This window comes from Sphingobacterium sp. SYP-B4668 (assembly GCF_027627455.1).
Lineage (GTDB): Bacteria > Bacteroidota > Bacteroidia > Sphingobacteriales > Sphingobacteriaceae > Sphingobacterium.
Genome location: NZ_CP115483.1, coordinates 2,595,216 through 2,825,901 on the forward strand (window position 1 = coordinate 2,595,216; position 230,686 = coordinate 2,825,901).

General features: G+C 42.0%; 184 protein-coding genes, 1 tRNA gene and 1 pseudogene (2 of these 186 only partly in view). 101 read left to right on the forward strand and 85 right to left on the reverse strand.

The features are described from left to right. Positions 1–494, reverse strand: the 5' portion of a protein-coding gene (locus OQ289_RS10845; protein WP_270090767.1) for a hypothetical protein. 409 nt of this gene lie to the left of the window's left edge; the window shows 494 of its 903 coding nt (coding positions 1–494); its start codon is at positions 492–494; its stop codon lies beyond the left edge, outside the window. 380 nt (positions 495–874) lie between these two features. Here OQ289_RS10845 and OQ289_RS10850 point away from each other — a divergent pair, with 380 nt between their 5' ends. From OQ289_RS10850 to OQ289_RS10865, 4 genes are read left to right on the forward strand one after another with little or no spacing between them, the layout of a single operon-like run. Continuing rightward, a complete protein-coding gene (locus OQ289_RS10850; RefSeq protein ID WP_270090768.1) occupies positions 875–1,411 on the forward strand; it encodes a sigma-70 family RNA polymerase sigma factor in 537 nt (178 codons plus the stop codon). Positions 1,412–1,450: 39 nt separating this feature from the next. Beyond that, positions 1,451–2,482: a FecR family protein gene (locus OQ289_RS10855; protein ID WP_270090769.1), complete on the forward strand. Its 1,032-nt coding sequence runs from the start codon at positions 1,451–1,453 to the stop codon at positions 2,480–2,482. Between the two features lie 30 nt (positions 2,483–2,512). Then, positions 2,513–5,836 (forward strand): SusC/RagA family TonB-linked outer membrane protein, encoded by a 3,324-nt coding sequence (locus OQ289_RS10860; protein ID WP_270090770.1) that lies wholly within the window; start codon positions 2,513–2,515, stop codon positions 5,834–5,836. A gap of 11 nt (positions 5,837–5,847) precedes the next feature. Then, the gene (locus tag OQ289_RS10865; protein ID WP_270090771.1) at positions 5,848–7,620 is read left to right on the forward strand and encodes a RagB/SusD family nutrient uptake outer membrane protein; all 1,773 of its coding nucleotides are present in this window, start codon (positions 5,848–5,850) and stop codon (positions 7,618–7,620) included. Positions 7,621–7,625: 5 nt separating this feature from the next. Here OQ289_RS10865 and OQ289_RS10870 read toward each other — a convergent pair whose 3' ends face one another. Genes OQ289_RS10870 through OQ289_RS10890 form a run of 5 tightly spaced genes read right to left on the reverse strand, consistent with a single transcriptional unit; the run spans position 7,626 to position 12,063 of the window. Then, the gene (locus OQ289_RS10870; protein ID WP_270090773.1) at positions 7,626–7,829 is read right to left on the reverse strand and encodes a hypothetical protein; all 204 of its coding nucleotides are present in this window, start codon (positions 7,827–7,829) and stop codon (positions 7,626–7,628) included. A 9-nt stretch (positions 7,830–7,838) separates the two neighbouring features. Continuing rightward, a complete protein-coding gene (locus tag OQ289_RS10875; protein WP_270090774.1) occupies positions 7,839–9,428 on the reverse strand; it encodes an MFS transporter in 1,590 nt (529 codons plus the stop codon). A gap of 2 nt (positions 9,429–9,430) precedes the next feature. Continuing rightward, positions 9,431–10,444 carry an HlyD family secretion protein gene (locus OQ289_RS10880; protein WP_270090775.1) on the reverse strand — a complete coding sequence of 338 codons (1,014 nt, stop codon included), beginning with the start codon at positions 10,442–10,444 and terminating at the stop codon, positions 9,431–9,433. A gap of 43 nt (positions 10,445–10,487) precedes the next feature. Then, positions 10,488–11,822 (reverse strand): TolC family protein, encoded by a 1,335-nt coding sequence (locus OQ289_RS10885; protein WP_270090776.1) that lies wholly within the window; start codon positions 11,820–11,822, stop codon positions 10,488–10,490. Beyond that, a complete protein-coding gene (locus OQ289_RS10890; protein WP_270090777.1) occupies positions 11,809–12,063 on the reverse strand; it encodes a hypothetical protein in 255 nt (84 codons plus the stop codon). Before OQ289_RS10890 ends, OQ289_RS10885 begins: the two co-directional genes overlap by 14 nt. Before the next feature lie 69 nt (positions 12,064–12,132). Here OQ289_RS10890 and OQ289_RS10895 point away from each other — a divergent pair, with 69 nt between their 5' ends. Next, a complete protein-coding gene (locus OQ289_RS10895; RefSeq protein WP_270090778.1) occupies positions 12,133–12,933 on the forward strand; it encodes a helix-turn-helix transcriptional regulator in 801 nt (266 codons plus the stop codon). Between the two features lie 281 nt (positions 12,934–13,214). Here the strand turns inward: OQ289_RS10895 and OQ289_RS10900 are convergent, their stop codons facing one another. Then, a complete protein-coding gene (locus OQ289_RS10900) occupies positions 13,215–13,847 on the reverse strand; it encodes a hypothetical protein (RefSeq protein ID WP_270090779.1) in 633 nt (210 codons plus the stop codon). A 708-nt stretch (positions 13,848–14,555) separates the two neighbouring features. On the opposite strand from OQ289_RS10900, the gene OQ289_RS10905 reads away from it, so the two are divergent. Together OQ289_RS10905 and OQ289_RS10910 are read left to right on the forward strand one after the other, a co-directional pair. Beyond that, positions 14,556–15,380 (forward strand): universal stress protein, encoded by an 825-nt coding sequence (locus tag OQ289_RS10905; protein ID WP_270090780.1) that lies wholly within the window; start codon positions 14,556–14,558, stop codon positions 15,378–15,380. 186 nt (positions 15,381–15,566) lie between these two features. After that, positions 15,567–18,080, forward strand: a complete 2,514-nt coding sequence (locus OQ289_RS10910) for a cation-translocating P-type ATPase (protein ID WP_270090781.1) — start codon at positions 15,567–15,569, stop codon at positions 18,078–18,080. A gap of 37 nt (positions 18,081–18,117) precedes the next feature. Here the strand turns inward: OQ289_RS10910 and OQ289_RS10915 are convergent, their stop codons facing one another. The 6 genes from OQ289_RS10915 to dinB form a co-directional block, all read right to left on the reverse strand. Beyond that, positions 18,118–19,101, reverse strand: coding sequence for a S41 family peptidase (locus OQ289_RS10915; protein ID WP_270090782.1), 984 nt, complete (start codon positions 19,099–19,101; stop codon positions 18,118–18,120). 511 nt (positions 19,102–19,612) lie between these two features. Beyond that, a complete protein-coding gene (locus OQ289_RS10920; protein WP_270090783.1) occupies positions 19,613–20,623 on the reverse strand; it encodes an ABC transporter permease in 1,011 nt (336 codons plus the stop codon). Continuing rightward, positions 20,568–21,584, reverse strand: a complete 1,017-nt coding sequence (locus OQ289_RS10925; RefSeq protein WP_270090784.1) for an ABC transporter ATP-binding protein — start codon at positions 21,582–21,584, stop codon at positions 20,568–20,570. The genes OQ289_RS10920 and OQ289_RS10925 overlap by 56 nt, the downstream gene beginning before the upstream one ends. A 32-nt stretch (positions 21,585–21,616) precedes the next feature. After that, a complete protein-coding gene (locus tag OQ289_RS10930) occupies positions 21,617–22,480 on the reverse strand; it encodes a COG1470 family protein (RefSeq protein WP_270090785.1) in 864 nt (287 codons plus the stop codon). Between the two features lie 189 nt (positions 22,481–22,669). Next, positions 22,670–25,606 (reverse strand): DNA polymerase III subunit alpha, encoded by a 2,937-nt coding sequence (locus tag OQ289_RS10935; RefSeq protein WP_270090786.1) that lies wholly within the window; start codon positions 25,604–25,606, stop codon positions 22,670–22,672. Beyond that, the gene (gene dinB, locus OQ289_RS10940) at positions 25,587–26,765 is read right to left on the reverse strand and encodes a DNA polymerase IV (RefSeq protein ID WP_270090787.1); all 1,179 of its coding nucleotides are present in this window, start codon (positions 26,763–26,765) and stop codon (positions 25,587–25,589) included. The genes OQ289_RS10935 and dinB overlap by 20 nt, the downstream gene beginning before the upstream one ends. A 92-nt stretch (positions 26,766–26,857) precedes the next feature. Here dinB and OQ289_RS10945 point away from each other — a divergent pair, with 92 nt between their 5' ends. Beyond that, positions 26,858–27,124 (forward strand): helix-turn-helix domain-containing protein, encoded by a 267-nt coding sequence (locus OQ289_RS10945; RefSeq protein ID WP_021072086.1) that lies wholly within the window; start codon positions 26,858–26,860, stop codon positions 27,122–27,124. Between the two features lie 196 nt (positions 27,125–27,320). Next, positions 27,321–28,403, forward strand: a complete 1,083-nt coding sequence (locus OQ289_RS10950) for a PDDEXK nuclease domain-containing protein (RefSeq protein ID WP_270090788.1) — start codon at positions 27,321–27,323, stop codon at positions 28,401–28,403. Between the two features lie 161 nt (positions 28,404–28,564). Here the strand turns inward: OQ289_RS10950 and OQ289_RS10955 are convergent, their stop codons facing one another. After that, on the reverse strand, positions 28,565–28,945 hold the full coding sequence (locus tag OQ289_RS10955; RefSeq protein WP_270090789.1) for a DUF5367 family protein: 381 nt from the start codon (positions 28,943–28,945) through the stop codon (positions 28,565–28,567). A 39-nt stretch (positions 28,946–28,984) separates the two neighbouring features. Beyond that, positions 28,985–29,413 (reverse strand): phosphotransferase, encoded by a 429-nt coding sequence (locus OQ289_RS10960; RefSeq protein WP_270090790.1) that lies wholly within the window; start codon positions 29,411–29,413, stop codon positions 28,985–28,987. A 128-nt stretch (positions 29,414–29,541) separates the two neighbouring features. On the opposite strand from OQ289_RS10960, the gene OQ289_RS10965 reads away from it, so the two are divergent. The 6 genes from OQ289_RS10965 (at position 29,542) to OQ289_RS10990 (ending at position 41,292) form a co-directional block, all read left to right on the forward strand. Then, positions 29,542–29,841, forward strand: a complete 300-nt coding sequence (locus OQ289_RS10965; RefSeq protein WP_270090791.1) for a transposase — start codon at positions 29,542–29,544, stop codon at positions 29,839–29,841. Next, positions 29,733–30,704 (forward strand): IS3 family transposase, encoded by a 972-nt coding sequence (locus OQ289_RS10970; protein ID WP_270090872.1) that lies wholly within the window; start codon positions 29,733–29,735, stop codon positions 30,702–30,704. The genes OQ289_RS10965 and OQ289_RS10970 overlap by 109 nt, the downstream gene beginning before the upstream one ends. A gap of 862 nt (positions 30,705–31,566) precedes the next feature. After that, complete coding sequence (locus OQ289_RS10975) at positions 31,567–31,896, forward strand: nucleotide pyrophosphohydrolase (RefSeq protein WP_270090792.1); 330 nt, start codon at positions 31,567–31,569, stop codon at positions 31,894–31,896. Then, positions 31,896–33,794 carry a DUF2075 domain-containing protein gene (locus tag OQ289_RS10980; RefSeq protein WP_270090793.1) on the forward strand — a complete coding sequence of 633 codons (1,899 nt, stop codon included), beginning with the start codon at positions 31,896–31,898 and terminating at the stop codon, positions 33,792–33,794. The genes OQ289_RS10975 and OQ289_RS10980 overlap by 1 nt, the downstream gene beginning before the upstream one ends. Before the next feature lie 31 nt (positions 33,795–33,825). Next, positions 33,826–38,037: an NACHT domain-containing protein gene (locus tag OQ289_RS10985; protein WP_270090794.1), complete on the forward strand. Its 4,212-nt coding sequence runs from the start codon at positions 33,826–33,828 to the stop codon at positions 38,035–38,037. A 354-nt stretch (positions 38,038–38,391) separates the two neighbouring features. Continuing rightward, complete coding sequence (locus OQ289_RS10990; RefSeq protein ID WP_270090795.1) at positions 38,392–41,292, forward strand: DEAD/DEAH box helicase; 2,901 nt, start codon at positions 38,392–38,394, stop codon at positions 41,290–41,292. Positions 41,293–41,698: 406 nt separating this feature from the next. Here the strand turns inward: OQ289_RS10990 and OQ289_RS10995 are convergent, their stop codons facing one another. Both OQ289_RS10995 and OQ289_RS11000 read right to left on the reverse strand, forming a co-directional pair. Then, complete coding sequence (locus OQ289_RS10995; RefSeq protein WP_270090796.1) at positions 41,699–43,513, reverse strand: hypothetical protein; 1,815 nt, start codon at positions 43,511–43,513, stop codon at positions 41,699–41,701. Between the two features lie 437 nt (positions 43,514–43,950). Beyond that, positions 43,951–44,391 carry a helix-turn-helix domain-containing protein gene (locus OQ289_RS11000; protein WP_270090797.1) on the reverse strand — a complete coding sequence of 147 codons (441 nt, stop codon included), beginning with the start codon at positions 44,389–44,391 and terminating at the stop codon, positions 43,951–43,953. 662 nt (positions 44,392–45,053) lie between these two features. Here OQ289_RS11000 and OQ289_RS11005 point away from each other — a divergent pair. From OQ289_RS11005 to OQ289_RS11015, 3 genes are read left to right on the forward strand one after another with little or no spacing between them, the layout of a single operon-like run. Next, the gene (locus OQ289_RS11005; protein ID WP_270090798.1) at positions 45,054–48,485 is read left to right on the forward strand and encodes a SusC/RagA family TonB-linked outer membrane protein; all 3,432 of its coding nucleotides are present in this window, start codon (positions 45,054–45,056) and stop codon (positions 48,483–48,485) included. 11 nt (positions 48,486–48,496) lie between these two features. Further along, positions 48,497–49,855, forward strand: a complete 1,359-nt coding sequence (locus OQ289_RS11010) for a RagB/SusD family nutrient uptake outer membrane protein (RefSeq protein ID WP_270090799.1) — start codon at positions 48,497–48,499, stop codon at positions 49,853–49,855. 5 nt (positions 49,856–49,860) lie between these two features. Then, complete coding sequence (locus tag OQ289_RS11015; RefSeq protein ID WP_270090801.1) at positions 49,861–51,117, forward strand: TlpA family protein disulfide reductase; 1,257 nt, start codon at positions 49,861–49,863, stop codon at positions 51,115–51,117. A gap of 67 nt (positions 51,118–51,184) precedes the next feature. Here the strand turns inward: OQ289_RS11015 and OQ289_RS11020 are convergent, their stop codons facing one another. Next, a complete protein-coding gene (locus OQ289_RS11020; protein ID WP_270090803.1) occupies positions 51,185–51,415 on the reverse strand; it encodes a hypothetical protein in 231 nt (76 codons plus the stop codon). A gap of 321 nt (positions 51,416–51,736) precedes the next feature. Then, the gene (locus tag OQ289_RS11025; RefSeq protein ID WP_270090804.1) at positions 51,737–52,123 is read right to left on the reverse strand and encodes a hypothetical protein; all 387 of its coding nucleotides are present in this window, start codon (positions 52,121–52,123) and stop codon (positions 51,737–51,739) included. 329 nt (positions 52,124–52,452) lie between these two features. On the opposite strand from OQ289_RS11025, the gene OQ289_RS11030 reads away from it, so the two are divergent. From OQ289_RS11030 to OQ289_RS11055, 6 genes are all read left to right on the forward strand, one after another. Then, positions 52,453–53,502: a hypothetical protein gene (locus tag OQ289_RS11030; protein WP_270090805.1), complete on the forward strand. Its 1,050-nt coding sequence runs from the start codon at positions 52,453–52,455 to the stop codon at positions 53,500–53,502. 180 nt (positions 53,503–53,682) lie between these two features. Beyond that, positions 53,683–54,000, forward strand: coding sequence for a hypothetical protein (locus tag OQ289_RS11035; protein ID WP_270090806.1), 318 nt, complete (start codon positions 53,683–53,685; stop codon positions 53,998–54,000). A gap of 488 nt (positions 54,001–54,488) precedes the next feature. Further along, the gene (locus tag OQ289_RS11040) at positions 54,489–55,076 is read left to right on the forward strand and encodes a hypothetical protein (protein ID WP_270090807.1); all 588 of its coding nucleotides are present in this window, start codon (positions 54,489–54,491) and stop codon (positions 55,074–55,076) included. 201 nt (positions 55,077–55,277) lie between these two features. Further along, entirely contained in the window at positions 55,278–55,733 is a 456-nt protein-coding gene (locus OQ289_RS11045; RefSeq protein ID WP_270090808.1) for a DUF5675 family protein, read from the forward strand. Positions 55,734–56,582: 849 nt separating this feature from the next. Further along, positions 56,583–56,816, forward strand: a complete 234-nt coding sequence (locus tag OQ289_RS11050) for a hypothetical protein (RefSeq protein WP_270090809.1) — start codon at positions 56,583–56,585, stop codon at positions 56,814–56,816. Next, entirely contained in the window at positions 56,803–56,982 is a 180-nt protein-coding gene (locus tag OQ289_RS11055) for a hypothetical protein (RefSeq protein WP_270090810.1), read from the forward strand. The genes OQ289_RS11050 and OQ289_RS11055 overlap by 14 nt, the downstream gene beginning before the upstream one ends. A 109-nt stretch (positions 56,983–57,091) precedes the next feature. Here the strand turns inward: OQ289_RS11055 and OQ289_RS11060 are convergent, their stop codons facing one another. From OQ289_RS11060 to OQ289_RS11075, 4 genes are read right to left on the reverse strand one after another with little or no spacing between them, the layout of a single operon-like run. Continuing rightward, positions 57,092–58,762 (reverse strand): IPT/TIG domain-containing protein, encoded by a 1,671-nt coding sequence (locus OQ289_RS11060; protein WP_270090811.1) that lies wholly within the window; start codon positions 58,760–58,762, stop codon positions 57,092–57,094. Positions 58,763–58,770: 8 nt separating this feature from the next. Then, complete coding sequence (locus OQ289_RS11065) at positions 58,771–60,483, reverse strand: hypothetical protein (RefSeq protein ID WP_270090813.1); 1,713 nt, start codon at positions 60,481–60,483, stop codon at positions 58,771–58,773. A 4-nt stretch (positions 60,484–60,487) separates the two neighbouring features. Beyond that, entirely contained in the window at positions 60,488–62,218 is a 1,731-nt protein-coding gene (locus OQ289_RS11070) for a hypothetical protein (protein ID WP_270090814.1), read from the reverse strand. 15 nt (positions 62,219–62,233) lie between these two features. Next, positions 62,234–63,937, reverse strand: coding sequence for a hypothetical protein (locus OQ289_RS11075; protein ID WP_270090815.1), 1,704 nt, complete (start codon positions 63,935–63,937; stop codon positions 62,234–62,236). A gap of 400 nt (positions 63,938–64,337) precedes the next feature. Here OQ289_RS11075 and OQ289_RS11080 point away from each other — a divergent pair, with 400 nt between their 5' ends. The 8 genes from OQ289_RS11080 (at position 64,338) to OQ289_RS11115 (ending at position 79,098) form a co-directional block, all read left to right on the forward strand. Next, entirely contained in the window at positions 64,338–64,979 is a 642-nt protein-coding gene (locus tag OQ289_RS11080) for a hypothetical protein (protein WP_270090816.1), read from the forward strand. A gap of 119 nt (positions 64,980–65,098) precedes the next feature. Further along, positions 65,099–65,761, forward strand: coding sequence for an RNA polymerase sigma-70 factor (locus tag OQ289_RS11085; protein WP_270090817.1), 663 nt, complete (start codon positions 65,099–65,101; stop codon positions 65,759–65,761). Positions 65,762–65,827: 66 nt separating this feature from the next. Next, the gene (locus tag OQ289_RS11090; RefSeq protein WP_270090818.1) at positions 65,828–67,030 is read left to right on the forward strand and encodes a FecR family protein; all 1,203 of its coding nucleotides are present in this window, start codon (positions 65,828–65,830) and stop codon (positions 67,028–67,030) included. A gap of 281 nt (positions 67,031–67,311) precedes the next feature. Continuing rightward, positions 67,312–70,665 (forward strand): SusC/RagA family TonB-linked outer membrane protein, encoded by a 3,354-nt coding sequence (locus tag OQ289_RS11095; protein ID WP_270090819.1) that lies wholly within the window; start codon positions 67,312–67,314, stop codon positions 70,663–70,665. 10 nt (positions 70,666–70,675) lie between these two features. Further along, a complete protein-coding gene (locus tag OQ289_RS11100) occupies positions 70,676–72,421 on the forward strand; it encodes a RagB/SusD family nutrient uptake outer membrane protein (protein ID WP_270090820.1) in 1,746 nt (581 codons plus the stop codon). Positions 72,422–72,431: 10 nt separating this feature from the next. Then, positions 72,432–75,452, forward strand: a complete 3,021-nt coding sequence (locus tag OQ289_RS11105; protein ID WP_270090821.1) for a glycoside hydrolase domain-containing protein — start codon at positions 72,432–72,434, stop codon at positions 75,450–75,452. Position 75,453: 1 nt separating this feature from the next. Further along, positions 75,454–78,414, forward strand: coding sequence for a DUF5107 domain-containing protein (locus OQ289_RS11110; protein WP_270090822.1), 2,961 nt, complete (start codon positions 75,454–75,456; stop codon positions 78,412–78,414). 363 nt (positions 78,415–78,777) lie between these two features. Beyond that, entirely contained in the window at positions 78,778–79,098 is a 321-nt protein-coding gene (locus OQ289_RS11115) for a hypothetical protein (protein WP_270090823.1), read from the forward strand. A 227-nt stretch (positions 79,099–79,325) separates the two neighbouring features. Here OQ289_RS11115 and OQ289_RS11120 read toward each other — a convergent pair whose 3' ends face one another. From OQ289_RS11120 to OQ289_RS11140, 5 genes are all read right to left on the reverse strand, one after another. Beyond that, positions 79,326–81,737: a TonB-dependent receptor gene (locus OQ289_RS11120; RefSeq protein ID WP_270090824.1), complete on the reverse strand. Its 2,412-nt coding sequence runs from the start codon at positions 81,735–81,737 to the stop codon at positions 79,326–79,328. Positions 81,738–83,525: 1,788 nt separating this feature from the next. After that, positions 83,526–83,831, reverse strand: coding sequence for a DUF202 domain-containing protein (locus OQ289_RS11125; protein WP_270090825.1), 306 nt, complete (start codon positions 83,829–83,831; stop codon positions 83,526–83,528). A 150-nt stretch (positions 83,832–83,981) separates the two neighbouring features. After that, entirely contained in the window at positions 83,982–84,206 is a 225-nt protein-coding gene (locus OQ289_RS11130; protein ID WP_270090826.1) for a hypothetical protein, read from the reverse strand. Positions 84,207–84,225: 19 nt separating this feature from the next. Next, a complete protein-coding gene (locus OQ289_RS11135; RefSeq protein WP_270090827.1) occupies positions 84,226–84,936 on the reverse strand; it encodes a siderophore-interacting protein in 711 nt (236 codons plus the stop codon). A 79-nt stretch (positions 84,937–85,015) separates the two neighbouring features. Further along, complete coding sequence (locus OQ289_RS11140; RefSeq protein ID WP_270090828.1) at positions 85,016–85,879, reverse strand: helix-turn-helix domain-containing protein; 864 nt, start codon at positions 85,877–85,879, stop codon at positions 85,016–85,018. 295 nt (positions 85,880–86,174) lie between these two features. On the opposite strand from OQ289_RS11140, the gene OQ289_RS11145 reads away from it, so the two are divergent. The 4 genes from OQ289_RS11145 to OQ289_RS11160 are packed head-to-tail and all read left to right on the forward strand — an operon-like array spanning position 86,175 to position 93,488. Further along, complete coding sequence (locus tag OQ289_RS11145; RefSeq protein ID WP_270090829.1) at positions 86,175–88,517, forward strand: TonB-dependent receptor; 2,343 nt, start codon at positions 86,175–86,177, stop codon at positions 88,515–88,517. 10 nt (positions 88,518–88,527) lie between these two features. Then, complete coding sequence (locus tag OQ289_RS11150; RefSeq protein WP_270090830.1) at positions 88,528–89,106, forward strand: MotA/TolQ/ExbB proton channel family protein; 579 nt, start codon at positions 88,528–88,530, stop codon at positions 89,104–89,106. A 10-nt stretch (positions 89,107–89,116) separates the two neighbouring features. After that, the gene (locus OQ289_RS11155; protein WP_270090831.1) at positions 89,117–89,455 is read left to right on the forward strand and encodes a DUF2149 domain-containing protein; all 339 of its coding nucleotides are present in this window, start codon (positions 89,117–89,119) and stop codon (positions 89,453–89,455) included. Position 89,456: 1 nt separating this feature from the next. Continuing rightward, positions 89,457–93,488, forward strand: a complete 4,032-nt coding sequence (locus tag OQ289_RS11160) for a cobaltochelatase subunit CobN (RefSeq protein ID WP_270090832.1) — start codon at positions 89,457–89,459, stop codon at positions 93,486–93,488. A 94-nt stretch (positions 93,489–93,582) separates the two neighbouring features. Here OQ289_RS11160 and OQ289_RS11165 read toward each other — a convergent pair whose 3' ends face one another. After that, complete coding sequence (locus tag OQ289_RS11165; protein WP_270090834.1) at positions 93,583–94,818, reverse strand: helix-turn-helix transcriptional regulator; 1,236 nt, start codon at positions 94,816–94,818, stop codon at positions 93,583–93,585. Positions 94,819–95,112: 294 nt separating this feature from the next. Between OQ289_RS11165 and OQ289_RS11170 the strand changes: the two genes are divergently transcribed. Beyond that, positions 95,113–95,832, forward strand: coding sequence for an MIP family channel protein (locus tag OQ289_RS11170; protein WP_270090835.1), 720 nt, complete (start codon positions 95,113–95,115; stop codon positions 95,830–95,832). Positions 95,833–95,944: 112 nt separating this feature from the next. On the opposite strand, the gene OQ289_RS11175 is transcribed toward OQ289_RS11170, so the two are convergent. The 5 genes from OQ289_RS11175 to OQ289_RS11195 form a co-directional block, all read right to left on the reverse strand. Next, the gene (locus OQ289_RS11175) at positions 95,945–96,925 is read right to left on the reverse strand and encodes a bifunctional riboflavin kinase/FAD synthetase (RefSeq protein ID WP_270090836.1); all 981 of its coding nucleotides are present in this window, start codon (positions 96,923–96,925) and stop codon (positions 95,945–95,947) included. A 264-nt stretch (positions 96,926–97,189) separates the two neighbouring features. Next, positions 97,190–97,921, reverse strand: coding sequence for a tRNA pseudouridine(55) synthase TruB (gene truB, locus OQ289_RS11180; protein WP_270090837.1), 732 nt, complete (start codon positions 97,919–97,921; stop codon positions 97,190–97,192). Next, a complete protein-coding gene (locus OQ289_RS11185) occupies positions 97,921–98,715 on the reverse strand; it encodes an undecaprenyl-diphosphate phosphatase (protein ID WP_270090838.1) in 795 nt (264 codons plus the stop codon). Before OQ289_RS11185 ends, truB begins: the two co-directional genes overlap by 1 nt. A gap of 8 nt (positions 98,716–98,723) precedes the next feature. Continuing rightward, positions 98,724–98,969, reverse strand: coding sequence for a DUF3098 domain-containing protein (locus OQ289_RS11190; RefSeq protein WP_033562378.1), 246 nt, complete (start codon positions 98,967–98,969; stop codon positions 98,724–98,726). Between the two features lie 12 nt (positions 98,970–98,981). After that, complete coding sequence (locus tag OQ289_RS11195; RefSeq protein ID WP_270090839.1) at positions 98,982–99,860, reverse strand: cell division protein FtsX; 879 nt, start codon at positions 99,858–99,860, stop codon at positions 98,982–98,984. 355 nt (positions 99,861–100,215) lie between these two features. Here OQ289_RS11195 and leuS point away from each other — a divergent pair, with 355 nt between their 5' ends. From leuS to OQ289_RS11265, 14 genes are all read left to right on the forward strand, one after another. Continuing rightward, entirely contained in the window at positions 100,216–102,999 is a 2,784-nt protein-coding gene (gene leuS / locus OQ289_RS11200) for a leucine--tRNA ligase (protein WP_270090840.1), read from the forward strand. A 466-nt stretch (positions 103,000–103,465) separates the two neighbouring features. Next, positions 103,466–106,744 (forward strand): SusC/RagA family TonB-linked outer membrane protein, encoded by a 3,279-nt coding sequence (locus OQ289_RS11205; RefSeq protein ID WP_270090841.1) that lies wholly within the window; start codon positions 103,466–103,468, stop codon positions 106,742–106,744. A gap of 36 nt (positions 106,745–106,780) precedes the next feature. Continuing rightward, positions 106,781–108,481, forward strand: a complete 1,701-nt coding sequence (locus OQ289_RS11210) for a RagB/SusD family nutrient uptake outer membrane protein (protein ID WP_270090842.1) — start codon at positions 106,781–106,783, stop codon at positions 108,479–108,481. Positions 108,482–108,627: 146 nt separating this feature from the next. Next, entirely contained in the window at positions 108,628–109,953 is a 1,326-nt protein-coding gene (locus tag OQ289_RS11215; protein WP_270090843.1) for a D-alanyl-D-alanine carboxypeptidase, read from the forward strand. A gap of 58 nt (positions 109,954–110,011) precedes the next feature. Continuing rightward, a complete protein-coding gene (locus OQ289_RS11220) occupies positions 110,012–111,310 on the forward strand; it encodes an MFS transporter (protein WP_270090844.1) in 1,299 nt (432 codons plus the stop codon). A 123-nt stretch (positions 111,311–111,433) separates the two neighbouring features. After that, complete coding sequence (locus OQ289_RS11225) at positions 111,434–112,162, forward strand: (Fe-S)-binding protein (protein WP_270090845.1); 729 nt, start codon at positions 111,434–111,436, stop codon at positions 112,160–112,162. Positions 112,163–112,263: 101 nt separating this feature from the next. After that, positions 112,264–113,142: a TIM barrel protein gene (locus OQ289_RS11230; protein ID WP_270090846.1), complete on the forward strand. Its 879-nt coding sequence runs from the start codon at positions 112,264–112,266 to the stop codon at positions 113,140–113,142. Positions 113,143–113,174: 32 nt separating this feature from the next. Further along, on the forward strand, positions 113,175–114,059 hold the full coding sequence (locus tag OQ289_RS11235) for a hypothetical protein (RefSeq protein WP_270090847.1): 885 nt from the start codon (positions 113,175–113,177) through the stop codon (positions 114,057–114,059). A 147-nt stretch (positions 114,060–114,206) separates the two neighbouring features. Further along, the gene (locus tag OQ289_RS11240) at positions 114,207–115,796 is read left to right on the forward strand and encodes a peptide MFS transporter (protein WP_270086960.1); all 1,590 of its coding nucleotides are present in this window, start codon (positions 114,207–114,209) and stop codon (positions 115,794–115,796) included. A gap of 359 nt (positions 115,797–116,155) precedes the next feature. Beyond that, positions 116,156–117,940 carry a peptide MFS transporter gene (locus tag OQ289_RS11245; protein WP_270086961.1) on the forward strand — a complete coding sequence of 595 codons (1,785 nt, stop codon included), beginning with the start codon at positions 116,156–116,158 and terminating at the stop codon, positions 117,938–117,940. Positions 117,941–118,050: 110 nt separating this feature from the next. Next, a complete protein-coding gene (locus tag OQ289_RS11250; protein ID WP_270086962.1) occupies positions 118,051–119,538 on the forward strand; it encodes a peptide MFS transporter in 1,488 nt (495 codons plus the stop codon). A gap of 226 nt (positions 119,539–119,764) precedes the next feature. Further along, complete coding sequence (locus tag OQ289_RS11255; protein ID WP_270090873.1) at positions 119,765–120,496, forward strand: polyprenol monophosphomannose synthase; 732 nt, start codon at positions 119,765–119,767, stop codon at positions 120,494–120,496. A 30-nt stretch (positions 120,497–120,526) separates the two neighbouring features. Next, positions 120,527–121,549, forward strand: a complete 1,023-nt coding sequence (gene ruvB / locus OQ289_RS11260) for a Holliday junction branch migration DNA helicase RuvB (protein ID WP_033562388.1) — start codon at positions 120,527–120,529, stop codon at positions 121,547–121,549. A 21-nt stretch (positions 121,550–121,570) separates the two neighbouring features. Next, positions 121,571–122,314, forward strand: coding sequence for a hypothetical protein (locus OQ289_RS11265; protein WP_270086963.1), 744 nt, complete (start codon positions 121,571–121,573; stop codon positions 122,312–122,314). On the opposite strand, the gene OQ289_RS11270 is transcribed toward OQ289_RS11265, so the two are convergent. Next, complete coding sequence (locus tag OQ289_RS11270; RefSeq protein ID WP_270086964.1) at positions 122,298–122,867, reverse strand: hypothetical protein; 570 nt, start codon at positions 122,865–122,867, stop codon at positions 122,298–122,300. The two genes, OQ289_RS11265 and OQ289_RS11270, sit on opposite strands and share 17 nt — an antisense overlap. Beyond that, positions 122,868–124,283 carry an ATP-dependent DNA helicase gene (locus OQ289_RS11275; protein WP_270086965.1) on the reverse strand — a complete coding sequence of 472 codons (1,416 nt, stop codon included), beginning with the start codon at positions 124,281–124,283 and terminating at the stop codon, positions 122,868–122,870. A 138-nt stretch (positions 124,284–124,421) separates the two neighbouring features. Between OQ289_RS11275 and OQ289_RS11280 the strand changes: the two genes are divergently transcribed. From OQ289_RS11280 to coaD, 3 genes are read left to right on the forward strand one after another with little or no spacing between them, the layout of a single operon-like run. Next, on the forward strand, positions 124,422–125,204 hold the full coding sequence (locus tag OQ289_RS11280; RefSeq protein WP_270086966.1) for a DUF3822 family protein: 783 nt from the start codon (positions 124,422–124,424) through the stop codon (positions 125,202–125,204). A 1-nt stretch (position 125,205) separates the two neighbouring features. Next, positions 125,206–125,760: an RsmD family RNA methyltransferase gene (locus tag OQ289_RS11285; RefSeq protein WP_270090874.1), complete on the forward strand. Its 555-nt coding sequence runs from the start codon at positions 125,206–125,208 to the stop codon at positions 125,758–125,760. A 59-nt stretch (positions 125,761–125,819) separates the two neighbouring features. Continuing rightward, positions 125,820–126,323 carry a pantetheine-phosphate adenylyltransferase gene (gene coaD, locus OQ289_RS11290; protein ID WP_333485540.1) on the forward strand — a complete coding sequence of 168 codons (504 nt, stop codon included), beginning with the start codon at positions 125,820–125,822 and terminating at the stop codon, positions 126,321–126,323. On the opposite strand, the gene OQ289_RS11295 is transcribed toward coaD, so the two are convergent. The 4 genes from OQ289_RS11295 to OQ289_RS11310 form a co-directional block, all read right to left on the reverse strand. Further along, positions 126,320–127,624: a DEAD/DEAH box helicase gene (locus OQ289_RS11295; protein WP_270086967.1), complete on the reverse strand. Its 1,305-nt coding sequence runs from the start codon at positions 127,622–127,624 to the stop codon at positions 126,320–126,322. The genes coaD and OQ289_RS11295 overlap by 4 nt on opposite strands. Before the next feature lie 329 nt (positions 127,625–127,953). Continuing rightward, on the reverse strand, positions 127,954–128,454 hold the full coding sequence (locus OQ289_RS11300) for a hypothetical protein (RefSeq protein WP_270086968.1): 501 nt from the start codon (positions 128,452–128,454) through the stop codon (positions 127,954–127,956). Positions 128,455–128,512: 58 nt separating this feature from the next. Then, positions 128,513–128,839 carry a HesB/IscA family protein gene (locus tag OQ289_RS11305; protein WP_270086969.1) on the reverse strand — a complete coding sequence of 109 codons (327 nt, stop codon included), beginning with the start codon at positions 128,837–128,839 and terminating at the stop codon, positions 128,513–128,515. A 94-nt stretch (positions 128,840–128,933) separates the two neighbouring features. Continuing rightward, complete coding sequence (locus OQ289_RS11310) at positions 128,934–130,121, reverse strand: cysteine desulfurase family protein (protein WP_270086970.1); 1,188 nt, start codon at positions 130,119–130,121, stop codon at positions 128,934–128,936. Positions 130,122–130,286: 165 nt separating this feature from the next. Here OQ289_RS11310 and OQ289_RS11315 point away from each other — a divergent pair, with 165 nt between their 5' ends. The 8 genes from OQ289_RS11315 to OQ289_RS11350 all read left to right on the forward strand — a co-directional run bounded on the left by OQ289_RS11315 (position 130,287) and on the right by OQ289_RS11350 (position 139,062). Next, complete coding sequence (locus OQ289_RS11315) at positions 130,287–131,168, forward strand: mechanosensitive ion channel family protein (RefSeq protein WP_270086971.1); 882 nt, start codon at positions 130,287–130,289, stop codon at positions 131,166–131,168. 366 nt (positions 131,169–131,534) lie between these two features. Further along, complete coding sequence (locus OQ289_RS11320) at positions 131,535–132,749, forward strand: NAD(P)/FAD-dependent oxidoreductase (protein WP_270086972.1); 1,215 nt, start codon at positions 131,535–131,537, stop codon at positions 132,747–132,749. A gap of 66 nt (positions 132,750–132,815) precedes the next feature. Next, positions 132,816–133,370: an AAA family ATPase gene (locus tag OQ289_RS11325; RefSeq protein ID WP_270086973.1), complete on the forward strand. Its 555-nt coding sequence runs from the start codon at positions 132,816–132,818 to the stop codon at positions 133,368–133,370. 344 nt (positions 133,371–133,714) lie between these two features. Then, a complete protein-coding gene (locus OQ289_RS11330; protein WP_270086974.1) occupies positions 133,715–134,704 on the forward strand; it encodes a diaminopimelate dehydrogenase in 990 nt (329 codons plus the stop codon). Between the two features lie 174 nt (positions 134,705–134,878). Continuing rightward, positions 134,879–135,727 carry an NAD(P)-dependent oxidoreductase gene (locus tag OQ289_RS11335; protein WP_270086975.1) on the forward strand — a complete coding sequence of 283 codons (849 nt, stop codon included), beginning with the start codon at positions 134,879–134,881 and terminating at the stop codon, positions 135,725–135,727. 24 nt (positions 135,728–135,751) lie between these two features. Continuing rightward, a complete protein-coding gene (locus OQ289_RS11340) occupies positions 135,752–136,585 on the forward strand; it encodes an aminoglycoside phosphotransferase family protein (RefSeq protein WP_270086976.1) in 834 nt (277 codons plus the stop codon). Positions 136,586–136,693: 108 nt separating this feature from the next. Continuing rightward, entirely contained in the window at positions 136,694–138,325 is a 1,632-nt protein-coding gene (locus OQ289_RS11345; RefSeq protein WP_270086977.1) for an ABC-F family ATP-binding cassette domain-containing protein, read from the forward strand. Between the two features lie 74 nt (positions 138,326–138,399). Next, positions 138,400–139,062, forward strand: a complete 663-nt coding sequence (locus OQ289_RS11350) for a DUF2625 domain-containing protein (protein ID WP_270086978.1) — start codon at positions 138,400–138,402, stop codon at positions 139,060–139,062. Between the two features lie 207 nt (positions 139,063–139,269). Here OQ289_RS11350 and OQ289_RS11355 read toward each other — a convergent pair whose 3' ends face one another. Further along, complete coding sequence (locus tag OQ289_RS11355) at positions 139,270–139,971, reverse strand: TIGR00730 family Rossman fold protein (protein ID WP_270086979.1); 702 nt, start codon at positions 139,969–139,971, stop codon at positions 139,270–139,272. 216 nt (positions 139,972–140,187) lie between these two features. On the opposite strand from OQ289_RS11355, the gene recR reads away from it, so the two are divergent. Beyond that, a complete protein-coding gene (gene recR / locus OQ289_RS11360) occupies positions 140,188–140,802 on the forward strand; it encodes a recombination mediator RecR (RefSeq protein WP_033562406.1) in 615 nt (204 codons plus the stop codon). A 23-nt stretch (positions 140,803–140,825) separates the two neighbouring features. Here recR and OQ289_RS11365 read toward each other — a convergent pair whose 3' ends face one another. The 6 genes from OQ289_RS11365 to OQ289_RS11390 form a co-directional block, all read right to left on the reverse strand. Then, positions 140,826–142,037: an MFS transporter gene (locus OQ289_RS11365; RefSeq protein ID WP_270086981.1), complete on the reverse strand. Its 1,212-nt coding sequence runs from the start codon at positions 142,035–142,037 to the stop codon at positions 140,826–140,828. A 153-nt stretch (positions 142,038–142,190) separates the two neighbouring features. Further along, positions 142,191–143,147: a bifunctional metallophosphatase/5'-nucleotidase gene (locus tag OQ289_RS11370; protein ID WP_270086982.1), complete on the reverse strand. Its 957-nt coding sequence runs from the start codon at positions 143,145–143,147 to the stop codon at positions 142,191–142,193. Then, the gene (locus OQ289_RS11375; protein ID WP_270086983.1) at positions 143,122–143,880 is read right to left on the reverse strand and encodes a 5'-nucleotidase C-terminal domain-containing protein; all 759 of its coding nucleotides are present in this window, start codon (positions 143,878–143,880) and stop codon (positions 143,122–143,124) included. Before OQ289_RS11375 ends, OQ289_RS11370 begins: the two co-directional genes overlap by 26 nt. Positions 143,881–144,038: 158 nt before the next feature. Continuing rightward, positions 144,039–144,647: an alpha-ketoglutarate-dependent dioxygenase AlkB family protein gene (locus tag OQ289_RS11380; protein WP_270086985.1), complete on the reverse strand. Its 609-nt coding sequence runs from the start codon at positions 144,645–144,647 to the stop codon at positions 144,039–144,041. A gap of 18 nt (positions 144,648–144,665) precedes the next feature. After that, positions 144,666–145,523, reverse strand: coding sequence for a methylated-DNA--[protein]-cysteine S-methyltransferase (locus OQ289_RS11385; protein WP_270086986.1), 858 nt, complete (start codon positions 145,521–145,523; stop codon positions 144,666–144,668). 111 nt (positions 145,524–145,634) lie between these two features. After that, a complete protein-coding gene (locus OQ289_RS11390; RefSeq protein WP_270086987.1) occupies positions 145,635–147,242 on the reverse strand; it encodes an acyl-CoA carboxylase subunit beta in 1,608 nt (535 codons plus the stop codon). A 159-nt stretch (positions 147,243–147,401) separates the two neighbouring features. Between OQ289_RS11390 and OQ289_RS11395 the strand changes: the two genes are divergently transcribed. The 6 genes from OQ289_RS11395 (at position 147,402) to OQ289_RS11420 (ending at position 153,407) form a co-directional block, all read left to right on the forward strand. Then, positions 147,402–148,547, forward strand: coding sequence for an acyl-CoA dehydrogenase family protein (locus OQ289_RS11395; protein WP_270086988.1), 1,146 nt, complete (start codon positions 147,402–147,404; stop codon positions 148,545–148,547). Further along, positions 148,540–149,391, forward strand: a complete 852-nt coding sequence (locus OQ289_RS11400) for a hydroxymethylglutaryl-CoA lyase (RefSeq protein ID WP_270086989.1) — start codon at positions 148,540–148,542, stop codon at positions 149,389–149,391. Before OQ289_RS11395 ends, OQ289_RS11400 begins: the two co-directional genes overlap by 8 nt. Next, positions 149,388–150,164, forward strand: a complete 777-nt coding sequence (locus OQ289_RS11405; RefSeq protein WP_270086990.1) for an enoyl-CoA hydratase/isomerase family protein — start codon at positions 149,388–149,390, stop codon at positions 150,162–150,164. Before OQ289_RS11400 ends, OQ289_RS11405 begins: the two co-directional genes overlap by 4 nt. A 146-nt stretch (positions 150,165–150,310) precedes the next feature. Continuing rightward, positions 150,311–151,027, forward strand: a complete 717-nt coding sequence (locus tag OQ289_RS11410) for a DUF4198 domain-containing protein (protein ID WP_270086991.1) — start codon at positions 150,311–150,313, stop codon at positions 151,025–151,027. A gap of 135 nt (positions 151,028–151,162) precedes the next feature. After that, positions 151,163–151,492, forward strand: coding sequence for a hypothetical protein (locus OQ289_RS11415; RefSeq protein ID WP_270086992.1), 330 nt, complete (start codon positions 151,163–151,165; stop codon positions 151,490–151,492). A gap of 289 nt (positions 151,493–151,781) precedes the next feature. Then, entirely contained in the window at positions 151,782–153,407 is a 1,626-nt protein-coding gene (locus OQ289_RS11420) for a PepSY-associated TM helix domain-containing protein (RefSeq protein ID WP_270086993.1), read from the forward strand. A 67-nt stretch (positions 153,408–153,474) separates the two neighbouring features. Here the strand turns inward: OQ289_RS11420 and OQ289_RS11425 are convergent, their stop codons facing one another. The 7 genes from OQ289_RS11425 to OQ289_RS11455 form a co-directional block, all read right to left on the reverse strand. After that, entirely contained in the window at positions 153,475–154,116 is a 642-nt protein-coding gene (locus OQ289_RS11425; RefSeq protein WP_270086994.1) for an HdeD family acid-resistance protein, read from the reverse strand. Between the two features lie 162 nt (positions 154,117–154,278). Next, positions 154,279–155,676: an aspartate ammonia-lyase gene (aspA, locus tag OQ289_RS11430; protein WP_270086995.1), complete on the reverse strand. Its 1,398-nt coding sequence runs from the start codon at positions 155,674–155,676 to the stop codon at positions 154,279–154,281. Positions 155,677–155,845: 169 nt separating this feature from the next. Further along, positions 155,846–156,307 (reverse strand): hypothetical protein, encoded by a 462-nt coding sequence (locus tag OQ289_RS11435; protein ID WP_270086996.1) that lies wholly within the window; start codon positions 156,305–156,307, stop codon positions 155,846–155,848. A 4-nt stretch (positions 156,308–156,311) separates the two neighbouring features. Next, a complete protein-coding gene (locus tag OQ289_RS11440) occupies positions 156,312–156,869 on the reverse strand; it encodes a hypothetical protein (RefSeq protein WP_270086997.1) in 558 nt (185 codons plus the stop codon). Positions 156,870–156,965: 96 nt separating this feature from the next. Further along, positions 156,966–159,815: a heavy metal translocating P-type ATPase gene (locus OQ289_RS11445; protein WP_270086998.1), complete on the reverse strand. Its 2,850-nt coding sequence runs from the start codon at positions 159,813–159,815 to the stop codon at positions 156,966–156,968. A gap of 293 nt (positions 159,816–160,108) precedes the next feature. Beyond that, positions 160,109–160,876, reverse strand: coding sequence for a hypothetical protein (locus OQ289_RS11450; protein ID WP_270086999.1), 768 nt, complete (start codon positions 160,874–160,876; stop codon positions 160,109–160,111). A gap of 349 nt (positions 160,877–161,225) precedes the next feature. After that, positions 161,226–163,391: a S46 family peptidase gene (locus OQ289_RS11455; RefSeq protein WP_270087000.1), complete on the reverse strand. Its 2,166-nt coding sequence runs from the start codon at positions 163,389–163,391 to the stop codon at positions 161,226–161,228. 271 nt (positions 163,392–163,662) lie between these two features. On the opposite strand from OQ289_RS11455, the gene OQ289_RS11460 reads away from it, so the two are divergent. Both OQ289_RS11460 and OQ289_RS11465 read left to right on the forward strand, forming a co-directional pair. Next, positions 163,663–164,598, forward strand: a complete 936-nt coding sequence (locus OQ289_RS11460; protein WP_270087001.1) for a hydrogen peroxide-inducible genes activator — start codon at positions 163,663–163,665, stop codon at positions 164,596–164,598. A 14-nt stretch (positions 164,599–164,612) separates the two neighbouring features. Further along, the gene (locus OQ289_RS11465; RefSeq protein ID WP_270087002.1) at positions 164,613–166,403 is read left to right on the forward strand and encodes a chloride channel protein; all 1,791 of its coding nucleotides are present in this window, start codon (positions 164,613–164,615) and stop codon (positions 166,401–166,403) included. A gap of 12 nt (positions 166,404–166,415) precedes the next feature. Here the strand turns inward: OQ289_RS11465 and OQ289_RS11470 are convergent, their stop codons facing one another. Further along, positions 166,416–167,006 carry a riboflavin synthase gene (locus tag OQ289_RS11470; RefSeq protein WP_270087003.1) on the reverse strand — a complete coding sequence of 197 codons (591 nt, stop codon included), beginning with the start codon at positions 167,004–167,006 and terminating at the stop codon, positions 166,416–166,418. A gap of 610 nt (positions 167,007–167,616) precedes the next feature. Between OQ289_RS11470 and OQ289_RS11475 the strand changes: the two genes are divergently transcribed. From OQ289_RS11475 to OQ289_RS11485, 3 genes are all read left to right on the forward strand, one after another. Then, on the forward strand, positions 167,617–169,287 hold the full coding sequence (locus OQ289_RS11475) for a PNGase F N-terminal domain-containing protein (RefSeq protein WP_270087004.1): 1,671 nt from the start codon (positions 167,617–167,619) through the stop codon (positions 169,285–169,287). A 290-nt stretch (positions 169,288–169,577) separates the two neighbouring features. Continuing rightward, positions 169,578–171,314 (forward strand): GMC family oxidoreductase, encoded by a 1,737-nt coding sequence (locus tag OQ289_RS11480; protein WP_270087005.1) that lies wholly within the window; start codon positions 169,578–169,580, stop codon positions 171,312–171,314. A gap of 6 nt (positions 171,315–171,320) precedes the next feature. Continuing rightward, positions 171,321–171,953, forward strand: coding sequence for a gluconate 2-dehydrogenase subunit 3 family protein (locus OQ289_RS11485; protein ID WP_033562430.1), 633 nt, complete (start codon positions 171,321–171,323; stop codon positions 171,951–171,953). A gap of 75 nt (positions 171,954–172,028) precedes the next feature. On the opposite strand, the gene ychF is transcribed toward OQ289_RS11485, so the two are convergent. Further along, entirely contained in the window at positions 172,029–173,129 is a 1,101-nt protein-coding gene (ychF, locus tag OQ289_RS11490; protein WP_270087006.1) for a redox-regulated ATPase YchF, read from the reverse strand. A gap of 68 nt (positions 173,130–173,197) precedes the next feature. Here ychF and OQ289_RS11495 point away from each other — a divergent pair, with 68 nt between their 5' ends. The 6 genes from OQ289_RS11495 to OQ289_RS11520 all read left to right on the forward strand — a co-directional run bounded on the left by OQ289_RS11495 (position 173,198) and on the right by OQ289_RS11520 (position 178,936). Beyond that, positions 173,198–173,527, forward strand: coding sequence for a Rieske (2Fe-2S) protein (locus OQ289_RS11495; protein ID WP_270087007.1), 330 nt, complete (start codon positions 173,198–173,200; stop codon positions 173,525–173,527). A gap of 280 nt (positions 173,528–173,807) precedes the next feature. After that, positions 173,808–174,347: an SRPBCC family protein gene (locus OQ289_RS11500; protein ID WP_270087008.1), complete on the forward strand. Its 540-nt coding sequence runs from the start codon at positions 173,808–173,810 to the stop codon at positions 174,345–174,347. A gap of 141 nt (positions 174,348–174,488) precedes the next feature. Next, the gene (locus tag OQ289_RS11505) at positions 174,489–175,490 is read left to right on the forward strand and encodes an NAD(P)H-dependent glycerol-3-phosphate dehydrogenase (RefSeq protein WP_270087009.1); all 1,002 of its coding nucleotides are present in this window, start codon (positions 174,489–174,491) and stop codon (positions 175,488–175,490) included. A gap of 8 nt (positions 175,491–175,498) precedes the next feature. Next, positions 175,499–176,392 (forward strand): oxygen-dependent coproporphyrinogen oxidase, encoded by an 894-nt coding sequence (gene hemF / locus OQ289_RS11510; RefSeq protein WP_443020408.1) that lies wholly within the window; start codon positions 175,499–175,501, stop codon positions 176,390–176,392. Between the two features lie 23 nt (positions 176,393–176,415). Then, positions 176,416–177,657 carry a M16 family metallopeptidase gene (locus OQ289_RS11515; protein WP_270087010.1) on the forward strand — a complete coding sequence of 414 codons (1,242 nt, stop codon included), beginning with the start codon at positions 176,416–176,418 and terminating at the stop codon, positions 177,655–177,657. After that, positions 177,641–178,936, forward strand: a complete 1,296-nt coding sequence (locus OQ289_RS11520) for a M16 family metallopeptidase (protein WP_270087011.1) — start codon at positions 177,641–177,643, stop codon at positions 178,934–178,936. Before OQ289_RS11515 ends, OQ289_RS11520 begins: the two co-directional genes overlap by 17 nt. Before the next feature lie 48 nt (positions 178,937–178,984). On the opposite strand, the gene OQ289_RS11525 is transcribed toward OQ289_RS11520, so the two are convergent. From OQ289_RS11525 to OQ289_RS11555, 7 genes are all read right to left on the reverse strand, one after another. Then, a complete protein-coding gene (locus OQ289_RS11525; protein WP_270087012.1) occupies positions 178,985–180,397 on the reverse strand; it encodes an exonuclease domain-containing protein in 1,413 nt (470 codons plus the stop codon). 73 nt (positions 180,398–180,470) lie between these two features. Continuing rightward, a complete protein-coding gene (locus OQ289_RS11530; protein WP_270087013.1) occupies positions 180,471–181,193 on the reverse strand; it encodes a tRNA threonylcarbamoyladenosine dehydratase in 723 nt (240 codons plus the stop codon). A 3-nt stretch (positions 181,194–181,196) separates the two neighbouring features. Beyond that, complete coding sequence (locus OQ289_RS11535; protein ID WP_270087014.1) at positions 181,197–181,856, reverse strand: TatD family hydrolase; 660 nt, start codon at positions 181,854–181,856, stop codon at positions 181,197–181,199. A gap of 72 nt (positions 181,857–181,928) precedes the next feature. Continuing rightward, the gene (locus OQ289_RS11540; protein ID WP_270087015.1) at positions 181,929–183,218 is read right to left on the reverse strand and encodes an anthranilate synthase component I family protein; all 1,290 of its coding nucleotides are present in this window, start codon (positions 183,216–183,218) and stop codon (positions 181,929–181,931) included. Positions 183,219–183,221: 3 nt separating this feature from the next. After that, complete coding sequence (locus OQ289_RS11545; RefSeq protein ID WP_270087016.1) at positions 183,222–184,499, reverse strand: adenylosuccinate synthase; 1,278 nt, start codon at positions 184,497–184,499, stop codon at positions 183,222–183,224. 127 nt (positions 184,500–184,626) lie between these two features. After that, a complete protein-coding gene (locus tag OQ289_RS11550) occupies positions 184,627–185,121 on the reverse strand; it encodes a Fur family transcriptional regulator (protein ID WP_033562442.1) in 495 nt (164 codons plus the stop codon). A 79-nt stretch (positions 185,122–185,200) separates the two neighbouring features. Continuing rightward, positions 185,201–187,411: a RelA/SpoT family protein gene (locus OQ289_RS11555; protein ID WP_270087017.1), complete on the reverse strand. Its 2,211-nt coding sequence runs from the start codon at positions 187,409–187,411 to the stop codon at positions 185,201–185,203. 149 nt (positions 187,412–187,560) lie between these two features. Here OQ289_RS11555 and OQ289_RS11560 point away from each other — a divergent pair, with 149 nt between their 5' ends. The 6 genes from OQ289_RS11560 (at position 187,561) to OQ289_RS11585 (ending at position 193,967) form a co-directional block, all read left to right on the forward strand. Beyond that, positions 187,561–188,202: a DUF4294 domain-containing protein gene (locus OQ289_RS11560; protein ID WP_270087018.1), complete on the forward strand. Its 642-nt coding sequence runs from the start codon at positions 187,561–187,563 to the stop codon at positions 188,200–188,202. Positions 188,203–188,216: 14 nt separating this feature from the next. Then, on the forward strand, positions 188,217–188,708 hold the full coding sequence (locus OQ289_RS11565; protein ID WP_270087019.1) for a glutathione peroxidase: 492 nt from the start codon (positions 188,217–188,219) through the stop codon (positions 188,706–188,708). 60 nt (positions 188,709–188,768) lie between these two features. Further along, a complete protein-coding gene (gene bshB1 / locus OQ289_RS11570; protein ID WP_270087020.1) occupies positions 188,769–189,488 on the forward strand; it encodes a bacillithiol biosynthesis deacetylase BshB1 in 720 nt (239 codons plus the stop codon). 175 nt (positions 189,489–189,663) lie between these two features. Continuing rightward, positions 189,664–190,053: a diacylglycerol kinase family protein gene (locus tag OQ289_RS11575; protein ID WP_270087021.1), complete on the forward strand. Its 390-nt coding sequence runs from the start codon at positions 189,664–189,666 to the stop codon at positions 190,051–190,053. Between the two features lie 345 nt (positions 190,054–190,398). Next, positions 190,399–193,185 carry an outer membrane beta-barrel protein gene (locus OQ289_RS11580; protein WP_270087022.1) on the forward strand — a complete coding sequence of 929 codons (2,787 nt, stop codon included), beginning with the start codon at positions 190,399–190,401 and terminating at the stop codon, positions 193,183–193,185. Beyond that, positions 193,182–193,967 carry a GLPGLI family protein gene (locus OQ289_RS11585; RefSeq protein ID WP_270087023.1) on the forward strand — a complete coding sequence of 262 codons (786 nt, stop codon included), beginning with the start codon at positions 193,182–193,184 and terminating at the stop codon, positions 193,965–193,967. The genes OQ289_RS11580 and OQ289_RS11585 overlap by 4 nt, the downstream gene beginning before the upstream one ends. Positions 193,968–194,003: 36 nt before the next feature. Here OQ289_RS11585 and OQ289_RS11590 read toward each other — a convergent pair whose 3' ends face one another. Genes OQ289_RS11590 through OQ289_RS11605 form a run of 4 tightly spaced genes read right to left on the reverse strand, consistent with a single transcriptional unit; the run spans position 194,004 to position 197,484 of the window. Continuing rightward, entirely contained in the window at positions 194,004–194,813 is an 810-nt protein-coding gene (locus OQ289_RS11590; protein WP_081981083.1) for a phosphate ABC transporter ATP-binding protein, read from the reverse strand. Beyond that, positions 194,768–195,571, reverse strand: a complete 804-nt coding sequence (locus OQ289_RS11595) for a PstA family ABC transporter permease (RefSeq protein WP_270087024.1) — start codon at positions 195,569–195,571, stop codon at positions 194,768–194,770. The genes OQ289_RS11590 and OQ289_RS11595 overlap by 46 nt, the downstream gene beginning before the upstream one ends. 43 nt (positions 195,572–195,614) lie before the next feature. After that, complete coding sequence (pstC, locus tag OQ289_RS11600; protein WP_270087025.1) at positions 195,615–196,511, reverse strand: phosphate ABC transporter permease subunit PstC; 897 nt, start codon at positions 196,509–196,511, stop codon at positions 195,615–195,617. Further along, a complete protein-coding gene (locus tag OQ289_RS11605; protein ID WP_270087026.1) occupies positions 196,501–197,484 on the reverse strand; it encodes a PstS family phosphate ABC transporter substrate-binding protein in 984 nt (327 codons plus the stop codon). Before OQ289_RS11605 ends, pstC begins: the two co-directional genes overlap by 11 nt. A 147-nt stretch (positions 197,485–197,631) precedes the next feature. Between OQ289_RS11605 and OQ289_RS11610 the strand changes: the two are divergent. From OQ289_RS11610 to OQ289_RS11635, 7 genes and pseudogenes are all read left to right on the forward strand, one after another. Then, positions 197,632–199,185 (forward strand): annotated as a pseudogene (locus OQ289_RS11610) (nitrite/sulfite reductase); the annotation flags it as partial. Positions 199,186–199,392: 207 nt separating this feature from the next. Then, positions 199,393–199,734, forward strand: coding sequence for a HEPN domain-containing protein (locus OQ289_RS22160; protein ID WP_443020437.1), 342 nt, complete (start codon positions 199,393–199,395; stop codon positions 199,732–199,734). A 138-nt stretch (positions 199,735–199,872) separates the two neighbouring features. After that, positions 199,873–200,631 carry a uroporphyrinogen-III C-methyltransferase gene (gene cobA, locus OQ289_RS11615; protein ID WP_270087028.1) on the forward strand — a complete coding sequence of 253 codons (759 nt, stop codon included), beginning with the start codon at positions 199,873–199,875 and terminating at the stop codon, positions 200,629–200,631. Beyond that, complete coding sequence (locus tag OQ289_RS11620) at positions 200,632–201,213, forward strand: precorrin-2 dehydrogenase/sirohydrochlorin ferrochelatase family protein (RefSeq protein ID WP_270087029.1); 582 nt, start codon at positions 200,632–200,634, stop codon at positions 201,211–201,213. It abuts the gene before it with no gap. Continuing rightward, entirely contained in the window at positions 201,203–201,904 is a 702-nt protein-coding gene (locus OQ289_RS11625; RefSeq protein WP_270087030.1) for a phosphoadenylyl-sulfate reductase, read from the forward strand. The genes OQ289_RS11620 and OQ289_RS11625 overlap by 11 nt, the downstream gene beginning before the upstream one ends. 17 nt (positions 201,905–201,921) lie before the next feature. Beyond that, the gene (cysD, locus tag OQ289_RS11630) at positions 201,922–202,812 is read left to right on the forward strand and encodes a sulfate adenylyltransferase subunit CysD (RefSeq protein ID WP_270087031.1); all 891 of its coding nucleotides are present in this window, start codon (positions 201,922–201,924) and stop codon (positions 202,810–202,812) included. Positions 202,813–202,916: 104 nt separating this feature from the next. After that, a complete protein-coding gene (locus tag OQ289_RS11635; protein WP_270087032.1) occupies positions 202,917–204,161 on the forward strand; it encodes a sulfate adenylyltransferase subunit 1 in 1,245 nt (414 codons plus the stop codon). A gap of 574 nt (positions 204,162–204,735) precedes the next feature. On the opposite strand, the gene OQ289_RS11640 is transcribed toward OQ289_RS11635, so the two are convergent. From OQ289_RS11640 to OQ289_RS11650, 3 genes are all read right to left on the reverse strand, one after another. Further along, positions 204,736–205,983, reverse strand: coding sequence for an efflux RND transporter periplasmic adaptor subunit (locus OQ289_RS11640; RefSeq protein ID WP_270087033.1), 1,248 nt, complete (start codon positions 205,981–205,983; stop codon positions 204,736–204,738). Between the two features lie 2 nt (positions 205,984–205,985). Continuing rightward, positions 205,986–210,323 carry a CusA/CzcA family heavy metal efflux RND transporter gene (locus tag OQ289_RS11645; protein ID WP_270087034.1) on the reverse strand — a complete coding sequence of 1,446 codons (4,338 nt, stop codon included), beginning with the start codon at positions 210,321–210,323 and terminating at the stop codon, positions 205,986–205,988. A 100-nt stretch (positions 210,324–210,423) separates the two neighbouring features. Next, entirely contained in the window at positions 210,424–210,762 is a 339-nt protein-coding gene (locus OQ289_RS11650; protein WP_270087035.1) for a DUF6660 family protein, read from the reverse strand. 214 nt (positions 210,763–210,976) lie between these two features. On the opposite strand from OQ289_RS11650, the gene OQ289_RS11655 reads away from it, so the two are divergent. Beyond that, positions 210,977–211,222 (forward strand): hypothetical protein, encoded by a 246-nt coding sequence (locus OQ289_RS11655; RefSeq protein WP_270087036.1) that lies wholly within the window; start codon positions 210,977–210,979, stop codon positions 211,220–211,222. A gap of 234 nt (positions 211,223–211,456) precedes the next feature. Here OQ289_RS11655 and OQ289_RS11660 read toward each other — a convergent pair whose 3' ends face one another. Both OQ289_RS11660 and OQ289_RS11665 read right to left on the reverse strand, forming a co-directional pair. Next, on the reverse strand, positions 211,457–212,158 hold the full coding sequence (locus OQ289_RS11660) for an SIR2 family NAD-dependent protein deacylase (RefSeq protein ID WP_270087037.1): 702 nt from the start codon (positions 212,156–212,158) through the stop codon (positions 211,457–211,459). 5 nt (positions 212,159–212,163) lie between these two features. Next, on the reverse strand, positions 212,164–213,999 hold the full coding sequence (locus tag OQ289_RS11665; protein WP_270087038.1) for an alpha-L-fucosidase: 1,836 nt from the start codon (positions 213,997–213,999) through the stop codon (positions 212,164–212,166). Positions 214,000–214,108: 109 nt separating this feature from the next. Here OQ289_RS11665 and rnhA point away from each other — a divergent pair, with 109 nt between their 5' ends. Beyond that, complete coding sequence (gene rnhA, locus OQ289_RS11670; protein ID WP_270087039.1) at positions 214,109–214,606, forward strand: ribonuclease HI; 498 nt, start codon at positions 214,109–214,111, stop codon at positions 214,604–214,606. A gap of 82 nt (positions 214,607–214,688) precedes the next feature. Here the strand turns inward: rnhA and trxB are convergent, their stop codons facing one another. The 4 genes from trxB to pyrE all read right to left on the reverse strand — a co-directional run bounded on the left by trxB (position 214,689) and on the right by pyrE (position 217,977). Next, entirely contained in the window at positions 214,689–215,642 is a 954-nt protein-coding gene (trxB, locus tag OQ289_RS11675; RefSeq protein WP_033562465.1) for a thioredoxin-disulfide reductase, read from the reverse strand. Between the two features lie 43 nt (positions 215,643–215,685). After that, a complete protein-coding gene (locus OQ289_RS11680) occupies positions 215,686–216,636 on the reverse strand; it encodes a 3'-5' exonuclease (protein WP_270087040.1) in 951 nt (316 codons plus the stop codon). A gap of 276 nt (positions 216,637–216,912) precedes the next feature. After that, positions 216,913–217,311 carry an SRPBCC family protein gene (locus OQ289_RS11685; protein WP_270087041.1) on the reverse strand — a complete coding sequence of 133 codons (399 nt, stop codon included), beginning with the start codon at positions 217,309–217,311 and terminating at the stop codon, positions 216,913–216,915. Positions 217,312–217,326: 15 nt separating this feature from the next. After that, positions 217,327–217,977, reverse strand: coding sequence for an orotate phosphoribosyltransferase (pyrE, locus tag OQ289_RS11690; protein WP_270087042.1), 651 nt, complete (start codon positions 217,975–217,977; stop codon positions 217,327–217,329). Between the two features lie 22 nt (positions 217,978–217,999). Between pyrE and OQ289_RS11695 the strand changes: the two genes are divergently transcribed. Then, positions 218,000–218,587, forward strand: coding sequence for an NUDIX hydrolase (locus tag OQ289_RS11695; RefSeq protein WP_270087043.1), 588 nt, complete (start codon positions 218,000–218,002; stop codon positions 218,585–218,587). Between the two features lie 112 nt (positions 218,588–218,699). Here the strand turns inward: OQ289_RS11695 and OQ289_RS11700 are convergent, their stop codons facing one another. Next, entirely contained in the window at positions 218,700–219,110 is a 411-nt protein-coding gene (locus OQ289_RS11700) for a hypothetical protein (protein ID WP_270087044.1), read from the reverse strand. A gap of 242 nt (positions 219,111–219,352) precedes the next feature. On the opposite strand from OQ289_RS11700, the gene OQ289_RS11705 reads away from it, so the two are divergent. Further along, positions 219,353–219,432 (forward strand) — tRNA-Leu (locus tag OQ289_RS11705). A 59-nt stretch (positions 219,433–219,491) separates the two neighbouring features. Here the strand turns inward: OQ289_RS11705 and OQ289_RS11710 are convergent. After that, on the reverse strand, positions 219,492–220,130 hold the full coding sequence (locus OQ289_RS11710) for a PepSY-associated TM helix domain-containing protein (RefSeq protein WP_270087045.1): 639 nt from the start codon (positions 220,128–220,130) through the stop codon (positions 219,492–219,494). 133 nt (positions 220,131–220,263) lie between these two features. On the opposite strand from OQ289_RS11710, the gene nudK reads away from it, so the two are divergent. Then, entirely contained in the window at positions 220,264–220,842 is a 579-nt protein-coding gene (nudK, locus tag OQ289_RS11715; RefSeq protein WP_270087046.1) for a GDP-mannose pyrophosphatase NudK, read from the forward strand. A gap of 74 nt (positions 220,843–220,916) precedes the next feature. Here the strand turns inward: nudK and OQ289_RS11720 are convergent, their stop codons facing one another. Further along, complete coding sequence (locus OQ289_RS11720; protein WP_270087047.1) at positions 220,917–221,549, reverse strand: porin family protein; 633 nt, start codon at positions 221,547–221,549, stop codon at positions 220,917–220,919. Between the two features lie 205 nt (positions 221,550–221,754). Continuing rightward, positions 221,755–222,018, reverse strand: coding sequence for a hypothetical protein (locus OQ289_RS11725; protein WP_270087048.1), 264 nt, complete (start codon positions 222,016–222,018; stop codon positions 221,755–221,757). 171 nt (positions 222,019–222,189) lie between these two features. Here OQ289_RS11725 and OQ289_RS11730 point away from each other — a divergent pair, with 171 nt between their 5' ends. Next, complete coding sequence (locus OQ289_RS11730) at positions 222,190–222,393, forward strand: DUF6965 family protein (protein ID WP_033562473.1); 204 nt, start codon at positions 222,190–222,192, stop codon at positions 222,391–222,393. A 108-nt stretch (positions 222,394–222,501) separates the two neighbouring features. Here the strand turns inward: OQ289_RS11730 and OQ289_RS11735 are convergent, their stop codons facing one another. From OQ289_RS11735 to OQ289_RS11750, 4 genes are all read right to left on the reverse strand, one after another. Beyond that, the gene (locus OQ289_RS11735) at positions 222,502–223,737 is read right to left on the reverse strand and encodes a DEAD/DEAH box helicase (protein WP_270087049.1); all 1,236 of its coding nucleotides are present in this window, start codon (positions 223,735–223,737) and stop codon (positions 222,502–222,504) included. A gap of 214 nt (positions 223,738–223,951) precedes the next feature. Beyond that, the gene (icd, locus tag OQ289_RS11740) at positions 223,952–225,214 is read right to left on the reverse strand and encodes an NADP-dependent isocitrate dehydrogenase (protein WP_270087050.1); all 1,263 of its coding nucleotides are present in this window, start codon (positions 225,212–225,214) and stop codon (positions 223,952–223,954) included. A gap of 12 nt (positions 225,215–225,226) precedes the next feature. Then, positions 225,227–227,359, reverse strand: a complete 2,133-nt coding sequence (locus OQ289_RS11745; RefSeq protein ID WP_270087051.1) for a cation:proton antiporter — start codon at positions 227,357–227,359, stop codon at positions 225,227–225,229. Between the two features lie 345 nt (positions 227,360–227,704). Next, positions 227,705–228,844: an ABC transporter permease gene (locus tag OQ289_RS11750; RefSeq protein ID WP_270087052.1), complete on the reverse strand. Its 1,140-nt coding sequence runs from the start codon at positions 228,842–228,844 to the stop codon at positions 227,705–227,707. Positions 228,845–229,017: 173 nt separating this feature from the next. Here OQ289_RS11750 and fmt point away from each other — a divergent pair, with 173 nt between their 5' ends. Continuing rightward, positions 229,018–229,947, forward strand: coding sequence for a methionyl-tRNA formyltransferase (gene fmt, locus OQ289_RS11755; protein WP_270087053.1), 930 nt, complete (start codon positions 229,018–229,020; stop codon positions 229,945–229,947). Between the two features lie 13 nt (positions 229,948–229,960). On the opposite strand, the gene OQ289_RS11760 is transcribed toward fmt, so the two are convergent. Further along, positions 229,961–230,164 (reverse strand): helix-turn-helix domain-containing protein, encoded by a 204-nt coding sequence (locus tag OQ289_RS11760; protein WP_033562537.1) that lies wholly within the window; start codon positions 230,162–230,164, stop codon positions 229,961–229,963. A 395-nt stretch (positions 230,165–230,559) separates the two neighbouring features. Here OQ289_RS11760 and OQ289_RS11765 point away from each other — a divergent pair, with 395 nt between their 5' ends. Beyond that, on the forward strand, positions 230,560–230,686 hold the 5' portion of the coding sequence (locus OQ289_RS11765; RefSeq protein WP_002995274.1) for a sigma-70 family RNA polymerase sigma factor. The gene runs 734 nt beyond the window's last position; the window shows 127 of its 861 coding nt (coding positions 1–127); its start codon is at positions 230,560–230,562; its stop codon lies beyond the right edge, outside the window.

Consider the following 230,686-nt stretch of genomic DNA (forward strand, 5'->3'; position numbering starts at 1 on the left):
AGCTTTAGTGTATCGATAGAAATAGCTTCCACCTGCTTTAGGTCAGTAAATTCTATAATTTTAGACGCCGAATCTAATGCCAATTTTGTCGTTTCACTGTCCTTTTTAGATTTAAAAACGTATTGGGTAAGACGGTATTTACCAATACTACGACTGACAATGTTGATATCCGAGGTAGAGTCTGTTTTAACTATTTTTTGTTTATCCAGATCAAATAGTACCCATCTCAAAAATAGCGCATTTTGCTGGTTATGCTTTGTCCTATTCTTTATTTTGCTCTTGAAATTTGCACCTTCATAGTAGTCGTATTTGATATTAACCGGCATAGTAGCGACATCTATCGGTACTATCAAAATAGAATCTGGGAGTTCTTTGCCCTGTGGATTGACATATACAAATCCAGCTTTCGATATTTCAATTTGATCGTTAGGTGTAGTTTCTTTTTTACAACCTAGCAATACAAGAGCGAGCATTACGAACAGAAGATAGCGCATAATAAAGTAATCAGCTTATTTGAATATCTAAATTTAATAATTAAAAAGGACAAATTTTAGATATAGCCAATTATATCCGAGTGTTTCATTGTCAACCTTTATTGTTCCTCTACTTGTCGGCACATATTAGAGAGAAGTGTCTACCTGCGGTGGTTATTCAACATGATGGAATAGGTGCCGGTGAGTTTGGAGAATACTCAGCCATTTGTTGATTTCCGGATTAGTCTCATAGACATATTGGATACCATGACCTTCGCCTTTGAGTCAATGGAAGGTGATATTCCCAATTTGCCCATTTATATAATTTTTTTTACCAATTAAGCTTGGATTATGAAGAACAATCATTAATCACTATATTAGTCGCCACACTAATCCAAACTATGCCTGACCAAACCTTAATTTCGATTACGGATTTTGATGATGTATATGAGAAATGGAATAAAAAGGTTTATCAATACGCGTTGAGCAAAACTTCTTCGTCTTACATTGCGGAGGAAACGGTCCAACGGGTATTCATCAAACTTTGGGATAACCTTTTTCATAAGAAAGTAGCTATCGAAATAGAGTCTCAGCTATTTTGCATAGCCCGTACTACATTATTGGATATCGTGAAAGAGGAGCGGAAGCGAAAAATGGTTTTGGAAACGCAATACATACAGGTAGATGTACCGACTCCGTCAGAGTTATATCGACTGAAAGAGATCAGCGTACATTTCGAGCGGGCAGTGCAACGGATGCCCGCATCTAGAAGGAGGGTATTCCTACTAAGTCGACTGGAGAATCTCAGCTATAAAGAAATTGCAGATCGATTAGCCATCTCCCCCAAGACAGTGGAAAATCATATTGCTTTGGCATTGAGGGCGTTAAAGAAGACTCTTTTCCTTTTTATCAGCTATATAATATTTTTTTTAAAATAATTTTGGGGGTAAGCGACCTTTCCGCAGTATTCTTAATGTATGAAGATTACTACGGATTTAATCAATCGCTATCTAAATAATCAGTGTTCTGCCGAAGAAGCAGAGTATCTTGAGGATTATATTCAATATTTAGGGACCTCACTCGATCAGGTATTGCCTCGAGAAGAATGGGATTCGACAGGAGCGGACTTAAATTATGAGGGGCAAGATAAAATCCGGGCGAAGGTACTGGTCGCTATACAACAAAAAAAGAAATCTGCATTTAGAAAGAGATTGATATTGTCCCTCTCCAAGGCCGCATCAATCCTTGTTTTCTTAATCGGATCTTATCTAGGGATGAGTCCATTCCGAGATACCTTGCCATTGGATCGAGTTAAATCGACTGATGTTGCTGTCCCGATTCCCGTAGCTAGCAATCTTTACTATATTAATTCTGGCAATGAAAACATGGTGTTGACCGCCAGTGACGGCTCCATTATCACCTTGTATCCTAAATCGGAAATCAAATATGCTGAAGATTTCAGCCATTTGGATGAAAGGATTTTGTATCTCAAGGGAAAGGCCAAGTTTGAAGTTGCGAAAGATAAAAATAAGCCCTTTCGTGTACATTCAACCAGTGTGACCACCACTGCTTTAGGAACGATATTCATTGTTGATGAATTGAAGTCTACGCAAACACAAATCAAATTATTGGAAGGTAAAATAGAAGTTAAAGCAGAAGACTTGAACAAGACCAAGACGCTAGTCCGCACTTATCAACCCAATGAAGAAATCACGCTAGACCATAACGATCTACGGATACTCGAAGAAGTAAAAGCACGTACGGTCGGTATGGATCGTGGGGGCTATTTTCTCCAAAATACTGATGCTATCCAATTCAAGAATATCGCCTTAGAAGATGTACTGAATATCTTGATGCAAAACTATGACATCAAGTTGCACTACGACAAGGGCAAAATCAAAGACAAATACTACAGCGGCACCTTCCGAAACAAAGGCCATGTCTATCAGGAAATTATTAAAGAACTCAATTACTTGCACCATGCGGATATAAACTATACCAATCCATAATACTAAACAATAAACAAAAAAACAAAAATTATGAACATCTTTTCTTCTAAGAAGCATCAACTACTGGCGATGCTGCTATTGAGATTTAAGAGTCCAGGGCGCACTATGCCTCTGCGGCTAGGGATGCTGGGGCTACTCAGTATGAGTTATCATGTTGGATTAGCACAGTCGACAGCCTCCGTGAATGGAGTAGTACGGGACTCCGAAAACAACCCCATTACGGGGGCAACAGTCACTATAGAAAGTCCCACGACAAAATACAAGCAGGTCAATACGACAAATACAGAGGGGATATTCTCATTTGACCGCATTCCCGAAGGGCAGGGCTATGTGATCACGGTGAGCTATTTGGGATTCAAGACCAAGACACTTAGCAACTACAATATTGATTCGAAAGACAAAGTGGCCATTACCGTTGCTCTGGAACAGGAGCAAGAAAGCCTGGAAGAAGTGGTAGTAGTGGGATATGGAAAGCAACGAAAAGCAAATATTACAGGATCTGTCGCGTCAGTGAATGCCGAGCAACTGAAGAATATCGCGCCTTCTAATCTCTCGAATACCTTAGCCGGACGTGCGGCGGGTATCAATGTGACCAATACATCAGGTATGGCCGGAGCATCTTCAAGTCTACGGATTCGTGGTAGTTTTGCCGAACCTTTGTATGTCATCGATGGTATCGTGCGGGATAAGGCAGCGTTTGATGCATTGGAAGCCAATGAGGTGGATCAGATGAGCTTCTTGAAAGATGCAGCTACGGCTGCCGTATACGGCACACGTGCAGGTAATGGTGTTGTGGTGGTAACAACCAAGAAAGGCACGGCCCAAGAACCCGTTTTCAATGTACAAAGTAACTACAGCTTTGGGGCTCCGACACAGACGCTCTTGGCAGATATCACCACAGCGGCAGACGAATTGACCTATCAAAATAGGGTTTCTCAATTCTTATGGGAAAATGGACCGCGCACGCAACCTTGGGTAGCTCCTAATGGCCAAACTGAATTTGATTATTTTAAAGATAAAGACTATAGTGTCAATGATGTCATCTGGAGAAATCCATTCAGCCATAGACAATCTATCTCTGTATCCGGTGGTGGTGATCGCATCACGTACTACAATTTGGTCAGTTACCGTAAAGAGAATGGATCATATAAATCCTTGGAACACGAAAAGTTCAATTTGAGAAGTAATGTTAGCGCTAAGATAACGGATGATTTTACGATAGATGTAAATATATCTGCCAACCAGATTAACTCCAAGCGTTTTTATTGGCCATTCAGCACCTCTTCCAACGATGATGATTTTGATGTGTCCGATTTTTACCGTGTGACCTTTAACTGGCCTAAGATGTATCCGTTCTATCTGAACAAAGATGGGTCACCTAGCAATACCCCGACAGACTATCCTGTCCAAACCCCAATGGGGAGTTGGCAGGCATGGAATGTCATCGATCAGGTCGTGGGGAATCGGTACATCGACCGGAAGGTTCGACAGGTAAATCCGATCATGACTTTGGACTACAAGCTAGACAAACTAATCGAAGGTCTCTCGACAAAGGTCGTGGGGAGTTACCTTGCTGAAGATTACATGCGAAAGCGGTTTATGACCTTCCAAAAGAATTATACTTTTACTTCCTTGAACCCGGATGGAAATAGGTTCATACCAGCCCCACCTTCGGAGGATAAAATCAATATTTTCACGTTCAGTCAAGCCCAACCATTCATGGACTATGCTCCACAACGCGAATGGGAATACCAGGTTAACTGGTTCTTGAACTACAATAGGAGGTTCAATAAGCACGCAATTGATGCGTTGGTTGTCTACGAACAGTTTAAAGCAGGTGGTACATATGTGACTTCACGTGCAGAGAATCCTATTGTCAGCATCGATCAAATGTTTATCTACCCGACCGATAGGACGTTCAGGTCGACAGATGCCTACGAAAGTATCAATTCTCGAAGAGGTTTCATTGGACGTGCAAACTATAATTATGCAGATAAGTATATTGCCGAATTTTCATTCAGATATGACGGCTCTCCGTTATTTCCAGGGGATAAACGTTGGGGCTTTTTTCCATCCATGTCTGCTGCGTGGCGAGTATCTGAGGAGCAGTTTTTCTCCACGATCAAAAATACGTTTAGTGACTTGAAACTACGGGCTTCATACGGTACTACAGGTAATGATTTGAATGTCGCTGCCGAGCGGATAGGACAATTTCTTTATCAAGAGAAATATAGACCCTCTGGTGGCTATATGTTTGGGGATCGATATTACAATGGTATCGCGTATGGCGCCACACCCACCCAAAATTTGACTTGGACAACATCCAGAAGTATCAATATAGGTGTAGATTTCGGTCTGCTCAACAATAAGTTGAGCGGTACGTTGGATGTATTCAGTCGTAAGGAGACGGATATTTTGGGCCCACGGTCGTTAAAAGTGCCCGACAACTACGGCCGAGAATTAGCTCCTGAAAATTATGCTGCAAGAAGCTACAAAGGTGGTGAGCTGTCCCTTAATTGGAATGATCGAGTAGGTGAGGTGTCTTATGGACTTACTGCAAACATGGGCTATGCTAAGGATCGATGGGATGTGTATGATGAGGAGCCTGCATTTGCTGTAGGGGGCACGCGAAATTTTGAATCACGTGTGGGCCGACCCGAAAATCGTATCGTAGGGCTGGAGGCCATTGACCTGGTACGGACGCAAGAGCAGCTCGATGCGTTGAAGAACCAAGGATTCAAGAGCTATGGACGTGATCCTTACCTAGGTATGATTTTGTATAAGGATATCCGTGGTGCAAATTATTCGAATACCCCAGACGGCAAGATTGATGACAACGATATGATGTTACTTTCGGAAGATAATACACCTAGGATCAATTACGGCTTTGGTTTAAATGCCAGTTGGAAAGGACTTTCTGTCTCTGCCTTACTCCAAGGGGTAATGGCCTATGATAGGGTTATCAGTAATCAAGAGGGGGGTGGTATACGTCAACATGGAGGTACCTTTCGACCCTATTATCCAATCTGGGCAGGAGATGTTTGGACGCCGGAGAATCCCAATGCTGACTACCCGAGAGTGGTCGGTTCTAATTGGCAAGAGTCAGGAACTGGAGCTTCGAGTTTCTGGATCCGTAATGGTGCCTATTTACGCCTAAGAGATTTGAATATTTCCTACAGTCTACCCCAATCCGTTACAAATGCGATGAAAATCAAAAATGTGAATGTGTTTTTTAATGGAACCAATCTATTTGTATTCTCTCCCATGACGGAGTTTCATGATCCGGAGCAAAAGATGTACGATTCCTATCCTGTCATGAAGACATTCACATTGGGTCTGGATGTTAAATTTTAATCGAAAACAACATGAAAACTATATTTTATCCCCTAATTGCATTGCTACTGACGACTTGGTCCTGTAAAAATGTTTTAGATATCGATGACTTGAATTCACTAGATGAAAGCAAGGTCTGGAGTGACTCCAATTTGGTGCGGGCATATTTGACCAACCTATACCCTTTGTTCGGCAACTGGAGTGCAGGAGCTGACAATAATTCTGAGCAATTGATTGGAATTTCGTTTCCATTAGACGCGGTGACGGTCAACAATGCTGCATATAAATCTTGGGACTATACCACTATAAGAAGAATCAATACTGCCATTCAAAAAGTCAACGAAAGCACCATCTTATCTACTAATTTTAAGAACGCGATGGTTAGCCAAGCCCTATTCATGCGTGCTTATATGTATTTTAACATGGTGAGGCACCACGGAGGGGTACCCTATATCACCGTGCCGCAGGATCTAGAGAAAGACGATTTGCAAACACCTCGAAATACAACTAAGGAATGCTTCGACTTGATTATTAAAGACCTCGACGAAGCCATCGCATTACTCCCCCCAACTATTGCAAAAGGTTCTGCTGATTATGGTCGTATTGACGGTAATTTTGCGGTTGCATTTAAGGCGAAAGTGTTGTTATATAAAGCATCACCTCAGTTTAATCCAGCCAATCCGTATGACAATGGGTACTGGACGGAAGCCTATAATGCCAGCAAAATAGCTTACGAGAGATTGAAAGCAAATGGCTACAGTTTGACAACCGATTACGCCAATATCGCCCTGTTGGAAAAAGGACCTGAGGTGGTTTTCGCGGTAGTCAATGCCTATCCAAATAAAGTAGCCGCTTGGGACAATGGTGTGCGACCTGGTTCAGAAAGTAGAGGAGCGGCAGGGGCGGTTCCGTCTTGGGATTTTGTAAAAGCATTTCCGATGAAGGATGGAAGACCTTTTTCGGATCCTGCTGGAAAATATCACAAGTCGGACGCTGAATTCCTGCAATCATATTGGGAAAACAGGGATCCTCGATTTGACAAATCTATCGTATGGAACGGAAAGATTTATGAAGTGTCTGGAAAAACCGGAAAGCGACAATATACTTCTGTGGGTATCGCTGCTGATTTGGACAATTTTGGTGTCAATCCAAAAGCAAATACCCCATCCGAGAATTTGAATCGGTATAGTGGTTTTTTTATCTTGAAGAACTCCAAGCTATCCCTTAAGCAAACAGAGGTAGAGACCCAGTATGATGTCGATTATGTATTGATGCGATTTGCTGAAGTGATGATGAATTATGCAGAGGCAGCAAATGAAACGGGAGATTTCAACACCGCTTTAGATATTTTAAAGCAAATTCGTATGCGTGCAGGTATCGAGGCCGGCGCAGATGGTAAATATGGTATTATAGCTACAGACCGTACCCAGATGCGGGATGCGATATTAGCAGAGCGGAATATTGAGTTCTGCTTTGAAGGACATCGCTTTTGGGATTTAAGACGTTCTCGAAAATTGAATGTGTTGAACAACACGACCAAATACGGGGTGGAAGCAATCGCCATCAATAGCAATGGTAACGAAATGGATTTAGAAGAGGCTGCCGCATTGGCCAAAGCCTATCAACTGAAGGAAAATCAATTTAAATACAGCGTATTGCAGGTTCCGAACACCGGAAACAAGGTGAATTTGGTGCCTGATACCTATTACTTTTTCCCGATAGCACAATCGGTCATTGACAAAAATCCAAAAATCATTCAAAATAAGGACTGGGGTGGTGGTTTCGACCCCACTATACATGACTAATCCATTTAGTTTGTGCACCTTGCTGAACAGCAGGTAAATATCTTGATTGTTATCTTGCACGGCGTCATTTTTCTAGAAGATGACGCCGTGTATATAACCGCCTTTATGGACGATTCTTCTGCTTCAACTCCATATCCCAACAGCACATTGTCCTTATAGAAAATATACGTGCGCGTGACGGGTTTACCTGGATACAATATTTCGCTCATAATAAAAGTTTAATAAGGAATATTACCTTTCCTTAATCTCAAAACAACATGCTGAATTTGGGGTAAGAGAAGTAAAACAACAATTACGAACGTTACACCTGTTAACATCCAATCATAGTAGTCTCTAGTAGCACGAGCCAATATTTGGTGACCTATCATTCGATTAAAATGGTCAGTCGATACCGTTTTTGAGGTATAGATATCGCTGCCAGCATGTATGTATTGGTTTTGGATATCCAGTAAAGTAACGGCTAATTGCGGATTCGTTTCTGTGATCGTCTCCCGAACCTTTTCCCGAACTCCCGATTTTGCAAATAATTGAAGTTCGTTATTTAGGGCTAGACTTGCTGTAAAACCTATGAACCTTGCTAATATGCCCACAAGCGAAGCATTTACCGCAATGTTCGGAAGTGCTGATGAAGCCGTAAATGAAACAATCGGAACAAATAGCACACCTGTTGACACACCATAAATAAACATAGGCAGGATGAAATCGATTGTTTCTCCCTGTACAGAAGCAAATAGTATCATATAGGCATAGTAGATTGCCATCAGCCCAAAGCCAACAATAATCATCCTTATCAGGTTATAACCCATCAAGACAAATCGAGAAGTAACCAACATACTCAGTGCAGTTCCTGCAATTACAGCAATCCATATCGGAATGGTACTCAGTGGATCATTTCCTAAAATCACTTCAAGATAGCCGTAGGCAAGCCCGGTACTTCCTTTAAAAATATAAAAGGTAAAAAGCAGCAAAAGCCCAATAACGAAATTCTTTGTTTTAAAAATCTGTAAATTGATTAATGGTCGTTTAAGTTTTAATGCTCTGATAATAAAAAGAGGAAGAATGACGAGGTTACCTAAACTAAGTGTACGAATCCACGAACTATCCAACCATCCCAATTGCCTTCCATATACAAGAATGTATCCTAATGTTAAGATAAACGATACGTAAAACAGATAGCCTATCCAATCCACCTGATAGAGTGGTATCTTTTTGCTAAATCGGGCTTTACTGTTCATCGTCAGTAACACAACAAATGTCAAGATGATGAGTATGATAATAAATCCGTAGAATAGCCAGTTAAAATCAAAATAATAAATCACTATACTCGTATAGATGGAGTAGAATGGCATAGCGATTTGTATACTGCCGTAAAGAAGACTGTACGCAATCACGCGGGCACGTACGGACTTTAACCGAGGAAAAATAAGCTGTAACACAATTCCTGACATCAATGCACAGGTGATTCCTTGCAAAAATTGGCAAATAACAAACAATGTCCAATCTTTGAAATGAAAACAGATAACCGAGCAGAAGGCATTTATGGCAAGAGCACTCAATAAATATTTCCTTGCAGCAAAATACTTTACTATGCGAATATCAAGAGCCAAGAAAGCCACCGTTGAACCATACATAACGACCATTCCATATTGTACATCGGTAGGCTGTATACCGTAAAAGCCCATCGCTGCAATCGGACTGCTGTAGAAAGCGAAGCTAAACAGACATGTCATGAGGATCGCAAATATGATGGATCTCGCCACCCATTCAGATACCCAGGATTTGAAAATTGGTATTTCATGTGCTTGCATCCTTAATCTTTTAAAACGTAAACATTGGCATTCATCCCTGCAGAGAGCTTCGTTAGTTTTTCGGGCCTATCGGTCAGTTTAATTCTCACAGGAATGCGTTGAGTGATTTTGACAAAATTACCTGTAGCATTATCCGGTGGGAGCAATGAATAGCGGGAACCTGTAGTTGGCGAAAGGGATTCAATTGTACCCTTGAATTCTTCATTCGGAAAAGCATCGACCTCAATAGATGCCTCTTGCCCGACCTTGAAATTACCAATCTGTGTTTCTTTAAAATTGGCCATCACCCATTTTTCCTCGGCTTTATTCACTAAAAAAGCCAATGTTTGCCCAGCTTGTATCAGTTGCCCTTCCTGAATAGTCTTTTTGCCAATTTGTCCATCAAAAGGTGCAGTGATGACCGTGTATTGAATATCCAGCTCCTGCCTTTCAAGAATCGTTTCTTTAATCTTTATTTCTGCCTGTATGGCATTCCGCTGTGCCCTGAAATCATTTAATTTGGATTCCGCTACTCGCCAAGAAGCTTTTGTTTGATCATAATCCGATTGTGCGATTGACAAAGAAGCACTGATGTTGTCGAATTTTTGTTGTGTAGTAGATTCATCCGTCAGTAGATTTCGATAACGATCAAATTCTTTTTGTTGTTGATCTAATCTCGCCTTGGCACCAGCCAGTTGGGCCTTTATGACGTCAATACTCCTACGTTGCGTTTCTTCGTTCGCAGCCAAGATTGGTAATTTGGCCTCTGAGCTCATGAGTTCTGCTGACGCAACATCTTTTTTTAGCCCGTATTCGTCCAATTCAATCACCACCAGCGTATCGCCTTTTTTAACCTGTTGATTGTCCTTGTAATGTATTTTACGGATATAGCCACCCACTTTTGCGTTTATGGGCGACAAATAGGCATCTACCTGAGCGTCATTAGTCTGTTCATAGTGATATCCTTTTAAGAAATGAGTAGTTCCCCAAATAATGATCCCAACCAATAAGGCTATTCCAGACCATTTGGTAAGCATTATAATAATTTTATCTATTTTATTTTTGTTCATCATGTCTGTATTAAAGAATTCCTATAATTGCCAATAGTCTGATATACGTGAGTTTTACGTTTGTTTGTGCCGTTGTCAGATTAAATTTTGCTTCCAGCAAAGTATTTTCGGCTTCCAGCAGATCGGTCAGAAGAGACTCTTGATTTAAGTAGCTACTTCTGATAACACGGACACTTTCGGTGGTTTTAATGATATTTTGTTTTGCAGTTTTCACGCTCTCCAAAGCCTGCTGTTGCTGCAAATAAGCTTCTTTCACCTGAAGAAAGATTTCATCCCTTTTAACGTTTGCTTTTTCTTTAGCCTGATTGCTGACAACTTGTGCGTGAGCAATCGAATGTTTACTCTTGTACAGATTCTCGACAGAAAACTGGACTTTAATTCCTGTCTGACCAAACCCCCATAAGTCATTCGAATACGGATAGAACGAAACCTGTGGATAGTTGTAATTATAATTGGAGTACAAGGAGACTTTCGGCAGTAGGGTAGCTTTTATCTGTTTGACATTCAATTCGCTCCATTTGATATCGCTATTGACCATTTTGTACTCAGGCGATGTGTTAAAAGCGATGTCTACATAGTCGTTGTAGTCACCTGCTGTGATAGCGTTCAGTTCAATCCTATCTTCATGTTTTATCGCCAGCTCAGCATCATTTTCACGCCCCATCAGTATATTGAGCCGTTGTTTAGCGATTTCAATCTTTTTTTCAACATCCGAAAGGCTAAGTTCCAGTTGCGATAATTTTACGGAGGTTCTCAGTACATCACTCTTTAGCACAGTACCGTTTTTATGCAAGCTCTCTATCCGTGTCAACTGTTTTTTTTCGGCTTCGATTTCTGCATCAAGAAAATCATAGAAGTGCCGAAACTTATACAGATCAAAATAGGCAACTGCAACATTGTATTTTACGCTATGCTTTTGTAGATCGACTTCATACTGTTTTCGAGCCTCTTCTTCCTTTTTCATGACGATATTCCTTTTATCCTTTCCACCATTGAAGAGGTTGACGTTAAAGTTGTAACCTACTCCGTACCCATAACCTTTTACGGATACGTTCTGTGGAGAAGAGAATAATCCATTGTCATAAATCAGAAATTTGGAATTGAGCTTCGCATCTCCGCTTAACGAGAGTTCTGGCAACAAACGATCTTTAGCCTCCAATATTTCTATCTTACTTTGCTGAAGATTTAGCGCAGATAGTTTCAGTTGTCGATTATTCATTTCGGCAACCTTCCATATTTCTTCCAAAGTTAATGAGTGGACTTTTTCGATATGCTGAGCGTATATACGCGGTGTAAATGAGAGCAACAGTACGCTGCAAATTCGAGCTATTTTATATGGCTTCATCAGTCTTTTTTATAAATGATCTATCTTTCTTTGCTAACCAGTTCCTAACCATCTTTTTCAACGCATCAAAAGCAAAGGTCAAGTCCATGATGGGCATAAAGGGACTAGAATATGCATAAGCACACCAGTATATATCAGCCTTAGCAATCTCTTCAACTGGATGGAGTAATTTATCATTAGATTTTTTCGCTTGAATTTCAAGTTCAAAATCCTTCTCAGGACTTATGACTGTATGTTCCATAATGATTCTTATTATTTACACCGCAAAATTATCCAACATGCCAAGCTTTGTTTTTATATAATTAGCCTAATGTTTGCTATATTTGGCCATATGGATGCTCTTGACCAATTGATAAATAGTGTTGATCAACATCCTGATTCCATCCTCGTGATGCGACAGCAGACGGAGCAACGTTTGCCTGCTCATCAACATGATAAGGCTCAGTTGTTATTGGTTTATGGCGGGATTGCTTACTTGCAAACAGACGAAAAAGATTTCTATATTCCGTCCAATCATTATATCTGGATACCCCAGAATTATCCTCACAATTTGATGTTTAATACACAGGATCTGTATATTATCAATATTTATTTTCCAGACGAAAGCGCCGATGATTTTTATGATGAATTGGGTATCTATCCCGTGAGTAATCTTCTGGCAGAAATGCTCTCATTTAGTGAAAAGTGGCAAGGTGATTATTACAAAGGTTCGTGGGAATTTGAATTTTTATCAACGCTTAAAAGCGTATTATCAAAAGAGAATCTCAAAAAGTTCTCCATCCAACTTCCTACAACAGATGATCAACGGCTCAATATCATTATCAATAATTTTAGGAATCGATTAAATGAAAATCTAAACTTAGATACTATTGCTCAGCAATCCGGAATGAGCGTGCGTAGTTTGACCAGGTTATTCCAAGCCAAGCTGCACATTACATTTGTTCAATACTTAAAAATGCTACGCATTATCCGTGCTATGGAACTAATAAAAGACACGGATTTGAATATGACAGAGATAGCTTATGAAATTGGGTATTCAAATATAGCTGCGTTTAGCAATAATTTTCATCAATTGACCAATATGAGACCTACGGAATTTAAAATGAAATAGGACTGTCCTGTACGTTCAGTTAGGGTTTGTTTTCCTCTGCCTTTCTGATGTATTGATAAATAGAATTGCTGGCAATTTAGCATTGCGAAAAGACGAACAACAGCTTTCCCCCAATCTAATATTCAGAGCCCCCTATTTCCTGGATTTTTAGGACTTCGTGATACATATTCTGAGAAAGACCTAGAGACATCGATCATATTTGAGCTATAGCGATTTATTATTGAGCTTGGCAGTGACTTCGCTTTGAAGTCAATCTTGTAAACTTCCAGTTGTTTGTGTTATTATAGGGGGATAGAGGGGGTGTCTACACGTCTATATGTATTTGTCTCAAATCCTTGACCTGCAGCAAGGGGAAAGAACACCAGAAAACCGCCAGCGACAAATTCATTTGGCACAATTAAATCGCCATTTATATCTATGGCAAAGCAAGCTGTTTTTGTGAAGAACCTGTTGATTAATATATAGATATCTACATTGGTATTTCTTATTGAAAGAAAGTCTTTCGGTTCGGACTTGATTCTTTTTGCTTTTTCTCGCACTACATTACCCATAGTATCGATTAGTTTGAAATGGATTTTCCTTTTGCTTTTTAATTCCAATGAAACTTTATAGAGGTATTGTAGGCTATCCCGTTTATAATAACCGGGCTCAATGAAATTCCATAAACAATCGCCATTGTACCGTGAACTAATTTTTAGATCGGTATTTACAAGGTTTTCTATTTTCTGGGGAAAATTCTCAAAGACATAAACTTGCTTTGATGCTATTTTAGTAGTGTTGTATTGGTCAGCTGTTCCTATCAAATATTTCGGAGATATAGAACCACAGGAACTATATAAAAACATAAATAAGATTGAAAATATTCCAATATACGTGGAAGGTATAGTTCTATTATCATCTTTTGTTTTTCCCATAACAATTTATTTTATTGATAAGTTCTTTGCACAAAGTAAACGTAAAAAAGATTATCGACATGCTTATTTTTTGAAACAATAAACCATATGAAACTACTATTCGGAGTATGTATTCTAAAGAGAATCGAATGTTATAAGTAATTTCATCGTGAGATATACAAATTTACAGCATATAAAAACAAAAAATTATTCTAATTTACTAATAAACAGAGGTTTATTATCTGCAGTCGATTGCCTCCTCTACGATCTTACTACTATCTGATATTCTCATGATCCAATGATTTCTATTGTACAAACGTAATTTCCAGATCTAAATCTACATAAATCCAACTTCACAGAAAGAGCTTCCTCATCCGCTTAGTTTTTTATAGCAGAAATATAGTAAAAATTATCAAGGTAAGAAGGGATGTTTATTTTAACAGATCCCAATACCTTGCTGCGACCTAGCGATAGCAGCAAGTAGTAGAGAAGAAAGCCAGTAAGCTCCCATAAGGAGTAGGAGGCGTCAAACTGACTTAAACAGAATGTTCCAGAAAAGGTCTGTTCCTTTTTTTAGCTATATTTGATATAACAGCAGATACGTAGTACGGAAATATTTAAATATTTTTATGTCATTATTTGGTATATTGACTATTGCTTAAGCATTGATTACGTTAGTTTGGAAGCATTGACATGTAAAAAGCAGTTTTAATCATACAACTAATAGTCATGAATACCATTTTAGTCCCTACCGATTTTTCGGAAAATTCTAAAGGAGGAATACGGTTCGCCATTAGCATGGCATCTCTGGCAGAGATGAAGTTGTTGTTTATCCATGTTGCACCGATCATGTATAGTCGAGATACTTCTACTGAGCACCGACATTTGGGAGTCAGCACTGATGAGTTGACTTCGCGGATGCGTGATTTCATTGACAGTTGTTATCGCGAGATCAATATTAAGCCCCATCAATATGACGTTGTGGTTTTAGAAGGGATAAAAGCCGATTTGATGATTTTGGATTTTTGCAAGATGCATACCGATATCGCCTATATTTCGATAAGTACAAGAGGTGCGAGTGGTCTCGACAAGATTTTAGGCACCAACACAGGCAATATAGCTACAAAGTCCGTTATCCCAGTTTTAGTCATCCCCCATGATTATTTACCAGCCCCTATACACTTACTGCTCTACGCGTCCGATTTTCAAGATTCTTTTGATGAAATGGATCGTGTCAGTCCGTTTGCTAGGCTTTTCGATGCCCGTATTGAAATGCTTTATATTGACAATACAGCAGATGATCCCCAGCGTATAACATTTTCTGAAGTTTTCAATTACCCCGTGCATTTCCGCTCCGTTAGGAAAGACATTTTTAAGCCTTTTATTGAGCAACTGTTAGCGGAAGTTAGGATTGTGCGGCCGGATATACTGGTTTTATTCACGGACCAACATCGTTCATTTCTTGATCGGCTATTTAATCCAGTTTTGGCAGAGGAGCTAGCTTTCCGACCACCTGTGCCTACATTGATATTTGGGAAGGGGAAGCGGGACTAACGTTTACCAAAGTTATTTTAACTTGCTTGAGGTAAAGACTTATCAGTTCCAGGAAATTCCGATAGGTATGCTATTGTCCGCATTAAATATCCAATGAGGATATATACAAGGTGAGGTATCTGTGACCTGGCTGTTCCTCAATCCGAAAAATAGTGTTAACTTACACATATAACCAGTAATTACGATATGGGCTATCATATTCCTAATGATTTAAAGGGGCTCAATACAACAGAGGTTCAACAGTCTGTTGAAAAATACGGCTATAATAGCGTGAGATCTAATACTGATTCCGGATTCTTACGTTTGTTAATTAATATTTTAAAGGAGCCGATGTTGATTCTGTTATTGGCTATCTCCCTTATCTATTTCATTGTTGGCAATTTCGCTGAGGCCTATTTTATGTTAGCTGCAATTGTTTTTGTATCGGGTATATCTTTTTATCAAGATTCGCGTAGTAAAAATGCTATACGGGCACTCGAAAAACTAAATGAGCCCCTGAGTCAAGTAATTCGAGATGGTCGTATAGTGGATATCCCTACACATGCAATTGCGGTTGGTGATTTATGTATTACAGAGGAGGGGCAGATGATTAACGCCGATGGGCGTATTGTCCATAGTAACGATTTTTCTGTCAATGAGTCTGCGCTTACCGGAGAGAGTCTTTCCGTATTTAAGGATGTAAACAGTGTCGATAATAAGGTTTACAGCGGTACTGTCACCATCTCAGGAGTCGCTGTTTTTGAAGTAGAGAAAATCGGTGAAAAAACAAAACTAGGAGAGATAGGTCTATCGATTAGATCGATTACCGAGGAAAAATCACCATTGCAGATCCAAATAGAACGATTTGTAAGGAACATGGCCATTGTTGGTTTAGCGGTCTTTGTATCGGTGTGTTTAGTAAACTATGTCCATACACGTAGTTTTTTGGATAGCTTACTGAACGGATTGACCTTGGCAATGTCGATTCTTCCGGAAGAGATTCCCGTCGCTTTTACAACATTTATGGCCTTAGGGGCCTGGAAGCTAATGCGAGATGGTGTCATTATCAAAAAGTCGAGTGTTGTAGAGACTTTAGGTAGTACTACCGTAATATGTACGGATAAGACCGGTACTATTACCGAAAATACGATGCACCTGAAAGCTATTTATAGCGATGCGGATGAGAAGATTGTTTATGAAGAGGAGTATACCTTACCAACTGCGGTTACTGTCATTCAGACAGCCATGTGGGCCAGTGAGCCTGTACCTTTCGATCCAATGGAAAAAGAACTTCATAAAATATATGAAAAGTTTAGCGCAAACGATCTGCGACCCCAGTTCGAAATGTATCATGAGTATCCATTAGAGGGAGTCCCCCCGATGATGACACATGTTTTTGAAAACGATAAGGGTGAACGTATTGTTGCTGCAAAAGGAGCTCCCGAAGCCATTATCGAAGTATGTGAATTGACCGCTGAAAAAAGAGAGCATCTCCGAGGCTTGGTTATGACGTTTGGACAGCAGGGGTATAGGGTACTAGGAGTAGGGTATTCTAACTTTCAAGGCAATGATTTCCCGAAGCGTCAACAAGATCTTCCCTTCGTTTTTGTAGGTTTTGTTATTTTTTATGATCCACCGAAGAAAGGCATCCAAGAGGTATTCAGACAGATATATGAAGCAGGGATACAAGTCAAGATGATTACCGGAGATAATTCTAATACTGCGGGTTCAATAGCATCACAAGCGGGGATATCCAATGCATCAGCCCATATAGAAGGTCGGGAGATAGCCCAGTTGTCGGATGAGGAATTGAATCAGGAAGTCAAAGAGCGAAATATATTCGCACGGATGTATCCTGATGCCAAACTAGCTGTTATCAAAGCGCTAAAGCGTAATGGAGAGGTCGTCGCCATGCTTGGTGATGGCGTGAATGATGCACCTGCCTTAAAAGCCTCACACATAGGTGTGGCTATGGGCAATAAGGGAACCGAAATTGCCAAAGCAGCAGCAGCGGTGGTACTGGTCAACGATGATTTTTCTAAGTTGGTGTTGGCTATTGCTGCTGGCCGACGGATATACGCGAATATTAAAAAAGCAATACAGTATATTATCTCCATTCATATACCCATTATCCTCACCGTTTCGCTACCTCTTTTTTTAGGGTGGGTATTTCCACAGATCTTTACACCTATCCATGTGATTTTCTTAGAATTGGTAATGGGCCCCACCTGTTCCATCGTATACGAAAATGAACCTATGGAGCGGAACGCCATGAAACGCACGCCCAGACCCATGTCAGAAACATTCTTAAACTGGAAAGAGTTGACTATTAGTATCATTCAAGGACTTGTGATTACGATAGGTGTCTTATTCATATATCAATATTCCTATATACAAGGTGGAGATGAGCGTACTGTTCGGAGCATGGTATTTACGACGCTTGTCTTTTCAAACATCCTTTTGAGCTTTGTAAATCGCTCCTTCTATTATTCTGTGTTGGAAACAATTACATATAAAAATAGGTTGATTTATTATATAACCTTTGTCACATTGGTACTGCTTATGTTGATGCTTTATTTTGGGCCTGTTTCAAGGTTTTTCAGCATGGCCTATTTAGACGGAGTTCAGCTATTGTGGTGTGCATCCATCGCTGCAGGAAGCACATTGTGGATGGATGTGTTCAAGTGGTACAGAAGATTTAAAGATCCGCAAAAAAAATAAAGTGACATATGGAAAAATCTTTATTGAATCTTGGTTTCTAGAATGACTTTTTCCTCAACAATGCCAATGCTTTGATTATTTTCAGGTCATTTTTCAAATCTTCGAAATTATCTCCGCCAAATACTTCAAAATCAGGTAATATATTTGATTTATAAACTTTTAAAGTTCTATCTACAACATAATCCGTTGATAAATTAAGACCCGAATTCTCGTTTATTCTAAAGCCTTGTACTGCTGTTGTATAATTTGCTGTTGGCTCACCTACAACAAAAGTATTGTTTCTTCCGATAAAAGCTATGGCAGTCATTTCTCCAGCACTTGCAGTATAGCAACTCGTTAAAATAACTATGGGAATATCGGTTTTTATAAAATACTCTAAATCTTTTTTTCTGTACAATACATTGCCGTCGATCAATAATTGCCCATTTTCAATTTTCCAATTTCCTGTGCATTTATTTTGAGCATCCCTAAAACCGCCAAAAGTTAAATTATTTCCGATAAACTCTTTCAAACCAAGTAATATAGGATACATATTTCCACCTGTATTCAGTCTCAAATCAATAATCCATCCTTTGATCTTATTCGAATTTATAGTATTCACATGAGAAACTATATCGTTGGCCAAACTGTCTACTTTTTTAAAAGCAAAATCATCGTTTCCTGTAATTCTGATATATCCAATTTTTTTGTCAATTACTTTACTAAATGTTCTTTTCTCGGTTTTTATTCTGCCCTTTAGATAGGCATTTTTCATTACGTTGGGGTTGTTCCAACCGTATGTTTTTCCGTTATATTTTAAACTTCCGTGGTAATCATTAAGCTGTTTAAATACCTCTTCATATAAAGGCGCAATTTCATCTATAGCATTCAGGTTTTGGGATTTCCCATATAATTCGCTTTTAATCTTACTAAGATTCTCCTTATGAATTGAATTTGCTTCTATTAATTCAAGAGACTTGTCAATAAATAATTTTACACTGTCACTTTTAAAATTTTGAGAAAATGAATATGTTGAAATCATTAGAAGACATATTGATAAAAAATATCTAGTCATAGTTCTATACTAAACGTTTATTAGATTTAATTTTTTTTGAAACCAAGATTACAAAAATAAGCTTTTATAAACTATCCAAGAACATTTATGATTTGGCTATTGGACGCCAAATGCTACCTCTGATTGCAACATTGGAACGCCCTGTATAAAGATTATTGAAGAAATGAGACCAGCCAAGGAAGCGATGATCGCGCATGGGAGTATCCATACTAACAGTGGGGTCAGTATAAAATTACCGAATAGGAACGCCTTAAAAAATGATGAATTTCTAAATGACTTTTTTGACTTCTAAAAAGAAATCTGACAGAACATACTATATAGCAGAATCCCAATTATAGGCGCTATAGTACCCTATCGCCATGTACTATTACTCTATCAAGCCAGTCAAAGCTGCAAGTAGGGGGGCAGCTGGATGTCCTTATAATTTGACTTTTTAACAATGGCACCGTTTACATTGTGGTGCCATTGCTAAATTACGTCATGACCGAATCTCTTTTCGCATGAAAAGAGCATAGGATACGGCGAATAAAAGTAACGTAAATGCGATCAGACCACTCAATTGAGGCCATACCAGCATTAAGCTATTTCTTAGCGATATACCACTCGGTATGGCTCCGGCCATTTGTTCCATAGATACAGGCCCCAAACTTCTGACCATCGGCATTAGAAGCGTTGTAGAGGCATCAACATAGAGTTGGCTTGGAGATATCCGAAGAACATTTAGGATTAGCTCGTTATAGTAAGCTATTTTATCTGCAGAAAGATAATTTGGATCAGGGATAAAAGCTTTGATTGCAATGTTGACGATCACTTGAAAGAATACCGTGAAGAATAGCCATATACCTATTGCTGTCAACGCCGAGGTGGCAGGTTGCCTGAAGCGAATGGATAACAGGACTGCAATACTAAGCCAAAAGCCGACGTACAGCACAGTCATGCCGTTAAAAGCTAATATACGGATGATTTCTTGCCATTCGATAGGAATACCACAAATGTACATAGCATAGCCTACGATGAGAAAAGTCAGGGAGAAAAATAGTACGGCGACAATCAATAAGGGCGCGAGAAATTTGGCCAAGATAAGATTGTCTCTGTACAACGGCTGGGCCATTAGACGTATTAACGAACCATTGTTATTTTCCGAGTTGATCGCATCAAATCCGAGGCTAATGCCTAAGATAGGTGCAAGGAAGCTGAGGAATATATGGAACGCAGGAATGGACTCATCTGTCGATGTCAATAGCTTGAGGTAGAAAAATGAGGTACTGCTGTTATCTGTGGCTACAAATGCAGATTTAATATTGCTTAACGACGAATACATAGAAGCTATAAATGTCAATACGATTAGTATTAACAAGATGATGAATCTCCAGCTTCTGATATGTTCACTTATCTCTTTACGTAATAAGACACGCAGGGGAGATCTGACTTCGTTACCGCCGTTGTTTTCTGAAAAACGCCTTTTTAAAGACTCTTTTAGATTTTTCATTACTTACTTCTTGATTTTTTTCGTTCTTGAAATATTCGAGGTAGATTTCATCCAGCCCATAGCTCTTCTGTTGGACACCGATCAGTTCATACCCTTTTTGAACCACATATCGTACCATTTCAGCAGTTTGCTCGTGTGCGGATATCACTTCGAGTTCACTGCCATTTATAATTACCTCCTGCACACCAGATAGAGCTTGCATGTCCTTTTCCAATTGATCAGATATAGGGACGTTGCTTGGGAATCGTAGGACAGTGACATAGCCGATTTTATTGAACAATTGTTTTGATAAACTGGGGATATCGCCATCTGCCAACAATTTCCCGTCGACAAATATCCCTACACGATCACATATCTGCTGTACATGATGGAGGTGATGTGAGGATAGGAGGATAGTCAGTTGTTGTTCTTCATTCAGCTTTTTGATAAGATCCAAAAAGTCCTTAACACCAGTAGGGTCAATCCCGAGCGTAGGTTCGTCTAGGATAATCACTTCAGGATCTTTGATCAACACATCGGCAAGGCCTAAGCGCTGTTTCATGCCTCTGGAGAAAGTTGCGGTTTTCTGGTACATATTATTTTTCAGGCCAACGATATCCAGCAATTCGAAAGCCTTCATCTCGGCTTCATTTTCAGAAAGACCGTTTAGTCTACCGATAAAAGAAAGATTCTCGAGCGCAGTCATATGGCCATAAAACCCTAGATTATCAGGTAAGTATCCGACTTTTCGTTTTACGGTGATAGGGGTCCGGGTGGCATCATGTCCACATACATGCGCTTGTCCCCCTGTAGGTTCGCTAAGTCCCAACAGCATAAGGATTGTTGTCGTCTTGCCAGCTCCGTTTGGTCCCAAAAGGCCGTATATTTCACCCTTATTTATATCGAGGGAAAGGTTGTCTACAGCAATTTTATTTTTATAATGCTTGGATAACCCTCTTAGCTTTATAATAGGATTATTCATATCTGTTCGATTTTCAATTGTTTTTAATCAGCTTACCGCCTACCGTATTTTCGAATCAATATATAAATAAAGCCAATTGCCAGAATGATCAATAACATGCCTAGCCAACCGGTCAGGAGCGAAGTTTTGACCTCCATTCGGTATGCCAAAGAAGATTCGAGGTTACTGTTTTTAGCCGATACATTGACCATATAATCACCGGCTATGGTTTTGTCCGGGACTTTAATGTTGACTTTGACATTTTTCGTCTTACCAGGTTCGAGTTTGTCTATTTTATCTACTTCAAAGCTCGATTCCCATTTCGAAGGCAATTGTGTAGCCAGTTCAATATTCTCCAAAGGCATGGACCCCGTATTTTTTATTGTAAGGAATATCTCTTTCTTACTTCCAGTCGTCGTATTACCGCTTAGCACCTGGTTTTGCGTAGAGATTTCCATTTTATAGGTGCCTTTTATAACAGATTCTAGCTTGACCACCGCAGTGTCGCCTTGCGTTATAGCTTTAACAGGAATGATATGCTTTTTTATATCCGCGGTATACGATGGCGTTATTTCTATACTAATCTCTTTACTGGTATGTGGCTCTACATTAATTGAGGTTACCTGCATACCCTCGGTTTTATAGGCAACTGACCATCCCGGGGGCAAGCTAGATTGTAGCTCATATATTTTTTCCTGTCCACTTGGGTTAGTGATAGAACCACTGTATCGGAATACCTCTGTAGAAGGGGCCTCCAGATTGATCAATCTCACTTTAAAATTTGGACTTAAAGCATTGTTGGCTTCCTGAGCCGCTACATTTTGGACTGCGAGTGATGCAGAGATACATGCGAGAATTAAAGCGTTTGATACGATTCTCGACTTCAGATGTTCGGTAAAAATGAATCCTTTAAACATGATGTAATAACTAACAATTATATATTAATAGCTTTTAGAAAATGTCTTGAATAAAATTGTACCCTATTAGGTCTAGAATCCAAAATTAGCTTTTGCAGATATTTGCGTCAAGTGTAATTTTAAAAAAATAGCACCCCTTGAGAAATGACCCTTTTCAATAAATCTTTGGGTATTCCCAATTCATCCTTGTTAAACACTCCGCGGATCAGCTTTCAGTGGCATCTTGCCACATCGGGTCACCTCGATGGCGGGGCATCCAAATTCGACCACCACCTTACCCTCAATCAGGTATAGGCCATTGCCCCGCAAGGGGTATTGGGCCAGTGAAGGAGGGAAGTGTACCGTATCAAAAAAATCCCCCGCTGCATCTAGGAAAGTGCCGAATTTCATCAGCTTCTCGCTTTTCGTACGTACATACTTTTCCACTACAAAATCCCCCACCATACGGATCATTTTTCCTTCCTGCTTCATCAGATCCGCCGCCCTGGCATCCCCTTTATAATCACTGCGAGCCAGATTGAACAGCGAACCCGATACCCCAAAACCGATCAGCTCTATTTCATCATAATAATCTTCCAGTACCGAGCTTTGTAGCTTCGGCAGTACCGGTTTACGGCTCGCCATTTCAAAGAGTAGCGGTACCGTTTCCGCCCGTTTATCCTTCGACAGCAGTAGATGCGCTTCCCATAGCAGTTCCTTCTTGCCTAGTCCCATAAAGCGGAAAGCGCCCGTCCGGATAAGGATAATCAGCTGCTCCAGCTTGGCCCCCGTACGCAGTACAAAGTTCTCCAGACTCGTATATTCCCCATTCGCCATTCGTTCGGCCGGGATACGTAGTGCCAGCTTATCATTCAGATTCAGTAGCGCGTCAAATCCCAGAAAGATGTCATCTCCATAGATCGTTGCCGCAAATACCGACCTATTCACACAGGGCAGGTTCACTCGGGCACCCGCCCGTTTAGCTTCATTGACATACACCTTGCGGTTGTAGAAGCCCCCATAGTTGTTCAGCACCGCCACCATAAACTCCTTCGGGTAGTACGTCTTCAGAAACAGACTCTGATAGCTTTCCACCGCAAAGGAAGCCGAATGCGCTTTATTGAAAGAATACCCTGCAAAGCTCTCCATCTGCCGCCATATCTCCCGGCTCGCACTTTCGGGGTAGCCCTGCTTACGGCAATGCTCGAAAAACTTACTTTCAATTTCCAACAGAGGCTCCTTGCTACGGTACTTGCCCGACATCATCCTGCGCAGTACATCCGCATCGGCCATATCCAGGCCACCGTAGGCGTTGCCGATCTTCATCACATCCTCCTGATACACCATCACCCCGTAGGTCTCTTCCAGCTGCTCCTTGAATACAGGGTGCGGGTACACCACCGATTCCGGATTATGGTGGCGACGGATAAATTCTGCCATCATCCCCGACGAAGCCACCCCTGGGCGGATAATCGACGAAGCCGCGACCAGTGTCAGGTAATCATCACAGCGGAGTTTGGTAATCAGCTGCCGCATCGCCGGCGACTCCACATAAAAACAACCGATCGTATTGGCCGACCGGAGCTGATCCGCAATCTTCGGATCCTCAAAAAAGCGTTTTGGGTTGCCCGTATCGATGCTGATACCCCTGTTCTGTTTTACGATCTCCCGACAGTCCTTGATATGGCCGATACCCCGCTGCGATAAGATATCAAACTTCTCAAAGCCGATATCCTCCGATACATACATATCAAACTGCATGGTCGGCAGTCCTTTGGGCGGATAGTCCAGTGCCGAATAGTAGGTGAGGGGCTGTTCAGAGATCAGCACCCCACTGGCATGTATCGTCCGCTGGTTCGGAAAATCCGCCATCCGGTTATACACCGAGAGGATCGTGTTGGTCACCTCATTCTTATTCAGCATATTTTCCGGTTCATGCACCAGTCGGTCTATCTCCGCTTTGGGCAGGCCGTACACCTTACCCAGTTCGCGCAGGATACTCCGCGAGCGGAACGTACTCATTGCACCCATCAGGGCAGTATGTCCCGTCTGGTAGCGGTTGAAAATATAATCATAGATATCGTCCCGCTCATTCCAGCTAAAATCGATATCAAAGTCCGGTGGCGACTGCCTTTTCGGATTCAGAAAACGCTCAAAGGGCAACTTGAGGTCTATCGGATCCACATCCGTAATCCCCAGGCAGTACGCTACCGCCGAGTTGGCCCCCGAGCCACGCCCTACATAGTGGAAGTCCCGGCTGCGTGCATAGCGGCATATATCATCCGTGATCAGGAAATAACTCGAGAAGCGGAGATTCTCGATAATCTCCAGTTCCCTTTTGATACGCTCCTGCGCGGCCTTATCCGTTGCGCCATACCTGCGCACGAATCCCTCCGTTGTATATTTATGCAGCAGCTGCTTATCATTGACAGGATTGCCCGTAAACGACTCCTTATTCTTCATTTTCTTAAAATCCAGATCAAAAGAGCAGGAGCCAAGCAGGCGGTTCGTATTACGTATCAACATGGGGAAGTCCCGGTACATTTCCAGGAGCTGCACCTTCGGTATCAGCACCTCATCCTTCTCCGCTACCATCCGTTTATCCAATTGCGAGAAGAGAATATTGTGGTCTATGGCCCGCAGCTGGCAGTGTAGTTTATAATCCTCCGGGATGAAAGAGACCGGTGTCAGGATCACGTAGCGCTCCCAGTTTGCCGCAGATTCCAGGCGGATCAGATTACGTTCGTTCGGCTTTATACCGATATACTCATTCTCCCGTAGATCCTTCACCGACCTGCTGCCGTAGGGGTAGATCATATACACCTGATCCAGATAAGGAGGCGAGTCCGGCAACCGCGAAGCCCCTCTGTTGTGCGTCGTCATCAGTTCATTCAGCTGCCTGAATCCCTCATTATTCCGTGCGATACCGATATACAGCAGCTGGTCCTCATTCCTGAACTCCATGCCCGCGAGAATATTCAACCCCGCCTTCATCCCCAAACGCAGCAAATCCAACGAACCCGACGAATTGTTGATATCCGTCAGCACCGCCGTATCATGTCCCGTAGCCAGCAGGCCCTCCACCAGATCCTCCAGGCTCAGCGTACCATAGCGCAGGCTAAAATAACTATGCAGGTTGAGCATCATCCGCGCCTCCTTTTTTATCCAACAGACAGATACCCTTCTTGATCAGCTCCACGCCATAGCGGTTTCTGATCTTATCGATAGCCTGCATCAGACGTATCTCCTCCAGCGTATCATTGAATAGATCCACCTGATACGAGCCATGGATCAGCTTGCTGAATTTCACACCGATCAGGCGTATCAGCATGCGGCGCGTATACAGCTTTTTGAACAGTTCCAGAATCTTCTCCGTTATCACCCGGTCCGAATTCGTATATGGGATAGCGATCTGCTGCGTATGCGTATCAAAGTTCGAGTAGCGGATTTTTAGTGTTATACAGCCCGTTAGTTTCTGCTGATGCCTCAGGTCATAGGCCAGTTCATCCACCATCGCGACCAGTGTCTTGCGCAGAATATCCATATTTATCGTATCCGCCAGAAAGGTATTCTCCTTGCTCATACTCTTTTGCTCGCGAAATGGCACCACCGCACTGTGATCCACCCCGTTGGCCTTGTTCCATATCGAGACTCCGTTTTCACCCAGCACCCTGCGCATCGTAAATACCTCCATCTGCTGTAGGGTTTCGATCTGCGATATCCCCATATTGCGCAGCGTGAGGTACGATTTTTCGCCCACCATCGGGATTTTACGGATCGAGAGCGGGGCCAGGAACATCTTTTCCATACCACCTACCACCTGTTTCTCGCCACAGGGCTTCGCCTCGCCCGTAGCTATTTTGGACACCGTTTTATTGATCGATAGGCCAAAAGAAATTGGTAGCCCCGTCTCCTTGATGATCTTTCCGCGCAGCTCCTGCGTCCACTTCCAGCAGCCAAAGAACTTGTCCATTCCCGTGATATCGAGGTAGTGCTCATCGATCGAAGCCTTCTCTACGATAGGCGTTATCTCCTCGATGATCTCCGTCACCGTACCCGAATACTTCGAGTACAGGTCATGGTCACCCCGCACCACGACTGCCTCCGGGCACATCCGTAGTGCCAGCTTCATCGGCATCGCCGAGTGTACCCCATATTTGCGGGCCTCGTACGAGCAGGAAGCCACCACGCCACGATCCCCATTGCCACCGATCAGCACAGGCTTGCCCGTGAGATCCGAATTTATCAACCGCTCTACCGATACAAAGAAAGTATCCAGGTCACAATGTACGATATGCCTCTCCATCACCAAATATTTAAATTGCTAACAAAATTAGTATAAACTATAGCTAAGAATTGTATATTTGTTGCTAATATTTGTAGCAATATAGAAGGGTTATGTCATTACTAGCTGATAATATGCGTTTTCTGCGGGGGCGTCGGGGCCTTTCCCAGCAGCGGGTCGCTGATGATCTCATCATCACCCGGTCGAGGTATGCCAAGTACGAAGAGGGGGCTTCCGAGCCACCGATAGAGCTCCTACAACGTATATCGAGGTATTTTCACGTCTCTATAGATCTACTGGTAGGCATCGATCTGCAACGGTCTCGGATAGAAGAGCTACTGAAGCTGCCCGATTATCGGATGGTGCTGCCTGTTAAGTAGGGGTAGAGGAGGTGGGAATGCAGAGTTGGTAGCTTATAATTGATTCTCACATCAGTAGGTTGAATTAGTGAGGGAGTTGATATTGTTTATGCTAAGGAGAGAATTAGACAAAGTAGTCGGTCAATACATGAATTAATCCCAACAAACACACAAGGAGGGATAATAATTTGTAATTTTACAGTATACTCAGAATACAATGGAACAACGTTTTATAGACATTATTCAGTTAATCAAACAATCTCGTAACCAAGCGATAAAAGCCGTAAATACCGAGCTGATTAATTTGTATTGGAATGTTGGTGCGTACATCAAGCAAAAATTATCCGTTGCTGAATGGGGTGATAAAACGGTGGACGAATTAGCAAATTTTATTCAAAAGAACAATCCCGAGCTGAAAGGTTTTAATCGAAGAGGGTTGTATCGGATGATTCAATTCTATGAAACTTATGCAAATCTACCATTTGTCGCACCAGTGGTGAGACAAATGCAAAATTCTGATAAACAATACGATATGATTGTGTCACCAGTGGAGACACAATTAGACTTTCAACCTCAAGATATCAAGAATACCATCTTAGTTCAGCTAAGTTGGACAAATCATATGATTATTTTTTCGCGTTGTAAAACAGAAGAAGAGCGTGAGTTTTATCTTCGGTTGAGTATTCATGAGCGATATAGCAAACGTGAATTAGAACGTCAAATATCTGCAGGTTATTTTGAGCGTACAATGATTGGTAATACAAAACGCTCAGCATTACCTATAGAAATTCATAATGAAGTTCAAAATATCTTTAAAGATAGCTATGTTTTCGATTTTCTAAATCTTCCGGAACCACATAGCGAAAACGAGTTACAAAAAGGCTTAATCCTTCAAATGAAAAATTTCATTTTAGAGTTAGGTAAAGACTTCTTGTTCATTGGCGAAGAATACAAAATACAGGTTGGCAATAGCGATTTCTATGTAGATTTGTTGTTTTATCATCGAGGGTTACAATGTTTGGTAGCCTTTGAATTGAAAGCCGATAAATTTAAACCCGAACACTTAGGGCAATTAAACTTTTACTTAGAAGCCTTAGATCGCGATGTGAAAAAAGCGAACGAAAATCCAAGTATTGGGATTTTGTTGTGTAAAGATAAAGACAGTGAAGTTGTAGAATATGCGTTGAGCAGAAGTCTTTCTCCGACAATGGTTGCCGAATATCAAATGCAATTACCTGATAAAAAATTATTGCAACAGAAATTACATGAATTATTTTCAGATAATATTTCTGAAGCATAATATAGTCTTCAATACTTTAAATTATGCTTACACAAAAAGCGCTCGAGTTTTGGGATGCCAATTGAGAGAAGAAGCATTTGCTAGGGCACCACAAGTATTGTGGCGCCAACTGGTGTAGCAATATAGGAGGGTTATGTTATTCTAGCTGATAAGATGGCATTTTATTTCGAATCTTTCCTAAAAAGTCCGAAAATCAGGACAACAGAATAAGCAAACATTAGCCACGAACCAAAAGTTGCTCCGTCTTTTTCCGGAAGATTAGGGAAGATAGAGGAAAAAAATTGTATACATACTGTATCTAAAAGCATTCCGGGTAAAATCATAATGGAGGCTGATTGGATTGCCTCAGATTTACCCAGTTTATATTTATTGAAAGTCCAAGTTGCAACAGAACCCAAGAACGGGATCAAGACCAAATAGAGTAATGTTAATATCAATGTATTCTCGGTGAAAAAAAAATACTGCCCCCCGATTCTGAACAGTATTGTTGCTAAGAGCCAAATAGCAAATCCAATTGTTAAGCTAAAATATTTGTAATTCATAGTCAATATTTTTGTCATATCATCAAAGCAGTATAAGGATCACAGACCGGCGTCAAACGGATCGTTATTATTGACAGCATAGTAATTTAAAATCTCGTTTACGGATTCCTCGGGCGTAAGATCGGATGTATCAAGCCAAAATCCAATACGCGGTGTGCGCGCCATAAATTCAAGGTACAACGACTCTATGGAGAAATTAGCATAGCCTGTTTTTCCTCGAGATAACTCACGTTCTTTCAGTACTTTTACCGTTGGACATAATACAATTTCACGTACAGGGTAACCCTGCAAAAGATCTACAACGTGTGATAGCTCAAGACCGTAATAATTGTCTTGTATAACAACTGAAAATCCGTTGTTGTAATATGTTTTAGCCGCATCAACAGCCAACTGATAGCGTAAACGCAACTGTCGGATAGCTTCGGGAGAAGGTGTAGCGGACATTTCTTCTCTTCCCGATACTATCATCCGTCGGAAGATGTCACCTCGCAAATGTACGCCTCTCTCTAATTTTGAAGCGAGAAGGTTAGCAACCGTATTGGAGTTGCTACCTTTAGTGCGAGACAGATTTAAGGAGTAATTTTAACTTTGTAGAGATGTATAGAAATTTTGATGATTCATTTAAGATAATGGCGGTCGATCTGAGCGTTGTTAGATGTTCGGTGGCAGAAGTTGCCAAGGAACTTGATATAGATCCGAGTCTGCTTAGTAAATGGCGCAGGAACCCGCGTTACAATGGTAATAAAGTGTTGCCGGACAATCCCAAGATAAGTCCTGAAGAGCAGGAATTGCGGATTTTGCGCAAACGTCTCAAAGATGCCGAGCTAGAGCGCGATATACTAAAAAAGGCCATAGCCATCTTCTCCAAGGGAGACGGTCCGTATACCGGTTCATAGAAGCGAACCGTGATATATATTCCGTAGAGAAGATGTGCAGTGTACTAAATGCCAGTAGCTGTTGCTTTTACCGTTGGTTGGTTAGACCAGAGTCCCCTGGAGAACATCGGAGCAAAATGCTTGTTGAGAAAATACAGAAAGTACACATGAACAGCGGCTGCATCTATGGCAGTCCACGTATAACCGCAGAACTACATAAAGAAGGAGAACCTGTGTCAAGGTCTTATGTGGCCAGATTGATGAAGAAACATGGGATACGCAGCAAAGTGAAAAAGAAATATAAGATCACCACGGATTCAAGCCATAGCTATAGGATAGCTGAAAATCTCCTCCAAAGAGATTTTTCAGCGGATGCCCTGTCCCAAAAGTGGGTAGGCGATATCACTTATATCCACACCAACAAAGGCTGGTTATATCTGAGGACAGTTATTGATCTGGCGGACAGAAAAGTGGTGGGCTGGTCTTTGAGTACGGATATGACGGCAGAGAACACCTCAGTGACCGCAATAAAAATGGCCGTTAAGAACAGGGGGGTAAAGAAAGGCCTGATCTTTCACTCCGACAGGGGTGTTCAGTACGCCTGTGAGGAGTTCAGGGCAGTACTGAGAAAGAATAACATAACCCAGAGTATGAGCAGGAAGGCGAACTGTTGGGACAATGCGGTGGCTGAGAGCTTCTTCAAGTCATTAAAAGCTGAGATGGTTTATCACAGAAAGTTTATAGATCAACAGTCCGCTAAATTAGAGATATTCGGATATATTGAAGGCTTCTATAATACTAGAAGAACACATTCTGCTTTAGGTTACAAAACACCCAAGCAAATGGAAGAAATGCTGTTAGAAAAAGAAAAATTAGCAGCGTAAAAAAAGTCTCTCATTTTTAGTTGCAGTTCCATAGACTTACCAGAAGCCATAAGACCCGTCACCAAATAAATAATGTTATTATATGTCATCGGTTATCCCTATAAAGTTGGTTTAAATTTTTTTTACAAAAGGTATTATAACGGATTCAATTTCTGTGAGGTAAAATTAATCAATTATACGGAGTATTGCGCATCTGCACCAGTGCCCAGAAAGCAAAAGGTGTAATAATTTCAAATAGTACGTTCCAAAAAAATGAGGACTTCAAAACCGTAATCCGTCAGCGTATTTCTCACCCGTTGGCTATACGTTAAATATTTCAATCCAGAAGTCATTATCTCCGCAAGCCACCCTGAGCATGCTATACTGGCGGATTGGCTTTGTTATTAACGAAAAATTCGAACAGTACAACAAGCAACGCATAGCTATGGTAAAGAGATTGTCGCTACACCATGGCGACAATTGAGTTGGATATTTCGTATGCCCTCCTTGTTTATCCCGCACGCAACTAAAACTCAAATTAGGTATTCAAATCTTTAGTCTTGTATTTTTATACAATATTTTTGATTACCTATTAATTTTCAATTATCTTAGGGAACAACTGATTATTATATGGAAGTAGTACAGGCCGAACCGTTTATTATTAAACAAGATTCTTTGGAGCAGCAGTTCAAGGAGCATCTTGCTGACCGGGATAATCACCGTATCTTATTTTCTAGCCAATAGTTGCAAATTACTGGCTATCCTGAGGCAATCTGGAATTTAGACTTAAGGTAAGCAGGGATGTTTATTTTGACAGATCCATAATTCTTCGACACTACATTAAAATTTGTAAATTTAGCCATTAAGCTATTTAACACAGACCATGACAGAGATTCAAGACCTCATAAAGCAGATCCGCGCCTTTCGAGATGCCCGAGACTGGCAGCAATTCCACAATTCCAAGGACCTTGCCGTAGCGCTTAGTATCGAAGCCAGCGAACTGCTCGAACTGTTTCTGTGGAAAGGCAATGAAGACGCCAACCCCGACAAGCTGAAAGAAGAGCTTGCAGACGTACTCATGTACGCTATTCTTTTGGCCGACAAGCACGGACTCGATATCAAGCAGATCATCGAGGACAAGATAAAGCGCAACAATGAGAAATATCCAGTAGACAAAGCCAAGGGGACAGCCAAAAAATACAACGAATTATAATGAGATTATATGCAGGCTCGGCCGGTGATTTTATCAGCCTCAATACAGACAATAAACTTGTCGACATACTCCGGGGACAGTTTTTAAAGCAATTTGGATATAGCCCATCACACAATGAATCCATGTCCTGGCGCAACTCCCTGTTCAGACTTTCCTATATTATGGAACGACAGAACCTCGAGTCACAGGGAGTCATGGTTGAGTACAAGCTTCCTTTGAGTGCTAAACGAATCGACGTCGTCATCTATGGACGCGACGAGCAACAAAACAAGCAAGCCGTCATTATTGAACTCAAACAATGGGAAAAGTGTGAATTTACCGACTACGATTCCGATTATGTTCTCACTTGGGTAGGAGGTGGGCATCGCTCCGTATTGCATCCCAGTGTACAAGTGGGTAACTATCTCTATTATTTAAAGGAGAATAATAGTGCTTTTTATCAGGAGAAAGACCCTATCCAGGTTTCCGCATGCAGCTACCTGCATAATTATAATATATCCAGCGACACTACACTCCAAGATAGTAGATTTCAAGAAGCTGTAAAGCGCTTTCCGATATATGGTTCAGAAGACAGCAGCCAGATCTCTGCCTTTATCTATAATCGCGTAGGCTCAGGCGAAGGGATGACTATATTAGAAGAGGTCGAACACAGTAAAATCCGGCCTTCTAAAAAGCTTCTTAAGCAAGTTTCCGGAGTTATCAAACAAAAGCTCAAAGGCGAGCTACAGCTCTTCGGTCAGGTCAAGAGCAAAGGAGACTACATTCTTCTTGACGAGCAACTTATCGTCTACGATGCCGTAATGTCTATAGCCAAAAAAGCCAAGGCCAAAGAGAAACATGCCATTATCGTAAAAGGTGGGGCAGGTACCGGTAAGTCTGTCGTAGGATTACAGCTACTTGCGGACCTTACTGCTAGCAATATTAACGCACACTATGCTACCGGCTCCCGATCCTTTACCGAGACCTTACGCAAGATCTTGGGCAGAGATTCCGCCAGTCTACTTAAATACTTTATGTCCTACGGCGATGTCGAACCCAATAGTATCGATGTACTTCTTATGGACGAAGCACATAGGATACGCGAGCGGACCGGTTATCCTTTCAAATCGACAGGACGTCTGCAAGTAGAGGATCTACTTCGTGCCGCACGCGTTTCAGTATTCTTTATAGACGATTTTCAGGCAGTACGAAGAGGTGAGATAGGTCAGTCTATCTTTATTCGCCAACAGGCCGAAAAGATGGGTTGTACCGTTTTAGAGTACAATCTCGAATCGCAGTTCCGCAATGGCGGGTCAGAGAAATATAGCCAATGGATAGACCATACCCTACATATCCGAGAGACAGCCACCACAGAATGGAAACAAGAAGACAATTTCGAGTTTCAGATTATGGACAGTCCACATGTTGTGGAGCAAGCTATCCGCGATAAAGTAGACGAGGGGTATTCAGCACGTATGATGGCCGGATTCTGCTGGCCGTGGACCAAGCAGGCCGACGCTAACGGTGAGCTTCACAAGGATGTAGTCGTAGGCGATTACATACGGCCGTGGAATGCCGATGAAAAGACTAAGGGAATGCGACGTGGTATTCCTAAGTCACAGTATTGGGCTTACGAAGATGCTGGGATAGATCAGGTTGGATGTATCTATACCGCACAAGGCTTTGAGTTCGACTACGTGGGCGTTATTTTCGGGAATGACTTACGTTACAATCCAGACAAGGCTGAGTGGGAGGGCTTTCCGGAGAATTCGCACGACAGTCAGGTAAAAGGAGCTGATTACTTACAATTAGTAAAGAATACGTATCGTGTTCTATTAGGACGCGGTATGAAGGCCTGCTATGTGCATTTTATGGACAAGGAGACCGAGCGCTATTTTAGGAGTAGGATAAGAAAGTGATAATTTCACTTTGTGATTAATCGAGAATATCATGAAAGATGAATGGCTATGGCTATTGAAGAAATACACAGAAGAAGGAGCTCGCACAAAATTTGAAGACGTTTGTGAGTCTCTTTATAAAAAAAAATATCCAAGTGAAAACGTCAAAGGAGTTAGGGTAGTAGTTGGTGATGGTGGTATCGATGTTTTTATAGGAAATTTAGGAGCGGAGGCTATAAGAATAGTTCAATGTAAGTTCTTTATAAACGGAATCGGAGAATCTCAGAAAGATCAAATAAGAAAATCATTTAAAACGGTAATAGAATCCCCCCATTTTACCTGTCGTAGATGGATATTATGTCTTCCTATTAAATTATCCATAGATGAACACAAATGGTGGACGGGATGGAAAAATCGTCAGGAGAAAAAATATGGAAAAGGCTTCATTGAGTTAGAAGATGGTGCGGATTTAATCGATGATTTGAAAGAATTCAATCTGTATGATGAAGTTTTTCAGATGGATTTAAAGAATACTATTTCTGAGATCCATTCTAAGGTGACAGTAATGGATTTGAATCTATCCAAATTATATAGGTCTAATCCCACTCTTCCTGAAAAGCGTAACTATTTATTCAATGATAACTTAATCGATCGTACTGTGTCTTCTTTTTTAAATGAGGATAATACTACAGGTACATTATCAGAAGTCTTATCAAATGGTACAAGAGGGAAAGGGAAACGGATAGCTTTACTTAGTACCGCAGGATACGGAAAATCCACAGAGCTTCAGCAGTTAGCGGCGAGCAATTGTAACGAAGATAGTTGCTATTACCCAATTCTTTTTTACTTGCGAGATTATAATGGGCAAACTATATACTCTTGGCTCTCAGAAGCGGTAGGTAGTGAATGGGTAAATATTGAAAAAAGTACTTTACTCATCGTATTCGATGGGTTAGACGAAATTATGGAAAGCCATTTTCAGCATTTTATTAACGCAATAAATGATTTTATAACGCAACATGAATCAGTCAATGTCGTGATATCATCGCGTTTTAATTTTATTGCTCCGGATGAGCATTCACAGATTCGTAGTTTCGATTTTTACTTTTTGAATAAGTTATCAGAGGTAGAGATTGATGGTTTTTTAAATAAGAAACTTAGCTCTAAGAAAGATGATTTCTTGAAGGAGATAGATCGAGTCGGATTTAGTGATTATCTCGAAAATCCGTTCTATTTATCGAAGTTATTGTATATACAAAATCAGATTGGCATTGACGCTAAAAGCAATTTTCCAACGTCCAGGGGAGAATTGCTAAAAGAGATTCTCTTTGAGCGCTTGTCGAAAGATGGGATACGTTTTCGTGATAATGAGATAGCCGATGTATTATTCCCAATTGCCAAAAAATTAGCCTTTTGCATGTCAATGATGGGGTTGACAACTATTTCTGACAATAATGTTAAATCTATAGTCAAAAGCAAAAGAGAACGAGAAGATTTTAACAAGTTTTGTGCAATCAATAAGCAGATTAAAGGCCAGGTAGCTTGGTGGACATTTGAACATCGTAATATCCAAGAGTACTTGACCGCTGAAGTTTTATCAAAATTATCTCTCGAAAAGATAATTGAAATTGTTGCAATTGATAATAATAGAACCAAACTCTCTCCGAGATTATTGAATACGGTTTCATTCCTGTTCGAAATTATTGACCCTAAGGCAGCTTTATTTGAAGAGCTTTTGAATTGGCTTATCGAGAATGAACCAGAGTTTATATTACGTTTTGAAAGAGAACGGCTAAGTAGAGACAAAAGGCATTATATTTTTAAAAAAATATGGCACTTGTACAAGCATACAAAAAAAATGACTTTACGAATATCAGGTCACATAAAACTTGAGCAGTTAGCAGACTTTATAGAAATAGATGCATCATTAGTTGATTTTCTTTTAGAAGAGGTTTCTGGTTACCTCGATACGGGGCTGGCATATGATGCGCTTGACCTTATCGGTAGAATGCATAAACCATATGTGGTCCAGCAGAAAGTCAAGACTATTCTCATACCATTTCTCCGTGACAACAAGTACTCTGATTTTATTCATGGTGAAATTATTGCAACATTCATTGACCTTAAGTTTCTTAGTAAAGAGGATTTTGAGAACGTGCTTACCAATTTGAATGATAAGGAAGGTTTTGAGTCACGACAGGCATGTATCCGATTTCTCGTCCGTACTTCTTATTATAATGAATATGCGGACTTTATACTTTCGACGATTCCTATATATGATAAAGGACAAGCGCATACTAGCTATGGAGGAATAGATTCTTTACTTTGTCAATTGATTTGCAGATTCGATACAGAAGATTCGATATTGAAGGTATTAAAATTCTTAATAGCTAATCCAAAGCGGATACGTTTTCATTATAAATTAGGCTTCCAATTTGAGTTGAGTGATTTCAAAAAAATACTTAAGAACGCATCTATAGTGGGCGGGAATAACCACCAAATTATTTCAACTGTTTACAAGTTGCTCCATAAGGTGAAATATGTATGGACAAAGAAGGATTGGATGGAGCCTTTTGTCACTTTTTTTGCCCAAGTTAGTTCTACGGGGAAAGTTTTCAAAACTTTATATAAGTGGGATAGAGAGGCACGGCTTAGTTCTTATTTTCTTGATAATAGTTCTTGTGATTTTTTACTTGAGGAGTTTTTATCAAATAAGATTAGCGATACTGAACTAAATAATTATCTCGGTTGGAGTCGAATTTATTCGCCAGATCAGGTCTTATATTTTGAGACTATCATTAATAACCTTGGTGGGCAGGTTAAGATAGAGGACTATTTAAAAGACTATGCAATACTACAACAACATATAGCGATTAAAAACACCAAAATTTTACTTTCCGGAAAGGAAGAGTTATTTTCCGAGATTAGAAAAATGTATACTTTAATTGGTAAAGATAAAATCGCAAATACAGATTTGTATACAGCTGATCTCGAATGGTATAGTTCTTCTCTGGCATACAAAGCGATAAATAAAAAGTTGTTAAGAAGGTCTGAAGCTATCTCTTCCGAAGATCTTTGTGCAGAATACGCCGATGAAGAATGGGAATGGTTTAGAATATTTTCTATAAAAGCCTTGCTTAGTAACGAGGAGCAAAAAGCGCCAATTGATGAAAAGATAATGTTATTTATAAAAGATTGGTGTACAGAAAAGGTAAAAACGGTAAATTTTAAATATACTTATCAGGACTCAAAAGATAGGCGAGTATCAGTGAAACAAAAACAATCTGTAATTATCTCATTAATTGATTTAATAGACTTAGAATTGGAGGATAATCTGTGGTTGAAGCTTCTAGAGGCGGATGCTTCAGGTTATTTTGATACTACCGCTAATCTATCAGAAAAAATATTGAAAGGTGTAAAATGCCGAGAACAACTGATAGATGCGATTCTGAATAATATAAGAGAAGGAATGCTGTCGAAGTATGTTCAGTTAAATCATTTTAAACTATGTGGTGAACTAAAAATTATAGAAATTTTACCTGATTTATATACAGCCATTACAGAAGATAAGAGATTTGATGGGATAGATAAGAGAGAACTTACGAAAACCTATGTTCGACTTGGGGGAGAATTTACAGATTTTGTTGGTTTTTTGAGAATCCCTAATGATAAAAAAAGTCTCGAGGTTCAGGTGTCTTGGGAATGGTATCTTTTGATGGAACTGAAGTCGACTAATCCTGATCGAGTTAAAGAACTTCTTTGCGAGTCCTTTAGCTCAGCTAAAACGTCTTTTGACTTGAAAAAGTTGTGTGCTGTGGAATTGATTCTTATGGGCAATATAGAAGCCCTTCAGTTTTGGTGTGATTGTCTATTGGAGGAGAGAGAATCATTTATCGGTGATGGATATGAAAAGCTGTCGTCGGGAATTAAAACGATGCCATCGTCCGAAGTGATTTCACTTTTGCTAGATGTTTTAACTCGAGTTTATGACGAAGAGATTTACCTAGAACTCAAATGGCCAGATTCCATTGAAGACAAAATCTATACTTGGCTCGATGCTTTATCTGAAAATAATGAAGTACTATTCGATATTATCTCAAATAAATTATTAGAAATTGTGGCTATTTTCAGTTGTAATACGGATTTGTCTTATGCTATACGCTATAGATATGAGCGATTTTGTCAGTTTTTCTATAGTCGGAAGAAGCGTGAATGCACCTTGTCAGAGGCTGTAAACCTATTTCAGGAGGTTAATTCTATATAGTCCGGGAGGATAATATTGTAGATCAAGTCAGCCGAATTTTCTATTTTCGAATAGACAAAAAAAAGAGAGATCATCTTCACACGAAACCCGGAACAAAGAAATATCGGTGTGGCTTTTTAGTTTATTCTAATTAACTTAATACCATCTTCTGGTTATCAGAGGTTTCATTTTTTAAAATTTTTGTTGAAAGTTGTTGTCTTAATTTGAAGTTCATTATATTCGATTAGCGAATGAAAAACAGCAGGATCAGAATCAGTTTTGGTTATAGCTGATTTTATGTTGACAATAACTAACTAGTTCAATTAACGATAGTATGAGTTGTTTTTGGATGCTCATGCCCCTCAAATCAGTGATATGACTTATTTCTCTTCGAACTATCCCAGGATAAATTACCCTATAAGCGAAGCCAATAGCCCAGGCTTACGTAATGCTCAAATTGGTGCCATTCATGCCATAGGCGCGCACTTTGCCTTACATGAAGAAGATCCAGCCTTGGTAATTATGCCGACTGGTTCTGGAAAAACAGCGGTGTTAAATCTTTCGGCCTACCTGCTAAGGGCAAAACGTGTGCTGGTCATCAGTTCCAGTGTAATGGTTAGGGGGCAAATTAAAAATGAATTTTCAACCCTAAAAACTCTTAAGGAGTCGAAGGTGTTTCATACTGATCTAGACACACCTAGAGTGAAAGAGATAAAGTCGCCAATTAAATCTGCTGAAGAATGGGCTACATTTGCAGATTTCGAAGTCGTTGTTGGTATCCCTAACAGCATCAACGAGGGCATTGCCGTGTTACCAGACTCTGAACTATTTGATTTGGTACTGGTAGATGAGGCGCACCATGTACCTGCATTTACTTGGTCAAATATTGTTCGTGCATTTCCCAGAGCAAAAAAGATTTTTTTTACAGCGACACCTTTTCGTAGGGATAAAAAAGAAATAGAAGGGCGCATGGCTTTTAATTACCCTCTAGCTAAAGCCTATGAGGACAAAATATTCGGAGAAATTGGTTATTATCCTGTGATTACTGACGGTCAAAATCCTGATTTAGCAATTGCTAAAGCCACCGAAAAGGTCTTTAATGAAGATACAGCTGTTGGTCTTCGTCATTACATCATGGTCAGAACAGAAACAAAGGAGCATGCCCAAGTACTGAGCGAATTGTATGAAAGCCAGACAACCTTACGGCTTCAAAAAATTGATAGCACAAAGACTTATACTTTTATTAACAAAACTATTGCCAAACTCAGAGGCGGTGAACTGGACGGCATCATTTGCGTGGATATGCTTGGAGAGGGATTTGACTTTCCAAACCTAAAAATTGCAGCCATACACAGTCCAAAAAAATCATTGGCCAATACCTTACAATTTATAGGACGGTTTGCTAGAACTAATGCTGAAAATATCGGTGAAGCTAAATTTTTGGCAGTGCCAAATGATATTGAGATTGGCAAAAGAAAGCTTTACGCAGAAGGTGCAGTTTGGAATGATATCATCAAAAATCTAAGTCAGGAAGTCATGGATGCTGAAGATGAAGTAAAGCAGGCAATTGATTCCTTTCATTATGAAACTACTCAGGCCAATGCGGAAGAGATTTCCTTTTATAATTTGAATCCCTATTGCCATGTTAAGATTTATAAAGCAGAAGGAATAGATCTAAATGGGGAATTGATGCTGTCCGGTCAGCAAACCATTCACCATGCCATTAGTACAGAGCTCAATACTGTTATATTTATTACCAAAGAAACGGAGAAGCCCAAATGGATTTTGTCCGATGAGCTTTTGAATGTAAAGCATTATTTCTTTTTGGTCTATTATGATGAACCGACCAAATTGCTTTTCTTGCATTCTTCTATCAAAACACCGCAATTCTATGACAATATGGTGGAAGTCTTTGCAGTGGGAGACTATACAAGGGTTTCTAAATACCAAATAAACAAAGTATTGTTAGATATTGTAAACCCCGAGTTTTTCAATATTGGTATGTTAAACCGTTCTGCACATAGTGGAGAATCGTATCGAATCACAGCGGGGCCAAATGCAGAGACAACAATCAAGAAAAGCCATAGCAAGAATTATGCGAATGGACACGTATTTATGAAGGGTAATACCGCGGGTAATAAAATGACAGTTGGTTACAGCAGTGCTTCTAAGGTTTGGAGCAATGCTTATGAGAAAATTCCCAATTATGTCAAATGGTGTCAGGTTCTAGCTGCTAAAATTGTCAGTACGAGGGAGGTGAAAACAAATACTGCCTTTGACGACTTGCCAATCGGTAAAGTAGTAGACAGCTTCCCTTTGCCGGCCCATGGTGCCACTTGGAACAATACGACGTTTAGTGAACCTCCTTTATTATACAAATTGGAAGATGACGAAATAGTCGAGACGTATCAGTTGCTGGATTTTGATATTGAACTTGATAAGGCTAATAGCACTTTGAATATTCTGCTCTTTGAACTGATTTTCCAGGGCATTCAACTGAAGTTAAGTTACGACTTTGATAATTATTTCCTGTATGTGGAGGAGCCTGATTTTGAATTTATTGTAGAAGAGGCGGGGCATCAGATTCCATTACTGGATTACCTTGATGAATGCCCGCTTCAAATCTATTTGGATGATTTTGCAACAATTGGCAATCATGAATATTATGCGCCACCAAGTGATGCGAATTTTCATTTTGATAACAGTAAAATTCAGGCATTCAGTTGGGCAAATACCGATGTAAAGCGAGAATTCTACAGTACTACTGCCCAAAAGGCTGGTAATGGTAACCTGAATTCTATTCATGAAACTTTACAGGCTAAATTGATGGCAGATAATTACACACTACTTATTTATGATCATGGTCAAGGGGAAGTAGCAGATTTTGTTTCTTTTATGGACTTACCGGATCGTGTAGAAATTAATCTTTATCACATTAAGGGTTCAGGTGGTAATGCTGCGGGTGATCGTGTGAATGACGTTTATGAAGTCTGTATGCAAGCCGTGAAATCACAAGTATGGACTGTTAACCGTCAATCCTTTAATCATAAGATTTTGCAGAGAACCAATGGAAATCTACACAAATTTTTAGCCGGGAATCATGCCATATTCCAGGCTCTAATGTCTAATGGTAAAAGATTACAGTTTCTCTTTACCATTGTACAACCTGGTATATCACAGGCTACTTTTAGTCCAAAGTTGAGCTACATATTAGCGGCTGCAGATGATTCCATTACCAATAGCGGCTACCTGCCTATGCTTGTCATTGGTTCATAGTGGATAACCATTCTAATTGATCTCCGTTCACTAATGTAAATATTCATTTTTTACAATTATTAATTGTAGAATAAATACTACTATAGCAGATATTCGAGTGAAGATTTTGGAAATCTAAATAAAACTGTATATATGAATGATTGACTAAATATACCGGAAGATTCCTACAAGAAAATAATGAATAGTACTGTGGATTTATAATGTATTGAGTGCATATAACTATATTTAGCAAATTAAATAAATCGCCCGTGCAAATACTTTATATATACTTTAAAGAGTTAAATGGCATCCTTGAACAAGGACTGAATTTTGGAGGTGTCTCGTCCTGAAAAAACTTTACAGAGACACTGCAAGACGACACAACCGAAGGTACTGAGCGAAGCTAGAGTTTAGTTATTGTGGACAGTTATTTTTTCAGAAGCGAAAAGTACTTTAGTTCCAATCGGTAAAGTGGATTTCTTCCTGATATTTTTTCTTCAATCATTTCAATCAGCTCTTTGTCCTCAAGTAAAATAATTAGTTTTCCTTCCTTTAGTAGGTCTTTTTGTTGATCTTGAAGAGAATGTTTGCCGCCTAATCTTGAGAGTATTAGGATGAAATTTCCCGTCGTTCCATTTAGATATTTAGATGTTGAATACATAGTGTCAAAATCAATTTCGTTTTTATAGTTTTTAAATTCAACTATTAAAATTTTAGAGTTGAAATCCATATTGATACGACTCCAGAACGATGAATTAGATATGTAGTTATTATATACTACTAAATCTCTCCTCAATGTGTCAGCTGAGTTTGATGCTTGAGTTTCTGCTATGTATTGCGTAAAGGAGTCCGCAAAAAGAAATTTGAATATTTCTGCTCCAATTTTCTCATAGTTGGGCCATCCTGCCTTTCCTCTAGGGCAGTTTCTTAATTCTTCGATAAGTAACTTACCTTCATGTATTTCATTTGGCTGGTTAAATTCAATAAGATGAATTCTAGATTTAATAAATAAATGAATTAATTCACTATGATTGTTTTCGAAATACTTGTAAGTCAATTCATTCAAATATCGAACCTTTACTTGGCTTTTTTCGAAATATTCTAGGACAAGATTATCAGGTTTAGAGCTAAACATTACTTGTTTGTTATATCCTGGCAAACAATTGTCAAGCCCTTCTAAAGTTGATTCCAGGTCACCTTCGCTAAATTCTTTTTTGTGAAAAACCTTTAGATATTCTTTGGTTGAGATTCCTTCAATTTTCAAAAAGGTGCAATCGGTAAAATTCGATTCAACTGCTAAATCTTGATTTCTGATGAAAAACTTAACGAACTCAGCCAATTCTTTTTCTTCTGCGTTAGTCAAGTATATATTTAATAATTCTTGATGAATGGAAGACTTAGAAAAGATAGTCTGAGGAATTTTCCAATCGCTTATTTTTATACCGAACCAAGACCAAGAGTAAAGCTGCTTGTCAATTTTTTCAATATTGTAAGGAGGCCTTGGAACGAAGTCTAAAATATGGTCGTTTAAATGAATTGTTACGTCAGTTTTATCTTCATAAGAATATAAACGACACACGACTATTTCTTCTCTCTCATCGCAGAGATAGGCTTTTATTGATTTACGACTCCAATTAAAATGGATTGCTTTCAAAGGGTAATGCTCGTTTATGTAACTGCGGTATATTGATATTTGTGTTTTTAGCTGCTCTAGAAGATTTGAATGTATTTTTGGCTCTATTTTTTTGTACTTACTCTGGGTGGATTTTATGAGTTCTTTATTATTTTTTATTAATCGTACAATAACTTCGGAAACATCTTCAAAACTGTGCAGCCTAATACGAAGCTTTAAGCCACCATTATCTTCGCCTTCTAATTGGTTTATTTCCTCTTGTGTATGAATGGGAAGATGGTAGGAAGAGAGCTTAAGTCGATTGAGATGGTAAAGTAATTCGCCACTATACCAAAGCTTGTCAACTAGTAGTGTGCAAAGCTGATCAGCAAGGTTGACAACAAGTATTTTTTGTTCTTCAAATAAGTCCCCACAATCTTCACTTGAAGCTATGTCAAGACATCTTTCTGCCATTTTGATCTCCAATAATTTATAGTTGTTAATCTCAGTTAAAAGAGAAAATAACTCATTCTTCAAGTGAACGAACTTTACAATTTCACGCTTCTGAATTTTACAAAGAGAATCAAAGTTTGCAATTAGTTTTTCAAAATATTTCCGGGTTTCCGTCATCTTATAATTGTGCACAACGTTTGCAATATTACCGAAGGCAGTATAATCGAAGCTGAAAGTTTCGATTATACATCGAGGCTAGCCAAAACGAATTTTTATGAAGTAAATTTTAGACTTATAAGTTATTGTAACAAAAAACAAATAGTCTACTTAATTTTATCTTTATGTGTAGGTTATTGAGGGAAAAGACTAAGCTTAAACCTTTGCTCACCTATTTCTTTAAATAAATAAGATAAATCTTTTGATTTCGTATTTCTTAATTTTACTTGATCAGATAGAGTTAAATCACATTTTCTATTAGAGAAAAGATTATGTTTTATTATATATACTAATTTTATCAAAAGTAGCCCTAAAGCTCTCTTTGTTAAGATTAATAAAGCCAACAGCGATAGCCTCGTGAAGAGAAAGTGTGTTTTTTAAACCTGCCATAGTTTAGTTTATCCCTTCAACTTTTTAACTTCTGCGGCTAAGTCTGCGACGACTTTGGTTATGTCGATGATGGCTTGTGTTTTTATCTTACCATCTTCTATGAGTTTTTCCAATAAAGCTTCTATCTTATTATCCGCCTCATAGGTAATCGTTGGAAAATGATTTAAACTATTTTGCTTTGATGTATCCTGGTTATGTTGAATATAGTAAATAGCTTTCTCTTCATTGAAGGAACGAATAAATTCAATAGTTACACCTAATGCATCAGCGAATTCTTGTAAAGCAGGTTCTGGTATAGTCCACATGTTCTCGAATTCAGAGATGCGTCTTTGGTCAAACTTGCTTTCGCACCTTTGCCCTACAATTTCCTGTTTTAAGCCCATGATTTCCCGAATCCTTTTTAAGTTTTTTCCTTCATGTATTTTCTCTTCTTGGAATGCAATACTCATTTTCTGACAGATTTAAATGTGCTCGGTAATTTACCGGTTCTTTACCACTTTTTTGTACGTAATTGGTTTTTTACCTTTGAAGTAAAGATACAATTATTTACCAATTAAATCACGTTTTTCAATACATCAGATATCGTTTTAGGACGTAAATATTTGTCTTTTTAAATTAAAACTATAGATTTGCACCATCTTATAGGTGGATGTGCTTATGAGTCTTGTTAACGAAACCTGAGAAATTTCAAATGGAACAAGGCGATAAGTGGATCAAAACGCCCGCTAGCAATGGCGCGGCGTCCGCTTACTCGTTCCATGGGCTTCTCAGGGCCTCGTTGACAGTGGGTTGGATGCCGCGCCATTGTCGGTTTAAATCCTGCTCAAAGACTCGTTAAAACCAATAGCGAGTATGAACTTACGACAAAGAACAAAAAACATCATCAAACACCCCGAGTAGCTCGGTAGGTCAAGTCATTGGATGACTTTTCTTGGTCGTAAAGTGTGCGACAAATACCCGATTATAACACCTGCAATTCACAAATAGCACACTTCGGCAAATCAGTTAATCAATTTTTTCATGGTGTAATCCAAGCGAAGGTGCATTGATGTTATCCATGTCCGCCTAGCAGCTTAAGGTAACACCTTCAAGGTCAATTAAACCAACAATTATGAAGCATTTTTATGCTAAGGGGAGAGCTATGTCTTGTTTTCGGAGGGACATAGTGACCAAGTTATCCCGATACGCTGGACAAAGTATCCATGAGCAACCTTTAGGCTCGATAACAAAGTATATTCAGATTTATTTTCGCGTGAAGCTGCTCATCTATATGGTATTGCTGCTAGCAACGGTTTTGTGTTTCAATATGTTTACCCATGCCCAAGAGCTGTCCGGCAACCAAGGGGCAGCGACCGGGCACGTCCAGCAGCCGAGGACCGTACTTCGCGGTGAAGTACGCTCGGCTGTCGATGGGCGCCCCATAGACGGGGCATCCATCAAGGTAAAAGGAGGGAAGGAGAGCACCATCACCGATGGCCAAGGGGCCTTTAGCCTCACCACCTCCTTATCCACCGGAAAGCTGACGGTATCCCACCTGGGCTTCCTAAGTAAGGAAATCCAGTACGAGGCACAAGCCGCTGAGCTGCACATCGCACTCGTACCCTCCGACAACATGCTCGAAGAAGTGGACGTGGTCAGTACCGGCTACCAGAAGCTCCCCAAAGAAAGAGCTACGGGTAGCTTTGAGTTTATCGACTCTACTTTATTTAACAGGAAGGTGTCTACGGATTTTGTATCCAGATTAGAGGATGTGGTACCGGGGCTGTCCACAAATAAAGATAGGGCTTCTAATCGTGGCGATCTGCTGAATATGAATATTAGAGGTGAAAGTAGTATCAATTCAAACATTTGGCCATTAGTCGTCATCGATGGTGTCCCTTATGAAAATAATATGGCCGACTATGGTATGGCAGCGTATAATAACATCAATCCAAATGACATCGAAAACATCACGCTACTAAAAGATGCGGCAGCAGCCTCTATCTGGGGATCGCAATCGGGCAATGGGGTGATTGTTATTACGACCAAGAGAGGGAAATTCAATCAAAAGGCACAACTATCATTCAATAGTAATTTTACCACAATAGATAAGCCCGACCTCTATAAGTATAAGAATATGTCAACCTCGGACCATATTGAGCTAATGCGGCTTTTCTACGACAAAGGGAGGTATAACTCTCGTTTTAATCGATGGAACAATACAGTACCGCCTGTCGTATGGTTGTTTAAGAATGCTACCGACAAAAAGATAAGCGAAGAGCAACTTAATACCGAACTGGATAGACTGCGGCAGATTGATCAACGCGATGATTTCATGAAGTATATCTACCGCAGACAATCAAAACAACAACACAGTTTGAGACTGACACAAGGATCGGACAGGATAAGTTACTCCCTAGGGCTAGGCTACGACCGCAATCTAGGCGCTCTGGTTACCGAAAGTTACCAACGTATAAATACCAAAATAGCTGTACAGGCTCGACCTGTCAAGAGTTTACTACTGGATTTTTCGGTGGCATACACCGAATCAGATAAGGAAGAGAGTTGGGATCTAATTGGTTACAATCAGTTGGCGTTAGGTGCTTCAAATTATCCTTATCTCGAGTTGGCTGATGAATGGGGCAATCCATTGCCAGTGGAGATTTCCGGATTGAATCCCGGCTTTATTGATACTGTAGGTGGCGGGCTTTTGCAATCCTTCACCTACAGACCTTTGGAAGAACTGTACCGTTCAAAACAAAACCAGAAGCAAAAGGAATTATTGATGCAGTTAAATGCAAAATATCAGTTTGGCTTTGGTTTAAGTGTCAGCGGCATGTATGCTTATCAGCGGAATCATAATCCGATTTCCAACTGGCGTAGCGGCGATTCTTACGAGCTCCGCTCTCAGGCCAATTCCTTTGCTTCCTGGAATGATCACGAAGTAATATGGAATCAGCCGTTAGGAGACTATTTGTATGGGATGGATTGGAACCACTATTCACACCAGGGGCGGCTGAACCTTATGTTTGATAGAACTTTTGGCGGTCAGCATGCGGTATCATTTCTAGCCGGTTTAGACGCACGCGAACTGCAAAGGGATATGAAGACCTATCAGTATTACGGATACGACCCGCTTTCCGGATCTTTTCAGCAGGTACAGTTCGGTAAGGAGATCCGTCGCTTTAATGGAAAAAGTGGTGTAGCCAAAATAGTAGATCGCTCAAGAATAGAGTCTTTGACCAATCGCTATCTATCATTTTATATGAATGGATCATATACCTTCAAAGACCGGTATATATGGTCGGGCAGTATGCGTAAAGACGCTTCCAATCTTTTCGGGGTTAAGGCAAACGATCGAGGGCAGCCGTTCTGGTCAACAGGTCTCGCCTGGCTGTTATCTAAAGAGGACTTTATGAGTGATAAGTATTTCAACTATCTGAAGCTACGGGCGACTTACGGTTACAATGGAAATGTGAATAATAGTATATCCGCTTATCCAATAATGGCGATAGAAAGCCAGCCTCACTATATAACAGGTGAAACGTACGGCACAATAAGTAGGCCTCCTAACCCTAATTTAAGATGGGAGCGCGTAGGTAATCTCAACTTTGGACTGGACTTTGCCACTGCGGACAACCTTTTTTCGGGCTCCGTAGAGTATTACCATAAACGCGCTATTGACTTGATAGCGCAGGCTGAGGTAGATCCTACAGTTGGATTTTCTCACCTCACGGTCAACAGTGCGGATCTACTGACTAAAGGCTGGGATATATCACTCAACGCCGCTCCGATAAAGACAAAACGCTGGGGATGGAATAGTAATCTCGTATTTGCCCATCTAACAACGAAAGTGACCAAGGCTTATCTGGCCAATGATATAGCCAGCCTAAATGTGAGCTATGCCAATTCGGTGATTGCGACACCGATAGAAGGAATGGAGCTTTACAGTCTTCTGACCTATAAATGGGCTGGGTTAAATCCTGCTGACGGTACTCCCCAGGCATACCTAAACGGAGAGATCTCGGATGATTATATCGCTATACAGAACACAAAAGTATCCGAATTGCAAAATCATGGTACGCAGCGTCCGCGATACTTTGGATCATGGCGTAATAGTGTACGGTTTAAGAATATAGAGCTATCCTGGAATATTTCTTATCAGTTGGGACATAAGTTTATTCGGGAGTCTTTTGACAATGATGTCTTTTTAGAATTAGGAGCAGGGCATTCGGACTATTCTCTGCGTTGGCAAAAGCCAGGTGATGAAGCCTGGACAGATGTCCCTGCATTTACCTATCCAAACAAATTTCGTTCGAGTCCTATCTACCGAAGCTCGTCCGTGTTGGTCGAGAGGGGGGATCAGATCAAACTGCGGGATATCCAGGCAAGTATGGGCATCCCGGGTTTAAGCAGGTATGGAATTAATAACTTCCGTCTATACGCTTACGCGCAACATATAGGCACGATATGGCGCGCAAATAACAAAGGGATAGACAGTGAATATGGAGCTAGTATTCCTGATCCGCTGTCTCTTTCTCTCGGGATAAACTTTAATCTATAAATATCAAAAATATGAACAAATGGATATACGTAATAGGGGCGATGTGCACATTGCTACTATTTGGCTGTGATAGTTTTCTGGATCACAAGCCGGACATCAAAATGACTATACCCGCTTCCCTTTCGGATGCAGACTACTTACTCGATGATTACAATACGATGAATTCTGGTTATCCGTTGCTTGGAGAGATTGGGATCGACGATTATTATGTAACAAAGGAAATCTGGGAAAACAGTGCGATGGATCAGCGGAATACCTACACATGGACAGATGAGCCATATACAGATGTCGGGGATTGGCAACGACCCTACAAAACGGTTTATTACGCGAATCAAGTATTGCAGATACTGGATAAATTGGACCGGAATATACACACTGCCGCCTATAACCGAAATTGGGGAGCAGCTCATTTTTTTAGAGCCTTCGTATTTCAGCTATTGACGGAAATACATTGTCCGGCCTATATTGATGCTGAGGCCTCAGAAGAGCTGGGTATCCCGTTAAGGTTAGAAGCAGGTGTTGATGGCGTATCCGTTCGCGCTAGCCTTGAAGATACTTATCGGCAGATAGTCCTTGACTTTAGAGAAGCTGCACGGTTTCTTCCTGTTATCGAGAACACCAGAGGAAGACCATCAAAGAGCGCTGCCTATGCCGGACTTGCAAGGTCCTATCTGAATATGGGAGACTACAAGCAGGCATTTCTCTATGCAGATTCTTGTCTACAGTTGAATCCTGACTTGATGGATTATAGTTCCTTAGATGGATCGTTAGGATATCCTATCCCAAGATTCAATGTAGAGGTCCTGTTTTCGGCAACGAGTAGCGGTATGGGGATAATTGGAGGAACTAATGCATTGGTAGCGGATGGTCTTTACGCTAGTTATGATCCGCATGATCTCCGTAAACAGATGTATTTTATCCCCAATACCGAGGTTGTCAATACTTACAACTTCAGAGGAGGTTATGATCAGAACTCAGTACAGATGTTTATGGGCATTACTACGAGTGAAGTTTATTTGATTAAAGCAGAGGCTGCGAGTCGCTTAGGTAGACAAGGTGAAGCGAGAGATTTGATTAACATACTTCTCCAATCAAGATGGGATAAAGAGGTCGTGTATGTACCGGTATTAGAATCTGACGGCGAAAAGCTGTTACGACTTATATTGGATGAAAGGCGTAAGGAGCTACTGTTTCGCGGACGTAGGTGGGCAGATCTAAAAAGATTAAATCTGGAAAACAGATTTCAGACCGAATTGACCAGAATAGTAGGTGACAGATTGTATACACTAAAAGCTAATGATCCGAGGTATGCTGTACGGCTTTCCGAAACAGTGGTAAGGGTGGCAGAGATACCTCAGAACGAAAGATAGATATTATGAGAAAAATACATTACAGATGTCTGATTGTTGCGCTGCTATTGGGGTTAGGCATGGTACAGGCACAATCTAGTAAAACGGCGGATTTGACTAAACGACTGCATGTCGGAGATAGTTTTGTGCCACCAGCTTCGGTACAGCTGATAAGAGGACTAGAAAAGAGAATTGATTGGAAGCAATTGGAAGATAAGGTGGTCCTATTGGATTTCTTTGATACTTCTTGTGCTACCTGTATACAGACAATGCCGAAGCTTCAACGATTAAAGGATCTTTATCCAGACAAATTTGAAGTCATCACTGTTACTTGGCAAGATCGAAATACGATGACTCGTTTCTTTTCAAAGAATACGTTTTTAAAGGAGCAAGGAGTCAATCTTTCCGTGATCTATTCCGACTTATATTTGAAGAGCTTATTTCCGCACCAGACAGTACCGCATGCTGTTTTATTGTATAAAGGAAAAGTAAAGGCGATTACTTCATCAGGGTTCATAACGGAAGAAAATATACTAAGGCTCTATGAGCATGGAAGTATTCAGCTTCCCTTAAAGGATGATTATGGAAGACGGGACCTTTTAGCCAATCAAAGTAGCGATAGTAGACAGTTTAAGCTTGGAACAATAATAACAGACTATCAGGATGGAGTGCCCTACCGTTCTTGGAAATTTGAATTGGATAGTGTTACGGGCTTGTATAAGAGCTCAATCTACAACGCGTCTTTGTTCACTGCGCTGAAGGCAATCGTATCCAAAGGAAAACTTAACAAGAGCAACTATATCCCTCGTATGGATAGAGTAATATGGAAAGTGCGTGACTCGACCATATACTACGATTTTGCCAAAGAAAACGACTGGAGGATCAGACACGGAATTTGTTACGAACGCTATGATGCTATTCAACGGAATGATTCGGTGCAGGCGCAGATCGTAAGGGAAGACCTGGAGGATTTTTTTGGTGTCAGCGTGTATGAAGGCACGTATAAAATGAAAGTCTTGAGCTTGATCAGTACGGATATCAAACCGTATAAAGCCCCTAAAGGTGTGGAAGCGATGGTCTATTTGGGGACAACTGTGTTTGCCGGCTTTATGGATCTAAGTGAAGAGTTCCCCCCGATAGTGGATGGGGTAAAGTCGGAGCTGGAAATAAAAATATACCCATACAAGTCGCTCGAACAACTTAACGAGCAGCTTGCAAGTTATGGAATTAAAGCTGTGCATAGTGAAAAGGAGATTGAGGTTCTCTTTATTGAAGAGATTTAGAAACATTAAGGGTATGGATTTCTCCATACCCTTTCTAAGTTTAGCCCCGCTTATTTTAAACGCCCTACTATGGACGTGCTTTTAACCGAACATTGGTCGTGTTTTCTTCCAACTGTAACGCGTCAGCAATCTCAGATAGGATAGCGACATTCAGTACAGGGTCATTGTTCGTTGTGCTCTTCGCGGCTTGGATAGCACACATTTTTTCTTCGACAAGACCGCAACTAGGCTCCGAACCTTGTAATGTGTAGTGTGCCGGATTTGAGGGATTCGTCCCTGTAAATGAAAACCATGCCATAATAATGACGGCTTTTATAGATCAAAAAGCCATAAAACGTTAGTTTATGTAGTAATTGATTATGTTTTGCTACTTTTTTGCACTGGGGTAGCACCCGGATCGCGAATGGTGAATGTGGCAGTTTCCGTACTGCTTGACTTTCTTTTTTCTTGTACCCGCCTCCCGGGAAATAGGGCAAATTTTCTTTTGTACTGTTTCATTTTCTTTAATAGTTAGTTGTTAGTATTGCAATTGGCGTAATCTGTTAATAGTATTGGATTTTTGGAGTATACCGCCATGGGTTTCGGTTCATGGCGGTATAGAAGACGATTATACCATAGGCTATACGTGATACTTGATCCAGATGGCGAGTTGGTTGACTTCACTCATCTGCTGCGCACCGATGAGATGCTGGGTCGTAGCTGATTTTTCCAAAATGACATCCTTGACCGTTGGTTTTTTCTGCTGCTGGGCGACTTGCTTGTCAAAGGCTATTAACGAACGCTGGGCCCATGCATCTGCAATGGCATGTGCCAAGGTATCTCGAAAACCTGAGGGTAGGGATTCCAATTGGGCTTCTTGGCTCTCGGTGAGTGCAAAGGAGGCATTCATCCAAGCAACAAAGTCTTGTCGGATGGCTTGTACTTCGGCACTGAGTTCACCGGCCGAAAGATTCAAGAGGGCGGACTGCTTCTGCGCCACTCCTGCATTGTCAAATACATATTTCATATGTTGTATAATAAGTGAGCTGTAAAAGACGAAATCGTAAAAGCGGGAGTCAAGGTGGCAAGTGCTCCAATATCAGTGAGTTGCACTTTTTTGCAACTCAAAAGCTCCTTTTTAGACTCGAGTTGCTTTTTTATGCAACTCGGCTCATAGGTTGGGGGTACGGTGACGATGTATTTAATTGGCCTTTCATTTAAGTAAATCATCACTTTTTGAATAAAATTTAAAGTTAAATGTTGGTTGATATAGATTTATTTTATACCTTAACGGAAACATCATAAAAATGCGTCCTATCGAAGAGGTCGCGCTAATTTTATCAATACATAAACCGTATGGATGTAAATTATTATGCAAGACATATTTTAAGATGGCTTTATAAATCGCTTTTGATAGCAATTTGCTTTATTGTGGTCGCGTATGTCGTCAATGCGAGGGCTGGTGTATTTGATTTTCAGGCAAATTTAAGCAACCCAAGCTTTGTGGATATCACAGCAGGTACGGCCGTGATCCTGCTCTTTTATGTGATCCTCATCTCGTTGGTCGTGCGGCTTTACTTTGAGACGGACAAGTCGCGCGGATTCTATACCTTTCCGAAGTGGATCCAGCAACTACTCTTGGCGATATTGGCCGGTAGTCTGGTGATATGCATCAACTGCCTGATCTTACAGATCTTGTTGGGACGGAAGAACCATGATATCCTTTTTTCGTCGTACTGGTATACCGATTTCTTGTATTTCGCTCCTTTTCTGGTGGGCTATATCGTCCTTATCTATCGCTATCCTACGCGTATGATACCACCTGTGAAGCTGATACAGGAAGGCAATGGAGTGGTGACGGATGGCGAGCAGCGGATGGAGAAAGAAGCGCTAGCGGGTGATTTGACAAAGGAATACCTGCGCCTATGGCGACAACAGCGCAATCCTGAAGTGCTCTTGGTCTATCTAAAAGCTATCTTACCAGGGCCTCCGGCCGAATATGGGAGTGCGGTCCGCTTTTTTGACATTGTGTTCATGGAGACGACGGCCACGGGCTTGATACTGTACCTCTTGAATGGGCAGACCTTACCTACTAAAATCAAATCGGCACAAATTGAGGAATGGGATTTAAAGGGGTGGTTTGTCAATACGTCGAGGAGCTTCTACACGAATATGCTGTATGTGAAGTATCCGTTGGACAAGATGAACTATCCCAAGTCGGGAGCGGATAGGCACTTGACACTGCATGATGGCTTGGTGGCCAGCTTTGCAAAGGCCTTATCCCCGAAAAAGTTGCAGAGGCTGCTGCTGGTATCGCGCCATCAGGATCAAAAAATAAAGGAATTTTTGGAGAATATAAATCAATTGGGATACAGCGAATGGGGCGCATATGTACTTAAGGATTAGTTCGTTGTTTTCTATTTCATGAACTCAAGCCTTAAGGGATATTGCTTGAAAACAGGGGTGGGCAGTTCGGCGATGAAGCTGCCTTGGGGATGCTGTGTGGAAGGATGAAAGAGGACGGTAGCATCGGGATGGGCGATAGCAGTATCAGGGTTTCGGCATAGGCTGCAAACCTATCACATCATGTTGCATGTAATAAAGCGTATCTATGGCCTCCTCGAAGGCATCTACCAGCTATTGTCTCAGCTAGCACTCACCAATGAGCTGCTCCAAAGACAGAATGAGCTGCTGGGCCAATTGCTCCAGCAAGCCACACCCGCAAAGAATATGAACCTGCAAGAGCGTCTTTTGGACAATACCGACCTGAAGCATATCTTGAAGATAGCGGATACGAAGTTCTTCCAAGCGAAGAAGTTATTCAAGACGTATCGCTTGGATAACAAGGATTATTATCTGCTGGACGAAGTGCTGGATACGATTCAAGAGCATGAGCAAAGTTAGCAGGAGCTTGGGTAGATGCGTTAATCTACCCAAGCCACGTTCACTATACGATGAGCCTACAACGAGCCTACCTCGACTATACCTCCACTATACGATGAGCCTGCAACAAGCCTGCAACAAGCCTACCTCGAGTATACGATGAGCCTATCTATACACTTGCTAGGTACTACAATCACACGATGAAAATCCTATCATCGCTGTAGGAATAGCCTACCTCGCTTTGCGAAAGAACAACCTACGGCCGCCAGCGCGGACAGATACGGCAGGAATTTCGATACCCACTACGCACATCTCGATATTAATTCTCCACTCCGCTTTCTTCGTTATCCTTCATAATCAACCGATACTCTTCGTAATCATTCACAACTAGCTGTCATACATTGTTTTATCATTTTATGTTTCAATCTTTGTGTTAGCAAGTCGGTCAATGGGCGCCCGGATGGATTTGCATAATGTATTGTTTAACACAGATTTAAAACCAAGAAAAAATGGCAAAATCAAGAGACAATGTCGTGATGCAAGGGGCATCGGGCAAAATTGGAAAAATGTTGGTATTCCGCCAGAAGGGCGATCAGACAATTATTGCGAGGACGGCCAAAAAGCGACCGGATGGCAAGCCGTATACGAGCGATCAGCTAGCTGCACAGAATAGATTTGTAGATGCCTCGCTGTATGCAAAGAAGGCTATCAAGGATGAATCGCTAAAGGCGCTGTATCAGGCGAAGGCGAATGTCAACCAGTCGGCTTACAATGTGGCCTTCAAGGATTTCTTTACACCGCCATCGGTACGTCGGTTGAACGACCTGGAGTATACCGGACAGATAGGGGATGAGATCACATTCTTAGTGAAGGATGTACTGATGGTGACGACTGTCAGTTTTGAGATCGTGGACAGTAGCGATGTGGTTATCGAGTCGGGTATCGCCGAGGCGATGGATGATGCAGGGGTGGAGTGGAAATACAGCACTACGGTAGCGAATCCGGGATATGCGGACGCCTTGTATCGGATTACCATGCTAGATACCCCTAAGAATATCACAACCGTGATCAAAACTTATGGCGCAGACCTGGGGTAGTGAGGGGTGATGGTGACGTCGGGTGGAGGGAAGGCCACCCGATGTTATCGTCCATCAGGTAGGTAAATCTACATTGGGGGGATTTGTTCTCTTCATTGGGATGAGAGATTTAAAGAATAAGACCAAAAAATCAGTACCTAAGAGCTAACCCCTCATCTGACTACGCTCATCTTAATACAAATAGCTAACGACTAAGACAAAATGATTAAACTCAATCGAGTGGCACAAGGGAAGCAAAGTACCTTGTCCATGCTTTATATTGACCAAATATTCGTGTGCTACGTCTTGGAAGATGCCGTCAGGCCTGAAAAGATTAAGCATGAGACCTGCATACCAGAAGGGAGCTATACCCTTGCGCTTAACCGACGTGCGGGGATGAATACCCGATATCAGAAGGACTATCCTCAACTCCATCAGGGCATGGTGGAGGTCACGGGTATCCAGGAGTATTCCTTGGTATTCTTCCATACAGGCAATGCACATACGGATACCAGTGGATGCCTACTGGTGGGTGATTCCTTTAAGATGGTGGATGGTGACTATCGTGTAGAGGCATCTGTCAAAGCCTACAGAAAAGTGTACCCACAGTTAGTGAAATGCATCCGGCAAGGGGAGGTGGAGATCGTGGTGCAAAATCATCGACTGTACATGGAGTAAGGGATTTAGGCGGATCATTCGCAGCGATTCTAGTTTCTTATGGTCGCTCGAGCCGCAACGGGGCTTTTACTTTCTTGCTTGATCAAGAAAGTAAACAAAGAAATCAAGGCTTGGCTGCTCGGCTAAATTGTTTTCGGATTGCCTACAATCGGACAAACTCTCCGCCAACTGGCGGATCGGACAAGCCCGATTGTTGACGGAAATCCTCGACAATTCTTAACGCCTGCACAGCCTAGGCCGTGTTTGGGGATTGTGCAGGGGGGAGTCGGAATACAAGGTCGTCTTTTGGGATAATGAGCAATTTCGTCACTGCGAGGAGGTGAAGACGAAGCAGTCTAGAAGATTGCTTCACGCCCTCTCATATTCTTGGCTTCAGTTCGCAATGACGATGTTCATCTTTTAATACGCAGTAAATGAATATACTCAGAAAAATGAGACAAGGGCTGCGGGATGCGGCTCTGGGGCTGAGGATGCATTCACATACATATGCGCTAAATCGGACAAACCCAGTTGTTGACGGAAATCCTCGACAATTCTTAACGCCTGCACAGCCTAGGCCGTGTTTGGGGCTGAGGGTGCAATCACATACATATGCGCTAAATGTCGCCTACAGAATTTGCATCAGCCGCTCACGGCACCAACACGAGCCCTGATGCCTGCTTACGCAGTTTGGGAGGGTTTATCAATGACTTCGTAACATTTGGAAACAATATTACGAAGTACAAGTAACACAGCTAAATAAAATGCTAAGCGACGAGCTTTTTTGCTTCCTTTTTTTGCGGAAAAAAAAGGAAGAGCCCGCACGGCTCGAGTGCAAAAAGAACACCCGTAATACTAAATACTAAAAAAATGAATATACTCAGAAAAATCAGACAAGGGCTGCGGGATGCGGCTCAAGTCATCATAATGGCGCCAATCAAGCTGCCCTCAAAGGTGCTGGCAGTGGCTCGCTATGTCGCATTAGCAATCGGTATACTCGAAGCCCTGGACCCTGAGAAAGAAGAAAGAGACTCCAGGAACAACGATGGAAGACCACAAAGCGAGGGTTCAAATAGAGAGGAGGTACTCGATGAAACCCAATGATATCCGTATAGGGACGCTAGGCGGGACACTATGCTCCATATGGGCCAGCATATCTCTTGGGGATGTGGCGCAGACAGCCTTGACCGCAGCGCTAGGGACCGTGGTTAGTTTTATAACTAGCCGATTGCTCGCCAAACTCATCAACGCCAAGAGAAAAGGTAAATAGACGATTTTATAATGTCTGAAAGCCGTCCCAGAAATGGTGACGGCTTTCGGATGTTGACAGGCTATTGCTGCTCTTGGTCTAAAACCGAGATACCTTTTATGTTGAAAGTCTATATGATTTCAAAATACTCTTCTGATTCAATGACTCCGCTATGGTAGAGAAGCGCTATTTTCGTTTTCCCTTTTTTACCCATTATCGGAAGGATAAATTGCAATTGACCATCTGTAACTTTAAAGGGAGCGATTTCTTTGTCGCCAATCTTGACCCTATAATAATTAGATTTGAGGCCCCTGGCTTTAACGGTAATTATTTCTCCGGGCACGCCCTTTGTGGGATAAAAACTATCGAAGGTAATTCCTTTTATTTGGACGTAATGGGAAGCCTCTGCGACATGAAAATTACCGTTGTACCCGAGATATCCAATCTCTAGTCTATTCTGGCCCTTCCGGAAGAAAACACTAGTATGAAAGACCAGACTGCCATTTTTAGGTGTACCCCGGAAAATTTCAAAGTCGCCAAATCGAACCACATATTCTTGGTCAGGGATGAAACTTCCCGTTATCTGCATGGGTTCTTCATAATAGCCTTCGCCAGCATCTATAGCATCTATACGAAGTTTTTTGACGGTTACTTTGTCTTGTATTGTCAAATCTCCAAATACATCACTCTTAATCTTCACGGGATGTACGCCCTCGGGTACATCTTGCGCATGTAACGTAACACTTTCTCCAAACTGGTCGGTTGATAAATTCCCGTCTGAAGATCCGATATGTACCGAATAGTTGGTGTTTTGAAAGTATTTAAAGTAATCTAAACCTAGTAACAAACTTTTGCCAAAAGGATGGACAATCTTTTCTTTGAGGGAGACAAGATCCATGTTGGGTCGCTCGAAGTCCCAAGTTTCTTTCAGGTATATGGTATCCATTCCCCAGATATATCCTAGTTTATAGGAGCTACCTTTAAGGCCTAAGTAAGTGGGATGGTAGGTGTCGGAATAGTCTAGTATCTTGTCTCCAATAATGATCCTAAAATTACCTGAATAGCGAGGAAGCCCTATTGCGGAAAGCTTGATGGGGTTTATGAAGTGATGTGGTCCAGGGCTTGGAGGTAGTAGTCTCGCAGCAATCCTCAGTTCTAGTAAATATTGCGAGGCAATTCGCTCACCCACCTGTCTAACAAAATTCAACCGAGCTCTGTCGCCGTGATAAAGTTCTGCTTTGGGGAGAATGATCGTGAGGGTTGTCTTTTCATCATTCAGGGTAAAAGGTATCTTTTGACCAAATATACTGGTAAAATTTAGCGAAAAGTTGTGGTCGACCTGTTGGAAATTTCCCTTTATTTGCAAGGTATCACCTGGACTTGCATATCTTACTTGGCTCTGATCTGCCCAAATATTGCTAACCGTGAAATGCGACGGTGGCGCCTCATATGTACCTTGGTCGGTCTTTACAAAGAAAATATAGGAGTACAGGTCGCCGAAGTCAAACTTAGATTTCCAGGAGTGACTACGAATGCCCACTGACGGTTTGTCGCCCAAGGAAATGGTGTAACGCTCTGGTGAACCTTGAGAAAAGACGATAAAACCGTGGTCCAATACGGTTTCGTCATTCAAATATCCTATCTCGCCATATAAGGTTGCTTGGTCTGGCTGGAGATTGCCAGCTTCAAGTGTTTTGATCGTAATAGGTGTTTTATCTATTGTATGGCTATCTTTTTTGCAGGATAGAAGAGTAAACAAAACAAATAGAAAAATGTATACGTGTGCGTTGATGTTTTTCATGACCGGTGTTATAAAACTTCTAATAGCATTTTAGCCTCTACTTTACCATATCCGGTTTCCATGGATATGATATGTTTTCCGCTAGGAAGAACCGGAGGGATGGTAAGCCACCCCGTTTTTCCACCCTCGTCTATATGAAAAAAGGCTTCTTGATTTCCAATATAGAACTTATGCACAGCCGTCAATCCATGACCTTCGATACTGATCACATTTTCAAAATATACAGACTGCGGATTGATGCGTTCTAAAGTAGGCAATAGGATGTTGATGGTTTTCTCTTGCACAGCATATACCGGGGCGCCAGTGCCTGTATAATAATATACTTTGATCTGATGACTGCCTGGCGCTAATTTAGGGACGACAATATTAAGCTGCTGATTTTTGGAGAAGCCATATTGGCTGATGCCTGTATTCTTGAACTCAAGGACATAAGCGTTGTCAGTATTAAAATTACCAGAAAGCTGTATCGTGTCCCCGACGTAAAAATCATTTTTATTTATTTTATCCCATTGGAGCTTTTTGACTTCTATTGTCTTGGTGCTTACGATTTCGCTCACCCCCCCTTTGAGCTTTAAGGTATAACTTCCTTCGGGAAAATCATTTGGAATACTTATATATGAATACCTGTAGTCACTTCCAATCGTTGCACTAACAGGTTTGTCACCGAGAAATGCTTGGTCGATCTTAAGATTAAAATATTTATACATATCGACTCCATAAGAGGAGAAAGAGTTGCCTGGGTGTATTGATGCAGTGCTGAAAAGCAAATCGTCTCCCGAAGGTTGCTCCACGAGCATAGGTTTACTGAATATGACACTATCACGCCCGTTGACATAGCCAAAACGAAAGGATGGGCCAGAAAGATCGACCATTCTTCCAAAATGAGTCGATCGACCGACATATGGTATTCGCTGATCTCCGACCAATAAAAAAAGTCCATCTACATAATATTCGGGCAACCCCGTGCCTGTCAGTTCGACGATATCATTGTAGGCATAGCGCAATCGAGTGGGCTCATTGATTTTTGCAACTATCGTTACTTCGGCCAATTGCTTCGAATTCATGTATTGTTGTCCACTAAGGGGTTTATTCAATGTAATCGCCAATTTAGCGCCATGTACAAAGCCAGTCTTGGGTAAGGTAATTGCCAGCGTCTGGTTGTCATCTTTCAGGGAGAAAGCCAATCGCTCACCGTCGGGAACATTAATACTGAGGTAGTATTGTTCTTTAAATTGGCTGAAATTCCCTTTCAGCAGAATGGTTTCGCCCAGATTGTATTTGAGGTCTGTGGGAGAGCTGACGGTTATATTGTCCACATTAAAATGTATGGGGTAACTGGCATAGTAGCCATTGGCTGTTTTAATATAAAATTGGTAGTAGTAACCGGCATCGGGGTCGAATACATTTTTGGATGTATAGGTGTAGTTGATAGTCGTACCGTCTTGTACATCTTTATGATCCAGCACAATCTCGGTATTGGTGGCGCCTCCCGATTGGGTTTTTTCAACGAGGATAAATCCAATCTCCCGGATAGGCTCCGTATTTATCTTTTCGATTTGTCCATGGAAAGTTACCGTAGCGTTGCCGATGTCGGAGACGGGCAAGGCTTTTAAGGACATTGGAGTATTGACGATTTCCTGCTCTTCTGTTTTTTTACATGCTGTAATGGCAAGCAGAGATAGCAATAAGATGCTAAGATGTATACTTTTTAAGATCATCATGTATTTATATGATTTCAAAATATTCGGCAGATTGAAAAATTCGGTTATATGAATTTATCACAATTCTCATTTTTCCTTTTGCCTGAAGGGCAGGTATGGTCACCATGACCTCATCTGCACTGTAGGCTAGTGGGAAGAGTTTGATATCTCCTAAGTGGATATCATACGCGAGGCCTATGCCTTTGCCCTTGAGCTTGACCAACGTACCGGGAGGTCCCGACATAGGGGAGAAGCTATCTAAACTAATGCCCAATGTCTTAAGAGGGAGCGGTGTGTCATGGAGATATAGCTTCAAGCCATCTTTTTGTGCTTGGTAGTGTCCGATTCTCAACTCTGTAGCATCTTCTGCAAATGCTGGTACTTGGAACGTAAGTTTTCCATCTTCAGTTGAGACCACTGGTGTGTAGACAAATTCACTGGAATAGAGGTAATATTCAAATCCTTTGATGAATTTTCCAGTGAGTGTCACATCTTCTCCAACATGAGCCGTATTCTTGTCTATGCTGTTCCATTCGAAATTTTTTATTTGGATGGTCTTGGCGGTTTGGACACTAAAGATATTACTTTTGATGTTGAGTTTATAGTGGCCCTCAGGTATATCTCCTATTGCAAAATTGTACATGGGATAGTTGCTGGTGTAGTGTTGGTTTATCGGGTACTCGCCCAGTGTATATGTCGACGCAGATGGGTCAAAATAGTCGTACAGCGACACTCCTTTAACAGTGACATACGTCTTTGGATGAGTAACATATTGTACAAAATCGATATCGGCGGAATGGGGCTCTTTTAAAGTGTATTCTTCCGGGAAAACGATGGAATCGCGACCATTCTTGAATCCTATTTTGAATGTATTTTTGGTCAGTCCTTTGAGTGACTTGATGGGTAATGGGTTGGTAAATGGAATCGTAACATTACCTAAGATAAGCTCAAAAGTCTTATTGTTGTCCCATGTGTTGGGTAGCGAAGCGCCTGTAAAACGAATCTGATCCGTGATGAGAAATGTTTTTTGAGCTGGAGGGTCTATGGCGCCCAAAATAAGCACTTCCGTCAATAATCGGTCAAAGATGCCCATTGGTGAATTCTTACGCAATTGGACTCGAAGTTTTTTGCCGTGACTTAGCTCGTTAGCAGAGGGGATTTTAAAGGTCAATGTTTTTCCGTCAGCGCCTATGCTATAGCTAGTCAATGTTGACTGATCTGCGACACAGTAGAGGTTATAGCTGCTGTCTATCATCGAAAAATCTCCTTGAAGCACTATTTTTTCGCCAACCATCCCCATCAGGTTGGCAGAGGTTTCTACTTGCAACCCATCCAATTTAAACGTTTTGCGCTCTCCTTTGTAAAAGCCTTTCGCGGTTTTTGCGTAGAAGCAATATGAATAGGTTATATTCATATCGAAAGGTACTGTAGGCTTATAGGTATATCGGATTTCTTGTGTCGGTATTTTCTTTCCTAGCGGAATCTCCATTTCGGCGTTGTGTGGATATCCTCCGTTGAAAGTCGAGATGACAAATCCGTATTCGGTAACATGTGGCAACATTTCACTGCTCAGTATGGATCCCAAGAGTGTGACCGATGTTTTGCGGAGATCATCTGCTGTACCTGTGACAGCTTCAATGGCAATGGGTGGAAGTGCCTCGTCAGGATTGTCCTTACTGCATGAAAATAACAAGCCTAAGACAAGTAAAAAAAGACCTAATCGTTCAAATTGCTTAAGAATTCTAAAAAATATCATACGATGGTAGTAAATTTATAATAGTTCGAACGTTTCCTTACTTTCAAACAAATTGCCGTTAAACTGCGCTACGATATGTATCTTGCCCTTGTATATAAGTTGTCTTGGGACTGCTATTTCAACCGCATCGACATTGCCTCCAACGCTCATAGCATAGTCCTGCCCAAAATAGATTCGAGCATACGCAATACCTTTTCCCTTAAGGGTGATGATATCCCCAGGTTTACCTTTCTTAGGGTAAAAACTATCGAATGAAGGCGGGAGCACTTCTATTTGGAGAGGAGTCGGAACAACTTGGTGTGTAGCATAATTTTCACCATATTTTAAAGTAATATTGGCTAAACCGGGTTTGATTTGTGGAATGTGGAATTTTAAGGTGCCATTGCCGGCAATTAGATCGTAGATAGATTCGCCACCCATAACGACGTGATAGCGTTCGTTTGCGATAAAATTCCCACGTAAAGTGACTTCCTCCCCATAGTGTCCACGATTTATACTTGCACTTGTAGCTGTGAGACCTTGGACGGTAACTTTTTCTTGGCTTATATAGGTGAATGGGACGCATTTTATAACCAGCGGATAAACCCCGTCCGGAACTTGACCAATCTGTAAGCGGTCGTCTCCATTCCACATTCCATTATAATACGCGGACTGATCACCGATCGTCATGCTTCTAATATATGGAAATCGGCCCAAGGGAAGCCCCGTTACTGCCAGGGAATTGCCTGGGTGCACATAGGATTGCCGCACTTTAAAAGCTGTTTCATCGGGCTTTTTCAACGTAATTTTCTTGGGAAAAATGACGGTATCCCTGCCATTGTAGTAACCGATACGGAAGGATTCCAGTGGTTGGTCATAAATGAGATCGGATAGTGAAAGTTCGTGATAGTAGGGAACGAACTTATTCCCAAGGATGACGGAGAATGTATATGCAAATGAAGCGGGAAGTCCCTTGCTCCCTAATCGGAGGACGTCATCATAATAGTATTCATATTGTTCTGGAGCATGCAGTGAACCCAGTACCTTAATTTTGGCAATCGGAATAGAACTATTAAAAACGCTGTCCGCTTTATTGGCCTGTACATAGAAGGATAAATCATTTCCATGCGTATAACCATCAGGCATCACGAAAGACAAAGCTTGCTTATTCACGCTCAATTCGTATGATATAACTTTTGGTGAATTGTAGTCACTATACAAGGTGAAGGGACTTTTTATAGATTCAAAATCACCATGAATCGTGATAACCTCTCCTGCAGACGCTCGCAATCCATGCTGATAGTCAATAAAGACACCGGAGATATCATACCGAACGGACTCTCCATAGTATATGCCTTTATCGGTTTCGATGTAGAATTGGTAGCTTCCGGAGCCTGCTGTTCGCAAATCTTTTGAAGTATCAATCTTTTTACTGACTTTACCAATTTGGAGGCTGCTACCCAATGAATATTTATATTCCAATGCAGGATTGGTATAAAATGATTTGACAACAAAACCGTGATCGAGGACCTTTTCATTGTTCAGGTATAGTATTCTCCCCGCCAATACTATGTGAGTATGGTTAGCGACATCTGCGCCGAGTGTTTCTAGCTGAACAGGTGTAGTGTCTTCAGGCGTGTTTTCTTCCGTCTTTTTACAAGCTGAAAAAGTGACAAAAATAACAAAGTACCACAAAAATCTCTTCATATCACCAGCTTCCAGCATAAAGATGTCCGACATTTTTGTTTATAGTTATTCTTGTCATAAACAAAGAAACATGTTTCTTCGTAAAATGGTAAAATTGGCTTTTCATGTAAGGGTTGTAATTGTTTTTCAAAGATATATTTTATTCCTTATAAATAATAGAATAAAATATAGTATTAAATGGTCTAAATATGATGGTGTGTTTGAAGTCGATAACACAGCCTTCCAACAAGCACACCTGAGCCCCGGCAGCTAGTTTCGGGATCGGCCGTCTGCTGGGCGCGCTTTTCAGACGAAAGTAAATCAGGAGGGCACCTTCAGGTGCTCTCCTCATGCCTTGTTCATGAATTAATTGTCATAAGACAATTATAATGTCGAAGTAACTCGATACATTTAAGCCGAGTTTTAAAACGCACTGATTTTTATAGACTGTCGTATGGCTGAAATGCTTTTTCTGGGGTTGACGTTTTTATTTGTCCTGTTATTTTATTTTGCAATTGGCCGAAATAATGGGGTATTGCTGATTAACATCGTCTGGTCTTTGATAATAGGCACGGTGGCGGTGGCGGGTGGCTTTGCATCTTACCCCCAATCGTTTGTTTTAGTGCTAGTAGCCACTCTTGTATTGTATATCTTTATTTTTAGGAAGATAGGTCGTCAACAGCCGAATGTAGTGCTGCTGCTATTGATACATGTACTAAGGATAGCAGTGGAGCTTTTTCTGTATGAATGGTACCTCGACAAGATGATTCCCAAGTTGATGACCTTTCGAGGATTAAATTTTGATATTGTAATGGGGCTTGGTGCTCTTGTATTTTTAATCATCTACCTTCTTCAAAAATCGATTATCAACAGCTGGGTATTTGTCCTCTGGAATTACATCGGCATGCTTTCCTTGCTAATCGTCTTGATGATTGGGGTACTTTCATCACCTGTGCCTATCCAACAATTTGGCTTCGAACAGCCCAATGTAGCGGTACTTGGATTCCCGTACGGCTTATTGCCGACGATTATTGTCCCTACTGCAATCGTATCGCATCTATTGTTGCTCAGGAGATATCCCTCCACAGATGCCTAGACAGGCGTATTATGTGTGAATAGGTCGAAAAAATAAATGGAGCAGCTTTTCTTTGACGTGCTTTGTACCGCTGTGGGTAAGCCCTACTTGTAGGTATAGGTATTGTCGCTATCATCTAAATGCTAATCCCATTTGAAATTACCAAGAGAAGTACCTATCTTGCCTGCCCGGAACAACCAGTTATGGACATAGACCAAGCCCCATCAGAACGAGATACCTTATTGCAACTCCAAAATGGAGATATGCAGGCTTTCGGGCTGCTCTATCGGCGATACAGTCGAGTAATCTATGGCAACATCCTGCGATTGGTCCACGATGAAGTGGTCGCAGAGGACTTGCTGCAAGACGTATTTGTCAAAATATGGGAACATCGCGCATTGATAGATCCCGAGCGCTCATTTACCGCTTATCTATTTACCTGCTCCCGCAATCTGGTCTTTAATTTTAAGAGGCGATTGAAACTCGAAATGGAATCGGCCATCCAATTGGCCTATGGGAATAGCGAAGGAGAGAACACCGTTGATCGGCTCTTGGATTCGAAAGAAACCCAGCAACTGCTAGAAATCGTCATCAATAGATTGCCTACCCAAAGGCAAAAAATATTTCGGCTCTGCAAGATGGAGGGTATGAGTTACCAAGAAGTGGCCGATCAGCTGGATATATCCGTATCTACGGTGCGTGACCATATCGTAAAGGCCAATAAGTTCATCAAAGAAATGGTATTGCGTGACCATCATCTGTCGACACTCTTGCTGGTCGCTTACTTAATTTCCATAAATTAAAAAAAAATCGGGGCAAGAGCAGACCTTTTTTTGGCGGGAGGTGTATTTATATAAAATTACACACTCGTGGAAACCAATAAAGCTAAAATAAAACAACTACTACAACGGTATAAGGAAGGGGCCTGCACGACAGAGGAGATAAAAGCACTCTATGAGGCCTTGTCTCTGGATGCGAATGCCCAATTGGATGAGATACTAGTCGAGAGCCTGCTGGAGGAACGGTATGAAGCTACCGATCAACAGGAGCGGCTGGACAGGGTATTTGCCGATATTCAAACCCAGATTACCCCATCAATACCTAAGCGTCGATTACGCCGGATGCTGTGGCCCCTGGCTACGGCAGCAGTCCTGTTTCTGGTATTCTCGATTTCGATATATTCCTATTTTTCAAAGCCAGTCGTCCCGGACGAACCAACTTTCACCCAGCAGGATGCTGATGTAGCCCCCGCACCCGGGACCAACAAAGCAACCTTGAAGCTGGCCAATGGCGACGTTGTCTCCTTGCAGGATGACCAGAGCGGAATTGTCATGGGTGGCGACATCACCTATACCGACGGCAAGTCTGTACGCCAGCAGACAGGAAGGGGCCATGATGGCGCTGTGGATCGTACCAAGCTGATGTACGAGCTATCTACCCCACAAGGGGGAACCTATCAAATCATGCTTTCGGATGGAACCAAGGTCTGGTTGAATGCGGGCTCTTCGCTGATCTATCCTGCCGAATTTGCATCCGATCAACGACTGGTCACCTTGGTAGGCGAGGGGTACTTTGAAGTTAAAAAAGAACAAAACCGTGCATTCAGGGTCCGCAGTCGAGATCAAATCGTAGAGGTGCTGGGTACCTCGTTCAACGTAAATGCGTACCCGAGCAATAAAAATATAAACACCACACTGCTCGATGGAAAGGTGAAAGTGGGCGACGGTATGCAAAAGGCCATCGTGCTCAAACCAGGTCAACAGGCCACCTACGCAGCCGGGTCTGACATAAAGGTAGCGGAAGTCAATACAGCTGTGTTTGTGGGATGGAAGAATGGCCTATTCCATTTTGAAGAGACCCCACTGCGGGAAGCCTTGCAGCAGATAGGCCGTTGGTATGATTTGGATGTGCAGTATCAAGGTACGGTGACATCCAGTTATTTCTATGGACAGATGGAGCGCAATAAGCCTTTGAAAGATGTGCTGGAAATATTGGAAGCCGGGGGCATCCGTTTTAAACTACAGATGGCCAATGGTCAACGGGTGCTGGAGGTCATGTCGAGTAAAAAGTAGCAACATGCAATCCGATATATAAACCTTAAAAATTAAAACCAATTATGAACAAACCACCCACTTAAACCCCACAGGTAAAGTCATAACAGGAATAAAAAAGGTAGTGCTGGGGGGCACTACCTAGCTGTCCAATATGCCTTTTAAATGCTTTTGCCCAAGGGCAAAATTTCGATAACCATTTATTATAACATATTAAACAATACAAACATATGATTTTTTATCAATTTGTTAGGCCCAGTCTATGGAGTTTAACTTACCGAATAGTATTGATTATGAAATTGATGACTATAATTTCATTGATAACCATGCTACAGGTGTATGGCGAGGGGCATGCCCAAACGATCAACTTGAAAGCGCAACATGTGACCCTAAATCAGGTCATGAACACGATTCGTGCACAAAGTGGCTATGCGTTCTTTCTGAATGGAAAGTCCATGGCCGATACCAAACTATCTATTAACATCAAGAATGCCAAGCTGGAAGAGGCCATGGATGCCATTGTCAAGCCACTCAACTTGGAATGGCTAAAGAAGGGTACGGTAATCGTAGTGCGTGAGCGGGAAGAGCTGGTGCCGATGGTGGGAGTAGAACCCGTGCAACGATCGGTATCCGGGAAGGTGGTCGATAACAAAGGTAAGCCAATCGTTGGCACTACCGTATCGGTCAAGGGGAGCACCGTTTCGACCACGACGGATCAAGAGGGGGCTTTCACTATTCCATTGACGACCTCATCTGCGACGCTGGTCTTTACCAATGTAGGCTATCAAAAATTGGAACAACAGGTGCAGGCTAGTCAACAACTCGATATCGTGCTACAGGAGGAGATAAGTGGTCTGGATGAGGTGGTGGTCGTGGGATACGGAACGCAAAAGAAGGCCAACTTGACCGGGTCGGTCTCTACCGTCAATACGAAGGATATCCAAGATCGGGCACAACCCAACGTGCTGACGGCCGTACAAGGTCGCGTGCCAGGGGTGACCATTATCTCCCGTCCAGGACAGACGCCTGCTATCAACTTTAGAGGCCGGGGCAACTTGGGTACTTCAGCTCCGCTATATGTCATTGATGGCGTGATTTCGGAAGCCAAGATTTTCGCTAATCTAGATCCCAACAGTATAGAAAGTGTATCGTTCTTAAAAGATGCTTCTTCTTCATCCATCTACGGCTCCCGTGCTGCATATGGGGTAGTACTGGTGACGACTAAGGAAGGGATGAAGAATGGTGGCGATGTAACCGTGAGTTCGAATGTAGCCATCAAGACACCTACCTATATCCAGAAATTGGTCAACTCTTGGGAGTATGCCGAGCTGTATAACGAAGCTAAATACAACTTAAATCCGCAATTGGGTAAAAATCAAGTCTACTCCAATGAAGAAATAGGCTGGTTCAAGGATGGTTCGAAACCAGATCTATATCCCAATACCAAGTGGTATGACCTGATCCTAAATAAACGTGCTATTGTCAACCAGAATGCTGTCAACTTTTCTGGGGGTACGGACAAACATCAAATCTATAGTGGATTGGGGTATCTGTTCGATCAATCAAATTTCAAACAAAATGAAAATCAACGCTATAATTTCTATGTGAATACAAATTCGCGATTGAACGACTTAATCAGCCTCAAAACCAATATCAAATATATCCAAAATAAGGGGGCTATCGATGGTGCGATGCCTGGCTTCGAAAATACGTTGATCGTGCCAAGTACCTTTGTCGCCAAGCAGTCGAATGGGGAATGGGGCTCAGTAGAATCTGGAAAAGAAGCGAGTGCTACATTTGCGGGTGCTAATCCCTTACGGGCCTATAGCTATGGGAACTGGAGCCGAAATAGTGATGAGAGTGCACTGCTTTCCGCAACCCTAGGTATCCACCCTGTAAAGGGCTTGGTCATCAACAACTCGTTGTCCTATACCCGCAATATTTATAAGGAAAAATCCTTTATTGCAACGCGTCCGGAAGTGCCTAGCTTTTTGAAACCCGGCTTTAATATTGACGGGACCGGAAATTTCTTGAATTCGATGGCGGTTAATCAAAATAACGACCAGCAGCTGCTGTATAGTGCTACCGGAAATTATACTTGGCAAAATGACAATCATTATTTCGAGGCTTTAGGGGGACTTACCTATGAAAGCTACGACTTTGACAGGCTGGGTGCTACCCGGGACAACTTTCCGGTAGATAATCTTCTGGATCTCTCGGCGGGTGCCACTACTGGGGCCGGCTTTCAAAACTCGTCATCGATGACCAACTATAAGATGTTCTCGTACTTTTCGCGTTTGAACTATGTGTTTAAAAACAAGTATATGGCCGAAGTCAACTTTAGGGCCGATGCTTCCTCCCGTTTTTTCAAGAATAGCCGATGGGGATACTTCCCTTCGTTTTCACTGGGGTGGAAGATGAACGAAGAGGCATTCATGGAAGACCTACGCCCTATATTCTCGACATTGAAATGGCGCGCATCGTATGGACAATTGGGTAATATCAACAATGTAGGCAATTATGATTATTTCCAGAACTACGGCACCGGCTCATACTACAGCTTCAACAACAGCTTGGTACAAGGTATCCGGGAGTCTAAGCCTGCTAATATAGGCCTTGGATGGGAAAAAGTCGCCATCAGCAATATCGGATTGGACTTTGGGCTGTGGAATGAGAAGATCAGTGGATCTATTGAGTATTACAACAAAAAGACCAGTGATATCTTGCTGAGCTATACCGTGGCCTTCGAAACAGGTATCCAACAAGCGCCAAGCCAGAACATTGCTTCGGTCAGAAACCAAGGGCTGGAGCTCTCGCTCTTTTATAGGGACCAATTTGGAGATTTCAGATTAGAAGCCGGGGGTAACATCGCTACCAATAAAAATAAAATCTTGAAACTCGCGACCTCCAATGATATTATTCAGAATGTGAGTGGGAATCGGGTCGGGAAGTACATTTTAAGAGAAGGCGAATCTATCGGTTCGTTCTTCGGTATTAGGACAGATGGACTATATACCCAGGCGGAGATCGACAGCAAGCAGTACTATACTTACGGTGGGATAGTGCCCAATGCAGGTGATATTAAATTTTTGCCAAATAGAGAGTTGGCTTACGGCGAGTCCATCAATAACGAAGACCGGGTGATATTGGGGAATGATGTGCCATCGTTTACCTATGGGCTGAACCTCAATCTGGCATATAAGAATGTTGAGTTGAGTGCTTTTGGACAAGGCGTGAACAACGTCAAAGTAGCCTTTGAGGTCTACCAGTTGCATCCATTCTTTCACGGGCAGGACAACCCGCGGGAATTCCACATGGGCCGTTGGACAGAAGAAAACCCGAATCCGAACGCGGTATATCCACGAATCTATGACGCAAGTAGTCCCCATACGACCTATAATCGGGTCTTTAGCGATAAAAGCTTGTTCGATGCGGGATACTTTAGGTTGAAGACCCTGACGCTAGGTTATGTCTTTCCGAAGGCATTTTGCGAGCAGGTGAAATTGAAGCGTGCAAAGGTGTTTTTCACTTCGGAAAACCCGTTTACCATCCGCAAGGATAAGATTATGAAGGACTTCGACCCAGAGACTGCCGGAGGTGTAATATACACGTTTGGGGCGAAAACCTATGCATTCGGAATTAATGTCACATTTTAAAACGCGAGCCATGAAAAAGATTACACTATATGCTTTATTAATTTTGGGGGTATTCACGTCCTGTACCAAATTGGATGTGGTCCCACCATCGGCCATCACGCCGGAAAATTTCTGGAAGAATGAAAAAGATGCTTGGTATGGATTGAACTCCTGCTATGCCGATATGAAGGGCTTTGATATCTTGGACGAACTGACCACCGACAACGGCCATAGCCACAAACCGTGGGAGGGAACGTTTGAGCTATTGCAACAAAACGGGATAAATAGTGCCAGCCCTTACGGAGAATATTCTTACGTAGCTATTCGTACCGCGAATGACTTTTTGCTGAACGTGGATAAGTGCGAAATGGATGAAGAATTGAGAGGGAGGATGAAGGCCGAAGCTAGGTTCTTTCGAGCATTCGCCTATTTAGACCTCACCCAATATTATGGAGCCGTCCCTTTGGTGATCGAATCTATCCCTTACAATGCGCCCAACCTCAAGCAGAACAGCAAGGAGGAGGTCCAAAGCTTTATCTTGAGTGAGCTGAATGCCGTGGCGGAGCTGCTTCCGGCAAAATACAAAGGTGGATACCTGTATGAACAAGGACGCATCACTTCTTCAGCGGCATATGCACTGCGTGCTCGAGCGGCTTTATACTTTGGTAATTTTCCGGAAGCGGAGCTTTCTGCAAGGAAAGTAATGACCACGGGCAACCATTCCCTATTCCGCTTGGGCTCGCTTTCTGCCGATCAACAAAAAGAAGGTGCCGAAATGGATCTTTATATAGACTTTGATGCCTTGAATATCAATCGGGACAAGTTTATCAAGGGGATATTCTCCTATGAGGAACTATGGCATAATGAAAATGCCTCTCCAAACAATCCAGAATATGTATTGACGAAGGAATTTATGGCCGATGTCAACAACAGTGACATGCAGCGCTATACATATATGATACCCATGTCGCTAAGTTCCTATTGGGGCTTCTCTTCCTATGAGCCGATGCAAGATCTGATTGATGCCTATTGGGATGTAGACGGTAAGACGATGCGCAATACGATTACGGTGGCCGAACGCAAGCAACGGTATCTGGAGTTGTGGAACAAAACTAAAGGATTAGATCAACATGCCTACAATGCCTACTGTCAAAGTAATGCTCTGATGACGAATGCTTATATGCAGGAGTTTAAAAATCGAGATAGCCGTCTATATGCGAGTATGATGTTTCCGTATAAAGGCTGGCACGGGATGCCAAAGGGTACGGTGTACTACAAGTGGGACCCAGCGGCCGTTAATGCCGATGGGAATGAGTCGTGGACGGGATTCAGTTACCGCAAGATGGTGTCCATCAATCCGTACAATCGGACAGATAATGCCGATGACTACCCCGTCATCCGGTATGCCGAAGTGCTGTTGACTTTTGCTGAAGCCCGGTTGATGAATGTCGGATACGACGCGGAGGTACAAAATGCATTGAATGATATCCGGGACCGCTGTGGCATGCCCAATGTGCCTAGCGGACTGGGTAAAGAGCAAGCGATTGATTTTATCCGGAATGAGCGTCGGATCGAGTTGGCGGCAGAAGGCCATCGCTTTGATGATGTACGCCGTTATGGAAATGCCTATTGTGCTGCACACTTAAATGGACCTTCGACAGCCCCAGATGGCTCGGTGGTGGTCAATAAGGTGTGGAATGAGCGCTTATTGTTGATGCCATTCCCCGTATCGGCGATGGACGCGAACCCATTATTGGTACAGAATAAAGGTTACTAAGAGCACTATAATGAAGAAAATAGGAATATTGTTGATCATGCTGTGCACCACATTAGATGTGGTGCATGGCCAACAGGGGAAAGATACGCGACAAACGAGCTATGATGGCGAGAGCCAATATGCGGCTTTTTCGCCCGACGGAATCCCGTTTGTGGTAAGTGAAAAGCCCTGGGATGTAGATTCGCTTGGTAACCACCGAGCGGTGGTGCGTATTGATGGAGTTGGAGGGCAAGAAGCGGTTTATGTAAAATTGCTCTGGAGAAGGCCCGATCTGAATCCGGCGCATAAAGCCATCGTCATCCGAAAAAAAGGAAGTATAAAGGAGGTGAAGCAGCTATATGTGATGAACATCTCAGCCGAACAGGGCGAGCTGATCTTCAAACCCGAGGAGGGAGATGGGGAGTATGAAATTTACTATTTACCGTATAAATTCCGAAAAGGGTGGGATGATGCGCGCTACGGCAAGCCTTGGAACGATTATCTGGTTGCGCAGGAAGGAAAAGATAAGGACTGGGGGCTTCGGCAGCTCCAAAACTTGGCCCAAATGCCTCGTGCTAAAGTCTTGCGGTTCGAAAGCCGCAGCAAGTTTGATGCGTTTACGCCGATGGGCCTGATTGGAACCCAACGTGAGCAAGACAGCATCTATCATCAACATAAGGATAAGGCCATCTTATTTACCGAAGATAGGGCTTTTCCGATACGGTTGACTCGGCAACTACCGGCACGTTGGAGCCAGCAAGCTGCGCATAGCGAATTCAAGGGAGAAGCTATGAAAAACGAGTACTATACCTGGCAGATCGGGGTATGGGCTCCTACGGACAGCCTTACGATCGAGAAAATAGAGATATCCGACTTGCAGGGGCAGGGGCGGATCATCCCGAAAGCGCAATCGACTTGCTTCAATAAGGAGGGGATAAGTTGGAAGGGGACGCCTATCTCGTTTGACATCGGTATCCCGGCCAATAGGATACAGGCGCTTTGGTTAGGGACGCAGATTCCCGAGGATTGTCCCGCTGGAGCGTATACAGGTAAGGTGAAAATCTTCTTTAAGGGAATGGCAGCGCCTAAGGTCGTTGACCTCAAAATCGACGTCCAGGATGGGGTCTTGAAAGACAAGGGGGACGGAGACCTGTGGCGTCATGCTCGCCTGCGCTGGCTGAATTCGACGATTGGGCAAGAGGACGAAGTCGTACATCCGTATACCGGCTTATCCTTACAGGGAAATACGATCCGTACGGACAGCAAAGAAGTACGGCTCGGTAAAAATGGATTGCCACTGGAAGTGGATATCAATAATCGAGCAGTATTTGCAAAACCTGTGCGCTTTTTGATCGAAGATGAGCAAGGGAAGATATGGACATACAAGGCCACGAATTTCCAGGTCAAGCAAAATGAAAAAGGGGTCGTCACTTGGGAAAGTAGCGAGCAACTGGCGGATATGACCATTCGATGTGTCGGAAAGATGGAGTTTGACGGGCACATGCAATACGACCTGTCGATTGTTGCCAAAACTGCGAAAAAGATAAAGAACGTCAGCATGCTCCATACCTATCCGGCTGCCACGTCTCGTTATTTTATGGGATTAGGCCATACCGGAGGGAAGATACCGAAGGACTGGGAGTGGAAATGGAACGGGCCCTACGATAGCTATTGGTTGGGGGATTACAACGTAGGTGCCCACGTAGAGTATTTAGGTGCGGCGTATAATGGGCCACTATTGAAGGATTACAAGGCGTTGCCCGCTGCGGCTTGGCACAACAATGGAAAAGGAAGGGTAACCTTGCGTACGGCGAACAACGGCGAGGTGGAGTTGAGTAGTGAAACGGGAGATTTTGTCCTGACCGATTCGGCTCGGCATTTTGAGTTTGCCATTCTATTGACACCTGTCAGGCCGTTGGACACGAAGTTGCAGTTCTCGCAGCGCTATTACCACAGCGATACCAAAGGTTTCAAAGCTGCTGCTAAAGAGGGGGCCAATATTGCCAACATCCATCATTCCCAAAATCTAAATCCGGTCATCAATTATCCCTTTGTGATGCAAGATTCCTTGATTGATTATATCCAGGAGATGCACCGAGATAGTTTGAGGGTGAAGTTGTATTATACTGTTCGCGAATTAAGTAATTATGTGACAGAGGTATATGCTTTGCATAGCCTGGATAACGAAATCTTTGCACCGGGTCCAGGCTACGGACTTCCTTGGCACATGGAGCACCTGATTGACAACTATAAGGCGGCTTGGTACACCGAATTGCCGGGACAACATTCGGATGCGGCATTGGTCTTGTCTGGCTTCTCGAGGTGGATCAATTACTATTTAGAGGGCTTGCGTTGGATGTTCGAGAACTACAAGATCGACGGCATCTATATGGATGATGTGTCCTTTGACCGTCGGGTGATGAAACGTATGCGCCGGATTATCGATGAGTACCGACCTGGGGCGTTGATCGACCTGCATTCCAATACGGGATATTCCATTGGTGCTGCCAATCAGTACACGGATTTCTTCCCGTATGTGGACCGGCTATGGTTTGGCGAGAGCTTCAAGTATAATAAAATGGATCCGGATGAATGGTTTGTTACTTTTTCGGGGATTCCGTTCGGGGTGATGAGCGAAATGCTGCAAGATGGCGGAAATCCCTATCTTGGAATGGTGTATGGCACTACGGGCCGCCATTCCTATGGCGATAAATCACCGGCACCCATCTGGGACCTGTGGAAGTCATTTGGTATCGAAGAGGCCAAGATGGTGGGCTATTGGGATAAGGATAGCCCCATCCAGACGGGCAACGAAGCAGTTAAAGCAACCACCTTCCAGAAGGACGGCAAGATGATGCTTGTGCTCGGTAATTTCAGTGCAGCGGAACAGACCGTAAAATTGGCCATTGATTGGAAAAAAATCAAAGGTATAAAGGGTGGAGAGCTTGCCGATCAGCCATTTATAAAGGATTTTCAACCCCATAGACAGGTGGAGTTGAAATCAACTATTAAGATTGCTGGCAAGCAAAGTATCATACTAATCGTCAACTAACATGCTGAAATTATTGAAGAAAAGCCTATTTGCCGCAAAGGGGATCGGTATGGTACTGGTCATGAGCCAGGGCAATAGCTTGGCCCAACAGCGGGCTACGATTACAGAAGGTCACATCACCTATCCGACGTATGGCTATCATGACCCCAGTATGCTGGCAAGCAAGGCACTGTATCCGTATTTCAGGTTCGATGGCTTCTCCCATAAAGCGGAGGACAAAAGCTGGAAGGTGGTCACGCTGGAGAATGACTTTATCAAGGTACAGGTGATGCCCGAAATCGGAGGGAAAGTATGGACAGCGATAGATAAGAGCAACAATAAGCCCTTCCTCTACAATAATGATGTGGTGAAATTCAGGGATATCGCTTTGCGTGGACCATGGATAAGCGGCGGCATTGAGTTCAACTTTGGGATTATCGGTCATGCGCCGAGTAGCTCATCTCCAGTTGATTATGAAATAAAGCGTTATGGCGATGGTACGGTGGCCTGCTTGGTGAGCAATATCGAGATGATTTCCCGAACCCGCTGGATCGTGGAAATTCGCTTGGAGAAAGATAAGTCTTATTTTGAAACGAAGACTTACTGGATCAACCTGACCAACCAAGAACAGGCGTTCTATAATTGGAGCAATGCGGCAGTGAAGGCAAGCGATCGGTTGAAATTTGAATTCCCCGGCGATACGTATATCGGACATGAAGGCGAAACCGGTAGCTGGCCGATAGACGATGAGCAACGTGACCTGTCGTACTATAAAAACAATGCTTTTGGCGGGGCTAAGTCGTACCACGTGACGGGGTTGAACAGCAATTTCTTTGCTACCTTGGATGCCGAGCCTCAAGTTGGAAATTTTGGCACGGTACATTTTGCGAGACGGGACGAAAAGCTGGGCAAGAAGATCTTCCTCTGGTCGCAGGCTGATGATGGTATAATCTGGGAACGCTTATTGACCGATAAAGCGGGGCAATATGTGGAAATACAAAGCGGTAAGCTTTTTAATCAAAATGTGTTGGAGAGTAGTAAAACTCCTTTCAAGCAACATAGCTTTTCGCCGTATGAAACCGAGACGTGGAGTGAGTATTGGTTTCCGATAAAAGAAATCGATACCATCAGTAACGTCAATCTATTAGGAGCATTTGCCTATACGGTCGAAGGCCTAAAGGGGAAGCTTTCGATTGCTGCGGTACGGAATCTCCAAGATTCGATTTATGTCTATGATAAGCACGATAAGGTGCTCTTCAAAGATAGGATCCACCTGTTGGCAAACCAAACCAGCCATATCCAACTTGCGCTAAATGGAAAAGGTGATGAGGCTGCACAGGTCCGGATAGGCGCTTATCGCCTGGACCTTGAGCTCGTCTCAGATGGGCGGCCGGACACGACAGCAAGAGCTAGCGCTTCGACACCGGTACAGGAATGGTATGTGAACGGACGGGAATACCTCCGGTTTAGAAAATATAAGGAAGCCGAGGATTTTCTGGAAAAGGCGTTGGCGATAGACGGGAGCTATATACCTGCTTTATTGGAAATGGCCAAGCTGCGCATGTTGCAGTTTGACTATGGCGAAGGAAAGGCTTTTGCGGAGCGCGTACTCGCCATTGATACGTACAATGGCGCGGCCAATTACTATGGCGGATTGGCCATGTTGAAACTACAGCAGTCGGAGGCCTCGAGCAGAGGAATGTTTGAAGTAGCTGCTCTGGATCCAGCCTTTCGAAAGGCGGCTTACATAGAGCTGGGCAAATCTTATATGCGCAGTCAATCGCCACTGGATGCGGTGCATTATTTCCAAAATGCCCTCGATATCGGCGGTAGTAACCTGGAGGTGCTTCAAAGCTTGTATTACAGTATGTTGATGGCTGGGCAGCTAGAAGACTTGGACAGTATAGCCGAACGGATGCTGACGTTGGACCCTTTTGGTTACTTACAGCTCTTTGAGGGGTATTACCAAAATCAAGATGCGCAGCATAAGGACGCTTTATTAACGAAGCTAACAAACGAGTTTCCGAACCAAACGCTAATGGAGATGGGGATTTGGTTCGTGCGTATGGGACTCCCAGACCGGGCCACTAAGCTGTTCGAGCTGTGTGGTAAGCAAGTCGAGGCGCTTTACTGGTTGGCTTGGCTCCACCGGGACCAAGTCGATAGAAAAGCCTTCTATTTTAAGCAACTAGAAGGACTACAGCCGTTGCGGATATTTCCATTTCGGGAGGAAGAGGCCGATCTATTGCAATGGGCCATGCAGGAGAGACCCGGATTATGGCAGACGAACTATCTATTTGCTTTGCTGCTGAATGCTAGAGGAGAAGAGAAGAAAGCGGCAGCCTTACTATCTACAACATCACAACAAGGAATAACTTTTGCACCTTACCATATCCTAAAAGCACATTTTAGTACAGATAAGATGGAAGACCTTAAGAAAGCCTATCTAGCCGAACCTAAAGAGTGGCGCTATGTCAATTTGTACAGCAAAGCGTTATTTGACCAGGGGAAAGATAAAGAGGCAATCGCCCTGTTGGAGCAGTGCTATCGGGAGACACCGGATAACTATACCATTGGCTTCGAGCTGATCAAAAAACTGGCCCGTACCGGACAATATGAAAGGGCGGAGGTGTATTTGAAGACTATCGATATCCTACCTTTCGAGGGTGCACAAGAAGCCCGGAACTACTATCGGTATGTGTATTTGAAGCATGCACTTGCACTTGTCGATCAGGGGGACTTGAAGCACGCGTTGAGACTGGTGGATGCTGCCCAACAATGGCCATCTAATCTTGGGGTGGGCAAGCCTTTTGAGGTGAATAATGATTTGGAACATGCTGTTGAAGCGCTTATCTATGGAAAGATGAAAAAGACAGGGGATGAAAGGCGCTCACAAGAAAGGGTGATAAATCAGGAGATCTTGCGTGACCCTGCTCACTACATCGATCAGTTGATTAAAGCCGAGGATAGCTACATGTTTTAAGCAAAAGCGAAGTGGTATTGCCATCCGTAATAAGACGGTCTACTAGCAGAAAAGCATGATATCTAAATGGATGTCGTCATGCCGGGCCTGTCCCGGCATCTGCTTGTCTTTGCTGAAGGTTAAGGGCAAAAGACCTGACTAGGTACGGCGCGTTAACCAAGAGCGGGGTGATGTTACCGAATAACGTCTATTCTGGTGTGGATTGTACCCTAACCGTTTGATGGCATATGCATGGTACACTTTTTTGATAAATTTATACCACAAGAAGGCTAAATCTCGCTTTGAAGTTGGTCGTTTATTAGATATTTGGTATCTTATGGGTATTGAAAGATCGTCAGTCATCACTTTATATATTGATCCGTTATGAAACATCGTTTAGTCTTTTGCTCGAGCTTTTTACTTTTAATGCTATCCGCTTGCTCGGCTTCCCATATATCGCGTATGCGAAGTGATAACATGGAAAAACTTCAATTGCAAATGTCTAAGGAACAGGTGTCTGGAGTCCTCGGGAAGTCGTATACCATCGCTGAAAAATACATGGAAGCCAAAGACACGATAGAAGTGATTTCGTATCGAAATTTTCCATATGACAATGAAATGTATCTATTCAAATTCAAAAACAACAAGTTAGAGAAATGGTACAGAGAGCTAGAGGTGCAGTATAGAGATACCGTAGAGAAGTAAGCGGTCCTGCCTATTATGCCATCAGTGGACACGGTTTTTAGTTCGCTAAGACTGATACGGGATAGCTTTCGGGGCTAGGAAGAACCTCTTTATCCATACGTATCCGACTACGCTCGATGTTCGCAATTTTGGCAAGGGCGACCTGGTATCGATCTATTCTGCAATAATGCTTAGGTGAATATTGATAAAACGGGAGGAATCTGTTGGTAGACCCTCCCGTTGTATACTTAAAACTGGTAGGCTATGCTGCCCAGTATATTTCGTGGCATTTGGGGATTGACCGTCGTCCAACCTTTGAAATACGTTTGATTGGTGAGATTATTGGCTTTGACCGCAAATTCAAACTGCTTGTAGCCATAGGAGAGACTGGCATTGAGCAGTGTATAAGCAGGCAGGATAAATACTCCTGTAGGGACACTATTGGTAATGAAGTTTTCACTGGCATGATTGATGCCAATACCCAGTCCAGCACCTTTTAAAGGACCACGCTGGATCATATAGTTTGCCCAGATATTGGCCAAATGTTTGGGCCCCGCTTCAGTAGGACGTAGGTTATTGACAGCGTCAGCTGCTTTTGTCGTTTTGCTATCGTTGAAGCTATAGCTCATAATGAGGTTCAAGCCGTCGATAGGGGCAGCGGTAAGGTCAAAGTCTACACCACGACTCAAACGTGTGCCATCCTGTACACTAATATTATAGCTTTGCCCATCGATGACGATTGCTTCCGAGCGGATCATGTTGCTCACCGTGATATCATAGTAGCTGGCGGTAAGGCCCAATCTGTTGTTCAAGAGGTTGAACTTGACCCCGGCCTCCCATTGTTTGGCCTGCTGTGGTTTGAAATCGCCGGATATGCTCGGATGTGACTGTACGACAGGGGCCACATTCTTGAAGCCATTTTGGTAGTTGGCGAACAATGAAATCTTATCCTGAATGGCTTCATAGACTAGACCTACGCGTGGCGAGAAGGCTGTTTGATGGTAGATGCCCGTGGTGGTGTCTTTATCAAAGTTGTAGGTGCCTTTATTATCAAAATAATCCATGCGTAAGGCCAGGTTTAGATGTACTTGTGATGTGATATCCAATACATTTGAAACATAGGCTCCCAATACTTGGCCCCGGCTACGGTTGTTGGTCCTCGGGCTGGTGGAAGCGGCAATGGCTGCATCGATAGCTGCAGCGTTGAACTTGTAATAGTCGGGATCATCGATGGATGTATTGATCTGGTCGACTTGTACATAAGGGGAATTGTGCGTATCTGCTTGTTGGAAGAGATAATCTACTCCCACTAAGAGCATATTGTGCATGTTCCCGATTTGAAAATCACCCACAAAGTTCTGCTGGGCATTGACGCTCTGTCCCACATAGTCTTGATCGGCGGCAAATCGACTGATTAGGGTGTCGTTTTGCGGATTAAGATACATGATGTACTGGAAGTAGCCATCGGATTTGCGTTTGTTGTAATTGACAGTGGTATTGGAAACCCATTGCTCATGGAATCGATAGACTACATTCCCGCGTAAATTGGTCGTCGGATTTTTAAAGGTAACGTCATTATTGGTATAGGATTTATTATAATCAAACTGCAGCTCGTCTGGCGTACGGGCGTTCAGTTGACGGGAACGGTTGAGAAATACCATCATTGGGTTGGTCCCTTTGCCCTGGTACAACTCTGCATCCAATTGGATGTCTAGCTTGTCATTGGGCTTGTATAGCAAGGAGGGGGCCACGAAGAGCGACTTGTTAAAACCTGCATCTTGAAAAGTTCCTTGATGGGAAAAAGCGGTATTAATCCGACCTAATAGTTTTCGATTAGCGGAGAGGGGACCGTATACATCTGCTGTAACACGGTGCTGGGCATAGCTCCCGAAAATATAGTTGACACGTCCGCCAATGGTATCTAATGGTTTTTTAGTGATGTTGTTGATCAACCCTCCAAACCCGACAGCTGTACCACCATACAACGTTCCGGAGGGGCCTTTGATGACTTCTATGCTTTCGAGGTTGGCAGGGTCAGGACTCGTACTGGCAATGGCAACAACACCATTGACCATGGCCGCCTGTGAACTGAACCCACGAAGGGTATAGTAGGAAACACCATCGCCTGGACGGCCGGTTGCCGACCATAACTTGTCAATGCCGGATACATTGGCTAGGGCATCATCGTAATTGGTGTTGATTTGGCTTTTGAGGAGCTCCTTGGTGACAACCGCGTAGGATTGGGAATTTTTCATATTACTGAGGGGCATCTTGGCTACATAGGCACTTTCCCTGCGGGTGTACTTATTGGGGCCGCTGCTGTTGACGACGATTTCTTGCAGTGTCGATCGATTCTCGGAGAGGTATACTTCAGGAACTGAATTTTTACCTTCCTCAATTAAAATATCTCGGGTTTGCGATTGAATGCCCACCGCCGAAATGTGAAGCTGTGCTTGACCTGGCTTTAGAGATTTGAAGGAATAAGATCCGTTTGAACGGGTAGAGGTGGTGATATCTTGGGGCATTAATTTGACGGTGATCCCTTCTATGGGCTTACCGTCGGCAGAGAAAATCTTGCCATATACTTCCGCTTTTGGTTGCGCCTGAGCCAGTAAGGGCGCCTGAAGAAGTAGGAATACATAAATAATGAACTTGTTCATATGGGGCTATTGTTTTATTTAGATTAATTATAAACAGAGCAAAGGTATTATTCTGGTTACTTTTTTCCAAAGTATTTTTTTAGATAGCTTGAAGAATAGGGGTGTCCTTGTCGCCGGACGGCTCTTGTTGTATTTTGAGCGGCGTACGGACTTTCTTGTATTTTATTCTCCCTCGAGCCGGGAGAGGCTTGTACTTTCTTGCTTGATCAAGAAAGTACACAAAGAAATCAAGGCTTGGCTGCTCGGCTAAATTGTCTTCGAATTTCCTAAAATCGGACAAACTCTCCGCTAGTTGGCGGATCAGACAAGTCCGCTAGTTGACGGAAATTCTCGACAATTCTTAACGCCTTGCGCAGCCTAGGCCGGGTTTTGGGTAGTGCTGGACGTTCTTTTTGGATATGGTTACTGTTTCTAGAGTGATGAAAGAGTTTGATTAGTACTCTGCCTTGAGTTGGGAGAGGCTTGATGATGGCTTTTCATTGTCCTCGTCGGCTGGATTTTATGCGCCTTTGTCGCCGGCGCAAGGCGACAAACTTTGTCTTGACACAAAGTTTGATAAAAGTCAAGACTGCATTCCTTTATGCTATCTCACCTTGAATAGGCTGAATGAATCTGAACTCGTTTCACTCAGACATAGATTCATTCTATGCGCCTAATCATCGGTTCGATTCCGCAGTCGGAATACTAGGTCGTTTTTATGGATAGTGCGATTAATCTGGGTAGTGCCATGTTTTGGTTTAGGTCGTGTTTTGGGTAGTGCAAGACCTTCTGTTGGGATATGGTTACTGTTTCTAGAGTGATGAAAGAGTTTGATTAGTATTCTGCCTCGAGTTGGGAGAGGCTTGATGATGGCTTTTCATTGTCCTCGTCGGCTGTATTTATGCGCCTTTATCGCCGGCGCAAGGCGACAAACTTTGTCTTGACACAAAGTTTGATAAAAGTCAAGACTGCATTCCTTTATGCTATCTCACCTTGAATAGGCTGAATGAATCTGAACTCGTTTCACTCAGACATAGATTCATTCTATGCGCCTAATCATCGGTTCGATTCCGCAGTCGGAATACTAGGTCGTTTTTATGGATAGTGCGATTAATCTGGGTAGTGCCATGTTTTGGTTTAGGTCGTGTTTTGGGTAGTGCAAGACCTTCTGTTGGGATATGGTTACTGTTTCTAGAGTGATGAAAGAGTTTGATTAGTATTCTGCCTCGAGTTGGGAGAGGCTTGATGATGGCTTTTCATTGTCCTCGTCGGCTGGATTTTATGCGCCTTTATCGCCGGCGCAAGGCGACAAACTTTGTCTTGACACAAAGTTTGATAAAAGTCAAGACTGCATTCCTTTATGCTATCTCACCTTGAATAGGCTGAATGAATCTGAACTCGTCTCACTCAGACATAGATTCATTCTATGCGCCTAATCATCGGTTCGATTCCGCAGTCGGAATACTAGGTCGCTTTTATGGATAGTGCGATTAATCTGGGTAGTGCCATGTTTTTGTTTTGCGCAGCCTATGCCGTGTTTTGGTGAAGTGCTGGACGTTCTGTTGGGATATGGTTACTGTTTCTAGAGTGATGAAAGAGTTTGATTAGTACTTTGCCTTGAGTTGGGAGAGGCTTGATGATGGATTTTCATTGTCCTCGTCGGCTGGATTTTATGCGCCTTTATCGCCAGCGCAAGGCGACAAACTTTGTCTTGACACAAAAACGAAGCAAACCGATCAAAGGGAGTTAGTTGGCTATGGTTTGAGAATTTATCGGAGGTTTGCACAACGCATTCCCCGTGTCTCCTTACTAACTCTTCTCTCCTCCAAGATATTCATCTTTATACTCGCCAATATGACGTTCATTATCCCAGATATATCTACGATTTTTGAAAAAGTTGAATAAACCAAACAATAGCAAGCTAGTCGCTATGCCAAAAAAGACCCACATAATGAGCAAAGTCTCACTAAATGAAAAAAAACTCTCGATAGATAGTCCTGCAACGAAAAAGTACATGGCTGTACGCATGAAAGACAAAAACGTAGTTTGATTGGCCAAATGGGTACGCTGGATTGCTAGCTTTTCTCGTAAAATTAAATCTTTATTTACCGCCATCTTATAGTGTCATTTAGGTATCAACAAATAAAAACAGAAATAGATTTGTCAATATGGAGAATAGCGAATAGCCATCCATTTTGGTGTTGATTATTTGGGAGTAAGTACATGTCGGAATACGGTTTTTGGAAAATGGTCTACAGAAAGCGACTAATAGGGCAGCTCTTCACATTCAAATCCCTTACCTTTCAATAATCCAATGATGGATTGCGCGCTTCCTGTTGGGGTGTCAATGCGTAGAATGCGATCGCAGTCCTGTAGGTCGAAATTCCACTTGCCTGGATTGCAGTGCACATTCAAATCATACGCTAATGTCAAGATATCCTCTTGGGTCTCTACTGAGGTTTTAAACACATAAATCATGTTGGTCTTCATTTTAATTCCTTATACAATGTTACAATCCTTTCTTCCCCTGTAGCCAATAGCCTTGGGCATATAGGTGGCTCGCGCCATTGTTTTTCAGCACTTTTCGGAACGTTTGAATAGCCTTCACATTGCCTGTTAATACAAAATTGGCATCTATCCAATCGCTATCTACGCATATGGGGAGCTCCCGAACCCGTTCTTCATCGGAGAATAATTGATTTTTGGGGTATATACTATAGTTTTCCAATCCCAATGATGCTGGGACGTTTTTATTTATATCATCCAATTCGAAGTAGAATGCGAACGTATGTTTATTTTCCTTTAAAAAGGGAAGTAGGGAGCAAGCCAAACCGAGGGAGGTTTCGTCTCCAAACAAGAACTGCCGTTGCTTCCTCGGGTCGTATACCTTATGTCCCCTTGGACTACTGATATAGAGCTGGTCACCTACACGCAGGCTGTGCGCATATTCACTACCTGGACCGTTCCCGTGGATATGAAAGATAATATCTAGGATACCTGCACGACTATCATGGTATGCAACGGTGTAATTTCGGTACGCTGTCTCATTCACGCGAATGACACTGGCATAGCCGACTTGAAAATTCATTCGCGAGATATTGGCCTGAAAGCGCACTTTTTTTAAATATGGGCTGAGATGTATGGTCGCGATCACCTCGGCACGTTGGCCAACAAGGCTTTCGAGTAAACCTCCTGCCCATTTGGGTATGTTTGATATCATGGTTTCCTTTTTTTTGTTCATCACAAAGGAACGCTGATCTCGTAGTCCAAACAATGGAATAAAGGAAGGGAGTATTGGACTAAACGCGGTTTTTATTCCGGAATGCCAAAGCAGACATACCTACAGCTTTACTGAAGAATCGGGAGAAATAGGCGTAATCTTCAAAGCCTAACGTGTCGGCAACTTCCTTTACGGATTTGTCTGAATGGTAGAGCAATCGCTTGGCCTCCAATATCAGACGCTGTTGGATATGATAGGACACAGGATGGCCAGTGGCCTCCTTGACACATTCGTTTAGATAAGACGTCGTGATATTAAGCGCTTCGGCATAGGCGGTGGGCCGCTTGATCGTCAGAAAGTCCCGCTGCAGCGCAAGTTTGAAACTCTTGGTAATCACCTCGGATCTGGAAAGCTTATCAGCAGCGTGGGCGACTTCTAAGTATTGCGAGGTGATCAGCCCAATCAGGGTATTGCAACTGTCTTTTAATAAAGTGTGGTACAATCGCTCATGTCTCCGCTGAGATAGTGTAATCGATAATGAAACACTGTCGGATAAGATGGAAAATACATCTCGCTCCAATAGCAACGGCTTCAAGGGAGCGATCTCTTCCAGCAAATGGAGATATACGGGATTGATATTTTCACTGCTGATTCCCAGAAAGCTACCGCTGACACTTTCCATAGCGACGATGCGATGCACTTGGTGTGGGTGGGTGTATAGGATAGAAAAGGGAGTGATGGTGTATTGCTGAAAATCAATCTCGATATCGGTCGTGCCCTTTTCTAGCAAGAAAAAAGAATGATAGTCGTCGCGATGCGACCGTCGAGCATCATCCAAACTCATGATATCGTGCTCATCAAAGGATGCCTTAGCGATAACGATGCCGCTGTTGGACGCATCGGTCATCGTCTTTATCGGAATGAACTTTTCTTTCTTACGCATGGGGGTTAACGTGTATAGCTGAGAGCGTCATCATGGCGCTTTCTAATGACTGTAAAAATACTAGAAAATAATGAAGTGTCCTCGATACAAAGAAAGTAGATGTCTCTCGTTTGTAAAGATGACGTGGGGTATACATGAGGTCCCGTTCGTCAGTTGGATTTTGATCAGGCCCTCAGATGTAGTTTCGACCGCCACATATACAACCTCCTACTGACATAGGAAATATTTATATGCATCTTTGTTGCATTTGAAATTATTTATATCTATTATTGCAACACTATTGCATTTGTAGACTATGAACATACCATATTTTCCTTCACGAACCTATCGACGAAATTTTCGACGATTACAGCGCCAATTTGGCTTACTTGTCTTATTCAATTTATTCCTATTAGACAGCTATGGACAGCAGACGATATCAAAGACCCCTGTATTTGTTGGCCATCTCCAAGATTCATTGGGTGAGCCTATTAGCGGTGCTTCCATCATGCAGCGCGGCAAAGGCATAGTCGCGGTGAGCGATCGGCACGGTACATTTAGATTGCATCTCGTCAAAACCACTGCTATCTTGGTACAGCATGTGGGATTTGAAGCTTTAGAATTGGATGTACGAGCTACTCCGGATAGTAGCCAACAGCATTGGGTGATGAAACGCAAATCGAGCTTCTTGGACATGGTGACGGTTACAGCATCTACTTTGCCTAAAGAGCTGCGCCAGATTTCATCCAGCGTATCTATCTTGCAGAAGGATGCACCTGAACTTCGGCAGTTGCAGAGTATTGATGAGGCACTATCATACATGCCAGGTGTGATGGTAGATAGGAGCAGAGGGCTCACGACCACTGGTACGCATACAGGGGTGATTCTCCGCGGAACGGGGTCGGCTAACCGCACCTTGGTCTTGAAAGATGGTGTACCCATCAACGATGCTTACACCGGAGGTGTGTCTGAATGGAACAGCTTGGCGACCAACAGCATCGAGCGTATAGAAGTGGTGCGTGGCCCTGGCTCTTCTATATACGGATCAAGCTCCATGGGTGGGACCATCAATCTGGTGACCCAAAAGCCGACAGATGCACTGCTATTGGGTGCCGATCTGCGCTATGGGTCGATGAATACCTACCAGGCGAGTGTCAAATTAGGAAAGCGATTTGCAAAGCGCTGGGGCGCTGTGGCCTTTGCGGAATACAAAGCGACGGACGGCTACGCCTATATGGCAGATAGTCTATGGAAGGACTACTATCAAAAGCCACAGACTTCATTGCTCAACATCAACACCAAGCTCACCTATGATTTTGACAATGGCGGTACATTGGCGGCGACAGCCGACTTTAATAGGCAGAAGCCATTGACGGGCACATCGATACTGTATGATGAGAGCAGCATGACGGGCAATTATCAACTACGCTACCAAAATAACAAAGCTCGCTTTGCTCCGGATATATTGGCCTACTACAATGTACAGAGTCGAATGACTACGGCGCTCAATTGGAATGCCAAAGAGGAAGCATTTAACAGTACAAGCTACCTATCCAGGGTACCGTTGGACACCTATGGTATCATTGCTAAAGTGAGTCATCGGGTAGGAATCAACGATTTGACGGTCGGTGCGGATTTGCGCTTTACGGAGGTCGTGTCGAGAAAGGAATATCCGGACAAGGGCATGCAGAATTTTAATGGCCGACAGGATTTTGTTTCCTTGTTCGTCAATGATGATGTGCGATTTTCAGATAAGCTACATGCCAACCTAGGCCTGCGGCTCGACCATTGGGCAAATCGGGACGGGTATTTCTTCGATAATCTTTCTGGCAAAGAAGTCACGATAGATTATGATGCAGCGCGCTCTACCGTGCTGACACCCAAAGTTGGCCTTACCTATGAGCTGCTTACCAACTTGCGTCTGCGATCGGTATATGCGACAGGCTTTAGGGCACCAGCTGCCTACTATATGTACAACGCTGCTCCATTGGGTTCTTCCTTTCGATTGGGCAACCCTGAGTTGAAGCCCGAACGTATGCGGTATGCTATTGATTTCGGTGCTGACCTTCAATTGATGGAGCAACTTGAATTGTCAGCGACGGTATATACATCTGAATACAGTGATTTTCTAGCGGCCGTATTGATCGACCCCGAAGAAGTACCGTCGTATTTTGACCCCGGAAACTTGCCGGTACGTCAATATATTAATATTGGAAAGGTAGGGTTGTGGGGAGTAGAGAGCGCTGTAAAATACCGGGTATCGTCCGCGTTGACGACACAAGTGAGCTACTTTTATAATCAATCGGAGATTAAGAAATATGAGACCAATCCTGAATATGTAGGTAGGGAGATGAGTGACAATCCCCATAGTATATACTCGGCGGCACTGATTTATGATCATCCGCGTGTGGGACATGCGAGCATATGGGGGAGACATACAGGCGCTTTCTTCGGCGATCTGGAGAATACCGTCGAGAAGAAAATGGAGTCAGTGACTGTAGTGGACCTCAAGCTGGCTAGAAGCTTTGGCCCAATTGGTGTAAATTTCACCGTGAACAACCTATTCGACAAACTCTATTTTGGCAGCTACACGTCGGCCAAGAGCTACTATTATGCTCCGGCAAGGACGATACTGCTTGGTATTAATTACAACTTATAAAATAGAAATCATGCTAACATTTATAGAACACATCCTTTTTCAACTCGCAAATTGGCTACACCTGCCTGTATTTCTAGGGCTATTGGCAATGGTATGCTGGGTGGTGTGGTCATGTGGTGCCGTATTACGCGAAGCGCTTAACCGGAAGGGTGATAGTCGTGTGAATGCCTTTTTCGAACAAAATAGCGAGGAGATCCGCATCTGCCTGGCTGATAAAGATAATGCGGACATCAATGTGACCGAATTGGTGCAAAAATGGGAAAGGAAAGAAAATGAAAAATTGGATCGTATCCGATTCTTGATAAAGGTCGCGCCTTCATTGGGATTGGTGGGTACTTTAATTCCTATGGGGCAAGCACTTGCAACGCTATCTACGGGTGACATGTCTGCTATGGCCAACCACATGGTTGTCGCTTTTACGGCAACCATTGTGGGGCTGGCCTGCGGTATTGTCGCATATATGATCACCTTGAAAAAGGAGCAGTGGCTTGCGAAGGATTTCCTGGCTTGCGAGGTTTTGTTGGAACGTCAGCTGCGGAAAGAAACGGATGATCGTCAATTAGAGAACAGGATACAAGCGCATATATAAGTATACCATCATGAGATTATTGAATAAAGATAGATATGAGGCTGTGCGGGCCCCGTTAGAAGATCCCATCAGTGGAGTGGCCAACTTGTTCGACATCAGTGTAGTACTGATTGTAGCCATGATCATGGCCCTCATGTCGGCTTTGAATGTGCTCGATCTTTTCGATCCGGAAACCGAAATGACGATGACCAAGAAGACGAAAGACGGCCAGATGGAAATCATCACGAAGAAAGGCAAGGAAATCAACGTAAAGAAGATATCACCAGAAGAAGCTGCTGGTCAGGGTGAGCGACTAGGTACGGCCTATCAATTGGATGATGGACAAGTCATTTATATCCCAGAAAAGTAAGATGGACATAAAAAAAATAGGATTTGGTTGTTGGTTGGTGTTTTTCATGTTGCTGCATATGCCATACGGCGTAGCGCAGCAACTGAAAACCCAAAAACGTATTGCACTTCTGGTATCGGACAACTATAGTAAGCCTGTAGCGGATGCCATCCGGTTGTTGCAGCGGGAACCAGAATTTGCCTCTCGTTTTGAGGTGATAAACGGTCAAAGTTGTCAGACCTCCATTGAAGCTGCCGATATAGTCATCTGCTATGTACATACCCCGCAGATGTTGCAGCGCTATACTCCGCAAATGCAGCAGGTGGTACAACGAGGTGGTTGGGTATATGCGGTGGGCAGTAGTCCTGAAGCTGACGACTATCAAAAGTGGGGCATGCGATTTGACAAAACAGTGGACCATTATTTTGAGAATCCCAGTGCGGCAAACATCAAAGAACTAGTCCTTCTATTGGCGGTGCGACATTTAGGGGCTGCCTTCGATACCAAACCCCCTCAAGTATATCCTGAACAGGGTATCGTAGACTGGTCTACGGGACAGATTTATACCTCATTTGCAGCTTTTGAGGACGCTAATGGAAGGAAAGGGGGAGGATTGCCCACGGTAGGGCTCTATGCTTTCCGCTATGAATTTGTCACTGGTCAAGATGCCTACCTGCGTGACTATGCACGTGGATTTGCGGATGCTGGGTATCAAGTATTGCTATTCTATGGCTTTCCGCTGGACAAAGCGCTCAACGCATACTGCACAGACAGTCTCGGTAAAGCCAGAATCGATGCCTTGGTTAGCTTTTCCTCTCTTCCTGGGGGAGCTCCAGAGCGTGTAGCTGAAAGCTTTTCAAGGCTAGGGGTGCCGGTTATAAATGGGGTCACCAGCAGTAAAAGTCTAGCCGAATGGCAAGTTGATAAGGTGGGTATAGCCATCTCAGAACGCACCATGGCCTTTGTGCGTCCCGAGATTATGGGGCAAATACAACCGACTGTAGTAGCTACACAGGAGCGATATACGGATAGTGCAGGCCTTGTCTTCAAGCAGAAAATAGCCTTGCCAGGGCGCGTGGAGAATTTGGTCGAAAAGGTAAAAGCTTGGTCGCGGTTAAGGCGCCTTCGTAATGATGAAAAAGACGTCACCCTAATTTATTATAATGGCCACCCTGGCAAACATAATATAGGAGCCAGTTACCTCAATGTACTGCCAAAGAGTATGCACAGCATCTTGCAAGCGTTGCAACAAAACGGATATGACCTGGGGGGAATCCCACCGACAGCGGACGAAATCTTCAACGATGTGATGAAGGGTGGGCGTAATATCGGCACTTGGGCTCCTGGAGAATTGACACGCATGGTCCAGCAAGATAATCCCGTGTTGGTACCTATGGAAACCTATAGGAAATGGTTTGCCGAATTGCACCCTCAGTTTCAGGAGCAGGTAGTTCGCAAATGGGGCGTGCCTGATTCGGCGCACATCATGGTTTGGAAAGATGAGCAGCAGCGTGCCTTTTTCGTGCTGCCACAAGTGAATTTTGGAAAAGTACACCTCATGCCTCAACCCGCGCGCGGTTGGGAAGAGGACAGCGAAGCCATCTTCCATGATATCAACTTGCCCCCTCATCACCAATACATTGCATTCTATTTGTATCTACAGCATCAATCGAAGACCAATGCGCTGATCCACCTCGGTACCCACGGCACCTTAGAGTGGCTCTCGGGTAGGGAGGCAGGAGCTGATAACAGTGATGCGGCCGATGCATTATTAGGAGGTATGGTGAATATATATCCCTATATCATGGACAATGTAGGGGAGGGCACACAGGCTAAGCGTAGGGGTGGGGCCGTTATTATCGACCACCTGACGCCTCCCTTTCAGGAAGCCGGCCTACGCCCCGAGCTACGCCAACTGGCTGGGGTTATCAATGATTATACTACGGCAATGGATAAAAGTCCTGTATTGGCTGCGACGCATCTACAGGAGGTCAACCGATTGGCCAAGAGCACCAATGTGGTACGCGACTTGGATATCGTTGATGAACTGCAGCACCAGGATATTCAGCTATTGGAACATTACCTCCAGGAGCTGAATGAAAAACAGACGCCTATGGGTATGCATACCTTTGGTGTCTCTCCAGATTCAACACAAGCTATGTTGACAGCCCAAGCGATGGTCAATAGACAGAAAGCGCTGTCTGAAGACGAGTTGAAACTACAACGAGCGGATTACTATGGACGCCTATTGGCCAGTGGTCCGGCTGAAATGCAGGCATTATTGGATGGCCTGGATGGCAAGTACATAGCGCCTGCCACGGGCAATGATCCGATTCGAAATCCAGATGCGTTGCCCACGGGTAAGAATTTTTATGCTTTCGATCCCTCGCGGATGCCCTCACCGGGAATCTATGAAGCAGGAGAACGCTTGGCGACAGAACTTGTGGAGTCGTATCGTCAAAAGCATGGTGGACGTTATCCCGATAAGGTAGCCTTCAATCTATGGTCTGTAGAGACCATACGTCATGAAGGGATTATGGAAGCGCAGCTCTTGAGTCTATTGGGGATACGTCCCCAATATGATGGCTTTGGCAAGGTCAAAGGAGTAGAGCGTATCTCTCGAGATCATTTGGGAAGGCCTCGTGTAGATGTCGTGATTACGCCCTCGGGTCTCTATCGTGATATGTTTCCGCAAATGATGCAGCTTATCGACCAAGCGGTGCTATTGGCCTATAGGTCGCCTGAATCGGATAATGTGGTACGCCAACATGTCGACTCCACCAAACAACAACTGGCGGAGATTGGAATCACGGATAGCACGCTGCGTGAGCGGCTTGCACTGGTTCGGCTTTTCGGGTCGGAGTCGGGAAGTTATGGCATAGGTGTAGATCGTGCTGTGCAAGCATCCGATAAATGGGAAAATAACACTTCAGTAGCATCGGTATATTTTAACCGGTCAAGTCACCTGTATGGACAGGGATTCTGGGGGGTAGGCGGTGCTGAATTGGAACGTATAACGGGTAAGGATCTAGCGGTGTCGCTGTTTCAAAAAGCTTTATCAGGAACAAAGGCTGTAGTGCATAGTCGTTCGACGAATGTATATGGGGTGCTTGATAACGATGATTTTTTTCAATATCTGGGAGGTATGGCGCTGGCTATTACGCAGGTGGATGGTGTCGAACCGGACATTGTAGTGACCAACCTAATCGATCCGAATGATATGCGACAAGAGCGCTTGGATAAGTTTATCGGGCGTGAACTTCATACCCGTTACCTCAATCCTGAATGGATAAAGAAAATGACTTCCGAAGGATATGCCGGCGCTCGGATGATTGGTCAGGTGGTCGACAATATGTGGGGTTGGCAGGCGACGACTGACCACGCTATACAGGAGGCAGATTGGCAAGAATGGCACGATGTATATATAGCAGATAAATATGCGCTCGATATAAAAGAGCGTTTTGCAGACGCAGGCAATCTACATGCCTATCAACAGATGTTGGCGCGTATGCTAGAAGTGGTGCGCAAAGAGTACTGGCGACCTAGCGACAAAACATTACAAAGTTTAGTAACCGCTTATCTGGAAACCGGGCAGGAGATGGGTGTATCTTGCTCGGACCAGGTATGTGGAAATGAAAAGCTGTTGAAGTTTGTCGAACAGAACGTGAATACAGCAGACCAGCAGAGGGCACTTTCTAATTTGCATCAAGAATTGGGACGCGTATGGAACGGATTCCAAAACCATGACAATGCTGCTTCCGAAAATAGCCGTAGTTCAACTTCGGAGCTGCCGCCAACGACAGGGTCTGCTGTGCAGAAGCAAACGGTATCAACGCCTTCCAGTACCGCTAAGGCAAGTAGGGCAACAGCGGTAGAAAATACGGAGATACCTAAGAGCGAACAGGTATTGAAGGGATTTAAGATGGAGGAGGAACGGCTAATCTCTATGCAGGCTAACCCCCAGAACATGCCATCAGCCCAACATTGGGAAACTTTGGTCGGGTTGCTGATGGTTATGGCAATGGGGTTTGGATGGCGTACAGACGATACTTGATGATCTACTCATGTGGGCCTACCAGCGCCTGCATCAGTATGCTCTCGACGTCGTACCGAATATCATCTGCTATGGGCATTGCCAAAAAAGCTAGCTACTGATTTTTATCGATTAACGCCGATCGATTGTCTATGTCTAAGATATCGTAGATAGTCTTCAAGTGATATTTTACAGTATTCTCCGAGATGAATAGAAAGGCCCCGATTTCTTTGTTGGTCTTCCCCTGTTTGACCAGTTCAATAATTTCCGTATGCCTTGCTTTGAGCTGTTGGTTGCCCAATTTTGCGGTGAGATCATCACGGGATGCATCGGAAGTAGGTGTAATGTATTGCGCTAGGCGAGCACGCATCTGCTCCATTTCTTTCTCCATCAGGATACGACGGTGCTTATTGGAATGGTAAAGTTTGAATAGCACGAAGATAAGGGCACATAGCAGCAGGATGATGCAACTGAAAAGCCACATCATATTTCTCTTATTGACCGTCTCGATATCACTTCGTTGCTGTAAGAGCTCTTTTTCCAAGACATTAAGCTTGCCACTCCGGTTTGCTGCGTCATATTGTCTACGCGCTTCGCTGACGGTCTTTTGCGCTAGATAGGCTTTTTCATACTCTTTATTTGATGTATAATAATAGATAATGGTTTCATACATCGTAATCTTGTACAGGTCGATGTTGTATTTATTTGCATAGTCCAAACCTATTTTAAAGGCTTCCAATGCCTTTTCTTTAAGACCCATTAAGTTGTAAAGCTCTACTTTGACCTTGTAGATGATGGGCAGATGCTTGGGGTTTTCTTGCTCCAACAATCGAATGCAAGCGTCAAAGTACTGATCGGCTTCGGAGTAATTTTCTTTGCGAAGCTCTAGGTGACCCAATACGCATTCATAGAAGGCTCTAGTTTCTCTGTGTATGTATTGGAGATTGTCTGGTTTGACTTGTTTCAACAATTCCAAAAGTTCCTTTTCATTCTTGAGGTCGAAATGGATGAGTATGCGCTCGACAGTGACTCGTGTTTCGGCCTCTTCGACACGATCGCTCTTTTGCCCCTCTTGATAAGCAAGCTCTAGATTGTTGAGTGCTCCTGAGTAATTATAAAGCTGCTTGTAAGTGAGTGATTTTTCCAGGTAGGCGATGTAGCGGTCATAAGGGGTAGACTTGGGGTCATTGATGATTTTCTCCAATAGGAGGATCGATTTTTCATTTTGATTGTTGTCATTTAGATTGGATATCTCTTCGTGCAATCTGTTTGGGTCGATTTGCTGCGCATAAAGGGCAAATGTAATGAAGAATAAAAAGAACGTTAGAATAAGCTTTGAAGGTCTACTCATAAATGTATGTGCAATATATTTAATATAAAAATAATAATTGTATCGATAGGCATTTGTAAATGAGTCAAATTTACGATTTTTATCCGACTTTAAATACAAATTAGACGCGGGGATTAACTTTACATTTAGAATAGATAGGCTACGGCAACCCTGTTACATTAATCTACTTATTACCAAATTATTAAGGTTTTTTATCATCCTTGTAGCCAGTCGACTATAAATTTACTTTTTTTTGTTTGAAATGATTTTTGTATACTATAAATTTGAGTAACGATTATATAATCTATAAGAAAGATGAAAATAGAAACGTATTCAAAATTTGTCGCTGAGCTGATTGGTACATTCGGTTTGGTGCTCTTTGGTTGTGGTGCAGCTGCAATAGCAGGTGTAGATACCGCAGGTGGCCTATCCGGTTTGGGCCTATTGGGTATTGCCACCGCTTTTGGTCTGTCAGTAGTGGTATTTGCCTATGCTATTGGTGGGATCTCGGGCTGCCATATCAACCCCGCTGTGACAATAGGTGTATTGGCTGCGGGCCGTCTATCTGCAAAAGATGCAGGAGTCTACATCTTGGCGCAATTGATAGGAGCCTTGTTGGGAGCATTTGTGCTACAACAGATTTTAAGCGGACAATTAGCCGGTTTCCAGGCTGGTGAATGGGCCTATGGGTCAAATGGCTGGGGGCAAGGGTATCAAAACGAATATGGGGTTGTGGCAGCGTTTACAACTGAAGCGGTGCTGACATTCCTCTTCCTATTCGTGATATTGGCTACGACCTCTAACGTAGGAAATGGTACAATGGCTGGATTGGCAATCGGCTTTACGCTGTTGCTCATTCACCTTGTAGCGATACCTGTGACTGGAACTTCTGTCAATCCAGCACGCTCATTTGGCCCTGCTGTGTTGGCGGGTGGAGTGGCACTTTCACAGCTGTGGTTATTTATTGTCGCGCCAATAGTTGGTGCGCTGGTCGCAGCAGGAGTGTGGCGGGCAATAGCACCCAAAGCGGAGTGAAAATAGAGGTGTAAAAGATAAATGGGAGTATACCCAACAGAAGAGTCCTTGGCTTTAAAGCCAAGGACTCTTTAATTTTTATGAAAACAAGACGATGTTAATTTGTATGTTTTTACTTGGTCTCAAAGAAATGACGGATGTACTGCTTGTCTTCTTCTATCTTATCTTTCATGATGTCTATACTTTCAAAACGTTCATCATGTCGGACAAAGTGTAAAAATTTGACCTTAAGTGTCTTTCCATAAATATCCTCGTTGAAATCAAATAGGGATACTTCTATGTTACGGGTCATACCATCTACAGTAGGTCGGGTACCGATATATCCCATCCCTTTGGCTCTGCAAATAGGCACTTCCTCTTCGTAGGCGCCAGTCAAGACTTCTTTCACCTTGTCATAAATCTCTACCTCTACGGCATAGATGCCATAGGCCGGAATCAGCTTGTGCTTCTCGTGTACATGTAAATTGGCGGTAGGAAACCCAATGGTCCGACCAATCTGATCGCCACGAATCACAGTCCCCGTCAATTCAAAAGGATAGCCTAAGTATTGGTTGGCTGTATCAATATTACCTTTGATCAAGGATTCTCGGATGCGTGTAGAAGATACGGCAACATCATTGATATCTTGCTCGGGAATCTGATCGACGGTATAATCGAAAATTTCAGCAAAATATTCCAGTTCGACAAGAGAGCCTTTTCGGTCCTTTCCAAAATGATGGTCGTATCCAATGACAATTTTCTTGGTGCCCAGCTTGCCAATCAATACATTGCTGATGTACTCCTCTGGTGTCTGATTGGAAAAATCTCGAGTGAAAGGCGTTAGGATCAGATGGTCTATACCTGCTTTGGCAAGATGCCACACTTTTTCTTCAATATCGTTGATGAGGCGGAGACTATCGTCATCTGGATTGATAATAAGGCGAGGATGAGGGAAAAAAGTCAATAATACGGTCTCTCCATTGATTTTCTTAGCAGATTCTTTAAGATGACTCAAAATCTTCTGATGCCCGATATGGACGCCATCAAAAGTCCCAATGGTGACTACAGCGCAGTCTAAAGGTTGGAAGTCTTCTAAATTTCTGTATATTTTCATCCTAACTATTCTACTTGTTGGCGGATGAGAGCTCGATCGACGGTGTCGACTCGGTTTCATCCTAACTATTCTACTTGTTGGCGGATGAGCGCTCGATCGACGATGTCGACTCGGTACCCTTCCACTTTCTTATTAATTTCTTCTATTTAATGACTATATACCTTGCGTTTATCCGGTACATATTTGCTTAGGTCGAGACACCGACCTACATCATTAAACTGAGTTTGCCGCAAAAATAACAACTATTATTCGTTAATGGTTGAATTAGATTGTTTGTTTTTCGTTAATTTTTTGAGATCGGATGACTTCGATGAGTTTTTCTAAGTTCCATGCGTTGGCAATATCATAGTCGCCACTTTTGGTACGACGGAGCTCACTGAGATGCCCACCATTGTCCAATGCTTTTCCAAAATCATGTGCGATAGAGCGAATGTATGTTCCTTTGGAACACGAAATCCTAAAGTGCACGTGAGGGAGTTCAATCTTTTCGATGTCAAAACTATTGATACGGATCTTTCTGGATTTGAGTTCAACCTCTTCTCCTCGTCTAGCCTTTTCGTACACGCGCTCTCCATTGATTTTGATTGCCGAATGAGCGGGTGGGTATTGTTCGAGTTCGCCCAGAAATTGCTGCGTGGCCGCCTGAATAGCATCTGCTGTCAAGTCACTGATATCAAACCGCTGGTCGATATCGGTCTCCAAATCATATGAAGGTGTAGTGGCACCTAGGGTAATTATACCCGTATACTCTTTGTCTTCTGCTTGAAAGGTGTCGATTTGCTTAGTCATCTTTCCAGTGCACACAATCAAAAGACCGGTCGCCAATGGATCGAGGGTGCCTGCGTGGCCTACCTTTATCTTTTGGGGTTTGATTGAATTTCTAATCTTACCGACGACGTCGAAACTCGTCCATGTGAGTGGCTTATCGACCAAAAGCATTTGCCCTTCTGCGAAGTTGAAAACGGGCTCTTGTTCGTGCGCTATACGTTCTTCCATTAAATAATCTGTAGGCTATGGCCTGACATCAACAAAGCGATAATCAGCAATCCAACAATAATCCTATACCAACCAAAGGCTTTAAAACCATATTTGGTCAGGATTCCGATAAAAGATTTGATGGCAATAATCGCCACTATAAATCCCACGACGTTACCAATAATCAATAGATTGATTTCATCGGGAGTAAAAGTATTACCTTCTTTAAAAAATTTAAGCAACTTGACTAAGGATGCGCCAAACATCATGGGGAGCGCCAAAAAGAATGAAAATTCAGCCGCTGCTTTACGCGTTAATTGCTGCGTCATACCCCCCACAATAGTACTTGCTGATCGTGACGTGCCCGGTATCAAGGCCAGACATTGATAGAGACCGATCTTGAACGCTTGTCCATACGAAATATCATCTGAATTGTCCAAGGAGGGCTTGTTGAACCATTTGTCTACAAATAAAAGAATCACTCCACCGATGACCAAACTGACGGCTACCATTAATGGACTTTCTAGCCACTGATCGATATAATCATTCAGTGCAAGACCTAAAATCGATGCCGGTATCGCAGCTACCACAAGCTTGTAGTAAAAGGCCATAGACCGAAAGAAACGCTTGTAGTAAAGAACCAAGACAGATAGGATGGTACCCAGCTGGATAACAATGGTAAAGAGCTTGACAAATGCTGTGGGCTCGATGCCCATTAAAGCGGTAGCAATAATCATATGTCCTGTCGATGAGACAGGTAAAAACTCTGTCAGGCCTTCAATGATGGCCAAGACAATGACTTCAATTAAATTCATCTACTATTTTATACGTTCTTGTTCTTGGGTTTGTATAGGATGGCGACAAAACCCAATGCAAAACCTAGTATAACAACGATAGGAGCAATCGTTATTTTGGTAAAACTATAAATATCAGTACTGCCCGACATTAGGAAAAAACCGATAATTACGACAAGGATACTGGCTACAAAAAGTTGGTAATTAATTTTTGCGAATGCAAATCCGGTCTTGTTGACAGGTGTTGTTTTTGTAGTTTTATTAGCTTGAGCCATAATGGTATATAATTAACGATATAAACTATGTGATTTTGCCTTAAGGTATTTGGTGACTGCAAAATAGGTACTCAACCCAGCAATCAGGACGCCAAGAATGATGACCCCCAAAAAGATGGCGCCAAACTCGTACCAATTTCTTAGAAAGACCAATTCAGGAATTTGCCTTTGCGAAAATTGTAGGGTGAAGAGTAACAGTAAAATGGCAATCAACGCGCCCAATAAACCGTGGACAATACCATACAGGATGTAGGGCTTGCGGATAAAATTTTTGGTTGCACCGATGAGCTGCATGCTCTTGATCAAGAAACGCTGGGAGTATATCGCTAGTCGAATGGTATTGTTGATCAACGCAACCGCTATTACCAAAAGGATGACGGTGAACGCCAAAACAACGATACTGATGACGCGGATATTCTTATTGACCATATCGATCAATGACTCTTGATAAACGACTTCCTTGACCTTGCTGCTGTTGGATACTTTTTTGATGAATGTCTGTATGCTATCGGTATTGGCATATTGTTCTTTCAGGTATACATCAATAGAAGGTAGCAACGGATTGTGCCCTAGGAACTCAACAAAGTCTTCTCCCAGGTCCTCTCTTAGATTTTTGGCAGCAAGTTCTTTACTGATGTATTCTGTGCGTAGCACGTAAGGGTCTTTTTCCACATCTTTTTGCATCGCCAATACATCCCCCTCTGTCGTATCATCATTGACGATGATGTTGAGGACAATATTCTCCTTTACATATTTGGAAAGGTTGCGGGCGTGTACAAGGATCAATCCCAATAAACCAGTCATGAGCAGTACCAATGCAATGCTGATTACCGTTGAGACGTATACAGATTTTGTTTTTTTCTTGGTGGTGCTTAATTCGTATCCTGACATAAGCAGATTTTAATTATTTGTTTGCGAAAGTAAGGAATTGCGCTGATTTTATGAACAAATATTGCAATTACTTACTAAGTGTGTAACTATCATTCGTATGGAGATGACCAATAATCTATCCTGAATGCATCTTGGAAGGAGATGGGTCACTTTATTCTTTAACTTCTAATATCTCCAATTATTGTTTAAAGTGCAAATCATTTTACCAAAAATAGTCTTCCGATGTGTCTGGTGGTCTTGAAGGACGTAGATGGCGCCTCCAATGATAAAGCTGTAGGATGTGCGACAGAATGGTTTTTATATATAGGAGTAAAATTGTAATTTCGCAGTTCTTAATAATTCCTTATTTAGTCAAATGGAGTATAATCATAAATCATTAGAGAAGAAGTGGCAGAAATTTTGGGCGGCACATCACACGTTTAAATCATCAGATTCACATGATAAGCCTAAGTATTATGTGTTGGATATGTTTCCGTACCCGTCTGGGGCTGGACTACATGTAGGGCATCCACTGGGCTATATCGCATCCGATATCTTTTCGCGGTACAAGCGCTCAAAAGGTTTCAACGTCTTGCATCCAATGGGATATGACTCTTTTGGCCTGCCTGCTGAGCAATATGCTATACAGACCGGGCAACATCCGGCGATTACCACCGAAGCCAATATCAATCGGTATAGGGAACAGATGGATAATATCGGATTTTCGTATGATTGGAGCCGTGAAATTCGGACATCTGAGCCCGAGTATTATAAATGGACGCAATGGATATTCATGCAATTGTTCAATTCGTGGTACAACAACGAATCGGATAAAGCGGAATCCATCCAGACCTTGGTCGCCAAATTCGAAAGCACAGGTTCAGCTGGTATTAAGGCCGTATCTGATGAAGATGTATCTACCTTTACTGCTGCTGAGTGGCTGTCATTCGATGAGGAGGCCCAACAACGGGAATTGTTGAAATACCGTATTGCCTACCTGCGGGAGAGTACCGTTAATTGGTGTGCAGCTTTGGGCACTGTATTGGCGAATGACGAGGTTATCAATGGTCTTTCTGAACGTGGAGGTTACCCTGTCGAACAAAAGAAAATGATGCAATGGTCTATGCGTATTACCGCCTACGCCGATCGCCTACTACGTGGGCTACAAGATGTTGATTGGCCCGAACCTCTGGTCGAGATGCAACGCAACTGGATAGGTAAATCTGTCGGAGCATCGGTCAAATTTCCTGTGCCGCAGTTGAATACAAATATAGAGGTGTTCACGACACGTGTGGATACCATCTTTGGTGTATCGTTTGTGGTATTGGCGCCAGAACATGAGCTCGTATCTGCTTTAACTACCGAAGGTCAACTGTCAGATATACAGTCTTATATAGATAAGACAAGTAAGAAATCAGAGCTTGATCGAATGGCCGATACCAAAACCGTATCTGGTGCATTTACGGGTAGCTATGCTAAACATCCTATTACTGGAGAAGAAGTCCAAATCTGGATTGCAGACTATGTATTGGCCAGCTATGGTACAGGTGCTGTGATGGCTGTACCCTCTGGAGACCAGCGCGACTATGTATTTGCGAAGCACTTCGGCTTACCGATTGTGCCTATATCAGATTCGCAACAGATCGAAGATGAAGCTGATGCCAATAAAAATGGTAAATACATCAACTCAGGATTTATAAACGGTATGACTTATGAAGAAGCTGTGCCTGCATTGATTGCGAAGTTGGAAGAATTGAATCTGGGGAAAGCTAAAATCAATTTCAGGATGCGGGATGCGATATTTGGACGTCAACGCTATTGGGGTGAGCCGGTACCGGTATACTTTAAGAATGGACTGCCCTATTTGATAAAAGAGGAGGAACTGCCGTTGCTCTTGCCTGAGGTAGATAAGTACCTGCCGACGGAAAGTGGGGAACCACCGCTAGGACGTGCCGAAGGTTGGAAATACGAAGATCGCTATGAATATGAACTCAGCACAATGCCTGGTTGGGCTGGGTCAAGTTGGTACTGGTTCCGATATATGGATCCCAAGAACCAAGGGGCTTTTGCCTCGCCAGAAGCCATCGATTACTGGAAGTCTGTTGATTTATATATCGGTGGTTCTGAGCATGCTACCGGTCACTTGCTGTACTCACGCTTTTGGAATAAATTCTTGAAGGATCTGGGATATCATCAGGAGGAGGAGCCATTCAAGAAGTTGATCAACCAAGGGATGATCCAGGGCCGATCCAACTTTGTATATCGTGTACTAGATGCTGATGGAAGAGGTACGAACCAGTTTGTCTCTTACGGACTTAAAGGCCAATATACGACCAACGCACTACATGTAGATGTCAATATTGTCGTGAATGATGTGCTGCACTTGGACAAATTCAAGGCTTCTAGGCCTGACTATGCAGACGCTGAATTTATCCTCGAAAATGGTAAGTACATCTGTGGATCGGAAGTCGAGAAGATGTCGAAGTCCAAGTTTAATGTCGTCAATCCAGATGATATCATCGATACCTATGGTGCGGATACCCTACGTATGTACGAGATGTTTTTGGGTCCATTGGAACAAGCCAAACCTTGGAATACAAACGGTATAGAAGGCGTGTACAAATTCTTAAGAAAAGTGTGGCGTCTATTCCATGACGGAGCGGGCAACTTTGCCGTATCTCCCGATGAACCAACTAAGGCCGAATTCAAAGCCTTACATAAAATCATTAAAAAAGTGGAAGAAGACATCGATAGATTCTCATTCAACACTTCGGTATCGGCATTCATGATTTGTGTAAATGAATTGACAGATCTCAAGACGAACAAAAGAGCGATATTGGAGCAACTCTTAGTGGTATTGCAGCCTTATGCTCCTCACATTACGGAAGAATTGTGGTCGTTACTGGGAAATGAAGCAGGGACAATCTCCTATGCAGCTTATCCGACGTTCAATCCTGAGTATTTGGTTGAATCTGAATTTGCCTATCCCGTATCCGTGAATGGAAAGATGAAAATGAATTTGCCACTTGCACTAGACCTTGACGCCAAAGCTGTGGAGGAAATCGTACTGGCTAATGAAGATGTCCAAAAAGTGTTGGATGGCAAGGCTGTGAAAAAGCTGATTTTCGTAAAAGGAAAAATCATCAATATAGTAATCTAGTATAACTATTGCGCACCTCGCGCCTGCGATTTGCCACCTATAAGGTTCCCTTGGACGTTCCAAGGGGACCTTTTTTTTTGCGACAGCATTTCATCTATCCAAAAAAATCTATTTGACTAAGCAGCTCATTATGAAGAGGTGGCGTTATTGAAAGAAGTATGTTTACTTTAATTGTCTCCATTTCTTTACAAAGGAGCATTTTCCTAAATGCTTTTCGAAAACAAAGTTACTGATTGTCAAGATCTTGTTACATTTAATGATGTACCTCGTACACTTTGCTTGCAAAAGCAAATTCTTATTGATTATATTTAGGTAACCAAGTTATAAATCGTTAATCCATTCACCATGGGTTAATCTATCATCCATTAATTAAAAAAAAGACATGCCTATGATGTAACCGCGCGCGCCACAAAAAACCAACCGGCTTAAAACCAACTAACAAACAATAAACAACTAAACATTAATTATGACACAGTCAAAACACTTTAATGGAAGGGGTAGGCCTTCTATTCACCTCTCCTTAAAAAAGACCTTTTGGATGGCGAGTCTCACCGTTCTTGCCGCGAATCCAATTTTTGCTGAATCAATTCACGTTGAAAATCTCTCGTTCCGAACGCCAAAAGCGAATATGATTGGTGTACAGGAAATCACTATCAAGGGAACAGTGCTGGATGCGACGACCAAATCCCCTTTATCCGGGGTGACGGTCAAGGTTGTTGGGAAGAGCACTGCGACCAGCACGGGGGGGAATGGAGAGTTTGAGATCAAGACTGCGGCAAACGATATGCTCGAGTTCAGCTATATCGGATACGGAAAAACCAGTCACACGGTCACAGGGCCCACCAGCAATCTCGTCGTTGAGCTCTTGAATGAGGCAGGTTCTTTGGAAGAGGTGGTGGTGACAGGGTATGGCGCACAGCGCAAAAAGGATTTAACCGGTTCGGTGTCAGTGGTAGACGTCAATCAGCTGAAGAGCCAGCCGACAGCAAGTGCAGTTGAGGCCTTACAAGGACGTGCTACAGGGGTGCAAATCGTTGCAGATGGCGCGCCGGGGTCAACTCCACAGATTAAGATTCGGGGCTATAGTACAATCAACAACAATGAACCGCTTTATGTTATTGACGGGGTGCCTTTTGAAGGTAAATTGAGCTGGCTGAATCAAAATGACATTGAGTCCATGCAGGTGCTGAAAGATGCGTCGGCAGCTTCTATATATGGAGCGCGTGCGAATAATGGGGTCGTCATTATTACTACCAAAAGCGGTAAAAGTGGTAAAGCGCAAATTAATTTGGATGCTTACTACGGTGTGCAGGTCCCGAATAGGGGTAGATTTCCAAAAATGCTGACCCCGCAACAGGTTTTAGATATAGAAAATCGCGTTAATGGCACAAACAACACATTACCAGACTATATGGTAGCGGGAGGTAAAGTGGGGCATGACATTACGCCTGCGGATGTAGACCTATCCAAGTACAAATATAACGTAAAGAATAAAACGGATTTCTATCAAATAACGAAGACGAATAAAGAAGGCACAGATTGGTTCAGGGAATTATCTCAAAATGCACCCACACAATCTTACCAGCTAAGTGCGGCGGGTGGCACGGATGATGCAAAATATGCCATGTCAGCCGGATATTTAGGACAGAAAGGGACTATCATCCATACGGGATTTGAACGGTTCAATATAAGGGCTAACACCTCTTTCTCAGCTTTCAATAATAAGCTTCGGTTTGGGGAGAATATGCAGTATAGCTTTACGCAGGGGCATGGTATCGGGGTAAATACCAACACCGCCGGTGACTATATTGGCGAGGGCAGTGTATTGGGATTTGCGTATCGGATTCACAATGCCATACCTGTGTATGATGAGATGGGCAACTTCGCAGGATCGCTCGGAGGGGAATTTGGGAATGGCGAAAATCCAGTAGCTATTGCCTATCGGGCAAAGGACAACGTGAATAAGAACAACTTTTTCTTTGGAAATGCCTTTTCGGAGTATGACCTTATAGATGGACTTACCTTGCGGACTAACTTCGGCTTGAAGTACGAAAACTACAACGGTATATCGTATCGTTATCCCAATCCAGAGTTTACTGAAGGAAATTTGAGCAACTCGATGAGTGAAAACTTCGGCTTTACGACGGAATGGACCTGGACCAATACACTTAATTACAAAAAAGTATTTGGTGAGCACAGCCTGAATGTCTTAGCAGGTACCGAAGCTATACAAAATAGGTATCGGCAATTGAGCGGCAGCGGACGGGACTTATTCACCATGAGCAGCTTAGACTATCTCTACTTGGACGCTGCCAATGGCCAATCCAGTGGAAGTGAAGGTACGGTAGGCTCTATGTTCTCCTTGTTCGGAAAAGTAGACTATGCGTTCAAGGACAGGTATCTGTTGAGCGCGACTGTACGTAGGGATGGCTCTTCCAATTTTGGTCCAGCTAATAAATACGGCGTATTTCCAGGAGTAAGTGCTGCTTGGCGGGTATCAGAAGAGGATTTCTTAAAAGAAAATACTTGGGTCAGCGATCTGAAGCTGAGAGCGGGCTATGGTGTGACGGGTAACCAACGCATCCCATCCGATCAGTATAGAAGAAGATTCAAGTCGGCCGTGAATTCGTCATCTTATCCAATCAACGGCACAGTAGTGACCGGTATGTGGTTGAGTGACTACGACAATCCAAATATCAAATGGGAGCAGGTATCGGCCCTCAATCTAGGTGTGGACTTCTCTATCCTCCAAGGGGACATCGATGGCTCATTTGATTGGTATGACAAGCGCACTACAGATATGCTGTACCGTTTGCCACTTCCAGCTATTGCAGGAGGGCGGGCCAATTCGCCATATGTAAATGTCGGGGAGATGCAGAATAAGGGGATTGAATTCTCGCTTGGTTACCATTATGGGCACCGTCAAGAAAAACCATTTACATTGGATCTAGCGGCCAATATATCACGCAACATCAATAAAATTGTCTCCTTGTCGCCATCTATTACACAGGACAACTTTGGTGCATTCCGGAGTATGGAAACCTCTATCTTAAAAGCTGGAGAGCCATTTGCAGCATTCTATGGCTATAAAGTCATCGGTATTTACCAAAGTGCTGACGACGTAGCGAACTCACCTGCATACAAAGATGCACGAGCAGGCGGGCTCAAGTATGCTGATATCAACAATGATGGTAAAATCGATGGTGACGATCGGACCGTGATCGGTAGCCCACATCCTGACTTTATCTATTCTTTGAATATCAATGCCACCTATAAAAACTTTGACCTGATGCTGTTTTTCTATGGTTCAAAAGGTAACCAAAACTATGAGGCCACCCGATACTTCACGGATTTCGGGGTATTCAAGGGACAGAAGAGTGTGCGGGTATTGGATGCATGGAGTGAGGATAATCCCGGCAGCATGATTCCGTCACAAGGAAAATCAGACGCTTCGAACTTTGAGTACGCTTCTTCCAGTTACTACATCCAAGATGCGAGCTTCTTGAAGTTGAAAAACCTACAGATTGGCTATACGCTTCCTACCGAAAAAATCTTTCGGTCGACAAGTGGTGTTCGAAAATTACGGGTATATTTTGGCGTGACGAATCTATTTACTATCACCAACTATGAGGGGCTAGATCCAGAAATATCAGCTACTCCTTCAGACTATCCGGCGCTAGGTGTTGACTTCGGGGTATATCCGCAGTCCCGCCAGTATATGCTTGGACTGAGTCTTGGGTTTTAAACTGTAGTAATGATTGGAAATTTAACAACAAAGAAGATGAACAAGAGAACGATATTAACGACTATATTAAGCGTATCCATCCTGATGGTATCTTCCTGTGGGAAAGACTTTTTGGAAAAGAACGCACAAGGCGAATTGACGGAGGGAGAAGTGTCCATGAGCGACGGGATCGAACAGGTACTATTGGGAGCCTACGGTATTATGAACGGGAATGTAAACGGCACATGGGGCAACTACTCATCAGCTCCCAGCCAGTGGATATTTGGGGAGATGACCTCAGACAATGCCCATAAGGGATCCGAACCGACAGATCAGCCGAATATGAATGCACTGGAGACATACTCCGCTAATGGGGTAAATGACAACCTAAGCACGATGTGGCAGGTGTACTATGAAGGTGTACTGCGAGCCAACAACGTCTTGAAACTCCTCGCAGTCGATCAACAAGGTGAAAAGACCGTAGGTGCCGATCGTGCAAAGCAGATTGCCGGGGAAGCAAGGATGTTGCGTGCGCACTACTATTTCTATCTTTGGCGGGTATTCAAAAACATCCCTTATGTGGATGAAAATACAAGTACAGAAGATGCCAAGACAATACCCAATAATACGGATGTGCTACCCAAGATTATAGACGACCTTATTTTTGCGAAAGACAACCTGCCAATCGCTAAAATCAACGGGGAGAAAGGACGGATGGACCAAAACATCGCTAAAGCTTATCTGGGCAAAGTATACTTGTATCAAAAGAAGTATCCGGAGGCGTTAGTGCTGTTGAAGGAGGTGATTGCGGGCAAAGATATCAAGGTCATGCCCTTTCAAAATAACTTTGACGTGCTGACCGAGGACGGACCGGAGGTGGTATTGGCTTCTAAACATGCTATCAACCCAGACCGGAGTGGAGACAATGCCAATGTCGGCGACATGCTGAGTGGACTGAATGGCAACAACCCTGTCGGCTGCTGTGGGTTTTTCCAGCCTACGATAGATCTGGTCAATGCTTATAAGGTAGATAACGCAGGGCTACCTATGCTAAACAATGAATATCGGACTGATCCGTATAAATCGGATTTAGGAAGCGAAGACAGCTATACGTTGAACGTAAATCTTCGTTTCGATCCTCGCCTAGACTATACTGTGGGAAGAAGAGGGGTGCGCTATCTCGACTACGGGGTGATGCCAGGAAAAGGTTGGGTGCGCGACCAGGCATATGCGGGTCCATTCGTGGGCATTAAGACCATGATCCCGCAGGAGCTCTTTGCCAGTTATGCCACAGCCGACACCTACCTGACGGCACTTGACGTCAACATAATCCGTCTGGCGGACGTGATATTAATGGCTGCTGAGTGTCATGTCGAGCTTAATCAGCTTCCGGAAGCCTTGGCCTTGGTCAATTCTATCCGGGAACGTGCCGCCAAGCTTCCTCCAAAACTCACTGGGGCAGGAGTGCCAGCAGCAGATTATGAAGTGAAACCGTACCCTGTGTTTCCAGACCAAGAATATGCTCGTAAAGCGGTGAGATTTGAAAGACGGCTGGAATTGGCGATGGAAGGTCACCGTTTCTTTGATTTGGTACGTTGGGGGGTAGCTAAGCAAGTAATCGAAAGCTACTCGACATTTGAAGGTAGCTTGCTGCCATCTTATAAAGGACTGGTGTTTAAACCTACAAACGAATACTTCCCAATCCCGCAGGATGAAATCGATAAGAGCGGTGGTACATTGAAGCAGAATGATTTGTAGACAATATAATTAAACAAAATGATCAAGGGTCGCTATACTATGGCGACCCTTTTTTGTGGCAACTAGCCGCGCAATGCTTGCTGGTGCCCGTTATAATAGGAGAGTTGCCCAGCAAGTAAGCGAGGGAGGTTTCATTAAATTTTTGTATGTTTATTGCAATGAAAAAGCGTACCCTATCTTTTCTAACACTGATAATTCTTTTTATACCGACCCTAAAAGCACAGATAGATGTTGATTTACGTGCTAAATTTGAGCATGCTGAGGATTTAAAACACCACTTTTATGGGTTCTCACTTTATGATGCCGATAGTGGACGATTTATCTTTGGAATCAACGAAGAAAAGCACCTGATGCCGGCATCCAATACCAAAATCTTTACTGTATTGGCCGCACTCCATATATTATCGGATTCCATTCCAGGCCTACAGTATGTAGAACGCGGCGATTCGCTTATCTTTTGGGGGACTGGTGATCCGACATTCCTACACAATAGATTGGATAGCCACAAGGTATATGATTTTTTAAAACGATCGGGCAAGCACCTATACTATGTACCTACCCAGCCAAAAGAGCCTTTCTACAGGAACGGTTGGGCGATGGAAGACTATGATGAATATTATCAACCCGAATTGAGTAGCTTCCCGATATATGGGAATGTAGCTACTTTTCGTGCTCCGCAGAGCGGGTCGCTATCGGTGGTGCCTGCTTTATTTCAAGAGCTGATCCATGTACGTGAGCAAAGCAGCAATAGGGCAAATTTCGCGCTGTCTCGAAAATTTGACACAAACGTATTCGAGATGTCGTCAATAAATGTGAAAAGAGGGTATGTCAACGAAAAGCCATTTAAATATTCTGATAGTCTATTTTTACAGCTCTTAGTGGATACGCTTAAGAAAGAAGTCAAGATGATTGACTATGAAAAACCTTCGGATACTCATATCTTATATTCGAATAGCCGAAATGAGATGCTCAGGGAGATGATGTTGCCAAGTGATAACTTTATGGCCGAGCAGTTTCAGATGATGTGCTCGTTTGTTAAATATGGTGAGTTTGATACCCGAAGGATTAGAAGTGATATGCAACAGGAGTACTATACTCACTTTACGGATAAAATAGATCTCCAAGATGGGAGTGGGCTATCTATCTATAACCTCGTCACACCTCGAAGCGTAGTCGAACTCTTAGCCTTACTGCAATCAAAGGTCGCGGATGAGGCTGTGCTCCATCGCCTCTTCCCGGCAGGAGGAGTGGATGGCACAATCAAATCAGCCTATCAACTAGATCAAGGCCAGCCATTTGTGTGGGCCAAGACGGGTACGCTAAACTCGGCCTATTGTCAAAGCGGATATATCCTCACGCGCAACGGACGTCGTCTGATATTCTCCTTCTTGAATAACAATTTTGTAACGGCACCTCGTACCATACGTAAGGAAATGGTCGCTATTATCACCCATATACGACAGAATTATTAAGTAGGGTAAGACCATTATTTGGATAATCCTTGTATATTCGAACGTTTAAAAAAGCTTTATGGCAACTGTTGAGAAAAACAACAAAAAATTGATAAGAGCTTGGTCTATGTATGACTGGGCAAACTCGGCTTACAACTTGGTCATCACGTCCACCATCTTTCCGGTATACTACACCACTATCACTCATACTGAAGCCCATGGGGATACCGTGACGTTCTTCGGGATAGAAGTGGTCAATACGGCTCTTTCTAATTTTGCGTTGGCATTTGCGTACCTTTTTATGGCGCTATCCTTGCCTTTCATCACTTCGTATGCGGACGCCACAGGACGTAAAAAGATGTTGATGAAATTGTTTACATATATTGGTGGTGCGGCCTGCATGGGTTTGTATTTTTTCAAGTTGGAAACACTGGAAATGAGCATTATTTTCTTTGCGCTTGCAGCAATGGGGTATATAGGCGGGGTGGCTTTCAACAACTCTTATCTTCCAGTAATAGCCACGGTAGATCAACAGGACAGCGTGAGTGCACAAGGCTTTGCCTATGGGTATGTAGGCTGCGTGTTGCTTCAAATTATATGTTTTGTATTTGTACTGAAACCGGAATGGTTTGGCATTACGGACTTATCGTTTCCAGCTCGGCTTTCTTTCTTCTTAGTGGGGCTGTGGTGGGTATCATTCGCGCAAATTCCATTCCGAGCACTGCCTGGTAACCAGGCTGTAGCGGTAGAGAAGGGACAGCCGATGTTGACCAAAGTTAGGGAAGAATTTGAAAAAGTATGGCATCGAATCAAAGAAATACAAGGCATCAAAAGATTCTTGCCTGCTTATTTCTTTTATGCGATAGGGGTGCAAACGGTCATGATCGTAGCCGCTGCCTTTGGAGAGAAGGTACTGCACTTGGGCGCGCCTAAGTTAATTGGTACGATTCTGCTGATCCAATTGGTGGCAATAGCAGGTGCTTATATCATGTCTGCACTGGCGAAGAAGGTCGGTAATATCCTGATTCTGATGTTTGTGGTGTTGGTTTGGATTGCTATTTGTATTGGCGCTTATTACCTGCAGAGTGAAATTCAATTTTACATTATAGCCGTGTTGGTAGGGGTGGTGATGGGTGGTATACAGTCTCTTTCTCGATCCACCTATTCGAAACTCTTACCCCAAGATATCGAAGATACCACAGCCTTTTTCAGCTTCTATGATGTCACTGAGAAATTGGCAATCGTGGTGGGGCTATTCTCTTTTGCACTGATTGAACAGATTACCCATAATATTAGATATTCGGCATTATTCCTATCTTTATTTTTTGTAATTGGATTTTTACTGCTTTTTAGGGTATTAAAGTTCAACAAAGCTTAATTTAGTTTTTTTGAAAGATATAGCGTTTAAATATCCATGTAGCGGAGGTTACATAAACGCGAATAGTATAGTTTAGAGCCACCAACCGGTGGAGGAGACCGTTAAAAGAGAGATAATATACATATGAAAGTAGAGCTGTTTGTACCTTGTTTTATAGATCAGATGTATCCTGAAACAGCTTTCAATACCATCAAAATATTGGAAAGAGTGGGTTGTGAGGTGATATACAATCCAGAGCAGACTTGCTGTGGGCAGCCTGCTTACAATGCAGGGTTTTGGGATGAAGCAAAGGTCGTAGGGGAAAAATTTTTAAATGATTTTTCGGAAGAGCATTATATTGTGGCGCCGTCGGCATCTTGTGTGGGAATGATCAAGAATGGGTATAATGATTTGTTTACAAATTCGGTAGAGCATAATCGCTGTCGTGGGATACAACGCAATATGTATGAATTAAGTGATTTTTTGGTGGAAGTAGTCAAAAGAGATTACTTTGGCGCCGAATTGGTGGGTACAGCAGTCTATCATGATTCATGCTCGGCATTGCGTGAATGTAAAATCAAGGATCAACCGAGGCAGTTATTGGCAAATGTGGGGGGACTGGAATTGGTTGAAATGAAAGATCAAGAAACCTGTTGTGGGTTTGGAGGCACCTTTGCCGTCAAATTCGAAGGCATCTCGTCGGCCATGGCTGAGCAAAAGGTGCAGCATGCATTAGACGTAAAGGCCGATTACATCATATCCACAGATGCTTCGTGCCTCTTGCAATTGAAAGCCTATATCGATAAACATCAACTGCCAATAAGGACGTTACACTTGGTTGATGTATTGACCTCGGGCTGGGCTAACATATAGGTCAACAAAAGGCTGATTAGGTTAATATTATTGATAATCGAGCCTTTGTTTTTGAATAAATTACAGTATTTTTATATAATAAGCATTTTATTTAGACAATTATGAATTCTAGAAGAGATTTTCTCAAAAACTTAGGCCTGGCAACAGCTGGCCTTGCACTAACTCCTAGTTTGGATGTGTTTGCAGCCAAGAAGCCATGGTTTGAAATTTCATTGGCTGAATGGTCTTTGCACCGCACTCTTTTCAAAGGAGATCTTAAGAATATAGACTTTCCTGAGTTTGCAGCAACTAAATTTGATATCCGTGCCGTAGAGTATGTCAATCAATTCTTCAAAGACAAAGCTAAGGACATGACTTATTTGAAGGATCTAAAGCAAAGAGCAAAAGATAACGGTGTGCGTAATGTCTTGATCATGGTAGATGGAGAAGGTAATCTCGGGGATGAAGACGCAACGAAACGTAAACAAGCTGTCGAAAATCATTACCAATGGGTGGACGCTGCTGCATTTTTAGGTTGTCACGCTATCCGTGTAAATGCTGCTGGAAAAGGTACACCTGAAGAGGTAAAGGGACGTGTTGTGGAAAGCTTGAGTACATTGGCAGATTATGGAAAGAAATCAAAAATAGCTGTTATTGTAGAGAATCATGGTGGTATCTCTTCCCATGGTGATTGGCTAGCCGATCTATTGAAGCAAGTGGGTAAGAAAAACTGCGGCAGTCTACCTGACTTGGGTAACTTCTACGAGTACGATCGCTATCAAGGTGTCACCGATTTGATGCCTTATGCACATGGTGTGAGTGCAAAAAGCCACAGCTTTGATGAGCAAGGTAATGAGACTCAGATAGACTACGCACGCATGATGAAGATTGTTAAAGATGCAAAATTCAAAGGTTTTGTGGGTATCGAATATGAGGGGGACAAACACAGCGAAATCGAAGGAATTACATTGACTAAAAAATTATTGCAAAAATTTCAATAAGCGCTAGCTATTAAGTCCTTAATATAGATAATATGAAGATTTGGTGTAGGTCTATCTGTTTGGGATGTCTGCTATCGATCATGCTGCCAGGATATGGACAAATGACCATGGCGAGTATGAAAGTTTGGGAGGATTCGTTGCTTAATATCGGTCAACAGGTCTTTCAAAACCAAGCAGAACCCGAACGGATAGACGCCAACTTCAGATTTGTGAAGACGCTAGTCTCTGCATTGAAAGAAAATAAGTCGTTTGACTATCCCTTTGAACGACTAAAAATGATTTCGATCCTCAATTCTCCGGATCAAAAATTTAGGATATTCTCTTGGAATGTACCACTCAATGATGGCTCGTACTTGTACTACGGAAGCATTCAATTGCAAACGCCTAATGGAGAATTGAATCTGATCCCTTTGCTAGACAAAACATTTGAGATCAAAAATCCGCAAACCGATATTGTCTCGGGTCAAAATTGGTATGGTGCTCAATATTATGCTATCATCCCCAATGGCAACCACTATATACTCCTGGGGTGGAAAGGACACAACCGGCTCTTTAGCCAGAAGGTAATCGACGTACTGACCCTGAAAGGTAAGGAGGCCACTTTCGGCTTAGCCTATTTTTCTAATGAACCCAAGGTGGTACGCAAGATATTCAACTACACCCGGGAAGCCACTATGCTGTTGCAATATGAAGCCAACCACAAGCGTATCGTATTTGACCATTTAGTCCCAGCAGATAAAAGTCTGGTCGGCAAGTATCAATATTATGGACCTGACTTGAGCTACGACGCTTATGAGGTAGCTCCAGGGAAGTTATTTTTCAAATCAAATATCGACTATGTGAATCCTGTAAACGGACGTGAAGCCGAGTATTTGGACCCTGCACGTAAAAAGGCGGAAAAGAGAAGTGGCTTTTAGTGTCCTTGAAATAAAAATATTTCTTTTATAATCCTTAATCAATTCAAAAAGTTTGTTTTCTTTGTAGCATTGTTTGTTAAAACAACTATTGAATGATTCCGGTTTAAGGAAAATATTGAACCATGTTAAATCTATTAAATATCATATATGACTGAAGAGAGAGATGAAGTATTGGTCTCGCACTTATCCAAGCAAGGTGTAGACGACAAAATGGTAATGGGGCATCCCGCAGGATTGTTTGTATTGTTTTTTACAGAGATGTGGGAGCGGTTTAGCTACTATGGTATGCGGGCACTCTTGACTGTGTTTTTGGTAAGCGAGATAGCCAAAGGCGGCTGGGGCTGGAGCAACGAGGAAGCGATGAAGCTTTACGGCGTATACACAGGACTTGTATATTTGACCCCCTTGCTTGGCGGAATCATTGCTGATAAGTTGACCGGATATAAAAGAGCCATCCTGATTGGCGCATTAATCATGACCTTAGGGCATGCGTCTATGGCCTTGGAAGGATTTTCATCCAATTTCTTCTACCTAGGCCTTATCCTAATGATTCTTGGTAATGGGATGTTCAAACCCAATATCTCGTCCATGGTTGGTAAACTCTATCCCGATACGAGCTCAAAGAAAGATGCAGCGTATACTATTTTCTATATGGGAATTAATGCAGGTGCATTTTTGGGCATGTTGCTCTGTGGATATATTGGTGAAAAGGTAGGGTGGCACTATGGATTTGGATTGGCGGGAGTATTTATGTTCTTCGGTATGCTCCAATTTTATTTTGGAGAGAAGATATTTGGCCTTATAGGTGAAAACCCAAAAGTAATCAAAGCCGATCACGACCGTAAAGTTGCCGCAAATGAAGAGCAAGATGAGATACTTCCTTCCAATGTGATACGTGACCGACTGATCGTAGTTGCTGTACTGATGCTGGCAAGTATTGTATTTTTCTTTGCATTTGAACAGGCAGGTGGATCCATGACCATTTTTGCAAAAGACTACACCCAGCGTGTGCTGGATGGAGGAATGGCATCTGCATTTAAATGGGTAGACGCGGCATTGACGATATTTCCAATCTTGATCGTCACATTGGTCTTGGCACGTTTAGCTTCCAAGATATACGTTAAATACCCGTTGACTATTCTTTTTACAGCTGTTTCTTTTGCTATTATTTGGGTATTGGGTATCTGGAAAGTGCACCGTGAGTTTACCTCTTTCGGTACAGAAGTGACGGTATCTTGGTTCCAGATATTAAATTCGTTCTTTATTGTAACCTTAGCTTCTGGATTTAGTAAATTATGGGAGAAGGTATGGAATCCATCTGGACCTGTAAAATTTGCCTTGGGGCTCATTTTGGTCGGAATTGGTTTCGCAGCCCTTTCGTATGGAAGCCTTTCTATACCTCAAGGTGCCAAAACGGCATCCGTGAGCATGATATGGCTGGTGTTGGCGTATTTTTTCCATACTACCGGCGAACTATGTTTATCACCGGTAGGATTATCGTATGTAAGTAAGCTGTCCCCTAAGAAATTTTTGGGTTTGCTATTCGGCTTTTGGTTTTGCGCATCTGCTATTGCGAATTTCCTAGGTGGATTTATGGGGGCGTATATCGATAAGATTACGGAAACACATTCTATGTCCTATTTCTTCATGATATTCACCATCATTCCGGTGGCCACTGCATTGTTGCTCATTATCTTTAATCCAATATTAAAGAAGATGATGCATGGAATTCGTTAACCACAAGATATTTACACACAAAAGCACCTCTAGGGGTGCTTTTTTTGTTTCTAAATCCTTTCGCAATAAGATAAATTTATACCTTTGTGGATGTTTTAAAGACCAAAATTTGGGCAAAAGGCATGGGTTGACTAGGTGTATATAAAACACCCATAATCACTTTTGTAAGGCGGTTGAACTTCGTTTAAACCAGCTCTTTTTACACGTATAATGACGGGAAGACCGCATTAACAATTTAGATATATGAAATATCCATATAGCACTAACTCCGCAAACACCAATGATGGTCATGATTTCATGATCCGCTTGCGCTCGGGTTGGATATTCCATATGGCCACAAAAAATCAAACTACATATATATGAACGATCAAAATCGTGCTGTATCAGGCGCGCTTGAGAATGATGGAATCGATCAATCGACAGTGCTGGGACATCCATCCGGACTATTAGTGCTTTTTTTTACGGAGATGTGGGAGCGGTTTTCCTATTACGGAATGCGTGTACTTCTCATTCAATTCTTGACCTCGGCAGTTATTTTTGGTAGTCCTTTCTCTGGATGGGGATGGACAGCTGAGCAAGCTGGGGCACTTTACGGTACGTATGCGATGTTGGTCTACCTGACGCCAATATTGGGCGGAATAATTGCTGACCGTTATATTGGCTCGAGGTGGGCAGTCATCATTGGAGCAGCTATTATGACTTTAGGGCACGCAGCTATGGCCTTCGACTCTTCATTCATGTTTTTTACCGGATTAGGCTGTTTGATTATCGGTACAGGCTTCTTTAAGCCGAATATGCCTTCTATACTTGGCGAAATGTACAAACACCTTCCTGAAAAGAAGGATGGTGCATATACTATCTTTTATATGGGGGTCAATGCAGGTGCATTCTTTGGTATGATGCTGTGCGGATATCTAGCCGAGGAAGTTGGTTGGCACTGGGGATTTGGGCTTGCGGGTATCTTCATGTTATTGGGTACTATACAGTTTTGGGCAGCAAAACCTTTAATGGGCAATCTTGGGGTGCTTGATAAAGCAGCTAAGGCGGAAGCTAAGAAAGTCACCATAGCACATAAAGAGGAAGAAGAACGGAATCCATATACGACATTTGACATGGTGCTGATCGGTATTATCACGGTAATTGGTTTTATGTATGCGTTCAATGATCCTTTGTCAAAAAACGGTGTCATTGATATCTTTAAATTTTTGGACACAGAGCACCTCAGGGGGCAATTCTTAATGATATTTATAGCCCTTATTATATTCATCTACCTGATCGTATCCCGTATCATGCGTTATGGAAATGTGGTGCGTGATCGCATGTTTGCCGTGATTTTGTTGGCCTTTTTCTTGATTTTCTTCTTTATGAGTTTTGAGCAAGGTGCCACTTCATTGGTATTGGTCGCACGTGATCATATCGATAGGCAGCTTTCTGGAAATAGTTTATTGATTTTCAATATTGTCAATGCACTCTTCACCATCGTACCTTTAATTATTATATCTTGGGTGCTCATTCTGTTGGCGAAGGCGACGTGGAAGAAAATCGCATTCTCAAACATGATTTTATTGGTCTGCTTTATATTGATATGGGGAGCGGCGATTTGGATGCTGACGAATGAATTTACAGCGAAGACGTCTGAAATTAAAGTATCCTGGTTTTCAACGCTCAATTCATTTTTCATTATTGCATTGGCTTCGTCGGTATCCAAGATATGGGAGTCCAAATACAATCCATCAGCAGCGTTTAAATATGGATTTGGTCTTATACTAGTGGCAATTGGATTCTTAATATTAGGACTGGGATCTATTGGCATCAGTGAGCACGTGAAGATTTCCATGATTTTTCTGGTCCTGACTTATCTTTTCCATACTCTTGGGGAGTTGTTTATTTCACCAGTAGGACTATCATATGTCTCCAAGCTGGTGCCTGCCCGTATGCTGGCCTTTATGTTTGGCGTGTGGTATTTGGCGATTGCGATTGCACAGAAGCTTGCTGCTATATTAGGAGGGCAGGTCGAAATCATTAAAGAGGAATACTCGTTGAGCCATTTTTTCTTTTTGTTTACAGCAATCCCAGCAGGAGCGGGTCTTCTTGTGATGCTCCTAAACCCCGTCATCAAACGCTTGATGCACGGTGTAAAATAGAAAAGCTTGAAGCTTCCCTCCCAAAATGAGGGAAGCTTTTTTTATAGTAACATAGGTATTCAAAATAAAAATGGACCCTTTGAGCGGTTCTTATCACAATAGCAGGTAGAATGGAACATAGAGAACAGACTTTAGCCGAAATCCAGAATTTTGACGGAAAATATCCGAAGCAGCTTTGGTATTTATTTTTGGTAGAGATGTGGGAGCGATTTTGCTTCTACGGCATGCGGGGCGTATTGGCCATCTTCATGGTCGACCAGCTTTTTTTATCGGATAAAGAGGCAAATTTAAAATACGGGGCTATCCAGGCATTCGTGTATGCTTTTACGTTTGTAGGTGGAATTTTTGCAGACCGCATACTTGGTTTTAAACGTTCGCTGACGTTTGGTGCCATCATGATGATAGCGGGTAATGGACTGATAGCCGTCAATCCCCATGATTTTTTCTACTTCGGAATCACCCTGACGATTATCGGTACCGGATTTTTTAAGCCCAATATCTCTTCGATGGTGGGAGAGCTGTATAAGGATGGTGACCCGCGTAGAGATGCTGGATTTGGTGTTTTCTACTCAGGAATCAACGTAGGTGCGCTTGCGGGAGGTGCGCTATGTGTCTGGTTGGGTAAAGAGCACTCTTGGAATTTGGCTTTTCTGGCTGCGGCCGTGGTGATGGTCATCGGGTTATTTATCTTTTTGATGACGAAGAAATTTTTGGGACCCATTGGTGAGAGCCCAATCCTACACTTACCCAAAGCAAAAAAAACTGCCCAAGAGATAATGGTCTACGTGGGCGCTTTGGCCTGTATACCTTTGATCTTTATCATGATCCACAATACCGGATATACGGACATGTTCATGTATATCATTGGCCCGCTGGCGTTGCTGTACTTTCTTTATTATACTTTTGCAGAGAAAGAGCGTAAAGCGCGTCAGCAGCTTATAGCGGCTCTGATCTTAATCCTGTTTTCCATATTATTCTTTGCTATATTTGAACAAGCCGGTGGATCGTTGGCCCTATTTGCAAACAGCAACCTTCATCGCGACCTCCTGTTTTTTAGTATTGATCCCAATATCGTGAACAATGGCGCCAATTCGTTGTTCGTGATTATATTCAGCCCTTTATTAGGTCTACTTTGGTTGGCTATGGCCAAAAAGAAAATCGAACCTAATACCGTCGTTAAATTTGGATTGGGTTTTTTGCTGTTAGGCTTGGCTTACTATATCTTCTTTGCCACACGTTTTTTTGCTGATGCTGATGGCAAGACTTCTTTGGGTGTATTTACGCTTGCTTATCTAGCAGTGACAGTAGGGGAATTGTGCCTATCTCCGATAGGACTGTCTATGGTGACCAAATTGTCTCCAAAACATCTTGGTGGGATGATGATGGGTCTTTGGTTTTTGGCAAGTGCCTACGGACAGTATTTGGCGGGTCTTTTGGGTGCTGGGATGACAGCACCAGATGAAAATGCTTCTTTGATGGATAAATTGCTGGCTTACACGGATGGATATAAGCAGCTGGGACTATATGCACTAGCAGCTGGTGTGCTCTTAATCGTAATCTCGCCACTAGTAAAGAAATTGATGAATGGTGTGAAGTAATGGTTTTCTACGATAGGCTGCAATAGAATGCGGGTCTGGATGTATACAGACCCGCATTTTGTTTTTGGTCCTCAAATGGCATGGGTTAGACCTTATGGAATTCGAATTATTCAAGCGGCTAAAATAGCGTCAATAACCTCTAAAAAAGCGATAATCAACTTCTATATGCTACATAAATAAATTGCATATGAAGGCAAATTTATCTAAGTTTACATCAATTTATTTTATGCAAAATACAGATAGCTTAGTCATCATTCCGACTTACAACGAAAAGGAAAATATCGAAAAGATCATCCGAAAGGTCTTTTCGCTAGCCGTAGCATTTGACATCTTGATTGTGGATGACGGATCGCCGGATGGGACTGCCGATATTGTAAAAGGGTTGCAAGATGAATTTGGCGAAAGGCTATCAATTGAGGAGCGGAAAGGAAAATTGGGACTCGGCACCGCCTATATACATGGATTCAAATGGGCCCTAAATAAGGGGTATGCTTATATTTTTGAGATGGATGCCGATTTCAGCCACAATCCGGAGGACCTGTTGAAGTTGAGGCAAGCGTGTATGGACGGGGCAGATATGACAATAGGATCACGCTATGTGAAAGGCGTAAATGTAGTAAATTGGCCTATGAGCCGGGTATTGATGTCATACTTTGCTTCAGTATATGTCCGTTTTATTACCGGGATAGCTATACAAGATGCTACCGCAGGTTTTGTTTGTTTTAGACGTCGTGTACTCGAAAAAATCCCCTTGGATCAAATCAAATTTGTGGGCTATGCCTTTCAGATCGAGATGAAATTTACGGCATTGCAGTATGGTTTTAAGGTGGAGGAAGTGCCCATTATCTTCACCGATAGGACAGAAGGTACATCCAAGATGAGCACCAAGATCTTTAGAGAAGCTTTTTTGGGGGTCATCCAATTGAAAGTAAGCAGCTGGTTTAAAAAATATAATTAGAATAACGACGTTAAGTATAGAAGAAGAGATATGAACGAATTCCTTGACCCCAATTCTGAGCGATTAAACCCAGTAGAACGTGACCTTGAACGCGTCCTCAGACCTCAAACGTTTGAGGATTTTACGGGACAGGAAAAGATTTTGGAAAATCTGGCTGTCTTTGTAAAGGCTGCCAAATTGAGGGGGGAAGCCCTGGACCACGTTCTTTTGCATGGCCCCCCGGGACTTGGGAAGACGACCTTGTCGAATATCATTGCTAACGAAATGGGGGTGGGCTTCAAAGTAACTTCGGGTCCTGTATTGGACAAACCTGGAGATCTAGCTGGACTGCTGACCAATCTGGAAGAGGGAGATATTCTTTTTATAGACGAGATACATCGCCTGAGCCCTATTGTCGAGGAGTATCTATACTCTGCAATGGAAGACTTTAAAATAGATATCATGTTGGAGACTGGGCCCAATGCGCGCTCTGTACAGATATCGCTGAGCCCATTTACCCTTGTAGGGGCAACCACTCGGTCGGGGTTGCTAACCTCACCATTGCGGGCTCGATTTGGAATTAACTCAAGGCTACAGTATTATGATGCTAAGCTGTTGACTACAATCGTATTACGATCGGCCAGTATCTTGAATACACCTATATCGGATGAAGGTGCTTATGAGATCGCTCGGCGGAGTAGGGGCACCCCACGTATTGCCAACGCACTTTTGCGTCGTACACGAGATTTTGCACAGATTAAAGGTAACGGTTCCATCGATAGAGCTATTGCTCAATATGCGTTGAACGCGTTAAATGTTGATGAGAATGGACTCGACGAAATGGATAACAGAATATTGTCCACTATTATCGATAAATTTAAAGGTGGCCCAGTAGGTCTCAAAACAATAGCAACAGCGGTAGGAGAAGATGAAGGTACGATAGAAGAGGTATATGAACCTTTCTTAATTCAGGAGGGATATCTGATGCGTACCTCTCGAGGAAGGGAATGTACCGATACCGCATTCAAACATCTAGGACGCGTCAATCACAGCAAAGGAAATACACTGTTTTAATAATCACTCAAAGTCGACTATATGAAAAGAAGTCTTTTATACCTTTTAGCTCTTGCTTTACTAACTCCAATTAGCAGCTACGCTCAACTTGACTGCCCACCGGTGATAGGTGGTGCGCGAAAAGCGAATGACAAATTTCACGTCACGCTAGGTGTGGGGCCAACGGTATTATATGGTGATGTACCCAAAGCAGGAATGGGCTTAGGGGCCTATCTCAAAGCTGACTATCGGATCTACAAGGGGATAATGGTTGGGCTCGAAGGACAGATTGGCTCGCTGAAGGCAGAAGCGGTGTCAGATACTACAGATAAACGTAAAGCTAATAATAGTTACTATGCGGGTTTTATAAATGTGACGGTGTATCCATTCCAATTTACCTCTACAGGCTCGTCCTATTCGTCACCGACGGAGTTATTATTGAACTCTATATACCTAGGTGTAGGATTTGGTGGCCTGCAAAGCAAATACAAGGAATTAAGGCATGCGGATGGTTTTGTAGATTATGGAGACGGTGCTGTCGCTGGTACTGCTAGGATGCCTGAAAAAACAAAAAGCATGCTCTTTCCGGTTGCAAATGTTGGTGCCGCTATACCGATCAACAAATTCAATTATAAAAATCGGACAGGACGTTATTTCAGCGTGGTATTCAATGGGCAATTTTCTTTTGCAGATGATGAACTCGATGGATTTCGCGTGCCGCACTACAATTCCAAATCTAACGATATGTATGCATTCTACACAGTAGGTGCTAGGTATTCTTTTTAAGTAAGCCGAGTATCTTTTTGCCTCTTGCTTGTATTGAAGGTGGTCCATTCTTTTTGAAAAAGTCGATTTGAGCCCAAAGTTCATCTTTTACCCAATCGTGACGCTGGCTTAAGAGGTACAGGATTTCAAAACAATTGGCGACTACGGCAACCGCCTTATTCGGCTTGATCATCCAGCCAAATATGAGTTCAATCAATTCTTCTTCCTGCTCCATGGTAAGCTGGATGTTGATTTTTGAAGATAACAATTGAATGAGTATGTTGCCTGCAATTCGTTGATTACCATCTATCTGTATTTCATGCAATCGCTCCAATACTGTCGGGTATACGCTGTCAAAGCTACTTGGATAAGCTTTGAGGTATTTTTCGAGGAGCCATATGGCATGTAAGGGAATGTTGTGCTCATTGCTAGTGAAACACAATTCTAGTAAGGACGGCACAACGAGTTCATCATGGCGGAAAGGGGAGAGCTGCTGTTGTTGATGACGAGCCAGGGTGTCCAGAAATCTGGTCTTCTGTTTCGCAAATTCTAGAACATCTTTAGGGGCATTCATCTAAAAGAATTTTTCATTAAAGTTTACCAAAAATAATTCTTTTGTAGCGCGCGTCAAAGCGGTATAAAGCCATCTTAAGAATTCGGTATTGAGCATGTCGTCATGCAGGTACCCTTGGTCGATAAAGACTGCTTCCCATTGCCCTCCCTGTGCTTTATGACAGGTGATAGCATATGCAAATTTAATCTGGAGGGCATTGTAATAGGGGTCTTTTTTAATAGCCTCCATTCGATCTTTTTTAGAAAAAATGTCCGCATAGTCCGTAGCGATGGCTTCGTATAATTGTTGCTGCTGCTCGTAAGGGAGATTGGGGGAGTCTGTATATAGACTCTCTAGCAGCACACGACAGGTGATAGGCTCTTCGTCGTCACTAAACTCTAACGTAACATCTGCAAATCTAAATCCATGCTGCTCATGCATATATCCTACCTTTCGGACTTTGGCCATGTCACCGTTGGCGATAAAACCACTTTTATTGTCCTCATTATTTTCGGTGAGCCAATAGTAGTTGTTGCGTACCACCATAACAAGATCCCCACCCGTAAGCTCTTCCTCTCTGAACAGGATGCGATTGCGGATATTTTGATTGTATAGATTGGCGGATTTGTTGGACCTACAAACGACAAGTGTATTCTCGATCCCAAACTTGTCGTAGGCATAATGCAAGCCTTCTATTAATTTTTCGCCTGTCATTTGGAAAGTGTCTGCAAAACCCTTTGTAACAAACTGTGGAAATGGATAGTCATTTTTGTCCTCTTCCATCTTTATTTCTCGCCTTATCTTAGTTGCATTGAACAGTATCCCCGAACTCTTCTCTTGACGTACTACATCCGTAAGTTCGAATCCAGATACATGTAGGTAGAATTCATGGCGAAGATACTCTGGGTTGAGCGCGGGACTCTGTAGAAGACCGACTGGAGGTAGCTGGGCGGTATCACCTACAAACATAATAGTGCAATTCTTTCCAGACTGTACATACTTGATAAGGTCATGTAAGAGGCTCTTGGAAAAAATATTGGCCGACTCATTGGATATCATAGAAGCCTCATCAACAATAAATAAGGTGTCTTCATGTAAATTTTCAGCCAATCCAAAATCCATCTCAAAGGCGACAGCTGTCTTCTTGCGATATATCTTTTTATGGATGGTGAATGCTTTTTTGCCAGAATAGTGGCTCATTACCTTTGCCGCACGCCCTGTAGGGGCCAAGAGTACACTCTTCTTGCGCAGCTGCGGAAGAGTCTTCACTAGGGCACTTATGATGGCAGTCTTCCCTGTACCAGCATATCCCTTTAATACAAATGTACGCTGACGATCGAAAGCAGCTATAAAGTCACTTAACAGGCCGAAAGCAATACTTTGCTGTGGCGTAGGAGACCAATGAAAGTGTTGGATAAGGAGATCTTGGATATGCACCTTCAAACTTAGATAAACTTGGCTTCAAAAGCAAGTTAAAGCCGAGATCTATCGGGATATTGACTTGCATATAAACATAAGTTTATCTAAGTTTGCTAGATAAAAATCGATTACCGATTTAGACTGGTAACTTAGCGCATGAACTATACTTCAGACCATTTTAATATTCAATATCTTCCCCACTATACTTTATTGGTAAAGACTGGCTTTCATATCGATACACTGGTTGTGATAGATGAAAACAATAGCATACAGGTGATGATCGAGTATGAAAGTGAACAACCCGAACCCTCTGCTTTACAGCTGCTTAGCCTGCCTTTTAGTAAAGTAAAGGTGGTGGTGCCACATCAAGGGTTGGTATTCGTCCCCACAGAAGTATTTCAAGAAGATGCATTGGAAGAGTATTCGGAATTTTTGGTGGATGACCAGGTTGAAAACACAAAGTTTCAACAGGTGGCTATGAACGGTGTTACTGCCGTATATCAATTTGATATGTTTTTATACAACCGTTGGAAGACGTTGTTTCCGGAAGCCCAGTTCATTCCCGAATTTCAAGTAGTATTAGAACAAGCGCAAGCACATATACCCTTACAGGGTGATGTAGTCGGTGTGCACTTTGGTGACCAGGTTGTCGATATTTTCGTCTTTATCAATGGCCAATTTCAATTGTATAATACTTTTGAAGTTTATGGATTAGAAGATTTGACGTATTACATGCTGCGTATATTTAGCAATTTTCATATTAAAGATAAGGTGCAGAAACTTTTGATTTCGGGCGAGATACCAGAAGATATCTATCGTATTAGATTAACCCAGCTAGCTGAAAAGATAGAGGTGATGCAGGCAAAAGTGAAGATACATGCAGATGTACCCAGGGTAGAGGAGCAATTGGCTGGATTGAATACATTATTTGAGTACTAGGATGCGGATAATTGGTGGCACATGGGGAGGTATACGGCTCAATCCTCCCAGTAATCTTCCAGTACGACCGACGACGGACATTGCAAAAGAAGCCGTATTCAACATTCTTCAGCATCGAGTTGATTTTGAAGAACTGGAATGCTTAGATCTATTTGCAGGGACCGGAAACATTAGTTTGGAACTGGCTTCACGAGGAGTGCCTACAGTGACTGCCGTAGACCTTCACTTTAAGTGTGTGCAGTATATTGCCGAAACCGCGAAAAAGCTGAAAGCAACGTCTATTCAAGCCAAAAAGGCGGATGTATTCAAGTATATCAACTCCTGTAAACAACAGTATGATCTCATATTTGCCGATCCGCCATACGATATTCCTCAGCTACCTCAACTTCCGGAAATGATAATGAATGCAAATTTGTTAAAGGACAATGGCTTATTGATTATAGAATTTCCATCTACCCGGAAACTGGATGACTCACCCTACTTACAGGAAATTCGGAAATATGGGTATTCGTCTTTTGGTTTTTATAGCCGTGAGGACAAACAACAATTGGTATAGCATCCACTGCTCTATTGGAGAGTGTACCCCTAATGAATAACAAGTAAACACACATAGGCATGAAAACCGATCGACAAATAACAATAGCAATCTTTCCGGGCTCATTCGACCCCGTCACCTTAGCGCACCGTGACATTGTGATACGGGCACTGGAATTATTTGATAAGATTGTCGTGGCTGTAGGTGTCAATAGTGAGAAGAAGGGACTACTCAGTCATCAAGAGCGGGCAGATATACTCACGAAGGTATTTGCTGATCAACCTAGGGTAGAAGTGACAACTTATAGTGGCCTTACCGTAGAATATTGTAAAAGGATTGGGGCGCAATACATTTTGAGAGGATTGCGCAATACAAATGACTTCGAGTTCGAGAATGCGATTGCTCAAAACAACAAACAACTCCAACCCGATATCGAAACCATCTTTTTAATGAGTACGAGTGGCACAGGCCATATTTCGTCTACTATCGTGAGAGATGTCGTCTTGCATAATGGCGATATTAGTTCGATGGTACCGGCAGAAGTCATTACATTTTTGAAAAACAAAACTCAGCAAGGAGGTTAGCTCCTTGTAATCTTGACTTTCTTATTCTTCATTTTGACCTGCGAACTATGTTTCATGGCTAGTGGGGCTTTGTCTCTACTGACGGCAACAAAAGCCATTGTCTCTTTGACTTCGATAATGCCCACATCATCTTTTTCCATCCCTGGGATTTTCAGTAAGTAGCCAACGATATCAATCTTGTTGATTTTGTCTTTTTTGCCCGCATTGATGTGGAGCGTCATGTATGGTGAATTTACTGGAAATTGTATGTCTTCATCCAAGACTTGCTCCTCCAAATCTATCGGAAGATAGTCGTACTTCTCATCCGTTGTCAATATTACAAATACATTTCCCGATGCTTTCATGCGCGCTGTACGTCCATTTCTGTGCGTAAAAACTTCTTCCTTATAAGGCAGTTGGTAATGGATTATGGAGTCCACCTCTGGGATGTCCAATCCACGAGCGGCCAAATCCGTGGTGATTAATATTTGAGAGGTGCCGTTTCTAAATTTCAAGAGCGAAAGTTCGCGATCGGGCTGTTCCATCCCTCCATGAAAGACATCATGGACAAGCTCACGATTCATCAATAATTGCGAAATATGGTCTACCGCATCCCGATGATTGCAAAAAATAAGCATACGCTTGCTACCTATGAAACAAATAAGTTGCAACAGAGCATTTAATTTTTCCTTTGGTTTACAAGTAATTCTTTTGATGGTCAGGTCGGGACTAGATTCGTCGTCGTTCAAATAATCGATGACGGCAGGAGTAGTGACGCCTGTAAAGGCTGGAATTTGCTCCATAGTTGTCGCGGACGTGAGGATACGCCGCTTCAACTGGGACAATTCTCGAATGATAAACGACATATCCTCTTCGAAACCAAGCTCAAGTGATTTATCAAATTCATCTAGTACCAGTGTATTTAGATGATCGACTAAAAAATTCTCCTTGCGAATATGGTGTGCCACGCGACCGGGGGTTCCAATCAATATATCTGGAGAATGTTGTAGCGCATTCTTTTCGACTCGAGTCGAATGACCTCCGTAACAACATACTGTACGTTTTCCATGGAGCACTTTTTTAGCTACAGATTCAATTTGTAGCGCAAGCTCACGTGTAGGGACAAGTATAAGGCATTGTACTCCCTTTTTACGCTCGTCAAAATGGGACAATGCAGCTAGCAGGAATGCCAAGGTCTTGCCCGAACCAGTGGGCGCATGTAAAATCATATCGGAATCCGTCCCTAAAGATTGTACAACTTCTTGCTGCATCTCATTTAGGGAAGAGATGCCCATCCTTGTCAATATTGCTTCTATCTGCATGTAACAAAAATAGCGATAAAAAGCCGATTTCTGGTCGATTGAGCAAGATATTGTCAAGAATATGTCTGAAATCTGTTAAAACTATGTTAAAGGGAGTGGATTATTTGGAAGGTTATGCTAAATCGAATTATCTTTGAGCTTCATAATTTAGGTTAATAATTGGTTAGTATAGGTCTTCAATCTCCCCGGTTGAAGACCTATCTTTATTTAAATACCTTGTAGTTTACTTTATGCAAAGCTATAAACCGATTGCTCATTAAATGCATTTTCTCTGCGATCTATCTCGAAAGTTGATTGTCGAGGGTGTACCCCACGCCATATGGCAGTATTTATTTTGTAAGCTGGATGCTGATGCGATAATCCCCCTCAAATGCGTCCCCCTGCATTTGGCTTTCACCAACAACAATCCGATATCGACCCCGCTGTTGAAGCGGGTATACCATTTGACGGCCAAAGGGACCATCTGTTTGATTGTCTGGCATAATAATGTTGTTGATACGAATATTTCCAATTGAATCATGCACTGGAGACACCTGGATGGACACTTTTGAGTACGCATCGTTGATAAACGAAAAGGTGTCTTTCACCCGCGCCTTTTGGAACAGGGTCATCTGCCATTTGTCTATGCCCTGAGGCATTTCTTTGATAGTATAATGGCGAGATTGTCGATTTGTAGATACGCTATCCTGTACATCATTCGTGCTATTTTGACGAGTGGGATTATGGCAACTGTTTGCAAGGGTAGACATGAATATACAGCATATTAGCAGACGAATATACATAGGTGTGATTCTTTGGTAGAAGAACAACAAGAACGAAATATTGTTCATAAAAAAAGCTCTTTTCTGAAAGAAAGGAGCTTTTTTTATGAAGGGGCTACTCTAATGTCTATACAGAGAAACTCTCCCCACAAGCACATGTCCTGCTGGCATTGGGGTTGTGAAACTCAAATCCTTTTCCAGTGAGTCCATCTGAATAATCTAGCTCAGTACCTGCTAAATACAAATATGATTTGATATCCAGACAAATCCTAATCCCTCTATCTTCAAAAAATTGATCTCCCTTCTTCTCCTCGTTGTCAAAGTTCAATTTATAGGATAGCCCAGAGCATCCGCCACTTTCTACTGAAACCCTCACAAAATAGGAGCCATCATAGTTCTCGTCCTTCATGATGGTATCAATGCGTTCCTTTGCTTTATCTGTTATTGTGATCATGCTGTCCATGCGTTCTTTCCTTTATCTTTGCTCCTACAAATTACGATATTTTTTTGAGAACAAACAATCCCATGTCTGTTAGTATTGTGTCAAATTAGTCAATCAGTCCCTGCTTGTAGAGCTGCCAAACTGGAGATTGGGACCGAACATCAGCTACAACGGCTATTATTCGGGACAGTGCTTCTCGAATATGCTCATCAGTGGTATATCGACTCAAACTAAATCTTAAACTGCAATAAGCATCGTCATCACTCAGGCCCATAGCCTTCAGTACGTGTGAGGGATCGCGATCGCCGGATACACAGGCCGAACCTGCCGATAGCGCTACCTCTCGCAATCTGCTCATGATTTCGGTTGCCTTAGTATGCTTGAATACGATATTGCTCGTGTTGTAAAGCCGCTGTGCGTCTTGGGCATGAATAGCAGCTGATGGAATATGTTCCAAGATTTGTCGCTCCAACCGATCCCGTAGCTCGCCCACCGATTGCTGTGTACTGTCGAGCGCTTGATGAGCAATCTCAATAGCTTTACCCATACCCACTATAGCTGGTACATTATATGTCCCTCCACGAAAATCACCTTCTTGTTTTCCTCCATGTATAAGAGCCTGAATCTGGGTAGGCTTTGTTTTACGGCGGATATATAATGCTCCCACGCCTTTGGGACCGTGAAATTTGTGTGCGCTAAGGCATAAGATGTCAATTCCTATTTGCTCTAAATTTAGGTCCACTTTGCCAACATATTGGGTGGCATCGCAAAAGAATAATGTCTCTTTTGCATTTGTGATCTTGGCAATCTGCTGAATGGGATGAATGACACCTGTCTCATTATTGGCGGCCATCAAAGCGACTAATATGGTATCTGGACGAATCTCACGCTCCAGTGCCGATAAATCAAGCTGCCCGTTTGAGTCGGTCAGGAGATAGGTTATTTCGGCTCCTCTCTTTTCAAGATATGTGCAACAGGCAAGAACAGCTTTATGCTCTGTATATGCGGTGATAATATGCTTCCCTTTTACCTGATACAATTCGAAGATACCTTTAAGTACAGTATTGATAGCTTCGGTAGAACCTGAATTGAAAAAAATCTCTTTTTCCTTTGCTCGAATCGCTTGCGCTACACGAAGTCGAGCTTGTTGAATAGCTGCATTGGCTTTGCGTCCCCATCTATGTTGTACACTGGAAGCATTGCCGTACTCGGTAGTCAAATAGGGCAGCATTTCATCCAGCACACGTGAATCGAGCGCTGTGGTTGCATTATTATCTAAGTAAATAAGGGACATACATACAAATCTTTCTACCTTTGAATCAAAATCAAACTTACACAAACTTCTATATATACGAAAGTTTGGTAGCCAAATTGCGTCCCGTTTGATTGTAAAGCCGTTAGGTGGACGAACAAATTTTGAAATTAATTGTTTTAAGAGGAAATATCTAAAAAGAATAATATGGAGACAGTAAACATCAGCAAATTTGAAATGTGGTTTGACAAATTGATAGACGTGGTCATCGTGAGTATCCCCAGTATCGTCGTGGGTTTGTCTATTCTATTTTTCGGGGGATACCTTATCCGGTTCTTCATTAACATGCTCAATAGGCGTTTTGAAAAAAGAAAAGTGGATGTATCGATTCGTGCTTTTGTAGCTAGTATGTTGAAATTTGTACTGTATGCTCTACTGATTTTGACGGCTGCAAGTACAATGGGAATACAGACTACTTCTTTTATCGCTGCATTATCGGCATTTGGACTTGCTGTGGGTATGGCCTTACAGGGAAGTCTTTCAAATTTTGCTGGAGGTGTACTCATATTAATGTTTCGTCCATTTGAAGTAGGGGACTATATCTCCAGTGCGAACGGATCGGCTGGTACAGTAGAGCGGATTGATTTATTATACACAACATTGGTCACCGCTGAAGGGATAAAAGAGTTTAGCCCAAATGGCACTTTGGCTAATTCGGTAATCAAAAACTACTCGAAGATCCTCTCGCGTAGATTTGAGTATGTAGTTGGTATTTCCTACGATGCAAATATGAAGGAAGCGAAAGATATTATCCTTCAAGTCTTAAAAGATGACAAACGGGTGCTAGAGACACCCGCACCCGAGATATTCGTAAGTCAATTGGCAGATAGTTCGGTCAATCTGACTATTCGTGGATGGGCTAAAAAGGAAGACTACTGGCCAACAGCTAATGCCAACCAAGAGGCCATTAAAAATGCGTTGGATGCACATGGTATCAGCATCCCGTTTCCACAGACGGAGTTGCACATCATTAATGACGCCTTTGGAAACGATAAACTTATTTCCAAGGCTAATCCAAAGAGCGAGTAGTGATATAATAACGATACGCAAGTATAGCCTGTTGCCATTTTGTAAGTTTTGACGGATCTTTGTCACTTAACTTTGGCAATATGGATTTATTCAGCTTTGCTAGAAATCGATAGAAGGATTTATTCATATACAAGTAATTGTTTAATGAGCTGATGGTGCTCTGTTTATCCTTTATTAGTTATCTGTAATATGGTCCATTGATGGTTACCGTATTTTGTAAAGTATGGATATTCATGTAATCAAATTTAATGTTTTTGGACTTGTTGCACCTAATTTATTGCTTGGTCATAGCACAAGGCCTTTTCTATTTAATGAAAAAACGAAACTTTTGTTTGCCCGGATTGTTGATTAACGTAAATATACCATATGGATCTTTACTCCGGATTACCCTTTTGGATTGTTAAAAATGAACTTTATGACTACTACAATCCCTTACGGGAGGATTTAAAAATTGATGTGGCCATTATAGGGTCGGGTATTACAGGGGCTTTGGTTGCTCACGAGCTGTGTGAAGCCGGAATCGAATGTGCCATCTTCGATAAGCGAACGGTATCTACGGGAAGTACAGCGGCTAGCACTGCGCAGCTTCAATATGAAATAGATGTACCGCTACACGAGATGATTGCGGACGTGGGGGAGAAGCGGGCTGTAGCGGCCTATCACTGTAGCCTAGAATCCATTGACGATATCCAAGCGCTATTGTCTAAAATCAAAGTAAAAGCAGATTTTAAGCGCGTATCAACTGTATTTGTCGCCAGTAACCGCAAGGGGCGACGCATGATAAATGCCGAGTATGAATGTCGATTACAGCATGGACTGCCCGTATCTTATTTGAATGAGGAAGAGCTACATCAACAATATGGGATAAAAGCTTTTGGCGCATTATACAACGACAGATCCGCACAGATGGACTGCTATCGTGCGTCCACAGGCATTATCCAGCACCATCAAAAACGAAAGGAGCTATCGGTATATTCGCCAGTAGAAATTATAGACTATCAAGAACGAAAAGAGGGCTATACGCTTTTGACTAATGATGGACGGCGAGTAAATTGCAAGTATGTCATCATAGCAGCTGGATTTGAAGCGGGTAAGTTTCTCCCAAAAGAGGTGATGAAGCTTAATTCAACCTATGCCTTGGTGAGCAACCCCATAGATCCAGCGCAGTTTTGGAAGGAGAGAAGTCTCATTTGGGAGACTCGATCGCCTTACTTCTATATGCGCTCCACGGTAGATAACCGTATTATGATGGGTGGAGAAGACGAGCCTTTTAGAAATCCCAAATTGAGAGATGTCTTACTCCGAAAGAAAGTTCGAAAGCTTTCTTATAAATTCAAAAAAATGTATCCTGAAATCCCATTTGAGGTTAGCATGGCTTGGTGTGGTACCTTTTCCTCCACTCCTGATGGTCTACCATTTATTGGCGAATGGCCCGGTAGGAAACGTATGCTCTATGCCCTTGGTTATGGCGGAAATGGCATAACATTTAGTATGATTGCTGCTCAGATAATCCGAAACCAACTATCGGGGACTCGAGACCAGCGAAAAGATGTCTTTGGATTTGAACGTTTGAATACATAGATAGAGGCATGCCCGCCTTGATAATACCCGCTTTCGGATGCATTGCAATGAATAAACAATATAACTATGTTAAAATCTAATTTTTACGTGGTCACTGGTGGCCCCGGTGCTGGCAAAACCACACTATTGGAGGGATTGGCATGCACAGGCTTAAAAGTTGTACCTGAAGACGCACGTCGGATCATTAAAGAACAAATATCCATTGGAGGTGATGGCTTGCCATGGGCAAATAAAATAATCTATACGGACTTGATGCTAAAAACATCGATAGAAACCTATGAAGTGCAAGCACGTAAGGCTCAGGAAGTGTATGTCTTTGATAGGGGAATACTCGATGCTATCTGTTATGCAGAGATGACTGGGCAAGGAGTCACGCACGAAATGGAGCTAGCTGCTCAACAATACCGCTACAATGTCACGGTGTTCATGCTGCCGCCGTGGCAAGAGATTTATGAAACCGATAATGAAAGATTACAATCCTGGAGCGAGGCCGTCCATACCTACAAAACAATGAAAGAAATATATCTGCGGTATGGATACCAAATTGTCGAAGTGCCAAAAGCGACAGTTCCTGAAAGAGTTGATTTTGTCCTGCAGCACCTTGGACTAATTTGCTGCTGAAGTGCACCTTGATGTTCCTTAGAAAGGTATATTGTAACAGGTATCCAGTCACCTTTGTCAGCGAAGTGCATACCTAATGGTGATGGTGTATGGTTGTAACTATAAGACAATCAGCGGTATATTGTTTTCTCTTTTATTTCCCTATATATTCCTTATTTTAGCAGGTTAAAGCCTAGCCTCAATCCACTTGTTTTCTACAAAGAGAACAAAAAGCATGAGTGTAATTCTATTGTTAAACCCTGTGTTCAAATCACAGGGGCTAGATGGCTTTTTGTTGTTGCCAAGTTAAATAAAAAATTTACAGCTCCTATATAAGATGGACTGTATTGAACATAGAAAGTAAAATGGAGAATAAACAGAAAAAACTGCTAAGAATCGGTATCGTAGGATACGGTAATTTGGGTAAAGGCGTAGAGCGAGCAATAAACCAACACCCTGATATGTGTCTAGTCGCCGTTTTCACAAGACGGGATCCAGCATTGTTAAAAATAGAAGTACCCACATTCTGGATGCACCAAATAACAGATTTTATCGGAAAGATAGATGTGATGATCCTTTGTGGTGGCTCTGCAAAGGATTTACCCGAACAAGTACTTCAGGTAGCTCAACATTTTAATACGGTTGATAGTTTTGACACGCATGCCAAAATACCTGAATATTTTGAACGCGTGGATGAGCTGGGTAAAAAAAGCAACACATTGAGCTTAATCTCTACCGGCTGGGATCCAGGCTTGTTCTCCATTGCGCGATTACTAGGGCAGAGTATACTCCCAGATGGAGCGGATTACACCTTCTGGGGGAAAGGACTGAGTCAAGGACATTCGGATGCTGTGAGGCGAGTAGATGGGGTAAAGAATGGGGTGCAGTATACGATCCCCTTGGATAGTGCGATAGATCAGGTACGTGCTGGAGGAAACCCGCTGCTTTCTGCAGCCGAACGACATCAGCGGGTGTGCTATGTAGTAGCCGAAGAAGGTGCATGTCGGGAAACAATTGTATCAGATATCAAGATGATGCCCCACTACTTTGACCAGTATGACACTACCGTCCATTTTATCACCGAGCACGAATTGATAACCAATCATGCCGGGATGCCGCACGGAGGCACAGTATTCCGTACAGGGCAGACAGGTGCCGGCTCCAAACAACGCATGGAATTCAGCTTGACGCTGGACGATAATCCGGAATTCACGTCTAGCGTCTTAGTCGCTTATGCTAGAGCGGTATCAAAAATGGTAGTTGCAGGCCATATTGGAGCATGTACCGTATTTGATATTCCCCTGGGGTACCTATCACCTCAATCGGCAGCGGAGCTAAGGGCCTCCATATTATAGATTTATCGACAGGAATAGATGCACGATATATAGCAGTCTTGAAAGGTACACATCTGCTGTTGATTGGTAGAGAATTCATAGTTATTACTTAATTTCGTAGTGGAAGCGAATAGTTGTGCATCCCCATCGAAAAGAAAATGGCGTTAAACGGGTTTGCTAAAAAATAACATAACAATGGATAAAGAGAAAATAGGGTTTATTGGCTTGGGAAATATGGGATATCCCATGGCTAAGAATTTGGAAAAGGCCGGATTTCCACTGGCAGTCTATAATCGGACTATTGAAAAAGCTGCCGGCCTCTCTCCGCGCACTACCGTATGCAATAGTATTACACAGTTAGTTAACGAATGTGACATCATCTTTACGATGTTAACAAATGATGATGCTGTAGCAGCTGTGTATGCGCGTATTCTTGAATTAGATATTACAGGGAAGCTAATCGTAGATATGAGCACCATTTCACAAGAGGCCACTGCGAGGATCGCGGCTTTAGTAAAGGAAGAAAATGGGGCTTTTGTAGATGCTCCGGTAGCGGGAAGCACAGGTCCGGCAGCGGAGGGTACCCTCATTATTATGGCCGGTGGAGAACAGCAAGACATTACCCGCGCCCAACCGTATTTTGCAAAAATGGGAAAGTTAACGAAACATGTAGGAGTTAATGGGAAAGGAATAGCAGCAAAGTTGTCCATAAATTACTTTTTGGCGACGATTTACCAAGGGCTTGCTGAAACGGTGCTCTTTTCTGGAGAGTTGGGAATCGCTAGAACGGATATGCTGGAAATTATCAATGAAAGTGCTAGTGGAAGTGGTGCTACCCGTGTAAAGACGCCTTTACTATTGAAGGACAGCTATGCACCAGCCTTTGCCTTGGATCTAATGTTGAAAGATATTTTGCTGGCTCAACGTGCTGGCGCCGCCTATCCACTAACAAAGGAATTGGTGGACACCTACCAAGCTGCCCATGATAATGGATTTGGCGAGCAGGACGTTATAGGGATTATTAATCATTTGCAAAATAAATAAAAAAAAAAGCACGCCATAGATATCATGACACCCCATGAGAGACAGAGACTGGATTATTACGTACTAAAATGGGGCCTTGAACCAACTTCCGCCCCATTTTCTACTAAGACCAGTATTTTACAAGCCTGTACTTACCAAGATAGAAAAGCGATGCTCAAACTCCCTACGGTAGAAGAAGAGCGTCGTGGCTCATACTTGATGAGGTGGTGGGATGGAAATGGAGCAGCAACTGTTTATTGCCATTCAGAAGATGCCTTGCTACTGGAACGAATTGAAAATGCTGCCGAATTAACGTTGAAAGGCTTGGTAGGCAGCGGTCAGGACGATCTAGCCACGCGCATAATATGCAGCGTCGCTCAACAGCTACATCAGCCTCGATTAACTTCGCGACCACCCTTAATAACGCTAGACGAGTGGTTCGAACCTTTTATTAGTCAACCCAATCATTCAACCCAAGAGCTTCAAATCAGTGCGGAAGTGGCTAGATATGTGCTAAAAAAACAAAAGGAGGTAACCGTACTGCACGGCGACTTGCATCACGCGAATATCCTATATGGCGATAGAGCAGGGTGGAAAGCCGTTGATCCCAAGGGATTGTATGGAGACCGCGCATTTGATTTTGCAAATATACTGTGCAATCCCACCGCAGATACAGCACTGTCGGAGGGGCGATTGGCCCGGCAATTGGACATCATATGTCAAGAGGCAAATATTTCAAAAAGGCATATGGTGGATTGGCTGGTTGCGTGGTCAGGCCTTTCGACCTATTGGCTTGCCGAGGATAACGCCGATACGATACTGGCCCTGGCGCTTGTTGCAGATGCCATCCACTTGCGGACAGCCTGCTACCTTGATTGAACAAAGGTATAGCTAGTGTCTTGAGCAGTGGTGATGGTACATTTTTCAGGGATTATTATTTTGTAAGCATGATTCGCTTATCTTTGCACAAAAATAAGCAGATACAGCGTGATTAACATAAATAACATTTCGGTCTCATTTGGAGGCACAACGCTTTTTAGCGATGTATCGTTTTCGGTCAATGAAAACGATAAAATAGCATTGATGGGTAAAAATGGTGCAGGAAAATCTACACTTTTGAAGATCATCGCTGGAGCGGGTAAACCAACCACTGGCAACGTCTCAGGTCCCAAGGACGCGGTAATAGCCTATTTACCTCAGCATTTGCTAACTCATGATAATGTGACCGTTTTTGAGGAAACCTCAAAAGCCTTCGAAGAAGTGTATTATATGCGAGATGAGTTGGAACGATTGAATGAGCAATTAAATGTTCGGACTGATTATGAGACGGATGATTATATGCAGCTTATTGAGCGGGTATCAGAGTTGAGTGAGAAATATTATTCCATAGAGGAAGTAAATTACGATGCCGAAGTGGAAAAGGTGCTAAAAGGCCTTGGTTTTGAACGTTCGGATTTCACGCGGCATACTTCCGAATTTTCAGGTGGTTGGCGCATGCGGATTGAATTGGCAAAAATACTTCTAAAACAGCCAGATCTCATCCTGCTGGATGAGCCGACCAATCACATGGATATCGAAAGTATACAATGGCTTGAAGATTTCCTATTAAATTCAGCAAAGGCGGTTATCGTAATCTCACACGATAGAGCATTTGTGGATAATATTACCAACCGCACGATAGAGGTGACTATGGGAAGAATCTATGATTATAAAGCGAAATATAGTCACTATTTAGAATTACGTAAAGATCGTCGCCTACATCAATTAAAAGCTTATGAAGAACAACAGCGCTTTATTGCTGATAATCAGGAATTCATAGACCGATTTAGAGGGACTTACTCTAAGACGCTACAAGTGCAGTCCAGGGTCAAGATGCTAGAAAAGCTGGAGGTAATAGAGATTGATGAAGTCGATAATTCAGCATTGAAGCTGAAATTCCCACCCTCACCTCGCTCGGGACAGTATCCCGTACTTGTAGAGGAGCTGACCAAGGCCTATGGTGACCATATTGTCTTTCAGAAAGCAAATATGGTCATCGAAAGAGGAGAAAAAGTGGCTTTCGTCGGAAAGAACGGAGAGGGTAAGTCAACCATGATAAAGGCAATCATGGGCGAAATAGATTTTGATGGAAGCCTAAAGGTGGGACACAATGCCAAAATCGGTTATTTTGCCCAAAATCAAGCAGCTCTCCTGGATGGTGAATTGACTGTCTTTGAAACTATAGACCAAATAGCGGTAGGCGATGTGCGGGTCAAAATAAAAGATTTATTAGGTGCATTTATGTTCAGTGGTGATGATACGACCAAGAAGGTAAAAGTATTGTCTGGAGGCGAGAAGACGCGATTGGCGATGATCAAGTTACTTTTAGAGCCGGTAAATGTATTGATCCTGGATGAGCCAACCAATCACTTGGATATGAAGACCAAGGACATTATCAAAGATGCTCTTCAAGATTTTGACGGCACTTTGATTTTGGTATCGCACGACCGCGATTTCTTAGATGGTTTAGCCAAAAAAGTATTTGAGTTTGGAAATAAACGTGTTCGTGAACATTTTGAAGATATCAAAGGATTTTTGGAATACAAGAAAATGAGTAATCTTAAGGATATAGAGCGTTAGATAAGCGGTTTACGGTGGCGCTTTAGTCATCTAAATGGTCAATACAGATGGTCGACAGTGGAAGTAAATAGGAAATGAAAACATTAAAAGAATTAATACACAGCGTAGATTCAGGTTGGAAATTGGTGCAAGATTGGATGAAGACAGCTGTAAATCAGTATGAAGTATTGCCACGGAATCCCCGAAAAGCGGATGAGGAGCTATTAAGACTTCAAATTTCGACCAAATCACCCATAGGAGCAATCGTATATCAGACAGGAGGTATATTGATTGACTACGGCTGGTTACGTATACTAGGTTCGGGTTCGACAAAGCTGAATCGGGGCATCATGCAATGGAACAAGCACAAGAGTTTTGAGCGAGAGGGCGAAAAAGGAGGCTTTCTACTTATTGCAGATGATGTACTTGGTGGATATTTTGCAATCAATGCAGGCAGCTTGGGAGACGAAATTGGGAATGTATACTATTTTGCACAAGACACGTTACAGTGGGAAAGCCTAGAGTGTGGCTATTCAGACTTTATCCACTGGGCATTAAAGGGAAATATCCATCAATTTTATGAAACTTTCAAATGGAAAACCTGGAAGCATGATCTCAAAGAAGTGGACGGCATGCAGGTCTTCAATTTTGTCCCTTTCCTTTGGACATTAGAAGGGAAGAATATCGAAAAGTCGAATCGAAAAGCGGTCTCCGTTGAAGAGAATTATCACCTTACAATGGATAAAGCTGGGGAATAGTGTAGACTAATATCGCTATTGGAAACACCATAAAAAAAACACGAAATATGCTTCGTGTTTTTTTATGGACGGCCAGCTGTCCTTTTAATACAAAAAAGAAGCTAAGCAGAGTTTATATTGAACATGACAGCTGCTTAAGCAATTCCTTAGCAAGCTGCAGATTTTTCAAGTGTTCAAATCATGGTCCATAACCATGGACCATGAGGCTTAGAAGTTGGGTTTGAGTAAATATTTGTCGTAGAATCTGAAGATGTGCTCTGCAGCATCTTCTGCGGTATCTACAACCCGATACAGCTTAAGGTCTTCCTCACTGATATAGGCGTTGTCTAGCATTGTCTTTTGTATCCACTCCAATAATCCTCCCCAATAATCACTGCCCACCAACACGATAGGGAAACGGGCTATTTTTCCGGTCTGAATTAATGTGATAGCCTCAAAAAGTTCATCCATAGTGCCAAATCCTCCAGGCATAACGATGTATCCCTGTGAATACTTCATAAACATCACCTTTCGTACAAAAAAATAGTTGAATTCCAGTAGCTTATCACGGTCTATATATTTATTATGGAACTGCTCAAAAGGCAATTCAATATTCAATCCAACGGATTTTCCCCCAGCTTCATATGCTCCTTTATTAGCGGCTTCCATGATTCCAGGACCACCTCCCGAAATAACTCCATAGCCACGTTCGGTCAGCAATTTTCCAATATCTACAGCCATCTGGTAATATTTGTGCTCGCGCGGTGTCCTCGCAGATCCAAAAATAGAAACACAGGGACCAATTTTAGCCAACTTTTCAAAGCCATCGACAAATTCAGACATGATTTTAAAAATCTGCCATGAATCCTTCACTTTGATTTCTTGCCATGTTTTATTCTCAAACGCCCTTAGAATTTTATCTTCCTTCATATTTTTATTCCTTTAATAGTATACCCCCTTTATGTAAGGAGGGCATTTACAAGATATAAATTTTTTGTGAATTGTGTGTAGGAAATGTAATGGGAGAAAAAACAAAAAAAGAGAATCTTCTTTGTTGGAGCAGTGTTGTTTTAAACACTATCAATAGGTATGAAATTGATATTCGGGAGACTTGTATATAAAGAGTAGTTTCTATAAGTTTGTGCAATGGAATTTTCATCGAAATTATTGCAGCAGGCTGTTGACGAGTTCGGGCGCCTACCGGGTGTCGGACAGAAGACAGCCTTGCGATTGGTTCTCCATCTGCTTAAACAATCCGATGGAGAAGTTGCCAGATTTACCGGTGCAATTGACCAGCTTAAGGAGCAAATCAAGTATTGTAAAGTATGCTTCAATATCTCCGATCATGATGTCTGTGATATTTGTAGTTCGATGAAGAGGGACAAAACAATGATATGTGTGGTCGAAGACACGCGAGATGTGATGGCCATTGAAAATACGAATCAATATCAAGGGGTATATCATGTGCTTGGCGGCTTGATTTCTCCCATGGATGGAATAGGTCCATCTGACCTCAAAATTGAAGGATTGGCCTCGCGCATTGCATCTGGTGAAGTAAAGGAGATTATACTCGCATTGAGTGCAACCATGGAGGGCGATACCACTATATTTTATCTTTATCGCAAACTCAAAGAGTCCGCTGTCCAAATCAGCACAATAGCGAGAGGAATAGCCTTCGGTGGTGAACTTGAATATGTCGATGAAATCACCCTAGGTCGATCGATTGCAACACGTGTCCCCTATGAAAGGAATATTGGTTAAAATCTCTGAGGTGATTCGAATCATCAATTTATATTCAGTCGTTTCATCGACCAGATAAAACCAACAGCTACAACCAGTAAGATAGCCGCATCGATGTACCAAAGTGTGTGATATCCCCATAAAGAAACTGCTTTCGTACCCAAGAACGGTCCAAATATATTGGACGATGCAAACGCAATAGAGTTCATCCCCATGTAAGCGCCCTGTGTATTGCGTGTAGATCGTAATGCCGTGACAGTGGCCATAAATGGAAGGGTCAACATTTCTCCTAGCGACAGCATAAACATGGCCAAGTACAACCACACTATCCCAAAGCTAAAATTAAGCATGAAGTAGGAGATAGCTGCGAAAAGGGTCCCGTAGAAGAGAATACGGGTAATGGTAGCGCGGTGTTCAACGATATGAACCAAGATCATCTCGAATACGACGATCACAAACCCGCTGAAGCCAAGTATCAAACCAATCTCTCCTTCGGTCATCTTATGCACGTCTTGATAGAATAGCGGTAACGTGCTGATGAGCTGGAAAAATGCCATAGAAAACAAGCAGCATAATACCGAAAACAGGATAAATGGACCATCGGTGTATGGATTACGGTCACGTTTGGTAGGAGGGGTGTCAATCTTGATTTCTTTGTTGACTGTATTTCCCTTGCGATTGTAAAAAAAATAAAGAAAAACAATAGCTGCAGCGGCTACGGCTATAGCATTTCCATAGAAAATCCAATGATACGAGAATGTGGCTAAGAAGCCTCCCAGTGCTGGCCCTACTGAAAATCCCAAATTAACCGCCATTCTATTTAGTGAATAGGCTTTCGTCAGATTCTCTGGTTTAGCATATCGAGCTACCGAGACAGAGTTTGCCGGGCGAAATGTATCTGCAACCAAACTCAGTACGAATACCATGACAGACATAGATTCAAACGTTGTAAATAGTGGCATAATAAGAAATAACGGAGCCGTCAAAATAAGACTAACCGATTGTACTTTGAAATTGCCTACTCTGTCTGTAAGCCAACCGCCAAGCCAGGACCCGGCTACAGATCCACAACCATAACAGGCCAATACAATGCCCACGTGCGAAATATCAAACCCTAGCTGCTTGGTCATATACATACCCAAAAATGGTATAACCATAGAGCCCATTCTATTGATGAGCATGACCAGGGCCAATAGCCAAGCCGCTGGAGAAAGACCACTGTATGACTTTATATATATCTGTATGAGTTTTTTCATTATTTATGTAAGTATTTAATCGTTAACCCCATTTTTACAGTATAGTTTCAGTACCCAAATGTACATTGCAAAAAAGAGTACAAAAAAAATGTCAAATCGGAGTTGAAGATCAGTCGCTCGATTTGACATTTTACTAAACTTATTGTCCGTCTGTTATGTTAAAATCGAAGGCTTAATATGGTGGTCCACTTGGTACACAATGGATTCGATTCGCTTCTTTCCCGAATAGGGCTTTAAAATAAAGTCGATTCGACCTAAGTTGATACCTGCGAAACCTACTTGATTAATAAGGGTTTGCTCTCCCGCTAGATTGCTTACTGATACAGGTTCGTCTAGAAAAGTATGTGTATGCCCCCCGATGATGAGATCTATATGCTGTGTCTTTTGCGCCAATATAGTGTCTGATACCTTGTCATTATCATATTTATACCCCAAATGGGATAGACAGATGACGAGCGCACATTTGTGTTCGTTCTTAAGCTTGGCTGCCAGTCTATTGGCGACAGGAATGGGGTCTAAGTATTTCATTCCCGCACAATTAGTCGGATCTACCAGCCCCGCTACATCGATACATACGCCAAACACTCCAATTTTGACACCACCACGCTTAAAAATAACATAATCCTGTGTCTTGCCCTCCAATACCGTCCCTTTAAAATCATAATTTGCTGTGAGAAAAGGAAACGAAGCATGGTCCAGATATTTGATAAGTCCATGGAGACCATTGTCAAATTCATGATTTCCAAAAGTGCCAGCGTCGTAGCCTAATTTCGACATCAGGTCTAATTCTAGCTTTCCTCCAAAAAGATTGAAGTAGGGGGTGCCCTGAAACATATCTCCAGCATCCAATAGTAATACATTCTTCTCCTGGCTCCTGATTTGCTGAATGATGGTGCTGCGTCGCGCTACACCACCCAAGCCTTGATTGCGTGATCCATCCATCGGAAAAGGTTCGATGCGACTGTGCACGTCATTGGTGTGGAGAATTGTAATCTTTACTTCATTCTCGGCAAGCGCTTCAAGTGGAAGACTACTGAAAGTTGCAACCGCACCTAATGCACCTACACTTTTTATAAAGGTTCTTCTATTGATTGATTTTAACTCTTCCATCTAATTTGGCATCAATGTGTTTCCCTAATTTTGTTTGTTCGGTAATATAATCGATCAATCCTTCTCTCACCTTCGTGTCGTAATCCTTTCGCCCTATGGGGGCTATCAATGCCTTGAGATTGTCGCCTCCATTAGCGATATAATCATATGTGACCAATTTGTAATGTGCTTTGGGATCTATCGCCTTTCCGTTAAGCCGGACCTCTGATGGCCTTTTGTCTGTGATAACCACACGCAATCCACCAATCGGCTGCCCCCCTGTTTCGGCCACATAATCGGCAAGATTAAGTAAATCTTGTCCCGTCAATTCCAATATCGAAATCTTATTCTCAAATGGCATGATTTCAAACACATTGCCAACGGTGATATCCCCTTGACGCATATCATTACGAATCCCACCTTTCGTTGCAAAAGAAAGCGCAGTCTCTGGATCGAGCTTCTGACCAATAGCCAACAAAGCATCCACAAAGAAATTGCCCATAAGACTCTCTGCATCTCGAGTTTTTGTAAGATGGATATCCGAATACCCGATAATACGGTTCATCTCGTCTTCCATCTGTTTTTTGTACGGGGCGTAGAGGGCCACGATGGAACTGTCTGCAGCAATTTCTGTCCCAATAGTATAGCCCTGATGATCATCCGAAGCTTTGGTATAGAGTGTCTTGCAGGAGGACAAGGACAATAGCCCTAAACCCGCAGTCAAAAACAGTGTGTTAATTCTAAATCTATGCATATACAACTAGTCTGTGCCTCGGCAAAAATAAGTCTGACAAAGGTAGATAAAATATTACTTTTTAGACTTACAGGCTAGATAAAATTACTGTTATCAAAATTGTACCAATATACGTTGGTCGCAAAAGGTTGTCATGTCAATGAGGAGGAGGAGGTATGCTATGCTTCAATTGTACGAAAGGTGAGATTGATACGTGCACCGTATGGTTTTTTGCTTGGGGGTAAGCGGTGTAGCCAATGGCTTTGCGTAATACCTTTCATCACTAGTATGCTTCCATGAGCCAATTCCAATGCGATCACCTGTTTGGTGTCCTTATGCTTAAACGCGAATTTGCGCTCTGCACCAAACGTCATGGAGGCAATTGCGCCATTTTTCTTTAAATCTTTTTCACCATCACTGTGCCAAGCCATGCCCTCCTCACCATTGTGATAAAGGTTTAAAAGACAGGAATTATACTGTTCACCTGTAACTTCCTGGACCTTGTTTTTGAGCTCAAGAAGTTCATCTGTCCAAGGCAGGGCAGATTTGGTAATATTTGAATACGTGTATGAAAAGGGCAAATCACCATACCAAGCCACTTTCCTTTTGGTTAGGATGTGCTTGCCAAAAATTACAGCCTCATCATTCCGCCAAGAGATGCTATCCAATAACCGCGAATAATAATGATCCGCTTGTACCGCCTCTATCATCCGCCCATAATAATATACTTCTCCGTCATAAGGAAGAATATTTTTCGAACTATCGTATACTATATCAAACAGGTGCATGATACGCTAAAATTAAGATTAAAACAAGGTTTGTAATTCGTTTGCGGCATATTCCCATCCTATTATGGCTGTCTTGCGTACAGGATTCCACATATAGCCACCTATGGCGCCTGTAGATTGGATGACACGATGACAAGGTATTAAGTAAGCTATAGGATTACTTCCAATGGCTGTCCCTACTGCACGAGAAGCCTTGGGGTTACCAAGTCCATCAGCTATCATACCATAAGTGGATAGTCTACCTACAGGTATCTTCAGCAAAGCCTCCCAGACTTTTAATTGGAAATCTGTTCCTTTGAGGTGCAATTTAATCTGTGGAAGCTGTGTCCAGTCCTGTTGAAAGAATGAAAGCACTTGGTCATGCATGGGGTCTTGCTCTTCAATCGTCCTAGCATTCGGAAATCGAGAAGATAATTGCCACAGTCCATCCTTATTGTCCTCAACGAAGCCAATGAAACAAATCCCTTTGTTTGTAGAAGCAACAATAAGTCTTCCAAACGGGCTTTCTTTGAATGAAAATTTAATCTGAAGATTGCGTCCCCCATGTTTATACTCTGCTGGTGTCATTCCCTCTATACCAATAAACAGATCATGAAGTCTACTGGTACTGGACAATCCTGTTTCATATGCCGTATCAAATAAGGTGGACTGCTGATCTACGCGAAGCACCTTTTTTGCATGCTCGATGGAGATGTATTGCAAAAATTTCTTAGGTGTGGTTCCCGCCCAATTGGTAAACATTCGCTGAAAGTGAGATGGGCTAACGTGTACATGGTCAGCAATCTGGTCCAAAGAGGGTTGTTCTTTAAAATGACATTTGATATAGGTGATCGCTTCCGCAATTCGCTGAAAGTCGGCATGGTGTTGTGTTTCCATAGTTTAAAATTTACAACACAAATATCCGAAGTATTTTGCGCGTATAAAATCCGAATCTTGCTGAATTTTCAATCCCCATCCCCAGGGTAGCAAATATGCACATGTTACGAGTTATGTTTGCAAGACACCTACATTATAACGCTTCTCGATTGGTGCGTGATTGGCAGCATGTATTCCGAGGTTGATCACTTTCCGGGTTTCATCAGGATGAATGATGCCATCTACCCAAAGTCGTGAGGCGGCATAATACGGGCTTAGCTGCTCATTGTATTTATCTTCTATACTTTTGAGAAGCGCAGACTCCTCTTGCTCAGTAATATTGACCCCTCTATTCTTAAGTGCAGCTTCTTGTATTTGAAGGAGTGTCTTTCCCGCTGCCGCACCACTCATAACACCCATTTTTGCGGTAGGCCAAGCGTATATCAGACGAGGATCATAGGCCTTTCCACACATGGCATAGTTGCCTGCACCATAGCTGTTACCTACAATGAACGTAAATTTGGGAACAACAGAATTGGCCATGGCATTGACCATCTTAGCCCCATCTTTGATGATTCCCCCTTGCTCAGATCGACTCCCCACCATAAAACCGGTTACATCTTGTAAAAAGACCAACGGAATGGACTGTTGATTACAATTCATAATAAATCGGGCTGATTTATCTGCAGAATCACTATAGATAACTCCTCCCATTTGCATCTCAATAGCACCACCTATTTTTTTAGCTTTAACGACTTCGCGTTGGTTGGCTACGATACCGACGGCCCAACCTTCAATACGAGCTAATCCACAGATAATGGTTTTCCCGTAATCTTTTTTGTATTCTTCAAAAGTCCCTTCGTCTACAAGCGCATTGATAATTTGCCCCATATCATATGGCTTGGTTCGATCCAATGGCAAAATATCGATAATTCGCTTGGCTGAGGGATTCGGATTTTTTGCTTCTTTACGGTTGAAATTGGCCTTAGGTGGATACCCCAGCTTATCCATCACACCCTTGATAGCGTCTAGACAAGCTTCATCTGTGGGATATTTATTGTCCGTTACACCTGATATTTCACTATGTGTGGAAGCCCCTCCCAATGTCTCGGCATCGACAGATTCTCCAATGGAGGATTTGACAAGATATGGACCCGCAAGAAATACCGATCCAGTACCTTCTACTATAAAAGCATAGTCTGACATGATCGGTAAGTAGGCTCCGCCAGCAACACAGCTTCCCATAATGGCCGATATTTGTGGAATACCAATAGCGGACATATGCGCGTTGTTTCTAAAAATGCGACCAAAATGCTCCTTATCAGGAAAAATCTCATCTTGCATAGGGAGAAATACCCCTGCCGAATCCACCAGATAAATAATGGGAATATGATTTTCCATTGCAATTTCTTGTGCTCTGAGGTTCTTCTTACAACTAATTGGAAACCATGCTCCAGCTTTAACTGTTGCATCGTTAGAGACTATTACACATTGTCTATCCTTGACATAGCCTAAGACGCAGACGACACCTGCATTAGGACAACCTCCTTCTTCTTCGTACATACCATCTCCGGCAAAAATACCAATTTCGATAAACTCGCGATCGACATCCAGTAGGTAGTGTATACGCTCCCAGGCGGTGAGTTTACCCTTCTTTTTATGCTTCTGAATTTTGTCGATACCTCCCCCCAAGGCCAGTGCTTCTTTTTTCCTCTTTAAAACATCAATAAGTGCATTCATTTGTTATTTTGATTTATATAGGCTATTAATATTGATAATTTCATAATATCGAGTAAAAATAAAACAATATTTTGATATTTTTGTAATTGTATATATAATAGTTTGTATATATTTGACTCGATAAAATCACCAATTTAATAAACAAGTAAATAAAGAATTATGTTTGTCACGAATGTAGATCAAATGGGTCTAATTAGGCAGAGCGCTGCCAATTTTGCTGTTAATTATATTAAGCCTCATATCATGGAATGGGATGAAACACAAACCTTTCCCGTCGATCTTTTTAAAAAAATGGGCGAATACGGCTTCATGGGGATATTGGTTCCTGAAGAATACGGAGGGGCTGGATTGGGGTACCAGGAGTATATCACCATATTGGATGAGATTTCTAAGGTCTGTGGTTCTATAGGACTATCCGTGGCCGCCCACAATTCGCTATGTACAAACCACATATTGAGCTTTGCCAACGCATCTCAAAAGGAAAAATATCTGCCCCAGCTAGCCACTGGGGAATGGCTAGGTGCCTGGGGATTGACGGAGACAGGTTCGGGATCTGACGCAGGAGGATTGACCACCATTGCAGAACGGGAGGGGAAGTATTTCGTATTGAATGGCTCGAAAAATTTCATAACCCATGCCATTAGTGGCGATGTGGCAGTTGTGATAGCCCGTACTGGCAGAAAAGGCGATAAAAAAGGCATGACAGCATTTATAATCGAAAAAGGTACACCCGGTTTTTCAGCAGGTAAAAAAGAGAACAAGCTGGGCATGCGCGCCTCAGAAACAGCGTGTTTATTTTTTGATAATTGTCGAGTCCACCAAGATCAAGTAATAGGAGAGGAGGGGCAAGGTTTCGTTCAGGCGCTCAAATTGTTAGATGGTGGCCGTATATCCATAGCCGCACTATCTTTGGGAATTGCTCGAGGAGCCTACGAATGCGCATTGCGATATGCCAATGAAAGGGAGCAATTCAATCAGAAAATATTTGAATTTCAAGCAGTAAGTTTTAAATTAGCTGAAATGGCGACACAAGTTGAGGCTGCTGAATTACTGACTAGACAAGCTGCATTTAAAAAAGAAGCAGGTGAAAAATCCTCAAAAGCCAGTGCAATGGCTAAGCTCTACGCCTCCGAAGTAGCGGTAGAAGTTTCTAATGAAAGTGTTCAAATCTTTGGAGGATATGGATTTACAAAGGATTACCCAGCTGAAAAATACTTTAGAGATGCTAAACTGTGTACCATTGGTGAAGGAACATCCAGTATACAGAAAATGGTTATAGCTAGAGAAATACAACAAGATGTCTAAGGAAACGCGTCAAGTTAAATTAGTGGAGTGCCCTCGTGATGCGATACAGGGCATCCACCAGTTTATTCCAACTGCTGATAAAATAGACTACATAAACGCATTGATTGAGAGCAATCTCTTTGATTGTATAGATTTCGGTAGTTTTGTTTCACCCAAAGCGGTACCCCAAATGGCGGATTCGGCACAAGTTTTAGAAGGACTTCAGCTGATAAATGATACAAAATTGTTAGCAATCGTGGCCAATGAAAAAGGGACGGAAGAGGCTGCCTCTTTAAGCAAAATCCATTTCCTCGGCTATCCATTTTCCATATCTGAAGAGTTCCAAAGAAGAAATACCAACAGTGATATCAAAACCTCTTTCCGACGTCTCCAAAATATAGTTCAGATAGCACATGACAACGGTAAGGAAGTCGTGGCATACCTATCTATGGCATTTGGCAATCCATATGGAGAGGAATGGAACGAAGAGTTGGTCACATATTGGTTGGGTGAGATTGCTAATCTGGGTATTATTGATTTTTCACTTGCAGACACAACTGGGGAAGCAAATCCCTTTCAAATAACCACATTGTTTGAAAAAGCTTATAAGGATTTTCCTAAGCTAGATATAGGGGCACATTTTCATTCATCCAAAACCACTGGACTTTTGAAGATAAAAGCAGCTTACGAAGCTGGGTGCAGAAAGTTTGACGGAGCTATACTTGGCTTTGGCGGCTGTCCATTTGCGACCGACGAGCTTGTTGGAAATATTGCAATGGAAGATCTACTGTTTTATTTCGAGCGAGGCGACCCAATCAGCATACTTGCATTAGAGCAACAATTTAATCAAATGATTAAGGTATGATATATCATTACATCAAAGTGGTAACACAAGAGCATGTTTGTTACCTGACTCTTTCTCGTCCCGACAAAAGAAACGCATTTACCCCAACAATGGTCAATGAAATTGACCATGCTTTATTTCAAGCAGAAATCAATTCAGAAATCAGACTTGTCGTTATCAACGCTGAAGGACCTGTTTTCTGTGCTGGTATGGATTTAAACGTTTTTGAAAATCCTAGCCTCGATAAGCGTAACCCATCTATACAAAATAAGGACATCTCTTTGGGAGCGGCTTTTGCTCAACTTCATAAACCATCGATATGCATAGTGGAAGGGGATGTATATGCCGGAGGTTTCCTAATCTTCTTGGCTTGTACGTATGTATTTGCCAAGCCTCATGTCAAGTTTTCACTGCCAGAGGTTAAGATTGGACTTTTTCCTTTCCAAGTATTAGCGTCCTTATTGCGACATTTACCTTCAAACAAGGCCTTGGATATGTGTATTCGGGCAAGCACATATTCAGCTCTCGAATTAAAGCACATGGGAATAGTATTTGATTTGATAGAAGCACAGGATGATGATAACGTTCAACAGTTGATCCACCAACTTTGCTTACATGCCCCACTCGCGATACGAAAAGGATTTGAAGCTCTGGAAAAGTTGCAAGAATTAGGTGAATCAGCGCGATATCCATACCTATTGAAAGCTTTAAACGATCTGAAGACTTCTGAAGATTTCAAAGAAGGGCTAGTCGCGCAAAGAGAGAAAAGAATGCCAAACTGGAAGAACAAATAGAATGTATCCTGGGAAAAAAGAAAAGACCGATGGCAATATCGGTCTTTTCTTTTTTCGATAAAATTCAAGCGATTTTATTTTTTTCTTGGAGCTTATATAATTTATTTTAACTTTGTCTCATTGTTTATAATAAGTCTAAATAAAACATGAAAAATATTACCAAACCTGTTATTCTAATGATCCTACTCCTTCTAGGAGGGCAAGTGGCAATGGCACACGCCATTTGGATTGAAAGTGTATCTGTAGCTAAAAAAAACCAATCTCAAGAGGTTAAAGTGTTTTACGGTGAATACGCAAGCGGCGAAATCGAGAAGACCGACAAATGGTATTCGGATTTAAAAAATATTGAAGTGTGGTTACACACTCCAAGTAAAAAGCGTGTTAAACTACAATTAGAAGACAAGCAGGATTACTTACTATCGTCTTTTTTGCCTTCTGAGGATGGTGTTTATTATATTACGACAGTACACACGGCAAAAGAACTTGGGGGTACGACCAAATACGAGTTTTCTTCCTTTCTTCCTGTAAAAGTTGGCAAGGAGACTGTTAATAGAGATATGTCCATCGTTCAACCTTTGTCGGTCAGCGTACAAACAGATATTTCTGGTCAAAATTCCAAAATAAATGCGTTGGTATCTAAGAATGGGAAGCCGCTCGAGAATGCTGAAGTGATTGTGATGTCGTCTTCAGGTTGGAGTAAAACGTTCAAAAGCGATAGTCAAGGTCAAGTTTCTTTTGAACCACTCTGGAAGGGTGCCTATGTTACAGAAGCTTCTCAATATCTGCCAGAAGCCGGTAATTGGGGTGGGAAGGCCTTTACACATGCATGGCAGGGATCCACTACCTTTTTTGAAATTAAATAAATACATAGCATTGCGGCATGCTCAAGTCGACAATTATTCAAGTTGTGGCATGCGCGTTAACGAATCTCTCTCTTAATTTTTTCAGCGGTTGGCTATGGTGCCAGCTGCTGATTATTTAAAAACCTTAATTAGTAAATGTTCAGTACATATTTGTTATTGGTATTCATCGGGTTCTTTCTTTGGTTCAATACATCAAAAAAAGCCAAATGGAAGGATAAATCCCAATTTCTGCTCCGCTTGGAGGCTAAGCCACAGTTGAGTAAGGCAGCGGTAGCGCTTATTTTCGTAATCGCAACTGTCCTCATGATACATCAGTTAGGATGGATGAGCGGTATATGTGCATCTATAGTATCGATTATGGCAATTGGTAGCTTAATAGTATCTATATTCCCATTTCGGTATCTCACTTCGTGGTCGCTGATACTTATTTATAGCCTATTTCTTGGACTTGAATTATTCATTTGATCCCTATGCCTGCAAACAAAAAATATCTCACCAAATCACCTTGGCTTCGACTGGTCAAAATTCTTGCTGGATTTGTAGGAGGGTATGTCGTGATGCTTAGCTTCCATCTGTGCTTGACCTTTTTATTTCCTAAGGAAAATGTAATCGCGACCTCGTTCATCACTGGATATATACTATGGGCTTTTTTGCTTCTATGGGCTTTCATAGCCCAAAATGTTTGGAAAGTTTGGCTCACTTATCTTGTTTTGAGTCTATTGTTCTTAGCCCCCCTATTATTTAATTTACAACCATGAATCTGAGAAGATACAATATCTATTTTCATACGCATACTATAAGCGGGATTATCATATGCGCATTATTGTATGTTATATTCTTTGCGGGGTCCTTTTCTTTTTTCAAAGACGAAATTTCTGCTTGGCAAAAAAACTCATCCTACGAAGCTAATCGCGGACTCGTCAAAAGGGATTACAACTTTTTAATGGATTCCCTATCCAGTACACATAATTTAAAGGGAAGGGATTTCTCTTTTTATTTAAAACGTAATAGTTTCAGTACTTACGTCGATATGACTCCTTCGAATGACACGACTGTAAGTAAGAAACCAATGCCGAAAAAAGAGGGGCGAAAAAGAGGGCGCGGAAGAGAAAAGAATGATGATTCGGCATATTTTACCTATGATTTTGCGAAGCGGCAAACGTCAGATTATACACAATCGTATGATATGGGTGAATTTCTATATCGGCTACACTTCCTTGCGCAATTAAATCAGGTACCTATCAATATAGGTACACCATTCGGCTATCTAGTGGCAGGCATTGTTTCCTTCTTGTTTTTATTCGCGTTGATTACTGGACTATTGTTGCACTGGGACAAAATTAAATCTAACTTTTTCACTTTTAGGCCATGGAATAAATGGAAAACAGTATGGACGGATATCCATACTGCTCTTGGTGTCATCGGATTCCCTTTTCAATTCATGTTTGCTGTGACGGGAGTGGTCCTTATTGTTAACTTTGTCTTAATGACCCCTTATAGTAAGGTGCTGTACAAGGGAGAGGAGGCAAAGATTTATCAAGATTTGCAATACAATGATGCCTCCAAATATGAGTATACCTATAAACCGCTTAATAAAGATTTCGATCTAACAACATTTGTGGCGGGTGTCGAAAAAAGATGGCCTGGGTCCGTAGTGAGTCGTATATTCATCAAAAACTATCAAGATGATAATATGCACGTGATCGTCGAAGCTAAGCCTAACCCTAAGGAAAACTTTGCAGGAGCAGGTAAGTTGACCTACCGAGTTAAAGACGACAAGATCATCAGTGAAAAATCAGCGAATAGCGAATCATCTTATATCGATAATATAAAGGCACTCATATATCACCTGCACTTTGGAGATTTTGGAGGAAAACCACTACGCGTCGTTTACTTTGTTCTAGGAGTAATGGGGTGCGTTGTTATCATTTCCGGAATTCTCATCTGGTTGGTAGCCCGTGACAAAAATAACGTGCCTGCCTATAAAAGAAAATTCAACTTTTGGACTGCGAATATTTTCATGGCATCCTGTCTAAGCATGTTGCCGGTGACTGCATTTACGTTTATCATGTTAAAGGTATTGAACTCGCCAACGCAAGCAGATATCTACCATTGGTATTTCTATTCTTGGCTGGTATTGAGTGTGTATTTTATAGCACGGCGTAGTATCGCACTTACCAATAAGCAATCTGTATTACTTTCTGTAATCCTATGTCTATTGGTACCTATTGCGAATGGAGTTTTTGGGGGGAATTGGATTTGGGTAAGTTTTCGGTCAAATGCTTTTGATATCCTAACAATTGATGTGCTCTTCTTGCTGCTGTCACTTGCCGCTTTATTTGTCTATCTCAAAATCCGTAAGAAGGTAGATCATAAATAACAGACAAGGTTTTTTAAAAAAAGCGGGCTTTCTATAGAAAGCCCGCTTTTTTTAAATCGTTAGCTGGCTATTTGTTTCGCATAGCGTCGTAGTACTCCATTCTCAATTTTTCCATGCGCTCTCTTATGTCTGAAGGAATTTTCTTGGCAATATCTTTTATCCGCTTCAGTTGGAAAGAGGTCACTATTGCTACGAATCCTGCCGTGATGATTGATATTGCCGTCCATATTACCAATGACAAACCCGCAAATACTGGATTCCATAATAAAACAAATGCAAATAAAAGTCCTAAAATACTAAACACAGCTACCCAGCCCCAATTTTCAGCACCGTAATTCCGAAGATCAAATGCCGCGCCTAGAGAACTTATTGAATAGAAAAGAACATAAAATCCAACGACTAGTGGAAGGGTGGCAATCGATACTTCTGGATTGACAATTAGAAATAAACCAAAGACGGCATACAAGATACCGCCTGCCAGCTGCCAACCCCAATTGTCCATTTCATCCTTATTGTTGACTGCAAAAATGATTTGCAACACTCCTGTTAATAAGAAAGACCAACTGAATAGAAATGCTAGGGCCAAATAAGACTCTATTGGCGTTGTCATTACATATATTCCGAGAGCTACCAATAAAATACCTATGATTAAAGGGATGTACCAGTTCTTTATTGTAGAACGGATTGATTTTAAAAACGTCTGTGCCATAGTCTTTTGTTTTTAGTTGATAATAAGTACTTACTATAGTCGGACTCCCAATAAAAGGGCGGGACTGTCCGATACATGAAATATACCAAATATTTTATATAGTTTATAGCGGCCAACATTACAAATTCGAATACGACCAATGAAAACTTCCTATTTTATGCTTTAAACTGTAGGTCCCAGCATATTCTTAGGGTCTAATATTTCGTCGAGCCTTTCTTGTGAAAGTAGCCCTTGTTCCAGTACCAATACATATACACTTCGTCCCGTCTCTAGGGCTTCTTTGGCGATTTTTGTACTTGCTTTATATCCAATATGAGGATTAAGGGCAGTAACAATACCTATACTATTCTGCACTTCCCTTTTTAGATGTTCGGCATTGGCCGTAATACCTTCTATACAGGATTCCCGTAGGGTATCGATTGCATTTGTGAGATATTGTATCGACTCCATAAGACTAAAACCGATAATGGGCTCCATGACGTTCAATTCCAATTGTCCTGCTTCAGCAGCAAAAGAGACTGTTGTATCATTTCCTATAATCTTAAAACAAACTTGGTTGACAACCTCGGGTATCACGGGGTTTACTTTTCCAGGCATGATAGATGAGCCTGGCTGCTTTGCAGGTAAATTGATTTCAAATAGACCCGACCTTGGTCCCGAGGTCAGAAGCCGTAAATCGTTACAGATTTTAGAGAGTTTGATGCTTAATTTTTTCAATGCCGAAGAATAAGCCACAAAAGCGCTGGTATCCCAAGTGGCCTCCACCAGATTATCTGCCAGCCGTACGTGTTCGTTGAAAAGCTTGGCAATCTTGGCTGTACACAATTTTGCATATCCAGGCAAAGCATTGAGACCTGTACCAATAGCGGTAGCCCCCATGTTGATTTCTAACAATTGCATTGCTGCAAACGATAATGAATTCAACTCTTTTCCCAGCGCATTAGCATACCCTCCAAATTCCTGCCCTAGAGTCATCGGTACTGCATCTTGCAACTGGGTGCGTCCCATTTTGATCACGCTCTTGAATTCTTCGGCTTTCACGCCGAATGATACTTGCAGGTGCTTGAGTGATTCCAACAAAGTCAAATGCATATCGTATAAGGCTATTTTTAGTGCAGTAGGATATGCATCGTTAGTTGACTGGGAGAGATTAACATGGTCATTAGGCGAACAAAATTGATAGTCTCCTTTCTTTTTCCCAAGATATTCAAGGGCTATATTCGCAATAACCTCATTTGCATTCATGTTGACCGATGTTCCGGCTCCGCCTTGTATCATATCAATTGGAAATTGATCGGTATACTTTCCATCTATTAAAGCTTTTGAGGCAAATTTTATGGCCTCAAAAATTGGCGATGGCAATATATTCATCTCCATATTCGCTTCTGCGGCGCCTAACTTTACTATGCCTAAAGCCTTAACAAACTGTGGGTACTGACCAAGTTTGTGATTGGATATTTTGAAATTATCAATTGCTCGCTGGGTCTGGACTCCATAATACGCAGCGCTAGGCACCTCAAGCTCTCCTAATAAATCTGATTCGGTTCTCATTCCTTCCATAAAAATCTAAATTCATAAAACCTTAAAGATACAAATTATAAAACATAAAATATTATTTAAAAAATAATATATATGCAGACAAATTATTTTTTATAAAATATGGATTTGTTGAATTTTTTTTAAGGAAGGGGAAATATTTATATCTGCATTCCTACGCATTTGGCGCATATTAATGTTGCCTATTTTTACGTCTTTTCTTTTGGCGAAAAACTACACGTCTTAGTTGAAGAAAGCCCACCGTAACCTTTCTATTTGTCTTGAGGAAAGGAATACTCATCACAGCCAGGATAGATACACAAGCCGAAGTGCCTAAAGCGCCACCGAAACCATCGAAAAACCTGCTCGTATGGAGAAAAATAAATGTAAAAATGAGCCCGGCCAGCCCAATGCCTAGATGGCTCGAAAGTTGATGCGTCGAGACCATTCCAATAAATGAAGCGCCGATAAAAACATATGGTATGTTTTTGGTTAAGTATGGAGATAGTAGTCCTGGAAACAAGTATAAAAAACCCGCAACAAACATCGTTAACATTGCAGAGGAGCGAATCGGCCCTTGCTTTAAGCTTACATTTGTGAAGTAGGAGAGTAAGCTCCCAGCCACGCCTACAAAAATTAAGATCAACATTTCCATCCGATTACTTAATTAGAAATATGATTAAATAGGTCAGTGACACACCGAGAAAGGCCAATGTTCCCAATTTACCGCCGATACCAGAAAAAAGACTTTTAGAAACAATCAACAATACCGCTGTACAAATACTAGCCGCTAGAATAAAGCTAAAACCACTGGCCACACCTCCACTTGACATTCCAACAAAGGCCCCGCAATAAATAGCTGCCGGAATTTGACTGAGATAGTCTGATCTTTTATTAATGCTTGGTAAGAAGGAAGCTAGAGTCCCCACTATACCAGCCGATAAGACAGTGCCTAGATTATGCTGTGTGTGTAAATAGTAGCATAGAAGAGCCCCAACTGGCACTCCAGCTGCAACCCATATATGGTCGTACAAATGCTTGTCGTGGTGTATAGGTGCTTTTATGTACGACAGTAAGATCAATATGGACAACGCAATGATAAATAAAGCAATCCAAGGCGACTGCATGTGCTCCTCAAAAATCGCTAGGAGAAATAGAATTTGAATGATAAAAAGCAAACCGATTAAGGTATAGCGAAGTATCTGGTGATGCCGCATTACAAGTTTTGAAGCGCAAAATTAGACATTATTAACACAAAAAAAAAGCCCCCTAAAATAAAGAAGGCTTTTCACTTAAAAATGACAATTCGAAGGTTATCCTTTCAATGTTGCAGCATTCAACCGTAATGAATTCAAGATGACGGATACTGAACTAAAGCTCATCGCAGCAGCGGCAATCATTGGAGACAATAAAACACCAAAAAATGGATATAAAAGCCCTGCGGCAACTGGAATACCCAAGACATTATATAAAAATGCAAAAGTTAGATTCTCTTTGATATTTCGGGTCAATTTTTCACTTAAAATTTTAGCCTTCACAATTCCATTTAAATCTCCCTTGATGAGGGTGACCTGTGCGCTCTCTATAGCTACATCGGTGCCCGTTCCCATAGCTATTCCTATATCAGCTTGCGCTAGGGCAGGGGCGTCATTGATGCCATCCCCAGCCATTGCTACTGTCTTACCCTCTCCTTGCATTTTTTTAATCTCATTCAACTTGTCTTCAGGTAGCGCCTGAGCCAAATAGTGCTTGATACCCAGTTCATCGGCAACAGCCTTCGCAGTACGCTCATTGTCTCCGGTAATCATGACCACTTCCACACCATGCTCCACCAATTTGTGTATAGCTTCTCTTGATGTAGTCTTAATGGCATCTGATATCGTAATAAATCCTGCAAGTCGATCATCGATCGAGAGATAAGACACGGTCTTTCCCTTTGACTGTTCAGTTTCAACCTGATTTTGGATCGTCGCATCGAGGATAATATTGAAATCCGTCAAAAGTGTATCATTTCCGAGCAAAACACGTTTGCCGTCGATCTTTCCAGCAACACCTTTTCCTGATATATTCTCAAAATCAATCACTTGATTAAAATTAATCGACATTTGTTTAGCTTTGAGGACTGTTGCCTCGGCAAGTGGATGGGTACTGTTTTGATTGAGAGATCCTGCGGCTTGAAGGATGTCCTCTTTGGTATATCCTGCCAAAGGCACTACATCATTTACTGTAGGCTTTCCTTCGGTGATGGTCCCCGTTTTATCCGTTACCAAGACGTTTACCTTATTGAGCTTCTCAAGCGCTTCGGCATTTTTTATCAATATACCATTCTTTGCCCCCTTACCGACTCCAACCATCACCGACATTGGCGTGGCCAATCCTAATGCGCAAGGACAAGCCACAATTAAGACAGCCAGGAGATTGGCAAAAGCAAATACAATCTTCGGCTCAGGACCCCAAATCATCCAAGCCGCAAATGTTAAAATCGAAATAACAATCACAACCGGAACAAAAATACTCGAAACTCTATCCGTCAATTTTTGTATAGGCGCCTTGCTTCTGCTGGCTGTATTCACCATGTTTATAATCTGTGAAAGCAGTGTCTCTTCACCCACACGTTGTGCCTCCATAAGAAAAGTTTTATTACCATTAATTGTACCCGAAGACACCTTGTCACCAACAACTTTGTCTACAGGGATGGGCTCACCCGTAATCATCGATTCATCGATGGTGCTATTACCCTCCGTGATGACACCATCAACTGGTATTTTGTCACCTGGCCTGACCTTCAGGATGTTGCCCAACTCGATAGCGTCCACAGGAATCTTTCTATCTTGTCCATTATCGACAAGGATAGCTTCGGAGGGGGTTAGCTTAATCAGTTCCTTTATTGCAGAGTTGGTTCTGGAATGCGCTTTTGCTTCCATAACTTGTCCCAATAATACCAAGGTCAGTATGACACATACAGACTCAAAATAGAGGCCTACACCGCCGTGATGTCCTCTAAACTCTTGGGGGAAAATCTCAGGAAATAATAATCCGACCAAGCTGAAAATAAATGCCGCCGCAGCACCTAAACCTATCAAACTAAACATGTTTAGTCTCCAGGTCTTGAACGAAGTCCAAGCCCTTTCGAAAAACATCCAAGTCGCATAAAAAACAACAGGCACCGTCAATCCCAACTGTATCCAGCCGTTTATATGCGGTGGCACTACTTTACCAATTGGATCGCCAGGAATCATTTCTCCCATAGCTAAAACAAAAATCGGAACCGTGAATCCAAGCGCTATCCAGAATTTTTTCAGCAGCATACGATAGGTATTGTCTTCCTCCTCAGTGGACGCCATTGGGACAAGGTCCATGCCGCAAATTGGACAATTTCCTGGGCCATCTTGTACAATTTCAGCGTGCATTGGACATGTATATTGTGCCCTTGTCTTAATTTCAGGAACTTTCTCTAAGTGCATCCCGCAAACGGGACAATTACCTGGGTTTTCATAGGTCTTATCACCTTCACAGTGCATCGGACAATAATAGATTTCGCTTTTATGATTTTCGGAAGCAACCTTTGATGTAGGAGATTGCGTCTGCTTACTCTCTGAGGTATTTTTATGTTCTTGATGCACATGTCCACTTTTCATTTCGACAAAAAACATCCCACATACGGGACAGTTTCCGGATTGGTCATAGGTCTTATCTCCCTCACAGTGCATAGGACAATAGTATGTACCAGATCGTGGTTCGTTTTCGGTGGCTTTCACTTTATGATGAGAAGTAGGATGTCCTGCACCTTCGTCGACCAAGATGTCTTTATCTTCACTAGCTACAGGCTTCAAGAACATGCCGCATACAGGGCAGCTTCCAGGTTGATCATAGACCTTGTTGCCTTCGCAGTGCATCGGACATGCATATTTGTCGGAGATTGATACAGGAGGGGTCCCTATAGGCATATCGTTACGTATTTCTTCAAGCGTATACTGTCCGATATTTGACAACTTATCTTGAAACTCTTGACGTGTAACGTCCCGCTCGGACGTAATGCTTACAAGGGGAGGATGTAGGCTCACCGTGGCATCAACACCAGACATCTCATTTAGTACATTTTCAACTTTAGCTCTGCATCCATCGCAGGACATTCCCGATATTTTAAATTTTTGTGTCATCATCTAAGCTTTAATTACCTTTGGTAAAGGTCGGAATAATAGAAAATTGCAACGTTATATAATTGTTGACGAATGGTATAATTTTCCTTTTCTTTCTTTCTTAAAAATCAATAATTCAACAAAAGAGCTAAAGTTTTGTTTTCCCATGTGAACAAAGAAGGGAAGGGTGGCCAAAAAGTCGATAAACATCAACTGGCACTTGCTTCGTAGCCGCTACAAGCTAATGAATACTTACTATGGATCGATATTCATACCTTTTTTGCGTAATAAACAAGGTGATGCAGTAGCCTACGTCTTTATGGTTCGCAAAAAAACTCGGTAATATCTAAACTGTTTAAATTGGGTTTGATTTGAGGTACAGGGTAGCCAGCAGTATCTTTATATAAAGATACTCCGAGAGCCACTAGCATACTTTCGGTTGCTGTTAGGTCATCAATCTGGCAGATTAGATTGGTGAAAGGCTGCGATTGGCGGACAAAGAGTAATTCACTATGTGTGTAGCGTGTTGTGAAGTCCATATTGAGATGGTCAATTTTGAATATCGTTAGATGTACCATAAAGGAGCTTGTTTCCTTTGGTATGTCTAAATGAAATTCGGGATTAAAGTTGGAAATCGTGGCCACGACCTCCCGTTGGTTTTTATTATAATCAATGTCGATTGGCAACAGCAAGGTATCCTTCAAAGGTGAGCTGTTGTTGAAGCTAAAGTTCTTCAACAACATCATGTTGGCCGGTAAGATTTCCCTCTTGCCTCGCATATTGATTTTATCTGCTTTTAATATCAGATTTAATCGTTTGACTAGTCTATTGAGATTAGAGGGTTCATAAAATAATTCATAATGCTGACCCATGGCATTTTTTAATGCAGATCGGATATTCTTTGCGAAAGAACTGACTCTTCCAAATTCTTGTGCATTTTCTTTGGAACGTTCGGCTAGATTGGATATTTCATTTTTGCTCTTTTTTGCAACTTTCTGTCTTACTCGATATTCATCACCACTTTTGTAAAAATTCAAGTCACCGATATTGCCCTCTAATTTAATGTTGCCTTTTTGGAATGCCATAACTGATCATGCGTTGGTTATCCTTAAAGATAAGGAATTAATTCGAAGATGTTAACGGAATATCCTATTGTTTCGCATATGTAATGCAGGTATTATGAATATATAATACCTACATATTACCTACATAATAGCTATATAATACTTGCATAATACCTCCCTGGAATATACAATTAGACACGGCTAGACAAGCGCTATGTCCATTCACTACAGATTTTGCGAAACATAGGATGCATCAGTCTTGAAAGATTACCTGAATATAAATAGCTGGATGATATTTGAAACTGGCTGCCCCAAAAAAAGGTGCCCAAGGGCACCTTTTTTGAAGCATGGATAATATTCTTCCGATTGATTAAATCCCCATCTCTTTAATAATGAATTGAGCATTGTCAATTTTGTCCGCAATCCAGAGTACATACCGGATATCAACCCCAATAGATCGACTATAGCTTTCATTCCATGCAAAATCATTGATGGTCGCATCATAGGAACGATCAAAGTTTACACCAATCAATTCTCCATAAGCATTCATAATTGGAGAACCCGAATTACCTCCAGTGGTGTCCATATTATAAAGAATATTCACAGGAACATCCTTCAAGTCTTTCTTCTCATATGCCCCAAAGTTTCTAGAAAGCCATGCCGATTTAATAGCGTCTGGATAAGCAAACTCTGGATTGTCATCATTTCCTTTCTCCAAGATGCCTTTTATAGTGGTAAATGGTTTCATATAGGTAGCATCTACAGGTGTATACCCTTTGATATTTCCATAAGTAAGTCTTAATGTAGAATTGGCATCGGGAATAAAGTTTTTAGCTTGATAGATTTCTTTCACAGCAACATAATCCCCCATTAACTTATTCAACTCACCTTCTCTACGTTGTTGTTCCTGACCAAATATCTGAACTTCAGATTCCAATGTTCTTTGAAAATCAAGAAGTTCATCACGATATCCCAACAGTTGTTTAGAAGAAGAAAGAATGTTGTCATTTAAAGATTGTAGACTATTTAATTTAGACGCCTTGATGAGATTTGTGATATAATTTTCTGCTTGGGCACGATTGCTGAATTTCTTATCCTGGATGGATCTGATACTATTCAACCCCTGCAATTCATAACCATCTCCAAACATACGGGCCCCAATAGATTCATCTACGCTTTGGTTATAACTCTCATACAAGACCGCTACATCACGCTTTACTTGTTCAATATTTAATTTGAAAAAATCTTCGGCATCCTTGGCTGATTTATATTTCGCTAGTTCGTCTTTAAAGGTGTTAATATAACGTGCTGCAGAGAGCAATTTAGTACTGGAATAGATATTGTTTAGCCAAAGCTCCTTTTGAGCGTCTTCGAATATCGTTTTATAGTACTTGTCAATATTCTCCATCAGACTACCATATTTGGTTTGGAGGTCTATCTTGCTACTGATAAAGGTCGAGAGGTCCTCATCTTCTTTGCGTTTACTGGAGATAAGATCAATATTACGCAGTCCTTTCAATTTACCCCTATAATTCTTCATCACATTTGCATTTCGCTTTATGCGGGTGGCCAAGGCTAATTCTGTCGCCTTATCATTTTTACCTGCAAGATCCATCTGTCTATTTTGAAAGTCATAGAGTTCAGCCGTGTAAGGAAGCAGAAATTTTTGCTGATATTCGATATATTGTGTCGGACGATGTCTAAATGTTTTACCCGGATATCCCAAAATGAATACAAAGTCATTTTCATCCACACCTTTAGGATTTACCTTTAAGAATTTTTTGGGTTGATAGGGGACATTCTCTTTCGCGTATTTTGCAGATGATCCATCAGGTGCTACGTAAGCTCTCACGAAGGAAAAGTCACCCGTATGACGTGGCCACACCCAATTATCCGTCTCCCCGCCAAACTCCCCTATATCCCTTCTCGGGATATAGACCAATCTGACATCTTCAATTGTTTTATAGCGGAACAGCACATAGGTCTTACCGATAAACATTTCCGAGACCTCCGCTTTAATAGTGGGATCCTTCTTTTGAGCGGTAGCAGCCAACTCTTCTCTTTTTTGCTTGATAAGGTTGATGCGTTGGATTGGGTCCGTGATATTTGCCACTGCCGCCAACACCTGATTAGACACATCTTCATAAGAGTCGGTAATTCTAATTGTCAATCCTTTTGCTTGAACCTCTTGCTCAAATGAATTGGCGACAAACCCATTCTTTAGGTAATCTTTCTCCGGTGTACTTGCTAGTTGTACCGCACTGAAAGCGCAATGATGATTGGTCACGATAAGTCCTTTTCCAGAGACAAACGAGCCTGTACATCCACTAATTTGGACCAACGCATCTACTAATCCAACTTTTCCTGGATTGTAAATATCTTTCTCATTGATCTTCAACCCCGCAGCCTTTAATCCGGCTCGATTCAGTTCACTCAGGGGAAACATGCCTTCATCTGGAGCTTTTGCCGAGAAATGGATGGTGCTAACGGTAAAAAGCAACGCTATTGCCAATCCTTTTTTATTAAAAATATTCATATGTTGTTCATTATACTTTCGATGACAATATAATCCTCAAACTTGACGAAATATGAATGGGAGGGAATGCTTTCCTAAATACACAGGTGCGTTTTACAATGTGCGCTGCTATATCTAGATGATTGTCTTCTAAATTCATTTATACCTGCCAAAATTAAGACTTCAAATGTACTAAAACTTTGGAAGAGGATCGGCAGTATCTTCGAAGAAACCATTATTAATAGGCTTTTGCTGAAAAACTTGCTACTTTTGTATAATCAAAATTGATATTATGACGCTAGTTCAATTAGAATACATTATAGCGGTAGACACTTATCGCAGTTTTGTAGCTGCTGCCGAAAAGTGTTTTGTGACTCAACCGACTTTAAGTATGCAAATTCAAAAACTGGAAGAATCATTGGGTGCTAAGATATTTGACAGGAGTAGGCAGCCTGTCATACCTACTGAAATAGGAGAAAAAATCATTACCCAAGCCCGTATCGTCCTGACCGAAAGTCGTAAAATAGGGGAAGTTGTACAACAGAATAAAGGAGAACTAGAAGGAGCTCTAAAAATAGGAGTCATACCTACGGTAGCTCCATATCTGCTACCCCGTGTTTTGGCATCCTTTATGCTAAAGTATCCTAAGTTACAATTACAGGTTTGGGAATACACAACAGAGCGTATTCTGCACGAACTCAAAGTAGGTATCTTGGACTGCGGAATATTATCTACTCCATTGCATGATCATAATATATTGGAATCCCCCCTTTTCTACGAAACATTTGTAGGCTATGTTTCAAAAAAGAGCGATTTGTTTGAAAAAAAAGTCATCAGCACAGACGATATGGCTCATGAAAAATTATGGTTGTTGAACGAAGGGCATTGCATGCGAGGGCAGGTACTGAATATTTGTCATTACAAACATAATATGGACGGTAATTTTGAATACAATACTGGAAGTGTGGAGACCCTCAAAAGAATGGTGGATATCAATTCGGGAATGACTATCCTGCCTGAGATGAGTATCATGGATTATGACGAAGAGCAATTGGCACATGTCCGGTACTTCAAGTCTCCCGAACCTGTAAGAGAAATCAGCATCGTTACAACTCAAAATTTTGTCAAACGCCAGGCAATACAAGCCTTAGAAAAAGAAATATTGCGCGTAATACCTGATCGGTTTAAAAATAAAAAAAGAAAAGATGTGATGGAGTTTAAGCTCTAAAACTAGAAGACAATATGAGTACGAAATTTTGGCAAAAGCTTGAGGGATTGAACAAGTGGCGGATGAAAAAAATTTCCAATCGAAATTTTCTCATTATCCTGGCGGCTTTGGTAGGGATAATAGGAGGAGTAGCCGCTTCTGTGTTGAAAGGAATGACACATTTTATTGCTTCAGCGTTACAAGATGATGTGGAGTGGCACTACAAGTATTCATTTTACCTTATCTTTCCATTGATTGGGATACTATTAAGTGTACTCTACATCCGTAAATTTTTGAAAGGAAAAAATTTCGAACACGGTATTACACCTATCATCTACGCTATCTCGAGACGCTCCAGCAAGATTGAAGCCCACAATGTATATTCTCAAATCGTTACGAGTGCTATTACTGTTGGTTTCGGTGGGTCTTGCGGCTTAGAAGCTCCAATTGCGTACAGCGGCTCCGCGATAGGTTCAAATGTGGCTCGGTTTTTTGGTTTGCAATATAAAGAAATAACCATGCTACTAGCATGTGGCGCTGCTGCGGGTATTTCAGGGGCTTTCAATAGTCCGGTTGCAGGGATGATCTTTGCCATCGAAATCTTATTGCCTGAATTTTCAATACCGGCATTCATCCCGCTATTATTGTCCGCGGCTTTAGCATCTGTTGTCTCTAAAATTCTATACAGTGAACCGCTATTCCATATTGCCACCTCTGATTGGGAGGTGGCCGCTTTGCTCTTCTACATATTGTTAGCTATACTTATCGGCCTTTATACCATATATTTTGCGAAAATAAGTGTTGTCGTCAAAGACTGGTTTGCCAAGATTAAAAACCCTTATAGTAAGGTTTGGATTAGTGGGGTGTCGTTGGGACTCATGATTTTTATCTTTCCGGCACTATATGGGGAGGGGTACCTCACGATACAACAATTATTAGATGGAAGATTTGATTCTATTGTGAAAAATAGTCTGTTTGCCCAGTACAAAGATATCGGATGGATTATTGTAGGGTACACTGTCCTTACCATTTTTGGGAAATCTTTTGCGGCCCTATTTACACTCAATGGGGGAGGGAACGGTGGTGTATTCGGCCCTAGCCTTGTTATGGGAGGATTAATGGGGTTTGCATTTGCATATGGAATGAATCTGACAGGTGTCGTAACGTTGAATATTCCTAACTTTGTAATGGCGGGGATGGCTGCGGCACTTGCTGGTATCATGCATGCTCCGTTGACTAGTATATTCTTGATAGCCGAAATCACAGGAGGTTATACATTGATGGTTCCGTTAATGTTGGTTTCTTCTATATCCTATCTAATTAACAGAGGTGCGTTAAAGCATTCTATTTATACCAAAGTATTGGCGGATTCAGGTGACCTCTTATCTTACGAAGATAAAGACAGATCTGTCTTAAGTATGATGAAGCTACGGTATGTATTAGAAACAAATTTTGTCATTTTACGTCCTACTGAGACACCGGTGGATCGCAAGCATGATATTATTCATTCTAAACGCAATATATTCCCTGTAGTCGATGATAAGGGCAAATTCTTGGGAGTGCTATACATTGAGTACTTGTTGTCGATCTTGCTGGGTGAGGAAGAGGGGATGGATAAAACATTCGAGAAGCTCGTTCAAAAACCCAACGATATTATCAAAGGGGATGAAAATATGGAAATCGTAATGGCTAAAATGAATAGAGACGATGTATGGATACTTCCGGTGGTAGATCATGAGGACCACTACCTCGGATTTGTTTCTAAATCGAGTGTCTTTAATAAGTATAGGGCCCTCCTCATGCGTCAAGGCCAATATCTCGAGTAATCAAAGCTGGCTTTATGACCGTAAAGAAAGTATCTTCGATACATATTTGCCAACAATATCAAACTCCAGATTCACCACGTCACCAATGCCTATATTTCCCAAGTTGGTATGTTCAAGTGTGTAGGGAATAATGGCTACTGAAAATTCATTGTCTTTTGAGTTTACGACTGTCAGACTTATCCCATTTACAGTTATGGATCCTTTTTCCACTGTCAAATTCAGCAAATCAGGGGAGTAGTTAAAGGTAAATATAGTGCTTCCATGCTGGTCTTCCTTTCCAATGCAAGTTGCTGTTTGATCCACATGACCCTGTACAATGTGCCCATCTAGTCGACCACCAACCATAGTACATCTTTCTAGGTTCACGGTATTGCCGATGTGAAGTCCACCAATATTACTCTTTTTCAGGGTTTCATCTATAGCCGTCACTTTGTGCGTACCATCACTCAAACCGACCACGGTTAGACACACACCATTATGTGAGACACTCTGATCTATTTTTAATTCATGGGAAATTGTAGATTTGATGTACAGATGAAGGTTGCTTTCTTCTTTTTCGATATTTACAATCTCGCCAAGGGTTTCTATAATTCCTGTAAACATAACTTTAAGTGATTTTTACAAAAATAGCCAAAATAGTCCCGATATACAATATGAAAGCGTTCTTCAATCCTTACTTGAGGTATGCAAATGAAGTTTTGTACTGCTGGCACAGTAGTTTTTAAATTGTCAAATGACTGGTTATTAAAAAATTAAAAAAACAATTTGATAAGTGTACAAAATACACTATATTTGTTCCATCATAATTTAGGTTTATAATTGGTTATTAAAGGTTTCCATTCTCCCCGTTTGGAAACCTTTATCTTTTTACCTAGATATCGAATTTCAATAAAAATGTTATTTGTGCCGTCTTGGAGTAAGACGATGGAAAAGCTTTTTAATAGCTGGTCAAAATGCATTAGAAATAGATATTTCGCCGAAAATTCATATCACAGCTACAAAATCAAAAATAATTTCCCAAAAAGATAAAATAAATTTGCAAGTTAATAATATTACTTCTAATTTTGACTTAGGTTTAGGTTGATTGCCTCGTCAAGAGGTATTTTAAAGCCTGGGAAATCGCCCGATTATCTCAGGCTTTCTTCATTATCAAAGAAGTGACTTTCAATTTGGACTACGCTAATAAAATGCTAATTTTGGGGTTCAAATTCACATGATGAAAATCTACTATTTTTTATGTCTACTTCTGGTCTCAAATGTCGTGTTGGCGCAGGAGTCAAATTATCTTATTACCTATAAAAGGAGTAACAATGGTAAGTTTGATGACAAACAAAATCCCACTCTTGTCTATGCTGGTACAGATCAGACAACTATTACCAATCAACAAATTATTAAGGGTATTGCGCGGGTGCCCTATGAACAATACTATGTCAATCGCACAAATAGTGCATATTATAAAATTACAACCTTTGAAAATGGTCGGCAGATTGCAACGGTCGATTCAACTGTCTTCGCAAAGCAGAAGTTCACTATTACTGATGAAAGCAAAATAATCTTGGGACACAAGGTGCGCAAGGCCACAACATCAGTCAATTCCAATACAATAGACCTGTGGTACACCGAAGAATTAGGTATAAAAGCTTCTCCGGTAGAATTAGGACAAAATCTTGGATTGGTACTTGAAATGGTGAGAAATGGAAACTCGACGGTCACAGCAACAAATATAGAAAAGATAAAATCCATCCCCAATGCAATCAAGCTCCCAACCATCTCGTCTTTCGTTAATGAACTGACATATAAAGATCTTCTTTGGAAGAGCCGATTTGTCAGTATCCCTATATTTACTAAGCAACGAATTCGTTATAGCGACCAAATACAATCAGATAGTATACTTCGTTTTGCTGGAGGGACGGTAATTGTGCGAAAAATCAAAGTCCCGGAGTTGAAAAGAAATGAAGGCCAAGCTTTTATAGAAGTCGTCCAACAATCTAAAGGAGATGCTTATGATCGCACGGGGTCCGTCTTTTTGATACCAACAGATCAGGATATCAATTTCTTGGAAGGAATGAAAGCTGGAATAAATACATTGCCTGTATATGAAAATGGAAATGGGAAGAAATATCAGGGGATGACCCTCACTGCGACTTATGAACCCGTTATTGAATTAATGCGTTTTTTTACGCCATTTGGTGTGAGTCAGTTCAATCATATCCAAATCAAAGGAAAGCACTGGCAAGACAGTGTCAGCTACCGACAAGATATATCCGAATTATTACCTCGTTTTGCTGGGAAAGAAGTATATATAGGTACTTATATAGGGAATTACGACAAAGAAGGGCACGAAGTCACTGTCAGCTTAACGATTCATCCTGGCAGACCACAGATGGCAGAGGGAGCTCAAGTATTGTCATTATTCAATACGGCTAATGTAATGGAAATGGGAGGGCAGGAGTATCCAACTATGTTCAATCAAGATAATGGAGTTGAAGTGACATTTGAGCTAGCTCAAGAGGCTAAGAATGTGCAGCTGAGATATATTACCACTGGTCATGGTGGCTGGGGCAACGGCGACGAATTTGTTCCCAAACCCAATAGTATATTTTTGGATGGACAACAGGTATTCAAGTTTACACCATGGCGCACGGAATGTGGTTCCTACCGACTATCAAATCCCGCGTCTGGTAATTTTGAAAGTGGCTTATCTTCTTCGGATTTGAGCCGTTCCAATTGGTGTCCAGGAACAGTCACGAACCCTATCTATATCGATCTTGGTAATCTTAAAGCTGGCAAACACACCATTAAAGTGTACATCCCTCAGGGTGCACCAGAGGGCACAAGCCTTTCTTATTGGAACGTATCTGGAGCGCTTCTTTACTACAACTAGACATTGGAGTTATATTCTACCGGGATAAAAACAAGAAGGCATATTTGACTGGTCAAATATGCCTTCTTGTTTTTATGAATAGCATGATTTAAATTGCAACAATTATCTGTAACACATTTGTTTCTATTTCAAGCTTAAAATAGTAACTTAGGGAGTCCAATTAGTTAGCTTTTATTACTATATTTATATTTGCTAATTCAATTTAGCAAATCAAATTTTGATTTTGAGAGATCAACTGTAGAACTAAAAATGACACGTATTATAAACCAAAACAAAACAAACACTTATTTATGAATGACTACCAAATCAAGGAGAGTCCTGATGTATACGACGCTATAGTCGTGGGTTCGGGAGCGGGAGGTGGTATGGCAGGTTATGTATTGGCACATGCAGGACTCAAGGTCCTGATGTTAGAGGCTGGTCCATATTTTGACCCCGCCAAAGATGCTTTACAGCTTAGATGGCCATGGGAATCACCACGCAGAGGTGCCTCCACTACACGCCCTTTTGGTGACTTTGACGCAGCCTTCGGTGGTTGGCAATTGGAAGGTGAACCCTATACCAAGGTAGCTGGAACGGAGTTTGAATGGTTCAGAGCGCGCATGCTCGGGGGCCGAACCAATCACTGGGGTCGGATCTCCTTACGCATGGGGCCAGATGATTTCAAACCGACTGACGGTGTTACCGATGAATGGCCAATAACTTATGATGAAGTGAAACCATATTACGACCGCATAGATCGTATGATTGGAATATACGGTACGGTCGAGGGCATCCGCAACGAACCTGACGGGGTATTTCTAAAACCACCAAAGCCTCGTCTCAATGAGTTGTATATCACAAAAGGTGCTCGAAAAGCAGGTGTGACGGTCATACCAGGCCGAGGATCTGTCTTGACCGAAGCCTTGCCCGGGGTTGAAGGACGTAGTGTGTGTTTCTACTGTGGTCAATGCGGCCGATCCTGCAAGGTTTATGGTGATTTTTCGTCGTCATCATGCCTCGTATTTCCAGCGATGAAGACTGGCAATCTTACTGTAGTGGACAACGCCATGGTACGTGAGGTTCTGACCAATGATGAAGGGCAGGCAATTGGTGTTTCTTATGTTAATACGCAGGATTTGCAAGAATATAGCGTCAAAGGAAAGACTGTCATCCTTGGAGCAAGTGCCTGTGAAAGTGCGCGCATCATGCTCAATTCAAAATCTAAATCCCACCCTGGAGGCGTTGGAAACAGTAGTGGATTAGTTGGTAAATATCTACACGACTCTACTGGTGCAAGCTTATCAGGATATCTACCGCAATTACTAGATCGCAAGCGATACAATGAAGATGGGGTAGGCAGTGTTCACATCTATTCACCTTGGTGGTTGGACAACAAGAAGCTAAGTTTCCCTAGAGGATATCACATTGAGTATGGAGGTGGTATGCACATGCCGTCTTATGGCTTTTTGAATTGGGTGCCAAATGTCAATGACACTACACCAGGTCCAGATGGAAATGCTAAAGAAAAGGGTGGCTATGGTCAATCCTTGAAGCAGGATTATCGTCGCTTCTACGGAGCAAATGTAGGTATGGCTGGTAGAGGTACTGCTTTGGCCCGTAAAGAAAACTATTGTGAAATCGATCCCAATAAAGTGGATAAGTTTGGTATTCCTGTTCTACGATTTAATTATAAGTGGGCTAACGAAGAAGTTGCACAGGCGAAACATATGCAAGAGACTTTTCAGTCTATCATGCATGAGATGGGAGCGGTTATCACGTCTAATATACCTGGGGCAGACACCTTGTACGGACTCGAAGCTCCTGGGAAAATCATTCATGAAGGAGGTACGACTAGAATGGGAAATGATCCAAAAACTTCTGTGCTCAATAAGTGGGGGCAGGCACATGATTGTAAAAATCTATTCGTTGTAGATGCTGGACCATTTGTCCAACAGGGAGATAAAAATCTTACATGGACTATTTTAGCATTATCCATGAGGACCGCAGAGTATATATTGGAACAAAAGAATAAACTAAATAGCTAAGCCATCATGAATAGGAGAGATTCACTAAAAGCCCTCGGGCTTATGGCCGCGGGTTCAGGGTTGTTGGCCAGCGCGTGCAAACAAGATAAGACAGGAGCCAATCAGGTTGTTGATGGAGATGAGGTCAAAAAGCTTCCTGGAGTGCAGGAGTTTGAGCATGAACGTAATAAGAAGTTGTATGAAGAAAAGTTCTTTGATGAACATGAAATGGCTACGATAGCTGTATTAGCCGACATTATTATCCCAAAAGACGACATATCGGGCAGTGCTACTGATGCTGGAGTGCCTGATTTTATAGAATTTATAGTCAAGGATTTACCAGACAATAAGCTCCCCATGCGCGGAGGATTGAAATGGTTGGATGTCCATGCACAGAAAACTTATGGTAAGGTGTTTATTAAGTGCAAGGACAATGAAAAACTTTCGATTGTAGATGAAATTGCCTACCCAGTAAAAGCCAAGCCGGAGATGCAACAAGGAGTAGCGTTCTTTTCTTTGATGCGTAATCTAACGTCTTCAGGATTTTTCACGAGCCAAATAGGAGTGAAGGATATAGGGTACGCGGGTAATATACCTGGTGTCTGGAAAGGGGTTCCAGAAGATGTCTTAAAGCAACATGGGTTTTCGGACAATATTTAAATATCCCCGCCCCAAAAAAAAGTGCCCTTCATGAATATGAGGGGCACTTTCTAGTTAAAAGCTAATATGTAAACCTTAAACGTTAAAGCGGAAATGCATAATATCACCGTCTTCAACTACGTAAGCTTTCCCTTCTACACTTAGCTTGCCCGCTTCTTTTACAGCAGCTTCAGATCCATACTTAATAAAGTCGTCATATTTTATAACCTCTGCTCGTATAAAGCCTTTTTCAAAATCCGTATGAATCACTCCCGCAGCTTGCGGAGCTGTAAAGCCCTTTTCAATTGTCCAAGCACGCACTTCCTGTACACCTGCGGTAAAATACGTTGCTAAGTCCAGCAAAGAATATGCAGCACGAATAAGCTTATGCACACCAGATTCAGCTAAGCCTAAGTCATCTAAAAACATCTGACGCTCTTCATAGCTCTCTAGCTGTGCGATTTCAGATTCGATCTGCGCAGAGATAATCAGTACTTGAGCATTCTCATCCTTTACGGCCTCCTTAACCCTGTCTACATATCCATTTCCAGTATTGACAGATGCCTCGTCAACATTACACACGTATACGACTGGCTTTGCAGTTAACAAGGCTAGGTCTTGAATGAACTCGAAATCTTCGGTTGTAATAGGTGCTGTACGCGCGGATCTACCTGATTCCAAATGATCTTTAACTACTGAAAGGATTTCAAATGTGCGTTTAGCATCCTTGTCACCGCCAGTTTTGGCCATTTTTTCAACCTTTTGAATACGTTTTACAACAGTATCCAAATCCTTGAGCTGCAGCTCCGTATCAATGATCTCTTTGTCGCGAATAGGGTCTACCGAACCATCCACATGGATTACATTACCATCATCAAAGCAACGTAATACGTGAATAATCGCATTTGTTGTTCGGATATTGCCTAAGAACTGATTTCCAAGACCTTCTCCTTTAGACGCTCCTTTTACCAATCCTGCAATATCTACAATCTCGATTGTATTTGGGACGAGACGTTGGGGATTCACAAGTTCAGCTAGTTTATTAAGACGTTCGTCAGGTACTGTGATAACACCTACGTTCGGTTCTATAGTACAAAATGGAAAATTTGCCGCCTGCGCCTTTGCGTTGGACAAGCAATTGAATAATGTCGATTTTCCTACATTTGGTAGGCCGACTATACCGCATTGTAAAGCCATGAATGTTGCTGTTTTTTTTAATTGCACAAAGATAGAAAATTCAAACTAACTAATGCATATATTTAAGTATGCAATGGATTGAGATTCCAAAAAGTTATTTAGCCAGCCCTAGTCAGATTACTTTGGTAAAACTACCTGAGTTGAACTTTTGTTTGATCAAAAATGGTCTCCATTGGGCTGCCTTTGCTACCAAGTGTCCGCATGCTGGAGCCTTGTTATCTAGTGGCTGGTGCGAAAATGGACGGATAATATGCCCCCACCATCGTCACGCTTTCTCCTTAGATAGTGGTCGCGGAGACCCTGGGCAAGGTGATTATCTAAAAATATTTCCCCTTAAAGAAGAAGCCAATAAACTTTATATAGGACTGGAAAAGCCGTGGTGGAAGAAGATTTTCTAAAGACACCTATCTGATCACCATGTTGATTTAATACAGAATTTATCGTTAACTTTATTTAACTAGCTCTTGTTTCATGAAAGATGGAAGTTAGTTTAGCGCGTAGCGACGATTATTATTACAACGATTGTAACCAATTTAGGGACTTTAATACTCCTGTTTTTTTTACCGGGTACTGTGTGTAGCGACACCCCCATATACTGGTAACGATAAGCTCAAATGCAATGTGAGGATTTGCAAGGGTTGATACACCAATGAATATTACACGATAAAGTATATACCTATGAAAATTCTAAAAATTATCCTACTAGTGGTGGCTATACTTATTGCAATACCACTTATTACGGCTCTATTTGTGAAAAAGGACTATGCCGTTGAGAGAGAAATTGTCATTAACAGACCCAAGGACTTCGTATTTGATTACATCAAACTCCTCAAGAATCAAGACAACTTTAGTAAATGGGCCACGATGGATCCCCATATGAAAAAGAGTTATGACGGCATAGATGGGACAGTAGGTTTTATCTCGGCTTGGGATAGCGAGCAAAAAGACGTTGGCAAGGGTGAGCAGGAGATTAAGAAAATTGAACCTGGAGCACGCATTGATTTCGAATTGCGGTTTATCGAGCCTTTTGAATCCAAGGATCAGGCACATATGACGACTGAAGCGTTATCTGATTCTACTACCCGTGTCAAGTGGGGATTCGACGGGCACATGGATTATCCAATGAATATCATGCTGTTATGCATGGATTTTGACAAAATGCTTGGTGGAGATCTCGAAATTGGGTTACAAAACTTGAAAACACAGCTAGAGAAATAATAAATTCTTAAAGCCCCAAATACTGCTATCCGCTTCAATACCTCTCAGGGTTGGAGCGGATTATCCTGCGAATAACCTTTATTACGCCTTTAATTTGAGTATATTTGCAACGTTAAGTTTGAAAAAAATTAACAGACGTGTATGCAATATAAGAAAATTGGTGTCATTGGGAGCGGCAGTTGGGCCACGGCAATGATTAAGATGATGACGGACAATACTGCTGAAAAAACTATTCTCTGGTGGGTCCGCAAACAGGAGGATAGGGACTATATATTAGCGTATAGGCACAATCCTAGTTATTTAAGTGCTGTAGAAATAAAATTGTCCCGCGATCAAATATCCACTGATGCTTTGAGCATCATACAGAAATCGGACATCATAATCTTAAATACTCCTGCCGCTTATTTAAAGGCTGCGCTCCGGGACGTCAAGCCTGAGCACCTAAGGGGGAAGGTCATTGTCTCCGCCATAAAAGGGATCGTTCCCGATGAAAATCTAATTGTCGGTGAATATTTGATGAAATTTTTTGATGTTGATCTTGCAAATATTGTTGTAATAGGTGGACCATGTCATGCCGAAGAGGTCTCCTTGGAAAAATTGTCGTATCTGACATTAGCTTCCAAAGAAATTGAAAATGCTCAATTAATAGCGGAAATTCTGCAAAATAGATATATAAAGACAATAATATCTGCCGACGTCTTAGGTGTTGAATATGGTGCAGTATTGAAGAATATATATGCATTAGCAGGAGGAATTTGCCATGGATTAGGCTTTGGAGATAATTTTCAAGCTGTCCTCGTGTCCAACGCGATACGAGAGATGGAGACTTGCCTAGATGTAATAGACCCGCAGGAGCGGGAGATTAATGCTTCGGCATATCTTGGCGATTTACTGGTTACGGCATATTCTCAATTTAGCCGCAATCGAACTTTCGGCAATATGATTGGTAAAGGCTACAGTGTCCAATCGGCCCAGTTGGAGATGAATATGGTTGCAGAGGGGTACTATGCGTCAGCCTGTATACAACGTGTCATACAGCAATACCAGCTGGATATGCCCATTTGTGAAGCCGTTTATGAAATACTATACCAACACAAATCCGCTTTGCAGACCGTAAAAACACTTGCAGACTCCTTAAATTAATATTGATTATGACAAGAGACCACATAACAGATACATATAAGAAGATACAAGACGAAATCACTCAAGCATTGGAACGATTGGATGGAAAAGCCAAATTCCAAGAGGAGATATGGGAACGAGAAGGTGGCGGAGGAGGGCGCACACGCATTATACAGGGAGGCAACCTTCTGGAAAAAGGCGGAGTCAATTTTTCTGCTGTCCATGGCACATTACCCGCTCCTATAAAGAAAGCTTTCGGTGTAGATGAAGATCAGTTTTTTGCGACGGGTGTTTCTATCGTTCTACATCCCAATCATCCTTTGGTTCCGATCATCCATATGAATATCCGTTATTTTGAACTGAACGAACAACTTCGATGGTTCGGTGGCGGGATAGATCTAACTCCACATTATGTATACCCACAAGATGCAACCTACTTTCATCAAGCCCTTAAGGATACTTGCGATAAATACCATCCAAATTTTTATGGCGAATTTAAAGCTTGGGCAGATCGCTATTTCTACATTAAACATCGTGATGAAACGCGAGGGATAGGGGGCATTTTCTATGATAGGCTCACTCCCGAGAAAACGGGGCTTTCCTACGAAGAGATTTTTGACTTTTCCTGTGATTTGGGACGTACATTTGCGCCAGTCTATATTGAACTTGCTAATAGACATCGCGATGAACTTTTCACCCAAGCGCAAAAAGATTGGCAACTCATTCGTCGCGGCAGGTATGTTGAGTTCAATTTGGTGTATGATGCAGGTACCAAGTTTGGATTGGAGACAAATGGCCGAATAGAGTCTATACTCATGAGCCTTCCTTCGCAAGCAAATTGGGCGTACGATTACAAGGCAATCCCTGGATCGGCAGAAGAAAAGACACTATCCTTGCTAAAGCAAGGAATTGACTGGGTTTAACAATTTTATGGATAACGATTTTTATGATCAAATTTGAGAAATTTATATTAGACAACGGTCTTCGTGTACTGGTCCACGAAGACCATCATACCGCCATGGCCTGTGTAAACATGCTGTATGACGTAGGTGCGCGAGATGAATCTCCCGATCAAACCGGCTTTGCTCATCTATTCGAGCACCTTATGTTCGGAGGGTCGGTCCATATCCCCAGTTATGACACTCCGCTACAACAAGTTGGTGGCGAGAACAACGCTTTTACCTCAAATGATATTACCAACTACTACATCACTCTTCCTGCTGTTAATCTAGAGACTGCTTTTTGGCTAGAGTCTGATCGTATGTTAAGCCTCGCATTTTCGGATCAAAGTTTAGAAGTTCAACGACAAGTCGTTATAGAAGAGTTTAAACAACGCTACTTGAACCAGCCCTATGGAGATGTATGGCTTAAATTGCGTCCATTAGCTTATCGAGAGCACCCCTACAAATGGGCGACTATTGGCAAAGAACTCGCGCATATTGAAGAGGCTAAAATGGAGGATGTCAAAGCATTTTTCAAGAAACATTATAATCCACAGCATGCCATCATGGTTGTCACTGGAAATGTGACGTTCAACCAAGTACGTGATTTAGCGCAGAAATGGTTTGCTGATATCCCAGCAGGGGAGAAGTATCAACGTAATCTCCCTACTGAGCCGTTGCAGACAGAAGCTCGAAGACTTGAGGTAGACGCAGATGTGCCTGTGGATGCTATACATATCGCGTTTCACGGTCCTTCAAGAATGCACCCGGACTATCAGGCTATGGACTTAATATCTGATGTGCTTTCTCGAGGAGCTTCCTCACGACTATACCGTCGATTAGTTAAAGAGAAGAAAATTTTCAGTGAGATCAATGCATACGTCACAGGTAGTATTGATGGCAATTTATTTATCATAGAAGGGAAGCCAAGTAGTGGTATCTCTGCTAAAGATGGTGAAGAAGCTATATGGATGGAACTAGATATACTTAAGCATCAAGAAGTATCCGAAGAGGAATTGGAGAAAGTGAAGAATAAAATTGAGTCGACATTGGTTTTTGCAGAGCTTTCCATATTGGACAAAGCAATGAACCTCGCATATTACGAGCTTTTAGGTGATGCCCATGGGTATAACTCCGAGATTGATAAATACCTAGCCGTCCGCCCTGAAAATATCCAGAGTCAGGCCTCGCAAATCTTTAGACCAGAAAACTCCTCCACACTTATCTATCATGCAAAATCAAAATAATTTAAATAGATCTTTACCTCCCCAATTCAACAGCATTGACGGTATTCAGCTCATTTCACCAGTAGAGTCTATATTCGAAAATGGTCTTGGGTTATTTTTGTTTGATAGCCCGGGACAAGAACTTGTCCGTCTAGAGTGGATATTTAACAATGTATTTGACGAAAACGAAAATCCGCTTTTGAATACAACGCTCAGCGCTATGATAAAGGAAGGAACATTGGATATGTCAAGTGCTGAAATTGCAGAGGTTGTCGATTATTATGGCGCCTACCTGATTCCGGAATACAGCTACGACCAGACAAGTATCACTTTGTATGTACTCAACAAGCATATTGGCAAGCTGCTACCGGTTATCAAGCAACTATTGACGCAGGCAACTTTTCCGCAAAACGAGTTGGATACCTACGTTCGGAATAATAAACAAACCTTAAGTATCTCGCTTCAAAAAAATGACTTTGTAGCGCGTCGATTATTCTACACCGATATATTTGGTGAAAACAGGTACGGTACCGTTCCTACTGTAGAACAGTACGATAGTATAACTCGGGAACAAATTATCGACTTGTATACTAAGCAAGTGCAACCCCACAATTGTAACCTTTTCATTTCTGGAAAAATTGATAGTACCCTGATGGGCGCAATTACTACCATTTTTGGTGAACAATGGGCCGCCACTCATCCTGAAATTAGTTTAAGCGCACCTATATTAAGGGCTACTGATGGCAAGCTGATTTACGAAGAGAGAAAAGAAGCACTACAATCCGCCATACGACTCGGCTACCCTATTATTGGGAGAAGCCATATTGATTTCCCGGAAGTACAGGTGGTGAATACACTTCTCGGCGGTTTTTTCGGATCTCGATTAATGCGGAACATACGGGAGGAAAAGGGATACACCTACAGCATAGGCTCTGCAGTAGCAAGTTTGAAGCACGGTGGTTTTTTTACGATTGCATCAGAAGTAGGGGCGGAGTTTACCCAAGCTACCTTGACCGAAATTGATACGGAGTTGGATAAACTACAGCAAGAATTAGTTTCTGAGGAAGAGCTTGCAACGGTGAAAAGCTATATGTTAGGCTCTATGCTGGGAAGTCTAGAGAGTATCTTTTCCCATGCAGATAAGTTTAAAAATGTACACTATTCGGGCATATCCCTTGATTACTACGATCGTTACACCCAGGCTGTCAAGTCAATCACAGCACAGCGTGTAAGGGATATTGCTAAAAAGTACTTTAGGAAAGAAAATCTTGTCAGAGTTGTGGTTGGTAAATTGGACTAACTGGCGATAACCGATACGATGAGAATGGAAAGGAGGGATTCGCCTAGGTTATCCCTCCTTTCTATTTTCCATTATGGTAGATAGTGATGGTATATCTGTCACTTTCTGAGGATTACTTTCTAAATATTGACGTATCAACTGCATCACATAATAGTTGCTCGTACACAAATCCTTTGAGCCAATCATGTCCTCAATAGATTGAATATCCTGATATCCATCAATAAACCCCATCGCATATAGATTATTGTCCTTAACATAGATGTAACTTTGTTCTTCATCTGTTCGTCCCTTATCGACGATAACATAGCTTCTCTTATTTTCGCCCAATGATCGTATGGCTAAATACACCTTGACATTATACAACGCTTGGGTCGGAAGTTCGTGCGATTCTACTGGAAGATTTCGGTCGCCTCTTTGTGCCCCAGACGGCGAATAGAAGTTACACAGAAGTGGATCCAAGCCGTATTCATCTATCAAACTCAACAACATTTGATTAGCTTCATATGGACGTTCAAAATAGAGGATGCAACGCACTCCCTTGGCAACTTTAGTCACCGCCAGCCGTTGGTATCCTTTCATATCTTCGTATGACAAAATCCCGATTTTGGGCTCATACTGTTTAAGTGCGCGGTTATGTACAGGCCAGTGCTTCTTAATCAGGTTATATTCCATCAACAACGCCATCAATTCGGTTCCAGAAAGTATAGCCTCGATGTCGTGGATTTCGTTTACAAATAACTGCCGTTTGGCAGTCGTATTATTACCCGTGAAGTGACTCAGTACACGTTTTCTAATATTGATTGCTTTGCCTACGTAAATAATTTGCCCCTTATTGTTGCGAAATATATAAATGCCCACATCAGCAGGTAATTCTTCAAATACAGACCTTTCGATGTGAGTAGGTAACAACTGCTCCTTAGCGTGTGGTTGAAGAAACGAATCAATCAGTCCCTTTCCATTTGCATTTAGTATCTTTTCAAATAGCAATACTGTCGCTTTAGCATCACCGGCGGCACGATGGCGATCTGTCAAAGGAATATCCAAACTTTGACAAATCCGCCCTAGGCTATAAGATGCATAGCCTTTGAAAATACCACGGGACAACCTCACGGTACACAGTTTGGGAGCTTTCCAGGTATATCCTATTTTTTTGAACTGAGCGTGTACAAATGAATAATCAAAATTTACATTGTGCGCAACGAAAATTTTCCCTTCCAGTAGCTTGAAAATTTGCTCACCCACATCTTCAAAGCGAGGAGCATCCGCTACCATTTCAGGGGTAATGCCTGTCAATACCTGGATATGATATGGAATATCGCACTCCGGGTTTATCAACGTCTGATAACTATCTATGATACGAACACCATCGTGGACATAAATAGCAATCTCTGTGATACCACCTTTGTCCGCATGACCTCCAGTAGTCTCAATATCTACTATGGCGTAGGTATTACCCTTCATACAACTCATTTTTTTAGTATAGGTACAAATGTAATACTAAAAAAAATAGTTATGACATTCGAGTTTAAAAAAACTATGGATTCATCAAATCTCTAATGGCGACAGAAGCGATAGCCCCACCAAATGCAGCAGGCAAGTAGGACATCGTTCCATAGGCTGATTTTTTAAAATTACTGCCGTCCGTATAGAGAAGTGAATTTTTATCCGGTAGTTCCGTTGAGAACGCGACCTTTACACCATCACGAATTCCGTGCTTACGCAGCTTCTTTCGAATATGATGAGCTAGTTTACAGTTGTAGGATTCGCTAATATCTGCAATTCTAATCTTGGTCGGATCGACTTTTCCTCCAGCGCCCATTGAGCTTACAAAAGGGATCTTAGCATCCAATGCTAAGCGAATAAAGAACAGCTTGGGGGTGATGCTGTCAATCGCCTCTACACAATAGTCGGGCTTGAGGTCCAATAAAGCTGGAATTTTCTCAGGAATAATAAAATCTTCAACGACAGTCAAATCCAATTCAGGATTGATTGCTAACAATCTTTCTTTCATAATCTGCGCCTTTGCTTGACCATGATTGATAGCCAAGGCAGGCAATTGACGATTGCGATTAGTAGGATCTACCGTATCCCCGTCGATGATGGTCATTTTTCCGACACCTGCACGGCAAACGAATTCGGCGGCAAATGATCCTACACCACCTAAACCCAGTATCATAACATGTGATTGTGCTAATTTTTCTAACGCTGGACGCCCCACGAGTGCTTCCGTGCGTGATAGCCATGATAAATCTTTCATAAATTAATGAAAAACAGATTGATAATTTTTAAATATTTGTTCTTGAAGTTGTGACACTTCGACATTTCTAATTTTTGCAACATATTCATAAATAGATGCTATAGGCACCGCCGCTGTATCTGTTTCCAAAAAGAATCTATCGGAAGGTATCTCCATTAATAGACTGTCCAAACGGCCCTGAAAGACTGATTGTCCAAATGATAAAAGATAACCCTTTCTCAATAACGAATCCGCTAGCGACTTATTTTTCTGAAAACCGTGGAAAATAACACGCCCGCTGTGCGGGTGATGCCGGAGCAATTCAACCACCTCTTGAAAAGCTCGAACGCAATGTACAATCAAGGGCATACGGTGGGTTTGCGCCAATTGAATCTGGGCGACAAAAACTTCTCGCTGTAAAGTGAAATCTGTTGACGTAACTTTGTCCAACCCACATTCGCCGATACCGATAATTGCCTTTTCTGTAAGCAAATCATTCAATCTGTTGAATAGATTATCAAGAGTTCTGTAATCAATATCCCAAGGGTGTATGCCAGCTGTACTAAGTCTGTGTTGCACATTCTCGGCATGGTTTAGGGCTACATTATGGATACGCAATATCTGAGAAGAGTCATCTTCTATCCCTGTGTTATGTGTATGTATATCGATAAAAACGGCAGCCATATGTTTGCAAGTTGCAAATCTCCGAAAAATAATTGAGCTAATAAATTTTATCTACCAAATGGGTATAGATAATTAGGAGATAGAGGTTTTTAGGGCTTCAAGTACTCCCTTTGCTTTGAGCAAGCATTCGGCATATTCTTGTTCACCAATTGCTTGGTTGGTAATTGCTCCTCCGGTGTGAAAGGAAAGATATCCCTCGGACGCATTATAGAGTAGCGTACGGATTACTACGTTAAAATCAAAATCATCGACACCCATAAAATAACCAACAGCTCCTGAATAGATTCCTCTTCTCGTATTTTCAATTTGATCGGCTAGTCTCATCGCTGCAATTTTGGGAGCGCCTGTCATAGAGCCTGCTGGGAAGGTATTCTTTATTGCTTGTAAATCGCTGACTTCACTTTGTTTTTCACAAGTGATTGTAGATACCATCTGATGGACCTGTTGAAATGTTTGTATTTCAAATAGCCTATCAGCTTTGACAGTTCCCTTCACGGCACTTCGGGTCAGGTCGTTGCGCACCAAATCTACAATCATTACATTTTCCGCAATTTCTTTTTTTGATGCTAACAGCGCAGAAATACGTTGTCTATCCTCGGTCACGGTAAGCCCCCTTTTTGCGGTCCCTTTTATGGGCTGAGAAATTAGTTGCTTTCCTCTCTTGGCCAAAAATCGTTCAGGCGATGCAGATAGGATAAATTTATCCCGAAATTTAAAGAAACAAGAGAATGGGGCAGGAGATACTTGACAGAGACGCTGGTACACCTGAAAGGGAGCTATTTCAATATGTTCTGCATAGAATTCTTGACAAAGATTGACTTCATAGATGTCTCCTTGCTGAATATGAAGTTGCATGCTATTGAATGCTGCTAAGTATTCTTCTTTGGACCATCGTTGTCGAATCTCACCCTTAAATACTTTTTCTAAGCTCGAAACTGGTGTATTATTAATCTCATTGAATATTGACAAAGGGGAGGGGGCAAAGATGCGCACACAATCCGCATTTATTTTTATGACAATTTCTGGAACGAAGAATAATGCTGATGGAAATCCAAGACGGTCTACATGCCTGCTTTTCATACTTTCAGTCTCATTCTTCAGGTCATACGAAAAAAAACCAGGGATAATAGGTGAAGCAGTTTGTTGGTTGACAAATTGTTGTATTTTTTCAAATGTATCAGTATCGTTTCCAATAAAAGTCAATTTGGCTTTTACAGCTAAGCAAACGTCAAATTTTGACCATTCGTCACTAATACCATTAGCATTAAAGAAGCAAATTTCATCAAATTGCTGTGCCCAATGCAAAGCCTTTTGATGAAATTTGCTAGATGAATCGACAACAAAGCTGTCTTCGACCCACATGGATTATTTTGATAAAGTTAATGTTTGCTTACGATCAGGACCTACAGACAGAAACGTAATCGGTACCTCCAAAGCTTTTTCTAGATAATCGATATAATTTTTTAATGCTGCTGGAATCTCATTTTGCGAGGTAATTCCAGTCAGATCTTGACTCCAACCTTCGATCTCCTCCAATATAGGCTCAGCTTCATTTGTAATGATTTCATAAGGCATGTAATCGATTACTTGACCGTCATGTTTATAATGCGTGCAAGCATAAATCTTGTCAAATGTATCCAACACATCAGCTTTCATCATAATCAATTCAGTAACACCATTTAGCATGATGGCATACTTCAGTGCGGGGATGTCAATCCATCCTGTACGCCTTGCACGCCCAGTGGTAGCGCCAAACTCATGGCCTAACTGGCGCAACTTTTCACCGACTTCATCATGCAATTCTGTAGGAAAAGGACCACCACCTACGCGAGTAGCGTATGCTTTAAAAATACCAAATACTTTTCCGATTTTATTTGGAGCGATACCAAGACCCGTACAAGCGCCCGCTGTTGTCGTATTGGAAGAGGTGACGAATGGATAAGAGCCGAAATCTACGTCCAACAATGTTCCTTGAGCTCCTTCTGCCAATACGCGTTTGCCTTCCTTTAGATACTGATTGACCAAGTGTTCAGAGTCGACATGTGGGATAGTTTTGATATATTCGATTGCCGCCAAGAAAGCTTCTTCTTTTTCAGAAAAATCAGGAATTTCGCCATAATGCGACAAGATTGAAAGATGTTTTTCCTTTAGTCTCTCGTAGCGTTCTTTGAAGTCAGCTAAAGTAGTATCACCCACGCGTAGCCCATTACGCCCGGTTTTGTCCATGTAGGTTGGACCAATGCCTTTCAATGTAGAGCCTATTTTACCAGCCCCCATCTTAGATTCCGATGCAGCATCTAACAATTGGTGGGTAGGAAGGATCAAATGAGCCTTGCGAGCCAATACGAGATTACCTTTTCCAACAGGATCGAATCCAGCTGTCTTTAAATTATCTAGTTCCCTTTTTAGGATAATTGGATCGATAACAACACCATTCCCAATCAGATTCATTGTACCTTCATTGAAGATACCGGAAGGGATTGTGTTCAATACGAATTTCTTGTTATCAAACTCCAACGTATGTCCGGCGTTAGGGCCACCTTGGAAACGAGCGATTAAATCGTATTTAGGACATAGTACGTCCACGATCTTACCTTTACCTTCATCGCCCCATTGCAGGCCCAAAAGCACATCAACTTGCATAGCTTTTTTGTATTGAGATTAAAAAAATATTTAGATAATGATATATTCTAAAATAAAAAAGTTCGGAAAAATAACGGTAGTCGTTTTTCCGAACAAATGTAACACAATATTTTACGAATAATGAGAATTAATTTGAAATAACCACTTTTGAGGCCTTTTCTTTAATACTCTCTTCTTTTAGACGACAGTCTTCACATACGCCGTATAGATTTAAAGAATGGTGTTTGATATCGAACTTCAGCAGGTCACCCATCAGACTCTGTATTTGGTTAATGCGGGGGTCGCAAAACTCAACTACCTTATTGCATTCTATACAAATAACATGGTCATGCTGTTTAAAACCGTACGACTTCTCAAACTGGGCCATATTACGTCCAAATTGGTGTTTGGTAACCAAGTCGCAGGACACCAATAGCTCCAATGTGTTATATACGGTAGCACGACTTACACGGTACTTTTTGTTCTTCATGTGGATGTACAACGACTCCACATCAAAATGATCCGAACGCGAGTAAATTTCTTCAAGAATAGCGTAGCGTTCAGGAGTCTTCCTTAGACTTTTATTTTCTAAGTAAGCTTCAAATATTTTTTTTACTGTAGCGTAATTTTCTGATGGATTCATATCTAAACTAAGATTCTTTACAAATTTACCAAATTAGATTCAAATTAATGACTTTTTATAAATTGTGAGATTCAACTGATTAATTTTCCGACTCATATCGCGTTACACCCGTGATACCGTTGATATTTCTCAGATTCTTAATCAAATTTTCCAACTGGTCTGTATCATTCACGAATACCATGATATTTCCTTCAAATATACCTTCGTTGCTTGAAATAGAAAGCGATCGTATATTCACCTTAAATTCCTGGGATATAACAGTTGTAATTTTATTGACCAAGCCCACATCATCTATTCCGACAATGCGCAGCCCAGTAAGGAATGCTACATTATTACTGGTTGACGAAGACCAGTTGGCTTTCAAGATACGATAACCATAGTTCGCCATTAATTTAGAAGCATTTGGACAACTCGTGCGATGAATCTTAATTCCGTCATTAACAGTCAAAAATCCAAAGACATCATCACCAGGTATCGGGTTACAACAAGGAGCAAGGGTATAATCGATTTTTTGCAAATCATCTCCAATCAACAGTGTATCTAAATCCTTTTTGTTGATCTTTTCAACCAAACCGCTAATATGCGAATTGAATTGGCTCTGCGAAGTATCGATTACTTTTTCACTTACCGCATACTCTCGAAGATTTTTAATGTCGATCAGCCCCTTTGCTACATTATAAAATAGCTCCTGTGAACTTGGAAATTTAAAATAATTCGAAATCTTATTGATATTATCCGTGTTATAAGTAATCTTTAGCGATTTCAACTTCCTTTCCAAGATTTCTTTTCCATCTTCCGCCACCCGCCGTTTTTCCTCCTTAAGTGAAGATCGTATTTTCGACTTTGCTTTGGCCGTGACTACAAAATTAAGCCAATCCTCTTTAGGAGTCTGTTTACTAGAGGTAATGATTTCAACCTGGTCACCATTTTGTAATTTGTGGCTTAGGGGGACAAGCTTGTGATTCACTTTGGCTCCAATACAAGTCGCGCCAATATCCGAATGGATTTCAAATGCAAAGTCCAAGGCCGTCGCGTCGTGCGGTAGTTGAATCAATGTTCCCTTCGGCGTGAAAATAAAGATTTCATCCGAGAAAAGGTTCATTTTAAAATCGTCCACAAAGTCTAATGCATTTGTGTCTGCACTGCTAAGGATATCCCTTACCTTTCGAATCCAGAGGTCCAATCCGCTATCCGAATTAGATTCTTTATATTTCCAATGCGCGGCAAAGCCCTTTTCTGCAATTTCGTTCATTCGTTTGGTTCGAATCTGCACTTCGACCCATTGGCCTCTAGGCCCCATCACAGTAGTATGGAGTGATTCATACCCATTTCCTTTAGGAGATGATATCCAATCGCGTAGGCGGTCAGGGTTGGGTCTGTACAAGTCCGTCACGATAGAGTACGCCTTCCAGCATTCCGTTTTTTCCTTCTCGTATGGTGTATCTATGATGACACGAATCGCAAATAAATCATACACCTCTTCAAAGGGGATTGATTTTTTACGCATTTTATTCCAAATGGAATGGATGGATTTCGGTCGTCCGAAGATTTCGGCCTTGATACCCTGTTCCTCCAAAATCTCATTGACAGGACCTATGAAATCGGAGATAAATCTTTCCCTTTCCGCCTTCTTTTCATTTAGTTTCTTCGCTATAAATTTATATGTGTCGGGGTCTGTATACTTCATGGACAGATCTTCCAACTCGGATTTAATGGCATATAGCCCTAGTCTATGCGCAAGAGGTGCATAAAGATAGCTCGTCTCAGAGGCAATCTTTAGCTGTTTGTCTCTTGCCATGAATTCCATGGTACGCATATTGTGTAAGCGATCAGCCAGCTTGATGAGAATCACACGGACATCATCGGCCAATGTCAAGAGCATTTTTCGGAAGTTTTCTGCTTGCATGGAGCTATTCGGGTCAAATATGCCCGATATCTTTGTTAAGCCATCGATAATCCGTGCAACTTTCTTACCGAATTGCTCTTCAATTTCGGTAAGTGTAATAGCCGTATCCTCCACGACGTCATGCAACAATGCACACACGATAGAAGTCGTACCCAATCCAATTTCATCTGCAGCAATTTTTGCAACAGCAATAGGATGGAATATATATGGCTCACCAGACTTACGACGCATTTCCTTATGGCTTTCGAGGGCCAAATCGAATGCTTTGCGAATCTCTTGTTTATCTCCTCGTTGTAAGGTAGGCTTACATGCTCTTAGTAAATCTCTATATCTTTTACGAATTTCTTTATTTTCAGCTTCTATATCAATCACATACTCTTTCATAAACTTGCTGTAATATTTTGGGATACTTCCAATATTTATTCTTAAATTAGAATAGAATAAAGTACCTTTATGTGTCTAATGGTGTTCTCTGAATAAATGTAGTAAAATTATTTAACAGAATGAAAAAATAGACTTTTTTTGATGTGAAAATGAATATTAAGCATTTTTTTGGTTTGGTATTAATGGGTAGCTTGACCTCACTAGTCGAGGCGCAGACACTTACTAAGCCGCATTATGGCGCTGGGCAACCAGAGGTAGTGGAGCACTATCCCACCACCACACTAGACGATGGTGAGGTGGTCCCCTGGTTTCCAATTCCCGAAGTAGTCGTGACGGCAAAGCGCGTATGGACTAGCGAAGATGCGAGATTACAATATTTAAGACTAAGAAGAAATGTCCTTAGGGTCTTGCCCTACGCTATTTATGCGCAAAAGCGCTACGATCAGCTCGATAGAGATCTCGCTTTAGTGGATGACGAAAAGATACAAAAGAGGCTAATTAAAGCCTGTGAGGAAGAAATTAAGGAGAAATTCACAAAAGAAATTAAAAACCTCTCTATAACACAAGGCAAGATCTTGATTAAATTAGTAGATCGGCAGACCGGCAAGACTAGCTATGATATGGTCAAAGAGATGAAAGGAGGACTTACCGCTTTCTTTTACCAAGGGATCGCTAGAGTAGTGGGGCATGATTTGAAGAATACCTATGACAAGAGTGAAGACTTTGAAATTGAAAATATAATAAGAGGCATGGAAAGGACCCGGCAGGTTGCCTCTCCACCGCTTCCTTAAATCAAACATATACCATGCAGTCCATTTACAATTTTCATGCTTTAGAATTCAATGGTGAGAAAAAATCTCTTGGGGATTACCATGACAAAGTATTGCTAATTGTAAATACAGCTAGTAAATGTATGTTTACTAAGCAGTATAAGGGGTTGGAAAAACTTTATCAAAAGTATAAAGACAAAGGGTTCGAAATCCTCGCTTTCCCATCAGACAATTTTAATCATCAAGAACCGCTCACAGGCATACGCTTAGAGACATTTTGCAGGCTACAACAGCAAATTACTTTCCCTGTTTTCAAACGGACGCATGTCGTGGGTGAATATGTGGACCCACTCTTTAAATACCTTTCCCATAAAGAACTCAACGGCAAATTTGATTGCAGGCCACTTTGGAACTTTCATAAGTACCTCATCAATAGAAAAGGAGAGGTAGTTGACTATTTTTATCCTTTCACAGGCCCCAACACTGCTAGATTGCATCGTAAGATTGAAACATTGCTAAACGAATAATGACAATATCGTGAAGGTAAAATTCATACCTTTGTCAGCAACTATAAATGATGTTACGACATGAAGTTAGATTTATTGGTTATGACCGTGCATCCTGACGATGCCGAATTGGGAGCAGGCGGTGTTATTGCAAAATATGTTGATGAAGGAAAAAAGGTGGGAATTATCGACCTAACACGAGGTGAACTAGGCACGCGTGGTACGGCCGAAACGAGAGCCTACGAAGCTGCCAAAGCAGCTGCTATTCTAGGTGTCAGTGTTCGCGAAAACTTAGGTCTAAGAGACGGATTTTTTGAGAATCGAGAGACTGAGCAGTTGGAAGTGATTAAATCAATCCGAAAATTCCGCCCTGATATCGTTATTACAAATGCACTATCCGATCGGCATCCTGATCATGGAAGAGCTAGCCAGTTAGTCAATGATGCACTTTTTTTAGCAGGTCTAAGGCGCGTCGAGACGACCTTGGATGGTCATATACAAGAGCCTTTTAGGCCACGTCTACAGTTACAGCTTATACAAGACTTATTCATAAAGCCGGATATTGTCATTGACATTACTCCCTATTGGGATGTTAAGGAACAGTCCATATTGGCATACAGCACCCAATTCAATTCTGTGGGGGAGGAGGATGGGCCACAAACTTATATTTCAAATCCTGACTTTATGAGTTCTACAAAAGGTAGGGCCCAGGAGTTGGGACGGAGCATACAAGCCAAATATGCAGAAGGCTTTACCTCACGCAAAATACTGGGCGTATCGGATTTATTTCAATTAGTATAGCCTAAAAAGGACTGCTTTCTTTTAGAGTTTACATGTTTGAGTTAGCTAAATATGTGCAATATCTACAGGTATGTGCTAAAGTATAATTGCGTATCAATACAAATTTGACTATGTTTAAAGGTCGTTTTGGTGTAACTTTGGTGTAACAAAGTATTCTATGTTTTCCATATAGCTGATGCAAAAATCCAATAAACAAAATGTCTTTAAGACTCAGATTGCTAGTTTTAAGTACGCGCTTGAAGGACTTGTCTTGCTCTTTGGGAAAGAGCGCAATGCAAAGATACATTTGATAGCAGCTGTCTTAGCGGTGGCTTTTGGCTTCATGCTAGAGATCTCGATGTTAGAATGGTGTATTGTCATACTCTGCATTTCGCTAGTAACGGCTTTGGAAGGATTGAACACGGCATTAGAGCATTTGTCGAACACTGTAACCAAGGAATATCACCCCAATATCAAAAAAGTAAAAGATATTGCAGCGGGAGCCGTACTCATCGCAGCTCTCGGAGCGCTAGCGGTAGGGCTGATTATATTCTTACCCAAATTAATATCCACCCTGCTTCACTGATTTTAATATCTGTTAGGAATATTACCTAATGGCACCTTATTCGGTATCTGTGACCGTCATTTTCTTTTAGGTGTATATTTACTCGCGAGCTTCATTTCATTAGATTTAATATGTGCCTTTTTGGCCAGAACCACATCACTATTTTGAGCGTGATACCCTCGCTATGCCTATTCAGCTTTACGCTTTAAACACCTTGATGCTTAAGAGCGCCCGCAAATTAAACCCTTCCTGATTTTAAGGGAATTTTAACTCATTTATTAAATAATGTTAAATTATTGATTTCGTATTATTTTTAAATAAATGTACCCTATATTTACGAATAGTTCGTAAAACCTATTCTGAATTATGGTAAAATATCTGGTATTCTTCCTCGCGGCGTGCCTCTGTAGTACGGTCATGGCCCAATCTAAGCTAATTGTGACTGGGACGGTCATAGATTCCAAGGACAAAACCGCACTTGAAAGGACTTCTATTGTCTTGCTGAACGCAAAAGATTCTATTTTAGTCAACTTTGCTAGAGCAAATCCTGACGGTAAATTCACACTTTCCAATGTAGATACTGGGCGCTACCAGTTGATCGTCAATTATCCGCAATATGCGGATGTTGTCAAAGACATCAAGATCACAGATCAACCTGTAGACGTTGGCAAAATCGAGCTGTCAAAAGCCGCAATTTTATTGGAAGAAGCGCAGGTCACAGGTAAGATTCCGGTTGTAATTAAAGGGGATACGGTAGAGTATGATGCGGCTAGTTTTAAGGTAGAGGAGGGTGCGAAAGTTGAAGGCCTCTTACGTGTGCTCCCCGGCGTCACCGTCAATCCAGACGGATCTATTACAGCACAGGGAAAGACTGTCAAAAAAGTACTTCTTGATGGTGAAGAGTTCTTTGGCGATGACCCCACATTAATCACTAAAAATATAAGAGCAGATATGGTATCGAAAGTTCAGGTTTATGAAAAAAAGTCTGAACTTGCAGATCGTACGGGTATTGATGATGGTGTGCGCGATCAGACGATAGATATAAAACTCAAGGAAGACAGTAAGAAGGGCGCGTTTGGCGAGTTGTCAGCAGGCCTAAGTCCGGATAAATACTATAGTGCGACTGGCGTAGTCAATCGATTTAAAGGCGCCCAAAAGATTGCTATTTTCGGAACTGCTGGCAACGAGGGAACGGTTGGATTGGGTTTTTTCTCGAATCAAAAATTCGGAGTAGGTAGCTCTTCCATGGAAACAATGGATGGTGGTGGCATCTTCATAACGAGCAACGACGATGATAGTTTCAGTGGTAGATTTGAAGGCAATGGGGTGCCAAAGTCCATAAATACAGGCGCAAGCTATTCAGATAAGACAGCAAATAGCAAGCATAAAATCAATGCCAATTATAAATATTCCCGTCTTCAAGTAGACAACAATAACCGGACATTCATGCAAAATGAATTGCCGGGCTTCTCACGTATTGAAAATAACGAATCCACGACCAACAACCTTACTCAAGGGCACAATACGAATGTAAAGTATGATTTACAGTTGGATTCGAGTTCGACGATGACCTTTACGCTTGGTTATAAGAACAGTAATAGAGAGAATCGTTCTTCCTCCAACGGATTGGAGCAATCCTTAGAATATGACCCCATCAACGAGTCTATAGGTCGCTCTTTCGAAGAGGCCAAATCAGATAATGTAGACTTCTCAACATATTACACCAAGAAATTTGCCAAACCCAAAAGATCCTTAACATTCAAGATAGCAGCCAATAGCAGCGATCAAGATAGCAAAAATCAATATTTTTCCAGTGTTGAATATCTCAAAAAAGACAGTATTGATATCGTGGACCAGTATAAGCACAATCTTTCCGACAATAAAGGGTGGAGTGCATCTGTCAATTACTCTGAGCCCATTACCAAACGCCTTACGGCAACTGTGGGCTATGAATATAACGACAACCGGAGCAAATCGCTTAATCAATCTTTCGATCGAGACCCGATTACCCAAGAGTATACCAATCTAGATGAGGATGTTTTGAATGATATACGCTACAAATACAATAGAAATACGGGAAACCTTGGGTTCAATTATGTATCGGACAAGACCACAATTAATCTGACCAATAGGGTGACAGCATCTCGTAATTTCCGAAATGACTACGTTGACCAACGTATATTGGATATTGATCAGCTTTCGTATAATCCCAACTTGAACATCAATTATAAGCTGTCCAAAAGTAAAACGATCCGACTCAATTATTATGGAAATACTATCCAACCCAACTTAAACCAAATTCTTCCCCTTCGGCAAAATACCGATCAAAAAACCACATTTTTACCAAATGAAGATTTAGAAGCTGGTTTCAGAAATACCGTTTCAGTTTCCTACAACTCGTTCAAGCAACTCAAACAACAATATTTCTATGTAAGTATCTATCTGGGCAATACCAGTGACAATATCACCTCATTTGTGACGATTGACCCCACAACAGGCATGCGTACCCTTCAATATGTAAATGTGTTTGATAAGAAAAATTTAAATGGAAGTATATATGGAAGTTTTGATTTCAACCTGAAGAAGAAATATAGTTTGAAGTCCTCCGTTGGACTATCGCTCGACTATAATGCAGGATACAACTATATCACCGCAACAACCTCTTCCCCAGAATTGAATCTTGGAAAATCTGTCAATTATTCTGCAAATATTGGATTCAACAGGCATGTTGAGCGTGGTTTTACCTTTTATACCAATCTCAGACCTGGAGTTTCGTTCATGAGTTCAAGCGTTCAACCCCAAAATAATAGTAAAGCTTTCACATTCAGGAGTTTTAGCAATGTCAGTTACCTGTTCTCAAAAGAATATAGAGTTGCTATAGACATGGATCAAGACTACCAAGCCGCTACTTCAGTTTTTAATAAAGCAATCAACAATTACTATGTCAATGCATACGTATCAAAAAAATTCTTTAAGGACAAGAGTCTCGAGACAAGGGTATCCGTCAATGACTTATTCAACCAGCGGAATGGCATCCGAAGAAGTCAGTCGGGATCAACATATACGGAAACTCAAAATGACGTAATCAATAGATATTTTATGTTCAAAGTCATATACAATTTTACAACAATGAAAGGAGGGAGCCAAAAATGATTAAGCAAGCAATCCTAGTAATCTGCATCCTGTTTTCGCTTCTCGTTCCTCAATCTGCAAGTGCACAGTACGCGTTCTTCGCGGATAATGGTACGGTTACATATGAACGAAAACTACACCTTCACAACTATATTAAAACTCAACTCAAGCGTACCGATCAGGACCATGTCTTTTCTAAAATGTTCTTAGAAGATCTTCTAAAAAATGGGCCTGCTGAAGTTGTTACCAAAAACACATTAAAATTCAGCGACCAAGAGACCTTCTTTGAAAATTTGGTTGAAGAATATCCCGCTAGTTATCGCAATATTATCCGTAATCGAGAATATTACAGCGAATCCAAGACCTATGTCAATTTTAAGAACAAAACGTTCAAAAAGCTGCTTCCTTTTGGTGACGATGAATTATTGATGGTAGATTCGATTCCTACAGTAAAGTGGAAATTCACCAACGAGTATAGGACTATTGCTGGTTATGATTGTAGGCGAGTCAATGGTGTTATACAAGACTCTATTTATGTTGTGGCATTCTACACGCCCCAAATTCCTATTTCTGGAGGCCCCGAGTTGATTAATGGTCTTCCTGGGATGATATTGGGTGTGGCCATCCCCGAACTTAATCTCAATTATTTTGCTTCCAAGGTCGAGCTGAACAATAGTCCAGTCCCGACATCCTTGACCAAGAATAAGAAAATAGTGCCGGAGACGAAACAACAAGCCACCGAAAACTTAAAAAAACTTATGAGCTGGCTTTCTAATCGAGATTTTATGAGAATGTTCTTATAATCTCGCTATTCAGACATAGCGTATGTCAAGAGGTTATTAAGAGATAAACCCCTTGACATACTGTCTGGTTATTTCATGTTGCGGATTGAGCAAGATTTGCTCTGTTGGTCCGAACTCTAGAATTTCGCCATTGTATACAAATGCAATGTAATCTGACACGCGTCTTGCCTGACGTAGGATGTGCGTCACCAGTACAATGGTGTAATCCTTTTTGAGTTCGATTAGTAGGTTTTCAATCGTCTGCGTTGATACGGGATCCAAGGCTGAAGTAGACTCGTCCCCAAGGATAATCTCGGGTTCCACAGCTAGTCCGCGAGCCAAACATAGCCGTTGTTGCTGGCCGATAGATAGTCGTGTAGCAGACTGGTCAAGCCTGTCCTTTACCTCTTCCCACAGTCCCACATTCCGAAGTTGATCTTCCACTATTTTATTCAATTTCTTTTTATCCCTCACCCCATGTATACGAGGTCCATATGCGATGTTGTCAAAGATTGACATAGGCAAAGGAAATGGTTTTTGGGAAAGAAGGCCCATTTTTTTTCGGATATGTGTCACCTCTGCACCTTTTGCATAGATATCTTCTCCATTTACCAATACGGAGCCCTTTACCTCGACTCCTTGTGTGTCGTCCAATAAACGATTGAGCGTTTTCAGAAGTGTCGTTTTACCACACCCCGAAGGTCCGATGATAGACGTTACAGAATTGTTCGGCAGTGCAAGATTGATATTTTTCAGGATATGATTGCCCTCCATGTATACATTGAGATCCTTGATCTCCAAATGAGGCATTCCCAAGGCTTTTATATCTTGTGTTTCTTCTGTTTCGCTTGTAGGATATGTGTACATAAAACGATGGTTAAAATGATAAATGATAGTATGAGTGCGGAAGCATACGCTCTACCTTGCACTTCTGGAATAGGACTACTTAATTGAAAAAAAATAGCCAATGGCAGAGTAGCAGCCGGTTCATCAATATATTTTGGAAGATTATCGCTGAATCCAGAGGTTAGTAGCACCCCGGCAACATCTCCTATAGAACGACCAAATGCAAGCAAGATAGCTGTTAGAATGCCTGGCTTGATATAACGGATGAAGATTTTAGCAACCTCCCAGCGGGTCGTTCCCAAAGAGAGTGTTACATGTTTAAGGTCTCCAGGTATTGTTTTGATAAGCTCATCCACCGTACGTACCACGATTGGCAATGTCAAGAAGGTAATGGTGATTATCCCGCCAAGTAGCGACGCCCGGATACCCATCCACACCATCAAGCTAAAAGCAACTGCCCCGTAGACAATGGAAGGTATGCCAAACAAAACGTCAAAAAGCAGTTTTGATAGCCTGGACAACCTAGATCCAGCTCGGATATAGATATTCATATATATTGCAATAGGTACCCCAATAAGCGTAGCCAAGAAAGTCGCGGCCCCTGCTAAATATAAAGAGCCCAATATCGCATTCAATACACCTCCCTCTTTGCCTATGTAAAATCCGCCTTGCGGTACCTGTGAAACCATTTCCCAAGATAAGTAGGGTAGCCCCTTGTACAAGATTGTTCCCAATATGAAAAACAAGGAAGCCGTCACCGTCATTCCTGATAAACGCATAAACAATTTTGCAATGCGTTCTTTTAGAAGTCTTGTTTTGACACTAGCCATTATATTTCCCTTCCAATTTATTCAAGATTAACCTAGATACTAGGTTGAACAATAATATAATCACGAATAGCAGCAACGCTGCAAACATCAAAGCCGAATCGTAAAGTGGTATCGACATCATTTCTCCAAAGTTATTTGCTATCAATGCAGGTATGGGATATCCAGCATCAAAGATTGAAGTTGGTATCTTAGGTACGTTACCACATACCATTAGCACCGCGATGGTCTCCCCAAAAGCTCTGGAAATAGCCAGTACCGCTGCAGCAATGATTCCAGGCTTTGCCTTTATCAAGGTCACATGTTGAATAGTCTCCCATTTTGTAGCGCCTAATGATAAAGACGCGGATTTCACCTCGTAAGGAATCGTTTGCAACACCTCTACCATTATACTGATCATGATGGGGAATATCATGACAGCAAGCACAATACCTCCAGCCAATACACTATACCCAGATGTATGTATACCAAACATAGGCGCTATGTATTCCTGTATCGCTGGTACTACAAAAAGTACACCCCATACACCATATAGTACCGGTGGGATTGCTGCAAGAGTATTCACCAAGGGTAGCATCATATTTTTTAGCGATACCGTTGCATATTCTGTTAAGTATACAGCTGTCAAAATACATAGCGGCGTAGCAATTACCAATGCAATCATTGTCACGGACAATGTACCCATTATAAACGGCAGGAATCCAAAATCTCCCTTCATAGGTGACCACACTTTTTGGGTCAGTAAAGAGATGATATTGGTAGATTCAAATAACGGGATTGATTTGATGGACAATCCGATACCGATGAGCGCAACAATGGAAATCGACAAGATTAGCAGTACAAATGTCGATCGTTGTATAATTTTGTCTTTTAGAAGTCTACTATTGAACATTTTGTATTTTTTTCAGTTCTATATCTACAACATCTTGATGAAGTGGCACATATCCATTTTCAAGCAAGATACTCTGGGATTGCTTTTCCAAAACAAAAGCGATGAATTTTCTAATTAATGCAGACTCCGGTTTGCCACGGGTCACAAAAGTTAGATTTCTAGAAGGAGGAGAGGGGTACCTACCCTTAGATACCGCCTCCGTTAGGTCGTCGATCGAGCGATAGAAGCTTTCTTCTTCATCAATTTTTCCATTTTCATTCAGATCCAAAGGCAGTACGTCTATATCCTTCGCGACCTTTTTCGTTTTAAGGTCATATACGTAGTTTATATTGTTAAATCCGATGGCATTTGGAGCATCCTTGATGGCTTGTGCAATACCAGGGTCGCCGAATATCCCAACACCACTTAAGTCCTCTTGTTTATGCCCTAGGAAGTTTGCCCAAGTTTCAGCGGCTCCGGCAGCGTCAGAGCGCACATAGATGGCTATAGGCTCCTTCGTCAACCTTGCATCTAGTTCATTCCATGTTTTATATTTTTTTAGTACAAAAAGATTCTCCAATTCAATCCTTGTCACTCCTCGCTCCATGAGAATGGCGTAATTCGGATGGTTGCTATTGATGGTGCAGATCACAGCATCCTTTGCTACATGAATAGGATAAGCATGTCTTTCGATCTCCTGTGGATGCAAATCCCGAGACACTAATCCAATGTCGACCATTTCTGTTAGTGCATCTGCAATTCCTTTTCCTGCGCCACCTGCTGAAATGTTAAATCGTACGTGAGGATGTATTTTCTTGAAATCTTCACTCCACAAGACCACTAATGGATACAAAGCAAATGCACCTGAAACGGATATATTACCCTCATATCCTCTTTCCTCACTATATCCACTCTTGGTTTTCGGAGCACATGAATATAACACCAGTATCATTAACACACTATACAACAGTGTTTTACGAGCTATTTTATGCATTTACTTAAAGTCTATAGAAGTAATCATGTATATTTTATAACGACAAATATATATTAAATTGGTAGATATTATAGTTTTTATGATTTTTATTTTTAAATTTGATCCGTCGACACCAGTTTCGATAATTGAATAAATCAAAAAAAGGGTATGCAAAGTTTCCGTACAGAATTAGAAAATCCAGTAGTGGAGCAGGAGATCATTGATCTTGAGAAGAAAATCCGACTTTTTAAAGAGGGCAAGGTGCCTGATGAAAAGTTTAGATCCTTAAGGTTAGCCAGAGGAATCTACGGCCAACGTCAGCCTGGCGTGCAAATGGTTCGTATTAAATTGCCTTTTGGAAAAGTTACGTTTAAGCAATTGACCAAGATAGCAGATGTTTCGGATGAATATGCAAGTCGCAATCTTCATTTTACCACCAGGCAAGATATTCAAATCCATTACGTCAGTTTAGATCGCACGCCAGAGTTGTGGGCCAAACTTGCCGAGGATGATATTACATTGCGTGAGGCATGCGGCAATACAGTACGCAACGTGACCGCTTCGCCTACAGCTGGGATTGACCCAAAGGAGCCATTTGACGTCTCTCCTTACGCACATACCACTTTTGAATATTTCTTAAGAAATCCAGTATGCGCAGAGATGGGACGTAAGTTTAAGATTTCTTTTTCTTCAAGCGAAGACGATACTGCATTCTCCTATATCCATGACCTTGGATTCATTCCCAAAGTCAAGCATATCGATGGACAGGAGCATCGTGGATTCAAGGTTTTGTTAGGAGGAGGGTTAGGATCCCAGCCTTTTTTGGCCAGTGTTACCGAAGAATTTCTTCCCGAAGACGAACTGATTCCTTACATAGAGGCTTCATTACGTGTGTTTGACCGTCATGGCGAACGCAACAATAGAAATAAAGCGCGGTTTAAATACCTCATCCAAAAACTTGGTCTCGAAGAAGTACTTCAACTCATTGAAGCTGAAAAAATAGCCAATAAAGTGAAGCGTTACGAGATTGACCGCACACGTATCATACAGCCGCAAGCTCCAAATACTGAGCTATTGGATATCTTGGACATGAGTAGTTCGGCAGCTTACACCGTTTGGAAAGAAACCAATACATTTTCGCAAAAACAAGAAGGGTATTTCGGGGTTTTTGTAAAGGTCTCCACTGGCGATCTTCCAACCGAAAAATCCCGTAAGCTCATCGCGGGTTTAGAAGGGCTTATTGCAGATGACATCAGGGTCACGCAGAATCAAGGTATCCTACTCAAATATGCGACTGAAAGATCTCTTCCTCACATCTTCAATCTGCTGACAGCGTTAGATCTTGCATCTCCTGGCTTTGAAAGCACGGCCGATGTTACCACTTGCCCTGGCACAGATACGTGTAATCTGGGCATTTCCAACAGTACAGAAATGGCTCGCGTTATCGAAGATTATATTCAAGAATTCCACCAAGATTTTATTTACAATCGTCGATTGAAAATCAAGATTTCGGGATGTATGAATTCATGTGGGCAACATGGTCTTGCACACATTGGCTTTCATGGGAGCTCTGTCAAGGCCAATGGTAAAGTGGTGCCAGCAGCACAAGTGATGATAGGCGGAGGTACAATAGGTGATGGTCTCGGTAGAGTAGCTGAGCGAATTATCAAAGTGCCCACCAAAAGAGTACTGCATGTAGTTGACCTCGTACTTAATGACTATAAGAAACAGACTGTAGAAGGCGAAGATTTCCATGATTATTACGATCGTCAGGGAAAGAATTATTTCTACACCCTACTCAAGCCATTAGCTGACTTGACCACCTTGAGCGATGACGAATATATCGATTGGGGACATCAGGAGACCTTTGCAACTGCAATTGGAGTAGGGGAGTGCGCGGGGGTTGTAATTGATTTAGTCGCCACGCTCATTTATGAAGCGGAAGAAAAGATTACGTGGGCAAAAGCATCTTTTGAAGACGGGAAGTATGCCGATGCAATCTATCATGCATATAATGCATTTGTACAATGCGCAAAAGCACTTCTATTGGAAAAAGGAGTAAATGTCAGCACACAAAATGCAGTCATTCAGGAATTTGACACACATTTCGTTGAAAACAAAGAATATGATTTTGAGCCGAGTTTCGCTGAAATAGTGTTACAAATAAGTAAAAACGAACCCACACCGGAGTTTGCAAAAAAATACTTAGAAAAGTCTATTCTCTTTTTTAGCGAAGTGTATGCCCGAAAAAATCTTGTACAGGCAGACTAAAATAAAAAAATGCGTATGCATACAGGCTTAATCTGTACAGCTGTCAAAAAATAGATATAGACTAAAGGTGTAAATAATCGTCTAACTTTTATTTACGCCAGTCCTTAATAAGCCGATAAGGCGTTAATAAAGAATACAATGAATACAAAACCAAAGGTTACATTAGTAGGAGCTGGTCCTGGAGACCCAGATCTCATCAGCGTTAAAGGACTGAAGGCCATCGAGCGTGCGGATGTAATACTTTATGATGCGTTGATCAGCGGTGAGCTACTCGATCATGCAAAAGTAGATTGCGTCAAGATATATGTCGGAAAGCGCGCCGAACAGCTTTCATCGTCTCAGGACGAAATCAACAGTTTACTTGTTGATTATGCCCGACATTATGGCAATGTGGTCCGTTTGAAAGGTGGAGACCCCTTTGTCTTTGGGAGAGGTGGTGAAGAAATAGATTACTTACGCAAACACAATATCGATACGGATGTCATTCCTGGAATTTCATCCTCCATTGGACTCACCGGTCTCCAACAAATTCCATTAACCTATAGAGGTATAAGCGATAGTTTTTGGGTTATTACAGGATCCAGATCTGATGGTTCAATTTCTCCAGATCTCGATATCGCAGTACGTTCTAATGCCACGGTAGTCGTTCTAATGGGATATGGCAAACTGAGAGAGATTGTCGCACTTTATCAACAAAATAATAGAGGTAATCTTCCAATCGCGCTGATCCAAAATGGATCATTACCCAACGAAAAAGTTGTGCTGGGTCGAATAGATAACATTCTAGACGAATCTCAGGAAAAAAGGGTTGGAGTACCTGCCATCATCATATTAGGGGAAGTGGTGGCCAAGCACCAAGAATTTAGCAGAATCAAACAACAGGCGTTAGCCCTTTAAATGAATACATTATTCCCCATATTTATTAAGCTGGATCAGGTCCAGACACTCTTGGTAGGGGGTGGGAATGTAGCGCTTGAAAAATTACAAGCACTGGTTCAGCAAAATTCGGCTGTCCAACTCACCATAGTAGCCAAAGAAGTGTCTACGGCAGTCCAGCTACTGGCCGAAGGGTACGCAGGTATAAATATCCAAGTGCGCGCCTTTAAATCTGCGGATTTAGATGGAAAGCAGTTGGTAATTGCGGCAACCAATAATCCAGTACTTAACGAAGAGATAAGGGAATGCACCCGTGCCCGAAACATTCTTTTGAACGCAGCGGACAAACCCGATCTTTGCGATTTCTATCTAGGGTCTATCGTTCGTAAGGGAAATCTCAAGGTCGCAATTTCAACCAATGGCAAGTCGCCAACGATAGCCAAGCGACTCAAAGAGCTGTTGAATGAAGTTCTACCGGAAGAAATCGACGAAACCTTAGAACTAATGAGCCAACTTCGAGACCGCTTGAAAGGAGATTTTGACGAAAAAGTAAGAACATTGAATGCCCATACCAAAAGTTTGATTGGAAAAGATGAAGATTAAGGAACTAAAACAGAAATTGGAAGGTAAACAAGGAGTTGAATTACTCCAAGATATTTGTGCCCTTTTTCCGGGGCAGGTTGTTTTCTCGACCTCATTTGGCATCGAAGATCAAATTGTCACGGAATGGATAGGTCGAAATCATTTGGATATTAGGATATTTACCTTAGATACCGGCCGGCTATTCAAGGAAACGTACTCTTTGTGGAGTAGGACGCTCGAGCGCTTTTCAGTGCCCATCCATACATATGCGCCAAACCAAGATCTCTTAGAAGAGTTTGTGACACATAAAGGTCCAAACGCGTTTTACGAATCTGTGGACAACAGAAAGGAATGTTGTCATATTCGAAAGATCGAACCCTTACGACGCGCATTAAAAGGTTATCAGGTTTGGATTACGGGAATTCGGGCTGAGCAATCAGCCAATCGCCATGATATGGAATATATTGAATTTGATGAAAGCAATCAGATTATCAAAATACATCCATTATTTGATTGGACTTATGAAGCGGTAAGATCATATATCAAGGCCCAAAATATCCCCTACAATACACTGCACGACAAGGGATTTCCTAGCATTGGCTGCCAACCTTGTACAAGAGCCGTACAAGAAGGAGAGGACTTTAGAGCGGGGCGTTGGTGGTGGGAAGACCAAAGTAAGAAGGAGTGTGGATTACATATTACAACAAAATAAAAAAGTAGAATCGATTTATGGATTATTTAGATCATTTGGAGGCTGAGGCCATTTATATCCTTCGTGAAGTAGCAGGTCAATTTGAAAACCCCGCACTTTTATTCTCTGGAGGCAAAGATTCTATTACCCTGGTACATCTTGCAAAGAAAGCATTTAGACCAGGGCGGTTCCCGTTTCCATTGGTACATATTGACACGGGACACAACTTTCCTGAGACCATTGAATTTAGAGATTGGTTAGTAGAGCAATTGGGAGAAAAACTTATCGTAGGACATGTGCAAGAGAGCATAGATCAAGGTCGCGCTGTCGAACAAACGGGGAAAAATGCAAGTAGAAATGCTTTACAGACCGTTACCCTATTAGATACCATCGAAAAATACCAATTCGATGCCTGTATCGGAGGTGCTAGACGTGACGAAGAAAAAGCTCGAGCAAAAGAACGCATATTCTCTGTACGAGACGAATTTGGACAATGGGATCCAAAACGTCAACGTCCAGAATTATGGAACTTACTGAACGGAAAAATCAATAAAGGTGAAAATGTCCGTGTTTTTCCCATTTCCAATTGGACTGAGCTAGACGTTTGGAACTATATCAAAAGGGAAAATATTGCCCTTCCGAGTATATACTTCAGCCACGAACGTGAGGTCATTACCAGAAATGGACAATTGATGGCCGCAGCACCTTTTATGGGAATAGATGATGAAGATAAAGTCGAAGTTAAATCCGTTCGTTTCAGAACAGTAGGTGACATAACTTGTACTGCTGCAGTAGATTCCAAAGCCGTTGAATTAGATGATATCATTGCCGAAATAAAAGCTTCCACGGTAAGCGAGCGTGGGGCTAGAATGGATGATAAAGTCTCAGAGGCTGCTATGGAAGAACGTAAAAAACAAGGCTATTTCTAGATCTATAATAGCAAATACAAAGAGAAGTAGGTAACTAGATCAGGGTCATCCAAGCTTAGCAGCGACAGCATGGCCTTATTTAAGACTCAAGACTAACAAAAAGAATGAATATACTCAAATTTATAACCGCTGGTTCTGTAGATGATGGAAAGAGCACCTTGATTGGTCGTTTACTCTATGATACCAATTCGATATTGGACGACCAGCTGGAAGCTATACAAAAGGCAAACCGCAAAAACGATGACGGCACAGTTGATTTAGCTATTTTAACAGATGGATTGAAAGCCGAACGCGAACAAGGAATTACCATCGATGTTGCTTATAAGTATTTTCAGACGGAGAAGCGCAAATTTATCATTGCCGACGCTCCTGGACACATACAGTATACACGCAATATGGTTACAGGCGCGTCCAATTCAGACTTGATTATTGTACTGGTCGACGCGCGCAAAGGTATTATTGAGCAGACAAAGAGACATTCTTTTTTAGCAAAGTTGCTGTCGCTAAAGAAAGTACTGGTATGCGTCAATAAGATGGATATGGTGGATTATGAACAAGCTGTATTCGAAAATATCAAACATGATTATGAGCAGTTAGCGGCCCAATTAGGTCTATCTGAGGTCGATTATATTCCCGTATCAGCTCTTCGAGGAGATAACATTGTAAATAGTTCTTCTTCAATGAATTGGTATACCGGACCTGCATTGTTAGATTATCTTGAGACTATTACATTTGAGCACAATAAATCCGAAAATTGGCGATTCCCTGTTCAATGGATTGTGAGGCCTCAAACAGAAGATTTACATGACTATAGGGGTTACGCTGGTAGGGTAGTAGGCGAGGGGCTTTCCGTTGGAGACCGAGTACTCATTATGCCCTCGGGAACTTCCAGCCGAATCGAATCCATAGAGCTGGCCGAAAATCAAATCAGTGAGGCTCAAGATGGCCAATCTGTTATTATACATTTGACTGATGATGTAGATATCAGTCGGGGCGACATTATCGTATCGGCCGAAAATCCAGCTTTAGCTGAACGCAATCTTATTGCCAATATCTGTTGGTTTGATAATAAGCCTCTGGATACCAATCAAGTATATTTGCTACAAAATCACAGCAAGCTTACCAAAGTCAAGATTTACGAGATCGTACACAAAATCGATATCAATACACTTCAAAATCTATATAACGAGCCAATTGCTCTTAACGATGTTGGCAAAGTCTACATTAAGGCTGCTGAGGATATTATTTTTGACAAATCTTCTGACAACCCTGAAAATGCAAGAACAATTATCATAGATCCACGGACCAACTTGACCGTCGGCGCATTGATATTGGAAGACGTTGCATAAGGTTTCTATATTCTTATTCCCATCATGATTCCCTGTATACAATTGTGTATCGTACAAGTACCACGATTGTATACAGGGATTACGAATGAGTAGGGTATTTCCTTAATTCTCATAATTTTCTATTTAACATAATATAAATTATATGACTTTATAATGTTGTGGTATATACGGCTGTAAGTGATGTATTCTTCAGGTTGTCGCTAATTTGACGACTAGTGCGATTTGCGAAAGGCTTAATTTCGCGTATTTAATTATTGTCCAACCCATTCTTATCTTGTACATTAATCAAAATGTAAAATGAGTTCTTTACAGCGAAAGCTTTGAAAAACTTTAAGGCTTTGGTTTAACAGATGAGCAAGTATAAAAGCAGCTCCAAGTCGGCTCACATAATATGCTCCGTTAATGAAGTTGTCATTTAACTTGTAGCAATTTTTGCCCATCTACTGTTGCCGCCAACCAAAGTCTAATAATACCACCGGGCAACTCGTAGCAGGTAAATCGGTTATACCAAAAATACAATCCCTTTCCCAAACAAATGGAAAAGGGATTGTAAAAGCTTGCAAATCAATAGTTATTAATGTGAATGTTCGCCAGAATTCGTCATTTTAGCCAAAAGGAAAAAAGCACCTTTTTGTACAATCTTAGTGTCCTGACCAATCTCTTTCGTAGGAATAATGCTCGTATATCCACCCGAGGATACACCCTTTACTACCGAAATACGTTCATACACCAATTGTTGTTCTTCTGGAGCAGTCTGATCAGCGTGCGAATGCGCATGCTCTTCGGCCTCGTCACCGTGCCCGTGTTCATGATGTTCTTCTTCTCGATGCGCATCCGTCAGTATAAATATAAAATCCTGACCTTGGAAACTAACGATTGATTCATTAGGCACCGCCTCCACTTGATTGTCCGATGTAATCAGGTTGGCCTGCACTTGCATACCGTTGATCAAGCCTGATTTGTCACCTAATACTTGAGCATGCACCGCTACGGCATTCGTTGACGTTTCAAATGCCTGTCCGATCTGATCGATTCGAGCCTCATACGATGTATTGGGATTATTGACCGTTGAGAATCGTATCTTTTGTCCCTTTTTGATTTTGTCTAAGTCCTTCTCGTATACAAAGACATCTACATGTAATGCATCATTATTGACCAGTTCGAGGATAGGACTTGATGCATCGACCTTAGAGCCAATCTGCGCTGAGATAGTAGATACTGTGCCCGATATCGGTGCTATAATCGATACTTGCGAAGACAATTGGGTGCTCCCCCCTCCTGCTGTCAACTGCTTAGAAAGGCTGCTACGCTGCGCTTTAAGGTTTGCCAACTCCATTTCTACTTGCTGTAACCGCTTAAGTGGAGCAGCGTTTCCTTCTACCAGCTCCTTTTGTCGTGCCACTTCGATTTCAGTTAGCCGAATCTGATTATTCGTCAATTGTAGCTGTTCCTGCGTTTTGATAAGATCGGGATTATTAAGGACTCCTATCCGCTGTCCTTTTGTTACAAGGTCTCCCGGTTGCACAAATAACTGTTGCAATACACCTCCAAAGACAGAAGTCACATATGCTTTCTTATCATTTGGCACAGAAAGCTGACCATTTAATACAAGGCCATCGCTCAGCACTTGCTTTGATACAGAGGTGTAAGTCAGGCCTATTTGTTTTATCTGAGCCGCTGTCAACGTCGTAGTCGATTCATTTCCATGCTCACCCTCCTCATGCGCTGTCTCTTCCTTATTTTGGGCCTTATCCCCGCCGCAACTACTCAGCCCTAAAAGCGGTACGCACAAAAATAGTATATAAAATATGTTGATTTTCATCTTTACTTGATTATGGATGTTTGAAAATATTGATAATTAACTACACTTCTATTGTATAGGTTAAGTGAGTTTAAATAATTGATTTTAATATCAATAGACTGTGTCAGGAACTGTATTAGTTCAGCATAGCTGATCTCTCCGCTCTGGTAACCCAAATTGGCAGCTTTCATAATAGCTTCAGCCTGCTTTAGCCCTGATTCTTCGTAAAACAGAAGCTGCTTTTCATTTCGATTAATTTCCTTTTCTGCGTTTTTGACTTCAGCGTTTAGCGATTGCATCAGCACATTCAACTCTTGCTCTTGAATCTCGGATTCCACTTGCGCTGATTTGACTTTGTTACGATAGTAACCCGACGAAAACAACGGAAGATTCGCTGTTATAGAAAATCCGGTCAGCGGATTCTTTTGTCCCCAGAGACGTTGAGAAAATACGCGAGTGGAAAAATCAGGCATATAGTTCTTCTTTTCCATCAATATATTCGCATCGGCAAGTTCACGATTTTTTTCCTGTACTTGGATAGACGGGTGCTCAGACAAGGAAATTGCACCTGTCTTTACTCCAATCTTAAATAAATCCGTCTCATTAGGAAGCAAAAATTCATTCTGATTGAGAATGACACTGAAATTTTGTGCCGCAATCAATAGGTCTTGGTAATTTTGATTCAAAATAGCCTTATTTTCTTGCCATTTCGTTTCGGCAGCTATGCGTTCCAATCCAGCAGCTTCTCCCGTCTTAACCCGAAGGTCCGCAGCCCTGAAAAGCTCTTGATACGTGCTGTCCAGCTGCTTGAAAAGCTTCTGTCTAGCTTCCAAAAAAGATAATTCATAATAATTTAGCGATACAGCCTTTGTAATCTGGGCCTTCATTTCTTCCTGCTTAGCAGAAGCCACTTCAACATTTTTTTTCAAATATGCTTTTCGCGCATTGTAAAATCCAGGCCATGAAAAATCTTGTGAAATACCCGCAAGCCAGGTTCCGTTGGCATCCAATGGCGAAAATTCCTCGTTCTCCACAAACAGCCCCGTTTTTCCATCAAACGTCCGCTCGCTATCAATTTTTGATTGCTGTATCTCCAGTTCCGACCTCCGCAGATTTAGGTTGGCGGTCAAAGCTTGTTCTATAGCAGCAGGCAGTGTAATACGCTTGACATTCTCTTGTGCAAAGACCGTCATGCCCCCCATGGATAGAAATCCTAGAATCAGGACAATAAGCCCCTTATTTAATGATTTTTTCATTGGATTTGTCTTGTGAAAAAAAAGAACATACAAACTTGGAAGTACGAAGAGTGTTAGTATTGTCGCCGAAATCAGGCCGCCGATTACTACAGTGGCCAGTGGCTTCTGTACCTCTGCTCCCGCCCCAGTACTGAGCGCCATCGGCAAGAAGCCCAGAGAGGCTACCGTGGCAGTCATCAATACCGGTCTTAGTCGCATTGTCGTTCCTCTCCACACCCGTTCCAGTACATCGCTCACCCCTTCTTTTTCCAGTTGATTAAATGTCGATATCAGCACAATACCATTCAGGACCGCCACTCCGAATAATGCTATGAATCCCACTCCAGCGGAGATACTAAATGGCATATCTCGTAATAAGAGGGCAAATACCCCGCCGATGGCACTCATCGGGATTGCCGTAAAAATCAGTATAGATTCTTTTACAGACCTAAAGGTGAGAAACAATAGCACAAATATAAGTAGCAATGCTGCCGGCACCGCAATTAACAGACGATCGGAGGCCTCTTTTAGATTTTCAAAAGTCCCACCAAAAGTATAGTAGTAGCCCGTTGGCAATATATTCAGTTGGCTCAATTTCCCTTGGATATCATTCACAACTGAAGTTACGTCACGATCTTGTATATTAAACCCAATCACCACTCGTCGCTTTCCCTCTTCTCTACTGATCTGCGCAGGCCCTTCCTTCATAGATATATCGGCCAATTGGCTCAACGGAATCTGTTCCCCGTCTCCTGTTAGTACCGGTAGATTTTTGACGTCTTCAATAGATGTCTTGTATGCACTATCAAGACGGACAACGAGGTCAAATTTGCGTTCGTTTTCATACACAAATCCACTTGTGGTCCCCGCAAAAGCCATGGATACCATATTGTTGACCGCGTTCACAGATAGAGCATGCAGTGCAAGTTGCGCACGGTTGTATTCGATAGAGATTTGAGGCAATCCAGTTGTCCGCTCTACTTGCGGTTCGGATGCACCATTCACAGTCTGCACCACTTGCCCCACTTGATCGGCTAGCATGGCCAGTGTGTCAATATTTTCGCCAAAAATTTTAATGGCCACATCTTGCCTTACACCTGTCATTAGTTCATTGAAGCGCATTTGTATAGGTTGGGATGCTTCAAAAAATGTCCCTGGGATAACAGCGAGTGAGTCCATCATACGATCAGCAAGCCCCTTATAGGTATCACCATTTGTCCATTCCTTCATGGGTTTGAGTGTGACAATCAGGTCGGTGGCTTCTGGGGGCATAGGGTCCGTAGGTATTTCTGCACTCCCCGTTTTACCCACCACGGTTTTCACCTCTGGGAATTTTTTAAGAATACGTGCCGCCTCCATTGAAGTCTCCACACTCTGTGACAGCGATGTTCCCTGTGGCAGGATACAATGGAATGCGTAGTCTCCCTCCTGGAGTTGCGGAATGAATTCACTCCCCATACGGGAGAAGAGGAAACCCGAAAAGGCAAACAACAATACCGATGCGACAACTAATGACTTACGGTAGTAAACCGCTTTCTTGATCCAAGGTTGATACCAACCCTGCAGTTTAGCCATTAACCTATCCGCAAATGTAGTCTTGGTATGTGGTTTCTTAGACAAGAATAAGGCACTCATCATCGGGATATAGGTCAAGGACAGCAACAATGCTCCTATGATAGCAAAACTAACCGTTTGCGCCATAGGCTTAAACATTTTGCCTTCAATCCCCACTAATGTCAGTATAGGGATGTAGACGATCAAGATGATGATCTCTCCAAATGCAGCGCTATTTCTAATTTTAGAGGATGATTGGTATACTTCCTCATCCATTTCTGATTGAGTTAGCGGCACTTGAGACTTGCGGAGGCCTAAATGGTGCATCGTCGCCTCCACGATAATCAAGGAGCCATCTACGATTAGACCAAAGTCAATGGCCCCCAAACTCATTAAATTAGCGCTCACTCCGAATACTCGCATCATACCGAGGGCAAAAAGCATAGACAGCGGTATGGCAGATGCCACTATTAGCCCCGCCCTAAAGTTGCCCAAGAAAATGATTAAAACAAAAATCACGATCAATGCACCCTCTATAAGATTTTTTTGAACGGTGCTAATAGCTCTATTTACCAGTTCAGTACGGTCGGAGAATGCCTCTACAACTACATCTGAAGGGAGTGACTTTTCTATAACTTTGAGTTTCTCTTTCACTGCTGCAACCACCTCTGCACTATTCTCGCCCTTGAGCATCATCACCATCCCTCCCACGGCCTCTTTCTCTCCATTATAGGTCAATGCGCCATATCGTACAGCAGATCCCTCTCGGATTGTTGCGACATCCCTGATATAGATAGGAGTACCATTGCGCTTGCCAATAGCAATATTCTTAATATCATCCATATTGGAGATGAGTCCCACACCACGTATGAAATAAGCATTGGGCTTTTTATCTATATACGCTCCTCCGGTATTTTGGTTATTTTCCGCTAACGCGTTAAACACATCATTGATGCCAAGTCCCATAGACCTAAGCTGATAAGGATTAATGGCGACTTCATATTGTTTGAGATTTCCTCCAAAGCTATTAACTTCAGCTACCCCTGGCGTACCGTAGAGTTGTCTGGCGACTACCCAGTCCTGCAATGTCCGAAGGTCGGATGGGCTATACTTATTTTCCGAACCTTTTGCTGGGTGAAGTACATATTGATATATTTCTCCTAATCCAGTGCTTATTGGAGCCAATTCAGGCTTGCCCATACCCTCCGGAATATTCTCTTCTGCCTCTTTAAGCTTTTCATTGATCAGCTGCCGGGCAAAGTAAATATCTACATCATCGTCAAATACCGCTGTGACCACAGATAGTCCAAAGCGCGATATGGACCTCAGTTCGATGAGATTAGGGATATTTGTTAGTTTTTGTTCAATAGGAAAGGATACGAATTGCTCTACCTCTTGTGTAGCAAGAGATGGTGAGCTCGTAATGATTTGAACTTGATTATTGGTAATATCAGGATTGGCATCTATAGGGATGCGCATGGCACTCCATACCCCCCATATAATAAGCGCGACAGTGAGTAGTCCGATTATAATCTTGTTACGGATACTAAATCGAATAATAGCATTCAACATATAATAACATTGTTAATTGATGATCACTTACCCGTAAGTAAGTTAGAATTAAAAATGCATATCCACAAGATTAGAACATGGGGATACACGCAACTATTGATCATGCTATCTTGGGTGGTTGCCAGATATTGAAGTAAGTGTCCAGAAAGGAAAAGCTATGATAAGCCAAGGGCTTATCCCGATATATGAGGTGTAATTCAAAAGAAAAATCAAGATGCTCAGCCATATTCATGGCTATGGAACAACAACCGCATACACATAGTGGTGAGCAATTATCCTTATGACCATGGTTGTCAGCCTGCTTTGTTCTATCCTCTTCATGGCTATGCATCTGTTCGCTAGCCGTGTGTTGGGTAGCTGCAATAGCATGATTGTCCTGACAAGGAACGAGCGTCAGGGCAACAAAATAAAGAGTCAATATATAAGCAACTACTTTCAATATTCTTGATTTACAGACAAAAGTAGTAAAAAAAATGCAGGCTCATGTTGACGATATCTATATTTTATTATATAATTACAGGAGAGTTATCTTACTATTTCCCTCCTCCGACAGTACAGGCTCTTCAATTAAATCTTAGATTTGCCTTTTGTTGGGGTTCCTAGAATAATATCTTCGACCTTGTATATTTATTATCAACATAAAAGAATCAACTATGAGAATACTCGCTGAATTACCACATCCAGATTGCAAAATATCAATCTTTGGAATGAATCAAAAATTTATCATCAAGTTCGAACAAGGCACTCTTGAACAATCCTATAAGCTAGCTGAAACAGATGTCGTGGGCGGAGTAAATGGGGTTTTTGAGATATTGGACGAGACTTTTATCAACCATGTACTTGCTCAATTTTCATCCATGCGCACAGTTTTTATCGAAGCTTATCAGAGATATGAATAAACTGTACATATAAAAAGCATAATAGATTGAAAATCTTAATGATACAATAAACAAACAACGGGTTCCAAATTAAATTTGGAACCCGTTGTTTGTTTGAGATATCTTGCAAATCCTCAATCTATATTAAAAATAAACATAAAACTTGCAATACACTAAATAACAACAATTTAAATAGTGAAACAAAATTAAATTTGGCGGCAGCATTTAGCCAAACAAGTGAAAAAAATCCCTGCTTTACCCACTTCCATATTCAAGTAAATACTGTACCAGTTCAGGTACTCCTTTTGTAGCGGTCTTGTCGATTGCGATGGTACGAGAAGGCACAGTATACGTTCCGGCATACGGATCGATGATGTATATATCACAGGTCTCCTCTATTTCATATACCAAATTGGCTGCAGGGTACACTTGCAACGAAGTGCCAATCACTATTAGGATATCTGCTCGCTTTGCCAATCGCACAGCATCTACCATAGCAGGGACTGCCTCCCCGAACCAAACGATATAAGGTCGAAGCTGTGACCCCTTGCTACATCTTTCGCCCATTTTGATTTCATCACCTTGAATACGATAGACCAATCTCGAATCTGCTGTAGACTGTGCTTTTACGATTTCCCCATGTAGGTGAAGAATTCTCGTACTTCCTGCCCGTTCATGTAGGTCGTCTACATTCTGAGTGATAATATCTACTTGATATTTTTTTTCCAACAGGACCAAAGCCTGGTGCGCAGCATTGGGTGTCGCTGCTAGACAAGATTTCCTTCTTTGATTGTAGAATTCTTGGACCAGTGGGGCATTTTTCTCCCATGCTTCAGGAGTCGCCACATCCTCCACCCGATGCCCCTCCCAAAGCCCATCATGGCCACGGAAGGTTTTCAGGCCACTTTCTGCAGATATTCCCGCTCCAGTAAATACGACTATTCTCTTTTTCTCCATTTCACTTATAGATTGCTTTCTATTGCCCCTACCTTTTCCCGATAGAGATCGATTGGCTTGTCCAGCAAAACAGCAATTACGGTCATCGCACTATCCAGTCTATCACGCGGGACATCTATGTATACGATTCCTGGAGTAGCACTCCAGTATAGCTTATTGTAAATGTCGTGCCCAATCATTGATCCTTCGCCAACCACCCGAATTCGAGCAATCGTATTTTTCAATCCCTTGATTGCAATCGGGCCACTCGGTGTTCCTTCTACAAATAGATACAAGGTCTGTTTGTCCTTCGAAAGGGCGCTCATTCCAGCATAATGTCCTTCTGGGGTACCTGCCCCCGTTTGATACAAAGATTCCGCATGCTTGCTGATCCAGCTTACCATTTCTGGGTTAGCTTTTTCCTGGCCAGGCAACTTCATGTCCATACCATCAGCCGTCAACCCTGCATGATCAAGTAGATTATTTCCTCCATATAGATTTTGGACAAGCTGATAAATCGCAGCTTCCGTATTCGGATTATTGAGGACCGTTGCCAAAGTTGTATGCTGGGACTCCGGTTTGTCCACTTCCACCTGTTGATCAAAAGTCAAAGCCACAACTGTTACCGTTGGGTCGAATGTTGCATTTTTCAAGTCAATGGCTACTGCTTTGTTTTCTTGTTTAAAAGCCAACTTAGTATTCGGCTGTCCAACAATATGTGCTGTTTTGACCTTAGATTTAATTCCATAGAGCAGCACCTGTGCTTTTGTTTCATCTAAATAGAGATAGAGCGTTTTGCCATCCTTAGAAAGGGCTGATTTACCATGGAAATTGTCAAATGGAATACCCGTACGCGTGCCATATATAGCCTCTTTATGGATGGAAGTCCATCTTCCCAGTTCCCTCAATATGGCCACTTGCTCCTCAGGTATGGTGCCATCTTCTTTAGGTCCAATATCCAAAAGCAGGTTCCCTCCCATGCTGATACAATCCACTAGGGTACGCACAATCATATTAGGTGTTTTATAGTGCCTATCAAATGCTTGATAGCCCCATGAGTCATTCATTGTATAGCAAAGCTCCCAAAAGCGGGCATGAGGCTTGATTACAGGGATACCTTGCTCCGGTGTGTCATAGTCCCCGTGATTGTTCAGTCGCGAATTGATGATAATATTCGGATTATAACTCCTCAAGTTCGCCAATGTCTGCTCAGCTTTCCATTCAGATGAATTGTGCTCCCAGTCCCCGTCAAACCAGATTAAATCTGGTCGATACTTTTGGGAAAGTTCATTAAGTTGCGTTTGATAATATGTTACATAATTTTCCCAGCGCTTAGGGTCTTCTGCCAATGTATAGCGTTTCTTCGTACGCGTGTTCACATCATAATAGGGATGGCTCCAGTCTGGTAGTGAATAGTATAGGCCCGTCTTTAGACTTGTCTTTTCGATAGCTTTCACAAATGGATCAAGAACGTCCCTTTGCGCTTTCGCGTGTAATTTTGTTGTAATCGCCTTATCAGCCTTGCTATCCCAAAGAGATACGCCATCGTGGTGTTTGGTCGTGATTACCGTATATTTTGCCCCAGAGCCTTCAATCAATTTAGCCCACTCCTCTGGGTTATACTTCGAAGCAGTAAACCCATTTAGCTGCTTCATATAATTTTCATGATTGATATAATTATTGAAAAAAGCCCAAGACTCTGAAATCCCCTGTACCGAGTAGATTCCCCAATGTATAAAAATACCCAGCTTTGCATCCTCAAACCACTCCATTTTCGCGTTTGTTTCAGTAGGCTTCTGCGCGACGGCATTAAAGTTGAAAGCAGCAGCCATCAACACCGCAATAATTGTTTTTCTCTTCATGAAAAGACTTAAATTAACGAGACTTATAAATGTCGAAAAATAACACAAATCCATGGTTTTTCAAACTTAAATCATGGATTTTGATGGATTAGAATTAACTTTGTTACCAATGATTGAATTATTTACGGACGGCGCATCCAGCGGAAATCCTGGGCCGGGTGGTTATGGAACTATCTTAAGAACACGCTATAATGGTGACAATGAAGCTTTCAAAGGCAAACTGATTGAGAAGACATTTTCTGAAGGCTTCCGAAAAACGACCAATAATCGTATGGAACTAATGGCAGTTATCATTGGCCTAGAGGCCCTCAAAAGTCCAGGACAACAAGTAACGGTCTATTCCGATTCTAAATACGTTATTGATGCTATAGATAAAAAATGGGTCTTTGGCTGGATTCAAAAAGGATTTCAAGGCAAGAAAAATAAAGACTTATGGATGCGCCTCATAAAGAGCTATAAACTACATCAAGTTAGGCTTGTTTGGGTCAAAGGTCATGCAGGGCATCCCGAGAATGAACGATGCGACCAATTGGCTGTAGCTGCTTCCAAAGATAGAGCCAACTGGAAAATAGATGCTGTTTTTGAACAAGAGGACAGCAACAAATAGAGAGACTGTCGCTACCGTACAAAAAAAATCCGTCGCATAATCAATGTATGCGGCGGATTTTTATTTCCAAGACGAGGTTATTTTAAACTGCTATATCCTCTTTTGCAGCCAAATAGCGCTCCGCTTCTAAAGCTGCCATACAGCCCGTTCCTGCAGCTGTGATCGCTTGACGATACACATGATCTTGCACGTCTCCACAAGCAAATACTCCTGGTATGTTCGTCTGTGTACTATCAGCCTTCGTAATCAAATATCCTGTTTCATCCATTTCCAATACACCTGCAAACAGTTCCGTATTCGGTTTGTGACCTATTGCTACAAAAAATCCATCGATAGCAATATCTTTGGTTTCTTGGGTCTGATTATTGACTACTTTCACGCCCGTCACCACTTGCCCGTCACCCAGCACTTCGATAGCTTCCGTATTATAATGAATCTCAATATTAGGAGTATTCAACACCCTGTGCACCATTGCTTTAGATGCGCGAAACTCATCACGTCTCACTAACATGTGCACCTTCGATGCCAATTTAGCTAAGTACGTCGCCTCTTCTGCGGCCGTATCACCTGCTCCTACGATAGCAACATCTCTATTCTTAAAGAAAAATCCATCACATACCGCACATGCCGATACCCCAAAGCCATTATATTTTTGCTCACTTTCCAACCCTAAGTATTTCGCTGTCGCACCTGTCGCTATGATGACCGTATCTGCCGTTACGATTGTAGACCCGTCTATTTCGACTTGATGTACATCTCCCGAAAAATCAACTTTGGTTACATATCCAAATCGTACCTGCGTACCAAATCGTTCGGCTTGCCCCTTAAGATCCTCCATCATTTCTGGTCCCAATATACCTTTAGGATAACCTGGAAAATTGTCGACATCCGTAGTCTGCGTGAGCTGTCCACCAGGGACGATACCTGTATAGACCACAGGGTTCAAATCAGCTCTAGCGGCATAGATGGCAGCCGTATATCCAGCAGGACCAGAGCCTATGATTAAACATTTGATATGTTCTCTATCTTGTGACATATAGTATTAAATAATTGATAATTATATGGTTTGTGTTATTTCTCTATTTACCAAACTTACTTTGAAGATCCTTCAGCATGTCCGTTGTAATTGCCTTTGGCTTTTCCGGTTTCTGTTGCTGAAAGTCTTTTTTCACCTGCTTCTTTTCCGCTGGAGTTGAGTTTGATTTGATGGGTTGAGCCGCTTTCTTTTTACTCCGAAATCTAGTCCATATGTTTTCCAGGCATTTCTTCGTGTAGAGCGGGAAGTCACCTTGTATCATCCACGAGTAATAGCTCGGTTCTATCTCAAAGACATCCTCCACCGCGCGCCCTTTATGTTTTCCAAAGCTGAAAACCTCAATACCCTCTTCGTTGAAAACAAGTCTTCCCGCAAAATCTACGGGCTTACTCAGATTGGTGAATTGATGCAACGCCTCTACGTCATTGACGACAGGTGTCGATTTATTTCCATGTTTGTCTTCAAATGTGCTACCTTCATAGCGACTTAGCTGCGCCTTCAACACTTCATAAGTGGCGCGTACATCCGCTTCCGCATTGTGTGCATTTTCCAAACTTTGGTCGCAGTAAAAACGATATGCCGCTTTAAGTGTGCGCTGTTCCATTTGATGGAAAATATTCTGTACATCCACAAAATTCCGACCTTCTAATGAAAAATCGACCCCTGCCCTAAGAAATTCTTCCATTAGCATGGGAACATCAAATTTATTGGAATTGTACCCTGCCAAATCAGCATCTCCAATAAAAGTAGCCACTTGAGCTGCTAACTCTTTGAAAAAAGGAAGGTCTTTTACATCTTCATCATAGATTCCGTGAAACATGGAAGACTCCGCAGGAATAGCCATCCCAGGGTTGACACGGAGTGTCAGCACATCCTCCTTTCCGTCAGGCATGATCTTCAAGATTGATATTTCGACGATTCGGTCCAATGGGATATTGACGCCAGTGGTTTCCAAATCGAAAAATGCAAGTGGTCTTTTTAATTTCAGTTCCATGAATTGCTGTTTTGTCGCTTACTATTTTTCAAAAGTACGCAGTAAAAGTTTCAAATATGGCATTATCCTACGAGAATGACAATAGCGTTATAAATTAGTTACAAATTTAAGGAAGATGTTCTATTTTACGAACTTCACCTCATCTTTGAGTCATCGATTTAAATATCTTTTTTACATTTTTATAGATAGTCTCGCACCTTCAGCCTGCCTATTGGTAATAAAAAACGCCTCACAAATGAATTGCTGAGGCGCCTTTTCTAAATGTACGAAGGGATTTTATCCCAGTATTTCTTTCAATTTATTGACTTGATATTCGGCAAGCTTTTGAAGCGGTCCAGAAGCAAGCATTTTCATCATCATATTCAAGTCTGCTTCAATGACAAAGTCAGCTTTAGTAGTAGTATCCGAAATCGGCCTTAGCTTCCAACGCAACGTCAAGTCAAAAGGTGCCTTCTCACTAGGAGATGCAACAATTTCCTCATTTTCGATTCGCTGATCTATTTTAAGAGCAAGCTTTGCCATATTTTGAATCGTGAATCGAGCTTCTTCATTGGTCGAAGACCAATTGTAAATATTCTCCGGCATCAATTGTTCGTGATTATTAAAATCCGCCAAAAATTGATATACCTCTTCTACAGACCTACCGATTTCTTTATTGCTTTGGATGACTGTCATATCTTGTCAAATATGTTAGACGTTGTTTGGTTCCCAAGTCGAAGGACTTAAGCGCCATTGTTTTAGCATTTCTACCTCTTCATCGAGGATATAGTTACGTTCAGCAGCAACCTGAAGCAAAGCCTCGTAATCGCATAATGTATGGAACAAGCATTTTGCCTCGGCAAAGTTCTTTGTGGCCTCTTCAAATCCATAGCTGAATATACAGACCAAGCCCACAACATTACAGCCTGCGTCACGTAGCGCTTTTACAGCCTGTAGACTGCTTTTTCCCGTTGAGACCAAGTCCTCTACCACCACCACACGTTGACCGCTGACCACCTCGCCTTCAATCAGATTTTGACGACCATGGTCTTTGGCACTACTACGAACATATGTAAATGGCAATCCTAATTCCTGAGCGACCAACACCCCTTGTGGGATACCCGCAGTCGCAACACCTGAAATCATATCTACCGAACCAAACTCATCTTGCACCAATTTGGATAACATTTGTCTGATGTACGTACGGATAGACGGATAGGATAATGTAACACGATTATCACAATAAATTGGAGACTTCCATCCTGAGGCCCATGTAAAAGGGCTTTTAGGTTGCAATTTTATTGCTTTAATTTGCAGTAAGGATTCAGCAATTTTTTGTTCAACCTCATTTAAATTATTCATGGCGCAAATTTATAAAATTTATATGAACCAATCTGTTTTAATTTTGACAGATTTCGTTCCCAAAGACCTTCAAAATATCCAAACGGTTGGCATTCAAGAAATTGAACTTGAAAAACTTTTCAATGAGTCCTCCAAAGCCTTAGAGCCCATCTCCTATCTATATATACACCCGGATTACGAAATGGTTTTTAAAAACATTGTCGACAATACCAAGACCATTTGGGCCGCTGGCGGATTGGTCGAAAATGGGGATGGAGACTTTCTTTTTATTTACAGACTGGGGCGTTGGGACTTACCCAAAGGCAAGGTCGAAGAAGACGAAAAGATGAAAGTAGCTGCTGTTAGGGAAGTTGAAGAAGAGACCGGCATCCGGATCGATTATCTAGGCCCCAAGATTTCAGCAACCTATCACACCTACTATATGAAGGGCAAGTTTGTACTCAAAATCACCAACTGGTATCGAATGGGCGTCAATAAAGTTCCCAAATTGGTCCCTCAACAGGAAGAAGATATCACCCAAGCCGAATGGTTGTCCCCCTCTAAATTGAAGAAGGTGAAGGAAAATACGTATCCACTCATATTGGATGTCATCCGTAAGATAAAAAAATAACGAGCAGCTTGTTCTTTCTATAAATTGACCCTGCTGCTTCAAAAAAGGCCGGTTTCATTTCTGAAAACCGGCCTTTCTTCAATTTACACTCAAATCGAATATGAACAATTCTTTATTCTACGCTACGCTTACCACGAGGTCCGTCTTTGCGTTGTTCCCTTTTTTCCTGTAAAACCTTTTGTTGCTCGGGTGTCAATATTTTATTGAGTTCTTCTTGATGTGCCTTCATCGAAGCTCTGAATGCTTCACGATCATCTTTTTTCTCGGTCATGAGGGTCTTTTGATTTTGTGCATTTTTGAGTTGCAATTCGTAGACTTGTTTTTTTTGATCTTCAGAAAGCGTCAATTGCTTATCAAGTCTTTCGGTTTGCATTTTTGCCATCTCCTCAGGAGACTTATTTTCTACCATTTTAAACGAACGCTCAGGACGCTTCTTCTGTTCTTTGGAAGTTTCGGTTTGTTGAGCAAAGGTAGCAAATGTCAATCCTGACATTAGGCCTACCAACAATAACATTTTTTTCATTTTTATGTTGCTTTAGTAATCAATGTACCGTCTATAAAATAGATAGAGTATAAAAAGACAATAAAGTTTAATCACCTTTTGTTAAAAAAAGTTAAGTCCAATCATTATCGCAAATATTTTTTAAAATTAATTCCCTTAATAATCAGCGTTTTTCCAATCAAGGGTAAAATATTTTTTGGATATCTCAGAAGAATATCTACCTTTGCATCACTCCAAACAACGGAGAACACTACAAAAAAGACGCCCAGATGGCGGAATTGGTAGACGCGCTAGTCTCAAACACTAGTGGGAAACCGTGCCGGTTCGATCCCGGCTCTGGGTACAAAAAGGAGATCACGAGAAATCATGATCTCCTTTTTATTTATACATTCATTCTAAAGGTTATGATTTCTTCTTTCGGAACTTGTTCCACCAGATGACAGCTCCTGTCACGGGGAGAGAGGCGCAAATCAACGAAACGACAAAAGCCAACACCTTGGTCCAGATGCCACCTATACTACCCACATGAATATCGTAATTCATTGAAGCCAGTTTGTCCCCTGCTTTTATAGACTCACTTGTTACTATCTTATCTATCTGTCCATCCTCTTGTCTAAAATAATACCAAACAAAATCACTTGTTTTATCCTGACTAAGCCTGACCTGTATATCATGATATTCTTCTTTCCTATTTCGCAATCGAAGGGACATCATATCTGCACCAGGATGTTGAACAAGCGCATATACGAGTGCATTGTCACGTGTGTCCAACGTGGCCTGGGGGACTGTTGGTTGGATTTGTTTTGGAGCAAGCTCCGTCTTGCTGATAGAAAATCCATTAAAGAAGTTCACATAGGCACTTTTAAAGCCTGGATACGCAAATACCAATCCTGTAATACACAATATCAAGGCAAAGGCGAGGCTATAAAAGCCTAAAACATTATGCAGGTCGTAGTTGAATCGTTTCCACTTGACTCTCCTATCAAGCCAAAGCGCACGTTTTAATGCCTTTCCTTTCCATTTCTTAGGCCACCAAAGCATTGTTCTCTTTCGCTTTTTATTTACTTTTTGGCTATCACAGGATATCTATTTTTTTGAAAAATCAATTGCAGCAAAGCCATAAACTGTATATTGCAGGCCGATAGCTAGAGGTTACTTAATAAGCGATACGACAATGATAGATAATATTAAAATCACGAAGACAGAGGTATTGTCGGACAATTGGTATATCCTCCGAAAGATTACCTACCAATATACCAAACAAGATGGCACGCTTCAAACCCAAAGCAGAGAAGCCTATGACCGAGGCAATGGAGCCACCATACTACTCTATAATCGTATAGCACGAACGGTGATCTTGACGCGCCAATTTAGATTGCCCACCTACGTAAATGGCAATGACACAGGGATGTTGATAGAGACCTGTGCAGGTCTTTTGGACAAAGAGAATGCGGAAGATTGCATCAGACGCGAGACCGAAGAAGAAACTGGATATAAAGTGACAGATGTTCGCAAAGTTTTTGAAGCCTACATGTCTCCAGGCTCAGTGACCGAAATCCTACATTTCTTTATCGCCGAATATAGCAAAGAAATGAAAATACATGCAGGAGGTGGTCTTGAGCAAGAAGAAGAAAACATCGAAGTATTAGAAATTGCTATAGATGAGGCCATGGCTATGATTACAGATGGCCATATCAAAGACGGAAAGACCATCATGCTCCTCCAATATATCAAGCTCCAGCAAATCCTCTAAGGATATGATGGAGCTTGTTTAGGGGGAACAATAGCTATAATTTGATGGTCGTTCTATCCTATGACACCCTTGTATTAAAATTTATAGCCTGCACCAAGATAGCCTGTTCGGAACTGTTCTTTAAAATCCTTGGAACTATCATGATCTTTTAAGCCGAATGAATACATCGCGTTCAATGAAAGTCTTTCTTTGATTATGTAACTCACCCCTATGTTTGCGCCGTAATCCAAGCGATCACTGAATTTATCGAATTCTAATTTTACGTTTTCTCCGGTCTCCACATCCCGCATGCGTCCTCCAACCAGCAGCGACGCATATGGACCGGCGGTCACCGCAATCCTATCATTGCCCAGCGCAAAGGTAAATTTGGCATTTAGAGGCACATCCAGCCAGTGAGTCCTTATTTTCATTTTCCCATGCGGACTGAATACATAGCCATCGTTAGTCCAATACGCATTGCCGTATTCGGATTTGAAGTTACTCAGGCGGTATCCCAAACCAGTCTGTATGCTAAACATGGGCGACAAGTTAAAATCCATCAATCCACGAGCGTATGTACCTACACCAGCCTCTGCGTCGTTCAAGGTACGTTTTATGTCCGAAATTACGGTTCCAGCTTGAACCTCATAGCTTACTTTCCTTTCTTGTGCGTAGCTCACTTTTACGAAGGACAAAGCAGTCAATAAAAATGTAATTTTTCTATTCATAGTATATATATTAATTTCATCTAAACTATGTAGAAAAACTCAACAGAATACTTAACATGTTGTTAAATAACACATTTTAACAACCATTCACTCCTCTTACATGTGTGTAGGGTCCTTCTTTGGAGGCTCATCGTACATGTCATACTGAATTTGAAATCTTATACTTATTGGGAGCGCTTCCCCGCTTAGAATAGGATGGGTCGTTTTATAAACACTTGAGGTCGTCATCTATTTCCGTTAGCATATTGTAGATAGCGGCTAGGGCCTCTTCTCCGAAGTCCGCGCCACCGATTTGTGCCCATTGCTGGTCTTCGTCCCGTTCAAATGAAAATGTGCGTACCCTATCTTTTGAGAACAGGATATAGCTATAGCCTCCCCCGTCGCTTGGACATACCTGTATCGTGACCGCGCGAATAGTCTTTCGGTAGGTCAGCATGGCTGTCATCATAAAATTTTCGGAGTCCTTCATCTATCGCAGCATTTGAAATCGTGATCGCGCAAAGCCCCTCTCCCCATAGTCTCCTTCATTTTTTTGGATACCATAGGCCCATCCACAATCACCTTATCCGCAAAAATACTAAATTAATTAGCATATATAAAATATCCTGTTTTTATTTCATACAAATGCTACCTTTGCAACATGACATTAGACGAGCTCAAACAATTTTTTCAAGCCCAAGATCTTCCTTCAGAATTGCAGATCGGTCCCGATATGGTCGTTACAGAAGTCGATCAATTTCTCCGTATTTCTTTCTTGGTTGCGGAGGCCTGGACTAGAGATTTGGAAAAATGTCCCGAGTACCTCCGCCTGATCAAGTTCAAGCAAGCGTTGGAAGCTCGCTAAGCTAGCATACACTTCCACACCCCTCTAGCTGTCTACGATTCGACCATAAATACAAAACCATCCGCTGCAAACGGATGGTTGATGTATAGGTTATAATAAAAACAGAATCTACTTTTCGACCTTAGGTGCACCCGCACCGGCCGGTTTTCTAAAATTCTTCTTTTTTCTATTGATTTTCTTCTTTTGTGGTTTCCGTTTAGGATCATAGATAGGTCCCTCTGAGAATCCAGCTGGTAGCGGTACTTTTTCGATCTCCGAACCAATCAAATCTTCGATATTACCGAAACGGAATTGATCCTTTGTATTGATAAACGTTATTGCGGTGCCTGTTGTCGCTGCTCTCGCAGTACGCCCTACCCGGTGTATATAATCCTCCGGATCCGGTGGCACGTCATAATTGATGACCAGACTTATGCCCACCACGTCTATACCACGAGATATTACATCCGTACCTACTAATACATTAATGCGCTTCGCCTTAAATCGATTCATGATATCTTCCCGTTGGGCCTGCTCCAGGTCCGAGTGGAAAGCCTCTATGGCAATCCCCTTCTTTGACAGTTCGATTGCTAGTCGCTTGACGATTTCCTTCTTAGAGGCAAAAATAATAACGCTCGAATACGCTTCGTCGCTCAGTATGTTTTTGATCAACTCGCCCTTCTGCTCGTCATACACCAAGTACGCCTGTTGCTTGATACCATCAGAAGGCTTAGATAGTGCAATGTTGATTTCCGTTGGATCATGTAATATCTTCTTGGCCAATGCCCTTATCTTAAAAGGCATCGTTGCTGAAAAAAGCAAGTTTTGTCGTTTCTCGGGCAAGTAGCTGATGATACGGATAATATCTTCATAAAATCCCATATCCAACATGCGATCGGCCTCATCCAATATCAGATGTTGCAATTTAGAAAAGTTCGCCTTTCCAGATGATAAGTGCGCAATCAGTCGACCAGGTGTGGCCACAATAATATTGACCCCTTCCCTGATGGATCTTTTCTGCTGTTCGTAGTCCATACCGTCGCCACCGCCGTACACGGCAATAGAAGTCGCTCCGGTAAAATAGGCCAAGCCCATGATCTGTTGATCTATCTGCAAGGCCAATTCACGTGTAGGCGAAAGGATAATCGTGTTGATATGATCCGACGGCTCTACTGCAATCTTATGTAGAATAGGTAATAAGTAGGACGCTGTTTTACCTGTACCAGTCTGTGCACAAGCAATGAGATCTTTTTGTTGAAGGATAACAGGTATGGCCTGTTGTTGTATGGGGGTAGCCTCGAGGTATCCCATGCTGTCCAACCCCTCCTCCAATAAAGGGGCAAAACCGAATTCAGTGAATTTCAATGTTATATGTTATCGTTATTTTGTAAAAACGCCATAATGTAAGATTTTTTTTCTAGACGACATAATGCTTGCCCTAATAGTTTGTCCAACATTTCCCTGTCTTTCTAATTTTCAGACAGATACAATTGTTCACCCATGCCCTTCTGCACAAGCCTATGCAACAGCTATTAGGCTCGGTCTATCTCCAGCATTTTGACTATTTGCAGACTAATCATTACATTTTTTCAATAATCTTATCTGCAAATTCGCTCGTTTTGACCAAGGTTGCATCCGTCATCAGGTTGTAGAAATCTATGGTGACCGTTTTGTCTTTTATCGTTTGCGACAATCCCTTTACAATCGCTTCTGCAGCTTCGTGCCATCCCAGATACTCGAACATCATCACGCCACTCAAAATAACCGACGAAGGGTTCATACTATCTGTATTGGCAAAGCGTGGTGCCGTACCATGTGTCGCCTCAAAGACCGCATGCCCCGTCTTATAGTTGATGTTGGCGCCAGGAGCTATCCCTATTCCACCTACTATAGCCGCTAGTGCATCCGAAATATAGTCCCCATTGAGGTTCAGCGTTGCCACGACAGAATAGTCCCTTGGGTTCAAGAGTATTTGCTGTAAAAAATTATCAGCAATGACATCTTTGATTATTATTTTTCCAACAGCTTCTGCCGCCTTTTGCTCATCGTTGGCCGCTTGATCGCCTTTCGCTTCTTTCGTGCGTTCCCATTGTCCCCAAGTATACGTTTTATCGGCATACTCCGACTCCGCCACCTCATATCCCCAATTTTTAAAAGCTCCCTCCGTATATTTCATGATGTTACCCTTATGCACGATTGCAACAGATTTTCGCCCTTGCTCGATTGCAAAATCGATAGCCGCTCTAATCAAGCGCTTCGATCCTTCCTCTGACACCATTTTGATGCCCACACCCGTCGTATTCGAATAATTGTAATCCACATGGAGCGTATCCTGCAAAAAAGCCTGGATCTTGTCCGCATCGGCAGAGCCTGCAGCAAATTCTATCCCTGCATAAATATCTTCCGTATTCTCTCTAAAGATTACCATATCCACATACTCGGGATGCTTCACAGGTGAAGGCACCCCTTCGTACCATTTGGTAGGTCGTTGGCATACGTACAAGTCCAAGTCCTTCCGGAGTGCCACATTCAGTGAGCGAATACCCCCTCCTACTGGAGTGGTCAATGGGCCTTTGATCCCCACCAAATACTCCCGAAGGGTGTCCAAGGTGCTTTGCGGCAGCCATTCCCCCGTTGCTTGAAAAGCCTTTTCGCCAGCCAAGACTTCCTTCCACACCACCTTTCGGCTTCCACCGTATGATTCGGCTACCGCTTTATCAAATACGCGCACTGCAGCATGCCAGATATCCGGTCCGATTCCATCCCCAATAATGAACGGGATTACAGGTTGATTCGGGACAATTAATTGACCATTTGGGTCTTTCGATATTTTTGCATCCATCTGTTTCCGATTTTATGATTTGTCTTTACTGAACATATTGCCAATCTCCTTGCTGATCTTGCGAAATATTGGAGCAGGGTTCATGTCCTCGTAGTCATCTATATGCTGGTTGGGTAAGCGGCTCGGGAAAATCAGGATCAGATTCTGTTCTTTAAAGAATCTTCCTATCCGCTTCGCAAGCCCATCCAGTGAGTCGCGATAGGATACCTCTCCCGAGCGCGAAGACACAAAAGCCAGCAATGAACTCTCATCCGTAAACGATGATAATCCATATACATTGTCCCAATCTTCATAATTCTCAAATATACTAGGTACACTACTAGATACTTCCTGTAGATATTTCTCCAATGCCAATTGGGTGTGCGCATTGCAGACAAATTTTAAGGAAATCGAGAGCTCCTGTGCAAGCTTCAGCATCTTTTCCATCCAATACTCAAATCCCAATTCGGATTCCGCCAGTGGCGGCACGAAGCAGATGATGGATTTATGCGAAACAAACGGTTTGTCAAATCGACACATGAATAGATTGGCATCCGTTCGATTGAGGATACTTTCTGTTTTCTCACCGACGATTTTCTCGATGAATCCACTTTCTTGTGGCCACCCCAGTATCAGGCAGTCGGCCATGATGTCACGTGCAGACGTGCTGATTCCCGATGCGATATTGATATCCACAGTAGTCATCACCGCCACTTCTGTTTCCGACCCCGAGGCATATTTTGCCGTATTGTCCAAGTTTTTGCGAGCAGTAGCCATATTCTGAGCCGCTTGCTGGTTGTCCGCGACTACCGACACGACATTGATGGGGTGTGGAGATTTCTTACTCTTGATCAGCGTTGCAAAATCAAGGATAGACTCCATATTATTAAGGTTGGCGATCGGGATCATCAGTTGTTCATCCTTTTCATTCACTTCCGAAAAGTGTTGCTCATCTTGATCCCCATCCATGATTACTTTCTTAGAAGCACTTTCTGTCGCCAGCGTAGAGATGATACAGGTCACCAATATCAACAAGATAGTGCCATTCAAGACGCTATCATCGATCAAGCCATTCCGGTGCCCCACCATGATTACCGCTAGCGTTGCGGCAGCATGTGCACTGCTCAAGCCAAATATCACATTTCGTTGCGCTTTCGTGTATTTGAAGAATATCTGCGTGATCCATGCTGCTAGGTATTTACCTACTACAGCTACCACGGTGAGTGTACAAGCCACGATCAATGCGGTAGGTCCATGTGTCAGTACGCTCACATCCACGATCATCCCCACACTTATCAAGAAAAAAGGAATGAAAATAGAGTTGCCAATGAATTCAATACGATTCATCAATGCCGAAGAATGCGGAATAAGCTTATTCAAGGCTAGACCAGCTACGAACGCTCCGATGATCGGTTCCAGTCCTGCAATTTCAGCAAGGAATGCAGCAAAGAAAACCACCGCCAATACAAAGATATAATTAGCGGTCTTTTCGCTCTCCACCTTCTCGAAAAACCATTTCGCGATCCGAGGAATGATGCCAAACATGATAAATAGAAATATGGTGAACGACACCCCAAGGGTCACCCAAAATTCATTATTGATAGAGCCTTGTGTTGCACCCGAAATAACGGCGAGTATAATCAACACAGCAGTATCCGTGAGGATAGTACCTCCGATAGTGATCGCCACCGCTTCATTCTTAGAGATACCATAGCTGTTTACGATCGGGTACGAAACTAGTGTATGCGTGGCAAACATGCTGGCGATCAATAGGCTGGGCAGAAAATCGTAGCCCAAAGCGTAGTAACATACCGGAAATCCAATGGTGATGGGTATGATAAAGGTGAAAAAACCAAACCAGATGCTCTTATGCTTTGTTTTCTTAAACTCATTCATATCCAGCTCCAAACCAGCAATAAACATGATATAGAGCAATCCAATAGTGGAGAATAGGTCGACAGCCGAATTCTTTTCGAGCCAATTAAGACCGTGAGGTCCGATCACCACACCTGACATAATTAGGCCAATGATACCCGGGATTCGGATTTTGCGCAACAGGATTGGGGAGAGTAAGATAATAAAGAGGACAAGGGCAAAAATAAGTACAGGACTCTTTAAAGGTGCCTCAAAAGCGTGCTGTATGTGGTCTAGTGCATTTTTATTCATATATGTGTATTTGTCTTTTTAGGACCGTTAACTTTTCCCAACATAAGGGGATCGACTATCCAAAACCAAGTTTTAACGAGCACATAACCATTATGTTTACCGATGCTAGTCAAAGTTATGCTACATGGATCCGTCATAAAATATGTATTACCTGACTAGTGTTAATACACGGATATTGGATTAATTGTTTCAAACTTATTGAAAGTTGCTTTTATATGCAAGTATATGTAGATTCGACATAAAAAAAGCATATTAACCTTTATTTGACATTCCATACAGTTAGTTCCAGTCTAAAGTCTGCCAAATTAGGGAAGAATGGAGCCCACCCCTACCTCAATCCGGCAACTATTTGAATTGTATGGCTTTAATCGGGCTTATTTTGGTGATGAGCATAGAGGGCACCATCAACGATATCACGGCGATAATCACCAGGGCCAGGTTCAGTCCTGCCACGTCATACCAGAATACCTTGACCGGCACATATGAAATATAGTACATGCTCTCGTCCAATTTGAAGAAGTGCGTATATTTCTGGAAGTGATAGACCGATAGCGCCAAGATATTGCCGATAAACAGCCCTAAGCCGATGATATATAGCGCGTTGAACATAAATACCTTCTTGATCCCGCGATTATTAAAGCCCAAAGCCTTCAAAATGCCGATCATGGATGTCCGTTCCAGTATATTGATCAACAGCGAAGACACCATATTGATGACCGCTACAATAACCATCAGCACAAAGATGATGTTGGCATTCATATCCAGCATACCGAGCCATTCGAATATATCGGGCATACGCTCCACGATGCTTTGCGCGTTGAGGTCAATAGGCAATGCATCGTTAACATGCTCCGTCGAAGGGATCAATTGCCCGAAGTCTTTCACCCTTATCTCATAGCCCCCCGCATCATTGGGACCCAAATTATTGAGTCGTCGAATCATGGACAATGCGCCCACCACATAGACTTTGTCCAATTCCTGCGATCCTGTACTGAAGACCCCTTTGACCACGAATTTACGTTTACGAACGGGTTCTTGTATAAAATACATGATAAAGTCGTCTCCCGTCTTTAGTTTCATCCGCTTGGCAAAATACGAGGAAATCAAAATTGGATTTTCGGAGCCTTCCTGATTTGTAAAGTCAATCGTATCGCCCTCCACGATAGTCTTAGAAAGGTACAATTGATTATAAGTAGCGTCTATCCCCTTCATCAAGACACCTTCCACTTCGCCGTTTACATTCATAATACCCGCCTTCGTTGCAAAAGGATAGATAGACTGTATATTGGGGAGGGATTTTATTTTTTCGATACGATCGGCAGAGAGTGACATCGGTGTATTCTCGTACGAATTGTTGAGATCTTGCTTGGTGACGAGCACATCGCCAAAAAAGCCCCTTTGTTTTTCCGTGATTTCTTCTTTGAATCCTCTCAACACCGCTACGGAGAGTATCATTGCTGCGATAGCCAGTACTATTGCACTCACAGTGACGCGTACAATAAGCTTTGAAAAGGTTCGCTTTCCTAAAAAAGTAATTCGTCTAGCAAGGAAGTAAGGAAAATTCAAGCCTGATTAATATAATTTGTACCTTCGCAAAGGTAATCATTTTTGTCAATCGACATAGAAAGAGATTTTTTAACATAATATCGTTTTAATTTATGCGCATTATATTCATGGGCACCCCTGACTTTGCAGTCGCATCCCTCCAGGCGTTGATAGCCGCCGGTGAGCAAGTGGTAGCTGTCGTAACTGTACCCGACAAGCCTGCCGGCAGAGGTCAGAAGCTTCACCAATCTGCCGTAAAGCAATTTGCAGTAGCCAATGGTATCCCTGTCCTGCAACCCGTCAAGCTAAGGGATCCCGATTTCTTGGATGCACTACGAGGTTTTCAGGCAGACCTGCAGGTAGTCGTAGCTTTCAGGATGCTCCCCGAGGTCGTATGGAGCATGCCGCCACTCGGGACTATCAATGTCCATGGGTCACTCCTTCCACAATATAGAGGTGCAGCTCCGATCAATCACGCCATCATCAATGGCGAGCAAAAGACCGGCGTCACCACTTTCCTGCTGCAACACGAGATCGATACGGGCCATATCCTGTTTAAAGGCGAAGTACCCATTGAAGAATACGATACCGCTGGCATTATCCACGATAAGCTCATGCACAAAGGAGCCGAAGTGTTGTTGAAGACCGTCGATGCCATTCGTGCAGGCGACATACGCCCCATCCCACAAGATACGATAGTAGAAGCTACCGAATTGAAGCATGCGCCTAAGATTTTTAAAGAAGATTGCGCTATCAATTGGGATGCTCCCGTAGCACACATATTTAATTTCATCAGAGGATTGAGTCCTTACCCCGCTGCCTATACCTACCTGGAAGGCAAAGTGTTAAAAATATACGAGACAGATAAAGAGGTGACAACTCCCACAATAGGTGTTGGACAGGTGGATACAGACGGGAAGACCTACCTTAAATTTGCTGCACAAGACGGGTATATCCAGGTCAAGACCCTTCAGATCGAGGGAAAAAAGCGGATGCAGGTGGACGAATTCTTAAGAGGATATCGATTCGGGGCCGACCAATAGGTCCCTTTCTTCCCTACTCTACATACTCCAGTACATCGCCTGGCTGGCAGTCTAGGGCTTTGCATATCGCCGAAAGTGTCGTCAACCTTAATGCACGACACTTTTCATTCTTGATAATAGAGAGATTAGACAAGGTGATGCCCACCTTCGCGCTAAGTTCATTGAGCGTCATTTTCTTTTCAGACATCAAGCGGTCCAAATGAATTATAATAGGCATAATGTAGGTTGTTTATAAGCGAATGATACATAAAATTCCCTTTTTTACTTTTTTTAAAACAATTATCATATTAAAAAGTTTTAGTGACAAGATTATTGAAATTTTGTCAGGTAGAGGGTTTCTTCATGTGTCAGTTTTTTAACAAATATTTAAGTATTTTTTAATTTATTGCTTATCAAGAGTTTAAGTGGTTCACCTAATTAGGATAAAGGCTATATCCTTTAAACACTCCTTGAATAAGCAATAATGGAACAGTTTTTGATAACACTTATCTACCTCACACAATGTCATAACTTATTAATAATGAGTGTATAATTTCTGTTATATACGCATTATTAGGCAAATTTTTTATATTTTTGCAAACATTTCAGCGAGAAAGGTATTTATAATATTCAATGAGACAGCTCAAAATTACACAATCGATTACCAATCGGGAATCACAATCATTAGACAAGTATCTCCACGAGATTGGTAAAGTAGACTTAATTACCGCAGAAGAAGAAGTCATCTTGGCGCAGCGCA

Excerpts from the sequence above, each read along its gene's own strand:
- OQ289_RS10850 (WP_270090768.1), top strand. The coding sequence starts at position 875 with ATGCCTGACCAAACCTTAATTTCGATTACGGATTTTGATGATGTATAT.
- OQ289_RS10855 (WP_270090769.1), top strand. The coding sequence starts at position 1,451 with ATGAAGATTACTACGGATTTAATCAATCGCTATCTAAATAATCAGTGT.
- OQ289_RS10860 (WP_270090770.1), top strand. The coding sequence starts at position 2,513 with ATGAACATCTTTTCTTCTAAGAAGCATCAACTACTGGCGATGCTGCTA.
- OQ289_RS10865 (WP_270090771.1), top strand. The coding sequence starts at position 5,848 with ATGAAAACTATATTTTATCCCCTAATTGCATTGCTACTGACGACTTGG.
- OQ289_RS10870 (WP_270090773.1), bottom strand. The coding sequence starts at position 7,829 with ATGAGCGAAATATTGTATCCAGGTAAACCCGTCACGCGCACGTATATT.
- OQ289_RS10875 (WP_270090774.1), bottom strand. The coding sequence starts at position 9,428 with ATGCAAGCACATGAAATACCAATTTTCAAATCCTGGGTATCTGAATGG.
- OQ289_RS10880 (WP_270090775.1), bottom strand. The coding sequence starts at position 10,444 with ATGCTTACCAAATGGTCTGGAATAGCCTTATTGGTTGGGATCATTATT.
- OQ289_RS10885 (WP_270090776.1), bottom strand. The coding sequence starts at position 11,822 with ATGAAGCCATATAAAATAGCTCGAATTTGCAGCGTACTGTTGCTCTCA.
- OQ289_RS10890 (WP_270090777.1), bottom strand. The coding sequence starts at position 12,063 with ATGGAACATACAGTCATAAGTCCTGAGAAGGATTTTGAACTTGAAATT.
- OQ289_RS10895 (WP_270090778.1), top strand. The coding sequence starts at position 12,133 with ATGTTTGCTATATTTGGCCATATGGATGCTCTTGACCAATTGATAAAT.
- OQ289_RS10900 (WP_270090779.1), bottom strand. The coding sequence starts at position 13,847 with ATGGGAAAAACAAAAGATGATAATAGAACTATACCTTCCACGTATATT.
- OQ289_RS10905 (WP_270090780.1), top strand. The coding sequence starts at position 14,556 with ATGAATACCATTTTAGTCCCTACCGATTTTTCGGAAAATTCTAAAGGA.
- OQ289_RS10910 (WP_270090781.1), top strand. The coding sequence starts at position 15,567 with ATGGGCTATCATATTCCTAATGATTTAAAGGGGCTCAATACAACAGAG.
- OQ289_RS10915 (WP_270090782.1), bottom strand. The coding sequence starts at position 19,101 with ATGATTTCAACATATTCATTTTCTCAAAATTTTAAAAGTGACAGTGTA.
- OQ289_RS10920 (WP_270090783.1), bottom strand. The coding sequence starts at position 20,623 with ATGAAAAATCTAAAAGAGTCTTTAAAAAGGCGTTTTTCAGAAAACAAC.
- OQ289_RS10925 (WP_270090784.1), bottom strand. The coding sequence starts at position 21,584 with ATGAATAATCCTATTATAAAGCTAAGAGGGTTATCCAAGCATTATAAA.
- OQ289_RS10930 (WP_270090785.1), bottom strand. The coding sequence starts at position 22,480 with ATGTTTAAAGGATTCATTTTTACCGAACATCTGAAGTCGAGAATCGTA.
- OQ289_RS10935 (WP_270090786.1), bottom strand. The coding sequence starts at position 25,606 with ATGATGCTCAACCTGCATAGTTATTTTAGCCTGCGCTATGGTACGCTG.
- dinB (WP_270090787.1), bottom strand. The coding sequence starts at position 26,765 with ATGGAGAGGCATATCGTACATTGTGACCTGGATACTTTCTTTGTATCG.
- OQ289_RS10945 (WP_021072086.1), top strand. The coding sequence starts at position 26,858 with ATGTCATTACTAGCTGATAATATGCGTTTTCTGCGGGGGCGTCGGGGC.
- OQ289_RS10950 (WP_270090788.1), top strand. The coding sequence starts at position 27,321 with ATGGAACAACGTTTTATAGACATTATTCAGTTAATCAAACAATCTCGT.
- OQ289_RS10955 (WP_270090789.1), bottom strand. The coding sequence starts at position 28,945 with ATGAATTACAAATATTTTAGCTTAACAATTGGATTTGCTATTTGGCTC.
- OQ289_RS10960 (WP_270090790.1), bottom strand. The coding sequence starts at position 29,413 with ATGATAGTATCGGGAAGAGAAGAAATGTCCGCTACACCTTCTCCCGAA.
- OQ289_RS10965 (WP_270090791.1), top strand. The coding sequence starts at position 29,542 with ATGTATAGAAATTTTGATGATTCATTTAAGATAATGGCGGTCGATCTG.
- OQ289_RS10975 (WP_270090792.1), top strand. The coding sequence starts at position 31,567 with ATGACAGAGATTCAAGACCTCATAAAGCAGATCCGCGCCTTTCGAGAT.
- OQ289_RS10980 (WP_270090793.1), top strand. The coding sequence starts at position 31,896 with ATGAGATTATATGCAGGCTCGGCCGGTGATTTTATCAGCCTCAATACA.
- OQ289_RS10985 (WP_270090794.1), top strand. The coding sequence starts at position 33,826 with ATGAAAGATGAATGGCTATGGCTATTGAAGAAATACACAGAAGAAGGA.
- OQ289_RS10990 (WP_270090795.1), top strand. The coding sequence starts at position 38,392 with ATGACTTATTTCTCTTCGAACTATCCCAGGATAAATTACCCTATAAGC.
- OQ289_RS10995 (WP_270090796.1), bottom strand. The coding sequence starts at position 43,513 with ATGACGGAAACCCGGAAATATTTTGAAAAACTAATTGCAAACTTTGAT.
- OQ289_RS11000 (WP_270090797.1), bottom strand. The coding sequence starts at position 44,391 with ATGAGTATTGCATTCCAAGAAGAGAAAATACATGAAGGAAAAAACTTA.
- OQ289_RS11005 (WP_270090798.1), top strand. The coding sequence starts at position 45,054 with ATGAAGCATTTTTATGCTAAGGGGAGAGCTATGTCTTGTTTTCGGAGG.
- OQ289_RS11010 (WP_270090799.1), top strand. The coding sequence starts at position 48,497 with ATGAACAAATGGATATACGTAATAGGGGCGATGTGCACATTGCTACTA.
- OQ289_RS11015 (WP_270090801.1), top strand. The coding sequence starts at position 49,861 with ATGAGAAAAATACATTACAGATGTCTGATTGTTGCGCTGCTATTGGGG.
- OQ289_RS11020 (WP_270090803.1), bottom strand. The coding sequence starts at position 51,415 with ATGGCATGGTTTTCATTTACAGGGACGAATCCCTCAAATCCGGCACAC.
- OQ289_RS11025 (WP_270090804.1), bottom strand. The coding sequence starts at position 52,123 with ATGAAATATGTATTTGACAATGCAGGAGTGGCGCAGAAGCAGTCCGCC.
- OQ289_RS11030 (WP_270090805.1), top strand. The coding sequence starts at position 52,453 with ATGGATGTAAATTATTATGCAAGACATATTTTAAGATGGCTTTATAAA.
- OQ289_RS11035 (WP_270090806.1), top strand. The coding sequence starts at position 53,683 with ATGTTGCATGTAATAAAGCGTATCTATGGCCTCCTCGAAGGCATCTAC.
- OQ289_RS11040 (WP_270090807.1), top strand. The coding sequence starts at position 54,489 with ATGGCAAAATCAAGAGACAATGTCGTGATGCAAGGGGCATCGGGCAAA.
- OQ289_RS11045 (WP_270090808.1), top strand. The coding sequence starts at position 55,278 with ATGATTAAACTCAATCGAGTGGCACAAGGGAAGCAAAGTACCTTGTCC.
- OQ289_RS11050 (WP_270090809.1), top strand. The coding sequence starts at position 56,583 with ATGAATATACTCAGAAAAATCAGACAAGGGCTGCGGGATGCGGCTCAA.
- OQ289_RS11055 (WP_270090810.1), top strand. The coding sequence starts at position 56,803 with ATGAAACCCAATGATATCCGTATAGGGACGCTAGGCGGGACACTATGC.
- OQ289_RS11060 (WP_270090811.1), bottom strand. The coding sequence starts at position 58,762 with ATGAAAAACATCAACGCACACGTATACATTTTTCTATTTGTTTTGTTT.
- OQ289_RS11065 (WP_270090813.1), bottom strand. The coding sequence starts at position 60,483 with ATGATGATCTTAAAAAGTATACATCTTAGCATCTTATTGCTATCTCTG.
- OQ289_RS11070 (WP_270090814.1), bottom strand. The coding sequence starts at position 62,218 with ATGATATTTTTTAGAATTCTTAAGCAATTTGAACGATTAGGTCTTTTT.
- OQ289_RS11075 (WP_270090815.1), bottom strand. The coding sequence starts at position 63,937 with ATGTCGGACATCTTTATGCTGGAAGCTGGTGATATGAAGAGATTTTTG.
- OQ289_RS11080 (WP_270090816.1), top strand. The coding sequence starts at position 64,338 with ATGGCTGAAATGCTTTTTCTGGGGTTGACGTTTTTATTTGTCCTGTTA.
- OQ289_RS11085 (WP_270090817.1), top strand. The coding sequence starts at position 65,099 with ATGCTAATCCCATTTGAAATTACCAAGAGAAGTACCTATCTTGCCTGC.
- OQ289_RS11095 (WP_270090819.1), top strand. The coding sequence starts at position 67,312 with ATGACTATAATTTCATTGATAACCATGCTACAGGTGTATGGCGAGGGG.
- OQ289_RS11100 (WP_270090820.1), top strand. The coding sequence starts at position 70,676 with ATGAAAAAGATTACACTATATGCTTTATTAATTTTGGGGGTATTCACG.
- OQ289_RS11105 (WP_270090821.1), top strand. The coding sequence starts at position 72,432 with ATGAAGAAAATAGGAATATTGTTGATCATGCTGTGCACCACATTAGAT.
- OQ289_RS11110 (WP_270090822.1), top strand. The coding sequence starts at position 75,454 with ATGCTGAAATTATTGAAGAAAAGCCTATTTGCCGCAAAGGGGATCGGT.
- OQ289_RS11115 (WP_270090823.1), top strand. The coding sequence starts at position 78,778 with ATGAAACATCGTTTAGTCTTTTGCTCGAGCTTTTTACTTTTAATGCTA.
- OQ289_RS11120 (WP_270090824.1), bottom strand. The coding sequence starts at position 81,737 with ATGAACAAGTTCATTATTTATGTATTCCTACTTCTTCAGGCGCCCTTA.
- OQ289_RS11125 (WP_270090825.1), bottom strand. The coding sequence starts at position 83,831 with ATGGCGGTAAATAAAGATTTAATTTTACGAGAAAAGCTAGCAATCCAG.
- OQ289_RS11130 (WP_270090826.1), bottom strand. The coding sequence starts at position 84,206 with ATGAAGACCAACATGATTTATGTGTTTAAAACCTCAGTAGAGACCCAA.
- OQ289_RS11135 (WP_270090827.1), bottom strand. The coding sequence starts at position 84,936 with ATGATATCAAACATACCCAAATGGGCAGGAGGTTTACTCGAAAGCCTT.
- OQ289_RS11140 (WP_270090828.1), bottom strand. The coding sequence starts at position 85,879 with ATGCGTAAGAAAGAAAAGTTCATTCCGATAAAGACGATGACCGATGCG.
- OQ289_RS11145 (WP_270090829.1), top strand. The coding sequence starts at position 86,175 with ATGAACATACCATATTTTCCTTCACGAACCTATCGACGAAATTTTCGA.
- OQ289_RS11150 (WP_270090830.1), top strand. The coding sequence starts at position 88,528 with ATGCTAACATTTATAGAACACATCCTTTTTCAACTCGCAAATTGGCTA.
- OQ289_RS11155 (WP_270090831.1), top strand. The coding sequence starts at position 89,117 with ATGAGATTATTGAATAAAGATAGATATGAGGCTGTGCGGGCCCCGTTA.
- OQ289_RS11160 (WP_270090832.1), top strand. The coding sequence starts at position 89,457 with ATGGACATAAAAAAAATAGGATTTGGTTGTTGGTTGGTGTTTTTCATG.
- OQ289_RS11165 (WP_270090834.1), bottom strand. The coding sequence starts at position 94,818 with ATGAGTAGACCTTCAAAGCTTATTCTAACGTTCTTTTTATTCTTCATT.
- OQ289_RS11170 (WP_270090835.1), top strand. The coding sequence starts at position 95,113 with ATGAAAATAGAAACGTATTCAAAATTTGTCGCTGAGCTGATTGGTACA.
- OQ289_RS11175 (WP_270090836.1), bottom strand. The coding sequence starts at position 96,925 with ATGAAAATATACAGAAATTTAGAAGACTTCCAACCTTTAGACTGCGCT.
- truB (WP_270090837.1), bottom strand. The coding sequence starts at position 97,921 with ATGGAAGAACGTATAGCGCACGAACAAGAGCCCGTTTTCAACTTCGCA.
- OQ289_RS11185 (WP_270090838.1), bottom strand. The coding sequence starts at position 98,715 with ATGAATTTAATTGAAGTCATTGTCTTGGCCATCATTGAAGGCCTGACA.
- OQ289_RS11190 (WP_033562378.1), bottom strand. The coding sequence starts at position 98,969 with ATGGCTCAAGCTAATAAAACTACAAAAACAACACCTGTCAACAAGACC.
- OQ289_RS11195 (WP_270090839.1), bottom strand. The coding sequence starts at position 99,860 with ATGTCAGGATACGAATTAAGCACCACCAAGAAAAAAACAAAATCTGTA.
- leuS (WP_270090840.1), top strand. The coding sequence starts at position 100,216 with ATGGAGTATAATCATAAATCATTAGAGAAGAAGTGGCAGAAATTTTGG.
- OQ289_RS11205 (WP_270090841.1), top strand. The coding sequence starts at position 103,466 with ATGACACAGTCAAAACACTTTAATGGAAGGGGTAGGCCTTCTATTCAC.
- OQ289_RS11210 (WP_270090842.1), top strand. The coding sequence starts at position 106,781 with ATGAACAAGAGAACGATATTAACGACTATATTAAGCGTATCCATCCTG.
- OQ289_RS11215 (WP_270090843.1), top strand. The coding sequence starts at position 108,628 with ATGTTTATTGCAATGAAAAAGCGTACCCTATCTTTTCTAACACTGATA.
- OQ289_RS11220 (WP_270090844.1), top strand. The coding sequence starts at position 110,012 with ATGGCAACTGTTGAGAAAAACAACAAAAAATTGATAAGAGCTTGGTCT.
- OQ289_RS11225 (WP_270090845.1), top strand. The coding sequence starts at position 111,434 with ATGAAAGTAGAGCTGTTTGTACCTTGTTTTATAGATCAGATGTATCCT.
- OQ289_RS11230 (WP_270090846.1), top strand. The coding sequence starts at position 112,264 with ATGAATTCTAGAAGAGATTTTCTCAAAAACTTAGGCCTGGCAACAGCT.
- OQ289_RS11235 (WP_270090847.1), top strand. The coding sequence starts at position 113,175 with ATGAAGATTTGGTGTAGGTCTATCTGTTTGGGATGTCTGCTATCGATC.
- OQ289_RS11240 (WP_270086960.1), top strand. The coding sequence starts at position 114,207 with ATGACTGAAGAGAGAGATGAAGTATTGGTCTCGCACTTATCCAAGCAA.
- OQ289_RS11245 (WP_270086961.1), top strand. The coding sequence starts at position 116,156 with ATGAACGATCAAAATCGTGCTGTATCAGGCGCGCTTGAGAATGATGGA.
- OQ289_RS11250 (WP_270086962.1), top strand. The coding sequence starts at position 118,051 with ATGGAACATAGAGAACAGACTTTAGCCGAAATCCAGAATTTTGACGGA.
- OQ289_RS11255 (WP_270090873.1), top strand. The coding sequence starts at position 119,765 with ATGCAAAATACAGATAGCTTAGTCATCATTCCGACTTACAACGAAAAG.
- ruvB (WP_033562388.1), top strand. The coding sequence starts at position 120,527 with ATGAACGAATTCCTTGACCCCAATTCTGAGCGATTAAACCCAGTAGAA.
- OQ289_RS11265 (WP_270086963.1), top strand. The coding sequence starts at position 121,571 with ATGAAAAGAAGTCTTTTATACCTTTTAGCTCTTGCTTTACTAACTCCA.
- OQ289_RS11270 (WP_270086964.1), bottom strand. The coding sequence starts at position 122,867 with ATGAATGCCCCTAAAGATGTTCTAGAATTTGCGAAACAGAAGACCAGA.
- OQ289_RS11280 (WP_270086966.1), top strand. The coding sequence starts at position 124,422 with ATGAACTATACTTCAGACCATTTTAATATTCAATATCTTCCCCACTAT.
- OQ289_RS11285 (WP_270090874.1), top strand. The coding sequence starts at position 125,206 with ATGCGGATAATTGGTGGCACATGGGGAGGTATACGGCTCAATCCTCCC.
- coaD (WP_333485540.1), top strand. The coding sequence starts at position 125,820 with ATGAAAACCGATCGACAAATAACAATAGCAATCTTTCCGGGCTCATTC.
- OQ289_RS11295 (WP_270086967.1), bottom strand. The coding sequence starts at position 127,624 with ATGCAGATAGAAGCAATATTGACAAGGATGGGCATCTCTTCCCTAAAT.
- OQ289_RS11300 (WP_270086968.1), bottom strand. The coding sequence starts at position 128,454 with ATGAACAATATTTCGTTCTTGTTGTTCTTCTACCAAAGAATCACACCT.
- OQ289_RS11305 (WP_270086969.1), bottom strand. The coding sequence starts at position 128,839 with ATGATCACAATAACAGATAAAGCAAAGGAACGCATTGATACCATCATG.
- OQ289_RS11310 (WP_270086970.1), bottom strand. The coding sequence starts at position 130,121 with ATGTCCCTTATTTACTTAGATAATAATGCAACCACAGCGCTCGATTCA.
- OQ289_RS11315 (WP_270086971.1), top strand. The coding sequence starts at position 130,287 with ATGGAGACAGTAAACATCAGCAAATTTGAAATGTGGTTTGACAAATTG.
- OQ289_RS11320 (WP_270086972.1), top strand. The coding sequence starts at position 131,535 with ATGGATCTTTACTCCGGATTACCCTTTTGGATTGTTAAAAATGAACTT.
- OQ289_RS11325 (WP_270086973.1), top strand. The coding sequence starts at position 132,816 with ATGTTAAAATCTAATTTTTACGTGGTCACTGGTGGCCCCGGTGCTGGC.
- OQ289_RS11330 (WP_270086974.1), top strand. The coding sequence starts at position 133,715 with ATGGAGAATAAACAGAAAAAACTGCTAAGAATCGGTATCGTAGGATAC.
- OQ289_RS11335 (WP_270086975.1), top strand. The coding sequence starts at position 134,879 with ATGGATAAAGAGAAAATAGGGTTTATTGGCTTGGGAAATATGGGATAT.
- OQ289_RS11340 (WP_270086976.1), top strand. The coding sequence starts at position 135,752 with ATGACACCCCATGAGAGACAGAGACTGGATTATTACGTACTAAAATGG.
- OQ289_RS11350 (WP_270086978.1), top strand. The coding sequence starts at position 138,400 with ATGAAAACATTAAAAGAATTAATACACAGCGTAGATTCAGGTTGGAAA.
- OQ289_RS11355 (WP_270086979.1), bottom strand. The coding sequence starts at position 139,971 with ATGAAGGAAGATAAAATTCTAAGGGCGTTTGAGAATAAAACATGGCAA.
- recR (WP_033562406.1), top strand. The coding sequence starts at position 140,188 with ATGGAATTTTCATCGAAATTATTGCAGCAGGCTGTTGACGAGTTCGGG.
- OQ289_RS11365 (WP_270086981.1), bottom strand. The coding sequence starts at position 142,037 with ATGAAAAAACTCATACAGATATATATAAAGTCATACAGTGGTCTTTCT.
- OQ289_RS11370 (WP_270086982.1), bottom strand. The coding sequence starts at position 143,147 with ATGGAAGAGTTAAAATCAATCAATAGAAGAACCTTTATAAAAAGTGTA.
- OQ289_RS11375 (WP_270086983.1), bottom strand. The coding sequence starts at position 143,880 with ATGCATAGATTTAGAATTAACACACTGTTTTTGACTGCGGGTTTAGGG.
- OQ289_RS11380 (WP_270086985.1), bottom strand. The coding sequence starts at position 144,647 with ATGCACCTGTTTGATATAGTATACGATAGTTCGAAAAATATTCTTCCT.
- OQ289_RS11385 (WP_270086986.1), bottom strand. The coding sequence starts at position 145,523 with ATGGAAACACAACACCATGCCGACTTTCAGCGAATTGCGGAAGCGATC.
- OQ289_RS11390 (WP_270086987.1), bottom strand. The coding sequence starts at position 147,242 with ATGAATGCACTTATTGATGTTTTAAAGAGGAAAAAAGAAGCACTGGCC.
- OQ289_RS11395 (WP_270086988.1), top strand. The coding sequence starts at position 147,402 with ATGTTTGTCACGAATGTAGATCAAATGGGTCTAATTAGGCAGAGCGCT.
- OQ289_RS11400 (WP_270086989.1), top strand. The coding sequence starts at position 148,540 with ATGTCTAAGGAAACGCGTCAAGTTAAATTAGTGGAGTGCCCTCGTGAT.
- OQ289_RS11405 (WP_270086990.1), top strand. The coding sequence starts at position 149,388 with ATGATATATCATTACATCAAAGTGGTAACACAAGAGCATGTTTGTTAC.
- OQ289_RS11410 (WP_270086991.1), top strand. The coding sequence starts at position 150,311 with ATGAAAAATATTACCAAACCTGTTATTCTAATGATCCTACTCCTTCTA.
- OQ289_RS11415 (WP_270086992.1), top strand. The coding sequence starts at position 151,163 with ATGTTCAGTACATATTTGTTATTGGTATTCATCGGGTTCTTTCTTTGG.
- OQ289_RS11420 (WP_270086993.1), top strand. The coding sequence starts at position 151,782 with ATGAATCTGAGAAGATACAATATCTATTTTCATACGCATACTATAAGC.
- OQ289_RS11425 (WP_270086994.1), bottom strand. The coding sequence starts at position 154,116 with ATGGCACAGACGTTTTTAAAATCAATCCGTTCTACAATAAAGAACTGG.
- aspA (WP_270086995.1), bottom strand. The coding sequence starts at position 155,676 with ATGGAAGGAATGAGAACCGAATCAGATTTATTAGGAGAGCTTGAGGTG.
- OQ289_RS11435 (WP_270086996.1), bottom strand. The coding sequence starts at position 156,307 with ATGGAAATGTTGATCTTAATTTTTGTAGGCGTGGCTGGGAGCTTACTC.
- OQ289_RS11440 (WP_270086997.1), bottom strand. The coding sequence starts at position 156,869 with ATGCGGCATCACCAGATACTTCGCTATACCTTAATCGGTTTGCTTTTT.
- OQ289_RS11445 (WP_270086998.1), bottom strand. The coding sequence starts at position 159,815 with ATGATGACACAAAAATTTAAAATATCGGGAATGTCCTGCGATGGATGC.
- OQ289_RS11450 (WP_270086999.1), bottom strand. The coding sequence starts at position 160,876 with ATGGCATTCCAAAAAGGCAACATTAAATTAGAGGGCAATATCGGTGAC.
- OQ289_RS11455 (WP_270087000.1), bottom strand. The coding sequence starts at position 163,391 with ATGAATATTTTTAATAAAAAAGGATTGGCAATAGCGTTGCTTTTTACC.
- OQ289_RS11460 (WP_270087001.1), top strand. The coding sequence starts at position 163,663 with ATGACGCTAGTTCAATTAGAATACATTATAGCGGTAGACACTTATCGC.
- OQ289_RS11465 (WP_270087002.1), top strand. The coding sequence starts at position 164,613 with ATGAGTACGAAATTTTGGCAAAAGCTTGAGGGATTGAACAAGTGGCGG.
- OQ289_RS11470 (WP_270087003.1), bottom strand. The coding sequence starts at position 167,006 with ATGTTTACAGGAATTATAGAAACCCTTGGCGAGATTGTAAATATCGAA.
- OQ289_RS11475 (WP_270087004.1), top strand. The coding sequence starts at position 167,617 with ATGATGAAAATCTACTATTTTTTATGTCTACTTCTGGTCTCAAATGTC.
- OQ289_RS11480 (WP_270087005.1), top strand. The coding sequence starts at position 169,578 with ATGAATGACTACCAAATCAAGGAGAGTCCTGATGTATACGACGCTATA.
- OQ289_RS11485 (WP_033562430.1), top strand. The coding sequence starts at position 171,321 with ATGAATAGGAGAGATTCACTAAAAGCCCTCGGGCTTATGGCCGCGGGT.
- ychF (WP_270087006.1), bottom strand. The coding sequence starts at position 173,129 with ATGGCTTTACAATGCGGTATAGTCGGCCTACCAAATGTAGGAAAATCG.
- OQ289_RS11495 (WP_270087007.1), top strand. The coding sequence starts at position 173,198 with ATGCAATGGATTGAGATTCCAAAAAGTTATTTAGCCAGCCCTAGTCAG.
- OQ289_RS11500 (WP_270087008.1), top strand. The coding sequence starts at position 173,808 with ATGAAAATTCTAAAAATTATCCTACTAGTGGTGGCTATACTTATTGCA.
- OQ289_RS11505 (WP_270087009.1), top strand. The coding sequence starts at position 174,489 with ATGCAATATAAGAAAATTGGTGTCATTGGGAGCGGCAGTTGGGCCACG.
- hemF (WP_443020408.1), top strand. The coding sequence starts at position 175,499 with ATGACAAGAGACCACATAACAGATACATATAAGAAGATACAAGACGAA.
- OQ289_RS11515 (WP_270087010.1), top strand. The coding sequence starts at position 176,416 with ATGATCAAATTTGAGAAATTTATATTAGACAACGGTCTTCGTGTACTG.
- OQ289_RS11520 (WP_270087011.1), top strand. The coding sequence starts at position 177,641 with ATGCAAAATCAAAATAATTTAAATAGATCTTTACCTCCCCAATTCAAC.
- OQ289_RS11525 (WP_270087012.1), bottom strand. The coding sequence starts at position 180,397 with ATGAAGGGTAATACCTACGCCATAGTAGATATTGAGACTACTGGAGGT.
- OQ289_RS11530 (WP_270087013.1), bottom strand. The coding sequence starts at position 181,193 with ATGAAAGATTTATCATGGCTATCACGCACGGAAGCACTCGTGGGGCGT.
- OQ289_RS11535 (WP_270087014.1), bottom strand. The coding sequence starts at position 181,856 with ATGGCTGCCGTTTTTATCGATATACATACACATAACACAGGGATAGAA.
- OQ289_RS11540 (WP_270087015.1), bottom strand. The coding sequence starts at position 183,218 with ATGTGGGTCGAAGACAGCTTTGTTGTCGATTCATCTAGCAAATTTCAT.
- OQ289_RS11545 (WP_270087016.1), bottom strand. The coding sequence starts at position 184,499 with ATGCAAGTTGATGTGCTTTTGGGCCTGCAATGGGGCGATGAAGGTAAA.
- OQ289_RS11550 (WP_033562442.1), bottom strand. The coding sequence starts at position 185,121 with ATGAATCCATCAGAAAATTACGCTACAGTAAAAAAAATATTTGAAGCT.
- OQ289_RS11555 (WP_270087017.1), bottom strand. The coding sequence starts at position 187,411 with ATGAAAGAGTATGTGATTGATATAGAAGCTGAAAATAAAGAAATTCGT.
- OQ289_RS11560 (WP_270087018.1), top strand. The coding sequence starts at position 187,561 with ATGAATATTAAGCATTTTTTTGGTTTGGTATTAATGGGTAGCTTGACC.
- OQ289_RS11565 (WP_270087019.1), top strand. The coding sequence starts at position 188,217 with ATGCAGTCCATTTACAATTTTCATGCTTTAGAATTCAATGGTGAGAAA.
- bshB1 (WP_270087020.1), top strand. The coding sequence starts at position 188,769 with ATGAAGTTAGATTTATTGGTTATGACCGTGCATCCTGACGATGCCGAA.
- OQ289_RS11575 (WP_270087021.1), top strand. The coding sequence starts at position 189,664 with ATGCAAAAATCCAATAAACAAAATGTCTTTAAGACTCAGATTGCTAGT.
- OQ289_RS11580 (WP_270087022.1), top strand. The coding sequence starts at position 190,399 with ATGGTAAAATATCTGGTATTCTTCCTCGCGGCGTGCCTCTGTAGTACG.
- OQ289_RS11585 (WP_270087023.1), top strand. The coding sequence starts at position 193,182 with ATGATTAAGCAAGCAATCCTAGTAATCTGCATCCTGTTTTCGCTTCTC.
- OQ289_RS11590 (WP_081981083.1), bottom strand. The coding sequence starts at position 194,813 with ATGTACACATATCCTACAAGCGAAACAGAAGAAACACAAGATATAAAA.
- OQ289_RS11595 (WP_270087024.1), bottom strand. The coding sequence starts at position 195,571 with ATGCGTTTATCAGGAATGACGGTGACGGCTTCCTTGTTTTTCATATTG.
- pstC (WP_270087025.1), bottom strand. The coding sequence starts at position 196,511 with ATGTTCAATAGTAGACTTCTAAAAGACAAAATTATACAACGATCGACA.
- OQ289_RS11605 (WP_270087026.1), bottom strand. The coding sequence starts at position 197,484 with ATGCATAAAATAGCTCGTAAAACACTGTTGTATAGTGTGTTAATGATA.
- cobA (WP_270087028.1), top strand. The coding sequence starts at position 199,873 with ATGAATACAAAACCAAAGGTTACATTAGTAGGAGCTGGTCCTGGAGAC.
- OQ289_RS11620 (WP_270087029.1), top strand. The coding sequence starts at position 200,632 with ATGAATACATTATTCCCCATATTTATTAAGCTGGATCAGGTCCAGACA.
- OQ289_RS11625 (WP_270087030.1), top strand. The coding sequence starts at position 201,203 with ATGAAGATTAAGGAACTAAAACAGAAATTGGAAGGTAAACAAGGAGTT.
- cysD (WP_270087031.1), top strand. The coding sequence starts at position 201,922 with ATGGATTATTTAGATCATTTGGAGGCTGAGGCCATTTATATCCTTCGT.
- OQ289_RS11635 (WP_270087032.1), top strand. The coding sequence starts at position 202,917 with ATGAATATACTCAAATTTATAACCGCTGGTTCTGTAGATGATGGAAAG.
- OQ289_RS11640 (WP_270087033.1), bottom strand. The coding sequence starts at position 205,983 with ATGAAAATCAACATATTTTATATACTATTTTTGTGCGTACCGCTTTTA.
- OQ289_RS11645 (WP_270087034.1), bottom strand. The coding sequence starts at position 210,323 with ATGTTGAATGCTATTATTCGATTTAGTATCCGTAACAAGATTATAATC.
- OQ289_RS11655 (WP_270087036.1), top strand. The coding sequence starts at position 210,977 with ATGAGAATACTCGCTGAATTACCACATCCAGATTGCAAAATATCAATC.
- OQ289_RS11660 (WP_270087037.1), bottom strand. The coding sequence starts at position 212,158 with ATGGAGAAAAAGAGAATAGTCGTATTTACTGGAGCGGGAATATCTGCA.
- OQ289_RS11665 (WP_270087038.1), bottom strand. The coding sequence starts at position 213,999 with ATGAAGAGAAAAACAATTATTGCGGTGTTGATGGCTGCTGCTTTCAAC.
- rnhA (WP_270087039.1), top strand. The coding sequence starts at position 214,109 with ATGATTGAATTATTTACGGACGGCGCATCCAGCGGAAATCCTGGGCCG.
- trxB (WP_033562465.1), bottom strand. The coding sequence starts at position 215,642 with ATGTCACAAGATAGAGAACATATCAAATGTTTAATCATAGGCTCTGGT.
- OQ289_RS11680 (WP_270087040.1), bottom strand. The coding sequence starts at position 216,636 with ATGGAACTGAAATTAAAAAGACCACTTGCATTTTTCGATTTGGAAACC.
- OQ289_RS11685 (WP_270087041.1), bottom strand. The coding sequence starts at position 217,311 with ATGACAGTCATCCAAAGCAATAAAGAAATCGGTAGGTCTGTAGAAGAG.
- pyrE (WP_270087042.1), bottom strand. The coding sequence starts at position 217,977 with ATGAATAATTTAAATGAGGTTGAACAAAAAATTGCTGAATCCTTACTG.
- OQ289_RS11695 (WP_270087043.1), top strand. The coding sequence starts at position 218,000 with ATGAACCAATCTGTTTTAATTTTGACAGATTTCGTTCCCAAAGACCTT.
- OQ289_RS11700 (WP_270087044.1), bottom strand. The coding sequence starts at position 219,110 with ATGAAAAAAATGTTATTGTTGGTAGGCCTAATGTCAGGATTGACATTT.
- OQ289_RS11710 (WP_270087045.1), bottom strand. The coding sequence starts at position 220,130 with ATGCTTTGGTGGCCTAAGAAATGGAAAGGAAAGGCATTAAAACGTGCG.
- nudK (WP_270087046.1), top strand. The coding sequence starts at position 220,264 with ATGATAGATAATATTAAAATCACGAAGACAGAGGTATTGTCGGACAAT.
- OQ289_RS11720 (WP_270087047.1), bottom strand. The coding sequence starts at position 221,549 with ATGAATAGAAAAATTACATTTTTATTGACTGCTTTGTCCTTCGTAAAA.
- OQ289_RS11725 (WP_270087048.1), bottom strand. The coding sequence starts at position 222,018 with ATGAAGGACTCCGAAAATTTTATGATGACAGCCATGCTGACCTACCGA.
- OQ289_RS11730 (WP_033562473.1), top strand. The coding sequence starts at position 222,190 with ATGACATTAGACGAGCTCAAACAATTTTTTCAAGCCCAAGATCTTCCT.
- icd (WP_270087050.1), bottom strand. The coding sequence starts at position 225,214 with ATGGATGCAAAAATATCGAAAGACCCAAATGGTCAATTAATTGTCCCG.
- OQ289_RS11745 (WP_270087051.1), bottom strand. The coding sequence starts at position 227,359 with ATGAATAAAAATGCACTAGACCACATACAGCACGCTTTTGAGGCACCT.
- fmt (WP_270087053.1), top strand. The coding sequence starts at position 229,018 with ATGCGCATTATATTCATGGGCACCCCTGACTTTGCAGTCGCATCCCTC.
- OQ289_RS11760 (WP_033562537.1), bottom strand. The coding sequence starts at position 230,164 with ATGCCTATTATAATTCATTTGGACCGCTTGATGTCTGAAAAGAAAATG.